Here is a 230,686-nt window from a genome sequence, read left to right on the forward strand (position 1 = left end):
ACAGCGGTGATAGCATCCTCAAGCAGTTGGCAGCCATGTTCAACGAAATGGCGACTCCGTACACCACTTTCTACAGAATCGGCGGTGAAGAATTCGGAATGATCGCCGATTACTTCAGTCCAAGTGAAGCTGAGGCGTTCCTGCACACTCTGAAAAGTACGGTCGCCCGCAGAAAATTCGCTGTACAAGACGGCGAAATGATCAACCTCACTATTTCGGTGGGCGTTGCCCATAGCGAGAAGGGTGAAGCTTTGAAAAAAACACTCAAGCGGGCCGACATGGCGCTGTATCAAGCAAAAGAATCCGGCAGAAACAAAGTGATGGTATCCGCCCACGCGTACAAATGAGCATCTGTGAACCCTTTAGTATAGCTGTTCTTTAGAATAAAAAGCCGATCCCTGATGAGACGATACTCATCAGGGATCGGCTTTTTATTCGTGGAAGTAGTGATTCATCCGGGCGCCAGCTCCGATGAGCGGGGGGCTCATCGGAGGAGAGTCCCGCGACGGTGAGCCCAACTCCGGGGAGCGAATGCTCGCCGGAGCTGGGCTGATTTTCGGTAACTGTCCTCCGGCGAAGCCGCAGTGGTCGGAGGTGATCCTCATTTTGGATGTTCTCCTCCGGCAGAGGACCCCTTAACAGGAGGAAACTGCCAGCTCCGATAAGCCCCCGCCTAATCGGAGGGCAGATAGCGCCAAAAAGCCCAACTCCGGGGAGCGAATGCTCGCCGGAGTTGGCCTGACTTTCGGTAACTGTCCTCCGGCGAAGCCGCGGTGGTCGGAGGTGATCCTCATTTTGGATGTTCTCCTCCGGCAGAGGACCCCTTAACAGGAGGAAACTGCCAGCTCCGATAAGCCCCCGCCTAATCGGAGGACAGATAGCGCCAAAAAGCCCAACTCCGGGGAGCGAATGCTGGCCGGAGTTGGCCTGACTTTCGGGAACTGTCCTCCGGCGAAGCCGCGGTGGTCGGAGGTGATCATCCTTTTTGGATATTTATCTCCGGCAAGACACCTCTAACCGGAGGAAGCGTTCAAAAAAAGGTCAGCACAATACTTGGCCTTTTCCATGGTAATAGCCTTGTTGATAAATCATGCCTAGGTTTTTGAGCTTGTTGCTGATGCTTTCTGATTCCACACCTTCAACAATCAATTTAAGATTGTAGTGGTTTGACAACGTAAGCCAGCTATTCAAGAAATGGAACATAACCTCTTCATTGAGATTTCTGAAATTCAACAATGAGACTTTAATCGTATGGATATTTTGGACATTTTTTGCAACCAATTCAAAGTTGTTTTGGCCACTGCCTATATCATCAATCGCCAGCGAAAAATCCTTTGTCTTCAGTTTGGAGATATAGGTTTGGAGCATATCCGCTCCTTCAGCTGGATCGAATGCGCAGTAATGTTCAGTCAGTTCGATGGAGACATTTTTTCTCATCAAGGAAATGCTGTCCAAAAACCCCCACGTGGAAGGATGCTGCAACTGTTTCGGATGAAGGTTAAGCGATAGCTTGGTGTTGCGGTGGCTCGCAATCAATTTTTTCAGTTCCCTAAAATAATAAGCCATCAATTTGGAATTGCGTTCTTCCTTCTCAATGAACCACAAGAACATTTTTTCGGGGAAAGCACACAGCTTTCGTGATCTCAATAAAATTTCGTACCCATCGATACTGTTGTTTGTATGCGAACACAACATAATTGGCTGGCATACCAAATATAAATCGTCCAGCAACGCTTGCATCTCATCCATTACATTTCCTCCTTTACACTCACTGCAAATGAACCAGCGAAATTATATGGAACTTAGTCCGATGATTAAATAATTAAATGAATCTATTTGTGCAATAAAAAACAATTTGACATGACCACACATTTGGCTTCTATCTAATTTTATCGCTATAATCCGCTTGGTGAGCAAAAAAGTCTTATAAGAATAACCAAATCCATGTGCATCCCATAGCCACCGAAAAAATGAAAGGCAAGAAATCCGACGAAGACCCTGTTTGTCGGATTTCTTGCCTTTTTGTGATGTTAACTTTGGTCAGCTGGATGTATGCTAGGCCGGCTGATCCGGCTTACGAGGGGAGCAACGTACCTCCGGCGAAGCCGTCCTTTACCGGAGCTGCCGGCCAAACCAATCAACCCAATCAACCCAATCAACCCAATCAACCCAATCAATCCAATCAACCCAATCAAACCAAAAGCTTAATGCAACTCCTGGGCTTTTCCGTGGTAGTAGCCTTGCTGGTAGACCATCCCCAAGTTTTTGAGCTCGTTGCTGATCCGTGCATTTTCAACGCCTTCCACAATCATTGTAAGATGATAATGCTCAGAGAGAAAAACCCAGCTGCTCAGGTAATTCAACAGAACCTGCTCATCCAAACCTTGAAAAGCTGTCAGTGACAGCTTGATCGCGTTTATATTAGCGATGTTGTTCACTACCAATTGGAGGTTGTTTTGGCCAGTTCCCACATCATCGATCGCTATGCTGAAGCCTGCTCCTTTAAGCTTTTCAATATATTCTTGAAGGAGCTTTTCTTGATCTGCCGCGCCAAATTCGCACTGGTGCTCAGTCAGTTCGATGGAGATATTCTCTTTCAGGGCTGAAATGGTATCCAAAAAGAGCCAAGTGGAGGGGTGCTGCAACTGTTTGGGATGCAGATTCAGCGCAAGCTTGGTGTTGCTGTGGGCATCGCATAATTTTTTCAGTTCCTTCGAGTAATAAGCCATCAACTCGGAATTGCGTTGCTCATCATCGATAAGCCACAGAAATGTTTTTTCAGGAAACCCATCCTGTTTTTTTGATCTCAGTAAGATTTCATAGCCATCGATAACATTTTTATCCGAACACAGCATGATTGGCTGGCACACGATGTATAGATCAGCCAATAATTCTTGCGTATCATCCATTAACTTTCCTCCTTTGCTATCAATTCAAATTCACTGTTGAGAATCGGTCAAGCAGAATTTTACCGTTTAAATAATTGAAGTTACCATATAAATTATACCAGATGATTTTTCGAATGCGCTTATTCTTATATAAAACGAAAATGTTGATTCCAAAAGACCTGATTAAAGTTCGTGCATCGGTCTTAATTCAACAAAATAAAGCCCTCTGGAAATACAATATTGTATTTTTCGGCTGAGGTATTTTTCAACTATTGCTAATATTATACAGAATGAAATAAGTAAGTTATAATTGACAAGATATTACTGTTTTATGGAAACTGTTAGCGGGACCGAATTTTTGTTCCGATATGAAAATACTTATTTCAAGATAAGTGATGTAGGTGAGAGGGTGCAAAATGGTTAGTCTACTGGCGAATATTGGGATCATGTTTTTTGCTGTTTACTTCTACTTGAGAAGCAATTTTGGTTCGCCGAATCAAGAGAATGAGACAATGGCTTATTTCATAAAAAGTATTCTTTTGGAGGTGCTGGTAGGCATCGTTTTGTTGAGCTTTTCGACGGTCATTCTGGGGATAAGATACGATTTCAGATTTCTGATGTTCTGTTTTTCGGCTAAATATCTGGATTGGAAAATAACCAGTCCGACTATTCTGTTGCTAGGGATCCTCAGGTTTGTTTGGGGTAATAATGATATTGCCCAAAGTAACCTGATCATCAGTATTTTGCTGGCTGTCACATTGCCGTTGCTGGTCCGTTATATCGAGCACCGGTTGAATGAACTGCCGCAATTGCTTGTCCTCGTCACGTATGCGCTCATCCCTACAGTTATGCTGACCAATCAAATGATTGCAGATAAATCACTCGTGCTGTTGATTAGCACTATTTTGTTTACATCAGGGTATGCTGCGACTTTTGTCATGCATTTTTTTATTACGGATCTGTACAGGTTGATTTTGTCTGCCAGCACCGATCATCTGACGGCCCTCAAGAACGTGCGCACGTTCAACAACGAACTGATGGATGTGGAGCGGGAAAAGAAGCCAGTGACATTGGCAGTGATCGATATCGATTATTTTAAGGATTATAACGATAGTTTCGGACATGACAATGGGGATCTGCTTTTGAAACAAATGGCGCAGGTGTTCAATGAACTTTCGGCTTTTGACACGGATTTCTACAGAATCGGTGGTGAGGAATTCGCCGTGATCATCGACACTCCAAATCAAAGGGATGCAGAGGCGTTCATTCATGACTTGCAGGAAATAGTCGCTCATAGGCGCTTCAGCACAACTTCAGGTGATCCGGTCAGCGTCACAATATCTGTGGGGGTGGCGCACAGTCGCACAGGAGAAACCTTGAAAAGAACGCTCAAACGGGCCGATGTGGCGCTTTATCAGGCCAAAAAAGACGGCAGAAACCAAGTTATTGTTTCCCTCCCAACGCAATAGTAGCCGCAATTGTTGATTTGACAACTTTTGTGGCTGTTTTTTTGGAAATGTACAGGATGGGCTCAGGCTCATCCTTCAGGAGGATACAGCGATAGGCAGCAAATAATGCTTGCTGGTTCATAGACATATTTTGGACGGAAGGGAGGATGTGCATTGAGAAGAAGCGACAAGCTCAAGACGGTGGAAGTGACCTATTTTTTGGTGCCTTTTTTGATTTTGCTGATCGGTTTTTCCGTCTTGACGGGCTTGACGGTCAAAAACCGTGTCGAAGAAAAGTATGCCTTGCTTGAAGAACGCACAATCGAGATAGCGAATAGTTACTCCCATAATTTGGCTCATACGGCAGAAGCCTATGATAGGATCACAGCCTTGTTGGATGACAAAATCAGAATTGTTGCTCAAGCGCTTATGCGCATCGAGGACAAGGACAACAGTGAGGTGCTGAAAGACATCGCCAAGACATTCGTAGTCGACGAAATCTATGTCTACAGCAGTGAGGGGAAGGTCGTATCGAGTACTTACGATCAGGTGTTGGGTTGGGAAGTTTATGAAGGGCATCCTGTACACGATTTTATGGTCAGTAATCAGACGGTCAGGATCGAAAAAATCAGGCAAGACACCGAAAATGGTCTGTATTATAAATTCGGTTATATGAAAGATGAAGCGGGCGGATTTGTCCAACTGGGCATTTTGGCGGAGAATATCCAAGATTTTCTTGAGGATTTTGAAATAGCGAAGCTCATCGAGGAAATATCCCAACGTGATGAGGTCAAGAACGTTTTTTTCGTCAACACTAAGTTTGAAGTTGTGGCGAGCAGCCTGGACAACTATACAGGCACCACGATCGAAGAGGAAGCCCTGCAACAAAAGCTGATGAGTGAACGGACTTACGCTGAGCGGACAGAGGTGGGTGGCAAGGAAATCTTAAGAGTTGCAGTTCCGATCTATTCCGACTTCATGCGGATAGGCACTTTAGTGATTGACTGGCCTACCGATAATCTCGACGCACAAGTGCTGGAAATCATCCGTTTCGGTGCAATCGTCCTGGCAGTGATCGTACTGACGACTGGAAGCATTCTCTATTATGCTTATCGAAAAAATCAGGCGAACATCAAAATTGCCTATTACGATCAGTTGACCGGTTTGCGGAACAATAAGTACCTTCATGATTATCTGGATCATATCGTTGCTGTGCCGAGAAGACGGAACAAAGCAGTGCTTTTGCTGCATGTCAAGAACCTTAAGACAGTGAATATGACATACGGTTTCGAATACGGTGATGCGTTACTGAAGCAGGTAGCGGATAAAATCAGACAGGAACTGAAGACGGATGACAATTTTTTCCGTTTCGACGGAAATCGATTCGTTGTAGTGAGCGACAGTGTCGGGGATCAAGAAGAATTAAGAAAGTTGGCGAAGCGGCTGATTTGTATCTTTGATGAACCGATAGCTGAGGGAACCGACCTCCAGTACGTGGATATCCAGATTGCGATCGTGGAAATACAGGCTAGGCATACTTCCACGGATAAAATACTGCAGGATGCGTTGTTGACGTTTCCCCATATCGAAGAAAATGCCGCGCATCCGATCGTCTTTTTTGATGAACGGATGGAAAAATCCCTGCAGCGTGAGGATAAGATCATGAAAGTGCTGCGCGATGTTATCGGGGGTAAGGATGAGATCTCGTTTTATCTTGAGTACCAACCTAAACTTGACTTGAATAAAAGTCGGATCATCGGCTTCGAGGCGCTGGCCAGACTGCGCATCGATCAGTTAGGCCAAATTCCACCTGATGAGTTCATCGCTTTAGCGGAGAAAAAATTGTTGATCAATGAGCTTGGGAATCATATCCTTCAATTGGCGGCGGATTTTCTCGGAAGAATGCAAGGGCAGGGAATCGAGGATATAACGGTTGCGGTGAATATATCGGGTATCCAATTGTTGCGCGAAGGTTTCGTCGAGTATCTTCAGCGGGCGCCCCATCTGAGCGAACGGATTCTGCAGGCGATGGAATTTGAAATCACGGAATCAGTGCTGCTGGAGCATTACGAGCAGATCAATGAGACTCTTGAACAGATCAAACGGATGGGCATTGCTGTTTCGTTGGATGACTTCGGAACTGGATTTTCTTCCCTGTCCACAATCGGAGAACTGCATATCGATACAGTGAAAATCGACCGGTTTTTCATCAGTCGCATTTCACGGCTGCCGGATCAGGACCTGATCACGTCGGATATCATCTCGATGGCGCATAAGATCGGCCTACTCGTAGTAGCGGAAGGTGTGGAGGATGAACGGCAAAAAGCGTACCTGAGAAAGCATGGGTGTGATATTATCCAGGGGTATCTGATCAGCAGGCCATTACCTGAGCAAGATGCGGTCGCTTTTTTGAGAGATTATAATGATTCGGAACGCGAACAGTAGAAGGAGTGGGAGAATGCAAGAAAATCTTCAGAATGATCAAGTGTGCATCGATATACTAAAAAAAGAGAACACTGAGCTGCAGCGTTTTCTTTCTGTTACGAGAGACTTGTTCTGCGTCTTCACTTATAGTGGTCAGATTGTTGCCGTCAATGCGAGCTGGAAGGAGTCCTTAGGGTACAACTATTCCCGATTGGTCGGGAGAAACATATTTGAAATCATCGCCAAAGAGGATCTTTATGCAACCAAATTTGCGATCAGCGAGTCCGTAAAGGTTGGGGAAATGGAGAAATTCATCAATCGACTCATAAGTTCGGATGGAGAAGCCCGTTATTTCGAATGGCGCGTGAAAATTTTTGGGAACAGAATCTATGCAGCCGGGCGAGATATTACCGATTTGATGAAAACCCAGGAAAAGCTGGAGTTTTACCATACGCGGGATTCGTTGACTGGGATGTATCAGCGCAGTTTTTTGGTGACGTCGCCTGAAGCGGTTCTTTTACCATACAAATTACCGCTCAGCGCTATTTTCGTGGATCTGAACGGATTGAAATTGATTAATGATTCTTATGGGCATGATCAAGGGGATGAGTTGTTGCGTGGCATTTCGGAACAGATTCTCAGTTTCAAACGGGAGGGGGATCTTTTCGTCCGTTATGGCGGCGATGAATTTGTTCTGTTGCTTCCGTACACGAACCACCACACAGCATCGCTTCTGGCCGGGGAACTCCAACGGAAGGACACATTCAAAATTTCCGGAAGATTCCCTTCCGAGTGGATTTCCATTTCTCTGGGCGTTGCCACCAAAACAAGCATGGAAGACTCGATCGAAGAGTTGATTGCAGAAGCGGACCGGTTGATGTACGAAGATAAACTCCGCAAGAGCCGAAAACACAAAAATTCTATCATTGAAGGAATCAAATCGAATCCGCGTTTGCTGAAAAAGTGGGACCTGCAGCATGCCGAAAATGTGGCAAACTATGCCGGAACAATCGCTAGAGAGATGGGGTTGGAATCCTCGATCCAAGAGATGGTCAAAAAAGCGGCGCTGGTTCATGATATCGGCAAGATTACCATACCGTCCGCAGTCCTGGGGAAACAATCGGAATTGAGCAAAAAAGAGGTCGAGTTGATCCGACGCCACCCAGAAACCGGCTATCAGATTCTTCGCTCGGTGGATGCTTACGCACCCGTTGCGATGATCGTGTTGTCCCATCATGAGTGGGTGAACGGAAACGGTTATCCGGAACAGTTGAAGAAAGAGGAGATTCCTTTGCCTTCACGTATCATAGCGGTTGCGGATGCTTACGATGTGATGATGAGAGATCGGCCGGACAATATCCGCAGAAGCAAGGAAGAGGCGATCGAAGAACTGCAAAAATATTCAGGGACACAATTCGATCCTGACGTACTTGCTGCATTCAAAAGAGTAATGGTGATGAAATCGTGCGACGATCCGACCACTGATAGCGAGCAGTCCTAAAAAAACCTATTTCTGCGCAGTCAATGGATACGCAGAAATAGGTTTTTTTCAACATGCAGGAATTAGTAAAATTTTCAAAATCTTTCATGCAACTAAAATGATGTTCAGCTTTTCTTATTGAATAATTCGATTTCGACCGGTGTTTTTTGCCTTGTACAAGCGTTGGTCCGCCAAGTCGATCAATTCGTTCAGGGTCTGTCTTTCTGTGCTTGAAGCAACGCCGGCGCTGAAGCAGACTGGTTGCGTGAACGGGAGCTCGGCTTTCAAGAGATCTTGTTGGATAATCTCGCCAATCTGTGCGGCTGTTTGACTTTCGCAACTCGGAAAAACAACCAAAAATTCTTCTCCACCATAACGTGCCGCTATATCGGATTCACGAATGTTGGACCGGATTGTTTGTCCGACTGTAGCCAATACTCGGTCTCCCACCAAGTGCCCATAGGTATCGTTGATTTTTTTGAAATGATCTAAGTCCAATAACATAATCGCGTAAGTTTGCTGCTGCGTCTGATGGCGCTGATGAAGGGAGAAAAGTTCCTCTTCCAAAGCAGCGCGCGTGTATAGGTTCGTAAGACTATCTATCCGTGCTTGGGTGCGCCAAAACGCCGTTTTTTGGATTAGTTCCTGCTTGAGGATCTCGTCTTCGGTAACATCAAAAATGTTGCCGGCAAGGAACAAGGGTTTGTTATCAGCAGAACGCTGGGTCACTTTGCCGCGATCATAAAATACTTTCCAGGAACCATCCTTTGCTTGGGTGCGGTACTTGACCTCCCAGACCGGCACGCGACCGCTCAAGTGGGCCCTCATCTCGTCCATGACCATATCATAATCTTCGGGATGCAGTTTTTCTGTAAAAAATTCGAATCCGGCTTCTTCCGGGATATCCTCTGGCGTGTAACCCAAAGCGGTCGCTTTCATCGGATTAAAAGTGACGATATTCCGTGGATAGTCCCAGAACCACTGGCCTAAATTACCTGACCAGGGTGATTTCGTGATATCGTCCTCAAAGATTTGTTCAAGCAATTCTTTGTTCAGGCGTTTTAAGTAGGCGATTTCTTCTAATAGTTGCTCTTTTGTCATATCCAGATACTGCATGGACCATCCTCCGTATCATTTTATTGAGATTTTTTTCAATAGAAATGTTTCTCTTACGATAGCCAGCGTCAGAGTGGAAGAGTGAGTGGACAGGAACGTGCTTCAGCATCCTCACATTTGGAGCCAGGCTATACCATAGTAATCTCAGTGTATCATCATTTCAAAAATATTGACAGTAAATCGTTAAGATACTATACTAATCATTAATATATTACGGTACAAGCTACGTGAGAAATATTGGAAAATAATATAAAATTTCATAAATATATTGAACAGGAGAAGCGCTCCATGAACAGTCGGCATAATCAAACAAATAAAGGTATGCTGAAGTCAGAAGAGGGAATGACTTTGGTCGAGGTGTTGGCATCGATTTTGCTACTGTCACTGATCATTACGACGTTCTTATCCTTTTTCATTCAGGCTGCTAAAGTCAATAACCAGACCGATGCAGTGAACGAGGCGACTTTTATCGCCCAAGAGCAAATTGAATTACTAACTTATTATGCAGCCACAAAGACTGTGGAGGACACATTGGTCCTGATTAAGGCCGAAAGCCCCAAGATGGTTTCTGGGTTTGAAGTCAAATCTACAGTCAAAAATGTAGGTGGTACACTCTATTCGGGAACTGTTGAAGTTTTCAAGGAAGGAGAAGTTAAAGCTGATGCAAAAATGGAAACGCGGCTGTCGTTCCGTACAGCAGAAGATCTCGAAGACTAGCCTACGCAACGAATCCGGGATGACGCTCGTGGAATTGTTGGCTAGTATTGCGTTGCTTTCGGTGGTGCTATCGCTGGTCGGTGCCGTTCATCTGTTTGGGCAGAAGCAATACTTGGCGCAATCCTATTCGGCAGGTCAGTCAAATGATTTCGCTTACACGATGTCGGTCATTTCAAAAGAAGTGCGCAAAACGTCTTTTGCTGATGTGACGGTATCGGAATCAGGCGATGCCCTGTTGATTGGCGGCGCTGAGGCATTCAGCCAACAAGGGGAACAGCTTGTGAAAAATAATGATCAGGTTTTGGCGAATGGGGTTGCTGATTTTACGGTTGAATTGAATGCTACTGAAAAGAGTGTGGCCATCGTATTAGAAAGTATGGCCAAATACAACAATCAATCAAAAGAATATCAAACGAAAATCTATTTGAGGAGGTGAGTGGGAAAATGGGAATCAAGCATCTCCGAGAAGAAAACGGCAGCGGCCTCGTATTAACGTTAATGGTGCTGCTCGTACTCTCAGTACTCGGTATCTCCATCGGAACACTCACAATCGGCAGTTACCGCTTGGGGGCTGCGAACCGCGACGCTACTTCCGCTTATTATGTCGCTGAAGCCGGAGCCGTTACCGCGTATGATGAGATTCAGCGATCCGTATTGAGCGCCTATGAAACTAACGCAACGGAAGGCTCCTTTTATAATCATGTGTCGTCCATTGTGACTTCCCAAAAGGGGCAGTCCTCTGTTGATTTCGGGGAACAATTCGGCACCGAGCCGACTGCGACAATCGCAACAGCGCAAAACGATACGAATAGCTACACGATCACATCTACCGGAGAAGTGGACGGAAAAAAAAGAACCGTCACCAAACCATTCACGGTGAACTGGATTGAGAAAAATACTGGGAGTGGTGGTGGTTTGCCGACACTCCCCGGTGACGCGGCTTTGCTGACAAAAACGAGTATTGACATCAGCGCAGGTGTGACAATAGATGACGATATATATTCTGACGGAAATATTGATATACCTAACGGTAATATTAATGGTAACATCTACACTGATGGGGAATTTAGTATGTCCGGTGGCACTTTAAATGGTGATATATATACCAATCAGACAGAAAATGGTTCAATTCAGATTAATGGATGGACAAATATTAACTCTGCTAAGTTATTTTACCCAGATACGCTAACACGTGAACAAGCTGAGGCATTAGCATCTTCTTCTCTTAATGGTTCTAAATTGCCTGAATTAGTGCCCAAAAATAACGTATGGGATAGTCAGCTTTATCTTTCGAATTTTCAAGCTTATATAAATCTTTTAGACGGAATTAAAACACCCGATAAAAATCATCTTGTTACGAAATCTGACTTAAATATCACAGATAATACAGGCAAATATCAACATAAGTTAGATTCGAATGATTACATTCCAAAAATGAAAGTGACCGTATATCCGAACAAAAAGGATAAATCGGAAAAAAGTATTTTTTCAATCACTACCGATGGACAAGATCGTACAATTTTAGTGGATGAATTGGAGATTACCTCGAATAATCTAATCGTCACCGGTGGAGGAACACTTACTATAGTTGTGACAAATAAACTTAACATCACTAGTATTCCAAATTTTAATAGCATTGATCCAGAAAATCCAGTTAATCCAGTCAATCTTATTTACCTAGGAAAAGAACCGGTCGAGTTGAGTAATTGGAAAGGAGCGAATATAAATGCAAATATTATCATTAAAGAAGCAGCTGTTTCTGCTAACACAACTAAAATAAACGGTATCTTGCTAACTGGTGGCAGCAGTGTTGTATTGTCGGGTGGAAATGCTGACTCCAACATGATGCTCATAGCGCCTAAAGCAGCGGTCTCACTGATGGGTTCTTATTCAATAAACGGCACGGTCATCGCAAATAGCTTTGACATAAGTGGTGGTGCGAGCCTCAAATATGCAGACGTTGCCACAACAGGATTTCCATTCGGATCGACCGGGACAGTTGTGGATCCGAAGCCGGAAGACATCATCAGCGCGGGAGCAATCATAGAAAACTAGCAGAAAGGTGGGATCATGTGGCAGATTTTGAGAAGAAAAAATTAGGCGATTTATTGAAAGAAGCGGGGCTGGTAACGGAACTGCAGATTGTGGAAGCACTCAGCATGAAAAAGCAGGACGAAAAATTAGGCGATCTGTTGGTTGAGCAAGGCTATATCACCGAGAAGCAATTGCTGGATGCGCTGGAAATCCAATTGAAGCTGGAAAGTGTGTCCTTGTATCAATATCCGATCGATATGTCTGTAGTCGAGCTGATAGCAAAAGATTTTGCACGATCGAAATTATTGCTCCCGATCAAAAAAGCGGGTAGTCGTTTGATTGTGGCAATGAATGATCCATTGGACTTTTATGCCATCGAGGAGCTGGAGTTTTCCACCGGTTATGCCGTCAGACCAGTGATCGCGACACGGGATGACTTGTTGCAGACCATCAACCGTTTGTACGACTCAAAAGAAGTGAATATCGACTACGTGGAGGGGGAGGATGCGCCCGCAGTAAGAATTTTCGATCAACTGCTGGAAACGGGCGTCTCGTTGCGCGCCTCTGATATCCATCTGGATCAGACCGAACGCCAAGTATCCGTGCGTTACCGCGTGGATGGCCTGCTCCGGAATGAACGACCTCTGCCGAAAACATTGATGAACGCTTTGGTTGCCCGGATCAAAATTATGGCCGGGCTGAACGTTACGGAAACACGCCTGCCTCAAGACGGCCGGATCAGCACAACTGTTTTAGGAAAACGAGTGAATTTGCGGGTATCAACCTTGCCGACCGTTTTTGGCGAAAAAATTGTGCTGCGGATATTGGATATCTCCAATATGTTCCGGAAAGTCGAGGATATCGGCTTGGAAAGTGATATTCTGGCCGATTACCGGGAATTGATTGCCGAGCCGTCGGGACTGATTTTGTTGACAGGTCCGACCGGTTCCGGGAAAACGTCCACTTTGTACGGCTCGATCAATGAACTGAACCATCCCGAAAGCAACATCATCACGATCGAAGACCCGGTTGAATACCAACTCGAGGGCATCAACCAAGTCCAAGTCAATACCCAGATCGGACTGACTTTCGCGACCGGCTTGCGTTCAGTCCTGCGTCAAGATCCGAATATCATCATGGTAGGGGAAATCCGGGACAAGGAAACGGCAGAAAACAGCGTGCGGGCGGCTCTAACCGGCCACTTGGTGTTCAGCACGCTGCATACAAACAGCGCCATCGAGGCCATTCCCCGCTTGCTGGATATGGGCGTCGAGCCTTACTTGATCGTTTCCGCCTTGAGCGGTGTCGTCGCGCAACGGCTCGTCAAAACCATCTGCAAAGATTGTTCCCAAACCCGCGAAGCCACGCCGGTTGAACAGGAAATCTTCGAACGTCGTCATCAGACGATCGACACGATCACTTTCGGCAAGGGCTGTGACGTTTGCCACCATACCGGCTATCGTGGACGGATGGCTATCCACGAATTGATTGTGATTACTGACGAAATAAAGCAGCTGATGATGAATCAGGCAACCATTCAGGAAATCAAGCGCCATATCCACCAGCAAGGCATCCGCTTTTTGGTTGACGATGGGTTGATAAAAGTAAAAGCAGGCAAGACGACGTTGGAAGAAGTGTTGCGGGTTGCTTCGATCAATGAATAAGAGGACGGAAATAATGGCACAATTGGATATGATATTGAGCGTTGCATATGAAAAAAAAGCTTCCGATGTCCACCTTGTCGTAGGCGCTGCGCCGGTTTTTCGGGTGGACGGAAAGCTGATTCCCCAAAAGCAGGCAGTTCTTACGCCTGAAGATACAGAAGCGTTTGCCAAAACCATCCTGAGCCAGGACTTGTGGGAGACGCTGGAGAAAAAACGGGAAATTGATTTCTCCTATGCCATCAACGACATTGCCCGTTTCCGGGTGAATGCCTTCTACCAACGCAACGCGCTTTCGCTTGCTTTTCGGATCATTTCCAAAGACATTCCCAGCGTGGAAAGTTTAGGACTGCCCAGCATCGCTAAAAAATTGGTTCAACAGCCACATGGACTTTTCTTGGTTACCGGACCGACTGGTAGCGGGAAAAGCACCTCACTGGCGGCGCTGATCGATTATGTGAATGAAACGATGAACCGGCACATCATCACATTGGAAGATCCGATCGAATACTTGCATGTGCATAAGCAATCCATCATTGAACAGCGGGAAGTAGGCTTTGATACGTTGTCATTCAAAGACGGCCTGCGCGCGAGTCTGCGCCAGGATCCCGATGTCATTCTGGTAGGGGAGCTGCGCGACATGGACACCATCTCCACGGCCATCACAGCCTCGGAAACGGGCCATTTGGTCTTGGGGACGCTGCACACTTCGGATGCGGCCGGCAGCATCGAGCGGATGATCGATGTCTTCCCGGCCGGGCAAAGAGAGCAGATCCGTTTGATGCTGGCGAATGTACTATTGGGCATCTTGTCGCAGCGCTTGCTGCCGACCAAGAAGACCAATGGAAGGGTGGCCGCGACGGAAATGCTGGTCAATAATGCAGCGGTCAAAAATCTGATCCGGGCAGAAAAAATGCATCAAATCCCGAATGTACTGCAGACCTCGATGGACCAAGGCATGCACACGATGGAGATGAGCATCAAGCGGCTCGTTGAAGCAGAGACAATCAGTCGGTCGCATCTATTACTATAATAATGGAAGAAAAAATTCGTTTGATAAGGAAGGAGGGGAATGATGGCCATTTTTGCCTACAAAGCCAAAACCAAAGATGGGAAATTGATGAAGGGGAAAATCGAGAGCGTCAATAAGAAAGAAGCCTTGAATGAACTCCGACACATGGATCTGATCGTCTTTGAAGTGGCAGCGCTGAATACGGTCCTGAACAAGGAGATATCTTTGCGCAAGTCATTGAAATCAAAGGATTTCATCGTGTTCCTGAGGCAGTTTTCCTCTTTGATGAACGCAGGCATTCTGCTTGTGGATGCCTTGGACCTGCTTGCCGCCCAATCGACAAGCCTGGCGCTCAAAGAGGCGTTGGAAGAAATATCCGAAGAAGTCAGGGAAGGGGTGCCTTTGTCGGAAGCGATGGCGAAAAAGCCAAAATTGTTTCCTGATCTGCTGATCCACATGATCCATTCGGCCGAAGTGAGCGGGCGTCTGGAAGAAGTGCTCCAACAGATGGCGGACTATTATGAAAAGCAGCACCGCATCAAGCAGAAAATCTCGACTGCCATGACCTATCCGCTTGTAGTAGGGGTGTTGGCCTTCTTCATCACAGCCTTCCTGTTGGTGTTCATCGTGCCGATATTCGGGGATATGTTCGCCTCGATGGGCAGCGAACTGCCTGCGATCACGCAATTCGTCCTGACATTGAGCGGTTTGCTTCAGCGTTACTGGTGGCTGGTGCTCTTAGGTATCGGAGGCCTCGTGGCGGTTGTCATTCAGCTTGGGAAAAAAGATCAGGTCGCCTTTGTATTCGATGTGCTGCAGCTGAAGGTGCCTATTCTGGGGACTTTCATCCAAAAAACCTTGTTGGCGCGGATGACGCAAACTCTGAGTTCCTTGATCAACAGTTCTGTCCCGATCCTGCAGGCCATTGAAGTAACCAGCAAAGTGGTCGGCAATCGCGTCGTAGAACAGGTGCTGCTGCAGGCGCAAAAGGATGTGGAGCAAGGCGAGTCGCTGGCGAAGCCGATGGTCGACCACTGGTTCTTCCCGCCGCTGATCATTCAGATGATCCAGGTAGGGGAATCAAGTGGAGAGTTGGACGAGATGCTGAAAAAAGTGTCGGAAATATACGACCAGGAAGTCCAGGAGGCTTCCGACAAACTGCAGGCATTGATTGAACCGGTCATGATTATTTTCCTTTCCGGAGTCGTAGGTATGATCGTACTTTCCATCGTTGTGCCGATGTTCAGCATGTTCGAAACGTTTGGATAATTTTCAAACAAAAAGATTGCATACGCAAATTAGTTTTTATATAATAGGAAAGAAATAAACTTCTGTTGAAAAACAGGGTGAGTTTTTTTAGTAAACAAACAGTTAAAAATACAGAATAAGACGGAGGAAATAAACATGAGAAATAAAATCAAACAATTGTTGAAAAAAGAAGGCGGATTTACATTAGTTGAGTTGCTAGCGGTTATTGCAATTTTAGGATTTATTGTAGCGATTTCGATTCCATTAGTTGGGAATGTTGTTTCTAAGGCTAAAACGGATACAGCAGCACAACAGCAAGAGTTGGTTATCGATGCCGCGCAAATGTACTTTTTACAAGAAGAAAATCCGGGAGAATCTGTCGATTTAGCTACTTTGAAAAGTAAGGGATATCTAGAAAAAAAATATAAAGGTACATCACCAGCATCTATAACAAAAGCAGAAGCAGAAGCAGGGGAATTGACAACAACAAAACCGTAACACCCATTCAAATACATAGAAAGACTCCTTCGTGGGGTCTTTCTTGCTTATTAGGAGTTTTTTCATGGATACAATCGTAACTGTTGCTTTTTTTATCTATGGCTTGGTGTTCGGGTCTTTCTTTAATGTGGTGGGATTGCGGGTGCCGAACGGGTCGTTGTTGGCTCAAACGCGTTCCTATTGCGACACCTGCCAGCGGACTTTGACTTGGAAAGAACTGGTTCCGGTCTGGTCTTTTGTGCGTCAAAGCGGGAGGTGCCGTGAATGCAAGGAAAATATTTCGCTGCTGTACCCGATCATGGAGCTGACGACAGGTCTCTTGGCGGCCATGACTTTCTACTGGTACGGTTGGAGCATGCAAACGGTTCTGGGTTTGTTGCTGATTGCGCTGATCGTTCCGATCACGGTATCGGATCTAGCCTATAGGAAAATCCCCAACAAGCTGCTTTTGTTTTTCACGCCACTGTTTGTGGCGGTGCACTTGCTGTATCCGCAGCCGTCTCTGTGGATGTCATTGGCGGGAGGCGGCCTGGCTTTCGCTTTGGTGCTCGTGATCATCCTCGCATCGAACGGAGGCATGGGTGCTGGTGATTTGAAATACTTCACTTTATTGGGGTTCATTTTCGGCCCTGTTCATTTTTTGTTGCTGTTCTTTTTGGCCACGTTTTACGGAGCGATCGTTGGGATGATCTTGATGAAGCTGAAGGGTGGCGATCGGAAAATGACGATACCGTTCGGGCCGTATATTGGTCTGGCCGCAATAACTGTTTTTTATTTTGGCGAAGCGTTGATTCATTGGTACTTGGCGTTTTTCAGCTGAGTCGGACCACTGTTTATGTTTTGGATAGGGAAGGAGGTACATGATGTTATTTCAGAAAAAACCATTGCTTTACTTTGAATTTTTGGAGCGACGGATCCGCTACTTGGTCATGGATGCGCAATCCCGGACCATACTGGAGAAAAATGAGATTTTGTTTGACACCGAGATCCTCCATGAAGGGAGAATCATCAATCAATCGTTGCTGGAGAATCGCCTGAACGCGCTGGTTACCGAAAAAAAATGGAAAAATGCCCAAGCATCCATTCTCTTGCCGGACGACTTTGTCATCGTGCGGGAGGAAAAGATACCCGTACAGTTGGCACCGTCAGAGATCAGGGCGTATATTGCCTTGCATATGGGCCAGCTGATCCGCTCGCCGTTCAAGGAGACACGTTTTCATTTTGAGTTGCTTGAAGCTAGCGATATGGATCAGAATATCCTCTTGATGCTCTACCCGCAGGAAGTCATTTTTGAGTACGAATCCTTATTGGAGAAGGCAGACTTGAATCCGGTCTTGGCGGATATTTCTTCGCTGTGCCTGTACCGGAACATCCGGCAGCAGACTGATTTGGAACAGACCCCCGATAAACATGTGATGGTGCTGCAATGGAGTCCAGTGGATCATACGATCATGGTTTTCCACCGTGATTTGCCTAAATTTTCGCGCCATTCACGCATAGCCCGTTTGGTTGATTTGTGGGAAATCGGTCCGGAAGGCGAATGGGTCTGGAAGGATGATCAGGAGTCTTTTGAAGAGACGATCACGGATATGCTGGATGTTTTGGAAAGACTGTTGGAGTTTTATCGTTATTCTGTGATGAACGGTCAAGGCGGCGTGACGGACATCGTTTTGGCAGGCGATTTCCCGTATCTGGATAAGGTAAAGGAACAATTATCCCAGCGCTTTTTCCTGCCGATCCACCTGCTGCAGCCGTCTGAAGAAATCAACCTCAAATTTTTGCCTTTATACGGGCTCGCAACGAAGGAGAAGCAGGCCGGTGTTCCGAAGAAAGTTGCACAGAAAAAAATGAAGCGTACCGCAAAAAAAGTACAGGAGGAAAAGGAACATGTTTGAAGTCAATTTTTTTGAAAAAAAACAGCGAAACTTTCTTCCCTATGTGCTTAGTGGAGCCTTTCTTTTCCTGCTTGTTCTGGTGGGCGTCTATTTTTTTTCGGCGCAAACGTACTACACAAAAGCGGAAATGCGTGACCGGGAATGGCTTCAGACCGAGGAAGAGCAGTTGAGTATTTCGCGGCAAATGCAGGAATACGCACAATTGACGGATCGGACGGCAGAGAACAAAGCCACTTTTGAAGCGAAACAATATCCGATGGCCTTCGTGGCAAAGGCAATCATGGCGCAAGTTCCGAGTAGCGAACAGCATGTGGCTATTTTCAATAAAAATGAAACCAATCAGATCACCTTGGTGTTGGAGGGACTGACCGTCACGGAAATCTCCGAAACTGTCGAAAAGTTTAAAGCGTTGGCGTATGTTTCGAATGTCCAGCTCATCCGCATAGAAAATCAACTGGACGGAGCGGGTTCGACGGTCGAACTCTGGCTGGATCTGGATGAAGCGGCACTACGGGAGGAGGTTCTTTCATGAAACTGAAATGGGATCGGCTGTCTATTTTATTGGCTTTTGTGATGGGACTGATGGTTCTGGCGGCTTTCGTTTTCGGGCACGTGTATTTTCTCGCTCCGATTAAGCAAGGAGCCGATCGTGCAGCACAGCTAGTAGCGGAACAAACGAGCTTGCTGGCCGATTATCCTCCAGAAGCAACGTTACTGGATGAATACCGTCAAACTTACGAAGAGACTTGGGAGTTTTTACCTGAAGGCGAAAAGGTCCATCATGAACTGGTCATCTTGGAACAGCTTGCGGCCGAAGAGAATGTTCTGGTGCAACAAATCGTGCGTGCAGAAGAACCCGAACCGATCGAAGGAATTGATGAAAGTTACCGTAAGAGCACTTATGAAGTGGAAATGACAAGCACTGCTGCAGGTAATCTGCAGAGACTGGTCGAAAGGCTCGAGGGCTTGGAACGCATCTGGAATATCCATTCTTTTGGGTTCGAAAAGCTTGGCGAGGAGTCTTTCAGCGGTACTTTCACTTTTGAACTGTTTTATTACGTAGCTGAATCCGAAGACGCTCAAAATTGAATTTTTTCATACATCATTAAAAAACGAGCGGCACCCTCACAAGAAAATGTGAGGGTGCTGCTCGTTTGTGTTATCCCGCAGTGAGGCGAACAGAAGTCCTTGTATTCAAACGTTGGACAGCCAAGCTTAGCCTGATTAGCCATCGACTCCCAAAACTTCACCAGTCTCAGCGTGAATCTTCACTTCGGCATCGTGTCCTTGGAACTCGACTTCATAAATAGGAGCATTTCCGTGATCATCATTATTGTCCAGTTTCCAGCCTTCAAACGCTGAAGCATCGGTGTTGATGCGTTCCTGGGCGATCCGAATAGCCTCGGCAGGAGTGATCAGGTTATCGAAGGATAGATAGCCATCGTCATCATGATCGTTATTTTCCCTATCTTCCTTCAGGATTTCTTCGGTCTCGGCATCAATACGAAGCTCGTGTTCGATCTGTCCGACGACACCTTTGATTTCATAAGTATAGTCACCGAAATCTTTGTCGAAGTCTACTTCTTTGATCTGGGAATCCGGATATTTTTCCATGAAAATTGCGACGGCACGGTCCAAGGATACGCTGCTGTAGCCTGCTTCGGCCGGCAATGCATCATCGGTTGCGACCGCAGTACTACTTGTGTTCGCCGGATCCATCGTCTCGGTACTGGCTTCCTGCGCCATTGAGGAACTGGTGCTTGAGACCTCATCAGTGGTGTTCGCGTTATCCCCGCACCCAGCGAGCGTCAAAACCGCCACGCCGGATAAGGCGATATACTTCCAATTCTGCATCATTTAACATCATCCTTTCTTATACAAGGATAAGGCAAACAACATTTTGGGTCAAACAAAACGGCCTTCGTAGAAGGAGCGAAAGCAAGTATGCTAGGCCGGAGGAGCCGGCCACTAAATGGCAGCGTACCTCCGGCGAAGCCGTGCATCCCCGGAGGTAATACTGAGAAGAGATGCACCAACTTCGGTGAGGAAGTCTTCCCCGGAGGACAGCAAAAGAAGACCCCACTAACTCCTGCGACCTCGCCGCTCGCAGGAGGAGCGAAAGGAAGTATGTTGGGCCAGAGGAGCCGGCCACTAAGGGCAGGTTACCTCCGGCGAAGCCGTGCGTCCCCGGAGGTAATACTGGGAAGAGATGCACCAACTCCTGTAAGGAAGGCTTCATCGGAAGACAGCGAATGAAGACCGCGTCAACTCCTGCGACCCCGCCGCTCGCAGGAGGAGTGAAAGCACGTATGTTTGGCCGGAGGAGCCGGCCACTAAGGGCAGGTTACCTCCGGCGAAGCCGTGCATCCCCGGAGGTAATACTGAGAAGAGATGCACCAACTTCGGTGAGGAAGACGTCGCCGGAGGAAAGCCAAAGAAGCCAACGCCAACTCCGGCGACCCTACCGTTCACCGGAGCAGCAAGCAAAATCTTCAGCCTACAGACTACAACGCACCTCAACTATCTGATATACTGAAAGGAACATTCAGTCGGAAGGAAAGGAGGCGCTGCCGATGAAAAGAGAGCGACGTAATTATGATTGGCTACCGGTAATCGCATGGATGATTGTTATTTTTATGCTGTCGGCTCAACCGGCAGATCAGTCCATTATTTTGAGCGGAAGCGTGACACGCTTTTTGGCGAACGGACTCAATCAGCTTGCTGCGTTCATCGAACATTTCACGCGTGCGCAGGGAACGGTCGTGTTTTTGGTAGGCATTCTGGTGCTGATCCATCTACTCGAAACACAAAAGGACGAACCGGAACTTTTCGGCATCAAGAAACGCTGGATCATCGGTGGAACCGCCATTTTTTTGGTGCTTGCAATCAGTTTGTTCCTGTTCGTCGATTTCGTGCAGGACACCAGTTTTTCCTACGCAGGCAGATTGATCCGGAAATCCGCCCACTTCATCGCTTATCTGATCCTCGGTTTCCTGGTTTCGCATGCGATGCAGAACGAAATTTCGAATGCATCCTCCTGGAAACGATGGGGCGTCAGCCTCCTGTTCTGTGTGGTATATGCAATCAGTGACGAGTTCCATCAAATTTTCGTGCCTGGCCGTGGACCGCTGGTGAAGGACGTTTTTATCGATGGTTCAGGTGCAGCGCTCGGTATCATTCTGTATGTCGTGGCCAAGCAACTATGGCGCCGCTGGAAGAAGGCTAGCCTAAAAACACCGGATTGATCGTGTTTTTAGGCTATTTTGATAGAGTTTTTTCCCTAAAGACCGGTTCGTTAGCGGCGCTAAAGTTTGGGCTAAATCCATAAGGGCACGATTGTGTGGTTTGTAATTTTCGAAAATTATCATGCGTTCAAGTAGTTCCACGTTTCAAACCTGGCTGATTTATGATAGAATGCAAATAGATAAACCAACACGTATCCTCATATAAATTTAATGTGATAATATATTTATTATCCAAACTATCTTCTCATCCACCCGGCTCTTTGCCGGAACTTGCTGCACCAATTTTTCCCCCACCACGTAGACTTTCATTTCACACACATCATGTGAACCATCCAAAAACTATCATTTCTCGATTTTTTTATCCTTACTTATCGTTCATCTGAAAATAAAATATCCGATTCCAAACGCTTTTTTGCTGTGCTTGTATTGAAAAGCAGAGGTGTTTTTATGAAAATCCGCCACGAGTTGACGCCTTATTTTTGTGAGACTTATGGGATTGATCGGGACAAAGATTATCCTGTCGAATGGGTTGATTCGCGAACCTTGCTCGTGAGCGAACGGCTGGATTTGGTAGCGAAGCTGAAGTACATCGAAGCCCGCGAAAACGGCCGGATAACCCCGTTCATCAGGGAATGCTACGTCAAACACATCGAGGCCTTTTCCTATGGGACGTTCAAAGAGAGCGGGAGCCCTGAAAAGGACACTATCGAAAAGTATTTCGCCTCATTCGATCAGCTGATCGATGCGATCAAAATGTCCGGTTTTGAGAAAGACAAGTCTGTCGTTCCGGTCGGGAAAGACAATGTGCTGCTGGACGGGGCACATCGTGTTTCGGCTGCGATATACTTCAACAAAAGAGTGCCGATCATTCGACTAGCTGAAGCAAAAGTCACGTACGATGCTGCATATTTCAGAAAACGCTTACTAGATAGGCAGTGTCTGGATTTTCTGGTTATCGAGTATGCCAAACTGAGGGAGACTGTTCAACTGGCTTACGTGTTTCCGGCAATCGGGCCGAAATTGTCTTATGCCCAGAAACTCCGGAAAGCTATCAATCAAGAGGGTAAACTTATCTATTCCATAAAAATAAATCCCCTGAAAACTTCAACAGGAGCATTCTCCTCAATCTTCGAAAATTCCACGCTCATAAAAAATCCTCCGAACAATCACAGCCCAAAATCATGCTCACTCTATCTTTTCGAAACTGTCGACAAGGCGCGTAGTGACGCAATCCAGGCCCATGCGCAGCAACTTTTCCAAAACAGCAAATACACACGCCATTTTGAAACAGATCCAAAAAAAGTCCGGCAACAGCTGATGCTTCTGTCTTCCGCTGGACCAAATGCCCAGTTTCCGGGCAACTGGATCATAGCCAAAAACAAACAAGTCTATAAATGGATGGTTTACAAACAAAGGATCTGGTTGCTTCGGAGCTTGAAGCGACTGGGCCTGTTCACGGCATTCCGGAAAATATATCGGGGGCTGCGAAGAAATACCTTATCCAAATGAAAAGCTCTGAGCCACCCATTCAGCTGATGACCATCTCTGGGGAGGAAGCCACATGAGTAAGAAAAAGCAGACACTTTACGAAACATACGGGAAACGTAGTGTGGATATCATCGGATCGGCAGCTGCATTGATAGCATTCAGTCCGATTTTGGCCGCAACCGCGATCATGGTTCGCCGCAAGCACGGCAAACCGATCCTGTTCACGCATGAACGACCGGGAAAAGACGGAAAAATCTTCAAAGTCTACAAGTTCCGGACGATGACCAATGCCCGCGATGCAGCAGGCAAGCTGTTGCCGGACGGTGATCGGCTGACGGCATTCGGCAAACAACTGCGCCGCACAAGTCTGGATGAACTGCCGGAATTGTTTAACGTGCTGAAGGGTGACATGTCGCTTGTCGGTCCGCGGCCGCTGGAAGTTTACTTCCTTCCTTACTATACGGAGGAAGAGAACCACCGCCATGATGTCAAGCCCGGCCTCACCGGTTTGGCTCAGATCAGCGGACGCAATGCGTTGTCTTGGGAGCAGAAGTTCCAGTACGACTTGGACTATATCCGGCACATCACTTTCCTGGGCGATCTGAAAATCCTGCTCGACACGGTGAAAACGGTGGTCGGACGGAAGGATGTCGTCGAGGAAGGCGGCGCGGTGCTGGTAGATTTCAACGAAGAACGCGCACGCAAATGGCAGGAGGAAGGGAGGAGCCAATCCCATGAAGTACACTGAAATCGGAAGCAATTTTTGGCTTGACCCCGACAGCTCCTACTCGGTCAGGCCGATCCCTGTCGAAGCCTTCAACTTGCCGGATGGCGATCTGACCTACACCTCCACCGGCCGAGGCGCCATTGCTTTGTGTCTGCGTCAGCTCGACTTGGCGGAGGACAGAAAAATAGCGCTGCTCCCAGCCTACACGTGTGATTCGGTCGTTTTACCTTTCGTGGAGAACGGTTATCGCGTGGCCTATTACGATCTCGAAAAGGATTTATCGGTGAATGCGCAAGCGTTCCTCGCTAAAATCAAAACGACAGATCCGACCGTCATTCTTGTGCATAACTATTTTGGCTTTGACACGCTCAGCCCGCTGAGAGCCGCTTTTGAAACTTTGCGCAGCCAAGGCATCATCCTGATCGAAGACCTGACACAGGTCCTCTTTTCGGCGATTCCGCGCGTGGAGGCCGACTTCTATGTGGCAAGTTTCCGCAAATGGATGCCGATTCCGGAAGGCGGTCTGGCACTCAAACGCGAAGGGTCTTTCAAAAATGTGCCGATCGAAACCGACGAACTTTTGGAAAAGGCCAAGCTCGACGGCTTGCATGCAAAATTCAGATACATCGTCAGAGGCGAGGGGCCGAAACAAGTCTTCTTGGATAAATGTCGGATTGCTGAGGAAATTCTGGAAACCCAAGGTGATCTCTACGCGATGGGTGATTTTTCCAAACAATTCTTGGGTGATTTTGATATCGCGGAATTAAAGCAAAGCCGCCGTGCGAATTACCAGTATTTGCTGGAATCTTTCAAAGACAGTCATCGCCTCGTACCGGTTTTTCCGGATTTACCGAAAGACATCGTGCCACTCTATTTGCCGCTCTACGCGCAGTCCGAAGAAAGCCGAAACCTGCTCCAGCTGCTGCTTCGGGAGCAGGCCATTTATGCGCCGATCGTCTGGCCCAATTTTGATGGCTTCAAAGGTCTGTCACTGAAAGGTATTGCGGAATCGGTCGCATGGATCTACACGCATACGCTCAGCCTGCCGCTGGATCAGCGTTACGGAGCAGAAGATATGGATGCCATTGCAGCCGTACTGAAAGATTTCGAAAAAAATGAAATGCTCTTCGATAACGTTGGAAAGGAGGCTTTGCCATGACGAAAGGGTCGGTCGTAACGCTTGCGGAAAGCGAAAAGTGGGATGAAATCGTCCGTTCCTTCGCTTCTTTTGATGTCTACTATCTTAGCGGCTATGCACGGGCTTTCCAGCTGCACGGGGATGGGGAGCCGCTGCTGTACTATTATGAAAAGGACAATCTTCGGGCCATGAATGTCGTCATGAAACGGGATCTGGCCGATGACCCGCACTTCAGCGGAACCTTCCAGCCCGGCACACACTTCGATCTGGCGACACCCTACGGATTCGGGGGCTTCATTCTGGAAGGCGATGTGACTGAGGAAAAGGTCCAGGAATTGGAGCTTGCCTACAGCCGCAGTTGCCGCCGGGCAGGCATCATTTCGGAATTCGTCCGTTGCCATCCGGTCCTGAAGAACCAGGAACAGCTTGCTGGCCTTTACAATGTGACCCGTTTCAACGATACGGTCGCGATGGATCTGGCTTCCAAAGAAGTCATCTGGGCGAACCTAACCCATCCGAACCGGACCAACATCAAAAAGGCCCGGAATTCTGGAATCGAAATCTTTTGTGGACGTTCGCCGGAACTGATCGGGGCATTCATGAACCTTTACAATGCCACGATGAATAAGGACCACGCCGGCGATTACTATTATTTCAAGCAGCCGGTCTTCGAGAGCATCCTCCGGGATTTGGCGCATCATGCGTTGTTCTTCTATGCGGTGTACGAAGGCAAAATCATCGCCATGACAATCGCTTTGTTCGCGAACGGTCAGTTGCACCTGCATTTGAGTGCCTCCGATAAGGAATGTCTGCATTTCTGTCCGAGCAATTTGCTTTATTACGAGGTCGCCTGTTGGGGAGCCGACAATGGTTATAGGACGCTGCATATGGGTGGCGGGGTCGGTGGACAGGCAGACGGGTTGCTGCATTTCAAGCAGTCATTCAACCGGCATGCGGATACGTCGTTCTGGATCGGGCACAAAATTTTTGATGAGGAACGCTACGAAGCGTGCTTGGATATCCGTAAGGCGGATCCGGCTTTCGATGCCGCAACCGGTTATTTTCCGGCCTACCGTGGCTGAGCCGATAGAGCCAAAAGAGAGGGAGTTGGGAACATGGGGAATCCGGTGATCAAGCAACAACTGTTGGGGATCCTGAAGGCGATCGATGCGATCTGCCTCAAGGAAGGGCTATCCTACATGATGACCTTCGGGACGCTGTTGGGAGCGGTCCGGGAGAAGGGTTTCATCGAATGGGATGATGATGCCGACCTGATGATGCTGCGCAAAGATTACAATGCCTTCGAAGCGCGCTGTCAAGGTCATTTGGCCGAACTGGGACTGCTCCTGGACCGTTCCGAGCGGGTGCCGAATGTGGCGTTGGTGGAAGATCCGAGCATCATGGTGGACCTCTGCATTCTCGATGCGCTGCCGAAAAAACCGTTGCACCGCAAATGGCAGAATTTCGAGCTGAAGCTGCTGCAGGGGATGATGAAAAAGGATGTCGACTATGCCCAATATGATTCCGTCGGCAAATTGTTGGTCTTCGGGACGAGCACGCTCGGCAAATTCATGACGGATGAAGCTAAGTTGAAGACCTACATGCGCATCAGCCAGCGGGCGAATGTCGGCGGGGCCGATGAGCTGTTCATGTCGAATGGGCTCTACCGCTTCATGGACATCCCCTTCAAGAAGGAGTTGGTGGCGGAAACGGTGCGGCTGCCGTTCGAGGACTTGGAACTGCTGGCGCCGGCGGGATGGGATCAAGTATTGCGGTTGTTCTTCGGGAATGATTATATGACGCCGAAACGGGAAAATTATTATGCGGAAATCTGAGATACGGCTATCTGAGTTTTGAAGGGACAGATGAAGGAGGAAAAGAAGATGAGAGTATTGATGCTAGCAGCAGGGAGAGGGACGCGGATCAGCAGGTACTTGTCGGGGAGGCATAAATCCACTGTCGATATCGGCGGCGAATATTTGATCAAGTACACAGTGGAACAGTTGAAAGCGAAAGGCATCACGGATATCGCCATCACGGTCGGCTACCAGAATCAGGAAATCCGGAAAATACTGGATGGACAGGGCGTCACTTTCTACTACAATCCATTTTTCGACGTCACCAACAGCATCGCTTCGGCTTGGTTCGCCCGCGACTTCATCGTCGATGACGAGGCGATCATGATCATGAATGCCGATGTCTTTTTGGAGCCGGACCTGATCGATGACATCATCGCTGAGGAACATAGTCCCATTCTGTTCGCGGATGAATCGCGCAAAGAAGAGGGCGATTATAAATTCTATTACGAAAACAATGTTTTGATGAAATACGGGAAAGAATTGCACGGTGACGATATCACCGGTGAATACGTCGGTGTCGCCAAAATCGGTACGGATTTCATCGGTATTTTTAAAGAGCAGATGGAGCATATGATCAATACCCAACAGCATGGCGTTTGGTGGGAAAACATTCTTTACTCATTGGTCAACAGTCACGATATCCTCATCAAAGAAGTGGAAGGCAAATTCTGGGCCGAGGTCGATTTCATCGAGGACTACGAGCGCATCCTGCGTTTCCGCGATTACCGCTTGAATTACAATATCGAGGTTATCCACTTGGATTAACCAGCAACAGGCCAATCGAACGGTAAAATGATCGGAAAAGCGGATCGCCAGTATAGGGAGGGATTTTTGTGCCGTTGCAGCATATTCTGTTTCTTTTGTTCCTCGCGACAAAGCCGTTCTACTTGTTCCCTTCCGGCGGGTTGCAGTTATCGGATTTGTTTTTCGTCGCTTCTTTTGTCTATTATGTTCTGATCGTCAAGAAAGGCGACAAGATCGAGATTGATAAGACGGATAAGCCACTGTTCCTGTTTGTGGCCTTTGTGTTCATTGTGAATACTGTCTATGCGACTTACTATGGGGAATCTGCTTTTGTCGTCTCTTCGTTGTACTATCTGTACAACTTGTTGATTGTCATCTTTTTCCGGATCTATGCCGAAGATCGGCGCTTCCTTTCGGCGGTCGCATCGGTCTGCCGTTTCAATATTTTTTTACAGTTGCTTATTTATGTGGCCGGAGCGGGTCGCTATTACACCGCCAATCGCTACATGGGTACCTTCAACGACCCGAACCAGATGGCTTTCTTCATCTATATCTCCTTGATGACGGCTTACCTTATTGCAAAACTGAATCATAAAGAATTGCACGTTCTCTATCATGCGGTTGCGATCGGTCTGATTTTCTGGACTTCATCAACAGGGATGCTGCTGGCACTTACCGTATTTTACGGAGTGTGGTTGTTGACAAAAATTTTCACCTTGTTGCGGCGCGTGCACAATGTCCGCTTCATCCTTTTTTGGACGGCTGCATTGATGGCTTTGTTGTTGCTCAGTCCAAAGTGGGATAATTTTAAGGAATCCCTATCCGAATCGCCGATCATCGAACGGGTAGAACAGAAATTGGGACGGATGGAGGCTTCGGACGGTCCGACAAATGTGCAGGATAGGGGGATCGAAAAAGTCATCCTCTATCCGGAGAAGACATTGTTCGGATCCGGTGAAGGCATGCACAACCGCTTCGATCGGGCGGTATCGGACAATGAAATCCATTCTACGCTTTTCAGTATTCTCTTCTATTACGGAACCGTGCCGACACTCTTGTTTCTGTATTGGGTAGGGCTGAATGTCCGGCGTCTGACGATCGCCAATCTGGCTGTGGTACTGTCATTGGCTGTGGAAAGCATTACGTTGTTGAACCAACGCCAACCCTTGTTCTGGATGCTGTTCGTGCTGTTGCAGGTGTTGGCTTTCCAGGAAAGTATGGAACGAGAAAAGAACGGAATAACTGTCGCAACGGATAACGACCGGCTGCTGGGAATCCGGGAAGGAGGCGAACAAATTGAACATACTCTACGTATCGACGATATCAGGAACCATTAACCTTTTCCTCGTACCGCACATTACGCGCTTGATCGATCAGGGACATACGGTTTCGGTCGCCTGCCGGGTAGACGATCCAATCCATCCCGTACTTCTTGCGAGCGGCGTGAAGGTCTATCCGATTGCATTCCAGCGTTCTCCTTTCGACAAACGCAATCTGGAGGCATGCAGGGCTTTGAACCGGTTGTTGGATGAAGGCCGGTTCGATTGGGTCCACACGCATACGCCGGTAGCATCTGCATTGGTGCGGCTGGCCTGCCGGGACAGGCAGAAGATGAAAGTCCTGTATACTGCGCATGGTTTTCATTTCTTCAAAGGGGCTTCGTTGAAAAATTGGCTGACCTACTATCCGGTTGAAAAAACTTTGTCGCGTTTCACTGACGTTCTGATAACGATGAACAGTGAAGATTATGCTTGTGCAGTCGAGCGCTTTTCAGCTGGCCGGGTCGTCAATGTGCACGGGGTAGGCGTCGATCTTGGGCGGTTTACGCTCCAGACGGAAAACGAAAAGCAACGTCTGCGCAGGGAATACGGCTTTAGCCCGGATGATTTCATTCTGGTTTATGCGGCGGCGCTGAACAACCGCAAACATCAGACAGTCCTGATCGAAGCGATGGCTGAACTGGTCAAGCTGATCCCGAAAATAAAACTGCTGCTGATCGGGAAAGGTCCGAATGAAGCGGGTTATCGTGCCTTGATCACGTTGCTGAAATTGGAAAACGAGGTCCATTTGATGGGCTACCGCAAGGATGTGCCGCAGCTGATGCAGCTGGCGGATGCAGCAGTCTCTTCTTCCAATCAGGAAGGCCTGCCGGTCAATGTCATGGAAGCAATGGCAATCGGCCTGCCGCTTGTCGTCAGTACTTGCCGCGGCAACCGGGACTTGGTCGAAGATGGCCGCAATGGCTATCTGGTTACGTTCGATGATCCAGAACTGTATGCGGAAAAGATCGCCATGCTTTATTACAATCCCCAAAAAAGAGTAAGCATGAAAAAGGAAAGTGTGGAAATGATCCAGAGCTATGCGGTCGAAAATGTGTTGCAGGAAATGGATAGAATCTATGCGGACTTGCTTCGCCAGGAATGACGCGGCAGGTCCTGTCAGCATCAGGAAAGGGGGATACCCGCAATGCCAAGGGTATCGGTCATCATGGGAGTCCACAACAGCGGTGCCAAAGTGGAGCGGGCAATCGTGTCGATTCTGGATCAAAGCTTCACTGATTTTGAGTTCATCATCTGCGATGACGGTTCCACCGATGATACCGGGTTGCGTCTGGCGTCATTGGCCGAAGACGATCCGCGCATCAAATTGCTGCGCCACAAATACAACCGCGGCTTGGCGCCTACGCTGAATGCGTGTCTGCGGGAGGCGAGTGGCGCGTACATCGCCCGGATGGACGATGATGATTGGTCGCATCCCGACCGCTTCGAAAAGCAGGTCGCGTTTCTGGATGCGCATCCGGAATATGCGATCGTCGGTACGAGCCGGAATGTCTTCGATAAGAACGGGATTTGGGGCACACGCGTCAGCTCAAGCGAACCGTCGAAGCTGCAGATTTTTCGCGGACGGACATTTCTGCATCCATCCGTCATGATGCGCCGTGCGGCTTTGCAGGAGGTCGGCGGATATACAACAGGGAAGCTGACGGAACGCGTCGAGGATTTCGATTTGTGGTGCAAACTCTACAGCAAAGGCTATGTCGGCTATAATCTGCCGGATGTCCTGATCGATTACTACGAAGCACGCGATTCCTACAAGAAACGCAAATACCGCTACCGCCTGAATGAATTCCGTCTGAAACGGCAATGGGCGCAGGTGTTGGGAATCCCTTTGCAACAGCAATTTTATGCCTATCGTCCACTCATCGTCGGGCTGTTTCCGGCTGCTTGGGTCCGCCGTTATCATGAACAGAAATACCGCAAACCTTCTGAACGAAACCAATAAGCGACGATTGTCGGGGTGATGGAATGTCTCGGACGAAAAATTCATTGAAAAACATCTCGGTTGCGATCGTGGGCGAAATCGTGGCCGTGCCTGTAGGCTTCATCGCCCGCATCATCTTTATCCGGATTCTTGGTGCGGAATATCTGGGTGTGAACGGGCTCTTTACCAGCATCCTGACGATGCTTTCGCTCGTCGAATTGGGCATCGGTCCAGCGATCATCTACAGTCTTTACAAGCCATTGGCCGAAAAAGATACCCCGAAGGTGAAGGCGCTGATGCAGCTTTATAAAAAAGCTTACTTTCTCATCGGCACTCTCGTTCTTTTGCTGGGTGTGCTCCTCATTCCCTTTCTGAATCTTTTTGTGATGGATACTCCGAACGTGCAGAACCTCGATCTGATTTTCTTCCTGTTTGTCCTCAACTCCGCTGTCTCCTACTTTTTTGCCTACAAGCGCAATCTGATCGTCGCCGACCAGCAGCGTTACATCGTGACCTTCTACCGATTCGGTTTTTTTTCCTTGGTGAACGTACTGCAAATCCTCTTTTTGTACCTGACCCGGAGCTACATCGATTTCCTGTTGTTGCGCATTTTGTGCACACTAATGGAAAATCTGTTCGTCGCGCGCAGTGCCGACAAGCGCTATCCGTTTTTGAAGGAGAAGACAAGCGAGAAGCTAGACCGTACGACCATTCAGGAAATCAAGAAGAATACGGCCGCAATGGTAACGCAAAAAATCGGTGAAATCGTGATCAATGCCACCGACAATATCGTCATTTCGATAAAGGTCGGGACGGTTTGGGTAGGCCTTTACTCCAATTATCTGCTGGTCATCAGCGCGCTGAATGGGATTCTGGGACAATTCTTCACCGCCATTACGGCGAGTGTCGGTAATTTGGGCGTCACCGAATCAAAGGAGCGGTTGCTGGAGGTGTTCGGTAAAATCCAATTCGCGACTTTCTGGATTTTCGGCTACAGCAGCATTTCCCTCTACTTCCTTTTCAATCCGTTCGTCAGATTGTGGGTAGGGGAGGACTATCTGTTGGCGATCGATACGGTACTGTTGTTGGCGATCCTTTACTATATCCAGGGCATGCGCCGCGCCGTTTTGACATTCCGGGAAGCCCTGGGACTTTATTGGTACGACCGCCATAAACCGATTATACAGTCGCTTGTCAATGTTCTCTTGTCGCTGGCTTGGGCGCCTGCGTACGGTATCGCCGGTGTGATCTTCGCGACGATCGTTTCCTTGATTGCGGTCTGTTTTGTTGTTGAGCCTTATTTTCTCTACAAAATCGGTTTTGCCGCGCCGCTCTGGACCTACTATACCGGTTATGCGCGCTACACAGTGATCACACTTGCGGCCGGCTACCTCACTGGTGCGGTCATCGCACAAATCGACGGAGTTGGACTTGCGGCTTTGGCTGCCAGCTTTGCGGTCTGCTTGGTGGTGCCGAATTTGGTGTTTTGGCTCTTGTTCCATCGGACGCAAGAGTTCCGGTATTTCAAGGGGGTTTTGGTCGGACTGGTGCATCGGAAACGGAGGCAGGACTGAGAGTGGGCTCGCTTTGCTCGCTCGAGAAGGCAAATTTTGATGAATGCGGGCGAAATAACCCGCCAAAAAGTGATTGGCGGGTTATTCCCTTGACGGATCGGATCACATTCCCCGCCAAAATTATTTTGGCGGGTTATTCCAATGGTAATGCCATCAAGAAAACCCGCCAAGACAGCCTTGGCGGGGAATTCGGGTCCACCGTGCGATAAGAAAACTATCAGCAACATAAAAAATACAAATTCCAGAACAAGTTAGGTGGTGTTGAAGATGAGCAAAATTAACTCTAAGAAAAAAATGGTTATTTTGATGTTCATCGATAGTCTGTCAATCATACTGGCGGCGCTTCTGGCCTATTGGCTGTTGGAAAATTATGTGACGTTGCCGAACCGTTATTATTATGTGATGATCGGAATAACCGTGCTCATCTATGGCGCTCTTGGCGTTTTTCGCCACCTCTTCGCAAATCTGCCGTATTTCACGGGCCTCCATGATCTCATTTTCCATGTGAAGATTTTGTCGTTTGCCTTTTTGCTGTCAGCCGTGGTTTCGTCGGTCGTATTCCAACTGGTGAGCTATCGCTACATCTTTTTGACCTACATGTTTTCGCTCGTCTTCATTCCGGGTATCCGCATTGTCTGGCGGGTCTATCACGAATACACGGAGAAAGTCGATTACCGCGGCAAGGAAGATCCGTCCGGAAAAATACGCACATTGTTGGTGGGTGCGGGGGAGGGCGGACGACTCTTCATTTCGAGCCTGATCCATCGGCCGAACAACATCGAAATCATCGGTATCGTTGATCGTGATGAGAAGAAACAGCAATACCGTTTGATGGGCATTCCCGTGTTGGGGAACGAAGCGGATATCCCGGATATCGTCACCAAATACGGCATCAACCAAGTGACCATCACCATCCCATCGATGAAGCCACAGGAACTGGAACGCATTCTCGACTACTGCAATCAAGTCGGCGTCGCCGTCAACCAAATGCCGCGGATGGAGGACGTCATGACCGGCAAGCTATCGGTGAGCCGGACACGGGAAATCGATGTGGTCGACCTGCTCGGCAGAAAAGAAGTGAAGCTGGACAAACAGATGATTACGGAAGCCTTGACAGACAAAACCATCCTCATCAGCGGTGCCGGTGGTTCGATCGGATCAGAGCTATGCAGGCAGGTATCCAAATTCGGGCCGAAGCGTCTGATCTTGTTGGGGCATGGGGAAAACTCGATTTATCTGATCCATCGCGAAATGATGCTCGCTTATGGAAGAACGATCGATCTTGTGCCCGTGATCGCAGATGTGCAGGATCGCAAGTTGATTTTTGAAGTGATGGCACAGTATCGCCCGGACTTTGTTTTCCATGCGGCGGCGCATAAGCATATCCCGATGATGGAATGGAATCCGCGCGAAGCGATCAAGAACAATATTTTCGGGACCAAAAATATGGCGGAGGCCGCCAAAGCCGCAGGTGTGAAGAGTTTCGTCATGATTTCCAGCGACAAAGCGGTACGCCCCACCAATGTCATGGGCGCGACGAAACGGATGGCCGAAATGATTGTGACGGCTTTGGATGAGCCCGGCAAGACCAAATTTGCGGCAGTCCGGTTCGGGAATGTCCTGGGCAGCCGTGGCAGCGTCATTCCGGTCTTCAAAGAGCAGATCGAAAAAGGCGGACCGGTTACCGTGACTGATTTTCGCATGATCCGTTATTTCATGACGATTCCGGAAGCAAGCCGGCTGGTTATCCAAGCGGGTGTATTGGCGAATGGCGGTGAAATCTTCATCCTCGACATGGGTGAGCCAGTCAAAATCGTCGATTTGGCAAAGAAAATGATCAAACTTTCCGGTTACAATGAGGACGACATACCGATCATCGAGACCGGTATCCGGCCTGGCGAAAAGCTGTACGAGGAATTGTTGGCGGATGAGAGTAAGCTGGATAGTAAAGCCTATGAAAAAATATTCGTCGGCAAGGCTTCCAATTTCCCATTGGAAGAAACGACAGCGTTTGCGGAAGAATTGCTGCAGCAACCGGTAGAGGCATTGCGTACGAATTTGATCGGCTATGCCTGTTCGCATCAGTAAGGAAGGTTTTCTGTTTTTGAAGGAAGGAGTGCATACCGATGAATGAGAAAAATGAAAAGCGGATCCTGTTGGCTTCCCCGCACATGTCCGGTTTGGAAATGGCCTATATCAAAGAAGCCTTCGATACCAACTGGATTGCGCCGTTGGGTCCGAATGTCACCGGTTTTGAACAGGAAATTTGCGCCTATACCGGTGCGGGCTACGCGGATGCTTTGTCTTCCGGGACGGCCGCCATCCACTTGGGCTTGATGTATCTGGGTGTCGGAAAGGGCGATATCGTTTTCTGTCCATCCCTGACTTTCTCGGCTTCGGCCAACCCGATCATCTATCAGGGCGCAACGCCTGTCTTCATCGATTCGGAACGCGAATCCTGGAACATGTCGCCGCAAGCGCTGGAAAAGGCATTCGAGCAGTACCCGCATCCAAAAGCGATCGTCATCGTGAATCTCTATGGACAATCAGCTGACTACGATCGATTGAAAGCTATCGCAGATGCCCATGGTGTGCCGATATTGGAGGATGCCGCCGAGAGTCTCGGTGCGACCTATAAGGGCAAACAGACCGGTACATTTGGCGATATCGGCGTTTATTCTTTCAATGGCAACAAAATCATCACGACTTCCGGAGGTGGAATGTTGGTGGCGAGCGACAAACGTGCCGTCGATAAGGTTGAGTTCTGGGCGACCCAGGCCAAGGAGCATGCTCCCTATTATCAACACAAAGAAATCGGGTACAACTACCGGATGAGCAATGTTGTGGCCGGCATCGGCCGTGGACAACTGCAGGTGCTGGACAAGCGCATCGCCAGAAAAAAATACATTTTTGATTATTACAAGAAAGCCTTCCAGGATCTGGATGAATTGGAAATGATGCCGATCGCAGCATACGGAGAGCCGAATTACTGGCTCAGCTGCGCGACAATCAAAACGGACGTGCGTGTCCGTCCGAAAGAACTGTTGGATTATCTGGACTCGAAAAATATCGAAGGACGCGCCATCTGGAAGCCGATGCATCTGCAGCCTGTCTTCAAAGGTTCCGCATTCTTCAACCACAATCCTGATGAACCGAGCGTTGCAGAGGATATTTTTATGCGCGGCCTTTGCCTGCCGTCGGACACCAAGATGACGGATGCTGATCTGGACCGGATCGTCACACGCATCAGTTGGTTTTTCGGTGCAGCCTCAGCGCGTTATTGATCGATGAAACTTTTTTCTAAAGACGTGTTATGTGATATAATGAAAACGTATTCAAGATCTATCCACATGCAGTTCACTATGAAGGAGAAAAAGTAGCTTAAGCCAAAAAAGTGGAGGGACCATCATGAAAGAAGAAGTATCTTTGAGGGATCTGACGGCATTAATCAAGCAAAGGCTAGGGATGATAATCGGGTTCGGCTTGATCGGACTGGTGCTTGCGGCGATCTACACTTTTCTGATTGTGACCCCCCAATACGAATCCAAAACGCAACTGCTGGTGAACCGCGCGGGCGATGAGGCGAACGGCTTGGTGCTCAATGACATCAATTCCAATGTGCAGATGATCAATACTTACAAGGACATCATCGAAGGACCGGTCATACTTGGCAGCGTCATTGAATGGTTGGACCTTCCTTATTCGGTGGAAAGGTTGGCTGAACAAGTGACGATCAGTGCCAATGAGGATTCGCAAGTCTTCTCACTGACAGTGACTTCTCCGGACCCCGATGAAGCAGCCGAAATCGCCAATGAAATCGCCTTGACTTTCCAAAGCAACGTCGTCGAAATCATGAACATCGAGAACGTACAGATCATTTCGGAAGCTGTTCCGGATCCAGACCCGGTGTCACCGCATGTAGTGAACAATCTACTGATCGGTCTGGGCGTCGGATTATTGGCCGGCTTCGGTGTTGCGATGCTGCGCTATGCGATGGCGAAGACGATCGATGATTATCAGTACGTTACACAAACAATCGGGTGGCCAAATCTGGGGGCCATTTCGGAAATGAACAAGGAAGAAAAAATGGCCATCGCTGACATGAGGAAACAAAAAACGGCTGCCGCCAATACTTTCGAAGGGGTCGAATCAGGAGACCTTGCCGGGGCTACCGGAACTGCAACAACGACAAAAATGAAAAGGATCCCCGATGAAAAAACGTCCGGCAAGAGCGAAAAAATACAAGCCGATCCGCAAGTAAATCCTGTCATCGCAGCATTGCCGGGGAAAAAAGAAAGTCCCAAAACAAAAACGAAGCAACAGTCCTCGGGATACGCTGGTGCGAACCGAGAAAGACTTGTGACGGTAGCGGACATGACCAAACAAAAAATTGATGTCATCCTTCAGAGCAATGACGTCAGCGAGACCGCGGATACCGGCAACAAAAGGGGGAAACGATGATGGTGGAGGCAGTGAAGAAAAAAAAGCAAAAAACTAAACAATCGAAGCGCTTGCACGGTCTGATCACTCTGGCCATGCCAAGCTCTCCCGTTTCGGAACAGTTCCGGACATTGCGCACCAACATTCAATTTTCAATGGTCGACAAAAAATTGAAGTCGCTGGCGGTCCTTTCGGCTACATCCGGAGCCGGCAAATCTACGGTAGCCGCTAATTTGGCGGTGACCTTCACTTTGCAGGGAAACCAAGTGCTGTTGGTTGATTGCGATCTGCGCAGGCCATCCGTTCACCGTGAATTCGGCATACACAATGAGGAAGGGCTGACGAATCTGTTGGCTAATCATGTCGGCAAGGGTCTGGATGATTATCTGCATACGTGCGAAGTTCCAGGATTATCGATCCTGACTGGGGGACCGGTACCACCGAATCCAGCCGAATTGCTTTCCAGTAATCGGATGAAACAGTTGGAAAAGGATACTGCGGAACGGTTTGATTTGGTGATCTACGATACGCCGCCACTGCTGGGGTTCACCGATGCGCAAATCCTAGCCGGACGGGTGGACGGAAACATTTTTGTGGTCCACTATGAAGAAGATACGAAAGAGGATGTCCTTAAGGCTTCGGACTCATTGAAGATGGTCAATGCCAATGTGTTGGGCGTCGTCTACAACCGTGCACCTGGGGGACAAAAAGAGCACAGCTATTATTACGGCTATAAAGATGAAGAATGACTTGGATTTAGATGTGCGCATGTATGCGATAAAGACGAACTGGACGGTCTCGGATGAGGGCGTCTTTTTTGCGTTGCAAACGTCGCTGGCCGTTCGGCCGCTTCAGCTCCGGGGAGAGGGGGGCTTTCCGGAGTTCGCTTAGTCCGAAAATCCGCAACTCCGATGAAGCGGTCTTCGCCGGAGGAGAGTAGCCTGAAAGTACCGCAGTTCCGGCGAAGCCGTCGCTGGCCGGAGGAGCCGGTCCACCCCACATTCCGCAGTTCCGACGAAACTTCCGGGCTGGCAAGAATTTCATCGCTGGATGAAAATTATTTAGCCATCTCGACCATTTAATGTATAATAAGAAAGAATACTTTAAAGGAAGAGGATAGAATACATATGATAACTTTAAAATCTGATCGCGAAATTCAAGCTATGGAAGAGTCCGGGGCAATCCTGGCTGGTATCCATGAGGAATTGCGCGGTTTTATCAAGCCGGGTTTGACGACGATGGAGATCAACAACTTTGTGCAGGCGCGCATCGAAGCAGCTGGCGCCATCTGCGAACAGATCGGTTTCGAAGGATACGAGTATGCGACGTGCACGAGCGTCAACGACGAAATCTGCCATGGCTTCCCGGGCAAATATGTGCTGAAGGACGGCGATCTGATCAAGGTCGATACAGTCGTGAACTACAACGGTGCCATGTCCGATTCTTGCTGGAGCTATGTGGTCGGCGAGGCCACGCCGGAAGTGAAGCGTCTGATGGAAGTCACTGAAAAAGCCTTGTACTTGGGCATCGAGCAAGCAAAACCAGGCAACCGTGTCGGCGATATCGGCCATGCGATCCAGACTTATGTCGAAGGCGAAGGTTTCTCGGTCGTCCGTGAGTTCATCGGCCATGGTATCGGACCGACGATGCACGAAAGTCCATCCATTCCGCACTACGGTGATGCAGGTAAAGGGTTACGCCTGAAGGAAGGCATGACGATTACGATCGAGCCAATGGTCAACACAGGCGTTTGGAAGTCCAAAATGGACGACAACGGCTGGACAGCCCGCACAAAAGACGGCGGTCTGAGCTGCCAATTCGAGCATACAATCGCAATCACCAAAGATGGCGCAAAAGTTCTGACGCAACAAAAATAAGTAAAAGAGACAGCATCTTGATGGCTAGCGGACTTGCGCCGCTTTTCCCGAAAAGATGAAGCCCCGAATTCAGATTCTGGGCTCTTTTTTTCAAGAGTAAGTGTGTTATGTTATTATATTTGGTTGGTAAATGTTAATAAAGTTCTATTTAATCGGGGCGCTATTTCGTCTCTTCAAACTAACTAGAATAATGTTCATTTTTATTCGGTTGGCTTGGACATAAACTTTTACCAAAAAATTCAGTAAAATAATTATAGTTATTTCAAGAATGGTATAGTACAATATTCTACAGTGGGAAAGTTGACGATTTTGTCTTAATTCTCTGCAGGACAGGTGATACTGTCATTATCAATGTTTGTAATCAGGAGGGAAACCATGGAAGAAGAAATATCGTTAGGCGAAATTTTTGCAATCTTAAAGCAACGACTTGGTTCGATCATCATATGGAGTTTGGCCGGATTGTTGTTGGCAGCTCTTTATACATTCTTTTTTGTGACACCGTCTTATCAATCTACATCGAAAATCGTAGTGAATCAAACACAGAATGCTGAACAGTCCATCACGAACACGGACATTCAAACGAACTTGAATCTGATCAATACGTATCAGGGCATCATCAAAGAGCCAATTATATTGGAGGATGTCATCACGAACACTGGATCCAAACTTACAGTAGGGGAATTGCGCAACAAACTGACCGTTCAAACCGAAGATAGTTCTTTGGTGTTCGGAATTACGGTTGCCGATGAAAATCCATTCACTGCCGCAGAATTGGCAAATGCAACAGCATCATCGTTTGAGCAAAAAATCGGTGAAATACTGGACGTGAACAGCGTTACGATTTTGTCGCAAGCAGTTGCGAATCCGAATCCGGTATCCCCGAACACACCGATGAATCTTGTGCTTGGTTTATTGGTGGGCATGATGATCGGTGTTGGGCTGGCATTCTTGGCTGAATTTATGGACAAGACCGTCAAGGACGAAAAATTCATCGAGCAATTGGGCTGGTCGAATTTAGGGTCCGTTTTGCAGATGTCCGAAGAAGAGTTGACAGCTACCCGTTTTGTTCAAGCAACACCTGATGTAAAATCGCGTAAAGCCAAAAGACGCATATAGGAGACGATAAGATATGTTTGGATCAAGCAGAAAGAAGATCATGAAGTTGGACAGCCAACAACGTAAAGGCCTAAGTCTAATCTCAAAATTGCGGCCGAAATCCGTTATTGCTGAGCAATATCGGACCATCCGTACAAATATACAATTTTCTATGATCGACCGCGATGTGAAATCCATCGTCATGACATCATCCGGTCCATGGGAAGGGAAATCAACTACATCCGCAAACTTGGCATCGGTTTTTACCGACCAGGGCAAACGGGTTCTGTTGGTGGATGCCGACTTGCGTAAACCGACCGTGCAACGCACTTTCGGATTGAGCAATATCGTGGGCTTGACGACACTGTTGAGCGATCCGGAACAAGAACTTGCTGAAGTTATCCAACTGGTGAACGGAACAGAATTGCATGTCTTGACAAGCGGACCGATCCCGCCGAATCCATCTGAATTGTTGAACTCGAATCGGATGAACATACTGATGAAGCGGTTTGAGGATATGTTTGACATTATCATTTATGATATGCCGCCAGTGACATCCGTAACGGATGCACAGATCATGGCAGCAAAAGCGGATGGTGTTGTTTTCGTGATCCGTCACGGCGTTTCACAAAAAGATTCCGTCTTGAATGCGAAAGAACTGTTGGAAATGGTCAACGCGAATATCCTCGGTGTCGTGTTCAACGGAGTCGAAAAGAAAAACACGCAATCTTATTATGGTTATGGCTATACGAGTGAGGTGGAGGCATAGTGATCGACCTTCATTGTCATCTGTTGCCTGGCGTCGATGACGGAGCTCGAACACTGGAGGATTCCTTGGCGATGGCCCAAAAAGCCGTCGCCGAAGGCATCTCTCACGTCCTTGTGACGCCGCATCATAAAAACGGTAAATATTTGAACCCAAAAGAGGCCGTGCAGGAAGCTACGGAAGCTCTGCAAACTGAATTGGATGACCGGGGAATCGGTCTGACGCTTTATCCTGGACAAGAAATCCGTATCAACGGAGAATTACTGGAAGATATCGAGAATGGGGACATATTGTTCGTCGACGATGAAGAACATTATTTGTTGATTGAGTTCCCCACGCTGTCGATACCACATTACACAGAATCTTTATTTTTTAAACTACGACAAAAAGGCATCACGCCGGTCATCGTTCATCCGGAACGAAATCAGGCCGTTATTGATGATCCAAATATATTGCTTCCTTTCATTGAAAGAGGCGCCTTGGCACAAGTTACTGCAAGCAGCTATGCAGGGGCATTCGGTAAAGATATCGCGAAGCTCAGCAGCCAACTGATTGAAGCCAACCTCGTGCATATCCTAGCATCTGATGCGCATAATACCCGTGGAAGAGGATTTCATTTCCAGAAAGCTTTTGCAAAGCTTGAAGCCGAATTCGGTTCTGAGAAAGTTGCCTACTTCAGACAAAACGCAAAAAATATTTTTAATGGGGATGTTGTTCTTACAGAGGCACCGACTGAAGTGATTCAAAAGAAAAAAAGATGCCGACTTTTCAGCAGATGAATATGTATGAAGCCTAAGTTCGGGAACAGAGAAATTTGTTCTCCGGACTTTTTCTTTTCCCGAAGCACTGCAACAGTCAATATACATGAAATATTTCTGTTATATTACTAATTGGCCTAGCGTCTTGAATGTTCTGCAGTTTATTGATAATATTATTAAGATTCTATGACAAGTGCCCGGACAAGAGATAGATGGGCCCCTTTTTGCATGGAAATAGACAGTCTATATTGTAATGTTCAATAAAACACTTAATGAAAGATTATGGCTGCAAAGTCCAGGCGCCATCAGAGAATGTCCTGCTGGATGATTGTCGTCAGCATCAATAGTCTTTCAAGAGAAAGAGGAACTGCAAAAATGAATGAAACCAGAAAAAGCAGACAAGGGAAAAAACGAATCTTAAAAACCGTTTTATCCGTCCTGATGATCGCGATGGTCGGCGTAATCGCGTACATGTTCAAGGCCTATTCCGATATCGGCAGTACTGCGGAATCGATTTACAACGAAGTGAGTGTTGTAGAGATGCGCGAAGAGTCGATTGAAGTCGAGACGGCAACGCAACCGATATCTTTCGTGTTATTGGGGGTTGATACCGGTACCGCTGAAGAGGAACGTACAGAAACGGGACGGAGCGACACAATCATCGTCTGCACGGTGAATCCGAATACCCGCACGACTACTTTATTGAGTATTCCGCGTGACACCTATTCGGAAATTATGGGATACAGCAATCTATATGATTATTACGGCGACTATTATGACAAAATGAACCATGCCTATGCTTTCGGAGGCACCGAAATGTCCATCAATACGGTTCAGGAATTCCTGAATATACCAATCGACTATTATGTTGAAGTGAATTTTGATGGTTTAGTCGATATCGTCGATGCGGTAGGCGGAATTGAAATCACGAGTCCCTTGACTTTTGATTTCTACGGCCCGCAATTCATTGAAGGGGAAACCCGTATCCTGACTGGATTTGAGGCTCTTCAATTCGCTCGCATGCGCAAGCAAGATCCGGATGGCGATCTTGGAAGACAAGCGAGACAACAGATGGTCATCAAAGCCATACTGGACAAGGCCTTGACGATGGGGACAGTCGTGAATTACAAAAATATCCTGGCAACTTTGGAGGACAATGTCCAACTCAACATATCTTTGGATGACATCATTTCGATCGCCAGCGGTTACCGCAAGTCCATGGAGAACTTCCAGCAGTTCTATGTTGAAGGGCAAGAGGTTTATATCGATGAAATTTATTATTACTATGCAAGTCCGGAAGAACGCTTGCGCCTGTCGAATATCCTGCGGACGGAGTTGGAATTGCCGGCAGCGTCTCTGGCAGATATCTCAACTTCTATCAACGAACCTTATTTTGAAACCCAACCGTACAGTAACGACTCTTCCAGCACAGACGCGTTGTATGATTCTTCAACATATAGACAAAGTGATGTTTATACACCGAACTATTCGGATCCATATTCTGAAGAAAGCTATACCGAATATTACGATTCTGCAGAAACGGGTACTTATTACGAAGAAGATGTTTATGAATCAACTTATGATTCAAGTTATTAATCACTAAAATCAACGAACACAGTTTCATTTGAGGCTGTGTTTTCTTTTTAGGAAAGAGAAGGAGAATGGACATGTCTGAACAAAGAAAACGTAAGCGAAAAAAAAGATGGGGCTTGAGAATTTTCTTAGGTCTATTGGCTGTGCTGGTTTTGACTGTAGGGGGTTATGTTTATTCCGTCTATAGGAATCTGAGCAAAACAACCGATACGATTTATACTCCGGTCGAAACCCAAGCAGTCAGAGAGGCTGGAGTCGATTTGACGCAACAGACGCCGATTTCGATTTTGTTGATGGGAATCGATAATGGTGCCGAGGGAAGAACGGAAGCCGGAAGATCAGACTCGATGATCGTGGTGACGATCAATCCCAAAACACAAACCACAGCAATGGTAAGTATCCCAAGGGACACTTTTTCGGAAATAGTCGGCAATGATACCTATGATAAAATCAATCACGCCTACTGGTTTGGCGGGGCGGAAATGGCGATCAACACTGTCCAAAAATTATTGGGGATACCGATCGATTACTACGCTTCAATCAATATGGAAGGCTTAAAACAGATGGTTGATGCAGTAGGCGGCATCACGGTCAACAGTCCGCTGGCCTTTACTTCAAGAGGCTATACTTTCGTGGAAGGTTCGAATCAGATGAATGGCGAAGCTGCCTTGGCATTTTCCCGCATGCGCGAAGAAGACCCGACGCAAGACACTGGTAGACAAGACCGTCAGCGTCTGGTCATCGAAGCCATCATCCATAACCTCATTCAGACCGACATGCTGTTGAGCTATCAAGATATTTTGCATTCCTTATCCGCTAATGTGGAAACAAGCTTGCAGATGAGCGATTATCTGGCGTTGCAACAAAATGGATACGTTTCTGCTGTGTCGAACATTAAACAAGACCATTTAGGCGGCGTAGGCGGTTTGCGCAATGAAATCTACTACAGCTTCGTGGACGGAGCTGAACTGAATCGGGTTCAAGAGGTATTGAAGACCGAGTTGGAATTACCATAAGAGATACGAAGAAAGACGAGACAAATCCTCTCGTCTTTTTTGTTGCAACGAGATTGAATCTTTGATGCCGACTGTCTGTGACAACGGCAACTTGCTTTTACAATTTCGTTAAGATTGTTATTTTTCCTTTTTCATTCCGGTTAATTGACTTATACTAGAGGGTAATGGGCAAGATGCGCGGATGATACGTTGCATGACTGTCAATACATCCTGCACAGCAGGAGCGGGAGGAGGACCTGGGGTGAAACCAAGGGTCAGCATCATCGTGCCGGTCTACAATGCGGCACCTTACTTAAATCAATGCGTCAGCAGTCTGACAAACCAGACGCTGCAGGAAATCGAAATCATTCTGATAAACGATGGTTCTACTGATGACAGCCTGGCTGTCTGCGCAGCGCTCGCCGCCACCGACGACAGAATCCGTCTGATCGACAAGCCGAACGGCGGCGTGTCGGAAGCGCGCAATGACGGTCTGCGCGCAGCGACGGGGGCTTATGTGGGCTTCGTCGACCCGGACGATTGGGTGGATACGGACATGTACGAACGCATGCTTGCGACGCTGACGGCGGCACAGGCGGAAATCTGCCTGTGCAATTATGTCAAGGAAACGAAAGAAGGCACCGTGCCCGTGCTGGTGAAACAATCCGGGACCATCGAAAAGGAAGCGATTCTCGGGGACATTGTCGCGAACGTCATCGCCAAGCCGAGCTTCCGAAGTGGCGAGACCGACATCATGGGCAGCGTCTGCCGACTGCTGATCAGCCGTGAACTGCTTGAACGGGAAAACATCTGGTTCGATAAGGAAGTCGCGTTCATGGAGGACCTGCTTGTCTGCGTCGAAGCCTTTTTGAAGTGCGCGCGCATCGCCATCGATTCGGGTGCCTATTACCATTACCGCGTCCATGACAGCTCGACGGTTATGGCCTATAAACCCAAATTTTATCAACGGCAGAAACAAGCCTTTGCGAAGCTGCAGGAGCTGTTGGTGCGTGAGGGGAAAGCGGCCGCACTGGCACCACGCATGGCGAACCGCTGCATCATCATCGCCTTGCTGGCGCTGGCTAACGAAGCGCACAAGGACAATCCAATGCCGTTCCGCGAGAAAATCCGCAACATCGATAAGATAGTGGCGGATGAGGAATTGTCTGCTACACTCGAAAAAATCGAACTCGATACAGTGGAGTCGCGCAAAAAGCTGGAACTGAACCTGATGAAGAAAAAAGCGAGCGTGGCATTGTATCTATATTACACCGTATTCAACAAACTAAAGGCCGCATTGGGCAAAGGCTGATTAGCCACCCATGGCAACAAGAAAGGGTATTGAGATGAGTGAATTGATCAGCATTATCGTGCCGGTCTACAAAGTCGAGGCGTATTTGCCCCGCTGCGTGGACTCGATACTGGCACAAACCTACAAAAATCTGGACATTATCCTCGTGGACGACGGATCTCCGGACAACAGCGGCAAAATCTGCGATGCCTATGCGGAGAAAGATGACCGCATCACAGTCATCCATCAAGTGAACGGCGGCTTATCTGATGCCCGCAACGCTGGCATCACCATTGCGAAAGGAGCCTACCTGACTTTTTTGGACAGTGACGATTGGATTCCAGCAGAGTACATCGCCTATCTGTACGATCTGTTGAAGGAAACCGGCAGCGCCATCTCGCTCTGTAATTTCCTGAAAACGACCACGGAAGACTTGCCGCAGGTGACCGAACCGGAAATGGTGACGGTCATGAAGAATGATGCGATTCTGGCAAAATACATCGACTTGGGTGATGACTTTCATCCGCAATTGGTCATGGCCTGCGGAAAACTATTCGAAGCCAGTTTATTTGAAACAATCCGCTTTCCGGTCGGGAAACTCCACGAAGACGAGTTTACGACCTATAAACTGTTTCATTTCGCGCCGCAAACAGCGATTTCGAAGAAGCCGCTCTATTATTACTGGCAGCGTGAGGACAGCATCATGGGGGAAGCCGGATTTCGTCTGCAGAACAAACTGGATTATATGGATGCCTTGGTTGAACGGGCAGCTTTTTTCCATGAGGTGGGCAGGCCGGAACTGAGCGACCGCACTTACAAATCGCTGTTCTCCGAGGCGTTATCCGTCAATCTGCAATTGGATGCGCGCAAAGAGACCGAGTCGAAAAAAGAAGTCAGAGGCATCCTCAAGCAGGCACGTAATGCCTTGAAACGGACAGGTCGTTCGAAATTGGTCTTTTTGTACAATACCTACTTGTCGTATGAACGACCGATCGCGTGGGCTTACCGCACTTATAAAAAAATGAAATGATCAGGGCAGGTTGCGGCAGCTCTCGATTATTTCGGTGCCGCTGCAGCCTCTTTCCTGAACGAAAAGAGGGTTAATTTGGATAAAAATAAACAATTCGCCATCAATATGATTGCGCAGGTGGTCGGGTTCGTTGTGATGATGGGTATCAGCTTCCTGTTGACTCCATTCATCGTCGAGCATGTAGGCAGTGAAGCTTATGGGTTTGTTGGTTTGGCCAACAACTTCGTCAGCTACGCGCAGGTCATCACTGTCGCCTTGAACTCGATGGCCAGTCGTTTCATCACGATAAAAATCACTGAAAATGATGTCGAAGGGTCGAACCGTTATTTCACCTCGGTCGTCATCGCCAATATTGTGACGGCGGTCGTATTGAGCGTTCCATCGGCTCTCATCATCCTGAATCTGAACAAAATCGTGAATGTATCCGAGGCGATCCTGATCGATGTCCAATGGCTGTGGGCATTCATCTTCCTGAATTTCCTGGTCAGCATCATCTCGTCCACATACAGTGTAGCGACGTTCGTCCGCAATAAGCTGTACTTATCATCGTTGCAGGGGATCATCTCGAATATTCTGCGGGTGGCAGTGCTGATCGCAGCCTTCAGCTTTTTCGTGCCTTCAGTCTGGTATGTCGGTTTGGCTGCGTTCGTAGCGACGATCTATGTCTATTTCTGGAATGTCTATTACACCCGCAAACTGACTCCCGACATCAAGGTCAGGAAGCGGTATTTCGATGTCAAAGTCATCAAAGTGCTGCTGTCATCCGGTATCTGGAACAGTTTTACGCGGTTGAGTTCGATTCTGTCGACCGGACTCGATCTGCTGGTGACGAACTTGTATGTCAGTTCGGCAGCGATGGGTGTGCTCTCGGTCGCCAAGACGGTGCCGAGTGCGATCCTGACTTTGTTTGGAACCTTGGCTAGCGTCTACGCACCGCAACTGACGATCAGCTATGCGCAGAAGGATTACACGGAAATGAAGAACCAGTTGATGTCGTCGATCAAGTTTCTGGGTCTGTTCGCCTGCATCCCGGTAGCGGCACTGTTCGCTTACGGGGAGATTTTCTATAAGCTTTGGGTTCCGACCCAAAATGCGCATCTTTTGTACATGCTGACGATTTTGTCCTGTATCGAGTTCATGTTCGTCTTGCCGTTGGAAGGGCTCTGGAACCTCTTTACGGCCACGAATAAAGTGAAGCAGACTTCTATCTACATGTTCGCCAACTCAATCGTTACGATCATCATCGTTTTGGTGGCGCTACAGTTCACGAACGATGACACGTTGAAATTGTACATCATTGCCGGGACAAGCACAGCCTTCGCGGTAATCCGCTCCCTGTTCTTCCTGCCGATTTACGGGTCGCACTGCCTCAATATCAAGTGGACAGCCTTTTATCCGTCCATCCTGAAGAACACGGTGTCAGTCGTTGTGGCTTCGATTTTCTCCCTGTTGGTGCGGAATTTCTTGCCGATCGATGGATGGCTGATGCTGATTTTTGCCGGTATCCTGACGAGCATCTTCGCGATCGCTTTCAACTTCATCGTGCTGTTGAACCGCGAGGAACGTAAAGCCGTGATCAAAAAAGTGCTGCGCAAATAAAAGAGAACGAAAGGGGAAACTCATGACGAAGATACCTAAAATCATCCATTACTGTTGGTTCGGCGGCGCGCCGATTCCGGAAAAAGACAAAGCCTGCATCGAAAGCTGGAGGAAGTTCTGTCCGGATTACGAAATCATCGAATGGAACGAAAGCAACTATGACATAGCTAAAAACCGCTACATGAAGGAAGCCTATGAAGTCAAGAAATGGGGATTCGTGCCGGACTATGCCCGTTTGGATATCGTCTACACACAAGGTGGCATCTACTTGGATACGGATGTGGAAATCATCCGCAATATGGATCCGCTGTTGGAGGACGAAGCGTTCATGGGCTTCGAGGACGGCAAGTTTGTCGCGTTGGGACTGGGGTTCGGTGCCGCAAAAGGCAATCCGCATATCAAAGCCATGCGCGACGTCTATGAAGACGTCTCCTTCATCAATCCGGACGGCAGCTTCAACACGTTGCCGAGTCCGCATTACACGACGGATTACCTGCTGGAAAAAGGTCTCAAGCAGAATGATACGCATCAGCAGATCGAAGGCATCAGCATTTATCCGAAGGCTTATTTTTGCCCGCGTGACTACTACACCGGTGCCATGAGCCTGACAGAGAATTCTTACACGATCCATCACTACAATGCATCCTGGCTTTCCGATAAGGAGAAACAGAATTATGAGCGCAAGCTGCGTCTGATCGAACGTTACGGAAAAACGCTCGGTACCGGAATGCATTACGTCCTGTCGCTGCCGGATATCTTGAAAAGGAACGATTTGGGTGGGCTGATCAAGAAGGGACTCGGAAAATTCAGAAAATAAGTTTTCTTCTTTATCATGTGCTGTATTTTGGGCAGGATGAAAAATAGAAATGAAGAGAGTGCCATAGTACGCGTTTATGTACACTTATATTCGGATACAGAAAGAGGCTTGGGCTTTGTCCCAGCCTCTTTCTGTGCGTGTGTCGGGTGTTCGGTGTTGTTGGTGCCACAAACAGTCGACAGATTGGTGAACTCTCGGGTAAACGGGATACCGTCCTGGGCTAACGCCCGACAGAAGAGCAATCTGTCTGGTGTTGTGTGTTTTACGGTAACTGAACAGTCGACAGACTGGTGAACTCTCGGGTAAATGAGATACCGTCCTGGGCTGACGCCCGACAGAAAGGGCCATCCTGAAACAAGATGGCCCCTATCTTAACTATTCACTTTTGCCTTAAGCAGTTTGCGTGAAGATTCCGATTGTGTATTCTGCTTGGCCAGTACTTGCTGCGTAATAGGCAAGTCCATCGACAACATAGACGTAACCGTCTCCGTAAGGGGCATGAGCGATATGGTGCATCGCAAGATCGTTCCATTGCCCGTTATTCTGTGCGCCGACTGCTTCGCCGAGGTATTCGACGGTAACCGTTGTTGTTGATAGGTCGGAAAGCTTATACCAACTTGTGTATTCGCCGTAGACATTGGTTGCGACAGGGGTAACCTGTACCGGCATAACGACATAGTCTTCAAACACGAATGGATTTCCGGCACCGCGGTAACCTTTTTCTGTCCAGTCTTCTTCGATGATGAGACCGGCAGGATGCAGTTGCCATTGGTCATTGCGCCAATCACCTGATGTGTTGTAGTACAAGGAGATGCTGTTGTACGGTTGTTCGGATGTCGTCAAATACCATGTACCCCCGACTTCGAAGACGTTTGTGTCAACGAAGTTCCCTTCCAATAAAGTGGAGTGATAGTCCCAACCGAGTGGGAAGGAAGTAGCAAAGAAGGCTTCGACATTGCCGGCTTGATCCGGAACCATGTAGTAGTTGTCATTGTACTCGAAAACGTTTGGATAGGCAGCACGGATGCCGTCTGTTTCCGGACCTAGGACCACTTGAGTGTAAGTCCAATTGGCGAGGTCGCTACTGTAGGCGTGTGCGACACTGTCCGTGAAGCTTTGCGTTGCGATATTGTAGTCCCTCAAAACTTCGAAGAACATGTGGTATACGCCATCGACGAGGATGATGAACGGGTCTGCGGTCCCTAATGGATTGTAGACGTCGGTTACGTCGTTCCGGGTAATGACCGGGTTGGTGATGTTCCCGAATTCATCCAGCACAGGGATAACAAATTCCGGTTCAGGTTCCACGTAGCTGTAGTCGCCTTCATAGGCAAGCAACTCGCTGATGGTCCTGAATTGATAACCGAGGGCACGGGCGGCTGTGATCATTTCCAACAATGCAGTTGGGGTCGTGTTGGCTGAGCTGTTGCCGTGCAATAAGTAGATAGCACCGGCGGAAAGGTTGTTCAGGACCGCTGCACTGACTTGGCTGGCCGAAAGTGTTCCGGACCAGTCACGAGTGTCGATCGTCCAACCAATCGTGTAGCTGTAGCCTAGGCTACCGGCTGTAGCCAATACAGTTGCGTTCGTTGCCCCCATCGGAGCGCGGAAATAAGGTTTTGTGCTTTCGCCTGTCGCTGTTTTCACCAGTTGCTCCAATTGATTCAGATCGGACGTCAATTCAGCGGTCGTCATTTGAGTGGCATCGTCATGGCTGAAAGTATGGTTGCCTATTTCGTGACCTTGGGCAAGGATATCATCGATCAGAGTCGGATCGGTGAGACCGTTCAGGAAGAAGGTCGCTTTTACATCCAATAGGGCCAAGTTCGCCAATATTTGGCGGAGATTTTCAGCACTGGACACATCGCTGATGGTCAAGGAAATGACTTGTTGGTTGGTATTGACTTGATTGACCAGTTGCGAAGGTATCGTGATGATCGGTGGATCAGGATCGACAGGGTCGACGGGATCAGGGTAGATGCCTTGGAGCGCCAACAAACCTGTGATGGTCCTGAATTCATAGCCGAGTGCGCGTGCTGCTGCGACCATTTCCAGCAAAGCGGCCGGAGTAGTGGCGGCAGAACTGTTGCCGTGGAGCAGGAAGATGGATCCAGGTGTCAGGTTGTTCACGACTGCGGAGCTGACTTGAGCTGCAGTCAATGTTCCGGACCAGTCACGTGTATCGACTGTCCAACCTATTGTGTAGTCGTATCCAAGTGTGCCGGCTGTTGTGAGCACAGTAGCGTTCGTTGCCCCCATTGGAGCGCGGAAATAAGGTTTTGTGCTTGTGCCGGAGGCGTTTTGGACGAGTTGCTCAAGGTTGTTGAGATCAGTGGTCAATTGGGCTGCCGTCATTTGGGTGGCATCGTCATGACTGTAGGTATGATTGCCGATTTCGTGGCCTTGGGCGATGATGTCGTCGATTAAGGTCGGGTCGGTCAATCCGTTCAGGAAGAAGGTGGCCTTGACGTTTAATGTTGCCAGATTCGCCAGTATCTGCCTTACGTTTGCTGCATCGGAAGCATCACTGATGGTGAGCGAAACGACTTTTTCGCCGGTCGTTACTTGATCGATCACTTGAGAAATTGTGGTGTCGACCGGGTCACTTGGATCGGTTTCGTACATACCATCCAGTGCAATCAAATCGGTGATTGTAGCGAAAGAGTAGCCCAATTCGCGCGCCGTTCTGATGATTTCGTACAAGGAGCTTGGTGTGCTGCTGGATTCAGGAACGGCATGCATCAAATAGATGTATCCTGGGGCCAATTGATCCAGCACGTTGAAGGCAATGTCCTCTGGAGAGAGCGTCCCTAGATAATCCAAGCTATCTACAGACCAGCCAATTGTGTATTTGTAGCCGAGACTGCCTACCGTTTCCAAAACGGATTGGTCAAAGTCACCGAAAGGCGGACGGAAGAGAGGTTTGGTGCTCGTGCCTGTCGCATTTTGGACTTTGTTTTCCAATGCGTTCATTTCGGCGGACAATTCTTCGATTGTCAAATAAGTCGAAAACTCGTGTGAATAGGTGTGATTACCGACTTCGTGCCCTTGGGATACTACTTGGTACAGCATATCCGGATCGACTGTTCCGTCAGGGAAGAAAGTGGCCTTGACATCCATTTCATAAAGCACATCCAAAATCTCTTGGAGTACTTGACTGTCGCCAAGATCATCGAATGTCAACGAAATTACTTTTTTGTTCGTGTCGATCTGTTCGATGAATTGGGAGATGCCGTCATAAACGTCATCGTCCTCGCCATCATCGTATACGCCTTCCAACGCCATCAATTCATCAATCGTGACGAATTCAAATCCTTGTCTGCGCGCTTCCGCAACGATGTACCATAACGATTCAGGAGTGCCAAGGGAAGTAGGGTTGGCATGCAGTAAGTAGATGGAGCCGGCATCCAGATAATCGGTGACGCTGGCTGCGATTGCGATGTCCGAAAGACCTTCCCAGTCGCGGGTGTCCTGTGTCCAACCGATGGTGTAGGCATAACCAAGACTACCGACCGTTTCGAGGACCGCATCATTGTAGACGCCAGCCGGTGCCCTGAAATAAGGTTTGGAAGATACGCCCGTCGTTTCCAGGATGTATTCCTCCATAAGTGCCAAATCATAGGCTAATGCATCAGCGGATAATGAAGTGGAATCGTCATTGTGCGAGTAAGTGTGGTTCGCCAATTGGTGTCCAGAGGCCACAAGTTCGGCCATCAAACCCGGATCGGTCGTACCGTTCAAAAAGAATGTGGCTTTTGCGCCCAAAGCATTGAGGTTCCAGATGATGTCATGCAAGTTCGTGTAATCGTCCCCATCATCGAAGGTAAGTGCGATAACGTTCCTGCCGGTGTCGACATGGTTTACGAATCGCGATGGGCCGGTTCCGTAGTCGATCTCCCCGTCATCCGGATCGACCACTACAGGAGGAGTGCCGGTATAGATGCCTTGATAAGCCAACAGGCCGGTTATGGTCTCGAAGCGGTAACCAAGTGCCTGTACCGCTGCCACCATCTGCAGGATTGCGGCAGGTGTCGCAACTGCATCGGCGCTGCCATGCAAGAGCAGGATAGCACCAGGAGCTACACTGTTGACGATTGTGGAGCTGATTTGGGATGCGGTTTGTGTTCCGCTCCAGTCGCGCGTTTCGATTGTCCAACCGATGGCGTATTGATAACCGAGACTGCCGGCGGTCGCCAAAACGGCAGCATTGGTTTCACCCATTGGGGCGCGGAAGTAAGGTTTTGTACTCGTGTCAGCTGCATTTTGAACAAGTTGATCAAGGTTGTTGAGGTCAGCTGTCAATTCTGTGCCGGTCATCAGCGTGGCATCTTCGTGGCTGTAGGTATGGTTTCCGATTTCGTGGCCTTGAGCGATGATTTCGTCGATCAAGCTCGGATCAGTCATACCATTCAGGAAGAAAGTGGCTTTGATTCCCAGCAGTGCGAGGTTGTTGAGGATCTGCCGCACGTTCTGGGTTCCGGATGCGTCACTGATGGTCAAGGAAATAACCGGCACATCGGTGTTGACTTGGTTCACGATTTCGGCGGGTGAAGTGGTGCTCGGCGGATTCGGATCTGGATCAGGGGTTGTTTCACCAGGTTCGTCCCCGGGTATTGTCGGATAGGAGCCTTCCAAAGCGAGTAAGCCGCTGATGGTAGCGAAGTTGTAGCCGAGTTGACGGATGGCTGTGATCATCTGCAATAGTGCTGCAGGAGTTGTGTTGGCGGAGGCATTACCGTGCAACAGGAAGATGGCTCCTGGCGCCAAATTATTCACGACTGCGGAGCTGACTTGGGCTGAAGTCAATGTACCGCTCCAATCGCGGGTATCGACGGTCCAGCCGATTGTATATTGATAGCCCATGCTTGCAACAGTCGCAAGAACGCGGTCGTTGGTTTCACCCATTGGAGCGCGGAAGTAAGGGCGTGTGGTTGCACCACCTGTGCTGTCCTGCACCAATGTTTCCAACGTGTTGAGTTCCCAGACGATTTCGTCCACGGTCATCTCGGTTGCAGCATCGTGCGTGTAGGTGTGGTTACCGATTTCATGACCTTGTTGGATGATTTCATTGATTACAGCCGCATCGGTCAAACCGTTCAGGAAGAAAGTGGCCTTCACGTCCATTGTGGCTAGGTTAGCCAGAATCTCGCGGACATTTTCGGCATCGGATGCATCGCTGATGGTCAATGAGATGGTCTTTTCACCGGTTTGGACTTGGTTGATGACTTCCGATAGGATAGCATCCGAATAATCCTCTTCGATTGGTTCTTCTTCATCCGGGGTGAAGTAGCCTGCCAATGCCAACAGGTTGCTGACTGTGGAGAAGCTGTAACCGGATTGTTTCAATGCAGCAATGGAATACCACAAAGATTCAGGCGTATTGGCTGCGCCAACGCTTGCATGCATCAGAACGATGGAACCGGGTCTGACGTTGCTGACGACCGCATCGCTGATGGCAGTGGCTGAAATGCCGGTCCAATCGAGTGTGTCGACATCCCAACCGATCGTATATTTGTAGCCAAGGCTTCCGACTGTATCAAGAACGGAACTGTTGTACGAACCGTAAGGGAGTCGGAAAAACGGTGAGGATGAAGTACCGGTTGTCTCTTGGATGTAGTCTTCCATCAAGTTGATGTCATTTGCTAAGCCGGATGACGACAGTGTCGTGGAGTCGCCATGTGAGTAGGTGTGATTCGCCAATTGGTGTCCGTCTGCAACAATCTGCTGCAGTAAGGATGCGTCCGCATCACCATTCATGAAGAAAGTAGCTTTTACGCCCAAATATTTCAAATTATAAAGGATGTCGTAAAGGTTCCCGTATGAATGACCGTCATCGAATGTCAGCGCAATCACGTTATCCGAAATATTCACCGAATTGATGATTTGAGAAGGACCCGAGTAGTCGTCGATGGAGGCAGTGGCATTCATCCCGATGGGTTCTTCATAAGCGATTTCGGCTTCCGATTCTTCCACAACTTGCGGTTCTTCAATTGGTTCAGTTGTTGTTGGGGATTCTGGTACTTCGGACGGCACTGGCTCTGTCGGAACGGTAGGAGTAGGGTTTTCGACCGGTGTTTCCGTCACAATCGGACTTTCCGTTCCAGGTGCTGGCTGTTCTGTAGGTGATTCAGTTGGAATGGCTGTTTCGGGTGCAGGTATTCCTGTGGTAGGTGTTGTTGGGTTGGAGGCTTCCGGTGTGGTCGCGTCCTCAGAAGGCGTGGTCGCAGGTGAGGTTGTTTCTGTGGTGGTTGGTTGCGGATCGGCCGTTTCCGGCAGAGGCTGTTCTGTAGGTGGTGCAGGTGTTTCCGTCATCTGCTCATCTACCGCAGTCATTTCTGCGGGCGGAGATTCCGTGGTTGTTGTTGAGGGTGTGCTTGCGACATTGGTTTCCGTCACTGTTTCCGGCAGTTGAATACCTGGCGGCAGTTCATTGAGAATGGGTACTTGGAGTATTGTTTCAGTTGTCCCTTCCGTTGCTGCAGACATATCTGGCAGCGCGCCGTACATCATAAATATGACTAAGAAAGGAGGCAGTATCATAAATCTCTTTTTCATAATTCAGCCCTCCTTCAATCGCTAAATCTGAAAACTAGCCTATTCGGTTCAGTGCTTCTTCTGCTTTACTCTTGTGTATACTTAGGTAACCATCGGGACCATCTCCTTCTTGATATGAGTAGAGTGGAATGAGCCGGAAACAGTGTAAGAGGTTAAGTCGGCATAGGTTTATTTGTCTGATTTACTTAACCACTTTATGTTATTATAACGCAAATGAAAGCGTTTTAAAAGGATTTGAGAGTCTGTAGTAAGCCTAGAAAAGCATCTGTAAAAAGGTTTGTGGGACTATGTCAAAGTTGATGGGTATCACTTTACGATAGGTTTGCTTTTTTGTTAAGTTTTTTAATAAGCCTTTTTCATTCGCCTGAATTGTTCTATACTTGATGGAGCGATATTAAGTGGGGCGATGGGCTGTCATGCAGCTGCATTGCGCAGAAAGAGGCTCGAATCGATGAATGACACAAGAAGCAATTATTTTAGGAAGAAAAAACGAAACCGAATCATTATTCTCTCATTGTTGGGCTTTGCCCTCGTTGCTTTTGCGCTTTTCTGGACGGTCTACGATGATGTGGAGAGCACACTGAAAACTGTATTTGAAGATGTTGAAACGGAAAATAAGCGGGAAGAGGAGGTTTCGGTAGATGCGACTCATCCGATTTCGTTCGCTCTGTTGGGGATCGATATGTATGGAGACGGCATCGCGGAAGGGAGCGGTCGTTCGGATACAATCATCGTCGCAACGGTAAATCCGAAGACTAAAAAGACTACAATCGTCAGCGTGCCGCGCGACAGTTATGCCGAAATGGTGGGCTATGAAACGAATCTTTATCCGGAATACAACGACAAAATCACGCATGCCTACGCTTTCGGCAGCACCCAGATGGCTATCAATTCCATCCAGGAATTCCTGAATGTTCCGATCGATTATTATGTCGAAATCAATATGCAGGGACTGCATGACATTGTTGAAGCTATCGGCGGCATCGAATTGACAAGTCCATTGTCGTTCGAGTTTGAAGGGTCTTCCTTCATCGAGGGCGAAACGAAATTGGCTGACGGTTGGGATGCTTTGGCATTCGCTAGGATGCGCAAAGAGGATCCGGAAGGTGATTTGGGCCGCCAAAATCGGCAACGGATGGTCATCAAAGCGATTTTGGATAAATTGATCAGTATCGACAGCGTCACGAATTACAAGAAAATACTCAGTGCAGTAGAAGTGAATATCCAAACCAATCTTTCGTTTGAAGATCTGCTGGACATCAAGTCAGGTTATGTAGATGCATTGGATAACTTCACGCAGCTTTCGATTGCCGGGGAAGAGTTATACTATGATGAAATCTACTATTATTATGTGGATCCTGAAGAACGCTTGCGCATGGCCAACACGCTGCGTAATGAGTTGGAGATTGAAGAAGTACAGTTCAGCGACATGAATCTGTCTGACGCGGACGCATCCTTCGGCTATGGCCAGATGACCAGCGCGTTATCGGCTACAAGGGTGTCCGATTCAGACAATTTCGGCGAAACGGATGACATCACAGAAAATTAATCACGGCATCAATGAAAAAGAAAATAAATGAATACTAGTCAATCGGAAAGAGGGATATTATGTCAGCAGTATTAGTAACAGGCGGCGCCGGCTACATCGGCAGCCATACCGTAGTGGAATTATTGAATGCAGGACAAGAAGTGGTCATCGTCGATAATTACTCCAACAGCAAGCCGGAAGTATTGAACCGAATTGAAACGATTACCGGTAAAGCACCGACGTTCTATGAAGTGGATGTGCTGGACCGCGAAGCCTTGGACGCCGTATTCGCAAAAGAGGACATCGACTCGGTCATACATTTTGCGGGCTACAAAGCAGTCGGTGAATCCGTGGCGAAACCGATCGAATATTACCACAACAACATCACGAGCTCCTTGGTGCTGTGCGATGTTATGCGCAGCCACGGCGTGAAGAAAATCGTCTTCAGCTCTTCGGCGACGGTTTACGGCATGAACAACGTGTCACCGCTGACGGAAGACCTGCCGACAAGCGCAACGAACCCTTACGGCTACACGAAAGTGATGATTGAACAAATCCTTCAGGATATTGCAGTTTCCGATTCCGAATGGAGCATCGCTTTGTTGCGCTACTTCAACCCGATCGGCGCACATGAGTCCGGCTTGATCGGCGAAGACCCGACCGGCATCCCAAATAACCTGATGCCGTACATCACGCAAGTGGCTGTCGGAAAATTGCCGCGCCTGAGCGTGTTCGGTGATGATTACGATACACATGACGGCACAGGCGTGCGCGACTATATCCACGTCGTCGACTTGGCGTTGGGTCACATCAAGGCTTTGGACAAAATCAAAGAAACGGAAGGCGTCGGCATCTACAATCTCGGTACTGGTATCGGCTATAGCGTGCTGGACTTGACGTATAACTTTCAGAAAGCAACCGGTGTAGAGATTCCTTACACCATCATCGATAGACGTCCTGGCGATGTTGCGACCTGTTACGCGGACGCGACGAAAGCCAAAGAAGAACTGGGCTGGACAGCTCAGAAGACATTGGCGGATATGTGCCGCGACTCCTGGAATTGGCAAAAGAACAATCCGAATGGATACGAAGCTTAATTTTACGCTGAACGAGCTTGGGCCGCGGCATCGCTCATCCGATTGGATGTGTGCCGTGGCCTTTTTTCTGTCCTATGTTGATTCTTTTTTATCGGCATCTTTGTTATAATGAAACGGACTATTCATGAAAGAGGGAGACACATGACGAAAGTACGGAAAGCTGTAATACCTGCAGCAGGTTTGGGAACACGTTTTTTACCAGCAACAAAAGCGATGGCTAAAGAGATGATGCCGATCGTGGATACACCGAGTATCCAATATGTGGTGGAAGAAGCTATGGCTGCCGGCATCGAAGAGATCATCATCATCTCCGGGAAAGGCAAGAGTCCGATCGAAGACCATTTTGACGTAAATATTGCGTTGGAAGAAAACTTGAAAGAAAAAGGCAAGACGGCGATGCTGGAATTGGTTCAGAAGACGAACATTCCGCACATCCATTATGTGCGTCAAGCCTACCCGCATGGACTCGGTGACGCTATTCTGCAGGCCGAGGCTTTCATCGGAAACGAACCGTTTGTCGTGCTGTTGGGCGATGATATCATGCCGAGCGAAGTCCCGTTGGCTAAAGCGTTGATGGATACCTACGACGAAACGAAGGGCGGTGTTGTGGCGACGATGCGCATCCCCGAAGATATGACCAACCGGTACGGCATCATTGACATCAAGGAGCAGGTCGGCGAACACATCTACAGCGTCAACCATTTCATCGAAAAACCGGCTCCGGAAGAAGCGCCGAGTAACCTTGCCATCATCGGCAGGTATCTTTTGACACCGGAAATATTCGACATTTTGCGCAACCAAGCGCCGGATGCCGGGAATGAAATCCAGTTGACGGATGCGATTGAATCATTGAACGCGATCCATCCGCTGGTGGCGTACGAATATACCGGCAAGCGCTACGACGTGGGAGACAAATACGGTCTGTTGATCGCCAACATCGAATTCGGTCTGGAGAACAAAGATACAGCCGACAAAATGCGCACTTATCTGAAAGAATTGGCGAAGGAATTAAAGAACAAAGCGTAACGCGTTGCACTGACAGGAGCAAATTTCTGCATAGCCCCGGCCTTTTTTGGCCTGGGTGCTCTGTCATGCCCTACGTTAGGAAGGAAAACTAATGGAAAACAAATCTTTTTTCAGCATCGTGATCCCAGCCTACAACTGCGCCAGGACTATCCTTGCTACATTGGAGAGTATCGCCGCCCAGACGGTCAGCGATTTTGAAGTCATCATCGTGAATGACGGTTCGAAGGATGCGACAGCGGATGTTCTGCAAGAATTCGCAAACATGGACAGCCGCTTTTCTTTCATCACCATTCCGAACAACGGACCGGGAAATGCCCGCAACCAGGGCATCGCCCGCGCACAAGGGCGGTATCTGTTTTTGATGGATGCGGACGATGAAATTGAGCAACATACTTTGGAACGCTACCAAACGATCCTAACCGGCGAAGCCCCGGATCTGATTGTGGCTTCCTATAATCTGCGGGTGCTTGACAACCAGGAGATCGTTTCGGAAAAACAAGTCATCGCCGAAGATCGAACCTACGCTTCGAACACGGCGTTCCTGGAGAATCTGTATCCTTTGATGAACAAGCAACTGATGTATGTCATCTGGAACAAGATTTACCGTCTGGACATCATCCGCGAGCATCAGATCGCCTTTCCGAGCTACAGCAGCTGTGAGGACCGCTTGTTCAACATCGCCTACTACCGTCATGCTCAAAAAGTCGTGACGACAAGTGAGGTGCTGTACCAATACGCCTTCGAAGGCAAGAGCAGCTTGACGAACAAGTATTTCGACAATAAATTCGAAACGTTCCTGGAATTCTACAATGAATTGCTGGACCTGACCGACAAGGACCTGGGCGGCTTCAGCGCGCTTTTCCTGAAAGGCACGATGTCCTGCATCATCCCGCTGCACGGAGCAAGCTGCCCGTTGGATTGGACCGGCAAAACGGCCTATATCCAAAAAATACTGCAGCACCCGCGTGTGCAGTACGCAACGGCCCACAGCCTGACTGATACGCCGATCCGGAAAATCATGAAACTATTATTCCGATCGAAATCGGTCTACCTGAACTACATCGCTTCCGGCATGATGCACCTCTTAAGCAATGCGTCGCCGAAATTGATCGAAAAACTCAAAGGAAATTTCTAGAAAGATGGGAGAACTATACCAATGACTCAGCCTAAACGTGTCCTGCATTTCCAGGGCAGAATGGGAAAGGGCGGGGCGGAGACGTTCATGATGAATGCCTACCGCAACATAGACCGTTCCAAGTACCAATTCGATTTCGTCATCTATGAAGAATTTGCCGACGTGCGTTCCTACCATGATGAAATCGCAGCATTGGGGGGCAAGATTTTTGTCGTGCCGAACCCGAACAAGCACCCGCTGCGCTACATCAACACCGTCAGCAAGCTTCTGCAGGAGAACCAAGTCGATGTCGTCCACAACGAAATCTTCTTCGGCGGCGGCCTGAACCTGTGGCTGGCTGCAAGAGCCGGCGTCAAAAAACGCATCGCCCATAGCCATGCGACTTCCGACGGCAAAGGCAATCGCTTCCCATACAGCGTCGTGCGTCCGATTTTCAACAATCTGATGATGAAATATGCGACTGATTTCATTGGCTGCTCGGATGAAGCCGGCATCGGCCTATTCGGCAAGGAACAACCTTTCGTCATGCTTCCGAACGGCATCGATCTCGACCGTTACCGCAACGTATCGGTGACGAAAGCAGAAATGCATGCGCAGTTGGGCATTCCGGCAAATGCCTTTGTGATTGGTCACATCGGCCGTTTCGAAGAACAAAAAAATCACCGGCTGTTGTTGAAGATTGTCCAACACATCCTAAAGAAACATCCGAATACGTACCTCTTGTCGGTCGGAGCCGGCAGTCTTGAAGCAGAGATCCATGGCTTAGCCAAGGAACTGAAAATCGAAGACCATGTGCTCTTTTTGGGCGAACGCGAAGATATCGCCGAACTGCTGAAAGCGATGGACGTCTTCCTGTTGCCTTCGTTGTATGAGGGCTTGCCGATCGTGGCGGTGGAGGCTCAGGCTGCCAACGTCAAATTGGTACTGTCAACGGAAGTGTCAAAAGATACTGTGTTGTCCGAAAATGTCCGTTTTGTGCCGTTGGATGCGGAGCTGGACCGTTGGGAAGCCGAAATCATGGGCAATCCGCAAGGCAACCGTCCGAAACCGGAAATGGAAGCATTTGATATGCTGAAGACCGCAAAAGCGCTGGAAAAAATCTACGATGCAACGGAGGGTACGGCATGAAAAACTTACCGACCATGAAGGAAACGAAGGCATTTATGCAGGACAACAAAAAGACGATCGTCGGGACAGCTTTAGCCATTGTCATCCTGTATGCACTGGCGATCGCTTATACGCTGTTCAGCGATGATAAAGTCGAAGAAATCAAGGAAATCAATCCAGCTACCGGCTTGGAGCTGCAGTTGATCACGGATGCTGAATACAAGGCTTTACTGGAAGATGCCGTACGGTTTGATTTCTATGTAGAGAATACGGAAGGCTATGCCTTTACGAACTTCAACCTTTTGGAAGCTGTACTGTTGTCTCCGGAAGTCTACGAGCTGATCCATTCCGCGGAACCGATCGTCGCGACTGAAGAAATCGAAGCGATGGAGGAGGGCGATATCCCGGCAAATTACATGATCGATGTGGATACGGATTATGATACTAGCGAATTGCATATTACGGTAGGGACCGGTGATGAAGCGAAAAACACAGCTATCGCTACGTTGCTCTATCAAGCCATCCAGGATGAGACACTACCGTTCTTTGCAAACAAGAGCGTCTACTTGCTGTCTGAACCGCACGTGGTCCAACTTGAGAAAGGGCCTGAGCCAACGGATGAAACCGGAAGTGCCAGCTTGCCACTGTATCTCATCATGGGAGCTGGCTTGTTCATCGGCGGCTTGCTTTTCGGTATGTTGTTAGCCTTCTTCCGTCTCTTCTTCAAAAAGGAAATCACAGACGTGTTCAACTATCGCATGAGCGATGACGATACTGTATTGGACTTGTCGCATACGAATGCCGCTGAGCAGGAAACGGCTTTGGCGCACGGCATCCAGCATCCGGCTGCGGCACGTAAACTGATCCTGTCCGAGGAACCTTTGGCGCCAGCTGTGCAAAAACGCTTGGAGCAGATGACAGGCGCGCCGTACGTGTTCGCAAAATCCGTACTCGCGGCAGATCCTTTATTGCATTTCGAGGAAATCATCCTGGTCTCCCGCAAGAACGGCACAACAAAGGACTGGTACAAGAACCAACGCACGCTATTGGAAAATTACGCGACTCCAATCAAAATCATCTTAATCTAGCATTGGAGGAGGAATAATGGATGGCTCTCTATGTCTTTACATTCATCACCCTGTTGCTGCTCAGCATTGCTGAAGTGTTCTATGACAACAAAAAAATCGTTCTGATCGGCGGTGGCCTCCTGGCTATTTTGGCCGGGTTGCGCTATTATTCGGGATACGATTTCGTTTCTTATTATTACTTTTTCTACGACTTGACCGGGTTGTCCGATGTCTTCAACGGCAGCATCGATGCCGAGCCCGGCTACCTGTTCTTGAATTATTTGTTCCTTAAGCTAGGTTTGAATTACTATGCGTTCATTCTCTTTTTCGCATTCCTGAGCATGGGGTTGTTGGTCAATTATCTTTACAAAAATAATCCGTACCCATCCTTGGTCCTGTTCTACTATTTTTCGCGTTTCTTTTTGGCGAGGGATATGGGACAGATCCGTGGTTCGATTGCGAGCATCATCCTGCTCTATTCGGTGAAATACATGCAACAGAAACAGCTGTTCCGCTTTCTGTTGGTGGTCGGGATTGCCTCGCTATTCCACATCACAGCGCTCATTTTCATCGTCGGCTACGTCTATGAGAATTATCTCCATAACGGCAGCTGGCTGCAGGTGATGGTGCTGTTCGGACTGGCGGTCGCTGCAGGAATTGTCGTGCAGATGCCTCAGTTGTATCTGTGGGCGGTGCCGGATCGCTACGCTCCGTACTTCACGAATCCGGCCTACACCGGTGGGCAATGGCTGCTGAATCCGGTCTTGCTGATGCAATTGTTGATTTTCTTCGGCACCTTGCTGTTCACGAATATCCGCAAAGATGAAAAATACCGCACGTACCACAACCTCTACTTCCTGGCTTCGTTGATCCTGATCGCTTTCGGAAATCTGGCGACGGTAGGGGGACGTTTGAGTTCACCGTTCGCGACCTATGAGATGTTTGTGGCGCCGTATTTCATCCTGAATTTTACGAAGAACAAAATGGTCAATCTGATTTTCTGCCTGGGATTCACGGTCGTCATCTTCCTGCTGATCTTTATCTTGTCAGGGGATTACGCCTACTTTATCCCTTACGACACGCTTTTGAAATAGAATATGTAGCAACCTCTGGCTGATCTGTAGATTTTACGGATAGGCCAGAGGTTTTTTTGCAGGCTGATATTTTGACAGTCCCAAAAATGCGGATGCGATTCGGGTTGAAAAGTGGTAAGATGAAAATGCATTCACAAATTTTATGTTTTTTGATGCAAGGATTGTTTGAAGGAGGAATTTAAAAGGATGTTTCATGGAAATAGAGGGCATGGGCGCAGAGCCGCGTTGGCAAGTGCAGTCCTGCTGACTTTAGGGCTGGCAAGTGCACCTGCGACTTTTGCCGAAGAGCTGAACGAAATAACCACCATTGTGACGCAAGCCAGTGTGCAGATCCTGTCGACTACGGTTGTTGATTATGAGGCGCGCGTGCTGTCGGCAACGGATGCGATCAATACGCAGCCTTGGGGAACGCCGGGATTCGAAACGATTGGCTGGAGTGCTGACTACACAGGCAAGACGGTCGCGGTGACGCAAGAAAAACTGGCCGATAATGGCGTAACGTGGGCATATATCTCAGTGGACGGAACGGCTATTGGCTGGATTGCGAAAACCGCCTTATCCGCGCCGGTCGAGCCGGATTACCTTGAGGTCGTGTCGACGACCGCAGTCGAGTACACGGCAACGATTACCCGTGGCACGGATGCCATCAACGCAGCGCCATGGGGGACGCGGGGGTTCAAGATACTAGCCTACAGTGCCGACCATCTTGGTGAAACAGTCACAATCAGCGAAGAAAAAGTAGTTGAAAATGGTGTTACCTGGGCTTTTATTTCAGTGGACGGCACCCAACTCGGCTGGATCGCCAAGGACGCTTTGACCGAACCGGATTATTTGGAAGTGTTGGAGACGACCGATATCGATTACACCGCCACCATCACGCGCGGCACAGATGCGATCAACACTGTCCCATGGGGCATGCGCGGCTTCAAGACCGTGGCTCTCAGCTCTGCTTACCTAGGCAAGACCGCCACGGTGACGCAAGAGAAGTTGCTTGAAAACGGCGTAACCTGGGCGTTGATCACAGTGGATGGCAAACAATTGGGCTGGATCGCCACAGGAGCTTTGACTGAACCGACTTATGTGCAGATTGTGTCGACGACAACCGTTGATTACGATGCCACAATTGTCCGCGCAGGCGATGCCATCAACACGCAACCTTGGGGGACCAGAGGCTACAAAACAATTGCGGACAGTACGTCCTATATGAATCAGCAAGTACTTGTCACGCAAGAAAAAGTGGCTGATAATGGCGTTACTTGGGCCTTGATCACCCAAAACGGCAGACAATTGGGTTGGATCGCCAAGGATGCATTGAGAAAGGTTATCTATGTTGAAATTTTGTCGACGATCGACGTGGATTATCCGGCTACAGTCACGCGCAGTGGGGATGGCATCAATACGCAGCCTTGGGGAACGAGAGGGTATCAAACCATCGGCACCAGCTCCGACTATCTCGGTAAGCAAGTGACCGTCGTTCAAGAAAAAGTGGCGGACAATGGCGTGACCTGGGCCTTGATCTCGATAGATGGGAAACAGCTTGGCTGGATCGCAAAAGCCGCTTTGACGGAACCAACGTATGTTCAAGTTGTCTCTTCGAAGTCTGTTTTCTACCAAGCGACTGTTTTGCGGGCAACGGATGGCATCAACACCTCTCCATGGGGTACAAAAGGGTACAAAACAATCGGCTACAGTTATACGTATCTGGGGCAAAAAGTGACTGTCACGAAAGAGCAAGTAACGGATAATGGCGTGACGTGGGCTCTGATTTCCATCAATGGAAAGGAAATCGGTTGGATCGCCAAGGACGCACTTTTCAATAAGGTCATCTCAACGACCGACACATTCTATAAGGCGACAATCATACGCGGTACGGACGGCATCAACACCTTACCGTGGGGGACGGAAGGCTACCAAACAATCGGTTACACAGCGAGTTACCTCGGCAGCAGCGTAACGGTCAGCCAAGAAAAGTTGACTGCGGATGGAGTCCTCTGGGCATTGGCTTCCCTGAACGGAAAAGTATTGGGTTGGATCGCCAAGGATGCCTTGACGGTTGCGGATCTGAATCATACTGTGTTCCTTGATCCTGGACATGGCGGCTGGGAAGCGGGCGCGACCTACAGCAATGTGATGGAAAAAACGATCAATCTAGCCGTTTCGAACAAGGTGAAAGCGAATCTGGAAGCTTTGGGATTCACGGTCATCATGTCGCGCACAACCGATACATATGTTGGTTTGTTGGAGCGTTCGAAAGAAGCAAATGCTTCGGGAGCGGATATTTTCGTCAGCATCCACCACAATGCGATGCCTGCGAATGCAACCGTCACGGGAATTGAGACATATTACTATGAATACGACTCCGACTATCCACCGATCATCAATGAGGACATGCATAATGACCCGACACGTATTCTGGAAAGTGCAGATTTAGCATCGGCAATCCAGGGTTCCTTGGTTGAAAATACCGGTGCGATCGATCGTGGTGTGCGTCGGAATACTTTTGCTGTTCTACGCGAAACGGCAATTCCGGCTGTATTGCTGGAATTGGGATACATGAGCTCGCCAACCGAATTAGCGAAACTGACTACGGCCAGCTATCAGGCGACTTTGGCGAAAGCCATCACGGCAGGGATTGTGGCCTATTTCGAATAACTGAAAAAACGGGAGAAACTTTACTTAGAAGGTTCTCCCGTTTTTTATATAATTAAAAAACAAAAAAAAACATTTAATGAACAAAAACAAAAAAATAAAACAAAAAAACGAACAAAAAGGTTGATTTTGTGTTTGGTTCTGTTTATAATGAGGGCATAAGGAAATAAAAACGCTTCCGGAAAAATTAGTTAAGGGGAAATTAATAGGGTTCTTGTACCGGGGACGGATTTAGCTGGTAAGGAATTGAAATCAATCATTACAAATCAAAGAAGGTGAGCAAGCTGCACGTAAATGGTGGCGTAAGACTGGCTTTAATACTAGCGATACACTAAGCAAAGTTCTTGGAACGACAGCAACATCTTGGAAAGAAAAAATCTGAACAAATTGGAGGAAATAAAATGAACAGGGAAGAAGCTACTTTATTAGGGTTTGAAATTGTTGCCTATGCAGGTGAAGCACGATCGTACCTTTTGGATGCTTTAAAAGCAGCGGAAAAAGGTGATTATGATAAAGCCGAAGCATTATGTGAAGAAGCAAATACCAGCATCATAGAAGCTCATAAAGCTCAGACAAGTTTGCTTACTATGGAAGCTTCAGGTGATGATATTGCGTACAGCGTTACGATGATGCATGGACAGGATCACTTGATGACAACATTGCTGCTTAGGGATTTGATGAAACATATGATTGAATTGTATAAAAGAGGGAGCAACTAATTATGATGAATGCATTGATTGCACAAATTGAAAAAGCTAAACCTTTCTTTGAGAAAGTATCCCGTAATATCTATCTACGCGCAATACGTGATGGCTTTATCTCAGCGATGCCTGTTGTTCTGTTTTCAAGTATTTTCCTATTGATTGCCTATGTTCCTAATATCTTCGGTTTCTCATGGAGTGCATCGACTGAAGCTTTGATTATGAAACCATACGGATATACAATGGGGATTTTAGGAGTTTTGGTTGCCGGCACAACAGCAAAATCTTTAACGGATTCCTTTAACAGAAAGCTGGAAAACACCAATCAAATTAACTTCCTTTCCACTATGCTGGCTTCCATATCCGGTTTCTTACTCCTTGCTGCGGATGCAGTTGAGGGCGGTGGATTTGCAAACGGATTCTTAGGGACAAAAGGACTATTGACAGCGTTTCTTGCAGCATTCATTACTGTGAATATCTATAATATCACTGTGAAAAATAATGTGACAATCCGGATGCCGGAAGAAGTACCACCAAACATTTCACAAGTATTTAAAGATATCATTCCTTTTACCTTAGTGATAGTCGTTCTTTATGGTTTGGATATAGTGACCAGGAACATTATGGGCACGAATGTGGCGGAGTCTGTTATTAAGTTATTTGAGCCACTGTTCACAGCGGCTGATGGTTACTTGGGTATTACAATCATATTTGGTGCATATGCACTATTCTGGTTTGTCGGTATACATGGGCCATCTATCGTTGAACCTGCTATTGCAGCGATTACTTATGCGAATATTGAAACAAATTTCCAACTTTTACAGGCTGGACAGCATGCAGATAAGATTCTGACATCCGGAACACAGATGTTTATCGTTACAATGGGTGGTACGGGTGCAACGTTAGTTGTTCCATTCATGTTCATGTGGTTATCAAAATCAAAACGGAATAAGGCGATCGGCAGAGCGTCAGTTGTGCCAACTTTCTTTGGGGTTAATGAGCCAATTTTATTTGGAGCACCTATCGTATTAAATCCAGTATTCTTTGTTCCATTTATTTTTGCACCAATTGCTAACGTATGGATTTTCAAATTCTTCGTTGATGTTATTGGAATGAACAGCTTTAGTGTGAATTTGCCTTGGACAACACCAGGTCCTTTAGGGATCGTTATCGGAACAGGATTCGGGCTGATGTCACTTGTTCTTGCTCTTACATTGATTGTAGTGGACGTAGTGATTTACTACCCATTCTTTAAAGTCTACGATGCACAAATTCTTGAAGAAGAAAAAGCTGGAGTATCATCTACGGATAGTTTGAAAGAAAAAATTGAAGGCAGCTTTGATACTAAAAAAGCCAAAGCGGTCCTTGCAAGTGCTGATACGAACGAGAATGATCCGAAAGTTTTTGAAAATAAAATAATAGAAGCTAAAAATGTTCTTGTCCTTTGTGCCGGCGGTGGAACAAGTGGCCTTCTTGCTAATGCTTTAAATAAAGCTGCGGCTGAATATGGGGCTCCTGTAAAAGCAGCAGCAGGTAGCTATGGGGCGCACATGGATATCATGAAAGACTATGATTTAGTCATCCTGGCACCTCAAGTAGCTTCGAATTACGAAGATATCAAACAGGATACTGATAGATTGGGCGTTAAACTTGCTAAAACGCAAGGAGGTCAATACATTAAATTGACCCGTGATGGCCAAGGGGCTCTTGCATTTGTTCAGGAACAATTTGAAGACTAGACAGGAGATTATAATATGAAAAAGTTACCAAAAGATTTTATTTTCGGGGGCGCAACAGCAGCCTATCAAGCTGAAGGGGCGACACAAACAGATGGAAAAGGCCGTGTAGCATGGGATACTTATCTTGAAGAAAACTATTGGTATACAGCAGAGCCAGCCAGTGATTTTTATCATCGTTATCCTGTGGACCTGGAACTTAGTGAAAAATTCGGTGTAAACGGCATTCGCATTTCCATTGCATGGTCACGTATTTTTCCGACTGGTTTTGGTGAAGTAAATCCTAAAGGTGTTGAATACTATCATAATCTCTTTTCAGAATGCCATAAACGTCATGTAGAACCTTTTGTCACGCTGCATCATTTTGATACTCCGGAAGTGTTGCATTCAGATGGAGATTTCTTAAATCGTAAAAACATTGACTATTTTGTTGATTACGCTGAATTCTGTTTTAAAGAATTTTCAGAAGTGAACTATTGGACTACATTCAATGAAATAGGCCCGATAGGTGATGGTCAATACTTAGTGGGTAAATTCCCACCAGGGATCAAGTATGATTTTGAAAAATTATTCCAATCCCATCACAACATGATGCTTGCACATGCAAGAGCGGTCAAGCTTTATAAGGATAACAGCTATTCAGGAGAAATAGGTGTCGTTCATGCGCTCCCAACAAAGTACCCTTATGATCCATCCAATCCGGGTGACGTGCGGGCAGCAGAATTGGAAGACATTATCCATAACAAATTCATTCTGGATGCCACTTACTTGGGTAGGTACTCTCAAAAAACGATGGAGGGTGTCAATCATATTCTCTCCGTAAATGGCGGCACTTTGGATCTTCGTGAAGAGGATTTTGAAATGCTTGAGGCAGCTAAGGATTTAAATGATTTTCTGGGCATCAATTATTACATGAGCGATTGGATGCGTGCCTTTGATGGTGAATCAGAAATTACGCATAATGCAACGGGGGCTAAAGGCGGATCTAAATATCAGCTGAAAGGTGTCGGAAGAAGAGAGTTTGACGTAGATGTTCCACGAACGGATTGGGATTGGATGATCTACCCACAAGGCTTATATGATCAAATGATGCGGGTCAAAAATGATTATCCTAATTACAAAAAAATCTACATTACTGAAAATGGCCTAGGCTATAAAGATGAATTTGTAGATGGTACAGTCAAGGATGATGCACGTATCGATTATGTTAAAAAACATTTAGAGATCATTTCAGATGCAATAACAGCAGGTGTGAACGTGAAAGGTTATTTCATATGGTCATTGATGGATGTTTTCTCGTGGTCAAATGGCTATGAGAAACGCTACGGATTATTCTACGTGGATTTTGAAACACAGGAACGTTATCCGAAGAAAAGTGCTTACTGGTACAAGAAGTTAGCAGAAACTCAGATAATCGAATAGCACGGTTTATTCTTATAGAGTAGGAAAGTAAAAAATAATACAACTACACAAAAAAGCATCGGGAAATTTTTTCCCGATGCTTTTTTTTTCGGGGAATTGAGAGCCAGCTCCGGTGAAGGGACTGCTCATCGGTGGAACCGATCCACAAATAGGGGCCAACGCCGGCGAAGCACCCTTCGCCGGAGCAGGACAGCGAAACCCAGCAGTCAACTACGGCGAAGCCGTCGTTCACCGGAGCACAGCTCCCGTTGATACGGTAACCTTGGCAACAACGTACTTTACCAAAAAGAGAACGCACCATCGGCCCGGCCGATGGTGCGTTCTCTTTAACTTTTATGCTTGCTCTGCGAAAAGGCGCTGGGTGAAGCCGTGGAAGTCCGTGATGACACCGTCCTTGCAGAGGTTTTCCTTTTGGAAGGTTTCCCGGTTCTTGAAGAACGGGTCGATTGCGATGATCATACCGATGTTCGCGCTGTTGGCCGCGCGGAGCCCGGAATAGGCGTCCTCAATGACCAGACATTCTTCGGGGGGGACCCCGAGTTTTCTGGCGGCATGCAGGAAGATGTCCGGCTCCGGTTTGCCGGGGAAGGAACCATCATCGAAGACGACTTTGTCCGGATCGAACCAACGATCAAGCGCAAAGGTGTCGAAATAGAAGTCGACATTTTCTTTGATGGTCGCGGTGGCGATCGTCAGCGGCAACTTGCGCTCCTTCAGATCGTCCAACACTTCGGTCAAGCCGTCCGTCAATACGAGTTGCTCCGGTTTGCTCAGGCAGAGTCTGCGGTAATGCTCTTCCTTCTCCAATGAAAGTTTCTGCACTTCTTCGTCCGTCAAGTCAGGGGATACAAAATGACGCAGGATTTTGTCGTTCGTGCGGCCGTGTACGTTTGTCAGAATCTCTGTTTCTGTGAGCCCGTTGCCTGGACTGTACTTTTGGATCATGTCGATCCAGGCCTGTTCGTGCAGATGCGAATCCTGGAACATTGTGCCGTTGAAATCAAAAATGATGCCGTTCAGTTTCATAAGTTAGCTCCTTCTTCTGTTTGGGCTTGGGTCAAGGTGACGTATTGCGAGTAATGCGTGACCAGATCTGCGCTGATATGGTCATCGGTGACCAGATAATCGATGTCGTGCAGGTTGTAGAAATTGTAGAAGTCGTCCCGGTTGAATTTCTTGTTGTCCGCCAGCAAGTATTTTGTGCGGGAGTTGTTCAGGGCGATGTTCTGGGTTTCACCTTCCGCCATGCTATAGGTGGAGATCGCTTCATTGTGGATGCCGTTGGCGCTGATGAAGCATTTGGAGAACTTCAACTTTTTCAGGTTGTCGTTCGCGATTGGGCCGAAGAAAGCACCCGTGTTTTTCCGGTAATCGCCACCGATCATAATGATATCCGCGGTGTCGTATTGGCGCAGATTTTCAAAAACCGGATAGCTGTTTGTGATGATGCGGATTTTTTTGCCGCCGAGATAGCTCGCCAGTATTTCGATCGTCGTGCCCGGCCCGAGGAAAATGGTGTCGCCATCCTCAACGTAGCTTGCCGCCAATTTGGCAATCGCTTGCTTTTCTTCTTTTTGGACTTCTTGTTTTTCCGTATGCGAGAGTTCCTGGTCCAATGAGTAGCTGATGCTTTGTGCTCCGCCGTGGATGCGCAGGATTTTTCCGGCCTTATCGAGTTCGTCCAGATCCCTGCGCACGGTCATGTCGGAAACGTTCAGTTGCTTGACGATATCGGCTACGGTGATGATGCCTTCCTGGTTGACGATTTCAGTGAGTATCAGCAGGCGTTCTTTTTTTAACATTTTCATTCACCTCTTTATGTTAACCATAATTTAGCACAATTTCACGATCTGGTCAACAGAGAACGAACAAAAATAAACAAAAACGCGACAATTTGATGGGTTTTCGAACAAAAATGTGTTTTTTAATGTCGTGGCGGTGAAATCAATTGCTTATTAATCGTTTGGATACGTTTTCCATAGAGGATGAAAGAAACACAAACAATCATTAATGAACATGGGTGGGGGATTTGGTGAAGATGGTCCAGTTCCGGCGAAGCCGCGACTCGCCGGAGGAAAGCCTCGAAATTCGATCCCTCCTCCGGCGAGCGGAAGCCCACCGGAGGAGACAACTAAAAACAGCGTTTACCTCCGGCCGAGGATTGCTCGCCGGAGGTAAACGTTCGTATAATCAGTCAGCTCAGGCGAAACCACGGATCAGTGAGGCGGCAGCGCTTTAATTGTGAAAACGTTTGTAACGGAAAAGTAATGATGCGTTAATGACGCAGAGTGATATAATGAAACTATCTAATTTAAATACATTTTAAGAAATCCGTCGACAGATAGGTAGTGCCAAAAATTCTATGGAAACTGCCCCAAATAACGAGGTGATGTGAAAAACCAAGCCCTGCTATTCAAAGTTAGGTGAAACAAACGCTCTTGACAACCGAGCCAATGGTTTCTTCCTTTGCCGTCAAGGGCGACGGTATACAAAAGGAGCAGCACAAAGTAGCCCTTGGCTTAGCTAATTTTAAACCATTGGCTTTTCGGATTGTAAAGAGTACGCTCCGCCGTGTGTTTAGTTTATTGGTTCTCTCTTTTTTTAGAGGGCTCCGGTGCCAAAAGTTAAGGGGTTTGGTCCATCAGCCAATCTTGGGATAAAGAGATTAATTTTGTCCATTTAGCCGGCATGTTGGGAAGTTTGTCCAGCTCAGGAATCAACACGGGTACCTTCTTTTCTAAGGCAGCGTGCGGTCTCAAAAAGTTGAAGTACACACAGAATAAGGTCACGAAAGAGACTGATCCCTGTTGGGATCCGAATCCGGTGGTCGCTCTGTAATTGCCTTTGAATGTTCGGTTCAACCGTTCGATGATTTGTTTTAACGGTCGGTATTCCTTTGACACCGGATCATTATTTGTAAGTCCGATTACTTGCTTCACGTCAAAGGGGATGCCGTGTTGGGCATAGTAGTGTTGAGCCAGAAGGTAGATGGGGTTGCCGTCGACGATGAAAGTTAGGTCCTCCGGTATCTGGGGCATCTTTTTGAAGACTTCGCGCAAGGCATAAATAGCGGATTCCGTATCTCGGTTTGGCGAAACATAGTTCGACAAAATTATTTTTTTGACGGCATCAAAGAAGAAAAACAAATAGTTCCAGCGACCGCCAACGCGGATGTAAGTCTCATCTCCGCAGAATTGATCGGATAATTCGTAAGGATAGTTCTCCAGGAACGGCTTCAGAACCACGGATGTACTGGAAGCGTAGTTGAGTATGGTTTGACCTGAGATTCTGACATTATGTACATCGTACATAAGTGCCGCTGTTTTTCTGGCCGAAAGACCGTAGTTTACGTGGTAGGTCAGTATCAATCCCAGAGTATGGGGCGAACAATGGATATTGGCCAGATTCACCTTCGGTTGAATGACTGAATCCTTTGAGATCGGATGAAAAGGAATATTGAATTGGCGGAAGAGATAGTGCATCTTGAATTGTTGGGAATCCTTCTCAAACAATTCTTTTTCTTCCGGAGTCAATTCTTTCAGCCTACGCAAGTAATAAGGACAGTCCGCTCTTTTACACTTGTAGACATCGAATCCATTGCGGTCTTTGATTTTCTCCAACGGATGTGAGCAATGCGGACACTTTAAAATGGCTTCTTTTGAATAACGGTTTTTAGGGTTGAATAAGGCGTCACAGACTTTACAGTTGCATTGGCCTTTGGAGCCATTATTGGCGTAGAGGTAGTCCGAGGGAGCGTTGCAGCGTGGGCAGGTTGTATTGAGGTCTAGGTTGATTTTAACGCCATTGCGGCGTTGAATAGGCTGGAGAACTTTCCCAGTTTTTTCGAAATGAGTTTGGAGAAGCAGCTGATAGTCCAACTTTTCAACTTTTTCAATCAAAGGCAGTTCATCGACTTTGAGCTTCTGGTAATTTAAATTATCCGGAGCAGTTAACTGAGGCATACGGGAATTTTTCGTCAACAGGATTACTAGGTTAATTAACGCAAGAATAATCATTCGTTGACGCTTGATAATATCAACTAAATAGGTTAATAATAGAGGTAGCAACTTGTCATCTTCCTTTCTTTTGGGGAAATAGTGCGGTGTCGTTACCATTACTATTAACCAAAAATTGGGGGGTGGCAAGTTGTTTTTGTCGTTAACCCCGTTAAATCAACGAAAAAATACAAAATTGAACGTCTGGCAGAGCTAAACTTTGACAGTACGGACAGATATGGAGGAGGGATACTATGAAGATTGGTCACAAAAAATACCTACGAACTTATATCGCTTTATCAAGCATTGCCGCAAGCTTGCTTGTCGGCAACAAGGTTGCTTTTGCCGAAGAAGGGGATGGCACCGTTGGGGAATCGGCGCCGATCGAATCAACAGATCCGATGCAAGCAACAGAATCATCAACGGAAGAAGAAACAGAAGCTGCAATGCCGATGCCTGTCGAAACCATTCTGGATGCTGGCGGTTACGGTGCGGATCAACTGACCGGCATGACGCAACCGAACGCGTACGTAGTTGTTTGTGCAGAAGAGAGCAAAGTCGGCGAGCAGACCGCCGATGAAGTCGGACGTTTTGCTGTTCCTTTGGGGGCGCTTCCGGATGGCACCGCTACTTTGCAGGTGAAAGTCTATAAGGATGCTACCCAAACTTTTTTGTTGGCGCAAACAGAGTGGTTGGTGCCTGTGGCTGAAGTTACAGAAGTGGTGCCTGGTGAAGAGGCAGAAGACCAGCAAACAATCCCAACCGAACCGTCTTCATCGGCTGGGCAGGAGACGCAGCCGGAAGTGACAAATGATGATAGCAATACCGAACAGACTGAAGAGAGCAATCCGGAATACACGGATACCGAACAAAACGAGGAAACGGTTCAGGCGCCTCTGCTGATTGAAACAACTGTCGCTTCAACCGCTCCGGTCGTGGAGGAAGCGAAAGGGACTTGGTATTATTATGTCCAGTCCGGTGACACGCTGCAAAAAATAGCCACGCACTACAACACAGACGTAACCAGTCTGATGCGGTGGAACCGTTTGACGAGTACACTCATCAACATCGGCCAGCTGCTGAGCGTCAACGGTACGAATGCCTATGCCGAGATCGACAAGGAAACGCGGACATTCGCCACAACAGCGGAATTCGTGAACTATCTCGGGCAGTACGCCACCGAAATCGTCAACGACTACAATCTCTACGCTTCGGTCATGGTCGCCCAAGCTTCGCTGGAGACCGCTTATGGTACCAGCAAGCTCAGCACCGTCGGCAACAATCTCTTCGGAATCAAAGGTTCATACGCCGGCAATTCGATTGTGATGCGCACATGGGAGGAAGAAAGCGACGGGTCGATCATCTGGATCGATGCCTTTTTCAGATTGTACCCTTCCTATTACGAATCAATGATCGACTATGCGGAAAAACTGCGCAACGGCGTCAGTTGGGATCCGAGCTACTACAAAGGCACCTGGAAGGAAAATACTACTAGTTATCAAGATGCTACGTTTTATTTGACGGGCCGTTATGCGACGGATTCTTCCTATTACATCAAGCTGAATGCCATCATCAGCGCTTATGATCTGACCAAATTCGACGGACCGAAGACGGTGGCGGTGAATTACAACGTAGTCGTAGCGAGCACGAATTATTCGATCGACAGCCTGCCTTGGGGTACGATCGGATATAAATATTTGGAGCCAAGTTCCAACTATTACGGCAAGGAAGTCACGGTCACGAAGCAGACGGTTGACGGACAGTACGCGCTTATTTCCTACGGCGGGAAGGAAGTCGGCTGGATCGATAGGGATGCGCTGAAGACCTTATCCACCGTCCCGGCCAGTTATACGTTACCGATCATGAACAGCGGGTACTCGATCGATTCGTTGCCGTGGGGCGAGCCGGGCTTTGTTCATGTCGGCGATACGGCGGCGTACTATGGGAAAATGGCGACGGTCATCCGGGAAACGGCGAACGGAATCTATGCCGAAATTTCGGTAGACGGAATCAAATTGGGCTGGGTCGATAAGCGGACCTTTAACGCGGCATTTCCGAGCTACAACGCGGTCATCCGAAAGGGTAGCTACTCGATCGACAGTCTGCCGTGGGGGAGTGCCGGCTACCGGACGCTTGACTGGAGCAGCTCTTATGTCGGCAAAATCGTCACTGTGATCGGCAAATCTGCGGACGGCGCCTATCTTTGTTTGGCTTACAATGGTTTGCCGCTGGGGTGGGTCGACTACCGCGCCTTCGAGAGCTTCGATGCGACCGTTGTTCATTATACAGCTGTCGTTTCCGGCACGAATTATTCGATCGACAGCCAACCTTGGGGCGAAGCGGGATACGTGTATCTGGATTCATCCGCGAATTATTACGGGAAAGAAGTCGTGGTGACGCGCAAAACGTCGAATGGGGCTTACGCGTACATTTCGCTTGACGGAAAGCCATTGGGATGGATCGACAGCAGGGGCCTGCAGAACTTTTCGACTGTTGCCATCAATTATAATCTCCCGATCATGAACGGGATTTATTCAATCGATAGCTTGCCGTGGGGTGAGCCGGGCTATACCAAGATTGCCGATGCAGCGGCTTATTTCGGGAAATTAGCCACTGTGCTACGGGAAAGCACGAACGGTGCCTACGCGGAAATCGCCATCGACGGCCAACGGATCGGCTGGATCGACAAACGGGCTTTCAGCAATGCGCGCCAGGTTTCCTATTATGCCGGCGTTTCCGGCCAGAACTATTCCATCGACAGTTTGCCTTGGGGTACTGCCGGATACCAGTATCTAAATAGCACGAACAATTATTTGGGCAGCCTCGTGAAGGTTGTTGCGGAATCCATTGATGGGAATTACAAGTTGATCCAGCTGAATGGCCAGAACTTAGGCTGGGTCGATTACCGCGCGTTGGCGACTTTGAATACGAAAGCGGTGAATTATGCCGCCACAATCCGTTCGGTCGGCTATTCGATCGATAGTCTGCCATGGGGTACACCGGGCTTCACGATGCTCGGCCTGACCAGTTCCTACTTGAATATCACTGTTCAGGTCATCCAGGAATCGGCGGACGGCCATTACGCGCTAGTGATGCTGAACGGGAAAACTTTAGGCTGGGTCGACAAGCGGTGTTTCTGATTCTGTAATGCAAAAAAACTCCGGTAGGCGGGTGCTTGCCGGAGTTTTTTTGCATATTTTTGTGACAGAGCGCCAGCTCCGGTAAGGGGCCGCTAACCGGAGGAAACACTACAAAATAGTCGCCAACTCCGGCGAAGAACCCCTCGCCGGAGGAGCGGAACGTATCAGCAATCAACTCCGGCGAAGCCGTTGCTCACCGGAGCACAGCTCCCGCTGAACGACTATCCGTTCAGTGGTGCAACATCTCCTCGACGATTTCGTCCCCATCCATCCCGGCCGGGTAGAAAGTCGGCCAGTTGTCCATCTCCTCCAAAAGCGCTGCGTGGCTATCGTCTCCCAGATAAATGTGGAAGTGCGCGGATGCGGTCGGTTCGATGATGTGATCGCTGAACTGGACGTACTTCGGTGCAGCTTCGGCATCATCCGTCCGTTCAAACAGGTAGCGGACGCCTTTTTTTCCGGATTCGTAGGTCAAAATCTGGTAACCGCTGTACGCGTAAGTTCCGGTGCGTGCGGTATCACCTTCGTAGAACGTGATCGAATCGGCGGTGATCGTCAGGCCGGTAAAGGCCGATTCGTAGCCGATGGTGTAGTATTCTTTGTATTCTTCGGCGGTCTTTTCGCCGGTGTCTTCCGCTTTATCCGTGAAGACGCTATCGAGTGTGCCATCAAGCAGGTAAGGGTAGACGGATTGCCATTCGCCTTCCCAATCGCTCAATGGGCGGTCGGCAACTTGGCTGTCCTCAAAGATACCGTTGGCGGCATCGATGGTCGCTTGGTCCTGCAGGTTGACGGGCTCGATCGTGATCTCTGCGGCAGTGGTACTGGATTCTGTGGTCTCCTCGGTTTCCGGATCGGGCTGGCAAGCCGCCAAACTCAGCACGAGCAGACTGCCGATCATCCAGCGGGTTGTTCTATGTTTTTTATTCATGTGGTCCTCCTGAAAAATAAATGATTTATAAATCGAAATGATTACGTTTTGTATTATTGCATAGTTGTGCGAAGGCTGTCAACAATAAATAAAATGATTTTGTCTGCCAAAAGTCAGGATTATGATTGAAAAAGCACAAAAAAAGACGCGCACCAGCTGGTTGCTGATGCACGTCCGAAAGATTAGATTAAAGTGATTTTGCCAGTTCTGTAACTTTAGCAAGGCCTTCTTCGATGATTGCTGCTGCTTGATCAGGAACAGCTGCATGTCCTTCGATGACAACTTCACCGATGATTTCCATTCCGAATACGCCGCCGAATACGTTGCGCATGTAGTTGACGCCCATATCCATTGGAGCCATTTCAGGAGCGGAGTAGTAGCCGCCACGAGCGTTCAATAGGATAACTTTCTTTTCAGGCATCAAAGCAACCATTGTGCCTGTTTCATCATATTTGAAAGCAAAGCCAGCTGCAAAGATGTAGTCGATGAATGTTTGCAATTTAGCCGGGATCGTCAAGTTCCACAATGGGAAGGCGAATACGATTACGTCAGCAGCAGTCACTGCATCCATTGCTTTTTGTTTTGCTGCCAAAAGGCGTGTTTCGATATCAGTCAATTCTTCGCCGACTGCCATTTTGCCGTAAGCGCCGAAAAGATCTTGGCCTAAGTATGGCATGTCTTCTGAAAAGACGTTATAAGTTGTGATGTTCAATTTTTCATTTTCTTTGGCTGCAGCCAAAAAAGTTTCATACATTTTTGAAGAAATGGCTTCCTCTGCTGGTCTGTTGTTTCCTTTTACTACTAAAACGTTCATGTGTGTTCCTCCACTTATGGTATATTTGATGCGAGTTTCATTTCACTTACCGCATGTAAGTATAGTATAACATCTCGACTTCGAAATAAATAGTGGATATGCTCAAAAAAATAAACAATTTGAATTTTCGTAACATTTGCACTAACATAGGAAGGAATATTTCGATAGTTTTGTTGATAATGGGAGTGAATGATATGCAAAAATCCGGCCAAAGCCAACGGATTGAAATCTTTGACGGTATGCGGGGATTAGCCTCGGTCATTGTCATGATTTTCCACATGGCGGTCTGGACAGTTTATGGTTACAGTGCCAATGAATACAAAATTTTTGCCAACTCATTTTGGTGGGTCGCGACACAGACACCCTTGAAACTGATCTGGGGCGGCAATGAGGCGGTGCTGGTCTTCTACATCATCGGTGGTTTCGTGCTGGCGCGGCCTTACCTGAGTGGGCGCAAGCTGGATTTCAAGCCTTTCATCATCAAACGCTGGATCCGCTTGATGCTCCCTTATGTGCTGATCATCACGGTAACGGTCATGCTGATTGCCCTATTCGGAGCTTGGAAACATGACACGATCGACTTGAGTGGTTCGTTCAATGTGAAATGGAAAAGAGTGCCTAACGCGCTGGAAATGCTGCTGTACTTTGTCGGTTATGACTACAATCTGAATATTTTGAGTGGGGCTTTCTGGAGCATGGTCCAGGAATGGCGCTTGTCTTTCATCCTGCCTTTTGTGGCAGTGGCGTTGCACCGGCATTCGACGTGGAAGGTGCTCGGCTGCTATGCCGTCCTGCAGCAGGGGATCGAGGCGTTGACGAATTGGGGCATGCGCAGCGACACAGCTTGGTTGGCGCAGCTGTCTGAATCGCTCAACCGGACGAATTATTATGCAATCTTTTTTATTATGGGAGCTGTTTTGGCGAAGCATCTGCCGGCCATCCGGACATTTGTGCAGCAGCACCGTCTTTTCCGGATCCTGTCGGCCTGTGCGATTCCGTTCTTGATTCCTAGCCAGTGGATCTTGGCGGCGCTCGGTTTATCGTTCCGGGTGCGGCATGCGCTGTTGCTGACTGGTTTGGGCATCATTTTGTTCCTGTTGTTGTGCCTGGAATCGCCGCGTTTGACGGCCTTCTTCAAATCGAAACCGCTGCTGCTCTTGGGAAAGCTGTCCTTCAGCCTGTACCTGACGCACACGACGTCGATCGTCCTCTTTGTGACGTTACTCGGCCAGATCATCCCGCCGGAAATCGCGCTGTTGCTGTCGCCGCTGTTCGCTTTGCCTGTGGCCTACTTATGGCAGAAGCATGTCGAAACATGGTGCCTCGATTTGCTGAATCATTTCAAGAAATAGACGGTCAACCTGCGCTAAGTATGATACGATAAAGGAAAGCTCAGAATTCTGAAAGAACATGCAGGGGTGGACACATGTCAAAAGATATCATTTCCATCGTCGTTCCTTGCCACAACGAGGAAGAGATGGTACCGATTTTTCATAAAGAAATAACAGCGGTCAGCGACCAGTTGCCGGATGCCGTATTTGAACTGATTTTCGTGAACGACGGCTCGAAGGATGCCACTCTGGCTGAATTGAAGCGATTGGCTTCTTTGGATGAACGCGTGCACTACCTTTCCTTTTCGCGCAATTTCGGCAAAGAAGCGGCGATGGTGGCGGGGCTGCGCCACGCGACCGGGAATTACGTCGCCGTGATGGATGCCGATCTCCAGGACCCACCGGCTCTGCTGGTGGAGATGGTTACCCTGATCCGCACAGGCGAATACGACTGCATCGGCACGAAACGAGTCGACCGCAAAGGCGAACCGCCGATCCGATCCTTTTTCGCGCGGCAGTTCTACCACCTGATCAACCGCATCTCCGATACCGAGATCGTCGACGGGGCCCGGGATTTCCGGCTGATGACGCGCCAGATGGTTGATGCGGTCCTTGAGATGACCGAATACAACCGTTTTTCGAAGGGAATCTTCAGTTGGGTCGGCTTCGAGACGAAGTACCTGTCCTACGAAAATCAAGAACGCGTCGCCGGCAAGACGACTTGGTCGTTCTGGAGCCTGTTCAAATATTCGCTGGACGGAATTGTGGCCTTTTCCGAGGCACCGTTGGCGATCGCGGCTTTTACCGGTTTCCTGTCGTTCGCCGTTGCGATTTTGGCAGCTTTGATCCTGACAGTGCGGACACTGGTTTTCGGCAACGCAACTTCCGGCTGGACTTCGCTTATCGTTATCATCTTAGGGATGGGCGGCTTGCAATTGCTCTGTCTGGGGATCCTTGGTAAATATCTGGGGAAAACCTTCATGGAGACGAAGCGGCGTCCGCTCTATATATTGAAGGAGACGGACGATGCCTTGCCGACTGGTCGCAAGGAGGAGCAGAACGATGACTAAAGTGTTGGCTCAAGTGGCAAAATTCGGACTCGTCGGTGTCGTGGCGACGGTACTGGATTTTGTGGTTTTGTTTGTTCTGGCCGACTTCATCGGCCTGCATTACTTGACGGCCGCTGCGTTGGCGTTTGTTGCGGCGACGTTGTTCAATTACGCGGCGAGCATGCGCTACGTGTTCACGAGCCGCTTTGGCGAAGCTGAGAAGCGCCAGGAATTGTTGCTCTTCTTCACTCTAAGTGTCATCGGCCTGGGCTTGAACCAAGTGCTGATGTGGGTGTTCGTTGATCAAGTGGCGTTGCATTACCTGGTGGCCAAGATTGCCGCGACTGTGTTCGTGATGGCCTGGAATTTCATTTCGCGGAAGATTTGGCTGGAGGATAAGAATGCAGGATGAAGAAAAGCGTGGTTTGGGACCGGAACTCCGGCGACAGCATGGTTGGCCGGAGCTGGAGGTACCCTGCGAGCACCAGCTCCGGTAGGCCGGTTTTCGTCGTAGTTGGAGTCGGAAACGCGTCGCCAGCTCCGGCGAAGACCTCTTTCGCCGGAGCTGTGGTTCCAATTATCAAGCGGGCAACACAGACATAAGAAAAAACGAATGCGGCTGTTCCTCACAAAGGAGGCAGTCGCATTCGTTTTTTTTGTGAGAGTAACCAAAAATCAGTAGCTGGTCCAGCCGCCGTCAACGGTCACGACAGATCCATTGACGAAACTGGCATCGTCAGAAGCCAGAAAGAGCGCAACGGAAGCGATCTGCTCGGGCATTCCGAAGGCTGGATTAATGGCCATGCCGACGCCGGTTGTTTCCTGGCCAAATGTGCTGATGTTGCCCATTGACTGGGCGATATTGGTGACGACAGCTCCTGGGGCGATTGCGTTGCAGCGGATACCTTTTTTTGCGTACATGAAGGCCGTGTTTTTGGTCAGTCCTATGACAGCATGTTTGGAAGCGACATAAGCCGCACCGGCACGACCTCCCTGAAGACCTCCGATTGAGGCGATATTGATGATATTACCATGGCCTTGTTCCAGGAAATATTGGATGGCTTTACGGCTTGCATTCATCGGGCCGTTGACATTGACGGCGAAGACACGGTCCCACCGCGCATTTGTGACTTCTCCGACCGGTTCGAAGCCGTCCATGATGCCGGCATTATTGATGAGGTTATCCACTTTACCGAAGAAAGTGATTGCAGTGTCAATCATGGCATTTATGTCGGTTTCGATGGAGACATCGGTTTTGATGGCAGTTGCAGCGTCAGGGGTTTGCGTGTTGATTTCACTTGCGACTTTTTCGGCACCTTCGAAGTTATAATCGGCAACGACCACTTTTGCGCCTTCTTTAGCAAACAGGCGACAGATGGCTTCGCCCATACCCGAAGCGCCTCCAGTCACAACAGCGACTTTGTTCATCAGTTTCATGTCGTTCTCCTCCTTATGCCTTGCTGGTCTAATTATATCACGACAACGCTTACAAGTTTGAGGTGACGATCCACTCAAAATAAAAAATATAAAAAGCGATGGCATATTTCCACATTTCAGATAAAATAGAGTGATAATAAGGTGAGGAAAGGGTGTGGAGAGCAGAAGATGGCAAATTATCCATTCGACAAGGAGCGCAGCCTCCTGAAGACGGACGAATCGACCAGAATAACGATGTTGCTGCTGAATGTATTTCTGATCGTGACTGCCGTATCTTTGACAATCAGCTTCTACATCCTCGCCAATCTGGAAATCAATGAGGAACCGGTCGTTTCCGACATCATCATCGTACCTGAAGGCGCGCCGGAACGAGGAGTCAAGGCCTCAGAACTGTTGGAAGCAGGTTATTCCGAATCCGGCAAGATCATCGTTTCTCCGCTGCTTGTGGATGCTGAACTATTGCATCTGCAGCCCTACGGCGAACTTGGGATGATGGATGATGATATACTGGCGGATTACCAAGCGACCAGTACGTGGACCAATGCCATATACAGTATCGCGTTGATGGAAGAAAATGGTTTAGACACAGCGATTGTTGTGTCGAGCGATTATCACATGAACCGGGTCAAGTACAGCTTCGAGAAAGCTGCAAAAGGAAAGGATATGACATTCATCTATGTGTCAGCTGGCGGTCCGTACGGCTTGCCATGGATCGAAACCCAGCTCGGGAGACGCCTAGCGCAGCATGAAATCTTTAAAACAATCGGTTATTGGCTAGGTTTGTATCATTTCATCGATATCGGCGAAGGCGGCTCTTAATGGGGAGTGCGTCTTTTTTTATGGTTCGGGGTACCTGATTTCCGGTAAGATGGTGGCTCGCCGGAGATTGGGTGTGGATTCACCAGCTCAACTCCGGCGAGGAAGCCTTGAGCGGAGAACGACGCCTAATTCCTTGCCGCTCCTCCGGCGAGGCAAACGTTCCCCGGAGCTGGAGAGCCCCTCCCCCCGGATTTGTTCGCCGCAGTGTGATATTCGCTGATGATGCAAACATCCACAAATTCCCTACAAATCCGCGCCTTTGTATCCGTTTGCAAAAATGTTATCCGCTTTTGCATTCTTGACGGTTATTCTTAGAAGAAAAGCCGCCAGGGTGCTATACTTTTTGGTATAGGAGGTGTCGAGATGCTTGTAGAAATAGTGATGGAGAATTTTTTTTCCTTTAAAGATGAGGCTACCTTTTCGATGGTCGCCAGCCCGATCGGCGAACACCCGGAGTCCGTCTATGGCAAAAACAATATCGCTGTGACAAAATTGGCGACGATCTATGGGGCGAATGCCAGCGGGAAAAGCAATCTGCTGAAGGCCATGAAGATGATCCAGGAAGGCCTACTGTTGCAGAAGTGCTCATCCAGGGAATGGCTCGACCATATCGAACCGTTCCATCTGGATGCGCGCACCGAGAAAAAGGATACGATGTTGGAAGTAAGTTTTCTTTTGGACGGGAAGCTTTATCGCTATGGTTTTTTCGTCAACCGCAAACGGGTTACCGAAGAATTCCTTTACCTGGAAGGCGACGAGCAGAAGGATCTGTTTTTCCGGAATGCGACCGGCCAGATCGCCGGTGGGGAATGGGCTGAAATGTTCCGCGACATCATTTTGGACGATACGCGTTTGGCCTTGTCTTCGTTGCTTTCCGCTCCTGAATCAGCTGAACATCCGGAACTGAAACTGTTCATAGAATGGTTCACGGAGATGCGCATCATCCTCGACACTTCGAAAATCGGATTGTCGATTTCGATGGCGAAGATGCACCTGTCAAAATACAAGCATAATCTCTTGGCCTTGATTCAGGTGGCCGATCCGTCTATTCAGGATATTGTTGTTCACGAATTGGAAAATTCGCGCAATGGGAGGCCGGAACTTGCCTTTTTTGTCGTCAAGACACGGCGCAATGAAGCCGGGGAATCGGAGCTCCATTGCGAAAATTTCCGTTTCCAGGATACCGAATCGGCAGGTACGGTCAAGCTTTTGGCTTTGGCCGGTCCGATCATCGAGGCGCTCGAAAAAGGTGGACTGTTGATGGTCGATGAAATGGACACGCAATTCCACACTTTGATGACGCGCTACGTGCTGGAACTTTTTTCCGGCGACGTCAACGATAAGGGAGCGCAGATGATATACTCGACGCACGATATCACGAACCTTTCCAGCAACCTTTTCCGCAGGGATCAAGTCTGGTTCGTGGAAAAGGATACGTACAGCGCCAGCCACCTGACTTCCTTGGTTGAATATCGTTTTGATGACGAGGAAAGGAAGAATAGTTTTGAATTTTACCGCAACTACCTGAACGGCAAATATGGGGCAATCCCATTTCCTCGGCCGTTGGATTGGTGGGTCGACAATGGAAAATAGAAGAAGAGAACACAAGAAAAAATTTGAACGGCCGGTCGGAACGAAAAGGCCGGAAAAAACTTTCCTGATTCTTTGCGAAGGCACTAAAACCGAACCGAACTACTTCCGCAGTTTTCACGTCATCTCGGCGCAGGTCGAAATCGTTGGTACAGCGATGAATACGATGTCTTTAGTCAACCATGCGCGAGAGGTCGTCAAGGATCGACCGGACGAATATGATGAAATTTGGCTGGTATTCGATAAGGATTCATTTGACCGGGATATCTTCAATGAAGCCGTCTTTTTCTGTGAAACGCATTACCGGCAAGGCTTCCGTGCCGCCTACAGCAACGAAGCTTTCGAAATCTGGTATCTGCTGCATTTTGAGCTGATCAAAAAATCGATTTCACGTTTCCATTATCCTGATATGCTGTCGAAACGACTGGGATTTTTCTACAAAAAAAATCATCCGCATATGTATAACGTACTATTATCAAGGCAGCCGGCAGCCATCCAGAACGCCAAGAAACTCTACAGTCAGCGCTCGCCGTCGCCTGCCCGCGACAATCCATCCACGACCGTTTTCATGCTGGTCGAGGAGCTGAACAAGCATCTGAGGAAATAATTTAAAAAAGTTCAAAAATAAAAAAGCTGGAACGATTTTTTGCGAATAATACCAGTGTAGGTCTTATCAAGCAGGTAAGGCCACTTAAAAAGACAAAAGGGGATTGATTGCATATGTTCATGACACCGGTATTGGGAATGGATTTCTTGGAGGATAAGAAAGGGGTCGTCATTCATTTTGTCGAAGACGACACATTAGCGGAGGAGTATCTGTTCGAAACAACCGATGAGGCAGCCGCGTTTTTCAGAAGCTGCCAAAACTTGTGCGAGGAGGTCAAAGAGGAACCGCTAGAGGTCCAATATGCCCTCATCAGAGAGTTTTTGGATCTGGACATCGGAAAATTCAACTACGAACGCGCTTATTATTGATAAACATAAGAAAAAGAAGGCCAGCCCCGGAATGATTCGGGGCTGGCCTTCTTTTTGGCGCCGGAATTGGCGCCCTCAGCTCCGGCGAGGGGTCGGATCGCCGGAGGACACCGGTAATGATGGGCTTCATCTTCGACGAAGCCTGCCTCATCGGAGCAGGAATCAAAAATGTGGACTGAACTGCGGCGAAGCCTACGTTCTCCGGAGCAGACCATTTCCGGCGGTAGGCAGGCTCAGTACTGGCGCACCTTCAATTGCTGTCCAATCAAGATCAGATTGCCCGACAGCTGGTTCAGCTGCTTTAGCGTAGCTGGGGTCGTTCCATATTTGCGCGACAAGCCCCAGAGCGTGTCGCCTTTCACGACACGGTGCAGCAGGAACGTGCCGGGTGCGCTGGCAAGGGGAGGCAGCGCGGAGAGGCCGGCCTCGATATCCTGACGAAAGCGGGCCTGCGATATACCCCAACTCGCGAGGTAGCCGTCCGGATCGGTATGATCGGTCCCACCGACATTTTTGGAAACCCAGGAATGGGTTTTGATGCCTTTGTCATGTACGCTCGCTCCGCTGTTCAGCGTGCAGGGAATGCTTGCTTCCAGCGCTAATTTCTGCAGCAGCCATACGTAGGCTTTGTAGTCCTGTTCAAAGATGGAGCGATTGTTCGTCCGCGCCAGCTCGACTTGGGCATAGGCATAACCGTTCGCTTTCGGGCCGACACCCCATTGGACTTTGCCGGCGTTGGCGATCTGGATTATTTTCCCGCCTCCGCCGACCCAATGGGAAACGAAGGCGTTTTGCCAGTTGCGCAGCATGTAACTGACTTCGTTCTCGAGGCTATTTTTGCCGACGTTGTTCGGATTGCCGGACTCGTGGGCGATGATCAGGTTGCTTGCGGTGAGTGGATTCTGGTAGATGGAAAAGATGCGTTTTTCGATCGTGTAGTTCATACTATTCCTCCTCTAATTTGTAAAACAGCCGCCCGGAATCGCATCCGGGCGGCTGTCTGTTGTTGATGAAAACTTAAGTTGTCCAGCAGTCCAAGCGGCTTGTACTGCTTTTCTTATTTTTATTCGGCTTCGGCGATCAGGTCGGTGATGGTGCGTTCCACGTAGCGGGCGCTGTTGACTGCGGTGAAGGGGTTGATGCCTTTCACTTCGAACGCGTTCAGGCCGATGATTGCGTCCATTGCTGGTTGCAGTTCAGCCGCTGTCAACCCACTTTTCGGGTTCTTGACACTCAAGTTGCGGGTTTTCCCGTCGGCCGTCAAAAATTTCAATTCCAAGGTTACTGTTGTCGTCATGTTCATTTCCTCCTAGATGTCTGATGAGTGCTTATCGTTCTGTTTCGGTTGGCTTAAGCGATGGAGTAGCGGTTCTTTTCGACGACGACTGCGTAAGCAGCGGGCAGGTCGACAAGACCGGATACGGCTGATTGGAAGGATTGTACTTGTTCAGCTGTGACACCTGGTTTCAGGTTCGCGAATGACTGTTTGACTTCCTTCTCGTTTGCAAAATCATTGAAATAAAGCTCGATGTTTCCTTCTTCGTATTGTTTCACCATTTGGCATTCCTCCATTTTCTTTTCTGGTAAGTGTCATGACTGCTTACACCTATAACGACGAAAGGGGATAGGCAATGTGTAACCCCGTCTTTCAGGCCTTCAAAAAAGGGGTGGCTTTGGTTTGGATCTGGCGTCTTCTTTTGTAGAGCGTTTTGCGCGAAATGCGTTGTTTTTTTGCGATTTCGGTGATGTTCAGCCCCTCGAGCGCGTCCCGCAGATAGGCATTCTCCTCGGCTGTCAGACAGGCGCAAAGGCGTTGCAGCAAATCCGCTTGCTCGAATTGGTCTTCAAACGAAGTTGTGCTGGAGACTTCCTCCAGCTCTTCTTCGCAAAGGTAGGCTTCACGGCTTACTTTTTTCTGTTCCTTGCGGATTTGGTCCAGGAAAGTCCAATGGATTTTTTGTTTGGCATAGCTGACGAACAAAAAGCTGTTCTCGGTCACGAGCGCATCCTTCAGGCACGTTTCGTACGTGTCAAAAAGGGTGATCAACCCTAATTGATAGAAGTCGTCGTAGTCGTTGTGGTCCGGATACCGGTTGATTTTTTTCAGACAATGATGGATGACACCCGCGTACAGGTCGCACAATTGGGTGGCGGCTTCATCGGTGCAGATTCTTTTTTTCATATTCATGGCGTTGCCTCCGTATGTAGTGGATGGCGTGATGCAGGGGAGAGCCCTGTGCATGCTCATCACGGCCTCGGCAAGCTTGCTGATGCCTATATTATCGATCCGGAGGCGGCAAGGTCAAAACTGCAAATGCGGCAAAAAAGAAGAAAAATGCGGTACTGGTCATCTATTTGCAGACGAATTTAACGGATATGCGATAAAATGTAAGCGCTTCTATATCATTCGAGTTGAAAGTAGTATATATTTTTATTAAACATTTAATTTGGGGGATTTTATGGAAAAGAAGACGGGAAAAAACTATTCGAATAATCAGAAACGGCAAGCGGATGAGCAACCGATGATGGAGCAACGCGGTAAAAATAGTGTCGGAAAATCAACAGCAGAATTATTGGCGCAAGCATTCACGAATGGAGCAATAGAGGAAAAAAATGCAGGCCCCTCTTTTGATATCGAACTGTGGGAAACGATCCTTTCGGGTCTGCGGACGTCTTTGCAGGAATCCACATCGGCCCAGAGTCAGAAAGAAACGGAGGAGCCTTTCTTCGTTTTGCTCGATCCAGTAAGTACCCAGCCTTATTTGGATCGCGCTTGGGCTTTGGATCGGTTTGTGCTGGATGACTCATTTCTGTACATTATGAGCTTGGACCCGCAACTGCACCAGACCGACTTCCGCACGCTCATTTTTTTCAAAGACGGTCGCCTCATCAAAACGCGCGAAAACAGCAACAATGTGATGTTCTCTTTGTTTGAACTGATTGGTTTCGATTATGATTTCATTCGCGGGATCTCCACACGGGTCAGCGGCAAGGATACCCATTGTGTTCCCTATATTTTTGGGAGGTACCGATTTTTGCCGTTGAGCGGTCCGACCCGCAAAAACAGTTCCTGGATCAATCTTTCAAAGGTGCTGCATTCCCGGACTTTAAAAGGGGAAAAGGGAGTGGAAGTCCACTTCGTGAATCAGCATGTTTTCCACTTACCGGTGCGTCCGCAATTTTTCACCGAAAAAGTCAAACAAGCCAGCCAAACCGTTCATCGCCAAAATCACCTTTTGCACAGCGTCCTGACAAATTTCGATTACGCTGATGGAATAAAAGAAGAGCGCAAGCACAATTTGCTTGGGAATGCGTTACACGCCAATGCGGCTCGGCTTTCGACGATTCCGATGGATGAATATATCCAAATTGTTCAGTTTTCTTTGGCTGAAACGGCTTTGCGCCATCCTTCGTTGCGTGACAACCCGGTTGCGGACGAGGCGCTGCATCTGCTGCGGGAGAATCTGTATGGGGGACTTCCCCATTTAAGGAATGCACCCATCTGATCAGCGGTGCCGGGTAAAGTTTAGTATGATGGGAAAATAGGCTATCATTTGTGATTCAGGTTGAAGTATTTTACAATGAGTTCAAAGAATAAATCTTCAGTCATGGGAGGAATCGTTATGGACAAGAGAATCGAAGGTACCTTTGCTAATCAGGAAATGTTGCTTGATGAAATTACGCATCTGATTAAGCATGAGGGCTATGCGCCTGAGCAACTGCTGGTCATCACCCGCAACGGAAAAAGCAATTTCATCACGGAAGAGACGGCTGTACAAGTTATCGTAACCGGCGAAGACCGTGAGGAGGACTCCTTATGGGACAAAATCGTTAAGTTCTTTACGGTGGATTTGGAAGAGGAAGAGGAGGAAGCCATTTTCGAGCGCTACGGCATTGACGAGGATACGTACGAACGGTTTGAGGATGCTTTGGATGATGGGGAATTGTTGCTGCTGATCGATGATGCCGCTCCGATCAATGATGAACATGCCGAATTTCTCGTGCGCGATGGCATTTTGCCTGACGAAAAAGCCGTCCCTGTTGCAGCCGTCACTGCCACGAAACCGGATTGGGCATCCGCCGATAGCGAAGAAGCCGGCGATGTTCCGGCTCATTCAATCGAAGCCGAGAAACAGCTCGAAGTCACCGAAGTTGCAGCTGCGTCGCCGACACAACCAGCCGATGTGACCGACGACATCACCGGACAACGCATCGAAGCTGAAACGGTGGCGGATCCTGCAATGGCGGAAGACAGTCACCGTCTACCGGAAATGCAGTTTGACAAAGATGACTCCTTGCCGGAACTGGAAGAAGAGAAGGAACAGTTTTCCAAAGACCCATTTGGAGGAGACACGGTTGCTGCAGAAACCGGTGAAGATGCGGAAGATATCGAGCCTGATTATGAAGAGACGGATAAACCGAAACCGGCTCTGTGATTGACAGAAACACCCAGGGCTGCCTCGAAAGAATGAGGCAGTCCTGGGTGTTTTTAGCACGCGGCGGGGATTTCGAACATACGTTTTGTTCCTTTCGGATTTTGTGTGTATAATAGCAAGTGAGATTCGCCGAAAGGATGTAGAGAATGGACCATACCGAAGAAGAGGCTGAGAAATTGCCTGTTGTCACAAAAATAACTATCCAGAAAAAACGCAAGGACCGCTTCAATGTCTTCATCGACGGAGAGTACGCCTTTCCGATATCGGAAGCTGTATTGATCAAGGTTGGTTTGCATAAAGGCATGACGCTCACAAAAGAGCGCAGCGCTGAAATCGAGAAGGAAAATTACGATTACATGGCTTACACGACAGCCGTCAATTACCTGTCCTACAGCCTGCGCAGCGAGAAAGAAGTCCGCAAGAAACTGCTCGACGAAGAAATCAGTCCGGACGCAATCGAACGTGCGCTGACGCGGCTGGTGGATCAGAATTACGTCAATGACCGAATCTATGGCGAAAGCTACACGCGCACGGCGGCTAACCTGAACCTGAAGGGACCGCAGCTCATCGCCAACGAACTGAAAGGAAAGGGCTTATCTGAAGAAGACATCGCCTTTTCCCTGAAACAATATCCGCATGAACTGCAGCTGGAAAATGCTCAAACGATTGCCGAGAAGCAACTGCGCAAACAAAGCCGGGTTTCTTCGCATGAAGCGGCATCAAAGATCCGTCTCCATCTGCATCAAAAAGGCTATCCTTCCGATATCGTCCTGGAAGTGATGGGCGAGATCGAAACGGAGAAAGAGGAAGAGGATGAAATGGCCGCATTGCGCCTGCAAGGGGACAAGCTTTGGCGCCGTTATGAACGCAAAGCGAAAGGCCGTGAGCTGCACCAAAAAGTCAGGTCTGGCCTTTACCAAAAAGGTTACCCGGGAGAATTGATCTCCGCCTATATCGAAGAAAAGGAACAGGAAGCTGAATAATGACAAATTTGGAACACGAAAAAATATTCAAAGCAGCCGGCATCGAAATGTGGCCGGCGGAGAAAATACAGGCTTTCCGCAAAGCGCTGTTGGACTGGTACGACAAAGAGAAACGCGATCTGCCTTGGCGCCGGACGAGCGATCCCTACAGCATCTGGGTTTCGGAAATCATGCTGCAGCAGACACGGGTGGATACGGTCATCCCGTATTATCATAATTTCCTGGATAAATTCCCGGACATCGCAGCGCTGGCGTCAGCGCCGGAAGACGCGATCCTGAAGGCGTGGGAAGGGCTGGGTTATTATTCTCGTGTCAAGAACATGCAGAAAGCGGCGCAACAGATCGTCGCCGATTACAATGGTGTTTTCCCTAAGAATCCGCAGGAAATCGCTAAGCTGAAGGGCATCGGACCGTATACAGCAGGCGCCGTCTCCAGCATCGCTTTCCAGATACCGGAGCCGGCAGTCGACGGAAACGTCATGCGCGTCATGAGCCGGTTGTTCGAAATCGATGCCGACATCGCCAAACCAGCCAGCCGGAAAATTTTTGAAGCGGTCGTGCGGGAACTGATCGACCCGGAGCGACCAGGCGACTTCAATCAAGCGTTGATGGATCTGGGCTCGAGCATCTGTTCGCCGCTGAATCCGCAGCCTGAAATCAGCCCGATCAAGGCCTTCAATGCCGCCTACAAAAACGGGACGATGCATCTTTATCCGGTCAAAAGCAAAGCGAAAAGACCGGTACCGATGAATCTGCAGGGTATCATCCTGCAAAACAAGGAAAAGCAGTTCCTTTTGGAGAAGCGTCCGAGCAGCGGGCTACTGGCGGATTTTTGGACGTTTCCGTTGATCCAACTGGATCTCGATGCGATACCCGGAACAGTGGCTGCGGAACCAGAATCGGCGGCCAGCATCCAGACGGAACTGCTGGTTGCGGAGGAATTCCAGAAGTTGACAGAAACTGCAAACAAATCCGACAAAAAGCTGCCCTCCTTTAACCAGATCGAAGCGAAGCTTTCCGAAGTTGTGGCTGAGAAATACGGCTTGAAGCCGGTCTGGTTGAAGGCGGAGACGGGATCTGTCAATCATGTTTTCAGTCATATAAAATGGCACATCACCGGCTATTACGGACGCGTATTAACGAAAGAGGATAGCCGTTTACCCGAACAATGCCGTTGGGTCAGCGAAAATGATTTTGCCGATTATGCATTCCCGGTGCCGCAGCAAAAAATGTGGCAACAATTCAAGCAACAGACCCGAAAAGAATTTGGCTTATAATGGCTAAAATTTCGCAATCCATTTCCATTCTATGATATACTGTTCAATGAACTGAAAGTTGAGAGTTCCGCCGAAATAATTTCCGGCGAGGGCTCAAATAGTTGAAGAAAGTTGGGCACCGTGATGCATAATCCTCGGGAGGGAGAATTCATCACCATAAAGAGTTATAAGCATGACGGCAGCCTGCATCGAACGTGGCGTGACACCATGGTATTAAAAACTAGTGACCAATCCATAATCGGCTGTAATGATCACACCTTAGTAACGGAAGCAGATGGGCGTCGCTGGGTCACCAGAGAGCCTGCATTGTTGTATTACCATAAGCATTATTGGTTCAACATCGTCACCATGATCCGCCAAAAGGGTGTCTCCTACTATTGCAATCTGGCATCGCCTTATGTGATCGACCAGGAAGCATTGAAGTACATCGATTATGATTTGGACATTAAAGTTTTTCCTGATGGTGAAAAACGTTTGCTTGATGTAGATGAGTATGAATTGCATCGAAATCGCATGAATTACCCAAAAGAGATCGACCATATCCTGAAGGAGAACGTCAAGATTTTGGTGAGCTGGATCAACGAAGAAAAAGGTCCATTCTCCAAGGAATACGTCGACTTATGGTATGAGCGGTACTGTCAGCTGTCGCATAATCAGCAAAACTCGTGATGAATCCAAAATAATAAAAAACCAGTCGAGCGTAATGATCGGCTGGTTTTTTATCGGAAATGTGCGCTAACTCAAAAAAATACCGTGCATTAACACAACCGTTATATTATTATAAATATATCTGTAATAAAGAGTCAATATTTGAAATACGATTAAAATATTGGAGGAATCAGAATGAAAAAAAAGGAAATAGTGCTTGTTTCCATCATGGGTATCCTTACGATTGCCATTGTTCTTTTTGGATATAAATACGCGGCCGGTAAAAAAGAGGCTTTATTGAACGAAGGTGAAAAACAGACGGAAACAGTTTCTGAAGTGGTTTCCTCGCAAGAGTCAATTGTCGCAGAGAGCGACACATCCGAAGCGTATGCGCAGTTCTTGGCCGCTTTTGCTGAGAACCGAAGCAATGCATCGGTTGTTGATTATCTGCAGTATGTCCATCATCATACGAAGGAAGTCAATGTCGTCTTTTTCGGTGCCGTGGCAGCAGATGCAGCTTGGGCCAAGTCCGCCATTGCCGGTATTCAGACAGATTTTCCGCTAGAAAACCTGTCGACTTCTTTCTTCAGCTACCCTTCTGATAGCAGCTCGGTTTATCTGAGTAGCCAGTATGTTCAGGAAATGGTCGCCAGCAATCCGGATGTCATTTTTTACACGATCCCGACGAAAACCGATCAAGTGGTTGATATCAGTTTGGTGGATTCGACGCAAAACATCTACAAGATTTATGATGAAATCAGGGCTGCTTTGCCTGATACGCTGATCGTCTTGGTGACGCCACCTCCGGCAGAGTCCAAAATGGCTGATTGGAATTCACGTTCCTTGGATTATCGGAACTATACCAATAATCTGGTGGAAGAAAATGCAGCTTTCACTGTTCCGTTGTATGACCTGCATGCAGATTTCTTAGCTGAGTTGACGAACCGCAGCGAAACGTTGGCCAACTATATGGATGCAGCTGGTTTGGAATTGAACGAAACCGGACAGCAACTTTATGGAGAACTCTTTGCCAACAGCCTACGAACAAAAATGGTCGATACTACGGCCGGTCTGTATGTTGAAGGTGAAAAGCCTGCCTACACACCTATTGCTCCATCATTGGTCGTTCCGGTGGCGCCAGTCACTGTAACCGAGGAGCCAGTTATCGAAGAGGAAGTGTACGAAGCACCGGTTTATCAAGTGCCGACCTACGTTGCGCCAACTTATGATTATGTAGAGCCAGTCGTTGAACCAACAGTTCCTCCGGAAGAGCCGAGTGATCCTTCATTTGATCAGGTAATAGATGGAGCAGAAGCTGTAGCTGAGTAACGTTAAGATGGCATCAACAGTGTAGGTTCGAACACAAGCCTTACCAATAAATCACAGAATATAAAGCTCGCATGTATCGGATTGTCCAGTATAAGCGAGCTTTTTAGTGGTTTTTTCGTGTTTCCGCTCACAATAAAGTGGATAAGTCAACCTGCCAGCATCTGTACTTCACAAATCATCTCAGTTAGGATAACACAAAAACATTATTGTTTTTACTTCCTGAGATGCTCTTCGGAATATTGATATTATCATGTTTCTGATGTATAATTATGGCGTAAACAAAAGATGTAAGCGTTTTATCCGAAGGTGTTCTGTGTAGGTCGAAGATTATGTATTTCACAAACATGCAGGCAAATTTGGAGGCCGTTGCACAATAGACAGCTGCTTAAACGCAATTTCACCAGAAAAGAGATTTTTCGGAGGTAATGTCATGTACATACAAGTTGATGAACGGAAACGGACTGACGTTCTATCGACTACTTATTATCAATATAACTTGGATAATTTAGATGATCGACTAGAGCAACTTGTACAGTCGCCTGTTTTTGATAAAAAGTATTCATTTGATGGAGAATTAGGAGCGCTCTATACACCGCAAAGAACTATCCTGCGGCTGTGGGCTCCGACTGCGCTCAGCGTAGAAGTGATTGTTTATGAAAGCCTGTATCGCAAAGAGAAGAAAAGACACATGATGGGGAAAGGTGGAAGAGGGACTCACGAACTCATTATGATTGGAGACTATGCGGGAACTGCCTACAAATACGCCATTACTTTTCCGGATGGCAAAGTTGTGGAAACAGTCGATCCCTATAGCTATGCGACAACCGCAAACGGAGAACGCTCCGTCATCCTGGATGCAGTAAACACGAATCCTGAAAGATGGGGAGCCCGATTGGAGCCGATCGCTTCACCAGTCGACGCCATTATTTATGAATTACATATTCGTGACTTCACGATTTCCCCGACAAGCGGAGTTATAAACAAAGGCAAATTCTTGGGCGTGGTCGAGCAAGGGACCTTATCGGCTGATGGCGATAAAACAGGGCTGGATTACCTTAAAGAAATGGGTGTGACCCATGTCCAGTTTTTACCGATGGCCGATTTTTCCACAGTCAATGAACTGAAACCATTGGAACAGTACAATTGGGGCTATGACCCGCAGAACTTCAATGTTCCGGAAGGCTCCTACGCAACCAATCCCTATCAACCGGAAGTGCGGATCCTGGAAATGAAGGAAATGATCCAAGGGCTGCATGATGCGGGAATCCGTGTCATCATGGACGTCGTTTACAATCATGTTTATCTACCGAAACTGCACGCGTTGGAAAAAACGGTACCTGGTTATTATTTCCGCAAAAATCCTGATGGAACGCTCTCCAACGGGACCGGTGTCGGCAACGATACTGCTTCTGAGCGTTACATGATGCGCAAATACATCATCGACAGCATCACGTATTGGGCAAAGAATTTCCACATGGACGGATTCCGCTTCGACTTGATGGGGATCCACGATATCGAAACGATGAACGAAATCCGTATCGCTTTGGATGAAATCGATCCCTCCATCATCATGCTTGGCGAAGGATGGAACCTGAACACCAACTTGCCGCCTTCCGAAAAGGCTGTCCAACAGAATGCGGACCGCATGCCGGGTGTGGCTCATTTTAATGATGCGTTGCGCGAAGCGATCAAGGGTTCCGACTTCAACAGCGGGAATGACACCGGTTTTGTCACCGGAAAACCGTTCATGGAAGGTTGGATCGCCACCAATTTGCAGGGAGGAGCGTATTATCCCGCCAGCCGAGGCACCTACAGAACTCCGGCTCAGATGGTGCAATATGTTGAGGCGCACGACAACTTGACGCTTTATGACAAACTGAAGATTTCGATGCCGTGGGATGAGGAAGATTCCCGGATGCGGCGCCACCTTTTGGCAAGCAGCTTCGTTTTGCTGAGCCAAGGCATTCCGTTCATTCATGCTGGGCAAGAATTTATGCGGACAAAGAATGGGCTCGAGAACAGTTACAATGCACCCGATTCGGTCAACCGTATGGATTGGCATCTCCGTTCCGAAATGAAGCAGGCGGTGGATTACATGAAAGGTTTGATTGCCTTGCGCAAACTGGAGCCTTTATTCAGGTTGCGGACCATCGATGAAGTCAAGGGACACATGAATATCCTGAAAGCCGATTATCAGATTGTCGTCTATCAGTTGGAGGACACGAAAAAGTTATACTACGTCATCTTCAATGGCCAGACGAATGCCATCGATTTTGATGTCGAAACCGGGGATTATCGGGTGTTGATCGAGGATGGAAAAGTAAACTTGGGTGAACCGAGAACAGTTGAAGGACTATCCCGCATCCGGGTTGAAAACTTGTCCGTAACAGTGCTCATGAAGAATAAATAACGGTAGTCCGGGCGGTCGCTTCATTTGAGGCGACCGTTTTTTAGCGTGTTGGAACAGACTGGAGCTGTCCTCCGGTTACGGGTTGTTTGCCGGAGGAGAGCGGCTGGATTTGCGCTTTCCTCCGGTTGCTGGGTGTTTGCCGGAGGAGAGCGGCCAAATCAGCTCCCACCTCCGGCGGCCGGTTGTTCGCAGTAGAAGAGCAGCCGGATCAGCCCGTAGCTCCGGCAAAGCCTCGGCACGCCGGAGTTGGTGACCCCAGGCGGAAGCCTGGCTGCTGTTCTTTGTAACATTTTTCACCCGCTCTGATGCAAGATTATCACACCGTAAAGCATTTTTTGGTACAATGAAAAGGTAAATACATCGAATGAGAATGATGGGGTGGGTTCACAGATGATAAAAATGATCGCAATCGATATCGATGGCACGTTGGTCAATGAGCAGAAAGTAATGACGCAAAGGGTAAAAGAGACGATCCAGGAGGCGATGCGCCGGGGCATCAAAATCGTGCTCTGCACAGGCCGGCCGCCTGCAGGCATCAAGCCTTATGCGGATGAACTGGGATTCGGGGAACACGAGGACTACATCATCGCTCAGAATGGCGCCTACATCCTGAGGGCGGACACGGATGAAACGGTCTACAAAAAAACGTTGAGGCTTGCCGAAGTGCAGGAAATTTACGAGTTCGGCAAAGGTTTTTCGGCCGGGACGCTGTTGGTCGGCGAACACCATTACTACAGCTTGGAAGACGAAGTGACGGAATCGATGCAGAAGGATGCCACCATCGTCAACATGAACATCAGCGTTTTGGATCCCAAAGCGATTACAGAAGAGATTGGCTTGATGAAGATCCTTTACATCGGCGATCCGAATGAGGTGGATGTCATTGAATCAGCCATTCCCGATCAGATGCGGAATGACTTCTATATCGTGCGCAGCCAAGATTTCCTTGTAGAAGTGATGGAGAAGAGTTCAAACAAGGGCACGGCTTTGACGAAGTTGGCGGATCATCTGGGAATCGCGATGGACGAAGTGATGGCACTGGGAGACGGCGAGAACGATTATGAAATGATCCAAGTTGCTGGTCTGGGAGTCGTGATGTCCAATGGAACGGACAATCTGAAGAGCATTGCGAACGAAATCACCTTATCCAACGAAGAAGATGGTGTTGCCCACGCCATCGAGAGATGGGCTTTCCAAAACTAGACGAATAAAAAAAGGTTTCCGGAACGATTTCCGGAGACCTTTTTTAATGGATGATATCTTCGATATTATTGATGTTTTTTGATTTATTGCCCGGAGTCGCTTTGTAGCTGCGAACCAGTTTGTTGAAGTGAACCAGATCGTCTTCGTAGGCCAGGATGGCACTCATCAGATGGATGATACCGTAGCTTTCGGAACTGCTGTATTTGCCGAAATCACTTTCTTCTTGAGCGCGCTGGAAAAAGACATCCATCAGTTCGTGGCGCTGGTCTTTGTTGGCTTCAAAGAAATTGACTTGATTGGCCGGAACGCGTCCGCTGAATTTCAGCATAATCTGCTCATGTCCGCTCATCAAGGTTTCCAGGCGTTCTCGGATCATGATGCGCATTTCGACAGGAAATTGATAGAAAACATTCTCGTAATCGTGCAGCACTTCCAGAACGTGGAAAGCTGATCGGGTCGTTTGGATCATTTTTCGGTAGACTACCAGCATCTTTTTGTTCTGGTATTTATTTTTTTTGTTGAACAAGCCGCTTTCAGTCAAATACTGGTAGAGATTGTCCATTTTTTTGAGTTGCGTACGTGCCCATTTCAGGTCATTGTTCATGATCGAGTATTCGGTATTCTTGCGCAAACCGGCACGGATCCAGATCAGAAACTCGGTAGTTGCATAATCCACTGTGTGGTACAGGCGTTCGTCGTAACGCGGCGGAGCCACGAATGTATTGACCAAAAAGGCAATGATGACACCGATGAATGTCTCCAGCACACGATAAGCGGCGCTTAACATCAGGTTGTCATCCGTACCGACCATGATGACAATCAGTGTCACGATCGACAGTCCGATCACATCTTCGAGCTTGAGGGCGTTCAGGATGGCAATCAACAACATCACTGAAATACCGACCAGATAGATGTTGTATCCCAAAGTCATGACGACGAAAACGGCTACCAAGCCACCGATTGTATTGGCCATGATCCGGCTCTTCAGGTTGGTGTAAGAACGGCCAAGCGAAGGTTGGGTGGAATAAATGGCGGCGATGCCTGCGATGACGCCTCCGCCTTCGAATCCGAAGTATTGAGCGACGATCATTGCTAATGCGACGGCGAGACCCGTTTTAAAGGTGCGGGCGCCAAGTTTCATATAGTTTCAGCTCCAAGTCGATAAATGATGTAAAAAAAAATAATCCAAATTAAGAATATACTAATCCCGTGGCCATGTAAAGGGCGACAAGATTGTTGTTTGAAAACTGTTATTCTGGATTCGTTTCCATCTGCGGCATGATAATAAAAAGTAAGTATTTATTTTGAATGTTAAGAGCTTATGTATTGCTATTTTCGGCAAATCGATATATGATGAATTCAGCTAAATGTAAATTATAATGACTATCATATACAAGCCATTCCAGAAGAGGGGGGATAGACAATGCATCATACAATCGTAAATGATTCAATTGAAAAAATGAAGAACGCGAATATCCGGATCACACCACAACGTTACGCGATTTTGGAATATTTGGTCGAGTCAAGGATGCACCCGACAGCGGATGATATCTACAAAGCATTGGCCGATCGTTTTCCTAACATGAGTGCAGCCACTGTCTACAATAACTTGAGACTTTTCGTAAAAATCGGTTTCGTGAAGGAATTGGCCTACGGGGATGCTTCGAGCCGTTTTGACTTCAGCAACACGCAACATTATCACGCGATCTGTGAAAGTTGCGGGAAAATCGTCGATCTCTATTATCCGGTATTGGATGATGTGGAGATGGTTGCCGAAAATTTGACCGGTTTCCAAGTCGGCCATCACCGCATGGAAGTCTATGGCATTTGTCCTGAATGTCAGGAAAAAGGCATCCAAAAAGAAGATATTGATGACGGAGCGGAAGCTGCAGGACATCATCACCACCATTAATCAGTAAATGAACATGAGCTCTCCTTTCGATTTTTCGAGGGAGAGTTTTTTTTGTTCCTGATAGAAGGTGGAATGTATGGAAATTAAATTTCTGCTCAGAGATTCCCTGTCAAAACCATTCTGGCGGAGAAGTCCACCACGAATCCGAACCACAGAAGAGACGATTCTGTAACCAAACCAAAACGAAGAGGAATATCCCATTTCAGGACATTCCTCTTCGTTTTGGTTAGATTCAGTTTTCTTTCGGGTTGCTCATGGCGATGGATTTGTCGATGGTTGTCTGAACTGCCGAAATGACTGCGGATCGGAATCCGTTTTTTTCCAATTCCGCAACTGCTTCGATCGTTGTTCCGCCCGGAGAGCAGACCATATCCTTCAGTTCGCCTGGGTGTTTGCCGGTTTCCAGAACCATTTTCGCAGATCCGAGGACAGCCTGTGCCGCAAATTTGTAGGCCTGTTGGCGGGGCATTCCGCCACGGACGGCGCCATCGGCCAAAGATTCGATGAACATGAAGACCAAGGCCGGAGATGAACCGCTGACGCCTGTCACCGCATCCATCATGTATTCCGCAACCATTTCGCTGCGACCGAAGCTGTCAAAGATGTTTTTGACGTCCGTCAGCTCCGCTACGTTCACCACTTCGTTTGCGCAGATTCCGGTCATGCCTTCGCCGACCAAAGCAGGTGTGTTCGGCATAGCGCGGACTACTTTCACCTTGCGGCCGAAGCGCTCTTCGATGTCGCTTAAGCTTTTCCCGGCTGCAATCGTAACGACTACGACATTTTCTTTGATGGCTGTTTTGATTTCGTCGATGACGATGTTGTAGATATTCGGTTTGACAGCCAAAAAGAGGATATCCGCTTCGGTTGCCACCTGGCTGTTATCGCCCGCGATGCGGATGCCGTATTGGTCCTTCAAGGATTGCAGGCTTTCGTTGTCTTGGCTGGATACGATGACTTGGTTTGGTGAAACAAGCGTAGAACCGACAAGCCCGCCGATGATGGCTCCGCCCATATTCCCGCTGCCTATGAATCCAATTGTTTTTTTCATGGATGAGGACTCCTTTTGGTTGATGAGTAAGTTAGTTTAATTGCTTTAACTTCATCATTATACCAAGGAAATGGGGAAATCGTACAGAAAATGATGGATTGCTGCAAAGTATGGGCAACATCATATCCTGTCATTTGTTTTTATGAGGCCTTTTGGGTAAGCTTAAGGTAAGAATTGTTCCTGCTATTTTTTAACTTAAGAAGTGAGGTTTTGGGTATGGGAAATGTGCGTGAATGGTGGCATGGATTGATTGTATATCAAGTGTATCCGATGAGTTTTCAAGATTCCGACGGGGATGGTGTCGGGGACATTCGCGGCATCATCAACCGCTTGGAGTATATCCAAAATTTAGGCGTCAACATGATTTGGCTGAACCCGATCTTCAAATCACCGAAAGTCGATAATGGCTATGACATTTCCGACTTTCTCGAGATCGATCCGATTTTCGGGACGATGGCAGAAATTGAAGAGCTGATTTTTGAAGCGCATAAACGCGGCATCAAAGTCATTTTCGATTTCGTAATGAACCATACTTCGGACCAGCATCCGTGGTTCCAGGAAGCCTTAAAGGGGAAAGACAATCCGTACCGCGATTATTATATCTGGGCGGACGGCAAAAACGGTGGGCAGGATCTGCCTAATAATTGGGAATCTTTTTTCACCGGAACTGTCTGGGAAAAGGAACCATCCGGTGACCAATATTATTTCCATCTGTTTGCGAAAGAAATGCCTGATCTGAATTGGGCCAATCCGGAAGTGCGGCGCGCAATGGTCGATATCGCGTTTTTCTGGCTCGATAAGGGAGTCGACGGTTTCCGTTTGGATGCTTTTATCCATCTGCAAAAGGAAGAAGGTTTTCCGGATGTGGAAGGGCTGGATGAAGGGGAAATCGGCTTGGCTGAGAATTATTACGCCAATCTTCCAAAAATCAACGAGTACATGAAATTCTTCACCTCGACTTTGCGGGAACGCTATCCGGACACCTTCATCGTCGGGGAGGCAGCTTCGGCAACCGTCGAGCTGGCGCGTTCCTATACCGATCCCGTTCTCGGCGGCTGCGACACGGTCATCACTTTCCGTTATTTCACGATGGATGAAAAATCGAAAGATCCGCGCCTCTCCTCGAATATGCAAAAGACGAAGCTGCTTTACGGCGCCTTCAAGAAAAATCTTCAGGAGTGGCAGAAAGTCATGGCGGATGTCGGCGGTCCGACGCTCTATTGGAACAACCACGATATGGCTCGGGTCGTTTCCCGGATTGGGGACGACAGTAAGCACCGCGATAACAGCGCGAAAATGCTGGCGGCTCTGATGTATCTTCAGAAAGGCATTCCCTTCATCCTGAATGGGGAGGAGCTTGGGATGAAAAATCTATTTTTGAATGACATCAAAGATTTTAAATCTCCGGAAGCCAAGACGTTCTATAAGGACGCACTCGCGTTGGGGTACAGCGAAGAGGCGGTTCTGTACAATCTGCGGGAAAGTTCCAAGGATGCCAGTCGTGGTGCGATGCAATGGGATCAGTCGGCTTTTGCCGGTTTTTCGACGGTAGCCCCGTGGAGTGGCGTCAACGTCGAAGCGGATTATAACGTAGCCGCGGAAGAAGCCGATCCCGATAGCATTCTGCATTTTTATCGGAAAGTATTGGATCTGAAAAAGACGGATCTGTTCGTCGAAGGCGACAATCATCTCTGGAATACGCACGATGACTTCTATGTCTATGAGCGGGTGATGGACAAACAAGTCGGCCTTGTCATCTGCAACGTGACGGACCAACCGAAGGAGTTTGTGCTTCATCAGTTGGAGCCCGATGGCTACCGCCAGATTCTGTTGCAGAATGGAGGGAACAGGCTGGAAGGGGAAACCTTGCACCTTGGGCCTTATGGGGTGGCTGTTTTTCAGACGGTTTACAATAGTTAGTTTGTTAAAGGGGGATCCTTATGGCGAAAGACACATTCTTGAATTTGCGGAATCAAATCATTTATTGCATCTATGTGCGTAACCACACACCGGAAGGGACTTTTAACGCCATCATCCCGGATCTGCAACGCATCAAGGGGCTGGGGGCCGACATCATCTGGTTTATGCCGATCCATCCCATCGGTGAAACGAAGCGTAAAGGTGTGGAAGGCAGTCCCTACGCTATCAAAGATTACCGGGCTGTCAATCCTGCCTACGGGACGATGGATGACTTTAAAGTGTTGGCCGCCGCGATCCGTGATTTGGGCATGAAGGTGATGATCGATGTCGTCTATAATCACACTTCGCCGGATTCATGGCTTGTCGAACAGCATCCGGAGTGGTTTTACCGCAGACCGAACGGCGAAATGGGCAATAAAATCGGCGAGTGGTACGATATCGTCGACTTGGATTACAGTCATTCGGATTTGTGGGATTACCAAATCGAGACATTGAAGCAATGGGCTTCCGTTGTTGATGGCTTCCGCTGCGATGTGGCGAGTCTCGTGCCGCTGGAATTTTGGGTCCGCGCCAGAAAAGAAGTCTCAGAAGTCAAAGAAGGCGTCGTCTGGTTGGCCGAATCAGTGCACCCGAGTTTTCTGAGGATGAACCGGGATCGCGGCAATATCGGCCATTCCGACAGTGAATTGTATGAAGCCTTCGATATCACCTACGACTATGATGTGCACGATTTCCAGCAGGCTTACTTCTGGGGGGAAATCAGCCTCAAAAATTATCTCGATGTGCTTCTATTCCAGGACGGCATCTACCCCGTGAATTACGTCAAACTGCGTTTCCTAGAAAACCATGATCATCTGCGCATCCGTTCGAAAATCGAGGATATCGGCAGGTTGCGGAATTGGACTGCTTTTGCCTATTTCCAGAAAGGGACGCTGCTGCTCTTCGGCGGACAGGAAATCGCGACGGCGCACTTGCCGGGTCTGTTCGAAAAGGACCCGATTGTGTGGAACTATGAGGAGGATTTGACACCATTGCTGCAGCGGCTGCAACGTTTCAAAGGGGAAGCAGCCGTGCGGGACGGGAGTTATGACCTTAAAGCTGCTTCAGGATCGGAAACGGTGATCGGCCAATACCGATTCGGGAATGAAAGGCTGACGGGCATATTCTGCCTTGATGGGAAAGCTGCCAAAGTTGCCGTCAATTTGCCGGATGGTGTTTACCGTAATCAGTTGGATGACCAGGACTATCAAATCAATGAATGTTTGCTGGAAACCCGCGGCGTGCCGATTTTGTTCAAGAGTTACGGGGAAGCGCTGCTGATCGAGGTCTGAAAGTACATGAGAAATATTATAGAGTAATGCATGGTTGCGCTTGCGTGGATGCGGCCAAAATTGGGATAATGGAGTCATCAGAACAATCATTTTTATGCGGGCTCCGAAAAGGACCGGCATCTGATTCCGGAAAGAAGGACTGTTATATGAAAAGACTCTTTGATATCGATCCTTGGAAAATAAAGACGGCTGTATTGGACAAAGAAGAGAAGCGGCTGCAGGAAAGCTTGACTTCAATCGGCAATGGCTATATGGGGATGCGCGGCAATTTTGAGGAGGGTTACTCAGGGGATACCCATGAAGGGACCTACTTGGCGGGAGTCTGGTATCCCGACAAAATGCGTGTGGGCTGGTGGAAGAACGGATACCCCGAATATTTCGGGAAAGTCATCAATGCCATGAACTTCATTGCCGTCGGTATCTTCATCGATGGCGAACCGCTTGAGGCGAAACAGCCTGTCGCGGATTTCCATATGGAATTGGACATGCAGCGCGGCGTGTTAAACCGTAGCTTCCTTTGGAAAAGCGAGGACGATGCTGCGGAAATCAAGTTCACTTTTGAACGCTTCGTCAGCATCTCGCAGAAGGAGCTTTGCCTCGTGCGGGTAACGGCAGAAGTGCTGAAAGGCTCGGCCGACCTGGAATTCCATCCGCGTCTGGATGGCAACGTGACGAATGAGGATGCGAATTACGAGGAAATGTTCTGGGAGGAAGCTGGTCGCACGCTGGATGCGCCTGTCAGTCTGAGCACCAAAACGATTCCGAATCCGTTCGGGATCGATCAGTTCACGGTCACTGCAGCAATGAGCAACCGCATTTCCGGACTGGGGCAAACCGGCAGCAACGAAAGCGGCCTATTAGTAGAAGAAACTTTTTCAGGGAGTATTTCAGCTGGCGAAAAGGCCGTTTTGGACAAGTATGTCGCCGTCATCACCAGCCGGGACATTCCGGATGCTGAGCAGGCGTTCATCGCCAAAAAGATGGCCGGTGAAGCGGCAGTGGAAGGCTACGATGCGCTTTTTTCCGCGCATGAACGCGCTTGGGAAGCACGATGGGCGAAAGCGGATGTGAAGATAATGGGAAATGATGAAGCGCAGCAAGGGATCCGCTTCAATCTTTTTCAACTGTTTTCTACCTGTTACGGTGAAGACGAGCGGTTGAACATCGGTCCGAAAGGCTTCACCGGCGAAAAATACGGCGGCGCCACCTATTGGGATACGGAGGCATACATGGTGCCGATGTACCTGTCCGTGGCCGATCCGAAAGTGACCCGCCAGTTATTGCGCTATCGTCATCAGCAGTTGCCCGGTGCTTATCACAACGCACGCCAGCAGGGGCTGAAAGGCGCTTTGTATCCGATGGTGACTTTTACCGGGGTCGAATGCCACAATGAGTGGGAGATCACCTTCGAAGAAATCCACCGCAACGGGGCAATCGCGCATGCCATCTACAACTATACGAACTACACAGGGGATGAAAGCTATCTCCTCGAAACAGGGATCGATGTCCTTGTCGGCATTTCCCGGTTCTGGGCGGATCGTGTCCATTTTTCAAAACGCAATCAAAAATACATGATCCATGGCGTGACTGGCCCAAACGAGTACGAAAACAACGTAAACAACAATTATCACACCAACAACATGGCAACCTGGACACTGCAGTACACGCTGGACGCGCTCAAAAAAGTGTCCACTGAGAAATGGGCAGAGCACGGCCTGACGGAAAGGGAAACGGATCACTGGAAAGATATCATTGCCCGGATGTATTATCCGTATGATGAAGAGCTGGGCGTTTTCGTACAGCATGACACGTTCCTTGATAAAGACCTTCGTCCTGCCGATACGTTGGATCCGAGCGAAAGGCCTTTGAATCAGCATTGGTCATGGGATAAAATCCTGCGATCCCCGTTCATCAAACAGTCCGATGTGCTGCAGAGCATCTATTTCCTGAATGATCAGTACAGTATGGAAGAAAAGAGACGCAGCTTTGATTTCTATGAAGCGATGACTGTGCACGAATCTTCCTTGTCCCCATCTGTGCACGCTGTCCTGGCTGCGGAACTTGGGGAGGAAGAAAAAGCTGTTGAATTATATGCGCGCACCGCTAGGCTCGATCTGGACAACTACAACAATGATACGGATGACGGGCTCCACGTCACTTCGATGAGCGGTGCCTGGTTGGCTATCGTTCAAGGCTTTACCGGAATGCGCGTGAAAGAGGGCGCCCTGCATTTCAAACCATTCGTTCCTAAAAATTGGCAAGGCTATGATTTCAAAATCAATTTCCGCGGCAGCCTGCTTGATGTGCAAGTGATCGGTGGAGAAGTGACCCTCACTATAGAAGAAGGACCAGAGTTAGTTGTGTATTTAAATGATGAATTGGTGCAAGTGAATGAAGCTGTCGTCGTCAAGACGAAGCACTGATCGAATTGGGGGCTGCTGGAAGGCGGCCCTTAATTGCGTTCTATCATTGCTGAAGAGCCGTACTGTCATGGAAAGTGTATAGGCAGTTGAATAGAAGCTGAAGACACTAAAATTGTAGCCATAAAGTCAGCCGGAAACTTGGGGGAATAAATAAAAAAATTCAAATAATTAAAAAAAATAGTCAACATTTACTTGCAAAGCAAGCGTTTTCATGTTATTATTACAGTGTAAAGAAGGAAGGGTATATAACTCGAAAGGGTTGTATAAAATGAATTCTTTACATAGAACCAATTGAAGTTCTTGCATCTTATGGTTTTAATTTCATTCATGATCGAGTAGAGACTTTAAGTATAGACCCGAAAAATCTAGAAAAGATTCAACATGACAGATTGAATGAAAAAAGTAACGTAGCAGCAGAAAAGATTTAGATTAGATTGAAAAACTATGAAAAATTGATTTAACCTGTGAAGTTAAAACCGTAATAGAATGGATAAAGGTTCAGAAGTGAGAGGCATTTTAGGCGAGTAAACCTAGAATGTGATCTCGAAGAAGATTCGTGTTTAAATGTGAGTGGCGAGATGCCCCGTTTAAATGTTTGATGAATCTTCAGTTGTACAACTTCATATTGTGGCCATGTTCCTCATTCAGTGGAAAAGAAGTCCGGAAGTTTGTAAGACTCACATGAACGAAGATCATGTCAACGAAGATTACCTTTAAATACCAACGGTTTCAGTGTTGGTAGATAAATTACAGGAACTAGTGCTACAACCATGAAGTGAGGCAGCCTCGCAATTTGAGGTTGCCTCTTTAATTTGCTCTTGCTGGTTCAGCAGTATTATCGGGAAATACAGTATATGCATTGCTCGATTTGAAAAATTTAGCGAGTTGCCCGGAAAATGACTGATCCGTAACAATGCTGATGTAATGCCATTGACAAGGCTTACATTTTTGTGGTAAAGTTTAGTTCCTCGGTAATCCGATGCGTTTTATTCTGAAATCTGTTTGACACAGATTTGAAATGATGATAGTATTATGAAGTTGTCTTTTGTAAGGCAACGGCAAGATAAGAATCATTGTTGACAGCAAGATAAAACGATGTTATCATATGAAAGTTGCTGATTCATCTAACCGACAGTCAGAAAATTAATTTTTCAAAACTGTTGACAAGATGTGGTGACCATGATAATATTAATAAGCTATCACGTAACGAGTGATGCGCGATTGACCTTTGAAAACTGAACAAAGAATGAACGAACCAAATGTGCAGGGAGCTTAGACTTCGGTCGAAGCAAACGAAGGCGATACATCGTATCGCAAACATAAAGTCAGCAAGAAATTAAGAGCTATTCAGCTTTTCATGAGGGTTTCTGTACAAGAGCCCACATTACATGAGAGTTTGATCCTGGCTCAGGACGAACGCTGGCGGCGTGCCTAATACATGCAAGTCGAACGGTCTTTTCTATGGAAGCTTGCTTCCACTGAGAAGATAGTGGCGAACGGGTGAGTAACACGTGGGTAACCTGCCCATAAGAGGGGGATAACATCCGGAAACGGGTGCTAATACCGCATAGTTTTCTTGATCGCATGATCGGGAAAGGAAAGACGGCCTTTGTGCTGTCGCTTATGGATGGACCCGCGGCGTATTAGTTAGTTGGTGAGGTAACGGCTCACCAAGACGATGATACGTAGCCGACCTGAGAGGGTGATCGGCCACATTGGGACTGAGACACGGCCCAAACTCCTACGGGAGGCAGCAGTAGGGAATCTTCCGCAATGGACGAAAGTCTGACGGAGCAACGCCGCGTGAGTGAAGAAGGTTTTCGGATCGTAAAACTCTGTTGTCAGAGAAGAACAAGTTGGAGAGTAACTGCTCCAGCCTTGACGGTATCTGACCAGAAAGCCACGGCTAACTACGTGCCAGCAGCCGCGGTAATACGTAGGTGGCAAGCGTTGTCCGGATTTATTGGGCGTAAAGCGAGCGCAGGCGGTTCCTTAAGTCTGATGTGAAAGCCCACGGCTCAACCGTGGAAGGTCATTGGAAACTGGGGAACTTGAGTGCAGAAGAGGAGAGTGGAATTCCATGTGTAGCGGTGAAATGCGTAGATATATGGAGGAACACCAGTGGCGAAGGCGACTCTCTGGTCTGTAACTGACGCTGAGGCTCGAAAGCGTGGGGAGCAAACAGGATTAGATACCCTGGTAGTCCACGCCGTAAACGATGAGTGCTAAGTGTTGGAGGGTTTCCACCCTTCAGTGCTGCAGCTAACGCATTAAGCACTCCGCCTGGGGAGTACGGCCGCAAGGCTGAAACTCAAAGGAATTGACGGGGACCCGCACAAGCGGTGGAGCATGTGGTTTAATTCGAAGCAACGCGAAGAACCTTACCAGGTCTTGACATCCTTTGACAATCCTAGAGATAGGACTTTCCCTTCGGGGACAAAGTGACAGGTGGTGCATGGTTGTCGTCAGCTCGTGTCGTGAGATGTTGGGTTAAGTCCCGCAACGAGCGCAACCCCTATTGTTAGTTGCCAGCATTCAGTTGGGCACTCTAATGAGACTGCCGGTGACAAACCGGAGGAAGGTGGGGATGACGTCAAATCATCATGCCCCTTATGACCTGGGCTACACACGTGCTACAATGGATGGTACAACGAGCAGCAAGACCGCGAGGTCAAGCGAATCTCTTAAAGCCATTCTCAGTTCGGATTGCAGGCTGCAACTCGCCTGCATGAAGCCGGAATCGCTAGTAATCGCGGATCAGCACGCCGCGGTGAATACGTTCCCGGGTCTTGTACACACCGCCCGTCACACCACGAGAGTTTGTAACACCCGAAGTCGGTGAGGTAACCTTTATGGAGCCAGCCGCCTAAGGTGGGACAGATGATTGGGGTGAAGTCGTAACAAGGTAGCCGTATCGGAAGGTGCGGCTGGATCACCTCCTTTCTAAGGAATATAATGGAATCCTTGCTTGGTTCAATCATTCTTTGTTCAGTTTTGAGAGATCAATCTCTCAAGCAAGAAAAAGTTGTTCTTTGAAAACTGAATACTACAAAAATAAAGTAAGAAACCTAAACATTTTACCGCGTTTTAAGTTGACTTAAATGAGTTTTTAACGAAATAAGTTAGCAAGCCAGCAATGGCGAGCTTAACCATAGGTTAAGTGAATAAGGGCGCACGGTGGATGCCTAGGCACTAGGAGCCGATGAAGGACGGGACTAACACCGATATGCTCCGGGGAGCTGTAAGTAAGCTTTGATCCGGAGATTTCCGAATGGGGCAACCCAATATCTTTGATAGGATATTACGTTACACTGAATACATAGGTGTATCGAGGAACACGCAGGGAACTGAAACATCTCATTACCTGCAGGAAGAGAAAGAAAATTCGATTCCCTTAGTAGCGGCGAGCGAAACGGGAAAAGCCCAAACCAAAGAGCTTGCTCTTTGGGGTTGTAGGACTGGGACATGAGACTGCAATGGATAGCAGAAGCCAACTGGAAAGTTGCGCAAGATAGGGTAATAGCCCCGTATGCGAAATCCAAATCAGCTCTACCAGTATCCTGAGTACGGCGGAACACGAGAAATTCCGTCGGAATCCGGGAGGACCATCTCCCAAGGCTAAATACTCCCTAGTGACCGATAGTGAACCAGTACCGTGAGGGAAAGGTGAAAAGCACCCCGGAAGGGGAGTGAAACAGTACCTGAAACCGTGTGCCTACAAGTAGTCAAAGCCCGTTAATGGGTGATGGCGTACCTTTTGTAGAATGGACCGGCGAGTTACGATTTCATGCGAGGTTAAGTTGAAAAGACGGAGCCGCAGCGAAAGCGAGTCTGAATAGGGCGAATAAGTATGAGGTCGTAGACCCGAAACCAAGTGACCTACCCATGTCCAGGTTGAAGGTGCGGTAATACGCACTGGAGGACCGAACCCACGCACGTTGAAAAGTGCGGGGATGAGGTGTGGGTAGCGGAGAAATTCCAATCGAACTTGGAGATAGCTGGTTCTCTCCGAAATAGCTTTAGGGCTAGCCTCGGATATGCGAATCATGGAGGTAGAGCACTGTTTGGACTAGGGGCCCTTCTCGGGTTACCGAATTCAGATAAACTCCGAATGCCATTGATTTAGATCCGGGAGTCAGACTGCGAGTGATAAGATCCGTAGTCAAAAGGGAAACAGCCCAGACCACCAGCTAAGGTCCCAAAGTATCTGTTAAGTGGAAAAGGATGTGGGGTTGCACAGACAACTAGGATGTTGGCTCAGAAGCAGCCATCATTTAAAGAGTGCGTAATAGCTCACTAGTCGAGTGACCCTGCGCCGAAAATTTACCGGGGCTAAACAGATCACCGAAGCTGTGGATGGAACCCATTGGGTTCCGTGGTAGGAGAGCGTTCTAAGGGCATCGAAGCCAGATCGTGAGGACTGGTGGAGCGCTTAGAAGTGAGAATGCCGGTATGAGTAGCGCAAGACGGGTGAGAATCCCGTCCACCGAATAACTAAGGTTTCCTGGGGAAGGCTCGTCCTCCCAGGGTTAGTCGGGACCTAAGCTGAGGCCGATAGGCGTAGGCGATGGACAACAGGTTGATATTCCTGTACCAGTTGCTTTTGTTTGAGCGATGGAGGGACGCAGGAGGCTAAGGAATGCACACGATCGGAAATGTGTGTCCAAGCAGCAAGTCTGAGAACGAGTGAAATGCTTTTTCTCTCAAGGACAAGCTGTGATGGGGAGCGAAATTTAGTAGCGAAGTTCCTGATGTCACACTGCCAAGAAAAGCTTCTAGTGAGAAAGTAACTGCCCGTACCGCAAACCGACACAGGTAGTTGAGGAGAGAATCCTAAGGTGTGCGAGAGAACTCTCGTTAAGGAACTCGGCAAAATGACCCCGTAACTTCGGGAGAAGGGGTGCTGACCGCAAGGTCAGCCGCAGTGAATAGGCCCAAGCGACTGTTTATCAAAAACACAGGTCTCTGCAAAATCGAAAGATGACGTATAGGGGCTGACGCCTGCCCGGTGCTGGAAGGTTAAGAGGAGAGGTTAGCGCAAGCGAAGCTTTGAATTGAAGCCCCAGTAAACGGCGGCCGTAACTATAACGGTCCTAAGGTAGCGAAATTCCTTGTCGGGTAAGTTCCGACCCGCACGAAAGGCGTAACGATTTGGGCACTGTCTCAACGAGAGACTCGGTGAAATTATAGTACCAGTGAAGATGCTGGTTACCCGCGACAGGACGGAAAGACCCCATGGAGCTTTACTGCAGTTTGATATTGCGTGTTTGTATCACATGTACAGGATAGGTAGGAGCCGAAGATACCGGGACGCCAGTCTCGGAGGAGGCAACGGTGGGATACTACCCTTGTGATATGACCACTCTAACCCGCTGCTCTTAGCGAGCAGGGAGACAGTGTCAGACGGGCAGTTTGACTGGGGCGGTCGCCTCCAAAAATGTAACGGAGGCGCCCAAAGGTTCCCTCAGAATGGTTGGAAATCATTCGTAGAGTGTAAAGGCAGAAGGGAGCTTGACTGCGAGACCTACAAGTCGAGCAGGGACGAAAGTCGGGCTTAGTGATCCGGTGGTTCCGCATGGAAGGGCCATCGCTCAACGGATAAAAGCTACCCTGGGGATAACAGGCTTATCTCCCCCAAGAGTTCACATCGACGGGGAGGTTTGGCACCTCGATGTCGGCTCATCGCATCCTGGGGCTGTAGTCGGTCCCAAGGGTTGGGCTGTTCGCCCATTAAAGCGGTACGCGAGCTGGGTTCAGAACGTCGTGAGACAGTTCGGTCCCTATCCGTCGCGGGCGTTGGAAATTTGAGAGGAGCTGTCCTTAGTACGAGAGGACCGGGATGGACACACCGCTGGTGTACCAGTTGTTCTGCCAAGAGCATCGCTGGGTAGCTATGTGTGGACGGGATAAACGCTGAAAGCATCTAAGCGTGAAGCCCCCCTCAAGATGAGATTTCCCATCACTTTAAGTGAGTAAGACCCCTGAGAGATGATCAGGTAGATAGGTTGGGAGTGGAAGTACAGCGATGTATGGAGCGGACCAATACTAATCGGTCGAGGACTTAACCAATTTTTAAAAGAAGAAAACTCAAGCGGTGTTTTCGGGTTCCCTTTACTTTTGTAGATTCAGTTTTGAGAGAACAACGTTCTCTTGAAAAATGTGCGGTGACGATGGCAAGAAGGTCACACCTGTTCCCATCTCGAACACAGAAGTTAAGCTTCTTAGCGCCGATTGTAGTGAAGGGTTTCCCTTTGTGAGACTAGGACGTTGCCGCGCATTTCGTTTTTCCGCAATAGCTCAGTTGGTAGTAGCGCATGACTGTTAATCATGATGTCGTAGGTTCGAGTCCTACTTGCGGAGTTTTTCGGTTAAGTCTCATGCATTTAATATGAATAAGATTTTATCGGAACCTTGGAGAGTTGTCCGAGAGGCCGAAGGAGCACGATTGGAAATCGTGTAGGCGGGTTAAACTGTCTCAAGGGTTCGAATCCCTTACTCTCCGTATTCCCAGTATAATAAATATCTTGGTCCGTTGGTCAAGCGGTTAAGACACCGCCCTTTCACGGCGGTAACACGGGTTCGATTCCCGTACGGATCATTGTTTCAAGCCCTGGAGGTTTAGCTCAGCTGGGAGAGCGTCTGCCTTACAAGCAGGATGTCGGCGGTTCGATCCCGTCAACCTCCATTGGTTCCGTGGTGTAGGGGTCAACATGCCTGCCTGTCACGCAGGAGATCGCGGGTTCAAATCCCGTCGGAGCCGTTTTTACAATTTTATTTTGGTCTGATAGCTCAGTTGGTAGAGCACTTGATTGAAGCTCAAGGTGTCGGCGGTTCGAATCCGTCTCGGACCATTTTTTATATGATGGAGGGATAGCGAAGTGGCTAAACGCGGCGGACTGTAAATCCGCTCTTTCGGGTTCGGCAGTTCGAATCTGCCTCCCTCCATTTTTTTTGGATTAAAATCCAAGGTTGTTCCATAGGGGTATAGTTTAAAGGTAGAACTACGGTCTCCAAAACCGTCAGTGTGGGTTCAATTCCTACTACCCCTGTTGTTTAACTTAATATTATGGCGATCGTGGCGAAGTGGTTAACGCACCGGTTTGTGGATCCGGCATTCGTGGGTTCAATTCCCATCGGTCGCCCTCTTTATTGGGCTATCGCCAAGCGGTAAGGCAACAGACTTTGACTCTGTCATTCGTTGGTTCGAATCCAGCTAGCCCAGTTTTTTTCAAATAGCAATATCTCGGCGGTATAGCCAAGTGGTAAGGCACAGGTCTGCAAAACCTCTATCACCGGTTCAAATCCGGTTACCGCCTTTCCATAAGTACAAGTAAGATGGAAAATTGCATTCTTCATATCATGCCGGCGTGGCGGAATTGGCAGACGCGCTGGACTCAAAATCCAGTGCCCGCGAGGGCGTGCCGGTTCGACCCCGGCCGCCGGTATCACACAGATAAGCTTATGACGATGATCTCATCGTTGTGGGCTTATTTTTTTATGCAGCGAATCTGTTATGGGGTATAATAGAAACAGTGATTTTTATGAGATAAGAAAGCGGGGATGGGTTGATGGGTATCGTTATCAGGAAATATAGCGAGAATGATTTGGGAACAATGGCGAATATTTGGAATCATGTCGTTAAGGAAGGTAAGTATTTCCCCCAAATAGACGGCTTATCACTAAAGGAAGCGACAGCCTTTTTCGCTGAACAAACGTTTACCGGCGTTGCGGAAGAAGATGGGGTAATAGTTGGTTTGTATATTCTTCATCCCAACAACATCGGCCGTTGCGGCCACATCGCGAATGCCTCTTACGCTGTTGCTGCTGATCAGAGAGGAAAGCGCATTGGCGAAAAACTGGTGGTGCATTCGCTGCAGATGGCTAAGGAGTCAGGCTTCCGCATCATGCAGTTCAATGCTGTAGTCGCCAACAATAAAGGAGCGATCAGCCTTTATAAAAAGCTGGGTTTCAAGGAGCTGGGGACCATTCCGGGAGGCTTCAAAATGGACAATGGTACCTTTGTGGATATCATTCCGTTTTATTTTGAATTGTCCTCAATCTAGATCGAACAAAGGTTAGGATAGGGATAACCAAAGCAGCATCTATTGCTCTGTAAGTGACACCGGAACATATATTTAAATTTTCTATTCATCATCGAAAAAGAAGTCTGAAAGAATCCACAGTTGGTGGGAGATCTTTCAGACTTCTTTTGGCGCCACCCTTGTACATTTGTTGTATACTGTATGCGAGAGAAAGGGTGATTGTGTTATGAATATATCTGAAGCCGCAAAAATAACCGGGCTCACAGCCGCAACGCTGCGCTACTATGAAAGCGAAGGTCTGATCCCGCCGGTGACCCGCAAGAACGGCGGTGTCCGGGATTATCAACAGGACGATCTTGGTTGGATCGATTTCATCAAATGCATGCGCAGCGCCGGGATGTCGGTCGATTCGCTGATCGAGTATACGACATTGTTCAGAAACGGGACGCAGTCGGATGAAGCGCGCAAAAATATTCTGATCAGGGAAAGAGATCAACTGCTTGCCAAACAGAAGGAAATCAGTGAAACGATCGAGAGGCTGAACGGAAAAATCAAAAGCTTCGAAGGCAAAATGAGGGAATCGGAAGATAGCCTGATGCATTGAAATCGCGGTTGGTCCAAATGCAGTCCGGCAAGTAAAAAACCATCGAGGCAGGCGTTGTATTTGAACGTCTGCTTCGATGGTTTTATTGTTTTTCAGAGAGAAATCAGCCTACGCCAATGTATCCAAGATGTCCTTGACGATCAATTCAGGCGTCAGATGGAACTGCTCGTAAAGCGTTTCAAGCGGAACATTGTCCGTAAATTCTTTTTTCGCGCCGAAGTTCAAAACTTTGACAACTGAGGCCCCATAGAAGGAAGCAATCTGCTCGCCGAAGCCACCGGCCAAGGAACCGTCCTCAAGTGTTACGATCAGGTCATGGCTTGCTTCCAGTTCCTTCAGCGTATCTGCATCGACCTCGGTGATGGAACGCGGATTGATCACGGTGATGTCCTCACCGGTTTCAGCCTTCATTTGCTCAGCGACTCGTTCGCCGAGGGAAAGGAAGGAACCGAGCGCCAGGATCGCCACTTTTTTGCCTTTGCGGAGTGTTTCGTAGGTTGGCGATTTGAAGTCGACCAGTGCATTTTCTCTGGAGACAACCGGTCCGTTCGGCAAGCGGATGGCGATCGGTCCTTTTTCCTGTTGCAGAGCCCATTCCAGCATCGCAACCAATTCCTCCTTGCTGGTCGGCGCAAGATAGTTGAAATTAGGGATGCTCTTGATCAACGGAATGTCGAACAGGCCGTTATGCGTCACTGCACCGCCAGAGATGTTCCCGCCGATGATGATGAGTACGGCCGGCAATTCGTTGATGGCCAGATCATGCGATAATTGGTCATAGGCTCGCTGCAGGAAGGTGCTCGAGTGGAAAACGACCGGTTTGACGCCTTGCGAAGCCAATCCCGCCGCAAACGTGATCGAGTGGCCTTCAGCGATGCCCACATCGAAATAATGTTCCGGATGCGCGGCTTGGAAGTCTTTCAGCCCGAACATTCCCGGGATGGCCGCATTGATGGCAGCCAGTTTCATTTCGTCCTCATCAACCTTTTTGATCAGATGATCCATGATGATTGAATTGTAGGATTCACCGCTAGCCGTTCGTAAGCTTTCACCTGTTTCCAGGTTGAACGGGGAGCGCCAATGGTAATTCGTTTTTTCCTGAGTGGCTTTTTCGTAGCCATGGCCTTTTTCGGTATGTACATGCAGCACGATCGGATGACCAATGTCTTTGACATCGCGGAATGTTTCGATCAATTTTTCCAAATCGTTGCCTTCCTCGAGGTAACGGTAATCGAAGCCCAAAGCTTTGAACGGATTGTTTGAGGCTTCCCCATTTGTCGCACGCAGCTCGGCCAACGAACGGTACAGGCCGCCGAAATTTTCATCGATCGACATTTCATTGTCGTTGAGGATAATGATCAGGTTGGAATTCAGTTCAGCAGCGTTATTGAGACCTTCGAAGGCCAGTCCGCCGCTCAGGGAACCGTCCCCGATCAGGGCAACGACATTCCCGGTTTCCTTCTTCAAATCGCGCGCTTTTGCCATCCCTACAGCCAGACTGATGGAAGTGGAAGTATGCCCAACCGTGAAGAAGTCATGTTCGCTTTCGTGCTGGGAAGTGTAACCTGTGACGGAATGGAAGTTTTCTTTGTCGACGAAGCCGTATTTGCGGCCTGTCAGAATTTTGTGAGGGTAGGACTGGTGGGAAACATCCCAGACGATCTTATCCGTTGGCGAATCAAAAACATGGTGGAAGGCAATCGTCAGTTCGGCGACACCCAGGTTCGGTCCGACGTGGCCGCTGACTTGGCTGACCTTGTTCAAAACAAGCGAGCGGATCTCTCCAGCCAATTGGCCCATTTCAACCAGGTTCAGTTTCTTCACGTCTGCGGGGCTGTTCACTTTGTCTATGATTGTTGTTTGTAGTGTATGCAAATTGTTAGCACTCCTTTTTTTGTACGGGCAGTTCTCAAAAATGGTCCTGCTCGTAATGTTCTATTTTTTTGTTCAGTTTTTCCAGTGTTATTCCTAGTTCGTCGTAACGTTCCTGCAGTTTTTTCTGTTCTTCGATCAGGATATCTTTCCTTGCAATGACGGTTTCTTTTCCTTGATCGAACAAAGCTGTGTATTCTATCAAAGATTCGATCGATAAACCGGCATTGCGCATGCATTTGATGAATTCAATCCACCCAAGATCGGATTCGTTAAACAAGCGGACGCCGCCGTTGCCCCTTGTTACCGGAGGGATCAAGCCGATCCGCTCGTAATAGCGCAGGGTTACCGCTGTCAGCCCTGATTTTTCTGCTGCTTCTGAAATATTCATGATTTTTCGCCTCCTGACTGGCTAAACTTGTTTGATGGAATCAGCTTACACCTTAAAGTGAAGGTTAAGTCAAGCGAAAATTTCGATTGGATATAAATTTCTGTGGGTAGTTTAAGTTTAGGATGAGAATGAGATGGTGAAGTGATCCTTAGCTCCGGTGAGGGGGCGTTTACCGGAGCTGGGTGGTAATAGTCAGCTTCTCCTCCGATGAGGCTTATCCCCTCGGAGGACGCAATCAGATTACCATACAAAATTCGGCGAAGCCGCCGTTCACCGGAGCTGAGGCAACGGTAGCGTCAGCGGTGCTGTACGCATCCAGAAAAAGACAAAGAAAACACGCACAACTGTTGAGGGTGTGCGTGTTTTGACATTGATAGATTCTTATTTAGGCAGTTTGGGTCTCCAGATCGACCGATTTTTCCTCGTACTCGAAGTCTTCCTGCCGCAACTTTTTCCGTTTGACCGAATAAAAGAGGACGATCAGCAGGTTGAATACGAGCAGGATCGCCAGCAGGATGAACAGATCCGTGGAGATGCTGCCACCGATGCCGAACAGCTGGCGGTAGGCATCAATCGAGTACGTCATCGGCAGATACGGATGGATCGCCTCGAAGAAGCTGTTGGACAACTGGATCGGATAAGTGCCGCCGGATCCCGATAACTGCAGGATGAGGAAAATCAGCATCAGGAAGGAGCCGACTTTGTCAAACAGCAGGTTGAAGAGCATAACGATCGACACCGAAACGAGCGCCGTCATGATGGTGACCAGCAGCGTTTTTCCGATCGAGGACGGCGCCAATCCGTTCACGTTCACGAGCAGTGCGACCATGATGAGTGCTTGGCAGACACCGACCGATGCAAGGACAGATATTTTGCTGGCCCACCAGCTGAAGCCGTTCTTCGGGTATTTCCGCGGGGTAAAGCTGTCGTACATCAGGTTCAGGCTGATGGCACCGACGAAGAGGGCGACGGACATCATGTAGGGAGCCATGCCGGAGCCGTTGTTGGCGACCGGAGCCGTTTCGATCTGGTTCGCAATGACCGGTTCGGCCATCATTGCGTAGGTGTTTTCGTTTGCATCGACTTCATTCAGCGCGGCGCTGCCGTCCAGCAGTTTGGCACCGAGTTCGTCTGTGCCGCTGAGCAAAGATACCAGGCCGGCATTGAGTTGCTCCGACCCAACCGCTAATCTGGCGGAGCCGTCACTGATTTTTACAGCACCGTCAGCAAGTTGGTTGGTCCCATCGGTCAGCAGGCTGCCGTTTTCGACCAACTGCATGGTTCCGTCGGCCAGTGCCTGTGTGCCATTCTGGAGTTCCGTTGCGCCTGCTGCGAGGGTTCCGGTCTGTTCATTCAGGGTCTGCAGACCGGCGCTTACTTGTGCATTGCCTTCTGTCAGGCTCTGTCCCCCTGCAGCCAATTGTTCGGAACCGGTTGTAAGCTGGTTCAGGCCGGCTGAGAGTTTCTGGGAGCCGCTTTGTGCGCTTCCGATGGCCGTCTGCAATGCTTGGGCCCCGCTCAGAAGCGCTTGGCTTGTCGTTCCGATTTGGTCAAATCCCGATACGAGTGTTGTGGCTCCGCCGTAGACAGCGGCATAGCCGGTCGACAGGTTGCTGACGCTGCTTTGAAGAGCGGCAACCTGCTGCGCGATGGCAGAAGCATCGATAACGCTCAGCCCAGAAAGACCGTTGAGGCTGGTAGTGATCGATTGGACAGAGTACGCTTGTTCATTTGCGACGGTCGCCAGCTGTGCAGAGACAGCTTGGCTGACTGCAGCTTCCTGCTCAGCGGTCAATTCGGTTCCACTTTGGGAGATCGCAGTCATGATGGCTGCGGTATTGTTGACGGGGTCCACCGAGGCCGTGATAGTGTTGAGCTCGGTTTGGACTGCCGCAATTGTGCCTGAGAGGCCGTCCAGTTGGGACAGGACAGTCCCCAAGTCCGATGAAAGATTGGAGTGTTTGAGTTGGCTGTCGAGCGTTTCGATACCGTTTTTCATTTGGTCGAGTCCACTCTGCAATGCAACCAGTTTTGCCTGTTGTTCAGCACTCGTGAGACTCGTGTTCAGTGCAGCCAAGCCTGCTGTCAAAGCTTTGCTGCCATCCGCCAGTTGGCCCATGCCGCTGTTCAAACTATCCATGCCTGCCGAAAGCGTAAGGCTGTTCGTGGCCAAGCTGGAAAGCCCGGTACTCAACGATGCACTGCCGGCAGCCGTTGCAGAAGCGCCAGCGTTCAGTTTGCCAACGCCTGTTTCCAACGCCGGCATGGCGGCTGTCAGCTTGGCGGTGCCATCGTTCAGTGCTTTGGCGCCGGCATCCAACTGGCCGACTCCATTCAGATACGTCTGCAGGCCGACTGCCAGCGTCTCTGCTCCGTCACGGAAGGTGAGGGTGCTGCCCGCCAGCGTTTCGAGGTTTGCTGTAATGGTCTCGTTGCCTTCCTTGATCTGGGCTGTACCGTCGCTGAGCTGCGCGCTGCCGTCAGCAGCAGCAGTCATCCCATCTGCGACGGTCTGCAGCTGGTCAAAGACGGTTTCGGCGTAGATGGCCGTCACTTCATCGGAGATGGTGTCCTTGATTTCGTTTGCCGCAGAAGCGGTCAGTTTGGAGGCAATGTAGCTTCTGCCAGCGCTGGTGCTGTAAGTCAATTCCATCCGCTTGGGTGTTTCATCCAACAAGGTGGTTGCATTTTCCGAGAAGTCCTCCGGGATGGTGAGCGCCATATAGTAGCTGCCATCCGCCAGTCCGGCTTCCGCTTCTTCCTGAGAAACGAAATCGAAGTCCAAGGCATCGGATTCCTCCAAACCGGCGACAAGCGAGTCGCCTACCGCCAAAGTTTCCTCATTATAGTTGACGGCCTTATCCTGGTTCACGACGGCGACCGGAAGTTCGGCCAGTTTACCGTAGGGATCCCACATGGAACTGAGAAAGAGGACGGTGTAAAGGGAAGGGATCAGGCTGATCCCGAACAGAATGATTAACATTTTTTTCGTTTTGAAAATTGACTGCCATTCTTGCTTCAACAAGGTAGTGCACTTCCTTCAATGTAGAGTATAAAATGATTTTTCGATCTAAAAGGTGCATCACCACAGGTGCTTCACAATTTTGTAAGGTGTTCTGCATCAGCATAGGTGTTTCACAAGTTTGTAAAATGTTTCATGCACCTAAAATGATTTCCAGCTTCACGGGTAAGCCCTTCGGAAATTAGATAAATCTGTCCTATTGCGCTCTTCGCTGCTCAGGCGGACAGATTTCCTAAATTTCTTTCAGGGCTGATCGAACCCTTTCAGCTTTTCTTATTTTCTGAGGTCAGGACGATGGACTCCCAATCAGCGGCGCCGATTCTTTCCGAGCCTTCAACCAACAGGGAGCCGAGCGTATATTGTTGCAAACGACCTTTGAATTGCTGCTCCGCATCGAAGAATACTTCGAGTACCTCCTGCTTTTTGTCCCTGATTTTATCCGCGCGCAGGAATACCTTTTCGGCCAGACTGGTCGGCCGGACAAAGCTGTGCGTTCCTTCGATCGCTTCATAGATGTGCAGCATCGTGATTTCTTCCGGAGTCCTATTCAGTCTAAAACCGCCGTCCTTTCCGGCCTCCGAGTTGACCAGTCCTGAAACGACAAGGGAGCGCATCACTTTTTTCAAGTAGGAATCAGAAACGGCCAGACGCTTACTTAGGATGGCGCTTTTGATTGGACGTCGCTCGATTTGGGTAGCCAGCATAATCAGGATGCAGATGGCTTGTTCCACGCCGCTTTTCATTTTCATGTTTTCGCCTTCTTTCGTAGATATATTTTATCCATGGATGTATTTTATCGCTTAATGAAAATCAACGCAACTATTTTATTTTTCAGTAATCCAAAAAACCGGGCAGACCAACAAGTGGTTTGCCCGGCTATTACGGAAGGATTCCTTATCAGAATATTTCAATTTTGCGTTTGGAAGGTATAGTAGGTTCTTTCTTCGGAAGCACCAAGTTCAAAACGCCTTCTGTCAGAGTGGCGGTTATGTCCTCTTCGTTGATACCTTTCAGATAAATTTCCCTGTGGACGGAACCCGAAGAACGTTCTTGGCGGATGATTTGGCCTTTTTCATCTTTGTCGACTTTTTCCGATTTGCGTGTCGCTGAAATGGAGAGAATGTCGTTTTCATAATCCACAGTGATATCCTCTTTGGCATAGCCTGGCAGATCGGCGGTCACTTGGTAGTTATCCTCGGTTTCGTGGACATCCATTTTTATTTCCTGGAAGAAACGATTTTGGAACAGCGATCCGGTGTCCGACAGCAAGTCGAAGAAACTGTTGCTTCTGCGTAACTCATTTGACATTTAAAAAATCCCCTTTCGTTTTTTTTAACATTTCTTTCATCATCAGTATAAACCTTCAGACATCAGAACTCCACTAATATGAATGCGGTTCCATTTTATGAACCTGAAGCAAAAGCTGATTCCAAAAGGTTTCTATGGTAAACTGTTAGAGGAGTTTTGAGACAGTAAGCGCCTGACGCCGTATGAACGCGCGGGCCGAGAAAGGGTAGTATATCATGAAAAAAATTGAAGCGGGCAGTCTTTATCTGGAAAAACATCGGAATCTTTTCCAGTGCCCAATCTGCAAAGGGGACTTTGAAACGGTGGGTGGACACAGCGTCGTCTGTGCGAATGGGCATCACTTTGATGTTTCCAAAAAGGGGACCCTGCATCTTTTGATGAAGGGCGGCCAGAACGAATACGGCAAGGAAATGCTGTCGAGCCGGAAAAATTTGGCGGACACCGGTTTCTTTTTCCCATTTTTGGATGCCGTATATGCCCATATCGACAAGCCGGAGTCGGCGACGGTTCTGGATGTCGGTTGCGGGGAAGGGTCGCATCTGCATTATTTGACCGAAAAAGGCTTGAAGGGGACAAAAATAGGCTTTGATATTTCGAAGGATGCGATCCAGTTGGCGGCCAGCAACTTTTTCCCGGATGCTTTCTGGTGTGTGGCCGATCTGGCGCATTCGCCTTTTGCAGAGAGTGCTTTTGATGTCATCTTGAACATCTTCTCACCATCGCAGTACCAGGAATTCGACCGTGTTTTGAAACCAGGCGGCAAGGTCATCAAAGTTGTGCCGAATGCACAGTATCTGATCGAATTGCGGGAGCAGTTGTATGCCCTGGATACGACAAAAAGAGAGTACGACAATCAACAAGTGGTGGATCGATTCTACGAAATCTATCCGGATGCAATCAGCGAAGAAGTAGCTTATAGTGTGGCTCTTGATGCGCAAAGCTATGGCTGGCTGATGGAGATGACGCCTTTGTCATGGGGTGCTTCTGAAACGGCGTTGGCAAATGCGGCGGCAAATCCTTTGAAGTCCGTCACAGTGGCAGTCACACTTTTGGTCGCCAGCAAGTCAATCTGATTTATGTACAACCGGACTATGACCTCAATTTTCAGAAAAATGTTGACACAGCGGTGTGATATGCTATAATCCCGACTTTGACAGTTAAAATAGTAAAATTTGAATGAAAAGCTTGCGGCTGTAGGAAAAAACGCAAGTTTTTTAAATTTTATGTTGTTGTGAACGGTTATGTATAGTATAATGAGGTATGTTTGTAAAAGTGACCAAAAACCGCGAAGGCACACAATATGTTTCGATTGTGGAAGGCTATCGCGAAAAAGACAAAGTAAAGCAACGTACCATCAAATCTTTGGGAAAGCTGAAAGATCTGGAAGCCGGGAATCCTAATTATTTAGCGGAATTAAAGGAGGACGTAAAGGCAGGTAAGTTTCAACCGGAACCGGAAACCCTTTCTCTCACCCTTGATTTGAATAAAAAAATATCAAATCCACTCCAGAACTATGGGTGGCTCCTTTTGGATGAAATTTATCGCAGCCTAGGAATCTCAAAAGTTTTCCGAGCACACGAAAAAGAAACAAGCTCCCAAATAGACCTCGATAAATCGATGCGCCTCTTGATGGCAAAGAGGGTCTTGGATCCCCAAAGTAAGTGGAAGAGCGTTCAGTCCCAAGGGGACCTATTCGGTGACTTCGATTTGGCCGCACATTCGGTCTATCGAGCGTTGGATACTTTCAGCCTGCTGAGCGAAGAGATCCAACTACAGATGCACCAAGCCATCACCAAGGATGTCGGACGTACGGGGGCATTAGTTTTTTATGATGTCACGAACTACTATTTTGAAACCGATTTGGACGATGAGCCTGTCGAGGTTGAAGGTGAGATTCTGCCTGCTTTTCGGAAACGGGGTCCCAGTAAGGAGAAGCGGCCAAACCCGATTGTCCAGATGGGATTGTTTATGGACACCAACGGTATTCCCATCGCTTATCGTTTATTTCCTGGCAACTGTGTGGATGTTAAGACCTACCTACCGGCAGTCGAACAAATCAAGAAACAGTTTGGCATCCAGCGAATTGTTGTTGTAGCTGATAAAGGCATGAACAGCAAGAACAACATAACCGAAACACTCCAGAACAAGGACGGATACCTTTTCAGTCAAAAGGTCCGCGGCACCCGAGGTGCACCAAAGGATATCCAAGCGTTCGTTCTGGATTCAGAAGATTGGATCACCAATGAGCAGGAAACCTTCGCAAAGAAATCGATGATCCGCAAAAGAACAGTGAATAAAAAGGAAATAACCGAGAAAATCCTCGTAACCTGGAATCAGAAATATGACTTCCGTGAAAAAATCCGGCGTAAGAAATCGGTGGAATATGCGGAGAAATTGACTGCAGGAGAGAGATTCCGATTGACCATGAAAAAAGGTGGAAAGCGATACTTGGATGTGGAGAGCGTCGATGAAGAGACTGGTGAAATCAAAAAACTCACACCCCATATTTCCATCGATGAGGAACAGATTGCTTTTGATGAACAGTTTGACGGAATCAATGTCTTGATCACCAGCGAGACGGAAATGAGCGATGAAGAGATGTTGGCTAGCTACCGCTCGTTGAGCCGCATTGAGGATTGTTTCAAAACTTTGAAAACAAACTTTGACGCGCGTCCAATCTATGTCTGGACTCAACCCCACATTGAGGCACACTTTCTGATCTGTTTCATCTCCTTAACCATCATGCGGTTATTAGAATACAAACTGGATGGACAGCTTAGCCCTGAAAGAATACAGAGTGCTCTTATCAGCGCGCAATGCCGTCCGTTGGACAAAGGCTACTGGGAAGTCTTCGGTAGCGATGACTTCTTGAAAATCAATGAACTTCTCGGGAAAAAATGGGATTTTCAATTTGTACCGCTAGAGGTCCTACGGAAGTACGGTAAGTAGCGTGTGTGCACAACAAATTCAAAACGAGAAAAAGCAGCTAAAAACCTTGATATAACGGGTTTTATCGCTGCTTTTTCTTCTATAAACTGTCAAAGTCGGGAGTCACACTTTTGGTCGCCAGCAAGTCAATCTGATTTATGTACAACCGGACTATGACCTCAATTTTCAGAAAAATGTTGACACAGCGGTGTGATATGCTATAATACGTATATCATTTTGTAGCCATTATTATCGTTTTGTTCCACAAAATGACCTTGCCCAACGTATCGCATTCGCCGTGCCTGACACCGAAACGATACGTTTTTTTTGTGCGTATTTTCGCAATCTTTTTCGGAGGTCGACAAGGACACCGAACGGTACATAAAATACTGATTGTCAGGAGTATAGGAAATGGATTTTGCAGCATTAAAGGCTGAAATAATAGAAGAAAGCAAAAAACTCGGAATCGATAAAGTTGGTTTCACGACTGCCGAACCTTTTGAATATATGTTGGAAAGTCTGAAGGAGCAGCATGCGAAGGGCCACACTGTCGGTTTTGAGCACCCGGTTCTGGAGGAACGGATCTATCCGGACCGGATATTCGATAACCCGCAAGCAATCCTTTCGATTGCGCTGGCTTATCCGAGCAAAATGACCGAAAAGGCTGAGCGGGTGCGCGGAGAACGCCGCGGCAATTTCTCGCGCGCTTCCTGGGGGACTGACTACCATGTCATCCTCCGCGAAAGGATGGACCGATTGATTGCTTTTATCCAGGAAAAGATGCCGGATGCCCGCTTCAAGCCGATGGTGGACACGGGCGAGCTGATCGATACAGTGGTGGCGCAACGGGCTGGATTGGGCTTCATCGGCCGTAACGGGCTGTTGATCACGCGCGAATTCGGGTCCTATGTCTACTTGGGGGAAATCATCACCGACATTCCTTTCCCAGCGGATGAGCCGGGTGTCTTCGGTTGCGGGGAATGCACGCGCTGTGTGGACTTCTGTCCGACCGGAGCGATCCTCGGTAATGGCCAACTGAACCCGAACATTTGCCTTTCCTACCAGACGCAGACAAAAGGGTACATGCCGGAAGAATACCGCCAAAAAATTGGCCATGTCATTTACGGATGTGATATCTGCCAGCAAGTCTGCCCGTATAACCGCGGCATGGATCATCATTTACATCCCGAAATGGAGCCTGAACCAGCAAGCGTCACGCCCGTGTTGCAACCGATGTTGACGATTTCGAATCGGGAATTCAAGGAGCAGTTCGGTCATCTGGCAGGCTCATGGCGCGGCAAAAAACCGCTGCAGCGCAACGCTGTCATCGCCTTGGCGAATTACCGCGACCGGACGGCGATTCCGGAACTGCTGCGGATGATCGAGCAAGATCCCCGTCCAGTGCTGCGTGGAACGGCTGCTTGGGCTATCGCGGAGATTGTACGCGAGCCTAATCCGGAAATGTTGGCTTTTTTCTCCGAACGGCTTATAATCGAAACGGATGAAGAAACCAAAGCTGAAATGGAGAAAGCGTATCTGAAAATGCTTGAAATCCAGAAAACAGATTAATCTAACAGAATAAAGGAGTCTCATTTATGACCAACCATATCGTACTATTTGAACCGCAGATCCCTGCGAATACAGGCAATATCGCGCGCACTTGCGCTGCAACCAACACTACTTTGCATCTGATCGAACCGTTGGGCTTTTCGACCGATGATAAGCAGCTGAAACGTGCCGGGCTTGATTATTGGCATGACGTGAACATCATCCATCATGCGGATCTGGCGGCTTTCCTCGACTATTTGGGCGATCGCCAGCTCTATCTGATCACCAAGTTCGCCGACCGCATCTACAGCGAGGCCGACTTCACGAAGGACGAGGACATCTTCTTCATCTTCGGCAAAGAGACGACGGGCCTACCTGAATCTTTCATGCAGGAAAACGCTGAAAAATGCCTGCGCATTCCGATGAACGATGAGCATGTGCGCTCCCTGAACCTGTCGAACACAGCCTGCATGGTGGTCTACGAGGCGTTGCGTCAGCAAGGATTCCCGAATCTGGAATTGACTCACACGTATGAGAACGATAAATTGAAGGGCTAAAGCCTCACCCAGTTGATAATTTCACAAGTAGAATGGCCAAAAGCGAAAAAGCTTCGGCCGTTCTTTTTTTATTTCCAGTGAATAGGTATAATGGATGTAACGTAAAATTGAAAAGGGGATGGAATAATGGATAAAGCTGCATTATTGGCCTTACAGAATGGGTCGGATGTCCGCGGGATTGCGATTTCGACGGATAAACATGAAGCGACGCTTACGGCGGACAAAGTGACGCGTATCGGATACGGTTTCGTGGAGTGGTTGCAAAAAGATAAAAATATCAATCTGAACAGCGAAAAGAAAGTCAAAATTGCGATCGGACAGGATAGCCGCTTATCCGGAGGGGATATAAAAGCTGCACTGATGGCAGGCATGGCGACTTATGCCATCGAAATCATCGATGTCGGCCTCTGCACTACGCCGGCGATGTTCATGTCGACGCAGTACAAAGATTACGCGACGGATGCAGCAATCATGATTACGGCCAGCCATCTTCCCTATGAATACAACGGGCTGAAATTCTTCACCAAAACGGGTGGAGCGGAGCACGAGGACATCGAGGCAATTTTGGAATACGCCTACGAAATACCGGAAGCATTCGCTGAAGAAGAACAAACCGCAGTTGTGACCGAGATGGATCTGCTTTCGACTTATGCAGCCGATCTCCAGGAAAAAATCCGCAAAGGCATCGCTTCAGCGGAAAATCCTGAGAAACCATTGACTGGACGCCACATCATCGTGGACGCCGGCAACGGAGCGGGCGGATTCTTTGTGGAACGGGTGCTGCAGCCTTTGGGGGCCAACACTTCCGGTAGCCAATTCCTGGATCCGGACGGCACTTTCCCGAACCACGTCCCGAATCCGGACAACAAAGCGGCAATGAAGAGCATCCAGGATGCGGTGATCGCAAACAAGGCTGATCTTGGGATCATCTTCGACACGGATGTGGACCGTTCCGCGATCGTCGACAGCGACGGAAAAGCGTTCAACCGCAACAATCTGATTGCCTTAATTTCAGCGGTGCTGTTGAATGAAGATCCAGGCGCGACAATCGTAACAAATTCCGCGACTTCCGCTCATCTGGAGACGTTCATCACGGGCCTTGGCGGGGTCCAGGACCGTTATCTGACCGGCTACCGGAATGTCATCAATCGCGGCATCGAATTGAATGAAGCGGGCACCAATGCAGTGTTGGCGATTGAAACGAGCGGACATGCGGCGCTGAAAGAAAATTATTTCCTGGATGACGGTGCCTACCTGATCGCAAAGCTGCTGATCGCAGATGCGCAGTTGTCAACGGAAGGAAAACGCTTGGGCGATTTGATCGCGACACTGGGTCAACCGGCGGAAACGATAGAGTATCGCTTTACGATTATCGAAGAACCGATTTTTGAAGTGGGTAATGCCATCATCAAGGATTTTGCAGCTTTCATTGCTGCGACCGAGGACATGGCATTGATTGCGAATCATCTTGAGGGCGTGCGCGTGAATCTGAGCGGCCAGTACGGAGAAGGCTGGTTCATCCTGCGGTTGAGCCTTCATGAACCGTTGTTGGTATGGACAATCGAAAGCGATGCAGTCGGCAAACTGCCGTTGATCGCACAGACCGTGCTGCCTTTCTTCAAAGGGCGTCCGGAGTTGGATACAGGGCATCTTCATTAAGAAATCACATCAAAAAAAGCTTTGCGACAGGCGTTCAAAAGCCTGGTCACAAAGTTTTTTTTTACTTATTCGGTTACTTCGGTTTCTTCTGAATCTGCAGATTCGACTTGGTTCTTCATTTTCTTTGTCGTGAAAATATCGATGACGATGATTGAATTTTTTTCTTTTTGGATCGCCTTGAAGCGGTAGCCGTGGTATTCGACTTCTTCGCCTTCCTTGACGTCATACTTTTGGTCCAGCAACCAGCCACCCATCGTATCCACGTTTTCGTTGTCGATGTCCAAGCCGAACAGATCATTGACATCGTCGATCAACATGCGGGCACTGATGCGGTAATGGTTTTCGCCAAGCATGATGAATTCAGGTTGATCTTTCGTCTCGAAATCATCGCTGATGTCACCGACGATTTCCTCCACGATGTCCTCCATCGAAACAAGGCCGCTTGTGCCGCCGTACTCGTCGATCAGAATGGCGACTTGGTTGTGTTCCTTTTGCATCTTGACCAGAAGTTCCTTGATCGGAATCGTCTCGATTACCGTGATGACCGGACGAACGAAGTCGGTGACGGTGAATTTGCTTTCGTCTTTATTCTGGACGGCTTCGACAAAGGCGGCAAAGACTTCTTTCGTGTTGATGACGCCTACGATCGAATCCTTGTCATCGCGCATGACCGGATAGCGGGTATATTTTTCCTGTTGGACCACATTTGCGATATCGCTAAGTGACATATCGAAGTCCACCGCTACGATTTCCGTCCGGGGAACCATGATTTCACGTGCCATCCGCTCATCGAAGTTGAAAACATTTTCCACGAATTGATACTCTTCACGATTGATTTCACCGCTCTTCAAGCTTTGACTCATGATCAAGCGCAGTTCTTCTTCGGACACATTGTCGTCCGATTCGCCGATCGTTTTCATCCCGATCGCTTTGGAAATGCCGTTAGCCGTTTTATTCAGCACAAAAATCAAGGGAAACATCACGCGGTACCAAATATTCAACGGTCTTGCGATACGAAGGCCCATTTTCTCCGTGCGGCTCAAGGCTACGTTTTTGGGAACGAGTTCACCGATGATGACTTGGATGGAAGTCAAGACAGAGAATGAAACAACAAAGGACAGGATGGTTGCGGCCGCATCGGGGATCGGCAAGTTACCGAAAAGCGTATCGAACAGGCGCTTAAAGGTAGGATCCCCTAACCAACCAAGGGCAAGAGATGTGATCGTAACCCCCAGTTGCGTCGCTGAAAGATAGCTGTCGAGTTTAACGGTCATATTTTTTAATAATTTTGCTTGCGGATTTCCTTCTTCAACCAGGAAATCCAGCCGGGAAGGGCGGATCCTCACGAGCACATATTCGGACATAACGAAAAAAGAAGCAATGAAAAGAATGAGGAAAAATAATAGTAAACCGGTTGTAATTGACATAATTGATTGCCTGCTTCCTTTATAGAGAGCAGACTTCACCTCCTGTGAAATAATGATCCTGAATAGGAAATTTCTTCACGAGATCTCTGGTTTCACGCTGAAACAAATGAAAGCGACCAAAAGAATCCCTGAAAATACGCGTTTTCGAAAATTCTTTTGGTCTACAGATGGTTGTCATCTGATGCGTTCTGTCCCACTGGTGCCACCTACCTTAATAATTATTTAAGCAAAATTCGGTTAATTCAAAACGATACTTATGCTAAAATTATAAATCAAAATAGAGAAATTGCAATACGAGAGCATTTCTGCGACTTAAGTCGGTTTCTTATTTGAGCGATTCCTGTTACTATGATACGGAATCTGTTGTTGCAATGTGCTTTCATGTGAAAAGCTTAGGTTGTGTCTCCACTGCCACGCGCACCGCAAAGGCATTCAGCAAGTTGGGGGGATGTATTAAATGAAGAAGGATGAAAAAATGCAAAATAAACCATTTAAAGAAATGTTGAAAGCCGGATGGGCCCGTTTCAATGAGAAACGCAAGAACCTCTGGCGGAAATACCGGATCAACAAGTTTATCATCTTGTTCTTGTTGATCGGGACATTAATCAGCAGCACCTATCTAGTATTTTTGGCTAAGACCGCCAATGTCGAAAATCTCAAGGCAGGTCTGGAACAGACAACTGTCATCTACGATCGCTACGGCAATGAAGCCGGGGAACTCTATTCGCAGAAAGGGACGTTCGTGACGATCGACCAGATTTCTCCAAATATCCAGACTGCCGTCGTTTCAACGGAGGACAAACGGTTCTATAAGCACACCGGTGTTGACCCGATCGGAATCGGCCGTGCCGCTGTCGGTTTCGTTCTGAACGGCGGTAATATTGTCGGTGGGGGTTCGACGCTTACCCAACAGTTGGCCAAAAATGCCTACCTGACATTGGATCAGACATTGATCCGCAAAGCAAAAGAGCTGTTTTTGGCATTCGAAATCGAAAGTAAATACACGAAGGACGAGATCCTGGAGATGTACCTGAACAACGCTTACTTCGGTTCCGGGGTGTGGGGTGTCGAGGATGCCTCGCAGAAATACTTCGGAAAACCGGCGAGTGAAGTCAGCTTGTCGGAAGCAGCGATTCTGGCGGGAATCCTGAAGTCGCCGAGTTACTACAATCCAATTGACAATAAAGAAGCGAGCATTGCTAGAAGGAACACGGTTCTGCAACTGTTGGCGGACAACGCGTTCATCGATCAAGCCACCGCTGATGCGGCAATGGCTGAAGACATCAATGTGGTGGGTACCTATTATGCAAACAGCAGTTACAACTATCCCTACTATTTCGATGCAGTCATCGATGAGGCCGTCAATACCTACGGCTTGGATGAAGAGGATCTGCTGAACCGGGGCTACAAAATCTACACCGGTCTGGATCAGGATTATCAGTTTCAGATGGATAATGCCTATGCGAATGCTAATCTGGCGACTGCGGAAGAAGAAATGCCTTTACAGAGTGCCTCTGTTGCTTTAGAGCCGGCAACCGGGGATGTGCTCGCTGTCGTGGGCGCAACTTATTACGAAGGCTTCCGGACTTTTAATCGGGCGACCCAGATGGCCATGGCGCCTGGTTCGACCATCAAACCATTGTCCGTCTATACACCGGCTCTTGAGGCCGGATACGAAGTCGATGCGGAAGTGATGGACGATGATTCCTTGACTTACGGTGATGATGCTTATTCTGTTTCGAACTATGACCGCAACAGCTTGTATGACACTTTACCGATGTACCAGGCGATTGCCGAGAGCAAGAACACATCTGCAGTATGGCTGTTGGATAAACTGGGTATCCAAAGAGGAATCTCCAAACTGGAGGATTTCGGAATCTCGATCGGCGAAGTGGATGAGAATTTGGGCGCTATTGCGCTCGGTGGGATGAGCAAGGGCGTGACACCGTTGCAACTAGCCAGTGCCTATACGACTTTCGTGAATGAAGGGGTGCGTACGCAAGCACGCTTCATCACGAAGATTGTCGATGCGACCGGAGCGGTGATCGTGGACAATACGAAGCCGGAAACAAACCGCGTCACAACAGCCGCAGTCGCGGAGGAAATGACGAGCATGCTGATGGGGGTGTATGCAGATGGCGGTACCGGGGCATCTGCGCAACCATCGAATGGTATGGTGATTGCCGGGAAGACCGGAACGACGGAACTTGACCGGGAAACAGGCTATATCAAGTCGCAATGGATGGTAGGGTACACACCGGATTTAGTCGTCGCAACCTGGTTGGGGTATGACGAAACCAATGAAATCCACAACCTGAACAATGCCGGTAAGACGATGGCGAATCTGTACAGTGCCGAGATGGGGGCTTTGCTGTCGATCAGCCCACAGACCGAATTTGCTGTCGCTGCTGCCGAAGAAACCTATGACAGTGGCATCATAAATGGGCTGAAGAATGGATTGGATGAGTTCATGAATGGTATGGGTTCGTTCGGTCAAAGCCTTGGTGAGGGTACGCAAAAATTGTTTGATTGGGCCAATGAGGCTTTCGGGCAGTAAGAATTGATTTAAGGGGAAGACAAGCTGTGACGGCTTGTCTTTTTTTAAATGCTTGTTGAAGGAATGTCCGATAATTGTAGGGAATCGGACAAGCGGAGAGCGAATGTCCTACTGTTTGTCCGATAAGGCGGAAGAATTGGACAAGCGGAGAGCGAATGTCTTGCTGTTTGTCCGATAAGGCGGAAGAATCGGACAAGCGGAGAGTGAATGCCCAGCTGTTTGTCCGATAAGCCGGAAGAATCGGACAAACAGAGTATATTGTGGTAGTCCTCTTAGTGCTCGATTTCTACCCGGGATTCATCACGCTCTGCGGAAACGCGTTCTGATTCGCAGGGGATTCCGCCTAAGCTGCTATTACGTCACGGCCAAAAAGCGGCCGTTCTCGTAATAGCCTCTTAGTGCTCATCCCCTAAACGCGAATCATCACGCTCTATCAAACGCGTTCTGATTCGCAGATACCTCTAACGTTTCACATCCAGCTGTCGTCCACAAAAGAGGTGAACGGCAGCTGGATGCTCCAACGTACGGGGAGCTAAACGACTTTTCTCACGCTCTGATAAGAACATATTTTCGTGTTTTTTGATGGCTTTATTGTTCGGATAATGTTATAGTTTATGTAATATGCGAATGGAAGGAATGAGATAATGAGTAATATTTATGATACAGCTTATGAGTTGGAAAAAAATCTGCGTGAGGCTTCTGTTTTTACCGAGTTGTCTGCAGCTTATACTGCAATGAGAGAAGATCAAGTTGCGTTTGAATTGTTTGATGAGTTCCGTAATGTGCAAATAGGACTGCAACAAAAACAAATGACTGGCGAAGCGATCACTGATGACGATGTGGCTTCTGCTCAGGCCATCGCTGAAAGAGCATCCGGCAACGAAGTTATCCAATCTTTGATGGCTAAAGAGCAACAGTTGAGCCAATTGATGGAAGAAATCAATGCCATCATCACAAAACCGTTGCAAGAACTATACGCGCCTGCACAAGATTAAAACTTAATTTTTGACGACAAGCTGTGACCATTTCCGAAAGAATGGCCGGATGATAGACAAGGACAGGATCTAACGCATTGCCGATCAATGCCATCCAACGTTCTTCATCCGCTATTTGGAAGAAATGGTGCAGCTTTTTTGATGCTTCTAGGATCATATAAAAATTTTTAGAATCAAAAGTGCGTCACCGTAGGTTTTTCACAGGATTGCAAAATATTTCATGCATCCAATATAGATGGCTAGCTTCACGGGTAAGCCCTTCGGAAAAAAGAATAAGGAACCTCTTGTCTCTGCGAGCCAAGACATACTGTTCGACTAATCTGCTGACGCAGAAAGTCTCTCAGCAATTGCGCTCTACGATGCTCAGTTGCATGGGAGTCTTTGGGATTCATCCCTTAGACTCCCAGTACAAGGTGACCGTAGGGAACGTTGCGTGGACAGATTTCCTAAATTGTCATGACTCTTGCGATTTCAATCGCTTAGAGGCATGATACACTTGACCGATTAGGTCACAGTGTTTCCTTAATCAGGGCTGAACGAACCCGTTCAGCTTTTCTTATTTAACAGATTTAGCATAGAATGCAGAGAGAAGGACAGCTTGTGATTACATTTATCCATACAGCGGATCTCCATCTGGATAGCCCTTTTAAAGGAATCAAACAGCTGGAACCGCAACTTTTTGATGCGATTTACCAGTCCACTTTTGCTTCTTTTCGGGAATTGGTGACGCAAGCCATCTCGGCAGAAGTCGATTTTTTCCTGATCAGCGGGGATATCTACGATGAGGAGAATCAGAGTGTGAAGGCGCAGGCTTTTCTGAGGGATGAATTGGGACGTCTGGATCGGGCGGGTATCCCGGTTTATTTGTCGCATGGGAACCACGATTTCCTCGGAAGGGAGTCGCTTAAACTGCAGCTTCCCGGAAACGTAACTGTCTTCGAAAAAGAGGTCACCACCGAAATTTTGACTACGAAAGCAGGTGAGCGGGTGGCTATCACCGGCTTCAGTTACCCGTCCAGATGGGTTGAAGAGCGGATGATTGTCGATTATCCGAACCGGAATCATACAGTGGATTACCACATCGGGATGCTGCACGGCTACCTTGAAGGACTGAACTCTTCCGAAGGTGTCTATGCGCCGTTTTCTTTAGGCGAATTGAACGCGAAAAACTATGATTATTGGGCTTTGGGACATATCCACAAAAGACAGCAGCTTCAGGAGGCTCCTCCTGTCGTCTATTGCGGAAATACGCAAGGGCGTAATCCGAACGAGACAGAAGCAAAAGGTGCGTATTTGGTGACACTCCGGAAAGGAATGATACCGACATTGACTTTTCTCCCAACGGCGCCGATTGTTTGGGAAAAAGAAATGATGTCGTTGCGTGGCTGTAAAACTTTGAATGATGTGCTTGCGCGCATCGAGGAACGTATGGAGCAGCATCGTGCTATGAGTGAATCGAGCGTACTGTTTTCGTTACAGTTTACAGACATCCAAGGGCTACATCCCGATGTCGTCAAAAAAATCGAGGACGAAGAAATACTGGACGGTGTCCGGCAAAGGTTGGAACAGCCTTTCATTTACCTGTACCAGTTGAAAATAGCAGTCGATACGGAACAAGAACTGTTTTCGTTCGATCAGGTCATGAAGGAAAGTTTTTCGAAAAGTTGGACGGAAATCAGCGGAGATGACGTATTCTATCAACAGCTGGACAACTTTTTCCAGCATCCGCTCATCAGGACAACTTTCCCTGATTTAAAAAAAGACCGAAGCTTCAAAGAGGAAGCGTTGGCGGCTGCCAAAAAGAGGATCGTGCAGGCCGTCGCGTTTGAGGAGGAAGACAGTGAAGATACGGAAGATTGAAATATACGGCTACGGAAAATGGGTAAACCAAACCTTTGATGATGTGCAGGATCTGCAGGTCTTCCACGGCAAAAATGAAGCCGGCAAAAGTACCTTGTCATCCTTCATCAACAGTATCCTCTTCGGGTTCCCCAATGCCCGCAAGAAAGATCAGAATCTGTACGTTCCGAAGCAAGCGCAAGCATACGGTGGTCGCTTGTTTTTGGCGGACACGCGGTTCGGTGATGTCATCGTGGAGCGGGTGAAAGACCGCAATAAGGGGCAAGCAGTCGTTACGCTGGCGGATGGCGTGCAGCAGACGACAAAAAATCTCGGGCGGTTTTTATTGGGGATGGACAGGGAGACTTTCGAGTCCCTTTATACATTCAAAATAGACAGCTTGCTTTCCTTGAAAAAAACTCAAAAAGAAGATCTCAATCATTATCTGCTGAGCATCGGCACCAGCGGGAGTGAACGCTTGCTGCAATTAGCGAAAGAATACCGGGACGAAGCGGCGAAACGCTTCAAACCGACAGGCAGCGTGCCACCGTTGAACAAGAAGATACAGGCTGCCGAAAAATTGCAAAGGAAGCTTCAGCAATCAAAAGCGAAAAATGCGACGTATGAAACGTCGCTGCTGCATTTGTCGGATAGTCAGAAACAGCAGGCCGAACTATTAGCCCGTCAACAGGAACTGGAGCAGGAACAAACTGCAATCGCAGAGAGCTTACGGTTGGCGGACAGTTATCAGGAGTGGAAACGGCTGAACAAGGAAATCACGGCAGTCGATTACAGCGAAGTGCCGGAAGATGCCCGTTACCAATGGCAGAGCCAGCAGGAAAGAATGGCCGCTTCGATCCAAGCGCAGACGCAACTTCAGGAAAAATTAGCGCAACTGCAGAAACAATTGGGCGAATTTGTCCACGTGGAATGGTACAAAGAGCACCAATCCGATTTTGCTGCTTTGCAGCACAGTGTCGCCAAAACGCAAGCGGATCTGAATAAGATCACGTATCTGGAAAATGAAGTCAGCAACAACAAGGCCGATTTGGCCAAACAAAAAATGGCCTTTGGGTTGAATCTGGCCCTTCCCACACCGGAGCCGCTTAAGGAAGAAGAACGCGTCCGACTGCAGCGGCTTGCCCAGGACTTCAAACAGATCGAGGAACAACTGCTGCGTTTGGACCACAACATCGGCTTTCATGAGGAGCAGCTGGAAACGCTCCAGAAAGAAGAGACGCGTCTCCAACACGAGAAGTTGGCTGATGATGCTTATGCGGCGCTGCAAAGCGATGTGCAACAGCCGAGCCAAAGGAGGTCTACGCCTGCAGTTACGAAAAAAAGTCCGCTCGGCCTGTTGTTTGTGGCTGCAGCTGTATTTCTGGTCCTGTCCTTTGTGCTGGCGGATTTCAGGGCAATTGCTTGGGCGTTGTCTGCTGTGCTTGCTGTCGGTGGTGCTATCCTGACCAGAAGAAAACAACAGACACGAACGAAGGACGTTGCCTCCCCAGAAGGCTCCCCCGAAAATACGATGGAGCAATTTCTGAAGCAGGCTGCCGTCCGCGAAAGGATCTCGGCAATAACAAGGGAGCTCGAAGAGTTGCAGGATAAATTCCTGGAGATTTTGAACGATCGTGAGGAGCTGGAGGAACGCGGAAAGATACTCAAAACCGAATGGGAGATCTTCCTGCAGCAGAAAGGCTATCCGGCCCGCATGACGGCACCGGAACTCCTGCAATTGGATCCCGGTGCCGTGTTGGCGGAGAAGTCCGCCCTGATCATCAAACAGGAAGCCGAAATGGACGATCTGAGTCTCGCCGTGGACAAATGGAATGAGCAGACTGCGTTCATCCGCAGCCGTTTCCATTTTGAACATCTGACGGTCACTGAAATGGCCGCACGCTTCCCCGAGATACTGAATGCCGTCGTTTTGGAAGAAAGCATGGCTGCAAATGTTCAGGATAAAATCAACGAACTGCAGCAAGAGTTGGAACTGATCCAACGCGACCTTGCTGAGTCCCATCGACAGCGGCAGCAGCTCTTGGATCAGGCCAACGCAAAGACCGAAGCCGAGTTCTACCAGTTGCTGGCGTTGAAGGAGAAGCAAGAACAAAACCTCAAGCGCAAGGAATTTCTGGATGAACAGGTCAATGGCCGCGAGCAACTCCTGGATCGATACGGCGATGCGAAGAAAAGCATGTCCCTTTACGAAAAGAATGATTTGGAAATGCAGCAGCTGAAGGCCGAATTGTCGAGACTGCAAAGAACGGAAGTTGAACTGAAGCACCAGCTGGAACAATTGGAAGAAGGCGGAATCTACAGTGCCTTGCTGCAGGAGTTTGCTTTGGCTGAAACCGAACTGAGGGATCTTGCCGTCGAGTGGGCTGGCTTGGTCACCGCCGGAGAATGGATAGAACGGGCACTGCGGTACGGGAAAGAGGATCGCCTGCCGCTGATGCTCGACGATACGATAACCTTCTTCAGTCGCTTGACGGAAGGTGCATACACCGGCATCGCGTTCCAAAAGAACGGCATGAAGGTGCAGCGTCAGGACGGAACGACCTTTTTCCCGAATGAATTGTCGCAGGGGACGGTAGAACAGTTGTACATTGCGCTGCGGCTGGCGTTTGTCAAGAACACTGCTGATATCGTCAGTATGCCGATCTTGATTGATGATGGTTTTGTGAACTTCGACGAGGACAGGAAGAATATCATGTTTACTTTGCTGGAGGAGCTTAGTGAAAATGTTCAGGTACTTTTTTTCACGTTTGACGATGCCTGTGTTCAACGATTTTCACAGAAACAAGTATACATGTTAAAATAGGAGTGAAAGGGGCTGGTAGGGGTGGCCAAAAAAATATACGAACATGAAATCGATGATAATTTTGAAATTTATGTACTGATCAAAAGTGCGGATATCCGTCTGGCGAAAAACGGCAAGAAATTCATTGCCTTTACTTTCCAGGACCGCAGCGGTCAGATCGATGGGAAATACTGGGACGCAAAAGAGGAGGACATCCAGCAATTCCAAGCTGGTCAAGTCGTTGCCGTAACCGGCAAACGGGAACTGTATCAGAACAATCCCCAACTGCGCATCACAAAGCTAAGGCTCGCTAGGGAAGGGGAACCAAGCCGACCTGAACTTTATATGGAACGTGCTCCGTTGAAATCGGAAGAAATGGTGGAGGAAGTCAGCCAAATTTTGTTTGAGATCACGAGCGCGCCGATCAACCGGATTGTCCGGCATATACTCAAAAAATATCAACGGGAATTTTTCGAGTATCCCGCTGCGAAGCGTCATCATCATGCCATCGTGGGCGGACTGGGTTTCCATACGGTTTCGATTTTGCGGATGGCGAAAACGGTCATTCAACACTATCCATCAGTCAATAAGTCTTTGTTGTACGGTGGCGTTATTCTCCATGACATCGGAAAAACGATTGAGTTGAGTGGTAGTATGTCGACAGAGTATACCCTGAAAGGGAACCTGATCGGACACATCGTCCTTATCGATGAAGAAATCACCAAAGCCTGTCTCTCTTTGAACATCGATGAGGATAGTGAAGAAGTCATTCTGTTGAAACACATTGTTCTGGCGCATCACGGCAAACAGGAATTCGGCTCGCCGGTAACACCGCATCTCCTGGAAGCCGAAATCATCCATCATCTGGACAATTTGGATGCTTCCATCAATATGATCGATACGGCTTTGTTGCGCACGACGCCAGGAACGTTCAGCGAGCGCATTTTCGGGTTGGAGAACCGCAGCTTCTATAAGCCGCTCTTTGTCCAACCTTCTGAAGAAGGGCAATAATAAAAACACGCAAGTTACCGGAATCAAGAGCCGGTAGCTTGCGTGTTTTACGTTATTGGTATTAGTTTGAAGATTCGGATGTAGCTGATTCCGCTTCTTCAGTTGCAGAAGTTGCTTCTGAACTAGTCTCTTCTGAAGTTGTTGCTTCGGATGTTGCATCTGATGAACTAGTTTCTTCAACAGGTAAGAATTGATCGATCGCTGTTGCCAGGTCTTCGTCTTTGATTTCAACGTTCGCGGCTTGGACGATTGTGGACATGACGGATGTCAGATAATCATTGTCGGCAAGTTTTTCGTCCATCATCACTTTCTCGATGTTTTCGCGTTCTTCTTCCAATGTTCCTTTTTCTGTCTTCTCGATCATTTTGATGATGTGGTAGCCGTATTCGGTAGCGACTGGTGTTTGTGTCACTTCACCGACTTCAAGCGCATAAGCAGCTTCTTCGAATGCTGCGACCATTTCGCCTTTTCCGAACAATCCTGTTTCTCCGCCATTTGAAGCTGTTCCGGTATCAGTCGAGTTGGCTTTTGCCAATTCAGCGAAATCCGCGCCTTCATTGATCTGGTTGATCAAGTCTAAAGCAGTCGCTTCATCCGCAACCAAGATATGCTGTACGTTGATTTGTGGTTGGTAAGCTTCATAATAAGCCTCCACTTCTTCATCCGTGAAAGTTGTTTCAGCTCTTACTGCTGCTTCGATCAGTTTGTTCAAATATAGAACATCTTGGTATTCTTCCTTATTTGCGAAGCCTGATTGTGACAAGATATAGTTGAATGTTTCTTCACCGCCGTATTGTTGGATGGTCGTCAACAGTTCAGCTTCCGTCTCTGCTTCCAACTCATTCTTGCCGATCGCATCGTTCAATACGTCGATCAAGATCAGACGTTGCAAGACGGTTTCACCGATTGAGGCTTTCATTGCTTCATATAATTCATCTTTCGTGACATCGCCTGCTGGAGTCGTTGCGACAGTTTCGCCAGTCGCACAGCCTGCTAATGTGATGGCCGTCAAGAAAGCAACGGACGTCAATGCTAATTTCTTCTTCATGAATGTGGCACTTCCAATCTATTTCTATTTATCTATCCCATGAATAACCATCTATAAATATATCATAAACGCCGTGATTATGGAAAATATTCCTTAAAAACGCTAGCAAACTTCTCAGAAAATTCATATCTGCAGATAAAACCGAAAGTATACAAAGTATCCGCGTCGAGTCGCGGCAGATTGCTCAAAATGCCAATATTTGGTATCATAAGTTGATAATTCGAAAGAGATGGAGGGGACTTTGTGAAATGTGAAATGAGTTCTGCGTTTTGCCAATGGCTGGAAATCAATAATTTTCATTTGAGAGTCGAGGGTGCGTTGGAAAAAAGTTTGCAGATAAACCATAATCTTTCTCTGAAAGAGTTCTATGTCCTTTATTTCTTATCACAGGAACCGGAGCAAAAACTGAAGCTCCAGGATTTGGAGGGAAAGGTTGGCTTAAGCCAAAGTGCGGTATCGAGACTGGTCAGCAAGTTTGAGGCTAAGGGCTGTGGTGCGTTGGAGCGAAATGTCTGCGAGCATGATCGGCGGAGCATCTATACGTCCTTAACCGAAACGGGTGCGGCAAAACTGAAGGCAGCGGCTGCGACGGTGGAACAGGTACTCACGGAGTCTTTTTCGGAAATGCCAATCCAAATACTGTTTAAACAAGATGATATTCAAAATAAGTAGAGCTTCTTGATTGGAGTCTTTTTGATAGGAAGTAAAAAAAATACGACTTGCCAAATGACCGATGATCCGGTGTGCATTTGGCAAGTCGTATTTTTAATGTACATTATTGTGATGGGGCATCTGTCGTTGCAGGCATTTGCGATTCCATGCTTGCAGCGACTTTTTCCATATCATCAGTCAAAATGGCAAGTTTATCGTTGATGCGGTTGATTCTTGGTTGGGCCTGTTGCGTAAAGCTCTCAATCGATTTGGTGACTTCCTCTGAAACGGCATTGACGGAAGCCAATCCTTCGTTGGTCAAGGATTGGATCGCTTTGCGCAAACCTTGAACGCTCTCATTGAGATCCTCTACCGCAAGTGTGTTGTCCTCAAGGTAAGCTTTCGCTTTCGCGCGGTTTTCTTTTCCGCTGCGCGGGGTGTTCAGCAACCCCAGCAGACCGCCGACTACCGTACCGAATACTATTCCTTCCATAAATGAGCGCATATCTATTCCTCCAGACTCTCTTTGATGGATGCTACTACTTTTGCCAATTCTTCCTGTGAGTATTTTCCTTCATGCGTTTTCCATTTCAAACCGAAACCATCCGAGTCCGAATCTTCATAACGCGGTAAGAAATGGATATGCGAATGAAAAACGGATTGATAAGCTATAGAACGGTTATTGTTCAGAATATTCAGCCCTAAAATGTCATCGCTGGAACGTTCGATTGCGCGTGCGATTTTAGGGACGCGCGAAAAGACTTCCTTCGCCAATTCTTCATCATATTCAAAAATATCAGCGACATGCTTCTTGGGTACCAGCAATGTATGACCTTTCGTCACTTGGGATAAATCCAGAAACGCAATGACGACATCATCTTCATAGACAATGCTGCTCGGGATTTCGTGGTTCGCGATTTTGCAAAAAATACAATCTGTCATAGGCTCAACCTCTTTCTGTCCATTATCTACTTTATTCTATAGCATAACTTTATCATATTTGCGTTTTTTTTGATATCCTGAGGGCAAAATGGCGCTTCGCTCAGCAAGATATTTGGGTTGGGGCGAGGCTGTGTTATAATATAAGGCACAAACGCATGTGAAAGGGACGGTTAAATGTCACTATTATTGGAGAATGTCACGGGCGGCTATACACAATTGCCCGTCATAAAAAATATAAATTTTGAGGTCAAAGCTGGTGAACTGACTGGATTGATCGGATTGAACGGAGCAGGCAAGAGTACGACCATCAAACACATCATCGGTCTGATGATGCCTTTCAGCGGAAAGATTGCGATCGATGGCCGGACATTGCGCGAGGATACAGAACGATATCGTCAGTCCTTCGCTTTTATTCCGGAGACGCCGGTGCTCTATGAAGAGCTCACCTTAAGGGAACATCTGGAAATAACGGCGATGGCCTACGGAATCACGGAAGCAGTCGCCATGGAAAAGGCGATGCGCTATATCCGGGATTTTCGTCTGGAGGACAAGCTGGACTGGTTTCCGGCTTATTTTTCAAAAGGCATGAAGCAAAAAGTGATGATCGTTTGCGCGTTCATGTTGGATGTGCCGGTATACGTCATCGATGAACCATTCCTGGGTCTGGATCCGCTTGGCATCCACTCGTTCCTGGAGATGGTCAGGGAGAAAAAAGCGCAAGGTGCAGCTATTCTGATGTCCACGCATGTATTGGCGTCTGCCGAGAAAGAATGTGATAATTTCGTCCTGCTGCACCATGGTGAGGTCAAAGTGACAGGCACGATGGTAGACCTGCAGCATGAAATGGGTATGCCGGGAGCAAGTCTCGATGAGCTTTACATCAGCTTGACGAAAGAAGTGGCGCAACCATGAACTTGGACAGTATCTGGAAAAGAAGGCAGCAACTGCACCTGAAAAAATTTAGCCGCTACAGCAAATATATCTTCAATGATCATTTCGTCCTCGTGCTCCTCTTTCTGTTGGGCGCTTTGGCTTATCAATATTCCGAATTCGTGAAAACCGTGACACCGGATTTCCTTTGGGGAAAGCTTCTGATAGTAGCTATTTTTTCCGGCAGCATTTTTATCGGTAAGCTGGCGACCTTTTTGGAGCCGGCCGACCAAGTATTCCTTTTGGCTAAGGAAAAGGAATGGGGGAGCTATTTCAGCAAAACGAAAAAATACAGCTTGATCCTTCCGGCGATTCTCTTATTCTTTCTGGCAGCCGCGGCTATGCCGATGCTTTTTGCGGGAAGAACAATCGGAGCAAATGATTTCCTGCCGATTTATGCAATTTTGTTCCTCTTAAAAATCGTCGATTTGGACCTCCAGGAGTTGAGTCTGAAGATAGGCGATAAGAAGATCCGGCGAAAAAACAAACTGTATCTGGCATGCGCGGCGATATTATCGGTCACTATCGCGATATTTTTCAATCCATGGGTTGCGTCGGTACTTGTAACGCTGTATACTATGTTTCTGCGTAAAAAAGTACAAGTGGCGTATGAGGCGCGCTATCCGCTCTATCAATGGGAGCAGATGATCGCCTCGGAAGAACAACGAAAAGCACGCGTAAACCGAATCATCAATCTTTTCACAGATGTTCCTCAAGTGAAGAGCAAAGCAAAAAGAAGAAAATATTTCGACGGCTTGTTGCGTCAGATTGAAGGCAACAGTAATTCCTATCAGTATTTATATGCGCGGGCATTTTTGCGTGGGACAGATTACAGCGGCTTGTTTTTCCGCTTATTGGTAATCGGAGCGCTGCTGCTTCTGTTTACGCCATCAGCCGGATTTTCTCTAGGCCTCAGTCTGTTGTTCCTTTACTTGACAGGCTTTCAGCTGTTGCCGCTGTATTTCCATTTCAATGATAATATGCTGTATCGGCTATATCCGACGCAGCACGAAGATAAATTCGCCGGATTCAAGCATTTTCTGGCTTACCTATTGGGAGTGGAAGGCTTTCTCTTTGCGGGAATCATCTTCATCAACAACAGTTGGCAGATGGGCTTGGCTGCAGTCGGCTTGAACGCCGGTTTCGTGTGGCTATTCATTCAGTTTTATACAGGCGGACGTACTCGAAAAAGAGAAACGACAAATTACTGATCTGCAGATTATAATAGATTCAGTTGCGAAACCCTATGGAATATTCTTGACTGAATATGTAAAGAAATCTAAAATAAGAATTGTATGCGAGCGAGGACCGTTGCGCTTTCAGAGCTAAACGAGCTACGTCGCCAAATGAACAAGTAGCGTATGAACAGAAGAGCAGACCGAGATAGCTGGGGCTTTCGTCCCGGCTCCTTCTTTTCAATGATATAAATTTATCAAATTAAAAGTGCATCACCTTTGGTGCATCACAAGTTTGCAAAATATTTCATGCACCTAAAAAGATGTCTAGCGGTCCAAGCCTGCCTCTCGGAAATTAGATAAATCTGACCCATTGCGCTCTGCGATGCTCATTTGCATGGGAGTCTTAGGGATTCATCCCTTAGATTCCCAGTACAAGGTGACCGCAGGGAACGTTGCGAGGCCAGATTTCCTAAATTTCTTTCGAGGCAGAGCGGGCTTGTACCGCTTTTCAAAACTAAAGACAGAGTAAGGAATGAGCTCGATGGATTATAAAATGGACTCAGGGTGGCGGCTACATCCCATCGGAGGAGACACAGGACAAGCTTATATGGGCACCAGAGCCGAGGAAAGAGTCTTTTTGAAAAGAAACTCTTCACCTTTCTTAGCCGCGCTTTCTGTTGAGGGGATCACGCCGCGGTTGATCTGGACCAAAAGGGTCGGCAATGGGGACGTCCTGACAGCTCAAGAATGGCTCAACGGCAGGGAGTTGAATCCGGATGAAATGAGAGGGCAGAGCGTTCGGGATATCCTGCATCGCATCCATCATTCCGAAAACCTCCTGAAGATGCTTCAGAAGGTAAAAGGCGAAATTTTCAACCCGATCAATTTCTACAACCTGTATGTGGCGGATCTGCCGGATGACCTTAAATCCAATTCAGTACTGCAACAAGCTGCTGAATATGTGAAGAACAGCATCGCCAGCATCGACGACTCGCAAAAAACGGTCTGCCACGGAGACGTGAATCGGAAAAATTTCCTGCTGGATGAGGAAGACCGGTTGTATCTGGTGGATTGGGAAATGGTCAAAATTGCCGATCCGTTCTCTGACATCAGTACCTTGCTGGTACAATACGTTCCCCATGAAGAATGGAGAGTATGGTTGGAGCAGTATGGCTTGCAGATGAATGACAATATGGAACGCCGTTTGGAGTGGTACAGCATGATGGTGTGCCTCTGCTTGATCAAAAAGAGCCATTCCCAGGAACGCAATGTGGAAATGAATCAACTGATTCTGTTGCTGAAACAGCTCTATCAGAATCGCTTGAATAGTTACTTATGAAATCCTCTTCGTCATCATACGAACGGAAAGGATTTCTTTTTTTGAAAAAAACAGATAAGAAAGAGGAGAATTATGCGCGTAAGAAATAAACCATGGGCTGCCGAAAAATTGGCTGAAAGTACCCAATATGTTGTGATGGAACCAGCGGATTGGAAAGGGAAATGGCAGGAACGTTTCGGCAATAGCCAACCAATCCATGTGGAAATCGGCTCAGGCAAGGGACAGTTCATTGTCGAGATGGCCCGCATGCACCCGGAAGTGAATTATATCGGAATCGAACGCCAGACTAGCGTGGCGGTCATGACACTCGATAAAATGATTGAATCAGGTCTGAAAAATGTCCAATTGCTGAATACGGATGGAGAGAATGTAGCAGATTTCTTTGAGGCGGGCGAAGTGGATCGCGTTTACCTGAACTTTTCCGATCCGTGGCCAAAGTCCAAACATGACAAACGCCGCTTGACCTACAAAAAATTCCTGCAGAACTATGAACAGATCCTGGTTTCCGGTGGTGAGATCCATTTCAAGACGGATAACCAAGGCTTATTCGAATATTCGTTGGCGAGCTTCTCGCAATACGGAATGACTTTGAAGCAAGTGTGGTTGGATCTGCACAAGAGCGACTTTGAGGGAAACATCATGACGGAGTACGAAGCGAAGTTCTCTTCCCGAGGAGACCGCATTTACCGCGTCGAAGCAGCGTTCCCGAAAAAAGCAACGGCTGATTCTGAAAATTAGAACCCAGACAAAAAGGAAGGAACGAAGCACTCGCAGCTTTGTTCCTTCCTTTTTCTGTTTTTTTACAATTTATAAAGATCCAAGATAGTTCCCGTGTAGGCGTCAGCAATGAATTCGTATTGGACCAACACGCCGTCCTCTTTGCGGGATATGCCACCGTAATACACATCCGTCTTTGAAGAATAACGACTGAGCGGGACGGGGTGCAGTTCGATCCAAGATCCTTCGATCGGAGCTTCAGCCAAGAACATCTTTTTGACGTTTTCCAGGATTTTATCGCCGTTGACGGTCCGTTTCTGCTCATAGCAAAGGGCTGTCACGACTGAACCGAGTACGAGTCCGGCACCGAACAGAATACCGCCCAAGATTTCTTCTTTGTGTTTTTTACACATGCATTTTTCCAAAAAGTTCATCTTATGTTCCTCCTCAAAGTAATGCGCTTACTCATTTTCTCCTTCAGTATAGCAATAATACGAAAAAAATAATAGGGAAATGTCAGAAGCGCCAGGATGCGCAAAGGAAACGTTTCCTGTACTAGGCAAGCTTTCTTAACAAATGGAATCGTTGCTATGACAAGGATGCTGCGCTATAATGGATAGGATAATCAGACACTTAAGGGGGATCGGGAGCGGCATAAGGCTAAATTTATGCCCTGCTCCATTCAAATATGGATAAGAAAACATTTGCTATGATCAAAGAATTGACGGAATTGCAGGGAACAAGTGGAAACGAACGCAACATCCGTAACTATATGCGCGAGAGAATGGCGCCTTTGGTGGATCGCATCGAAACGGATGGCTTGGGCGGAATTTTCGGAATCAGAGAGCATGAAGATGAAACGGCACCGCGCATCATGGTCGCGGCACACATGGATGAAGTGGGTTTCATGGTGTCCGGCATCACGGAGCGCGGATTGTTCCGGGTCGTGCCGCTCGGCGGTTGGAATGCTTATGTCGTTTCGGCACAGCGCTATACCCTGCAGACGTCCAAAGGCGATATTCCTGTGATTTCCTCTTCGGTTCCGCCGCACTTATTGCGCGGGGAGGGTGAAGGCAAAAAAGTCAAAGTGACGGACATCCTGTTCGATGCGGGGTTCGATACAAAAGAAGAGGCGATGGCATTCGGAGTCCGTCCCGGAGATACGATTGTTCCCCAGGTGGAAACGATTTGGACCGCCAACAAGAAGAAAATCATTTCAAAAGCGTGGGACAACCGCTACGGGAATACGGTCGTTTTGGAGACGCTGGAAGCATTGAAAAATGAAAAGTTGCCGAACACTTTGATAGCCGGCTCCAACGTGCAAGAAGAGGTCGGACTGCGTGGAACAAAAGGGGCCGTGCACAAGTTCAAGCCGGATCTGTTCTTCGCGGTGGATTGCTCGGCTGCGGATGATTTGACGACGACCAAGGATACGTTCGGCCATCTGGGGGAAGGTTTCCTTTTGCGGATCCAGGATCCAGGCATGATCACCTTGAAAGGGATGCGCGAATTTCTGTTGGATACAGCGGAAACGCATGATATCCCTTATCAGTATTTTGTTTCCAAAGGCGGAACGGATGCGGGTGCCGCCCATGTCATGAATGACGGGGTGCCTAGCGCGGTCATCGGCGTCTGCGCCCGCTATATTCACACACATCAGACAATGTTCCACATCGACGATTACGCGGCAGCCAAGGAAATGGTTGCGCAAGTCATCAAAGCATTGGACAAGAGCACTTATGAAACGATCATGGCCATGAACTAAGGAGGAACTTGATTATGGACAAACTGAAAGATCTGGATCAATTCAAAGAACTGCGTGATTCGGGAAAAACGGTCTTCGTCTTCATGACCGGTTGGTGCCCGGATTGCCATTACATCCGCCCATTCATGCCTGAGGTGGAAAATAAATTTACGGATTTTCGTTTCGTCGAGATAGACCGCGATGATTTCGGCACGCTGGGTGAAGCGTTACAGATCTCCGGAATCCCGAGCTTCGTCGTCTATGCTGAGGGAGAACTATTGGGTCGTTTCGTCTCACGCAACCGGAAGACGCAAAAAGAGATTGAAGCCTTTTTGGAACAATTGTGATACTATTTCGGTTGGGAAAAATAAATGAAGAAGCATAAAGGAGCAAACATAACATGTGGTTAAGTTTTTATAATCGTGAAGCAGTCGGGGATACATTAATGTTGACGAAAGGGGATATCGCTGTCCGCCAAGAACAAGCATGCGAATCAAAAGGCAATGTGACGCGCATTTTCAACAACCGTACAAATGAAACGATGGGCTACAATCTATTTTCGATTTCAGACACGCTGGCGTTGGATGCAAACGGACAAGTGCTGTTATCCGATGAAGAAGCGGAAAAAGTGAATGCTTTGATCCAAGCAGCAGGTTTCAGTGACGCCATCGTCGTCGATCGTTCGCCTAAATTTGTTGTGGGTTACGTCAAGGAATGCGTGCCGCATGAAGACTCCGACCACCTGTCCGTTACGCAAACGGAAGTGGACAACGGTGAAGTGCTGCAGATCGTCTGCGGTGCAGCCAACATCAAAAAAGGCCAACGCGTCGTCGTGGCAAAACCAGGCGCTGTCATGCCTAGTGGTTTGATCATCTGGCCAGGTGAATTGCGCGGCGTAGCCAGCCAGGGCATGATCTGTTCCGCCAAAGAATTGCAATTGGAGAACGCAAGCCCTAAAAAAGGCATCCTTGTGTTGGATGACAGCTATGCAATAGGCGCAGCGTTTTTCAAATAACCCTATGGAATTTTGTCGGAAAAAGAAGTACTATAATAAAGGAATTCCATTGAAACCAGGCAGCGCATTGCCTGAAGCAAAACAAGAGAGGAGTTGACTGGATGAGTCGCTATGATGGACCCAGTTTTTTTCGGCATGACCATCGTTCAGGGATGGATGGAAGTCATCCTGCAACAAATAAGTTTGATTTTCCGAATTACCTGAAAAAAGAGGATGAAGAGCATGGCATGCTGGAAGAAAAAGGCGATTCTGCACAACCGTCCTCCTATATCTCACAAGATTTGCTGCATCCGATGGATACTGTCCCTTACATCCGCCACAACAAAGAGGCATTCGTTTCCTTCAGGGACAAAGTTGTGAAGCCTGCCGAAGATGTTTTTGCAGTCGAGAAAAAAAGACTAAAGGAAGAAAAGCAGAAGGAGCGCCGCACGGAATTGGGCATGCATCCTTTCGCATCCTATAAAAGCAGAAGACCTTTCCAACTGACCGAAGTACCGGAACCGTTGAAAGGTTGGGGAAACCTGCATGAAAAGAGAATCGACTATCGCGCGATCGCAGCCTTATTGAGAAAAAATAGCTCAGATTTGCTTCTTTTCGAATTGGGTGCACCTGTTGAAGACGATGCGGTTTTGAAAGAGGACAACGTGGGAGAAAGTGAGTTGCAGCCGTTGGAAGGCAAATCCAAACGGGCGATGAACCGATCGTTGTTGGGTATCATGGAGCAGGAACGCTCTTACGATGCAACCGGGAAATTTGTCCATGAGGCAGCTGATTCGGCAAGTCACTCTTATTTTTAGTCATGGCATTGTAACATTAACTTGATTTGTATGCTGCGGTTGGTGGCATAATGAAATTATTGACATGTTTGACATCAAATTTTAAATAATTTCATGCATTTTCTTAATTCGTGCGTGCTATACTGGTTCCGGTTCAATAAATGGACAGCAAGTCATCATGTCCTAAGAGAGTGTTTTGAGGCACAAACATCAGAAGGTAGCCGAAAGACTAACCTTCCTTATTCATTTGGAGGTAATTATGGAAACGGAAACGATTTATCATTTTGTCGGCATCAAAGGTTCCGGGATGAGTGCGTTGGCATTGATCCTGCATGGAAAAGGCTATAGAGTCCAAGGTTCCGATGTCGAAACTTATTTCTTTACGCAAAAAGGTTTGGATGATGCAAGCATCACAATCATGCCATTCAACGAAGCGAATATCACACCGGGTCTGACGGTCATCGCAGGGAATGCTTTCCCTGATTCCCATGAGGAAATCGCTAAAGCGAAAGAACTTGGTTTGACGGTTATCCGCTACCATGATTTCATAGGCGAATTGATCAAAAACTATACGAGCGTCGCCATAACCGGTTCTCACGGAAAAACAAGCACAACCGGTTTGTTGTCCCATGTGTTGGACGGGATTGCTCCGACTAGCTATTTGATCGGCGACGGCACTGGCTTCGGCCGGGAAGATGCGGAGTACTTTGTGTTGGAAGCTTGCGAGTACAGACGTCATTTCTTGGCCTATTCACCGGACTACGCCATCATCACGAACATCGATTTCGATCACCCGGATTACTACCAGGATATCAATGATGTTTACAGCGCGTTTGCTGCGTTTGCATCCCAAGTGAAAAAAGGCATCATCGCTTGTGGGGAGGATGCCTATGTCCGTGAACTGAAAGGTAAATATCCGGTAACGTTTTACGGGTTCGCTGAAGACAATGATGTTGTCGCCAAAAATGTCACGAAAAACACAAACGGCAGTCAGTTCGATGTGGAAATAAATGGCGAGTTGTTCGGTCATTTTGAAATCCCGTCATTCGGCACGCACAACATCCTCAACTCATTGGCCATCCTCACATTCTGCTGGTTGGAAGGATTGGACAAAGACAAGGTTGCTGCTCAGTTGAAGACCTTCTCAGGCGTAAAACGTCGCTTCAGCGAAAAATATATTTCGGATATGGTCGTCATCGATGATTATGCCCATCATCCATCCGAAATCCGCGCTACACTCGATGCAGCTAGACAAAAATACCCTGAAAAGGAAATCATTGCGATTTTCCAACCGCATACCTTCACGCGCACGGTTGCTCTGCTTAGTGAGTTCGCCGAGGCGCTGGAATTGGCCGACAAGGTCTTCCTTTGCGATATCTTCGGCTCCGCTCGTGAAAAGGACGGACAGGTTTCGATCGGCGATTTGGCCGAAAAAATCGAAAAAGGCGCAACGGTGTTGAACGTCAACAACATGTCTCCGCTTTTGCAGTTTCATGATGCTGTCGCCATTTTCATGGGTGCAGGGGATGTTCAGAAGTTTGAATTGGCTTACGAAGAACTGTTGAGCCACAGTGTGCCGACAAAAAATTAATTCAATGCATCAAAAAAGTCCAGGAAGCAATTCTTGGGCTTTTTTTGATGCAAGACAGAGCGGGCTTGGTCCGGTTATCTGAATAAATAGGCCCAAACGGTTAAACGGCTTTTATCGGAACGGGGTTTTTGATATGATAGACATATATGTGTTCAAAGAAAGGAAAAGTGAAAATGGGTCTGAAAGATATAAAGCTTGGGAAATCGATTGATGAAATTCAAGAGGGGGATTCGTTGACTGTCACCGAAATCATCGAAGACAAAGATATTTTGCTGTATCTTGGGTTGACGAATGACGGGAACCCGCTCTATATTCAACATGATTATTCGCAGACGACTCGGTTTCATAAACCGATCGTGCCAACCGTATTGTTGGTGGGGATTTTGACGAGCAACGTTTCCAAACATTTACCGGGTCCGGGTTCACATATTGTGGACGTTTCTTTGAATGTGATCGAACCGATCTACCATAACAACATGATAACCTTCAACTTTGAAGTGGAGCGCGTGGACGAACGCCGTGAACAAGTCACAATCAGCGTTGTCGGAACGAATATGGAAAATGAACGAGTATTGGATGCTGAATTGATCGTAGAGACACCCCGCAAATTGATTTTTGATGAGGCAGAGAACGTGATCATGAACGAGCGAACTGAAGTCGAGGAGAATGCCGATAAGGTAGTTTATCCTACAATGATGGCAGATGACGATTCAGAATAAGCAGAGTTAGGATGTTAACAGATGACTGATAAAAAGAAAAAATTACTATTGGTGGATGGCAGCAGTGTGGCTTTCAGATCCTTTTTTGGATTGCCGAATCTGGATGGGTTCCGCAACAAAAACGGCTTGCATACGAACGCGCTCTACGCCTTCAATAATATATTGGAACGCATCTTCCAGACAGAAGAGCCGACGCATCTGTTGGTAGCATTCGATTCAGGAAAAACGACTTTCCGCAATGCCCTTTATGGCGACTACAAAGGCGGGCGTGCAAGCATGCCGTCGGAGTTATCCGAACAGTGGCCCTATTTTGGCGTCCTTGTCCATGCCTTTGGTGGCAAGACGTATGAATTGGTCAATTATGAAGCTGACGATATCATTGGGACTTACTCGCGGATGGCCGATCAAGCCGGCTATGATGTCGTCATCATTTCAGGCGATAAGGATATGATCCAATTGACGACGGATAATATCCGGGTCGATATCACCGTCAAAGGCGTGTCGGAATTGAAATCCTACACCCCGGACGTCATCCGTGAAGAATACGGCATCGAACCGAGACAGATCATCGACATGAAAGGTCTGATGGGCGACTCGTCGGATAATTATCCGGGCGTCACTAAAGTAGGCGAGAAGACTGCTTTGAAACTCTTGACCGAATATGGTTCCATCGAAAATCTATACGAGCATATCGATGAACTGAAGAAAAGCAAGATGAAAGAGAACCTTATCAATGATAAAGAGAATGCGTTCATGAGCAAAACTTTGGCTACAATCGATCTGGACTCGCCGGTGACATTGAAGCTTGATGAACTGGCGGTTGAAGGCAAACAGATCGACAAACTGACCGACTTTTACCGCGAAATGGATTTCAATGGCTTCCTGGACAAACTGGGCGTGGCCTCGGAAGACCGCTCGGAATCCTTCGAGGACATCCATTTCGAAGTCCTGACCGAGATCCGTCCCGAGCATTTTAAGGACCGGATGGCACTGTATGTAGAGATGCTTGAAGACAACTACCATGACGGGAAAATCCTCGCAGTCAGCTGGGGAACGGATGAAAAGATTTACACAGCTTCATTGGAAACAGTGCTGGCAAGTGTTGTTTTCAAGGAATGGGCTGAAAATGCCGGAGCCCATAAAATTGTGTACGACGGCAAACGGACGATGGTCATGCTGCATTACGCCGGTATCGCGCTGGCAGGCATCGACTTTGATATCCTGCTGGCTTCCTACATCCTGAATGCGAAGGACAACAGCAAAGACCTTGCGCAAGTCGCCCAGGAATACGGCTACAACGATGTCTCCTTTGATGAGGCCATCTACGGAAAAGGCGCTAAAACGGCGGTTCCCGAGGATGCAATACTGCATGACCATTTAGCGCGCAAAGTGAAAGCGATCCAGGCGCTGTTTGCCCAATTGAACGCTGAACTGGAAAGCAACGTGCAAAAAGATTTGTATTACGAAATGGAGCTGCCGTTGTCATTTGTCTTGGCGCACATGGAAATCCAAGGGATCAAAGTGGAACCGCAACGCCTGTTGACAATGAAAGAGGAATTTGCCGGCCGCTTGCTTGAAATCGAAAAAACCATCTATGCCGAGGCGGGTGAGGAGTTCAACATCAACTCACCGAAGCAGCTGGGTGTCATCCTGTTCGAGAAGATGGGCTTGCCCGCCATCAAAAAGACGAAAACGGGCTATTCGACAGCGGTGGATGTATTGGAGAAGCTGCAGGCGCAAGCGCCGATCGTGGAGCACATCTTGAACTACCGACAGTTGGCCAAGCTGCAATCCACCTACGTGGAGGGACTCCTGAAATTCATCAAACCGGAAACCGGCAAGATCCATACCCGTTATCAACAGACGTTGACGCAGACCGGTCGTTTGAGTTCCGTCGATCCGAACCTGCAGAACATCCCGATCCGGATGGAGGAAGGCCGGAAAATCAGACAAGCTTTCGTTCCGCAACAAGCAGGTTGGAAGCTGTTCGCCTCCGACTATTCACAAATCGAATTGCGTGTGCTGGCGCATATTTCCGGGGATGAGCATCTGCGCGAAGCCTTCCTGGAAGGCCAGGATATCCATACTTCGACAGCGATGCGTGTATTCGGCATCGAGAAACCGGAAGACGTCACTGCCAATCTGCGCCGACAAGCGAAAGCCGTCAATTTTGGTGTTGTTTATGGCATCAGTGACTACGGTTTGTCCCAAAACCTGAACATCACCCGAAAAGCTGCTCAAGAATTCATTGACCGTTATTTCGACAAATATCCGGGTGTGAAGCAATTCATGGAGGATATCGTCAAGGAAGCGAAAGAGACCGGTTATGTCGAAACGCTGTTCCACAGACGCCGTTACCTACCTGATATCCATAACCGCAATTTCAATCTGCGCTCCTTTGCCGAACGCACGGCCATCAATTCGCCGATCCAAGGCACTGCCGCCGACATCATCAAAGTGGCGATGGTCCGGATGGATAAAGTCCTTAAGGAAAAAGGGCTTCAAGCGAATATGTTGTTGCAGGTGCATGATGAATTGATCTTCGAATGCCCGGAAGAAGAGATTTCGGTCTTGGAAAAATTGGTGCCGGAAATCATGGAGCATGCAGTCGACTTGGCTGTGCCGCTCAAAGTGGACAGCAACTCCGGAGATAGCTGGTATGATGCAAAATAAACAAGGAACAAACCGATAAATGAAAGGGGCCTGCTTATGCCGGAATTGCCAGAAGTAGAAACCATCCGCAAAGGACTCATCAACCTTGTCGGAGGAGCCGTCATCATAGATGTAGCCGTCTTTTGGGATCGTATGATCACGCCGCCTTTCTCCACGGAACGTTTCAAGACGGTTCTGCGGGGGGAGCAGATCCACACCATCGAACGCCGCGGCAAGTATCTGATCTTTTTGTTGGACCACTGGGCGATGATTTCCCATCTGCGGATGGAAGGCAAATATGAGGTCAGCGAAGCCGGTGAACCGATCAAGAAGCATACGCATGTCATTTTTTATCTCGCCGATGGCCGCCAATTGCGTTACCTTGATGTGCGCAAGTTCGGTAAATTTACGTTGTTGCCGATCGAAAAGCGGGATGAGTATGAACCTTTCAAAAAAATGGGGCCGGAACCGACCGCGGATTTCTTCAAATTGAGCAAATTCAAAAAGGATCTTTCCAAGTCGCATCGCGCAATCAAAGCGGTCATCCTGGACCAGAACATTGTGGCCGGCGTCGGGAACATTTATGCGGATGAATCACTTTTCCAAGCTAAAATCCATCCCCTGCAAGCCGCCGATACAATCGGCCCGGCTGCAGCCAAAAGGCTGCATGAAGCCATCATGGATGTGATCAGTAGATCAGTGGAGGCCGGAGGGTCGACGATCCGGACCTACAAAAATACGTTAGGAGAGGCCGGTAAATTCCAAGTCTCGCTTGCCGTTTACGGTCAAACCGGGCAACCTTGTCCGAACTGTGGTCATCCGATCGAAAAGATAAGGGTTGCACAGCGAGGAACGCATTATTGTCCGCATTGTCAACAACTGCCGAAGACGCGTTCAAAGGCACCAGACATCACTGATATTGCCTACAAAGGGGCGAAATAAACGAACATGAGCTATATATTAGGACTTACAGGAAGCATCGCTACAGGGAAATCGACTGTAGCGAAGCTGTTTTTGTCTGCGGGCATTCCGGTTGTCGATGCAGACTTAGGAGCAAGGGCTGTCGTTCTTCCGGGTGCACCAGGGTTAGCGGACATCATCGAACATTTTGGGGAAGCCTATCTGCTGTCTGATGGTACGTTGGATCGCAAACGTTTGGGAGCGCTGATCTTTTCGGATAGGGAGAAGCGTAAAGAACTGGATGTGTTGCTGAAGGAGCGCATCAATGATTGGATACAGGCAGAAAAAGAGCGTTATATTTCGGAAGGGCACAAACTGATTGTGCTGGATATCCCATTGCTGTACGAAGGCGGGTATGAGGACAGTTGCGATGCTGTGATGGTCGTCTATGTTCCAGAAGAACTGCAAGTGCAAAGGCTGATGAGCCGCAACCATTTGGATGCGGATGAAGCTACCCGGAGGATGCAAAGTCAGCTGTCGATCGAGAAGAAAAAAGAACTGGCTGACTTTGTCATCGACAATTCCGGAACAATTGAAGAAACAAAAAAACAAGTCAACGATTGGCTGCTCAAACATAGAACTGTGTAGCCTGAAAGTGCCATAAAGACCATCTTTTCAAGGTTTTTGAGCCACAAGTATGTTATAATGAAGCGATAATAAACGAAAGAAAAGGGGGAAAGCCGATGCAATGCCCAAAATGTCACTATCACGGATCGCGTGTTGTCGATAGTCGTCCGGCTGATGACGGGAAAGCCATCCGCCGCCGTCGCGAATGCGAACAATGCCATTTCCGTTTCACTACATTCGAAAGGATCGAGCAAACGCCGTTGCTTGTCATCAAAAAAAATGGCGCGCGCGAAGAATTCAGCCGTGAAAAGTTGTTGCGGGGATTGATCCGCTCCTGCGAAAAACGGCCGATCGCCCTTGAACAGCTGGAGACTGTCGTCAATGAGGTGGAAGCCGAAATCCGAGCGCTCGGAGAAAACGAAGTATCCAGCATCGTCATCGGGGAATACGTCATGGACAAGTTGGCCAAAATTGATGATGTCGCCTACATCCGTTTCGCAAGTGTTTACCGCCAATTTTCGGACCGGAAAACCTTCCTTGATGAATTGAAGAATATGGAGAAGAAAAAAGCCGAACAAGCGGCTGCTGAAGCTTCAGACATCCAACCATCCGATGCTCCTCCCCACGAGGCAGCCCCCGGAAAGGAAGACAATGAACAATGAGTTATCCATGGCAAAATATAAGTCCTAAGGATGCTTTCAGAGCAAGCCAGACGAACTTAATTTCCGATGTGGACCGCAAAATCCTGACGCAATTGTATCAGCCCATCATCGGGCCGCAAGCGTTCAGCCTTTATTTGACGCTGCTTGCGGAGATTCCGCAGGAGAGCTATTGGAGTAAGGATTTGCTTCACACCGAATTATTGGCTCTATCAAACAGCGGAATCCAAGAGTTCTATCAAGCGCGCGTGAAATTGGAAGGAATCGGTTTGCTGAAGACATTTCTGGTAAACGAGCCTGAGAAGCAATACCTTTACGAATTGCAGCAGCCGCTGTCCAGTCATGCTTTTTTCAGTGATGACCTGATGGGGTTGCTGTTGTACGAAAAAGTCGGCGAACGGAAATACCGTGAGTTGCAGCAACGGTTCAGTCGGCAAGTCCGCGACCTAAAAAATGCGGAAAATATTACCAAGTCCTTTTTGGATGTTTTTTCTTTCTCGGAAAGCGCCTTTACGGAGCAAGCGCGGATGAGGCAGAACGATAATACGTTGTTGGGTGATAATGCGGCAAGTCTGCCCGTTATCGAGAATGATGGTTTTGACTTCTCGTTTTTCCGGCAGTTGTTGAACAAACAATTTGTTAAACGCGAATCCATCACAAAGGAATTGGAGCACACAATCACTATCCTCTACACCCTGTATGGTTGCGACGAACTTCAGATGGCCCAGTTTATTCTGGAGGCCGCCGATATCGAATCCGGCAAAGTAGACGGAGAAACGCTCAAAAAAATTGTATCCGATGCCTATGAACAGAGACACAGCACCCGTTTGGAAGTAAAGGACAAAGTCACCCAGAGCATCCAACTGGCTAAAGATACTGAAAAAGGCCGGGAACAAAAATTGATTCAGGCGCGTTTTTCCAGTGAAGAGATTTCGTTCATCAAGGCGTGCGAACAATTGACGCCGCATCAATTTTTGACCAGCATCAAAAAGCAGAAAGGCGGCATCGTGACCGCCTCGGAGACGCAATTGTTGCGTACGCTGATGGAAAAGGCTGATTTCAAACCGAGTGTGCTCAACGTATTGACGCACTATGTGTTGGTCATCCTCAATAATCCGCATCTTTCCAAGGCCTATGTGGAAGCCATCGCAAACGATTGGCTGCAGGACGGTGTCGATTCGCCCGAAAAAGCGTTGGCGAAAGCAAAACAATTCGCCGGCGAGATGAAAGCGAAAGCGGAGAAGCGGGCAGCCAGCCGAACGACCGCAAAGAATTACGGGAAAACGGTGGCGCGCAAGAAAGAAAACTTGCCGGATTGGGCTAAAGAGGAGCACAAAGCGGTTGTGGAAACACCGCTGACGCCGGAAGCCCAACAAAAATTGAATGAACGCATCAAAAAATTAAAAAGTAGCGGAAAGGCAGGGGATGAGTGATGGATCATATCGGAAGAGCATTCTACAAATATATGAATAATCCCGAAATCAGCCAGCGCTACAAAGGCATGATCGACACAATCATGAAGGATGCCGATGTCCAAGCGTTCTTCCAGAAACACGAAGAGCGCCTGTCGCGGGAAATCGTCGAGAGAAGTTATTCGAAATTGCACGAATATGTGCAGGAAAAAGAGAAGATCCGGTTGGGGAAAGAATCGCAGAATCCCGGCTATGAGCCGAACCTCGTATTGAATGCCGGTTACATAGATGTCGTCTATACGCCGACGGACGAGACGATGGCGAGGGAAAAAGAAAAGGAATTGCGGAGCCGCGTCCATTCCATGTCGATGCCGAAGGATGTCCGTACGGCGACGTTGGAGCGGTTTGTCCAATCAAACGAGCGGATGCCCGCCATTCTGGAGTCGTTGAATTTTATTGATTCATTCAATGGGAATCCGAAAGAGCATCACCAAGCGTTGTATTTCTACGGGCCTTTCGGAGTAGGGAAATCTTATCTGTTGGGTGCGATTGCGCATGAATTGGCAATGGGCGGCCATCTGACGACACTGATGCATTATCCGACCTTCACGATGGAGATGAAGCAGGCGATCCAGAGCAACACGGTCAACGAAAAGATCGATGCCGTGAAGAAGGCGGAGATTCTGATGTTGGACGATATCGGAGCTGAGGCCAATTCCACCTGGATCCGTGATGAAGTGCTCGGTGTCATCCTTCAGTACCGGATGCAGGAAGACTTGCCGACCTTCTTCAGTTCCAACTTTACGATGCAGCAGTTGGAGGAACATTTGCGCATGGGCAACCGAGGCGACGATGAACCGATGAAGGCGAAACGTCTGATGGAGCGGATCCGCTTCCTGTCGCGCGAGGTTCCTATGACCGGGAAGAACCGTCGCTTCGAGCAATAGGCTGACGGAGCGCTGTGCTGCAATCAAAAAAGTTGGCTAGCTTCACGGGTAAGCCCTTCGGAAAGGAAAAAGGAACCCCTTGTCTCTATGAGCCAAGGATACTGTTCGACTAACCTGCTGACGCAGGAAGTCTCTCAGCATATTGCGCTCTACGATGCTCAGTTGCATGGGACTTTTAGGGATTCATCCCTTAGAGTCCCAGTACAAGGTGACCGTAGGGAACGTTGCGGCTCGATTTCCTAAATTGTCATGACTCTTGCGATTTCAATCGCTTAGTCCTGTCATCAGGCCATCCAACTGGTCTCGTAGTGAGGCCCTCTGATGTCGCACTGTGACATCAGAGTACTTGACCGTTTAGGTCACAGTGTTTCCTTAATCAGGGCTGACCGAACCCGTTCAGCTTTTCTTATTTTAAGCTTGAAAACAATTATTTTTTGTGTTTAAATGGACTACAGATGAAACGAAAGACAAATCGATGAGAAAGACACCGATGGATGAACTGATTTTTAGCGAGGGATGGCTTGGTGAAACATCCTAATCAATCATGTATCGACCCCTTTCGAGAGATTCCCTGAAACTTCAGTAGGGGGAAACGGTACGCTCGTTATCGCGTTCAAGTAAGGATGAGGCAGAATCTTAAGCGGATGGCTGTCGCACTCTTTGAATTTGGGTGGAACCACGTAGACACGTCCCATTTCCGGCACAAGCTGGGGATGGGCTTTTTTTATTGCCTTTTTTAACATTTAGGCACGTACAGAATTTAATTAACTGGAGGAATCAGCATGTCAGAAATCAAAATCACTTTTCCAGACGGCGCCGTAAAAGTATTCGAATCCGGCGTAACAGTGGAAGAAGTAGCAAAAAGCATCAGCAACAGCCTGGCCAAAAAAGCTTTGGCCGGAAAATTCAATGGGGAATTGGTCGACTTCACACGTCAGTTGGAGACGGATGGTTCGCTTGAAATCGTGACTCCGGATCACGCAGACGGATTGGGTATCCTGCGCCACTCGACTGCCCATTTGATGGCGCATGCCCTGACGCGCCTGTTCCCGGAAATCCATTTCGGCGTCGGTCCAGCGATCGAAGCAGGTTTCTACTACGATACCGATATGGAAGTGCAGCTTGCCGAAGAGGACTTGCCGAAAGTCGAAGCGGAAATGATGAACATCGTGAAGGCGAACTATCCGATCGTCAGACGTGAAGTGAGCCGTGCGGAAGCATTGGAAATCTTCGCAAATGACCCTTACAAAGTCGAATTGATCACTGCGTTGCCTGAGGGTGACGTCATCACCGTCTATACGCAAGAGGACTTCACGGACCTTTGCCGCGGTGTCCATGTGCCGGCAACAGGCAAAATCCAAGTCTTCAAGTTGTTGTCATTGGCGGGTGCCTACTGGAGAGGGAACTCGAACAACAAAATGATGCAACGTGTCTATGGAACAGCCTTCTTCGACAAGAAAGCCCTAGCTGAATTCATCAAAATGCGCGAAGAAGCAAAAGAACGCGATCACCGTAAATTAGGCAAAGAGCTGGATCTGTTCATGATCGCTCCTGAAGTCGGTTCCGGTTTGCCTTTCTGGTTGCCGAAAGGCGCGACGATCCGTCGTACGCTTGAGCGTTACATCGTCGACAAAGAAGTGAGCCTGGGTTACCAGCACGTCTACACGCCGATCATGGCGAATGTGGAATTGTACAAAACTTCCGGCCACTGGGACCACTACCATGAAGATATGTTCCCGCCGATGGATATGGGCGATGGCGAAATGTTGGTGTTGCGTCCGATGAACTGTCCGCATCATATGATGGTCTATAAAAACGATATCCACAGCTACCGTGAATTGCCGATCCGCATCGCTGAGTTGGGTATGATGCACCGTTACGAAAAGAGTGGCGCTTTGTCCGGATTGCAGCGCGTGCGTGAAATGACTCTGAATGATGCCCATGCATTTGTCCGTCCGGATCAGATCAAGGACGAGTTCAAACGCGTACTGCAGTTGGTCATGGATGTTTATGCAGATTTCCAGATCACTGATTACCGTTTCCGTTTGAGCTACCGCGATCCTGAAGACAAAGTGAAATACTTTGATGATGATGATATGTGGAATAAAGCGGAAGCGATGCTGAAGGAAGCGATGGATGAATTCGGTCTTGAATACTTCGAAGCTATCGGAGAAGCTGCGTTTTACGGCCCTAAATTGGACGTGCAGTTCAAAACAGCGATGGGATTGGAAGAAACGATGTCCACGATTCAATTGGACTTCCTGTTGCCTGAGCGCTTCGACCTGACTTATGTCGGCGAAGACGGCGAAAATAACCATCGTCCAGTCGTTATTCACCGAGGTGTCATTTCCACAATGGAGCGTTTTGTGGCGTATTTGATTGAAGAGTACAAAGGTGCGTTCCCGGTATGGTTGGCTCCTGTCCAAGCGACGATCATCCCTGTAAACTTGGACCTGCATGCTGATCAAGCTTTTGAACTGAAAACCGTAATGGAACAGTTGGGTATGCGCGTTGAAGTCGACGACCGCAACGAGAAGATGGGCTACAAGATCCGTGCTTCCCAGACTCAAAAAATCCCTTACCAATTGGTCATCGGTGACCAGGAATTGGTGAACGGAACCGTCACTGTCCGCCGCTACGGCTCGAAAGAAATGGTTACTTTCAGCATGGATGATTTCTTGGCTGAAATTCAATCTGAAATCAAAAACTTCAAATAATCTTATCAAATCCACATTTTTCTGAGCAAATCATGATACAATAAGTTTCAGTGATGTAGCTTTGATTCTGTTAGCTTGACGAAGGCCCGGAACATGGCAGTTTGTGTTCCGGGCCTTTATTTTCTTATATAACTAGGCAAGTATAAAATTTTTTTAGTATATTTTGCTGGATAGGGGATGAAGGGTTTATGTTAAGAGAAGAATTGATGAAAATGCTGGATGGCCGTGAAGATGACATGATCGCTTTGCGCCGTCATTTCCACGAGCATCCTGAATTGTCATTCGACGAGAAAGAAACGGCTGCGTTCATCGCCCGTTTCTATGAAAATAAATCGGTTGATGTACAAACGAACGTCGGGAACGGCTATGGCATCATCGTCACGATCAAAGGAAATAAACCCGGCCGGACCATCGCGCTTCGGGCAGATTTCGATGCGCTCCAGATCGAGGAGCAGACCGGTCTGCCGTTCGCATCGAAAAATCACGGTGTCATGCATGCTTGTGGCCATGACGGGCATACCGCTTACCTGATGATCTTGGCGGATTGTCTTATCCGCTTGCGGGACCAATGGGAAGGAACCGTTAAAATTGTGCACCAACATGCCGAAGAGATGGCTCCGGCCGGTGCCAAGAGCATCATGGACTCCGGCTTATTAGATGATGTCGATGAAATCTATGGCATCCATTTCTATCCGGACTATGAAGTGGGTACCGTCTTTTATACGAGCGGATTCGCCTACGCTGGCTGCAGTGACATCAAAGTCACGATCCAGGGGACAGGCGGGCATGGTTCGCAACCGCATCGCTCCAATGATACGATTGTGGCGGCCTCCAGTTTCGTGATGAACCTGCAGACCATCGTTTCCCGGCGCATCAACCCTTATGACATGGCTGTCGTGACGATCGGCTCTTTCGAGGCGGTCGGCAGCAGTAATGTCATCAAGGATAGTCTGATTCTGCGCGGGGATGCCCGCTATATGGATCTTGAGGTGGGAAAAGTCATCGAGGAACACTTCCACCGGATCGGTCGCGGTCTTGAGGAGATGTATGACGTGAAGGTAGAAATCGACTACAACTCCGATTACCCGCCTTTATACAACCATCCAAAAGAGACTGCCAAAGCAGTAGCTGTTCTGGAACAAAACGGTGTCGGTTCTTATTTGAACCAAGTCATCGCAACTTCTGCCAACACTGGAGCGGAGGATTTCGGACAGTATCTGTTGAAAATCCCCGGCGCTTTCCTGAATGTCGGTGCCCGTCCGAACCAGGCAGAAGTGTTCAATAATCATCACCCAAAATTCGACATCAATGAAAAAGCTCTATTGGTCGCAGCTAAAGCAGTCGCTGACATCACCCTTGCGGCGTTATCCGCAAAATGAGCGTTTAGGAGGATAAATATGGATTTAGAGAAGATAGAAGTCGCTGTCCAAATGATTTTGGAGGCGATCGGGGAAGACCCGAAGCGCTCAGGGTTGCAGGATACACCAAAGCGCGTGGCGCGCATGTATGCAGAAATTTTTTCCGGTCTCGAAAAAGATCCAGCCGATCACGCCAAAGTGATCTTTCATGAAGATACAGACGAAATCGTGTTAGTGAAGGATATTCCTTTCTATTCAACTTGCGAACATCATCTGGTTCCGTTTTTTGGTGTGGGGCATATCGCTTATATGCCGAAAGATGGACAGGTGATCGGTTTGAGCAAACTTGCCCGCATCCTGGATGAAGTCAGCAAAAAACCGCAGATACAGGAGCGCATCACGACGACGGTTGCGGATATTCTGATGGAGCATCTGGAACCGCAGGGAGTCATGGTCGTTTTGGAAGCCGAGCATATGTGCATGACCATGCGCGGCGTGAAAAAACCGGGCAGCAAGACTGTGACATCCGCAGTCCGTGGTGGATTCAAGCAATCCTTCAAATCCAGAAGTGAAGTACTGGAATTGATCAAACTTTAAACGAAGTACACGCTGATGAGGAGAATGGACCTTGAAATTAACGACAAAGACGAAAGTATATGAACTGTCACAGCGCAGTTACATTATGGGAATCCTAAACGTGACGCCGGATTCATTTTCCGATGGCGGAGAGTGGAACACGGTCGAAAAAGCTGTCGCCCACGCGCTGGAGATGGTTGCTGATGGCGCCGATATCATCGACATCGGCGGGGAATCCACCCGTCCTGGTCACACGCAGATATCTGATGAAGAGGAGATTGCGCGGATTGTGCCCGTCATTGAAGCGCTAAAGAAAGCGGTCGATGTGCCGCTTTCAATCGACACTTACAAGTCGGCGGTCGCTCGAGCGGCTTGCGAAGCCGGCATTGATATCATCAATGACATTTGGGGCTGCAGATACGATCCTCAGATTGCAGCTGTGGCGGCGTCATTTGATGTGCCGATCATTTTGATGCACAATCGGGAAAAGCCGGATTATGCCTTTTTGATCGAAGATATGTTGACTGATTTGGCGGAGAGTGTGCGGATCGCAGTGTCCGCAGGCGTCAAAAGGGAAAACATCATTCTCGATCCCGGCTGCGGATTCGGAAAAACCTATGAAGACAATCTGAATGTGGTCCATCATCTGAAGCGGTTTGCGGATCTCGGCTACCCGTTGCTGCTGGGAACGTCCCGCAAACGGTTCATCGGAACGGCATTGGGGGATATCCCCTTCAAGGAGCGCGATCTGGGGACAGCCGCCACGACTGCATTAGGCATCGTAAACGGTGCGCAAATATTCCGCGTGCATAATGTAAAGGCCAATGCGGAAATGGCAAGGATGATGGATATCATGTTAAAAAAAGGAGAGAGCCCGATTGGATAAAATCTATTTGAATAATCTACAGTTCTATGCTTTCCATGGATTGAATGCGGAAGAAAAAGTGTTGGGACAACGTTTTAACGTAGATGTTGTGCTGCATACTGATACAAAAAAAGCCGGTTACAGCGACAAGATGGAGGATTCCATCCATTACGGACATGCCTACAAGGCGGTCAAAGCAGTAGTGGAGGGCGAAAACTTCAACCTGATCGAAGCTTTGGCCGAGCATATTGCCATCGCTTTGTTTGCGCGTTTTGATGGGTTGCAAGCCTGCCAAGTGAAAGTGATCAAGCCGGATCCACCGATCGTCGGCCATTACGATTCCGTTGCGGTGGAGATCTACCGCGAAAGGGAAGGGAGCTAAGCGCATGCCTATCGTGTACATTGCATTAGGCACGAATCTGGAGCCGCGTGCAGCCCATCTTGATAAAGCCTTGGAGCTTTTCCGCTCCTTGTCGGGTGTCGAAGTGAAGCGCGTATCTTCCATTTATGAATCGAAACCGGTAGGCTATCTCGATCAGCCTGATTTTCTGAACCTAGTGTTTGAAGCAGAAACGGAATTGTTACCTTTGGATTTGCTGGACAGCTGCCAAACTATCGAACAGGAGCTCGGTAGAGTACGGACGATTCGATTCGGACCGCGTACCCTGGATGTCGACATTGTTTTGTACGGAGTGGAGAGTATCGATGAAGAACGGCTTACTGTGCCGCATCCGAGAATGCAGGAGCGCTCCTTCGTACTGTTGCCGCTGCAGGAACTGAATCCGGAGTATGTCGTTCCGGAATGGAATAAGACAGTCAATGAATTAGTGGCGGAATTGCCAGCGAAGGATCTCGAAGAAATCTGGAAATACGCACCGGAATCCTGAATGTCTGAACGTATATTGAAAATGAAGATTTTTGTTGAAATGTTCTTGACGTTTTCATTTTAACAAGGTATACTGTAAAAGTTGAGAAATTAAGCAGAGGCACCCGCTTCTCGCCTAAGTGGACAATTGCGTCCCTGGGCCAGATATGTACAAGTAACTTGCAGCAATGCGAGTATTGTCGGCGGGGTTAGTATGACCCGCCGACTTTTTTCTGCGTTCTTTCTCTCAAATATCATGGAGGTGAACGACCATAGCAAAAGATATGATGGTTAACGACGGCATCCGTGCCCGCGAACTACGCATCATCGGTAGTGACGGCGAGCAACTAGGAGTCAAATCGAAAAGTGATGCATTGCAGATTGCAGAAGCAGCTAATTTAGATTTAGTTTTGGTATCGCCAAATGCAAACCCGCCCGTTGCCCGTATTATGGATTACGGCAAGTTCCGTTTCGATCAACAAAAACGTGAACGTGAAGCCCGTAAAAACCAAAAAGTGGTAAGCCTTAAAGAAGTACGCTTGAGTCCTTCCATCGACGAAAATGATTTTCAAACGAAATTGCGGAATGCACGCAAATTCTTGGAAAAAGGTGACAAAGTGAAAGCATCGATTAGATTCAAAGGACGTGCGATCACCCACAAAGAAATCGGACAAAGGGTCCTTGATCGCCTTGCTTCTGAGCTTACTGACGTTGCGACGATTGAATCTCATCCTAAAATGGACGGAAGAAGCATGTTCTTGATGTTGGCACCCAAAGCCGATAAATAAATTTGTAACTTAATTTAGGAGGAAAGACAAATGCCAAAACAAAAAACTCACCGTGGTTCAGCTAAACGTTTCAAAAGAACTGGTAACGGCGGACTAAAACGTTGGAGCGCTTTTACAAGCCATAGATTCCACGGAAAAACGAAGAAACAAAGACGTCAATTGCGTCAAGCTTCAATGGTTAGCGCATCTGATATCAAACGTATCAGCCAACAATTATCACAAATGAAATAATTCTAAATAACAACAATAAGAGATAGAACCATGGTTCTAATAAGGAGGAAATCACTATGCCACGTGTTAAAGGTGGGACAGTAACCCGTAAACGCCGCAAAAAGATTATTAAATTATCTAAAGGTTATTACGGTTCAAAACATACATTATTCAAAACAGCTAAAGAACAAGTAATGAAATCTTATACTTATGCTTACAGAGACCGTCGTCAAAAGAAACGCGACTTCCGTAGATTATGGATTGCCCGTATCAACGCGGCTGCTCGTATCAACGGCATGAGCTACAGCACTTTGATCCACGGATTGAAACTTGCTGGTATCGAAATGAACCGTAAAATGTTGGCTGATTTGGCTGTTACAGACGCTGCGGCATTCGCTGCAGTAGCTGAGCAAGCTAAAGCTGCTTTGGCTAAATAATTTTTGAATCGCTGCCTCCCCGGTCATTGACTGGGAGTGCGGCGATTTTTTGTTTTTCTTGCAGTAAATGCTATACTTATTTTATGTCACTAAATCAATGGGGGTATCATTTTGGAAGAGAAAGAATTACAAATGCTGATCGATTTGACGGATGCGAGAGGCGTTCCAGGCAATGAAGGGGAGGTCCGAGAAGTTTTTAGACGCTACGCGGAACCTTTCGCCGAAAGTTTTTCGCAGGACGGATTGGGCGGGCTCTTTGCCAAACATACAGGGGCGGAAGAAGGGCCAACCATTTTATTGGCGGGGCACTTGGATGAAGTCGGGTTCATGGTCACAAGTATCACCGAGAAGGGATTCGTCAAATTCCAAACATTAGGTGGATGGTGGAATCAGGTCATGCTGGCCCAACAAGTGGAAATCACCAACTCTAAAGGCGAACGTTGCCACGGAGTCATCGGTTGTAAACCGCCACATGTACTGACGCCGGAAGCGCGCAAAAAACCTTATGAAATTAAAGATATGTTCATCGATATCGGTGCTTCTTCGAAGGAGCAAGTAGCGGAATGGGGCATCAAACCTGGCGATATGATCACGCCATACATTTCTTTCAAACGCATGAACAATTCCAAATTTCTTTTAGCGAAAGCTTGGGATAACCGCATCGGACTTGCCGTTGCACTGAAAGTATTGGAAAATCTTGCAAATACTGCGCATCCGAATATAATTTTCAGTGGCGGCAATGCTCAGGAGGAAGTGGGGCTGCGTGGTGCAAAGACAGCCACACATATGATCCGTCCGGACATCGCCTTTGCTTTGGATACAGGAACTGCTGGAGATACGCCGGGAATGACGCCTCAAGAAGCGGATTCCGAATTAGGCAAAGGGCCGCAATTATTGATTTATGATGCATCGATGATCCCGCATCGTGGTTTACGCGATTTTATTGTTGGTGTTGCCGAAGAATGTGAAATTCCGTTCCAGTACACGGTCATCACAGGTGGCGGAACAGATGCTGGTGCTCAGCATCAGAGCCTGGATGGTATTCCATCTTTTGCTATTACTGTTCCGGTACGATACCTGCATTCACACACTTCCATGATCCATGAGGATGACTATTTGAACGCAGTCAAATTAGTCACTGAAATAGTCAAACGTTTGGATGCGGAAACAGTCAGACAGATCCGCGAAAACGTCTGACAATATGCAAAACATGGACATCTGTCAAAAAATATCCACATATTTTTGCGGAGTGATAGAGTAAGATATAGATAGTGATAAAGTAGGTGTCAAGAAAGCAAGAGGAGGGGATGGAAGGATGGAGAAGTTGAAGCGACGTATCGTAATCATCGGCGGTGGACTTAGAGGATTGACAGCTGCTTATGAAATCGATAAAGCCATCCGGAAACAAAACCTTCCGTTTGAGTATGTCGTTCTGGAGGATCGATCCGCAGTGGGCGGTATGATCCATACGATTGAGATGGACGGGTATGCGTTTGATGTAGGCGCATCAGCTTTCGATTCAAGGCGAGCGGATATTTCCGGGTTTTTTCGGGAATTAGGCTTGGAAAGCGAAATTCAATTCAGCAAAGGTGGGAAACTGGTGTTGTTCGATGGGAATGCAGTCATCGATGACGTTATGTCTACCTACCACGGCATACCACTTTTTCCGAATGGTATTTGGCAAGCCAATGGATTGACCTTTGATGCAAAGCTCCGAGCGTTCATGAATAGTCTGTTTTTGTCCAAAAACTTGCATGAGAACCCTGAGTATTCAACCGACAACTTTTTGGAATTTCGTTTGGGACGGGAAGTGGTCGACTATATGGCTGAGCCCTATTATCCTGATAGCGTCTACGGCTCTATGGAATTAATGCCGGTAAAATTGTTCGATGACAATTTGGTGACCATTTTCGGAAGGGCACATATCGGAAAAAATAAAAAAGAACAGTTGTTGCGTTTTGCGGATGGATCCGGTCAGGAGTATACCTTCAAAGGCGGACTGACAACCTTAATCAAATCTTTGGCCCAGCACTCGGAAGGCCATCTGTATGTGAATCAGAAAGTGAAATCATTGAGCAGTGTTGCGGAAGACTTGCTGCTGATTGAATTGAATGGACGTGAATCCATGCGTGCCGGAAGTGTTCTCGTCACAACAAACCCTCAGGAATCCTTAAGTTTTTTGGAAGGTCTTACCAGTGAGGTTGCTATCCCGAAAGCCGAAAGTACCAGTGTCGGAACCGTTTTTTTCAAAATAAACAAAACAGCAGTCAAAAATCCGCCTGAGGGACAAGGATTTGTGATTCCGCGAAAAAGTTCCTATCATACTACCAAGGTTGTTGTCCTGAACAACAAATGGCCGTTGCTTGAGCAGGCTGAACACTATTATATACTTGTGGAATTCGGCAGACGTTTGGAAGAAACCTTGATAGAATTAGCTGATGCTCTCGTGATGGAGATCATCAAGAATGAAGTGAAGGAAATTTTGACTTTGGCTGAAGAACCTCTACAGGTCATTTTTTATCGCTGGGAAAAAGCCGTACCGCATTTCAGTCTGCAGCAAAGACAAGAGATGCTGGATGATGATTATCCAGTCGATAGAGAGTATGCAAAAAGAGGCGTTTTTGTCGGAGGGAACGGAATGATGGGTTATGGAATGGAAAATGCCATCATAGAGGGAAAACGTTTGGCTTATGAGGCGATCCGCTACATGAAAGAAATGGAAAAGAACAACAGTCCGAATTAAAAATGAAACAGTTCGCCTATCTGTATGATTACAAAGGAGGGTGGACTGTTTTTTAAATTCATATAGTGTTTATTTTTGTTTGGTGCTATAATAAATCCAATGATGTTTAACTGTTACCTATTTACCGGAAAACTGTTTCTTTCTACAGGGGTGAAATGATTTTCGATTGTCGAAAGCTGAAGGCATGTTATAATCTGAATAAGATTCTTTGCTTATCAGATATTGGATTGGAGGATGTTTAATGGAATTGACTATTTTGGGCTGCATGGGTGGCTATCCTACAAAAGATGTCGGTACGACAGCTTATCTGCTGACATCCGATAACTTTAAACTATTGATTGATGTCGGCAGCAATGCTTTATTGTCTCTGGAACATCATCTGGATCCGTTGGATTTGGATGCGGTCATTTTGACCCATTATCACGCGGATCACATTGCGGATTTGGGTGTTCTGCAGTACACTTTCCAGCTGAAAGAGCCTGCAGTCGGTAAATCTAAAAAAATATTGCCGATATACGGTCATGTCGAATCGGAATTTTTCCGCTTGTTGGAGATGCCGGGGGTGAGCGAAGGGATTGCCTATGCTCCGGAAGAAACGTTGGAGTTGGGACCTTTCCGGATCCGTTTTTTGAAAACCGTCCATCCGGTTCCGTGCTATGCGTTGCGGATCGAGGAAATCGCAACCGGAAAAGTCTTCGTTTTCGGGGCGGATTCAGCCTATTTACCGGCATTTGTGCCTTTCGTGAAGGATGCTGACCTGTTCTTGGCTGATGCCAATCTGTTCAACGGAAACGAGCGTCACCATGCACATATGACTGCAGGCGAAGTCGGGACGTTAGCTGAAGAAGCCGCGGTCAAACAATTGATCCTGACTCATTTGCCGCAAAAAGGTACGCTGTCTGTGCTCCTGGACCAAGCGAAAGAGGCTGCTCCATCCGTGTCCGTGACGTTGGCTGAAAAAGATCGGATCATCACCATCTGACCGGATTCAGAATCCGGAATGAAACAACAAATCATAATGAAGAATGGGAGAGGAACAGGCATATGTATTTTGTAGATAATCAAGGACAGTTGGATCCAAGCGTTAATATTGCGTTGGAGACATTTTTATTGAAGGAAAAGATCTTGGACGAGCCGATTCTGTTGTTCTATATAAATGAACCGTCGATCATCATCGGACGCAATCAGAATACGATCGAAGAAATCAATGCTGACTATGTCGAAGCAAATAAAATCCATATCGTCCGCCGCATGTCCGGAGGGGGCGCAGTATACCACGACCTAGGTAACTTTTCATTCTGCTTCATCACGAAAGATGATGGCGATTCTTTCCGCGATTTCGGAAAATTCACTAAGCCGGTCATTTCCTTTTTGCACAGCGTAGGCGTCAAGGAAGCTGAATTAAAAGGAAGAAACGACTTGGTTATCGGAGAAAAAAAATTCTCAGGGAATGCCATGTACGCGACAAACGGAAGAATGACGGCCCATGGGACGATCCTATTCGACTCTGATTTGGATGCCGTAACGAGTGCGTTGAAACCGCGCAAAGAGAAAATCGAATCGAAAGGGATCAAGTCGATCCGCAGCCGCGTGACCAACATCAAACCATTTGTTGATGAGGCTTATCAAAATCTGACTACGGAACAATTCCGTGACTTGATGCTGCTGTCTATTTTTGATGTCGAAACGCGTGAAGAAGTAAAAGAGTACCACTTGACCGATGAAGATTGGAAACGCGTATATGAAATCCGGGAAGAGTACTTTGGCAACTGGGATTGGAATTACGGTAAATCGCCTAAATTCGAAATCCAAAAACATCATCGCTTCCCCATCGGCTCCATTGAAGTCCGCTTGAATGTTGAAGAGGGGCATATCCAACAGTTGAAGATTTTTGGTGATTTCTTCGGATTGGGTGAAATCAAAGATGTTGAAGAAGCGTTTATTGGCGTCAAATATGCCAAACAGGACATCCTGGACAAACTGAATGAACTTGACATCAAGAAATACTTCGGCAATGTGACAGCCGAAGAGTTGTTAGAAGAGTTGTACTGATAAAGAAAGAGAGGCCCCGCAATGTTTGCGGAGCTTCTCTTTTAGATCTTTATGGCTAAACGAACCAGTTCAGCTTTACCTTCATCAAAAATAATGGCTAGCAGTCCAAGCCTGCCTCTCGGAAATTAGATAAATCTGACCCATTGCGCTCTGCGATGCTCATTTGCATGGGAGTCTTAGGGATTCATCCCTTAGATTCCCAGTACAAGGTGACCGCAGGGAACGTTGCGAGGCCAGATTTCCTAAATTTCTTTCGAGTCAGAACGGGCTTGTACCGCTTTTCTAATTATCTGTGGAGGCCGATTGCTGTTTCCATGCGTCTCAGTGTTTCCGAAGCAACTGCATTCGCTTGTTTAGCTCCTGCATCCAAAATGTCATCCAGTTCTTTGGAACTCAATAGCTCATAATAACGAATCTGCATTGGTTCCAATTCAGCGATGATGGCATCCGCCAATTTTTCTTTGAAATTACCGTAACCTGAACCGGCAAATTCTTTGACCAATTCATCAATCGATTTATCGGTGAAGGCCGAGAAAATCGTCAACAAATTCGAGATGCCAGGCTTGTTTTCTTTATCGTATTCGATGATGCCGCTTGAGTCGGTGACGGCACTCTTGATTTTTTTGCGGATGACTTTTGGCTCATCCAGTAAGGAAATGTATCCTTTGGTATTCTTGTCGGATTTGCTCATTTTGCTGGTAGGGTCTTGGATGCTCATGATCCGTCCGCCGTCTTCTGGAATCATCGGTTCCGGCATCGACAGGATTTTGTTGCCTTTTCCATACTTGTTGTTGAAACGTTGCACAAAGTCCCTTGTCAATTCCATGTGCTGCTTCTGGTCTTCGCCAACAGGGACGAAATCCGTATTGTAAAGGATGATATCAGCTACCATCAATGGAGGGTAAGTCAGTAATCCGGCCGAAACGGTCTCTTGTTTGGAAGATTTATCTTTGAATTGGGTCATTCTCTCCAATTCGCCCAAGTAAGTGTTGCATTGGACGATCCAAGCTGCTTGAGCATGCGCAGGGACTTCCGATTGGATGAAAATAGTCGATTTGTTCGGATCGATTCCAAGCGCCAGATAAAGAGCTGCCAACCCACGTGTCCTTTCTGTAAGGGTGGCTGGATCTTGTGGAACGGTAATCGCATGCTGGTTTACGATGCAGTAGGTGCAGTCATAATCTTCTTGACGCTGCACAAATTGCTTCATCGCTCCGATATAGTTCCCGATTGTCGGGATGCCGCTGGGCTGAACGCCGGAAAATATTTTCTTTTTCATAAATGCCTCCTAGGTTAAGTACGTCACTTTTTATTATAACGCAAATCCGGCTTGTATTCACGATTTTATTCGAATGCACAAAGTTGAACGATTGCGGAACGAGTGGAAGCGTTTTTATTAATTAGGCTGAATTCGGAAAAAAATAATTATCAAACGATATTTATTATAAATTATAAAGTTTCATAAGAAAGGTACCCGATGTAAAAAAGCCTTTAAATAAAGGTTTCACAATGTTTTTGCTGACTTTAAAAAAGTGTAAATGTGTCTGAAATGTGTCTGAAATTTGTAGAGTCCTTAAAAAAAGGATAGCTATTGTGCTTAGATTGGTTTATAATAAGTCTTGTAAGTGATTCACAAACAAAACTTACGAATAAAGGAGAGATCAGAGATGGTAACATTATATACTTCCCCAAGTTGTACCTCATGTCGCAAGGCACGTGCATGGCTAGAAGAAAATAACATCCCTTATACTGAAAGGAATATATTCTCCGAACCTTTGACAGAAATTGAAATCAAGAGCATCCTAAAAATGACTGAAGAAGGCACTGAGGAGATTATTTCCACTCGATCCAAAGCATTCCAAGAACTTAACATCGACTTAGACGAATTACCTTTAAATACATTATTCACTTTGATCGAGGATAATCCCGGTCTGTTGCGTCGTCCGATCATTTTGGACGAAAAACGTTTGCAAGTGGGATACAACGAAGATGAAATCCGTCGTTTCTTGCCAAGGGAAGTCCGCGCGCTGGAATTACAAAAAGCGCAAAGATTGGCAAACTTCTAGTCAAAAGCAATCAAAAAAGAATCAACAGACAAGTGCACCGGAAAAACGGTTGTACTTGTCTTTTTTACGGAAAGAAACGAATAGATGAGAAAGTAAATGAGAAGTTGAAAGATTTTGTGCTTTTGTCTTTACATTTTTGCGATTTGATTTACAATGGGTATAAGAAAAATAGGGAAAGAAAAGTGGGGTGAAGCATGATGGAAATGGAAAACATCAACGAAAACACAATTCGCGTTTTGATTGAGAATTCTGATTTGGAGGAAAGAGGTATCACCTTTCTGGATTTATTAGGAAATCAAAAGCAAATCGAGAGCTTTTTTTACAGCATCCTCGAGGAAGTAGATGTCGATAATCAATTTCATGAATCAGATGCAATTACTTTCCAAGTGCTGCCTAATGGAAATGGGTTAGAGTTATTCATCAGTAAAGGGATGAATAACGAAGACGACTTCGATATGGCGAATGGCTCCAATCAATTGGAGCATGTAGTGGATTACATCAAAAAACAGACGAAGAGTTTCAATGAACGTGACAAAACGGCTGCTGCTACTGAAGAAGAGGATATGGCACCTTTGGAAGTCGTATTCAAATTCCAGAGTTTTGACGACTTTTTGGAGCTGGCGAAACGGATGTTTTTGGAGAGCGGCGTCTCTTCGCTTTACTACTATGATAATCAGTATTATTTGGCGGTTGTCTATTTCATAGATGAGATGACGGAAACGAATATCGACAACGAAATCTTGAAGGCGCTGGAATTTTCTGAGAAATCTGATATCGCTGTTGAGATACTTGGCGAATACGGCAAGCTGGTTATCCAAGACAACGCATTGGAATCAGCCAGACATTACTTCAAATAAATAAAAAAATCTGATCCGACCCTCGACTGGGTCGGATTTTTTCTTGTCCATTCGCGGATATTATGGGAAACAGAAAGAAAGGGCGGTTGTTTATGTTGATCGCTAGAAATGCAAGTGGGGAATTGATTCCAGCTTATCAAGCCTCAAAACAAAAAGGCAAAACTATCGGGGAGTATTATTGCCCGGCCTGTAAGGGGAGGTTGGTGCTGAAAAAAGGGGATGTCATGATCGCTCATTTTGCCCATCACCAACAATCGGATTGCGCCGTTTTTTCGGAAGGTGAAACACTTCCTCACCTGATGGGAAAACAAATGCTTCTGGAGAAATTTCGGCGTGAAGGGGTTGCTGTCACTTTGGAGTGTTGGCTTCCGGAATTGCAGCAGCGTCCGGATCTCCTGCTGGTTCTGGAAAATGGAAAGAAAATTGCTGTGGAGTACCAATGCAGTCCGATTTCGCCTGCCGATCTTAGGGCACGTACACAGGGGTACCAAAGATTCGGCTACGAAGTGTGGTGGATTTGTGGAACGCATTATCGACCGGGGGGCATCAAAATAACGCAGTCGATCTGCCAATTCTTGAATCATTCCGATGCACTCGGGAATTGGATTTGTATTCTGGATACAGCAGCGAATGAAATAGCCATCCATCACCATCTAAAGTTGAGAAGCGATGATCGCTTTCATTTTATGAAGATTGCGATTCCGGTGGATGATCTTAAAGTTGTTGCTTTAGAAAGTCTTTACGCAAAAGGTTGCTTGCCAGGGTACAAAGATTTGCTGCTGCCGTCTGCCGGCAAAATCGTTGACCGCAAACATATGCAGGCGAAGGATATCAATCTGTTGCGGTATCGAACCGATCCGGAGCATCGGAAATTTCTTTTGGCGGTCTATCTCGATCGGAAGGATTTGTATCATTTGCCGGCATTCCTGTTTGAGTTACCTTGTCGAACGTTAGGCATCCGAACGCCGGCCTACATCTGGCGTTACTATCTTCTTAAAGACTTCAGTAATCCGGAAACGGCAAAGCTTCTCACAAAAAAACACCTTCTCGAGTGGCTGTCAACTTGTATACGCACGAACAGAATCCGGACACGTGTTGTGATGGAGGCCAACATGGAACTTCTATGGGAACCCTTGCTCCAATTCATGATGCGGTTGGTCGAGGATGGCCACGCCGCAGCCATTGGCAGGGAAGCATGGGTCCTGCTATCCGAGCCGTTGAACAGAAATGAAACGGATCATCATTCGTGTTTGAGTTAGAATCTGTATATTCTTGCCAGTACCCTTTCGGCCCTAAGGTATGCTAAAATTATACTATTGAAATAATTTTAGGGGGAAAGTGGATGACAAACACAGAGAAACATTTAAAGAGAGCGGAAGTCCCTGAGGCTTCCACGTGGGATTTGACAGCGATCTTTCCGACGGATGCAGCTTTCGAGAAAGAGTTGGATGAATTAGCGGGAGCGGTTCCTTTCATACGGGCTTTGCAGGGAACCATCGGCTCGAGCAGTCAAGCTCTATTGAAAGGGATTGAAGAAGTCCTCGAAATCAATCAAAAGTTGGAACGGGTCTATGTCTATTCCCATCTGAAGAATGATCAGGATACGGCGGACAGTCTGTATCAGAATTTGCACGATAAAGCCTTGTCGATTTTGACGAGCGTCAGTGAAGCTACCTCTTGGTTCGAGCCAGAAATCATGGAGATTCCGGAGGATGAACTGGAGAAGTACTTAGCAGAAAACGATAAGCTGAAACCTTACGCGCATTTATTGGATAGCCTTACCTCTGCTCGTGAGCACGTCCTTACCGCCAGAGAAGAAGAGTTATTGGCGGGTGCGGGAGAAATTTTTGCTGCGCCAAGCAAGACTTTTTCCGTTCTCAATAATGCTGACATGACATTCCCGAAAGTGAAAAATGAAGAGGGCCAGGAGGTCCAATTGACTCATGGTTTGTATGGAAAGTTGATGGAAAGCCCGGATCGGGAAGTCCGTGAAGGAGCCTTCAAAGCACTATACAAGACATATGATGGTCTGAAAAATACGTTTGCGACTACCTTATCGACTAACGTGAAGGCGCACAATTACAAAGCCAAAGTACATAAATATGAATCCGCCCGTGCAGCCGCTCTGGCGAATAATCACATTCCGGAATCGGTTTATGACACGTTGTTGGATGTGGTGAATGAACATCTACCTTTGTTGCATCGCTATGTGGACTTGCGTAAAGACTTGTTGGGGGTCGAGGAGTTGCATATGTACGATATGTATACGCCATTGACAGGGGAAGCCCCAATCAAATACAGCATCGAGGCGGCGATGGAAGAAACCTTGAAAGGTCTTCAGCCGCTTGGAGAGGACTATTTGGCTATCCTCCAAGAAGCATTTGACAACCGTTGGATCGACTGGCTTGAGAATGAGGGGAAACGCAGCGGAGCTTATTCTTCCGGTGCCTACGACACGAATCCGTATATCCTGATGAATTGGCAAGATTCGTTGAATCAATTGTATACATTGGTCCATGAATTGGGACACAGCGTGCACAGCTATCTGACAAGAAAGAACCAGCCTTATGTGTACGGAGATTATTCGATTTTCCTGGCCGAAATCGCTTCGACAACGAATGAAAATATTTTGACCGATTATTTGTTGAAGACGCAAACCGATCCTAAAGTCCGCATCTATATTTTGAATCATTACCTGGATGGTTTCAAAGGAACGATATTCCGCCAAACCCAATTTGCCGAATTTGAGCACTATATCCATCAGAAAGCCTTGGAAGGTGTTCCGTTGACGCAAGATTTCATGACTTCTTATTATGCGGAATTGAATGCCAAGTATTATGGTCCGAGCGTCGAAAAGGATCCTGAAATCGGCATCGAATGGACCCGTATTCCGCATTTCTACTATAATTATTACGTCTACCAATACGCTACCGGCTTTTCGGCTGCGACGGCATTGGCTAAACGCATCGTGGAGGGTGAAGAGGGCGCGTTAGAGAAGTACCTTTCCTATCTGAAAGCAGGAAACAGCGACTATCCGATTGAAGTTATGAAAAAAGCAGGCGTGGACATGACTCAGTCAGCTTACATCGAGGATGCTATGAAAGTGTTCGAGGAACGTCTGAATGAACTCGAACAATTGATTGCAGCGCAACAGGCTTAATCAAATGAGTCCTTCTAATAATAGTCTTCATTAGAAAAAGCTTCGCGGCCCTCCGAGGGTCGCGAAGCTTTTCTTAATCAGTGGGTGATGCGTTGGTAGTTTTTTCCGATTGTCGTGATGTTTGTTTTCTTCAGGTTGGCATTCTTCTGGTCGCACGCTACCGAGCAATCCTTGATTACTTCATGCAATACTTCGGCAGTGATGTTGTCTTCCAACAAGAGGCCGTATTGATAATTCAGATTATCAAAGATGACAAGCGAAGGATTCGTTTTGATGTTCATCTCTTGGGCGATATGCTGATCTGCTTCATAGCTGCTTTTTACGAAAGGCGATTCTTTGTCCTCAAAAAACATGTCGACATCCAGGTTAGCTTTGATAGCCACTACCGTTAATAGTTCTTTAGAGTAGGCGGTCTTACCGTCCGCAAGTGATTTCTGCAGGTGAAGCAAAAAGTTGCGGCCGCGTTTTTTGCCTTGCATCAAGGCAGCTTTATATGCCAAAGAGGCATCATAGATGGAACTGTATATTTGATTGCGTAAGGTTAAATCTTTTTCCGGCAAATTTAATCTCTTCATGTACTGCGTCACGGTATTGAAATTATGGAAAGTGATGAAGCGGAAGTGAACTTTCGGGCCTTCCAATGAACTCATGAATTTCAGAACTTCTTGTTCGGTAAGGTAGCACTTGTGGCCTATCGGGTTCACGAATAGATAAAGCTCAAAAATCTGTTGAGGAGAAGAGATAGAATCAGCTGTATTCTGTTTTGACCTATACATTTTAATCCTCCCTCTTTCCTGTTTTGCTTACTTTTAGTTTACCAAAAAAAATCCCAAACAAGTAGCAATAAGGCTTCCCGAAGAGTTGCCTGTTGAAGACCGGCAATAGTTCTTCCTTATGACCTTCTTTTTTCTTGTTCAGTATCGGCTGTTTCATTGTCAAGGTGTATTTTACGAGACAATGAACTAATTTGCAACTAAATCGATTGATTTTTTTATCTTGTATAGCTTGAAATTCGATTCAGACAGAAGAATTTTGCGCTTTTGTCTGTTTTACGCGATGAAATAAGCAAAAAGATCCATTCTTCGTTCGATTCTGCGGAGAATGGATCTTTTTATATAGAATGGATCGGCGGAAATTAACTACTAATGATGTGTCGTCGAATTTGGATAGGCCAGCATACGTTCGATTTTTTGTTTCGCTTTTCGGACTTTGATGTCATGGAGCTTCAGAAAATTCTGGAATATGAGGGCTCCTTCTTCCAAAGACTCGGACTCGAATTCTAATTCGTAATCCATCTGATCCTGGTAGAAACTTTTATCCAAGAAGAAGGTACCTTTGTCACCCGGGAAATCATAGCGGATGGTCGAGAGTTGTCCGATTATGACAAGGTCCCCTGGCGCGATACCTAATCCCTTCAATTTGTCGGCTACACTCCCTGTTGCTTTCATCAGATGAGCTTCGACCAATGTTTTTGCTTCATCGAGAGTCAAATCATCATTCGTTTCCAATTTTTCATTTTCTTGGATAGGCGTCTTCAGTGTAATTTCACCTTTATCTTCATACATCCGGATGCGCAGTCCACTGTTCAGACCCTTCAGTTTAAAGTCAGGTGTATCGAAATAGATATTGGTTTGTTTGGTCGGTTCAGTTTCATCAAGGTCGAAGGCAACGATCAACGCTTCGTATTCTTCTTTATTTAATAGGTTTTTGAATTCTTTTTCAATATTTTGGCTCATTGTCGGTACTTCCTTTCTGTTAAGAGGGTCGTTTTGATCGCGGTAGCTGATCAAAATTCGAATGTGCGTTAAATCCATTCATCAGCACATAATCGAGTAGATGATGCAAAATCTTAATCATATTGTATCATAAGTTTTGCATTGGTTATCATTTAGCGATACTGATGTAAAGTGCGTATTGTTTATATTTGAATAAAAAATGAATTCGTCCCTTTTCGACAAGAATTGTATAGAATCATAAATAATTGTGATAAAATAAAGTAGCATATACTATATGATAGGGTGTCGTTCTATGGAAAATAAGGAAGTTGAAAACTGGGATTCATTTTTAGCGCCGTACGAACAAGCGGTAGAGGAACTAAAAGTTAAGCTGAAGGGAATCCGCAAGCAATATCGCGATGAGAATACGCACGCCCCCATCGAATTCATTACGGGACGTGTCAAAACAAAGGAAAGCATATTGGAAAAGGCGGAAGTCCGGGATATCGACTTGACCAGACTGGAACAAGACGTACAGGATATTGCCGGATTGCGGATCATGTGCCAATTTGTAGAGGATATACACGAAGTTGTGCGCCTTTTGCGCGCAAGAAAAGACTTTAAGATCATCATAGAACGGGATTACATTACGCATAAAAAAGAGAGCGGCTATCGCTCGTACCATATGGTGATCGAATATCCGGTCCAACGCATTTATGAAGAGAAAAAAATACTCGTCGAAATTCAGATCAGGACATTAGCCATGAATTTTTGGGCAACGATCGAACATTCGTTGAACTACAAATATCGGGGCGAATATCCGGAAGAATTGCATGACCGTCTGATACGCGCGGCAGAAGCTGCCTTTCGTCTTGACGAAGAAATGTCGGAAATACGCGAAGAAATCAAGGATGCTCAACGTTATTTTTCCGATAAGAAAGAAGATGGACGATAAAATTATTCGAGAGGAGATCGGATATGAAAATTGCACTGGTCCATAACCAGACGCCAGAGACGTTATCCGTTGCGGCCAAGTTCAAAGAGATGTGCCTCTCTGAAAAAATTGAAATTATCACGGACCATCCGGATCTTGTAGTATCGATCGGGGGCGATGGCACATTGCTTTCGGCTTTCCATAAATACGAAGAACAATTGAACCATGTGCGATTTGTGGGAATCCATACTGGACATCTGGGCTTCTATACGGATTGGCGTACTTATGAACTGCCGGAACTTGTGGAAAGCCTGAAGCATGACAAAGGAGAAAGCGTCAGCTATCCACTGCTCGATGTGCGCGTCAAGTATGCTGATGAGGAGGAAGAAACCCGCTACATCGCTCTGAACGAAGCAAGTTTGAAGAAGATGGACGGAACGATGGTTTGCGATATCTACGTGAAGGATGAGCTGTTCGAGACATTCCGGGGCGATGGTCTTTGTGTTTCCACTCCTACAGGTTCGACCGGGTTCAGCAAATCGCTTGGTGGAGCCGTTATCCATCCTCGCACGGAAGCTATCCAGCTGACCGAGATGGCCTCGGTGAATAACCGCATCTATCGGACGCTGAGTTCACCCATGATCATAGCGAAAGACGAATGGATTGTTATTTATCCCCACAAGGAAGATCGCTTGATTTTGTCTGTGGATCATTTGACATTCAAGAAACGAAGCATCGAACGACTGGTTTACCGGATTGCTCAGGAGCGCGTGCATTTTGCGCGTTACCGTCATACGCATTTCTGGGATCGGGTGGAGGATGCGTTCATCGGCGTGAAGAAAAACGATAGGAACGAACGGACAAAGGAGCGGTGAATATGTCAACCAAAAAGTGGCTGCTGAAGGCGCGTTTGAAGGAACAGCACATCGAAGCGCTGAAGGGGCTCTACCCGGAATACGAGATGATTACCGATGATGCGGAAACAGAAGGGTTCAGTGCAGTCGAGTGGACTGTCGGATGGAACGACAAATTGACCAACCTGTTGGATGGAGGGCAATTGCCTTCATTAAGATGGGTCCAAGCGATTTCGGCAGGCGTGAACAGTCTTCCCTTAGAAACCTTTGAAAGAAAGGGAATCTACTTGACGAACGCGAGCGGCATCCATGCTGAACCGATTGCTGAATACGTCATCGGCGTATTGCTTTCGCATATGCGCGGATTGAAGGCTGCGATCCTGAATCAGCCGCAACGCAAATGGGAACAGACCATGGAACTCCAGGAACTGAAAGGCAAGACGATGATGATCGTAGGTGCGGGTCACATCGGGAATCGGCTGGGAGAACTGGCCAAAGCATTCGGTATGAAAGTCATCGCTGTCAATCGCAGCGGTAAGGATTTACCTGGCATGGATGTGACGGTCAAAATGGATGATATCGTTACAGTCATCGATTTTGCGGATGTTGTCGTGGATATTCTTCCCCAAACGGATGAAACCTATCGCGTGTTCAATGATGCTCTATTCTCGCGCATGAAAAAGGGTGTTCTATTCGTGAATGTAGGACGTGGCGCCACGGTGGACAGCGATAGTCTCATCAAAGCGTTGGACAATGGGACGGTGGCCTACGCGGCTTTGGATGTGTTCGACGAGGAACCGTTGCCGGCAGAAAGTCCATTATGGAGGCATGAAAAGGTACTGATTACGCCGCACTTTTCGGGTGTGGTTGAACATTTCCGGGACAGTCTGTTTGAAGTTGTCTTGGAGAACGCAAAGAGTTACAAAGAAGACGGCAAACCAAGCCGCAACTTGATTGATTTTGGGAAAAAATATTAACAGATAAAGAAGGGCTGCACCGGCGATTTGGCAGGTGCGGCCTTTTTTGCCGATTTTTTTCACATGATGGCGGGGCATGAGTTGTGGAATGTGCTCATTTTGGTTAGAATAGGAATGTATGTTACCGGGCTGAATCCTGAAGATTTCAGGATCCTTGTAATGCTTGGTGATCTGTTCAATATCCGGATCAGCAAAGAAACAATCAAGGCGGCTGTTCCGCATGTAGAGATTTGGTATAGAGTAGGGGTAGTGTGGAGTGATTTTTAGCTGGATATATGAAAAAGAAGAGACGATACAAATGAAGGCCTTTTTACGTTCCAAGGGTATATCAAAAAGTCTGCTGGCTACCATCAAATTTGATGGCGGCAGTATCTGGCTGAACGGTAAAGAAAGAACGGTGCTGGCGACCTTGAAAAAGGGCGACAAAGTGATGATCCGGATTCCGGATGAAGGGGAGCATGAAACGACTGTCGGAGTGGATATGCCTTTGGACATTTTATTTGAGGACGACCACTTTTTGGTTGTGAACAAACCATTTGGTGCTGCCTCCATCCCATCAAAGGTGCACCCGCGTCTTTCAATGGCGAACCGCGTCAAAGGCTACTATCAACGCCAAGGCTACGTGGACCAAGTCATCCATATTGTCACGCGTTTGGATCGGGATACGACCGGTGTGATGCTTTTTGCAAGGCATGGGTATGCGCATGCTCTGATGGATACGCTATTGCGCAATAAGGAAGTCGACAAAACGTATCGTGCGATCTTATCCGAACCGGTGCTGACGCAACCCCACGGATTCATCGATGCTCCCATCGGAAGGACAGAGGATTCGATCATGACGCGAATGATCAGGGAAGACGGCAAACAAGCGCTGACGGAATATTGGCTGGATAAGTCCTATCCGGATGGTCAGACTGTGAAAATCAAGTTGCATACGGGAAGGACCCATCAGATTCGGGTGCATTTCACCTCGATTGGAGCCCCTCTGCTTGGAGATGACCTTTATGGAGGGAAAGCTGATCCAGAAATGTTGCGGCAAGCTCTGCATTGTGAGTCATTGGCATTTGTGCATCCGATCAGTGGGGAGCCGTTAAAGATAGAAGCGCCGTTGCCGGATGATTTTATCAAATGGGAAAGCAGACAGAGAGACAAGGAGGGTGATGTCCGTGTTGGAACCGCAATATGAATTTGAACTGGATGAAGCGTTGGCGAAAATCCGCGAATCACTCCAGGGCGAGGATATGGAAAAATTCCGTTCTGATTTTTTGGACTATCACCTCTACGATCAGGCTCAGATCTATCTGGCCTTGGCGCCTGAGGAACGCATTACGATGTACAATTATCTTTCCGCAAATGAAATGGCTGACATGTTCGAAATTATCGAAGAAGATGTCGAGTCGATCGAAGCGTATCTTTTGGAAATGAATAATCAATACGCGGCTGATATGTTGGCCAACATGTATGCCGATAATGCCGTTGATATGCTGAAGCAACTGAAGGATGAGCGGATTTGGTTGTATCTGCGCCTTATGCCTATGGAAGCGGCAAAAGAAATCCGGGCCCTGTTGAATTATGAAGATGAGACTGCCGGTGCCATCATGACGCCGGAATTCGTCTCGATCGTCGCCAACCAAACGGTTCGATCAGCGATGGCCATCCTTAAAAGCAAAGCACCTGATGCGGAAACGATCTACTATATTTACGTCGTCAATGTGGATAATGTACTGGTCGGGGTCATTTCCTTGAGGGATCTGATCGTGAATGATGAAGATATGATGATTGGCGATATCATGAGTGAGCGGATTGTTTCCGTGAACGTAAACGAAGGTCAAGAAGATGTTGCTCATAAAATCAGGGACTATGACTTTCTGGCTGTACCGGTAGTCGACGAAAACAATGTATTGCTGGGGATCATCACTGTTGATGATATCATCGATGTCATCGATGAAGAAGCCGTCAGCGACTTCTCCGGTTTGGCCGGGGTCGACGTTGAGGAGCAATCGGAAAATCCTTTTGTGGCGGCATCCAAACGGCTACCTTGGTTGATTACGCTATTATTCTTGGGTATGGGAACATCCACTTTAATCAGTCAATATGAAGGGTTGATTGCAGATGCGTCGATTCTTTCCGTATTTGTCACCTTGATTACCGGTACATCCGGTAACGCGGGAACGCAATCTCTTGCCGTCGCAGTCCGGAAGATCGGCATGCAGGATGATGAAGAGAAGAACTTATTCCGTACTATTTTGTCTGAATTGGCGACTGGGGTGATCTCCGGATTGGTTACAGGTGTCACGATTGCACTTGTCATCGGTGTTTGGAAGCAAAACTTCATCCTGGGTGGGATCATCGGCATTTCCATGTTGGTTGCCATCACGGTTGCGAATCTGGCCGGTAGTTTGATTCCCGTACTGATGGATCGAATTGGCTTTGATCCTGCCGTCGCAAGTGGGCCGTTCATCTCTACATTCAGCGATTTGACCTCCGTTTTGATCTATTTTAATATCGCAAAACATTTTATCAGCACTCTTATGTAGGTGCAAAAAATAGGCAATGGACAAGCAGCCGCTCTGTCCATTGCCTATTTTTGACGGGTTTAGTGCTCATCCCCTAAACGCGAATTGTCACGCTCTACGCAAACGCGTTCTGATTCGCAGACACCACTACCGTTTCGCAACCGGCTGTCGTCCACAAAAGAGGTGAACGGTAGCCGGTCACTCCAACGTATGGGTGTCTAAACGCGAATCATCACGCTCTACGCAAACGCGTTCTGATTCGCAGGGGATTCCGCCTAAGCTGCTATTACGTCACGGCCAAAAAGCGGCCGTTCTCGTAATAGCCTCTTAGTGCTCATCCCCTAAACGCGAATCATCACGCTCTATCAAACGCGTTCTGAATCCCAGAAATCTGTGCCTAAGCTGACTACCACACACGGACAAAAAAACGTCCGCTTAGTGTTAGTCCTCTTAGTGCTCGATTTCTACCCGGGATTCATCACGCTCTATCATTTTATCCATATCATGATGCAGGATTCCGGCTTCTTCGTATTCTTCGCCGCAGATGGTGTAGCCGACTTTTTCGTAAAAGCCGATGGCATGGTTCTGAGCGCCGAGGAACAGGCGCTTGCCACCGAGTTCGCGGACGTGCCTTTCGATTTCCTGCATCAGGGTGCTGCCGTATTTCTTTTCTCTTACGACTTTGCGGATGGCAACGCGCTGCACCTTGTATTTACCGTTTTCCATCGGATAAATGCGGGCAGTAGCAACCGGAATGGATTTTTCATAGCCAACGAGGTGTAGGGTTTTATCTTCCAAATCGTCAATTTCTATCGAGACCGGTACCTGCTGCTCCTCCACGAATACTTCTTTGCGGATGTCCAAGGCATCCTTGTAGGTTTTGGATTTTAGATTTTGTGTCCATTCAAAATGCAACAACGCGTATTCCTCGCTTTCAAAATTTACTAGGTTCGTTGGAACCTCTGTTCTTATTTTACCTGAATCAGCATTTTTTGTCTGAAATAATTGCTTTTGTCTTTTTTAAAGCCTTTCTTTTGCTATACTTATATAATCAGCTAGAGGAGGAATAGTATGCTTGACATAATTGAAACAATCCAACAATTGACAAACATTCCATCGCCAACAGGATATACGGCGGAAATCATCGGATTCTTGGATGAAAATCTGAAAAAAAAGGGATATCAGCCTGAACGGAATCATAAAGGAAGCTTGATGGTGACGGTTAAAGGGAACGAAGACCACAAAAGGCGTTTTGTGACTGCACATATCGATACGCTGGGGGCGATGGTGCGCGCAATCAAACCGGATGGTCGCTTAAAAATAGAGCTGATCGGCGGGTTCACTTACCATTCAATTGATGGTGAATACTGCACGATCCATAGTGCTGCTACCGGAAAAGAGTGGACGGGTACGATATTGTTGCACCAAACCAGTGTCCATGTATACAAAGATGCGCGAACGGCTGAACGCAGTCAAGACAATATGGAGATTCGTCTGGACGCGGAAGTGCACTCTGCAAAGGATGTCGCTTCGCTTGGCATAGGGGTAGGGGATTTCATCAGCTTTGCTCCCCGGACAGAGATTACGCCATCCGGTTACATCAAGTCAAGACATCTGGACGATAAAGCGAGTGCGGCTATCTTGCTGCAGTTCCTGCACCGTATCGCGGACGAAAACCTGATGTTACCGTATACGACTTGTTTCTTCTTTTCGAACAACGAGGAAATCGGCTACGGCGGCAACTCGAATATGCCACCGCACACGATGGAATATTTGGCTGTCGATATGGGTGCGATGGGCGATGATCAGCAGACTGACGAGTATACCGTGTCCATCTGCGTGAAGGACGGATCGGGCCCTTATCACTTCGGACTTCGTCAACAATTGGTCGGATTGTGCGAATCAAAGGCCATTCCTTACAAGTTGGATATCTATCCTTTTTACGGTAGTGATGCCTCTGCAGCCATGAAAGCGGGTTGGGATGTTCGCCATGCTTTGATCGGACCGGGAATCGATGCAAGCCATGCCTACGAGCGGACCCATCGGAAGTCTCTCGATGCGTGCGCGAGCTTGTTGGAAGCGTATCTGTCCGCTCCGATGATCGAAAACTAGATTCGCAAAAAGGGGATATTCAATGGAAAAGTTAAAGAAAACAAATCTGCTTTACTGGAGTATTTGGCTCTTAGTGATGGCGTGCTTAGTCTGGGTTTCCACCAAAATCGATTTTATTTTTTATCCGATCGGGGCCTTCATCTCTACGATCTTTACACCAGTTCTTGTGGCAGGATTTCTGTATTATATCTTCACGCCGTTCATCGAACTGCTTGAGCACAGGCTGAACATCAAACGTCCGATAGGCATCCTGATAGTCATGTTGCTTCTGATCGGCATCGTCATCTTCTCGTTTTTGGCGCTCATTCCGAATCTTGTAAACCAGATCGGAGAGTTGCTGACAAATTTGCCTGGTGTTATCCGTTCCCTGAATAATATCTATAAGCAAGTGATTGAACAGGAATGGGTTGCGCGGCTGGACATTCCGACCCAATTGTCCCAGTTGAGCGGAAATATTCAAAGCAGTATCACCGCCTTTCTCAATGGCCTGACTGGCAGCATCGGTTCTGTTCTGTCGGCCGTAGCCAATATTGCCTTGCTTGTCGTCATCATTCCGTTGATTTTTTTCTATATGCTGAAAGATGGACATAAGTTTCCGGAAGCGGTCGCTCAGTTATTGCCTCAGGAGTATTCAGCAGATGTTTTGGCGCTCCTGAAGGAAATCAACAAAACAATCGCCAAATATATCAGCGGACAGGCACTCGTTTGTTTGTTCGTAGGGACATTCACCTTTATCGGATATCTACTGATCGGATTGCCTTACGCCTTCCTGCTTGGAGTCACTGCAGCCGTCACAAACATTATTCCTTATCTTGGACCCTACATCGGCTTAATTCCGGCCGCAATAATTGGATTGACAGTCTCGCCGGCGAAAGCGCTCTTGGTCTGTGCGGTTGTCTTAGTAGTACAGCAAGTGGAATCGAACATCATTTCACCAAACGTCTTGGGCAAAACATTGGATATGCATCCGCTGACGATTCTCTTTTTGTTGTTGGCTGTCGGCAAGATTTCCGGTGTTCTGGGAATGATATTGGCGATTCCTACGTATGCAGTCTTAAAAACCATCGTTCAATATGTCCACAGATACGTTAAAAACAGGAAGAAAAAAGTGTTATATAAAGAATAATGAAAATTAATATGGATTCCAAGGGTTATTGATTGCTTTTTACCTTTGGAATCCTTTATTATATAAAAAGTATTAAGAGCATAACGAATCAATTTGTGCAGTTTTTATTATGAATTATGAGAATCGTTGCGGTTGATTTGTGCAAAATATATTAATGCGGAAAATTTAGGAGGAAGTACAATGAAAGTAATCGTAGTGGGATGTACACATGCCGGAACATCAGCAGTGAAGACAATTTTGAAGGAGAATCCAGGGACTGAAGTAACGGTATACGAAAGAAACGATAACGTTTCGTTCTTGTCATGCGGGATTGCGCTTTACGTCGGCGGTGTCGTGAAAGATCCACAAGGATTATTCTATTCTAACCCTGAGGAACTTGCTTCGTTGGGCGCAAACGTAAACATGCAACATGATGTAACAAACATTGATACAGCGGCAAAAACTGTTTCTGTGAAAAATTTAGTTACTGGGGAAGAAATCCAAGACACTTATGATAAATTGGTTCTGACTACTGGTTCATGGCCAATCATCCCGCCAATCGAAGGCATCCAGAGCAAAAATGTTTTGCTTTGCAAAAACTACAACCAAGCAAAAGAAATTATCGCACGTAAAGACGATAAAAAGAAAATCGTTGTTGTCGGCGGCGGTTACATCGGTATCGAATTGGTTGAAGCATTTGCCAACGATGGAAAAGAAGTAACATTAGTTGATGGTTTAGATCGCATTCTGAATAAATATTTGGATACTGAATTCACGGATATCCTTGAAGATGACTTGCGCGCACATGGCGTAAAAGTTCAATTGAACGAAATGGTTAAAGGTTTCAAAGACAACGAAGCGGGTGACATCACTACCGTAGTTACTACTGGCGGAGAATATGACGCTGAGTTGGTCATTCTTTGTGTCGGATTCAGACCGAGCACTGAGCTTGTCAAAGGCCAAGTGGAAATGATGGGAAATGGCGCAATCATCGTGAATGATTACATGCAAACAAGCGTGCCTGATGTTTATGCAGCAGGAGACAGCTGTGCGGTAAACTATAATCCGAATGGTGGGCACGCTTATATTCCGTTAGCAACAAATGCAGTACGTATGGGAATGTTGGTAGGGAAAAACATCAACGGACCTAAAATGAAATACCGTGGAACCCAGTCCACTTCAGGCTTATACCTAAACGGATTCAACATTGGCTCAACAGGTGTGAATTCCGCAAGTGCCGAAGCATTCGGTCTTGAAACACGTTCCGTAATTCTGGAGGATTTCTACCGTCCTGAATTCATGCCATCAAACGAAAAAATATTGATGAAACTTGTCTATGAAGTAGGCACAACCCGCATCGTTGGCGCACAACTGATGTCCAAATATGACATTACACAATCAGCCAACACATTATCATTGGCTATCCAAAACAAAATGACGATTGAAGATTTGGCACTTGTTGACTTCTTCTTCCAACCTCATTTTGACCGTCCTTGGAACTACTTGAACTTGTTGGCTCAAAAGGCTTTGGAACAAGAAGCTGAATTAGCTGCTAAATAATTCGATTCCATAATTTGGAACCCCTCCGTGATCGTTTGTTGATTATCGGAGGGGTTCTTTTGTTGGAGAAAGGGTATATCCGGATAAAATACTTGTTTTTTTTGCCGGGTCATTAGATAATGAAAGATAACAATCAACTTTCAAAGAGATCTAAAAAACGAAGGAGAAACATTCTATGACCACAGACCCCAGTAATCAGACATTGCTTTGGCAATTGTTGTTGATTGCGGTATTGACATTGGTGAACGCATTTTTTGCGGCATCTGAAATCGCATTTGTTTCATTGAATAAAAACAGGGTGGCAAATCAAGCCATCAAAGGGGATGAAAAAGCACGCAAAATTTTGGCGCTTTTGGATCATTCCGATGACTTTTTGGCGACCATCCAAGTTGCCATCACTTTTGCGGGCTTCCTTTCCAGTGCTTCGGCTGCCAATACATTCGCGGCCAGACTCGATCCCTACCTGAGTAATATACCAGGAGCAGAACAGGCAGCCATCCTGATCGTGACGTTAGCGCTCTCCTACATTTCCTTGGTATTCGGTGAGTTGTATCCGAAACAACTGGGACTGCAACGGCCGGAAGAGGTGGCGCGGGCCGGTGCGGGTTTCATCACTGTCGTACAAAAACTGATGAGACCTTTCGTTTGGTTCTTGTCTTTTTCAACGAGTGTTCTTGAGAAAATGACACCGATCACTTTCACAAGCGGAAACGACATGTTTTCGCGTGAAGAAGTGCGTGAATTGTTGGAGAAGAGCAGTGATGAAGGGACCATCGAACGGATGGAATTCAATATGCTTAAAGGTGTGCTTTCCATGGACAATAAGATGGCTAGGGAAGTAATGGTACCCCGGACGGATACCTTCATGCTGGATGTGAACGATGATGTCGAAGAAAACATAGAATCCGCGCTGGATTCTCCTTATACACGCATACCGATTTACGAGGACGACAAGGATAATATCATTGGTGTGTTGCATTTGAAAAATTTATTGAAGGAATCCAAAAATACGCCCATCGAACAGATTGATTTGCGGAAAATCATGAATGAGCCACTATTTGTTCCAGAAACCATACTCACGGATGAGTTGATGTCCTACCTGAAGAAAAGCCATAACCAGTTGGCGTTGCTTCATGACGAGTATGGCGGTATGGTCGGGATTGTGACCTTGGAGGACATTCTTGAGGAAATTGTTGGCGATATCGAGGATGAGTATGATGAAAGTTATGTTCTGATCGAACGGATTGGAGATAATGTATACGAAGCCGATGGGGCTACGCCTTTGCATCGTTTCAATGATTATTTTGGTACGCAACTTGAGTCAGCGGATGTCGATACAATCGCCGGTTATCTGTTGACGGAGTTGGGTGAGTTTCCGGAAGAAAATGAGCAAGCATCCATCGAGGAGAACGGATTGATCATCAAAACATTGGCGTTCGATAACCGCCGGCTTTTAAAAGTTGGCGTGTCTTATATCAATGAGAATGATCGGCCTGCAAAAGAACGTTTCAAAGAGGACGAGGCAGCTGAAACTGCCGATGGAGCGGAAGAAACAGAAGAAAGAGACTGAATGGTGAGCAGCTTAGCCCGGATCGATGAACATCGATCCGGGAGGGGCTGTTTTTTTGGTTCCATATGCTCTCGCAAGGGAATTCTTGTGGAATGCTCGGATTTCTTGTATAATAACAAAGGTATTGTCGTGGATTAGCGTGTGCATATTGCTCATGCTATCTTTTTGTGTAAAGGAAAGCAGATGATATTTTGAAACTAAGCGTTCGCCGCTGCAGACGTGTGATGGTTTTTCAAAATGTTTCCTGCTTCCAATATAAATGGCTAGCTCCACGGGTTTGCCCTGCGGAAATGAAAACGATCAGATTGCAGTGTTTCCATGCTCAGGGCTAAGCGAACCCGCTCAGCTTTTCTTACATTCACGATAGAGATATTTGGAAAAAAGGGGAAAAATATGACTCATACATTAGCAGATAAAGTTAAAGCAAGAAGAACATTTGCCATCATTTCCCATCCGGATGCCGGTAAAACGACCATCACGGAGCAGTTGCTGTTGTTTGGGGGCGCAATCCGTCAAGCCGGGACGGTAAAGGGAAAAAAATCAGGAAAATTCGCCAAATCAGATTGGATGGATATTGAAAAACAAAGGGGTATTTCTGTAACCAGTTCGGTCATGCAAGTTGATTACGACGGAAAGCAGATCAATATTTTGGATACGCCCGGACATGAAGATTTCTCGGAAGATACATACCGTACTCTGATGGCTGTGGATAGTGCAGTGATGGTCATCGATAGCGGGAAAGGGATTGAGCCGCAGACAAAGAAATTATTTAAAGTCTGCAGCATGCGAGGGATTCCGATCTTCACTTTCATCAATAAATTGGACCGTGATGGCCGCGAGCCGATGGATCTGATTGCGGAATTGGAAGAAGTGTTGGAGATCGATGCGTATCCGATGAACTGGCCGATGGGCATGGGTAAAAATTTATTAGGTCTGTATGATATTTACAATAACCGCGTAGAATTGACTCATCCTGAAGAGAATGAAGACAATGATTTTCTTCCGCTGAATGAAGACGGCGAAATCGAAGGCGATTATCAAGTGACGCAATCAACCATCTATACCCAAGCGGTTGAAGATGTCCAATTATTGAAAGAGGCTGGTAACGATTTTTCTGAAGAAGCGATTGCAGCCGGTAAACTGACGCCGGTCTTCTTTGGTTCCGCTTTAACGGGCTTTGGCGTTCAGACGTTCTTAGATGCCTTTGTGGATTTTGCTCCGAGTCCAAGTGAGCATCTGACGGTGGCGGATGAAATCGTTGAACCTACTGACGAAAACTTCACCGGCTTCATCTTCAAAATCCAAGCAAATATGAATCCCGCTCACCGAGATAGGATTGCTTTCGTGCGTGTCTGCTCCGGTGAATTCAAACCCGGGATGGATGTTTTTGTGACCCGTACCGGCAAAAAAATCAAATTGGCGCATACAACGCAGTTCATGGCCGATTCCCGTGAGCAAGTCCAGACCGCTGTAGCAGGTGATATCATCGGACTTTACGATACTGGGAACTTCCAGATCGGCGATACGATCCATGAAGGCAAAAAAGCACTTGAGTTTGAAGCGTTGCCGCAATTTACACCTGAACTGTTCATGAAAGTCACTCCGAAAAACGTCATGAAACAGAAATCCTTCCATAAAGGTGTGCAACAGTTGGTTCAAGAAGGAGCTATCCAGTTGTATAAAACTTACCACACAGAAGATTATATTTTGGGTGCGGTCGGTCAATTGCAGTTTGAAGTGTTCCAGTACCGTTTGTTGCACGAATACAATGCAGAAGTAGAAATGACACCGATGGGCTCAAAAATTGCGCGATGGATCGATCCGGAAGATTTGGATCCGAATATGTCATCCAGCCGTAACTTATTATGCCGCGACCGTTTTGGGGATCCTGTGTTCCTTTTCGAAAATCAATTTGCTATGCGTTGGTTCGAGGATAAATATCCAGAAGTCAAATTGACATCTTTACTTTAATTTGATCAAAGAAACAAAAAACGCACATAGCTGAAAAGCAGTGTGCGTTTTTATGTTAAGAAGAGTTTTTTTCGAGTGCCAAAAATGTCAATCATTTGAGATGAGATAGCTCCACGAAGTTATGACCAGGCATAACTTCCACGTCATCAACGGTAAGATGCAGCAATTTCGTCAGCACAAAGTCGATTTCACTTTGCTTCACACGACGGTTTTTGTTGAGGATAATGACATCCTCATGCGTTGCGGCACCGGTAAAGATGACTGTAGTTTGTCCCAAAGAATAAACTTTGACAAATTGAGCATCGGTGTTGGCCAATTGCTCACGTACAAGATCAGCGTGGCTATTTGTAACATCGATCAATTTCATGGACGAACACCCCTAACTTAGGTTGGCTGTTTATAGAATAATTATATAACAACTGTTAATTTATTTAAAGAGTAAACAAACAAATGAATAATTTTCTTGGATTTTTAAAATGAGAAAGGCAAGAGCTGACTTTTGGGCTCTTGCCTTTCGGAACCGAATATTATTCAGAAGTCGTTGTTTCTGCTTGGTCGACTTTGCTGACGACCATCAGATTACCTTCTTCGTCTGCATCGACAAATAAATCTTTGATTTTCGGATTATCCAAGTAGAATTCAGCTACTTGATCCTCAATCTGATCTTGAATAACGCGGCGCAGCGGGCGAGCGCCCATACTTGGGTCATATCCCAGATCGATTAGGCGATCTTTTGCTTTCTGAGAGACGGTGACGCTGATTTCCTTGTCCTTCAGCAATTCGTTGACGTCATCCAACATAAGGGTGACGATTCTGCTCAAATTTTCTTTGGAAAGCTGGTTGAACTCGACAATCGCATCGAAGCGGTTGATGAATTCAGGCTTGAAGTAATCACTCAAGCGATTCAGAATGGAATGCGTCTTGCCTTTCATGGCTGCGCCAAAACCTACACTGGCTTCCTGGACGCCCGTACCGGCATTGCTTGTCATGATGATGATGGTGTCTTTGAAGCTCACAGTCCTGCCTTGGGAGTCCGTCAGGCGACCGTCGTCAAGAATCTGCAGGAAGAGATGCATGACATCCGGATGGGCTTTTTCGACTTCATCCAACAGTAAAATGCTGTACGGGCTGCGGCGGATGCGCTCGGTCAATTGACCGGCTTCGTCATAGCCGATGTAACCCGGAGGCGATCCGATTAATTTGGAGACGGCATGCTTTTCCATGTATTCGCTCATGTCGAAGCGGATGATCGCGTCTTCGGTTCCGAACATTTCGATTGCCAACTGTTTGGCCAATTCGGTCTTACCGACACCGGTAGGCCCTACGAACAGGAAGGAACCGATAGGTCGGTTTTTACGGCTCAATCCGATTCGGTTTCTGCGGATGGCTTTCGATACTTTGTCGATGGCTTCATCTTGACCGATGACGTTTTTCTTCAGATCGGCATCAAGATTTTTCAATTGCGTCTGTTCTTTTTCAAGTAGCTCACCGACCGGGATATTTGTCTTGATCTCAATGATCTTTTGGATATCCTGCTCTGTTATGACAGGATCGCCATCGGCTGGGGCCGGATTCTGTTTCATTTTATTAAGATTCGTGATCTGATCGCGATAATAGGCAGCTTTTTCGTAATCTTCCGCATGCAGGGCGGCTTGTTTTTCCCTTTCGGCCGTTTCGATGCGTTCCTCTATCTGTTTCGGATCGATGGGCTTGATCGTCAAGTTCTTTTTGGATCCGGACTCATCAAGCAGGTCGATAGCTTTGTCGGGAAGGAAACGATCCTGGATGTAGCGATGCGACAATTTGACTGCCGCTTCCAGCGCCTTATCCGAATATTTGACATGGTGATAATCTTCATATTTCGGACGGATTCCTTGGAGGATAATCAACGTCTGTTCGGGTGTTGGTTCATTCACGCGGACGGGCTGGAATCGGCGTTCCAGTGCAGCGTCCTTCTCGATTCTGCGGTACTCGTTCAGTGTTGTTGCGCCGACCAATTGCAGTTCGCCTCTTGCTAAAGCTGGCTTCAGGATATTGCCTGCATCCATGCTTCCTTCAGCGCTTCCTGCTCCGACGATTTCATGGATTTCATCGATGAAGAGGATGATCTGTTTGTTCGCGCGGATTTCATCCATCAGTTTCTGCATCCGTTCTTCGAATTGACCGCGGATGCCGGTTCCTTGGACGAGTGAGACAACATCCAAGCGGATCACTTCTTTGTCCAACAATTTCTGAGGGACATCACCGTCCACGATTTTCTGGGCAAGACCTTCCACTACCGCAGTTTTGCCGACACCGGCTTCCCCTGTGAGCACCGGATTATTTTTTGTTCGGCGATTCAGAATCTCAATGACGCGTGCGATTTCGCTGTCTCTTCCGATGACGGGATCGATACCGCCATCTCGGGCCAGTTGGGTCAAGTTGATGCCGTATTCGTCCAGTAAGCCGCCTTTGCCACCTTTACCGCCGCGGGCAACTTCCGAGGCAGGGGGCTGTTGATAATTCTGTTCTTGGTTCTGTTGTATTTGTTTGAAGAACGAATCCAGATTACCGAAAGAAAAGGGGTCTACAGGTCCTTGAGATCTTGGGTTCGGATTGTTTTGTTGCGATTGAGCATTTTTGAACTCTTGGTAGCAGTTCTGGCATAAGTCGATTTGGCGTCTTTGTCCATTCACGCTGGCATACAGATGAATGGAGGCTTGTTTTTTTCCGCAATGTTGACAAAGCATGGCAATCTTCCTTTCTATATGGATCATAGGTACATGTATATTATAGTAGCAACGGCTAAGGGACACTCACAAGAAGGTTCACTGACCAACTCTGACCTTATGGATCCATTATACATTGACCTATTTTGACTTTCAAGAGGTTTGACTTGGAATGAAGCAAAATATTCATTCCGGGACGGTTTTCGGCCAAACGGGGGTTGTATTAAATAAGTGTTATTTCAGCAATTATGACAAAAATTTGAACGATTCTATTTAAAACAGTTGTAGTATAAAGCGAAAGATGTTAATCTTATTTAATGAAAGGGTTATTTTTCATACGTTTTTCCATTTTTCTGTTATAATAGGAACGTATCAAAAGTACCTTAAATAAATACATCTCAAAGGGGTTTATGACTATGGAAAGAAAAGAATATCACGTAATCGCAGAAACAGGGATTCATGCACGTCCAGCAACTTTATTGGTACAAACTGCAAGCAAATTCAATTCTGATATTAATTTAGAATACAAAGGTAAATCTGTTAACTTAAAATCCATCATGGGTGTAATGTCATTAGGCGTAGGCCAAGGCGCTGATGTTGTCATCACTGCAGAAGGTCCGGACGAAGCAGACGCTATGGCTGGAATCACTGAAACAATGGTAAAAGAAGGGCTAGCAGAGTAATATGAAAAACCACTTACAAGGAATAGCAGCTAGTGATGGTATTGCAATTGCGAAAGCATATTTGCTTACTGAACCGGATCTGTCCTTTGAAAAGCGTAAAGTGGAAGATTCAGAAGGCGAAGTTGCTCGTCTTTTGGAAAGCTTTGAAACCGCTAAATCAGAGGTAAGTGCAATCCGAGAAAAAGCGGCAGTATCACTTGGCGAAGAAGAAGCCCAAGTTTTTGATGCACATTTGATGGTATTGTCCGATCCGGAAATGATCGGATCGATGAACGCCAACATCCGAGACAACGGTGTCAATGCTGAATCGGCACTTTCTGATGTTGCCGGCATGTTCATCGGTATGTTCGAAGCGATGGAAGACAACCCATACATGCAAGAACGTGCTGCGGATATCCGCGACGTTACGGAACGTGTGTTGAGCCACTTGTTGGGTGTCAAAATCCCTAACCCATCGACAATCACTGAAGAAGTGATCGTCGTTGCCAAAGATTTGACTCCTAGTGACACAGCTCAATTGAACCGTGATTATGTTAAAGGATTCGTTACTGATATCGGTGGACGCACATCCCATAGCGCAATCATGGCCCGTTCTCTGGAAATTCCTGCAATCGTAGGGTCAAAAGAAATCACACAAATCGTCAAAGATGGCGATATCATCATTTTGGATGGTTTGGACGGCGACGTCTTCATCAATCCTGATGAAGAAACATTAGCTGCATACAAGAAGAAAGCTGAAGAGTTTTCTGCAATGCAAGCAGAATGGCACAAACTGAAAAATGCAAATACAGTTACTGCAGACGGTAAACATATCGAATTGGCAGCTAACATCGGAACGCCTAAAGATTTAGAAGGCGTTGTCGCTAATGGCGCTGAAGCGGTAGGATTGTACCGTACTGAATTCCTGTACATGGACTCTTCAGACTTCCCGACAGAAGATGAGCAATTTGATGCTTATAAAGCTGTTTTGGAAGGCATGGAAGGCAAACCTGTCGTTGTTCGTACAATGGACATTGGTGGGGATAAAGAATTGCCTTATTTGGAATTGCCGAAAGAAATGAATCCATTCTTGGGTTACCGTGCAATCCGGATTTGCTTGGCTGAACCGGAAATGTTCCGTACACAATTGCGTGCCTTGTTGCGTGCTTCCGTTTACGGTAAATTGCGCATCATGTTCCCGATGATTGCTACTCTGAACGAATTTAGAGCAGCTAAAGCGATGTTGGAGGAAGAAAAAGCGAATCTATTAGCCGATGGCGTAGAAGTCGCTGATGATATCCAAGTAGGTATCATGATCGAAATCCCAGCAGCTGCTGTATTAGCTCATCAATTCGCTAAAGAAGTAGATTTCTTCAGTATCGGAACAAATGACTTGATCCAATACACAATGGCGGCAGACCGCATGAACCAACAGGTTTCTTACTTGTATCAACCTTACAACCCAGCTATCCTTACGCTGATCAAGCATGTTATCGATGCTTCTCATGCTGAAGGCAAATGGACTGGTATGTGTGGCGAGATGGCGGGTGACCAAACAGCGGTTCCGTTGTTGGTGGGTCTTGGTTTGGATGAGTTCTCCATGAGCGCATCCAGCGTCCTGAAAACACGCAGCTTGATGAAACGTTTGGATTCAAAAGAAATGGAAAAATTAGCGGACAAAGCAATCAACGAATGTACGACTGTCGAAGAAGTCATCGCATTAGTTGAAGAAATGAAAGCTAAATTAGTTTAAGCCGATTCAGGCGCAAAAAGACCGGGCATGCAAGCATGCCCGGTCTTTTTGCGTGCCAGTGAATTCAAAGCGATTTCGGAAGCTGAATCCATCATTTCCGCAGGCTTGTTCGTGTGGATATATTTTGCAAGTAGGGCGTAGGGAGGAGTGACAAATATCAGAATGTTCTATATACTGAACATATTGAGTCATTATAAATTTGATGGGATTTTTTCGAGGTGAAGTCATGAGAATAGGCATGTTTACAGATTCGTATTTTCCTCAAGTGAGCGGCGTGTCAACATCAATCCGCACCTTGAAAGAGGAATTGGAGGCAGAGGGGCATGAGGTCATCATTTTTACCACCACAGATCCAAAAGCCGATGAAGATGAAAAAAATATAATCCGTTTGACCAGTATCCCGTTCTTGTCTTTCAAAGATCGCAGGATTGCTGTCAAAGGTATGAACAAAGCGCTTAGGGAAGCGAAGAAACAGAAGATAGATATTGTGCATACGCATACGGAGTTCAGTTTGGGTTTGACGGGCAAATTTGTCGGCTACATGCTGCAGATTCCTACCGTGCATACCTACCACACTATGTACGAAAAATATCTGCATTACATCGCTAATGGAAGAGTGGTGAAACCTAAGGCAGTTAAAATTGCTTCCCGCTACTTTTGCAATCGAACGATGGGCATTATTGCTCCAAGTCAGCAAATGAAAGAGAAATTAGCTTCCTACAACATCTATAAGGAAATTCGCGTCATCCCAACGGGCGTCCGGATACCGGATCGGATTGACGGCATCAAAGCCAAAAAGCGCGAAGAACTGGGGATTTCGGATTCCGAATTGGTGTTGCTCTCTTTGAGTAGGCTGTCCTCGGAAAAAAAACTGGATAAACTTGTTCACGCCTTTCCTGAGGTCGTAGCAGCCTATCCTTCCGCGAAGCTTATTTTTGTTGGTGACGGACCGGTGCGTCACGAGTTGGAGACACAGGTGTCGGAAATGGGTTTGACCAGAAATGTCATTTTTGTCGGAGAAGTCAAAAATGAAGATGTGAGCGAGTATTATCAAATGGCAGATATTTATATAAATGCTTCGGATTCGGAAACCCAAGGCTTGACCTATCTGGAATCGATCGTAAACGGTTGTCCGGTCATCGCTAAGCGGAATGACTATTTATCAGGGTTGATTAAAGAAGACAGTCTGGGGATGTTGTTCGACGAGGATGACCAAATCGGCAAGACTATCAACGCCTATGCGGATTTTTATCACAACTCAGATGTTGCGACAAAGCAAGAAGTATGGGATGGACTGATGAAGGAGATTTCTTCAAAGGCATTTGCGGATGCCGTATTGAGCTATTATCAGGCGAGTATTGACATTTATGAGTCACAGCCGCGTGAAGAATTGAAATTAAAAGTGAATCTTTTGGAAAAAATCAAACGTTGAGTCGGAACACCGGGAAACAGATTGCTTGGATAATCTGCTTCCCTGTGTTTTTTTGTTTTTATCTGAGCTAAGCGTAAGGTATACTGTTGACATAGTGTTTAGAAGGGGCGGTTTTATAAATGGAAAAAATTGGTTTTATCGGAACAGGTGTCATGGGCTCATCCATGATCAAACATCTTTTGAATGCGGGTTATCCAGTCCAAGTCTATAATCGGACGAAAAGCAGGGCAGATGCTGTTGTCTCTGAAGGAGCAGTGTGGTGTGACACCCCTGCTGCTGTTACGGCGCAATCGGATATTGTCATCACGATGGTGGGTTATCCGAAAGATGTTGAAGAGACTTATTTTGGGGAGAGCGGTATCTTTTCGAAAGCGGACGACCACCATATTCTCATTGATATGACGACCAGTACGCCGACTTTGGCCAGGAAAATAGCTGCTTTCGGCAAAGAAAGAGGGGTCCGCACGTTGGATGCTCCAGTTTCTGGAGGAGATAAGGGTGCTCAAAATGGAACGCTCACAACGATGGTCGGTGGTGAGGAAGGAACGTTTGATGCCGTTAAAGGAGTTTTGTCTGTTTTTTCGAGCAAAGTGATGCTGCAAGGGCCGGCCGGCAGTGGTCAGCACACAAAAATGGCCAACCAGATAATGGTGGCGGGCACGATGACCGGCATGACCGAATTGCTTGTTTATTCGAAAGCGGCAGGATTGGATTTGGAACGCGTGATCGAACAAGTCGGTTCCGGAAGCGCTGCTAACTGGTCTTTGACGAACTATGCCCCTAGGATCCTGAAAGAAGATTACAGTGCAGGTTTCTTCGTCAAACATTTTGTCAAAGATCTGAAGATTGCACTGGATGAAGCAGATAAGCTGGGTATCGATTTACCTGCTACGAGACAGGCTGCACAATTGTATGAACAATTGGCGAGCAAAGGTTTCGCCGACGATGGGACGCAAGCGTTGGTGAAGCTTTGGTGGGGAGAGTACGCTGAAATCTAGACTTAGAGGTCGACGAATTTCTCAAACCCCTTATTAGGATATATCGTTGCGGCGGGTTTTGCACAAACCTAGTGGTGCATTACTCAAATATTGTTTTTCTTGCATAAATTACAGTAAATTGATGCGAAGTCAGAAAAAAAGTGCTAGAATAAATAAGAAGTTAGTCTTGAAAGGGGAAATATCATGAAACCTTCACAGCTCTCAGCGATCCTTCGTCGCCTAGAAGTAATGATGGAAGACAATGGTGATGTCGAGATCCGTCGTTTTGAAAAAGAAGGCGTGGAACGTTGCGTCGTAAAATACAACCGCGATACGGAAAGTTTTGAATTGGAAGAACACGATTCAAACCAAACTTATCAATTTGATGATCTTGATTTAGTTGCCATTGAAATTTACGAATTATTACAAGATTAATTCATCCATCCTTGCATGAACTAAGGCAGCGGAAAAATGAGCCGGCTCATTTTTCCGCTGCCTTTTTGTTTTTTTATTTTCATTGGAATAAAGTGGCAAACATTAAAAGTTTTTAATTTTTATGTAGAGTAATTCTGTAACTTTCAGTATACTGTGTAATAAGGAAATAATTGAAGAGGTGGAATAATGGCAAAGAAGATTTATATAGGTTTATTAGGACTAGGAACAATAGGGACTGGCGTTGCCCGCATCATAGATGGCCACCAGCATAAAATCAAGCAAGTCGTCGGACAGGAAGTAGTCATCAAAACGGTTTTGGATCGCGATATTGATAAATGCAAAACTTTCTTTGGCGAGGCTGTCCATTGCACTGATAATTTTGATGATATTTTGAATGACGAAGAAATTTCAATCATCGTAGAATTGATCGGATATGTTCCGGCAGCAAAAGATTATATTTCCAAAGCATTATCGGCCGGGAAGCATGTCGTTTCAGCAAACAAAGATCTTGTGGCTTTACATGGCAAAGAATTGGTCAACCTGGCTAAAGCGAACAAATGCGATTTCTTGTATGAAGCAGCTGTTGCGGGCGGGGTTCCGATTTTGCGTGCGATCACGGAAAGTTTCGCTTCCGACAACATCCAAAAAGTCATGGGAATCGTGAACGGCACAACCAACTTCATGATGACGAAAATGGACAAAGAAGGCTACTCTTACGATGAAGCTCTGGCATTGGCTCAGGAATTGGGTTTTGCCGAGAAGAACCCGACAAGCGATGTCGATGGATTGGATGCAGCGCGCAAAATGGTCATTTTGGCTCGCCTTGCTTTCGGGACGAATGATGTGACGTTGGATGATGTAGCAGTGACGGGTATCCGCAATGTTTCCATCAATGACATCAAGTTGGCGAACCGTTTAGGATACAAAATCAAACTGATCGGTACTGCCGAAAAAATCGACGACAGCGTCAATGTGGAAGTCGGACCCGTGTTTGTTCCGGAGTCACATCCTTTGGCCAGCGTCAATAATGAAATGAACGCTGTCTTTGTCGCCGGAGAAGCTCTTGGGGAAACGATGTTCTATGGTGCAGGAGCTGGCGAGTTGCCTACCGCAACAGCCGTAGTCAGCGATGTAATGAATATCGCTAAGAACATCCTTTTGGAGACAACCGGAAATATCTTCAACGAGTATGAGGTAGAGACTTTGATCGCGAAACCTGAGCAGGTAATCAATCCGGTATTCATGCGCTTGGAAGTTACCGATCGTGCCGGCCAGTTTTTGGAATTGGCGAAAATTTTTGCCACTGCACAAGTCAGCTTTGACAAGATCATTCAAGAACCCTTGGCGAACGGTAAAGCCATCATTGTCATTGTTACGCATCCGATGTCGAAAGCGCAAGAAAACGAAATCATCCAGGCCATGGAAGATAACGATGACATGAAATTGAAGGTCCATTTCAAAGTACTGGAACATTGATTGGATTTCGATCCTAATTTGAATACATTAAAAATCAAGAAATGATGGACCATCGTTCTTTTGGAAAGGATTGATTAGTAGGATGTTCGATATTCGTGTACCGGCAACTTCCGCCAATTTAGGGCCAGGTTTTGATTCCCTTGGATTGGCCGTATCATTATATTTGACGTTGGCTGTAAAAGAAGAGGCCGACGAGTGGGAAATTCTCCATGATTTGGGAGCGGGGATCCCGACTGACAAAACGAATCTGATTATTGAAACCGCGTTGTCTTTGGCGCCGAACATGACACCAAGAAAAATCACGATGACGAGTGAAGTGCCTGCTGCCAGAGGATTGGGCAGCAGTTCAGCTGCCATCGTTGCCGGGATCGAGTTGGCCAATCAATGCGCAGATCTGCAATTGAGCATTGATGATAAAATTCAGATCGCAACACGCATCGAAGGTCATCCCGATAATGTGACGCCAGCCATCACCGGTGATTTCACGGTCGGGACCGTTCTGGATTCCAAAGTATATTGGACGAAGGCGAGTTTCCCAGAGGTTGCCTTGGTAGTGACGATTCCGGAAAAGGAATTGTTGACGAAGGAGAGCCGGGCTGTTTTGCCGGATTCGCTTTCGTTCAAGGAAGCAGTCAAAGGCAGCAGCATCTCCAATATGTTAGTAGCAGCTGTTTTTTCGGGTGATATCGAAAAAGCGGGAGCACTTATGGAACAGGATGTTTTCCATGAGCCTTATCGCGGCAAATTGGTTCCAGAGTTGAGTCAAGTCCGGGAATTGGGGCATGAGATGGGCGCGTACGGTACTTACCTGAGTGGGGCCGGTACGACGATCCTCACGATGATCCATCCTGAAAAGGCAGCAGCGTTCGTTGCTTCGGCAAAAGCCGCTGTAAAAAATAGTGAAGTCAAGTTGCTGCATGTTGAAAAAAATGGCGTGCAAGTAATCAAATAATTGTGGGCCCGAGGAGAAATCCTTGGGTTTTTTGTATTTTTTTTGGGGGCGCCCGCAAGATTAGGGGCGAAAGCGAGCAGAAAAGATGAATAACGGAAAGTTATCCATCTTTCCAGGCCCGAGCGCAAGCTGACAAGTGCAAATGGGCATAGCGCCATATCAAACGTGTTCTGAATCCCAGAAATTTGTGCCTAAGCTGACTATTACACTCGGACAAAAAGCGTCCGTTTAGTGTTAGTCCTCTTAGTGCTCGATTTCTACCCGGGATTTGTCATGGCTCTTGCGATTTCAATCGCATAGAGACATGATACACTTGGGCGCTTGCGACCATAGTGCTACCCGACACTCTCCCGCATAGCATCGCGCCTTCTTAAACGCGCTCTGATTCGCAGACACCACTCCCGTTTCGCAAGTGGCTGTCGTCCACAAAAGAGGTGAACGTCAGCCGCTTGCTCCAACGTCCGGATGTCTAGGCGCGAATCATCGCGCTCTTGTATTTTTTGGTTTATGCTTTATAATGTTATTGGAATGGGGTTATAATATACAATTGGATAGTAGTGAGGCTGGGTCAAAACTTTTTTGCGGGGTACAGGGTGCTTGTTTCGGATTGTGTGCCGTGCAGTTATTCGGTTTTGGGGCGCGACTTGGGGGAGTTCTCTCAGGTTCTGCTTGAAAAGTGACGTTGTTGCTTTTTCCCATCCTCTTATTTTTTTAATGAGGAGACATTATGCTAAATAAATTCAAACCGACATGGATGGTTGAGTCCATCTATCACATTACTCCGGAACAAATTGAAAAGAATGGCATCAAAGGCGTTCTGACCGATTTGGACAATACCTTGATTGCCTGGAACAATCCGGAGGGGACGCAGGAATTGAAAGATTGGATCGCCTTGATGAAAAAAAATGCGATACCTGTCGTCATCATTTCCAACAACAGCGATAAGCGTATCAAGATAATCGCGGATAAGCTGCAATTGGCTTATGTGCCAAGGTCGATGAAGCCTTCCCGCCGTGGGTACATCAAGGCGGCTGAGCAGCTTCAGCTTCCGTTGGATCAATGCCTGATGGTTGGGGATCAATTGCTTACGGATGTTTTTGGCGCAAATCGAGCGGGAGTCAAGAGTGTGTGGGTAATGCCGATCATCAATTCGGACGGGTGGAATACGCGCATAAATCGATTCTTTGAAAGAAAATTGCTGAAACGTTTGTTGAAAAATGATCCAGGAATGATATGGAGGAAATCACTTGACTAAAGAAGAATTAACAGAAGATCTCTATTGCATCGGCTGCGGGGCTAAAATCCAGACTGATGATCCGACCGAACGAGGGTATACCCCGGCGGCCGCTCTGCAAAAGGGATTGGATTCCGGGCAAGTATACTGCCAACGCTGTTTCAGATTGCGCCATTACAATCAGATGGAAAAAGTTTCCGTCACGGATGATGAATTTTTGGCGATGCTGAACACCATCTCGATGGAAGATGCTTTGATCGTCAACGTTATCGATCTGTTCGATGTATACGGCAGCATGATCCCTGGCTTGCATCGCTTTGCGGGCAATAATAAAGTGTTGGTTGTCGGAAATAAAGTGGATGTTTTACCGAAGTCGGTCAAACTATCCCGAGTGAAGCAATGGCTGACGGAGCAGGTGCAGTCAGTAGGCTTGCGCCCGGTTGATGTCATGCTTGTGAGCGGCAAGAAAGCAACTTCCATCGATGATCTGTTGGAAACCATCGAAGAACACCGGGACGGCAAAGATGTTTATGTCGTGGGTGTTACGAACGTGGGTAAATCCACTGTCATGAACCAAATCATCCGTGCGGCTACAGGCAACAAGGAAGACGTCATCACGACTTCCCAGTTCCCGGGTACAACGTTGGATCAGATCCGTATTCCTTTGGATGATGGGCATTTCCTCATCGATACACCGGGGATTATCCATCACCATCAAATGGCGCATGTTCTGAGCTCGAAAGAATTGAAACTTGTAGCTCCGCAACACGAAATCAAACCGATCACTTATCAATTGAATCCGGAGCAGACGCTTTTCTTGGGTGGCGCATCGCGTTTTGATTTCATCAGTGGGGAAAAATCATCCTTCACTTGCTATTTCGCAAATGACTTGAAAATTCACCGCACCAAATTGGAAAAAGCGGATGAATTCTATGCAAAACATCTGGGGACCCTTCTTCAGCCGCCGTCTGCGGAAGACGCGGAAAATTTCCCGCCGTTGGTCAGACGTGAATTCAATGTCAAAGTACCGTCCGATATCGTATTTTCCGGATTGGGATGGATCACTGTCCGCAAACCGGGTAAAGTCGCAGCATGGGTCCCGCAAGGCGTGGACACAGTAATGCGCAAACCGATCATTTAATAAAAAAGACTGAGGTGTCGAATGGAATTAAGAGGCAAACAAAAACAATATTTGAAAAAAGAAGCACACCATATGAATCCGCTCTTCCAAGTGGGTAAGGGTGGGTTGAACGAAGAGATGCTTTACCAAATCGGGGAAGCGTTGGAGAAAAGGGAATTGTTGAAAATCGCTCTTCTGCAGAATACGGATGAGGAAACGGATGCTGTTGCTGCAGTCATCGAAGAAAAACTGCGAGCGACCGTCGTCCAACAGATCGGACGCACACTTGTATTGTTCAAACCATCATCTAAAGAAAAAAATCGTCGTTATTCGACTGTCGTTGAAAAAATCTAAAGGCAGGCCAATTCCTATTTTATTGAGGTGAGAAAAAATTGATCACAACTTTAAATTTGATCGGACAAACGGATTACATGATCATCGAAGAAACCGAGGTTGAGACACAGATTGCTTTCCAGGACCGGAAACGCATCGGCATCATGGGTGGAACCTTCAGTCCACCCCATTTGGGCCATCTGATCGTTGCGCAGCAGGTTGGGGAACAGCTCGGTTTGGATAAAATCTATTTCATGCCCGATGCTGAACCGCCTCATATCGATGAAAAAGAATCGATTTCGGCGAAGCATCGTGAGCGGATGGTGCGATTGTCCATTGCGGGCAATCCTTTGTTCGATATCGAAACGATCGAGTTGGAGCGAGGCGGCAAAAGCTATACGATCGATACGATGAAATTATTGACGGCCATGCATCCGGACACCGATTATTATTTCATCATCGGCGGGGATATGGTGGAATACTTGCCGAAGTGGAAAGACATCGATGCATTGGTGCAACTTGTGCAGTTCGTTGGCGTTGCTCGGCCAGGATATGGAAGGGAAAGCGTTTATCCGATCATCTGGGTCGACGCACCGTTGATCGACATCAGTTCGACGGAAATCCGTAAGATGGTCAAAACGGGCCGTTCGATCCGGTATTTGGTTAAAGAGGATGTCAAAGATTACATTTTGGAAGAAGGACTCTATCTTGAGGATGAAGACTGAGCTTGTATACACAGGACGCTATACGGATTGGACACGGGAAGCCATTTTGGCGGAAGTGGAAAAACAGATGAAGCCATCGCGCTTCCAGCATGTACTGCGGGTTGAAACCTGTTCCATCGCGTTGGCAAAAAAATATGGTGCATCTTTGGAAGCGTGCTCGTTGGCCGCTCTCCTGCACGACTTTGCAAAAGAGCATGACGCAAAAAGTATGAAGAAAATCGTCCTGTCCCAAGCGTTGGACAGCGAGATGACCGGTTACGGCAGCGAAATCATGCATGGGCCTGTCGGTGCTTATTATGCTGAAAAGGTATTCGGAATCATGGATAGGCCTATCCTTGACGCGATTCGTCAGCATACAATCGGCGGTGAGGTGATGACCCTGATCGGAAAAGTCCTATTCATTGCCGATTACATCGAACCGGGCCGTACGTTCACGGGCGTGGATGAAGCCAGAAGACTGGCGGAAATCAGCCTGGACGAGGCAGCTTATTTTAAAATAGAAAAAACAATCATTCATCTGGTGAAGAAGGAACTGCCGATTTATCCCGGCACGATCCATGTCTACAACAGTTGGATCCAAAGAAAAGTGGGGAATTCAGAATGAAAATGACAAGTGAAGAATTATTGGAAGTAGTGGTTAAAGCTGCAGATGACAAATTGGCTCAGGATATCATGGCATTGGATGTACGCGGTTTGACATCAATCGGTGATTATTTTATCGTCATGAACGGCCGTAATGAGAAGCAAGTGGCTGCAATCGTTGAATCTATTGTGGAGAACGTGCACAAAAACAAAGGCGAAATCAAAAACGTCGAAGGCAAAGATTCTGGCAAGTGGACATTGATCGACCTGAATGACGTTATCGTCCATGTATTCAACCATGAGGAACGCGGTTATTACAACATCGAAAAATTATGGAGTGATGCGCCAATGGTCGACATCTCGGGGATGGTCTCTGAGCAATGAGCTATGACATCTTTGCCCATTACTATGATGAAATAATGGACCAGTCTGTCTACGACAGCTGGCTTCTTTATGTTGAAAAATACACAGCCGGGAAATCTGGCCTGGACATCATGGAACTGGCTTGCGGAACTGGTAAAATTGCAGTGGATTTGGCGAAAAAAGGGCATCAGGTAACCGGGGTCGATCTATCCGATGAAATGCTCTCGCTTGCCTACAATCGCATGCAAGAAGAAGGCGTAACGCTTTCCTTGGCGGTAGGGGATATGCGTTCCCTGGAGCCGATGGGGGATTTTGACGTCGTGACGTGCTTCTCCGATTCGCTTTGCTACATGTCTGATGAAGCTGAAGTGGCGGAAGTCTTTCATAGCGTGAGCCGGAATCTCGGACCTGGCGGTGTTTTTTTGTTCGACGTCCACTCGATGCATCAAGTGAATGACGTTTTTCCGGGATATCAATACATCTATCAGGATGAAGCGGGAGCCTTCCTCTGGGAAAGTTTTGCCGGCGATGCTGCGAACAGTGTCGAGCATGATTTGACTTTCTTCGTGGGATCCCAGAGTAATCCGGAATTGTTTGAACGTCATTCGGAATACCATCGCGAACGCACGTATCCGCTGGAAGTCTACAAGCGGCTCCTTGAAGAAGCCGGCTTCACCGATGTGACGGCCACAGCCGAATTTGGTGAAGCTGATGTGCGCGATGACAGTCCGCGCTGGTTTTTTGCCTGCAAAAAAGCTTAAGCAAGCCAAGGCAAAAAAACCGCGCGACCATACAATGAAACCAAAAGGGGCGCTTCGATGAAAGCTTGTGGTGTAATTGCAGAATACAATCCTTTCCATAACGGTCACCGCTACCAACTGTCGGAAGCCAGGCGGATGACGAAGAGCGATGTCATGGTTGTCGCAATGAGCGGCAATTTTGTCCAAAGGGGCGCGCCGGCTTTGTTGGATAAATGGACGCGTGCGGAAATCGCTTTGCGGAACGGTGCCGACATCGTCGTGGAAATGCCGATTTTGGGGAGTGTGCAGTCCGCGGATCTGTTCGCAAGAGCAGGCATCCGTTTATTGCAGGCGATGCAGTGCGATGCCTTTGCGTTCGGTGCTGAAGAAGGGACGGCGAAAGATTTCATTTCGCACAGCCGTTTCTTGCGCGAACACGAAGCGGAAATCAATCGGATTTTTCAGACGTACCGAAATGATGGCAGAACCTATGCTGCGCAACTGGAGACGGCCATTGCCGAGATCCTGAGCCCACAAGGTTCTGCTATTTCCTTTTCAACGCCCAATAATCAGCTCGGATTGGCGTATGTCAAAGAAAATGAACAATTCCCCGAACCGATGGAAACGGCCATCGTGCTTAGGCGCGGTGCCGGACATAACGACAGTGAAGCTTTCGGCGAAGAATTTGCAAGTGGGACCGCCATTCGCGAATGGGCGCTCCACCACGGAAAGCAAAGCGAAGGGAATGACATGGGCAGGTTTGTGCCGGAAGAGACGTTAGAGGCGCTGGAGAGGCTTCCTCTGCTTGATTGGGCTCCATACTGGGGGATGCTGCAATATCAGCTCATGCTGCTTTCGCATGCGGAACTCCGGAACATCTATCAAGTTGAAGAAGGTATCGAATACAGGTTGAAAAAAGAGGCCGAGGATGCAGCTGATTTTATGTCTTTCATTCGGCGCACGAAGAACAAGCGCTGGACGTGGGCCCGGTTGCAGCGGGTCTGTACCTATATTTTGTTGGGGATAACCAAGGCAGAAGCGCATGCCTTCCAGGAAAAAGCGCACACCATCCGGTTGCTCGGATTTACGGAAGCCGGAAGACGCTATCTGAACAGCTTGAAAAAAAACACGGAGACCCCGATCGTAACGAAATTGTGTGAGCCACATACAGCGGGCTTGCAACTGGAAATCAGGAGTGACCGCATCTACCGTTTGGGAGGCCTTCCGGTTTTGGATGAGCAGAATTTCACCCGGTCACCGATTTACATCCGAAATGAATTGCATAATCTGAAATAAAATTTTTCCGAAATTTATTGAAAACTTTAATGAAAAAACGCAAGAAGCGTTTGACGGGCTACAACCAAAGAAATATAATAGATAGGTTAATAGATGCTAGAGCCTTTAACATTCGGCTTTAGGCACTAAGGAGGACAATCAAATGAGCGAAGAAGCCAACTCCGTCAGTTTCGTTCCCGTAATCGTAGGGGGGAACCGAGGAGCCTATAGTTTGGCGAGAGCTTTCTATGAAGCGTACCAAGTTAAAACGAATCTCATCAGCCCGATGATTATAGGGCCTATCGGCAATTCCCGCATCATCAAGCATTACATTCAACCGGGAATCGATGACCTGGATCTTTTTTTTGAAACCATCCATCAGATCGGTCGGGACTATCCGAATATGAAAAAAATCATCTTCGGGGCAGACGATCGCTATGCGGAACTGCTGATCCGGACGAAAGACCGATTCGGTGATGATTGGATCATTCCGTATGTGGATGAACCAGTTTTCCTACGGGCGACCAATAAGGAAAGTTTTTACGCCATTTGTGAAAAAGCAGGCGTTCCCTATCCGAAGACTGTAGTCATGGATGAATTTTCCCTTGATTTGCCGTTTGAATTTCCGATCATCATCAAGCCTTCGAATGCCATCATGTACCAGGGGTTGCATTTTGAGGGTAAAGAAAAAGTCTTCATCGGACGCGACGAGAAGGATCTTGAACGCATCTACCATTTAGTGCGTGACAATGGCTATACGGACAACCTGATCCTGCAGGAGTACGTTCCTGGCGATGACACCTATCTTGGCGTCGTGACGGTGTACACATCGCCACGTGACAAGGAAATTAAGCTGATTGCATTCGGCCATATCCTCTTGGAAGACCATACGCCATCCGCCATCGGAAACCATCTGACGATTTGGGCCAGGGAAGAGCAGAAGATTGTTGCTTCTGTCCAAAAGTTGATTGCTGAAACCGAGTTTTATGGTTTTTCCAATTTTGATGTGAAGTACGATAAGCGCAAAGATGACTATGTTTTCTTTGAACTGAACGGTCGGCTTGGCGTAAGCAACTACTACGTTACTGCCAGCGGAAACAATGTCGCGAAATACTATGTTGAAGACTTCATCGCCAAGAAAAAACTTGGGTTGACCATCAACACGAATGAAGCTTTGTTCACGATGACACCAAAAAAACTATTGCTGAAATACATCGAGTCTGATGTTTTAAGAAAAAAAGTAAAAGAGTTATACAAGGACGGGAAAGTCGTGCACCCATTGGATGCGCCTTTTGAAGTCAGCCCAAAAAGAAAATTTTATGTGTTGGCTTCCAAATTTAATTATTACAAAAAATTCAAAGAGTATCCGCCAGAGGAATGAACTGAAACAAACGGGAAACGAGGGATGAGAAAGTATGAAAAAATTTTTTGGTATTCTTGGAGGAATGGGAACGCTGGCGACGACCAATTTTCTTGTTGAAATGAATAAGCGTCATTTCCCCGAAAACGACCAGGATTATTTCAATTACATTCTGATGAATCACGCTGATATTCCCGATCGTACGGAATTCATTTTGGATCCGACCAAACCGAATCCGGTGGAAGCAGTGATAGAAGATGTTCATATGTTGAATCTTCTCCAGCCAGAATTCATCATCATGCCCTGCAATACTATCCATTATTTCTTCGATGATATTCAAAAGGAAACGGATATTCCGATTTTGAATATGGTTGATCTTACAGTCGGCTATATTGCGGAACATTATGAGGGCGCAAAAAAAGTCGGATTATTTGCCACTGAAGGAACGCATCAGAGCCGCATCTACGAAAATCGGCTTATTGAAAAAGGCTATCAAGTAGTATTGCCGGACAGAGCTTTACAAGACAAAATCAATAAAATGATTTATTATTACATCAAAGAGAGATCGCATTTATTTTTCCCTTTGTACTACGAAATTTTGGAAGACTTCAAAAATTGCGGTGCGGACATTGTGTTATTGGGATGCACGGAAGTTTCTTTGATGAACAGCGAAGATAAAGAACGACGTTATCCGGTTGTCGATGCGGAAAAGGTACTTTTGGACAAAACGATTTCGTTGGCCAAAGAGTTAAAAGCGTAAAAAAACGTTTTCCTTTTTTGGATGTAAAGGAAAATACATTGACAAAGTTTTTTTTCACTAGTATAATTCAATTTGTTATTTTAGGGGTGATGGAAATGAAGTGGCCATTAAAAGAATTACAAGAACATCGTGGTGAACCGTACTATTTCTCTCGGATGATAGACCGGGAAAGTTCATTGATGCAAAGAAATAATGAAATCAAAGCAGTGTCGCCGATTAAGGCGGAAGGTTTCTTATTATACGAAAATCATTCTGTGCTTGCCAATTTCCGAATCGATTTAACGATTACCCTGCCTTCGTCAAGGTCGTTGGAATTAGTTGAGGTACCCTTGCAATTAGCAATCGAAGAAGTGTACACTGAAAGTGAATCACTCTATCTCGAGCAGGATAAACCTGCGGAAGTCGTGTTGCCGCTTGAAGGTGATGAAGTGAATCTGGTCCCCGCTATCGAGGACAACATTCTGCTGAATCTGCCTCTACAAGTCTTCACGCCGGAAGAGATGGTGTCCGATGAAATGCCTAGTGGCGCTGAATGGGAAGTTGTTTCCGAAGAATCTTTCGCAAGAAAGAAACAAGAGGAAAAAACCGATCAGATCGATCCGCGATTAGCTGGTCTGAAGGCCCTGTTAGAAGACGAAGAAAAAACAGAGTGAAATTTTTGACGCTGATTTTTTAAACAAATACAGCGATTAATACAGGGAGGTGTAAGGAAATGGCAGTACCTAAAAGAAGAACATCTAAAGCAAGAAAAGCAAAAAGACGTACGCACTTCAAGTTATCGATTCCAGGCTTGAACGCATGCCCTAACTGTGGCGAATTGAAAAAGAGCCACCACGTTTGCGCATCATGCGGACAATATGATGGAGAAGTAGTTATCGAAAAACAAAGCTAATCATGAAATACCATCCGCATTTCCAGTCAGCAGAATGAATTTTCTGTTGGCTTTTTTTGTTCCCATTTTTCAAGGAGGCATAATTTGCTTGGATGAGGTAAAATATAAGCATGCGGTAAGAATTCCATATTTTAGCAAAGGAGCGTCGGGATGCAAAACTTCCACTATTTTGAAATCCTTTTGTATGTTTTTCCAGTTTTAGAAATCATTCTGATAAATCAATTTTTTCGACCGTATCTCAGGTACAAACAAATTATCCGATTGTCGATTGCGGACGTCGTGTTGCCGTTTTTGCTGGTGGGCATCCACCTGTTGAGTGTCTACAGCCTGACTTATTCGCTGCTGCCTCATTTTTTACTGGCTGCCTGCATCGTCGGTCTGGTGCAGACGCTGTATTTCGACAAACGTAAAAAAAACCATGAGCCGAAGCGGTTTTATCGTTATTTCATTAAAATACTATTTTTGATGGCACTGCTTTTTTATTACTCTTTAGTGCTGTTGCGCGTTTATTTCCTTATAAGAGGATAGTCAGAAAATTGAAGAACGAGGTGATACGAAAGCATGAAAGTATTATTGTACTCTGAAGGCATGAAATACATCGGGAAATCCGGTTTAGGCAGAGCGATCGAGCATCAGAAAAAGGCTCTCACACTGGAAGGGATCTCTTTTACGACAGATTACAGAGATGATTTTGATCTGATGCACATCAATACCTACTTCGGGCAATCTTATCGTCTGCTGCATAAAGTCAAAAAGCAGGGGAAACCGATCGTTTATCATGCCCACTCCACAAAGGAGGATTTCCAGAATTCCTTTATTTTCTCCAATGCTGCTGCACCGTTGTTCAGCAAGTGGATTCTGCACTGCTACAGTCATGGCGACGTGGTCTTGACGCCTACTCCATATTCCAAGCAATTGCTGCAGCAAGCAGGTTTAGAACAACCGATCATACCGATTTCGAACGGAATTGATTTGTCGTTTTACAAAGCGACTGCGGAGATGGGGGCGTCTTTTCGGCAGAAGTACGGGTACAAGGAAACGGACAAAGTCATCATGTCTGTCGGCCTTTACATCAAACGCAAAGGGATTCTTGATTTTGTCGCCTTGGCCAAAGCGATGCCTGCTTATCAGTTTATCTGGTTCGGATACTTAAACCTTCACCAAGTTCCGCATGAAATTCGGGAAGCTGTGGAAACAAAATTACCCAATCTGCAATTTGCCGGTTATGTGGCCCCTGATGAACTCAGAAATGCATACTGTGGTGCGGACTTGTTTTTCTTCCCAACTTACGAAGAAACGGAAGGAATCGTTCTTCTGGAGGCGCTCGCTATGGGACAGGAGATCCTGATCCGGGATATACCGATCTATGAGGGTGATTTGGTCGATGGCAAACATGTCTACAAAGGTAAGACGAATGACGATTTCCAAAGGCTGATCAACGGCATCTTGGAAGGGGATTTGCCTTCTCTGAAAGCCGCAGGACAGGAGCGTATCCGTCAGAAGGATCTCCGTTGCATTGGTTCTGAATTGAGGAGTGCCTACGAAACAGCCATCCAGCTGCATAAGTCGGATGGTGGGGGAATGTCGGTTCCAGGGACAAAATGATAGATGACAACTAAAAACAAATTGATTTCGAAAAATAATCGAAATCAATTTGTTTTTTTTATGAATTGTTCGGGAAAATGTGGTAGAAAGTGGGGCGATGTGGTAGACTGAAAACATATTTGAAGGTGGGGGCGAGTGTCTTTATGTTGATGGGCGAATTCAAACACAATATAGACGCCAAAGGCAGATTGATCATGCCCGCAAAATTTCGTGAGGCATTAGGCGATACATTCATCGTCACCCGTGGATTGGACGGCTGTTTGTTCGGCTATCCGTTAAGCCAATGGGAGCTGCTCCAAGAGAAATTGAAACAACTGCCCCTTGCCAAAAAAGATGCGCGTGCTTTTACCCGTTTCTTCTATTCAGCCGCTATGGAAGCTGAATTGGATAAACAAGGGCGCATCAATATCCCTCAAACATTATTGGATTATGCGAAAATTGAAAAAGAATGTCGTATTGTCGGAGTAGCCGACCGTATTGAAATATGGAGCAACGAGAAGTGGGAAGCATTTGCTGATGAAGCTGCCGAAAACTTCGAGGATATTGCTGAAACGATGATCGACTTTGGATTGTAGGTGCAAAAATGGAAAAATTTGAACATTATAGCGTGTTGTTAAACGAGTCCATCGATGGTTTGAACATCAAACCAGATGGCGTCTATGTCGATTGCACTTTAGGTGGTGCCGGACACAGCAGTGTGATTTTATCAAAACTAAACGAAAATGGGCATCTGTATGCCTTTGACCAAGACCGGATCGCTATCGAAAATGCTGAAGCGATGTTGGCGACTTATATCGAAAAAGGCATGGTGACACTCATCAAGGCTAATTTTCGGAATATCAAAGAAGAACTGGAAACTCTTGGTGTTTATGGCGTAGACGGCATCCTGTACGATTTGGGAGTGTCTTCCCCGCAATTGGACCAAGCTGAAAGAGGGTTCAGTTACCGCTATGATGCCCCACTCGATATGCGTATGGACCAAGAACAGGAATTGACGGCCCGCGTCATTGTGAATGAGTGGCCTTTTGGTGAATTAGTGAAGATTTTTTATCGTTATGGCGAAGAAAAATTCTCAAAACAGATTGCCCGCAAAATAGAAAAAATCAGAGAAACCCAACCGATCGAGACGACCGGCGAATTGGTCGAAATCATCAAAGACTGCATCCCTGCGCCTGCCAGAAGAAAGGGTGGGCACCCGGCCAAACGCATTTTTCAAGCTTTGCGAATCGCCGTCAATGATGAATTGTCCGCTATTGAAGATTCGATAGAAGATGGCTTGAAAATGTTGAACGTCGGAGGACGCATGAGCGTCATTTCCTTCCAATCCTTGGAGGACCGGATCGTTAAAGTCCTTTTCAAAGAAGCCAGCTCGAAAGAGGATACATTACCTTTGCTGCCTATTCTTCCCGAGGAATATGAAGCGGACTACAAGCTGATCATTCGAAAACCAATCCTGCCCAATGAAGCGGAATTGAGTGAAAATTCACGCTCCCAAAGTGCAAAATTGCGTATCATCGAAAGAATCAAGAAGTAACAGGAGCGCATCAGCTCTGTAACGAAAGATCATCAGTCGGAACCAGTCAATTGTGCAGTAGCTGTATAATTGACTGCGGGGGAGGAGAGGATTAAGTGGCATTACCTGAATATAGGGCGGCGATTGCAGAACCGAAGCTGCCAAAAGAATTGACAGAACCTAGAAAAGGCCAGCCTGATCCGAAAGGCTATAGAGCCGTTAGAGTTAAATATATAAAAATTGAAAAATTTGCCATCACCATCACTTTGTTAAGTGCTTTGATCGTATTATTGTTGTCTCTGGCTACACAAGTGACCCTCTCCAATCAGAATAGAGCGTTGCAGGACTTACAAAATGATAGCGTTGCGATCAGTCTGGAAAATCAAAATTTGGAGCAGGAAGTCCAAGAACTTTCAAGATATGACCGCATCATTGAGATAGCGAAAGAACTTGGTCTGGAAATGAATGAAGCAAACGTTAGGAATGTTACGCGATGAAAAAAACAGCTAATCCTCAAAAAAACCGAAAAAAAATGACTCGTATCATGGTTGGGTTGACAGGTTTACTATTTCTTGTATTTATTTTTCGTTTTTCTATGATCATGATCACCAAGAAGGTAAATGGCGAGAATCTAAGCGAGCATGTTAATAACTTATATACCAGAAGTAGTATCCTTGCCGCAAAAAGAGGTACCATCTATGACATAGGTGGTAATCCTATTGCCTTGGATGCTACTTCTTATTCGTTGGTGGCGGTTTTGACCGATGAATGGAGTGAGGATACGGAAAATCCGAACCATATCGTCGACAAGGAAAAAACAGCTGAAGTTCTGGCACAATACATCAGCATGAGCGAAGGCGAGATTCTGACTATCCTGAACCAAGCCGATCTGAAGCAGGTCGAATTCGGAAGCGCTGGGACTAACCTGAACTATGCTACAAAATCCAGCATTGAAGCGGAAAACCTTCCGGGGATCACGTTCGAGGAAACACCTTCCAGGCTTTATCCGAATGGGATTTTTGCTTCCCATCTTGTCGGCTTTGCGCAAAGTTCAGCCAGCGAGGAAGAAGCAGATACAAACGAAGAAAAGAAACTGGTCGGGATGATGGGGATCGAATCCCTGTACGATGATGATTTGGACGGCAGTGATGGTGAAGTCACCTATCAAGAAGACTCCAATGGCTACCTGATTCCAGGCACTCAGATTCAGGAAAAGGAACCTGTTGAAGGCGATAATCTTTATCTGACGCTGGACAGTCGCTTGCAGATCTATCTGGAAAGCCTGATGTCGCAAGTGTATGCAGAAGCCAATCCGGAGTCGATGACAGCTATGTTGGTCGATCCGGAAACCGGCGCCATCCTTGCGGCTTCTCAACGACCCACCTTCAACGCTACCACCAAAGAAGGCATAGATGCGCAGTGGCAGAATCTGTTGGTCGAGGATACCTATGAACCGGGTTCCACTTTCAAAATTTTGACTTTGGCGGCAGCTGTGAACGAGGGCGTATTCAGTCCTTTTGCGACCTATACTTCCGGAAGCGTGGAAGTGGAAGGCGGCACCATCCGTGATTACAATAAGGACGGTTGGGGCAATATCACCTATCTTGAAGGATTAGCCCGCTCGAGTAACGTGGCTTTCGTAAAGCTGGTGCAAGCGATGGGTTACGACGTTTGGGAATCCTATATCAAAGCTTTCGGCATCGGCCAATCAACCGATTCGGGACTTGAAAATGAAGCAACGGGGAATTATAGCTATACGTATCCTTTGGAAAAGGCGAATACGGCATTCGGACAAGGGGTAACCGTTACGCCTTTCCAATTGATGCAGGCTTTTACGTCAATCGCAAATGAAGGCACCATGATGAAACTGAACTACCTGGATCGCACAGAAGATCCGAATACGGGTGAGGTTACCGCTATCGAACCTGAAGAAGTGGGATCTCCGATCACAGCGGAAACCGCCCAGACGGTGCTGACCTATCTGAAAGAAGTCGTCTACAACGAGAATGGATCCGGTCAAGCGTACCAGATCGAGGGTACCGAGATCGCTGCCAAAACCGGTACGGCGGAAGTGGTGAATTCCACAACAGGCGGATATTACACTGGCTATTCCAATTATCTTTACTCGGTAGTCGGATTCGCGCCGGCGGATGATCCCAGCTACATCCTGTATTTGACAATGAAACGGCCTGCAAACTTGGACAGTCTGAATGGCTCAAAGTATCTGTCGGAAATATTCAACCCATTCATGACAAGGGCAATCGAATATGACAACCTGAATACAGAAATCACCGGGGACGTCAATCAAGCCTCGATGCCGGAAGTGACAAATTTGTCCAAAGATGAGGCTTTGGCGGCCCTGACTGCTGTCGGCTACAATGATACAGCAATCATCGGCAGCGGTAGCCGGATCGTCCAACAATACCCATACGCCGGGACACAAACAATCACGAACCAGAAGACGATCCTCATGACGGAAGGTGCGATGACGATGCCTGACGTCTACGGGTGGTCAAAAGATGATGTCCTGAAAGTAGCAGAAATCGCAGGCATCAACTTCACTTTTGAAGGCGAAGGCTATGTCGTATTCCAGAGTCTGGAGACGGGTTCCATCCTGAACGCTGCTACTGAAGTCCAGATCATTCTGGAGTAAGCGTTCAGAAGCAACACTCACAAAATCAATCAAAAAAAGTTAAGCACCTATTAGGAGGAAATCATATGCATTGGACAGAAATGCTGTTGCCTTTATCGATCAGCTTTGCCATTACAATCAGCATGATGCCAATTTTCATCGGCTATTTTAAAGTGAAACAATTCGGACAGATCACAAGGGAAGAAGGCCCGAAATGGCATCAAGTCAAAAGCGGCACACCGACGATGGGAGGGGTCGTCTTCATCATCGCTGCGACCCTTACCGTTATCGGGACAGCAATCTGGAAGGATGTCCTCACCGTAAAACTGGCTATGTTGCTTTTTGTGCTGTTATTTTTTGCAGCTATTGGTTTTTTGGATGATTTCCTGAAAATATTCAAAAAACAAAACGAAGGACTGACCTCCAAGCAGAAGTTCCTTTCGCAATTGGTGGGATCCTTCGTCTTTGTTGCGCTGTTCTTCCTGTCGGGTTCGGATCCTTTGATCACAATCCCATTCTTTGGACAGATCCACAACTGGTTGGTGTTCGCTGTATTTACGATCATCTGGATCACCGGTTTTTCGAACGCTGTGAATCTGACCGATGGATTGGACGGCCTGGTTGCCGGTACAGCAGGCATCGCCTATACCGCGTATGGCATATTGGCATACCGCCAAGGACAATTGGAAGTATTGCTGTTTTGCATTGCAATCGTGGGTGGCCTGATCGGTTTCTTCTTTTTCAATAAAAAACCAGCTAAGATCTTTATGGGCGACGTCGGCTCGTTGGCATTGGGTGCAGGACTTGCCGTCGTTTCGCTGGCGTTGCATCTGGAATGGTCTTTGTTGCTGATCGGCCTTGTTTTCGTGATCGAAACGGCCAGCGTCATGCTACAGGTAGGATCCTTCAAATTGCGCGGCAAACGCATCTTCAAGATGTCTCCGATCCATCATCATTTCGAAATGAGCGGATGGAGCGAATGGCGCGTCGTTCTGACTTTCTGGGCTGTTGGTCTGGTTTCGGCAATTTTAGCCTTGTGGCTGCTCGTCTAAGTGAAGGGAGATAAATACATGAGAACAAATAATCGATTCGAAAATAAAAAAGTGTTGGTGCTGGGCTTGGCGCTCAGCGGTATGAATGCTGCCAAGCTGCTCCTGGAACTTGGCGCAATGGTCACAGTCAATGACGCAAAGGAATTGAACGACAATCCGGATGCAAAGGAGTTGATTTCATCCGGCATCAAAGTGATTGCTGGATCACATCCGATCGAGTTGTTGGATGAATCTTTCTCGTTCATGGTCAAGAATCCGGGCATCCCTTACAACAATCCGATGGTTAAACGTGCTCTTGAATTGGGAATTCCTGTGCTGACGGAGGTCGAACTGGCAGCAGAAATTCTCGAAGGCCGACTGATCGGTGTGACCGGAACGAACGGAAAAACCACTACCACGACAATGATCACGGATCTTTTGAATGCAGGCAGAAAAATAGGGAAAGCCTACAAAGCCGGCAATATCGGCGTGCCTGCATCGGCAGTGGCGCGTGTGGCGACTGCAGACGATGATGTCGTGATGGAGCTGTCGAGCTTCCAATTGATGGGTATCGAAGCGATGCGGCCTGCCATCGCAGTCATCACGAATATCACGGAAGCCCATCTGGATTATCATGGGGACCGCAAGGAATACGTCAAAGCGAAGTGGCGCATAACCGAGAATCAAACCGCGGATGATTATCTTGTTTTGAATTGGGATCAAGAAGAACTGCGTGAGATGTCCCAACTCTCAAAAGCGCAAATCGTTCCTTTTTCCCGCACACAGGTTCTCGAAGATGGCGCCTATGCATCAGAAGGTTCTCTGTATTTCAAGGGCGAAAAAGTGATGGCTATTTCTGATTTGAGGGTTCCAGGTGAGCACAACATCGAAAACGCTTTGGCCGCAATCGCTGTAGCGAAACTATCAGGTGTAGCCAATGAGGCCATCATTTCAGCTTTCCATCTCTTTTACGGCGTCGAGCACCGGATCCAATTCGTAGCCGAACTGAACGGAAGAAAGTTCTACAATGATTCGAAAGCAACGAATATCCTTGCAACCAAAACAGCCCTAAGCAGCTTCCGGACTCCGGTTGTCCTGCTGGCAGGCGGATTGGACCGGGGGAATACCTTCGATGAACTCATTCCCTTTCTTGAAAACGTGAAGACTTTGATTGTCTTCGGGGAGACTGCCGAGAAATTGAAGGACGCAGGCGAAAAAGCCGGCATCGAAGAAATCGTGGTGACTGATAATGTTGCCACTGCCGTTCCGATCAGCTATCAGTACAGCGAAGAAGGGGACACGGTCCTGTTGTCTCCGGCCTGTGCGAGCTGGGATCAGTACAAAAATTTTGAAGTGCGCGGTAAAACATTCACGGATGCTGTCCATTCCTTGGCCAAAGCCACGAGTGAGGAGGAAGGTTCTTTCTAGAGAACCTATACGCTTATGAAAATAGTATTATCCGGTGGGGGAACGGGCGGGCACATCTACCCGGCGTTAGCCCTGATGAACCGAATCAAAGAAAAATATCCGGACAGTGAATTCCTTTACGTAGGGACGGACCGCGGTTTGGAAAGCACAATCGTACCGAAAGCCGGTGTGGCCTTTAAATCCGTCAAGATCCAAGGGCTGCGCCGGAGTTTATCGCTTCAGAACCTGAAGACGGTCTACCTGATGATCAAGAGCATTTCGGACTCGAAGAAAATCATCAAGGCCTTCCAACCGGATGTCGTCATCGGGACGGGTGGTTATGTTTGCGCGCCTGTCCTCTATGCGGCCTCCAAACTGGGCATACCGACCATCATACATGAGCAAAATTCAGTCGCAGGAGTCACAAATAAATTTTTGAGCCGGGTTGTGGACCGCATCTGCATTTGTTTTGAGGATGCCCGTAGTGACTTCTCCGCCTATCCGGATAAAATTGTGTTCACGGGGAATCCCCGAGCGCAGGAAGTAGCCTCCTTGAAGGAGAGTGCCGACCTGAAGGAATACGGATTGAAGGAAGGCGTTCCGACCGTTTTGATTTTTGGAGGTAGCCGGGGAGCCAAGAAACTGAATGAATCTTTCGTAGCGGCCTATCCGCTCTTCAAAGACAAACCATATCAAGTGCTGCTGGCTACCGGAGACGTCCACTTCAATGCAGTGGAGCAAGAAATCAGCGCACTGACGGATCGTTTGGACAATATCCGGATTGTGCCGTACATCCATGATATGCCGAAATTATTCAAGCGTACCGACTTGATTGTATCGCGCAGCGGCGCAACCACGTTGACGGAAGTGATGGCTTTGGGTTTGCCGAGCATTCTGATTCCGAGCCCTTATGTCACAAACAACCATCAGCAAAAAAATGCCGAAAGCCTAGTGAAAAACGGGGCTGCAGAAATGATCCTCGAGAAAGACCTTTTGGCACAATCATTGTTTGAAGCTATCGATAAGCTGATGATCGATGAAACGGTACGCAAAGAAATGGCTCTTCAAGCCAAACAGATGGGTATAACAGATGCATCAGACCGCATCATCGATGTCATCCTGGCTTTGAAGAATTGAGAAAGGGAGGGAGGCCAGATGGCTTTCAAAAAAATCCGGCAGAAGCTGAAGAGTAAGGGTTCGTCGGAAGGGACTCCCTGGCAGCGCGCAACTGCTGAGTTGGAAAAGCAAAACAAAGCTGAGAAAAAGCAAAAGACTTCAAAAAAATCCGGCATCAAGCATTTGTCGGGAGAAAAAAAAGCGAAATTAAAAAAAAGTAAACACCTTCCTGAAGCCACTGGAACAGACAAACGTCAAAGGTACTTTGGATGGTACGGCATTTTCTCGGTTGGTTTGGTCCTCAGCGGTTTTCTGATCTCCCCCTACGGGAAAGTCAAGGACATCTATGTGGAAGGCGCCCAAGCTGTTCCGGAACAAAGCATCATCGATGCCAGTCACATCAATGGGAATCTGACCGCCTTGGGAGTCGTCTGGAATGATGATAAGGTCGATACCTTTATCACTGCTGTTTTGCCCCAAGTCAAAACAGCTGAGGTGACGCTGCGGGGCCTGAATGACATCACAATTCATGTAACGGAACACGAAACCATTGCTTATGTTTCATCGGACGGCTATTACTACAATGTGTTGGATAACGGGACCGTAGCCAATACGGAACTGAAGGTTCCGATCGGCAACAACCCAATCATAACGAGCTTTGAAATGAACCAGAATCTGGATGACCTGCTCGAACAATATATGCAGTTGACGGACAGTGTCCAGAACAGCATCTCGGAAATCAAATATACCGGAACGGAAGAAAATCCATACACAATCACGGTATATATGAACGATGGGAATGAGGTGAAGGCGAGCTTGCCATCCTTCGCTGAGAAAATCTTGTACTATCCTGACATCGTAAGCCAATTGGGAGAGACGAAAGGGACCATCGATCTAGAAGTGGGCGTCTACTTTACACCCTTCACGCAAACAACAGAAGAGGATGCATCTGCTTCGGCAGATTCCGCCATTCCATCCGAATGAGTGGAAAAGAGATCAGGATTGACTTGCAGTCAATCCTTGAACAATGATTGCGATCATTGTTGAGGGATTGAATAACTTTTGCCAAACTTCTATCGGATAGAATTATTTGTAAAAATCTTCGTAAATGAAGAGTTATTATGATAAAATGAAAAGGTATAGCTTTCTATCATCGCGTATAAGTAACCGATAGTTTTTTTCGGAACAATGCGGATGTTTACACTAGCCATTATGTCAAACGGAGGTTTCAATAAAACCATGAAGAATTCAGGAATATATGTCAGTCTAGATATTGGAACCACTTCAATAAAAGTTGTAGTCGCAGAATATGTGAAAGATCAAATGAACATTATTGGAGTCGGGAATGAAATTTCCAAAGGTCTTAGCCGTGGCGTCATCGTTGATATCGATGAAACGGTCGAATCGATCCGCAGTGCAGTCAGTCAAGCTGAAAGAAAAGCGAACATTCAGATATCAAACGTCATCGTAGGCATACCAAGCAACCAAATCAGTATCGAACCTTGCCACGGAATGTATGCAGTCGCAAGCGAAAACAAGGAAATCACAGATAAGGATGTCCAGAACGTCTTCGCTGCTGCAAAAGTCCGTTCTGTTCCGCCCGAGAGAGAAATCATTTCCGTCATCCCTGAAGAGTTCATCGTAGATGGATTCGATGGTATCAGAGATCCGAGAGGCATGATTGGCGTACGTCTTGAATTGTACGCAAGCATGATCACAGGTCCAAAAACAATCATCCATAACATCAAACGTTGTGTAGAGAAAGCTGGTCTTCAAATCGAAGATATGGTCGTACAGCCATTGGCCATTTCAAGCGTAGCCATGAACAAAGGCGAGCGGGATTTCGGGACCATTCTTATCGATATGGGTGGCGGCCAAACAAGTGCCTCTGTCATGCACGACGATCAATTGAAATTTGCATTTGTTGATCCCGAGGGTGGCGACCTTGTGACCAAGGACATTTCCATCATTTTGAACACGACACTGGAAAATGCGGAGCGCGTAAAACGCGAATATGGGTATGCCATTTCCGAAGACACGTCCGATGAGGAATTTTTCCCTGTCGAAACAATCGGCAAAGAAGAACCAGTAAAAGTCGATGAAAGATATCTGTCCGAAATCATCGAAGCGCGTTTTGTGCAGATTTTTGAAAACATCAAACGTGCCTTGGATAAAGTGGAAGCACGCGATCTTCCAGGTGGTATCATTCTGACCGGGGGCGCAGCGGCATTACCGGGCGTCGTCGATCTGGCGAAAGAAATCTTCGAAATCAACGTCAAGCTGTATATCCCAGAACAGATGGGGATGCGCAATCCGATCTATGCAACGAGCATCGGCCTGATCAAGTATGTAGCTGGGTTGGATGATATTTACCGTGTCGCCAAAGGAAAAGTACAGGCGACAGGCAAAGTGATCCCTTTGCAGTCCAAAACTGTGAAACAACCGGCAGTCATAGAAGAACCTGTCTATGAAACGGAGACTTATGCCGATGAGGAAAATTACGAAGAAAGTTTAGTCGGAAAATTAAAACGTTGGTTCAACAATTTATTTGAATAATCACGCTGTATATAAAATGAATGGTATGAAATAGGAGGAAATGAAATGGAATTGGAATTCGATTCAAGCATGAATGATGGAGCAAAAATTAAAGTTATCGGTGTCGGTGGGGCGGGTAGCAATGCCGTAAACCGTATGATCGAAGAAGGCGTACAAGGTGTGGAATTCATCGTCGCCAACACAGATACGCAAGCCTTAAATGCATCAAGAGCGGAAACAAGAATCCAACTCGGACCTAAATTGACGAAAGGGTTGGGTGCAGGCTCGATTCCTGAAGTAGGCCGCAAAGCTGCTGAAGAGAGCGAACAACAAATTTCTGAAGCCTTGGCTGGAGCAGATATGATCTTTGTCACATGCGGAATGGGTGGCGGTACCGGTACGGGTGCAGCTCCTATCGTAGCCAGAATCGCGAAGGACCTGGGCGCACTGACTGTCGGTGTTGTAACGCGTCCATTCACTTTTGAAGGTCCGAAAAGAGGCCGTTATGCAGCCGAAGGAATCGCTGAATTAAAAGCGAACGTTGATACATTGGTCATCATCTCCAACAATCGCCTATTGGAAATCGTGGACAAAAAGACTCCTATGCTGGAAGCCTTCCGTGAAGCAGATAATGTCTTGCGCCAAGGGGTTCAAGGGATCTCTGACCTGATCACAGCTCCAGGATACGTCAACTTGGACTTCGCTGATGTGAAAACAGTCATGAAAGATCAAGGTTCTGCCTTGATGGGTATCGGTATCGCCTCCGGCGAAAACCGTACGGCTGAAGCAACCAAAAAAGCCATTTCTTCACCATTGTTGGAAGTTTCCATCGATGGCGCTGAACAGATCCTGTTGAACATCACGGGTGGTTCGGACTTGACGTTGTTCGAAGCGCAAGACGCGAGTGATATCGTAGCACAAGCTTCAACATCTGAAGTCAATATCATCTTCGGTACATCCATCAACGAAAACTTAGGCGATGAAGTTATTGTTACCGTAATCGCTACAGGAATCGACGACAAAAAAAAAGATGAAAAAAAAACCGCTAATCGCGGAGGAAGTGCTTTTAAGGGACGTAAAGAAGTAGGGAACACACCTGTTTCATACCCAGAAAAACAACTCCCGACTGAAAGAGCAGAAGAAAAACCAGCCAAAGATCTATTCGGCGATTGGGATATCCGTAGAGACACAAGCGTGAGGGAACAGGCGCCAAAATCGGCCCAACCTGAGCCAGAAGAATACTCTGTGAAACAAACAGAAGATAATTATCCACGTTATCACGAAAATAAAGAAGACAGAAATGGTGGAGAGGATTCATTGGACACACCACCTTTCTTCCGCAAGAGACGCAGATAAGTATGACTATTGAACAAAATTGCCGGAAAATTGAGTCAACTGTGGAAGCAGCCTGCCTTACAGCCGGACGCAAACGCGAGGAAGTGACGGTTGTCGCCGTCACGAAGACAAAACCTGTAGAGCAAGTGGAAGAACTATATCGTTTGGGCTACCGTCATTTTGCAGAAAATCGTCCTGAAGGTCTGATCGAAAAGCAGACAACTCTTCCACAAGAAGACATCTACTGGCATTATATCGGTACTTTACAGACAAGGAAAGTGAAGCAGGTGATCAATCGTATCGCCTACTTCCACGCATTGGATCGCATGTCATTGGCAAAGGAAATCAATGAGCGGGCGGAAAAGCCTGTTTCTTGCTTCGTGCAGGTCAATGTTACAGGGGAAAGCTCGAAACATGGGCTTTCCCCATCCGAGGCAATACCTTTCATCAAGAGTCTGGAGGGCTTCCCAAACATCACTGTTGTCGGCTTGATGACGATGGCACCCATTGATGCAACAGACGTGGAGTTGCGCCGATGTTTCAAGGATCTAAAAATAATACAAGAGCAAGTAGCGGCGTTGAACTTGGCTCACGCCCCCTGTACGGAAACGAGCATGGGCATGAGCCAGGATTATCCGATAGCGATTGCCGAAGGTGCGACCTTCGTACGTGTCGGATCGGCATTCTTTGCTGAAACAGAAGCATAGACGAAGAAGAAGTGAGGGGTCTTATGGGTCTGAAAGATTTATTCCGAAAGTACTTTGTAATTGAAGACGAGGATGACGGATACGAGGAAGTAGATGAACCATCGACTGTCGTTCCAGTCCGTAGGTCCGAGCGCAATGAAGAAGGGGCCCCATCTCAAAGGAGCACCCAAAAGAGATCGACGAAAGCAAAGGTAATTCCTATGAATCAACAAACAATGACCGAAAAGGCAAGTATCCATGTTGTGGAGCCGAGAGTCTATTCCGAAGTGGAAAAGATTGCCGATAATCTGTTGAAGAATCAAGCAGTACTGCTTAATTTCAAAAGGATAGATGCGGAACAAGCAAAGCGGATCGTGGACTTTCTCACCGGAACGGTATATGCGATCGGGGGAGAAATCCAACGCGTTGGTGATGAAATCTTTTTATGCACCCCTGCTTCAGTCGGAGTCGAAGGCGCACTGGCCGAAACACTTGAAGAAGAGCGTTCGTTTTACTAGAAAGGAAGCAAAATGACACAAATATTGATTTGGCTTTTACAGATTATTCGTTGGGGCATATCCGCGTATTCAACGGTATTGCTGGTATATGCATTGATGAGTTGGTTACCGGGAGCCAGAAGTTCCAAATTTGGGTACTTTATCTCCAGTATTGTGGAGCCTTACCTGGATATATTCAGAAGATTGATCCCATCTGTGGGTATGGTGAGCTTCAGTGTAGTGGCGGGGATCTTATTCCTGAATTTGGTGGAGTATGGAGCACAAGTCGTGATTCTGTTCCTGATCAGATTGCTGAATTGACGGACATTTTTTCATCAAACGAAAAAGTGAGGGATTCGTATGCAAGAAGTTTATCAACATTTCCGCAAGGAAGAGCAGCCATTTATAGACAGTGCCCAATCTTGGATTACGCAAGCAGAGGAAACCTATACACCGTATTTGACGGATTTCTTGGATCCAAGACAGCAGTATATTCTTGAAATGCTGGTTGGAAAAAAAGGTGAAGTCCATCTCCAATTTTATGGAGGCTATGAAGCAGCCGAACGTAAACGGGCAATCATTTGCCCCGAGTATTTCAGTCCGAATCAAAGCGACTTTGAAATCGAACTTACTGAGGTTGTGTATCCTTCAAAATTTGCCAGTCTTACCCATGGGAAAATACTGGGGACGCTGATCGGGACTGGCATGAAAAGGGAACTTTTCGGGGATATCCTGTCTGACGGGACGCGCTGGCAGTTTTTATTGGCGTCGAATATAGCAAGCTACGTGCATTCGCAAATCACCAAGATAGGCAAGGTCAGTGTCCGCCTAGAGAGTCGGACGTATACTGATCTGATCATGCCTATCGATGATTGGACGATTGTGCATGATACTGTCAGTTCTCTGCGCTTGGATACTGTGATTGCTGCCATCTACAACATATCCAGGCAACGCGCAAAAGAACTGGTGAGCAGTGGGAAAGTAAAGTTGAACTGGTCGGTATTTGAACGTCCCGATTTTGAATTGGGACTGTTGGATATCGTGTCCATCCGCGGTTATGGCCGGATCCAGATTAAGGCCATAGAAGGGAAATCCAAGAAAGACAAATGGCGCGTCGAATTTGGCGTATTGTACAAATAAGAATGACAAGAACGAAAGGTGTGTATAAGATGAGTTTGACTCCATTAGATATCCAACACAAGGAATTCCCTGTCAAAATAAAAGGGTACGATAAAGAACAAGTCAATGACTTTTTGGATAATGTCACAAAAGAATTTGAAGAAATCATCAGACAAAATAAAGATCTGCAAAAGCAACTGAAATTTGCCGAAGAAAAGCTTCAGTATTTCAGCAACCTGCAGGATGCTTTGAACAAGTCGATCGTTGTGGCGCAGGATGCTGCCGACAGACTGAAAGAAAATGCACGCAAAGAAGCTGAAATCATTCTGTTTGAAGCCGAAAAAAGTGCGGATCGTTTATTGCATGAAGCAGCAGGAAAAGCGACAAAAATCAATGAAGAAACCGACGGCGTCCGCAAGGAAAGCCGCAACTTCAAACAGAAACTGCAACTTTTGGTTGAGTCGCAATTGAACCTCATCATGAATGATGAATGGAATAATCTGTTGAATGCTTCACCGGAAGGGCAAGTTTCAACACCTACTTTGAATGAAGTGTTGTCCAACCGCACACGCATCATCGATGAATTGGTCGCCAATTCCGATGACGCAGCCGAGTTCGAAGTCGGCGGAAGATTGGCCGAAGAAGCCAGAGCCGAAGAGAAACTTGCTGAAGTTGCTGTGGAAGCTATTGAAATTCCGCAAGAAAACAAGTAAAATCGATGTATTGAAGAATGGAACACCCGAAGAAAAGACACTTCCAGCGAATTGGTAAACGGTGAAAGGCCAATAAGTCCCTCTTTTTTTAGGATCCTCCATGAGAATCTTTTTGAACAAACATAAGTAGAAAAGGTCGCCTGAACAGCGTTAACGGTTTGAATGAGGAAGCACGGCAGCCTGTATCGGCCGTTGTCGCTTTAAATTTGGGTGGTACCACGAAGACTTCGTCCCTTTTGGAGACGAAGTCTTTTTTTGTAGAAAAAAATAATCAAAAGGGAGCTTCCGACAATGAAAATGAAAGATACGCTACACCTTGGAAAAACGGCTTTTCCTATGAAAGCCAATTTGCCTGTCCGTGAATTGGAATGGCAAAAGGATTGGGAAGAAAAAGATATTTACGTAAAACGACAAGAAAAAAACGCGGATAAACCGACTTTTGTGCTTCACGATGGCCCTCCGTACGCCAACGGTGCTGTCCATATGGGACATGCCTTGAACAAAATCAGCAAGGACATCATCGTCCGCTCGAAATCCATGTCTGGCTTCCGCGCGCCTTTTGTCCCTGGTTGGGATACGCATGGTTTACCGATCGAACAAGCCTTAACGAATACAGGTGTGAACCGCAAAGCGATGAGCTTGGCTGATTTCCGTAAATTGTGTGAAGATTATGCTTGGAAACAGATCGACGGACAAAGAACCGTCTTCAAACGCTTGGGCATCGCTGGTGACTGGGAAAACCCATATGTGACGCTGTTGCCGAAATATGAAGAAGCTGAAATCCGTGTATTCGGAAAAATGGCGGAAAAAGGCTACATCTACAAAGGCTTGAAGCCAATCTATTGGTCGCCATCGAGTGAATCCTCGCTTGCGGAAGCCGAAATCGAATATAAAGATGTAAAATCTCCTTCAATCTACGTGGCTTTCCAAGTCAAAGACGGCAAAGGCCTTCTTGCTAACGATACTGCCTTCATCATCTGGACGACAACACCGTGGACTTTGCCGGCAAACTTAGGCATTTCCGCAAATGCTGCCTTCGATTATGTGGTTGTTTCCGCTGACGGAAGAAAATTTGTTGTCGCAAAAGAATTGTTGGGCACAGTCAAGGAAGCCATCGGATGGGAATCTGTGGAAGTCCTGCAAGAACTGAAGGGATCAGATTTGGAGTACATGACCGTTCAGCATCCGTTTTATGATCGTGAGTCCTTGGTCATGGTGGGCGACCATGTCACACTTGAAGCGGGTACCGGGTTAGTCCATACCGCTCCAGGACATGGTGAAGATGACTACCTTGTCAGCAAAAAATATGGTCTCGACGTATTATCTCCGGTCGACAACAAAGGTTGCTATACGGCTGAAGCGCCTGGTTTCGAGGGCATGTTCTACGACAAAGCCAATAAACCGATCACCGACCTGTTGGCGGAAAAAGGCGCTTTGCTGAAACTGGATTTCTTCGTCCAC

Annotated in this window: 196 protein-coding genes, 12 tRNA genes, 3 rRNA genes and 1 pseudogene (2 of these 212 only partly in view); 179 read left to right on the top strand and 33 right to left on the bottom strand. The window is 47.3% G+C overall.

Going from position 1 to position 230,686, the window contains the following annotated elements:
- On the top strand, positions 1 to 347 hold the final stretch of the coding sequence (locus ACKPCD_RS06040; RefSeq protein WP_321434350.1) for a GGDEF domain-containing protein. Its footprint begins 709 nt before the window's first position; the window shows 347 of its 1,056 coding nt (coding positions 710-1,056); the start codon falls outside the window, past its left edge; its stop codon occupies positions 345 to 347.
- A 694-nt stretch (positions 348 to 1,041) separates the two neighbouring features.
- On the opposite strand, the gene ACKPCD_RS06045 is transcribed toward ACKPCD_RS06040, so the two are convergent.
- Together ACKPCD_RS06045 and ACKPCD_RS06050 are read right to left on the bottom strand one after the other, a co-directional pair.
- Positions 1,042 to 1,749 (bottom strand): EAL domain-containing protein, encoded by a 708-nt coding sequence (locus ACKPCD_RS06045; protein ID WP_321434351.1) that lies wholly within the window; start codon positions 1,747 to 1,749, stop codon positions 1,042 to 1,044.
- A gap of 455 nt (positions 1,750 to 2,204) precedes the next feature.
- On the bottom strand, positions 2,205 to 2,909 hold the full coding sequence (locus tag ACKPCD_RS06050; RefSeq protein WP_321434352.1) for an EAL domain-containing protein: 705 nt from the start codon (positions 2,907 to 2,909) through the stop codon (positions 2,205 to 2,207).
- Positions 2,910 to 3,304: 395 nt separating this feature from the next.
- Here ACKPCD_RS06050 and ACKPCD_RS06055 point away from each other — a divergent pair, with 395 nt between their 5' ends.
- The 3 genes from ACKPCD_RS06055 (at position 3,305) to ACKPCD_RS06065 (ending at position 8,261) form a co-directional block, all read left to right on the top strand.
- Entirely contained in the window at positions 3,305 to 4,357 is a 1,053-nt protein-coding gene (locus ACKPCD_RS06055; protein ID WP_321434353.1) for a GGDEF domain-containing protein, read from the top strand.
- A 153-nt stretch (positions 4,358 to 4,510) separates the two neighbouring features.
- Positions 4,511 to 6,781, top strand: coding sequence for a putative bifunctional diguanylate cyclase/phosphodiesterase (locus ACKPCD_RS06060; RefSeq protein ID WP_321434354.1), 2,271 nt, complete (start codon positions 4,511 to 4,513; stop codon positions 6,779 to 6,781).
- Between the two features lie 13 nt (positions 6,782 to 6,794).
- Positions 6,795 to 8,261, top strand: a complete 1,467-nt coding sequence (locus ACKPCD_RS06065; RefSeq protein ID WP_321434355.1) for an HD domain-containing phosphohydrolase — start codon at positions 6,795 to 6,797, stop codon at positions 8,259 to 8,261.
- 114 nt (positions 8,262 to 8,375) lie between these two features.
- On the opposite strand, the gene ACKPCD_RS06070 is transcribed toward ACKPCD_RS06065, so the two are convergent.
- Positions 8,376 to 9,356 (bottom strand): sensor domain-containing diguanylate cyclase, encoded by a 981-nt coding sequence (locus tag ACKPCD_RS06070; RefSeq protein WP_321434356.1) that lies wholly within the window; start codon positions 9,354 to 9,356, stop codon positions 8,376 to 8,378.
- Between the two features lie 288 nt (positions 9,357 to 9,644).
- On the opposite strand from ACKPCD_RS06070, the gene ACKPCD_RS06075 reads away from it, so the two are divergent.
- The 11 genes from ACKPCD_RS06075 to ACKPCD_RS06125 all read left to right on the top strand — a co-directional run bounded on the left by ACKPCD_RS06075 (position 9,645) and on the right by ACKPCD_RS06125 (position 19,510).
- Positions 9,645 to 10,073, top strand: coding sequence for a hypothetical protein (locus ACKPCD_RS06075; protein ID WP_321434357.1), 429 nt, complete (start codon positions 9,645 to 9,647; stop codon positions 10,071 to 10,073).
- Positions 10,018 to 10,509 (top strand): PilW family protein, encoded by a 492-nt coding sequence (locus ACKPCD_RS06080; protein WP_321434358.1) that lies wholly within the window; start codon positions 10,018 to 10,020, stop codon positions 10,507 to 10,509. Before ACKPCD_RS06075 ends, ACKPCD_RS06080 begins: the two co-directional genes overlap by 56 nt.
- 8 nt (positions 10,510 to 10,517) lie before the next feature.
- Positions 10,518 to 12,128, top strand: a complete 1,611-nt coding sequence (locus ACKPCD_RS06085; protein ID WP_321434359.1) for a PilX N-terminal domain-containing pilus assembly protein — start codon at positions 10,518 to 10,520, stop codon at positions 12,126 to 12,128.
- Positions 12,129 to 12,145: 17 nt separating this feature from the next.
- Complete coding sequence (locus ACKPCD_RS06090; RefSeq protein WP_321434360.1) at positions 12,146 to 13,771, top strand: GspE/PulE family protein; 1,626 nt, start codon at positions 12,146 to 12,148, stop codon at positions 13,769 to 13,771.
- Between the two features lie 13 nt (positions 13,772 to 13,784).
- Positions 13,785 to 14,801, top strand: coding sequence for a type IV pilus twitching motility protein PilT (locus ACKPCD_RS06095; RefSeq protein WP_321434361.1), 1,017 nt, complete (start codon positions 13,785 to 13,787; stop codon positions 14,799 to 14,801).
- A 39-nt stretch (positions 14,802 to 14,840) separates the two neighbouring features.
- Positions 14,841 to 16,049 carry a type II secretion system F family protein gene (locus ACKPCD_RS06100; RefSeq protein ID WP_321434362.1) on the top strand — a complete coding sequence of 403 codons (1,209 nt, stop codon included), beginning with the start codon at positions 14,841 to 14,843 and terminating at the stop codon, positions 16,047 to 16,049.
- A 135-nt stretch (positions 16,050 to 16,184) separates the two neighbouring features.
- Positions 16,185 to 16,526 carry a competence type IV pilus major pilin ComGC gene (locus ACKPCD_RS06105; RefSeq protein ID WP_321434363.1) on the top strand — a complete coding sequence of 114 codons (342 nt, stop codon included), beginning with the start codon at positions 16,185 to 16,187 and terminating at the stop codon, positions 16,524 to 16,526.
- 64 nt (positions 16,527 to 16,590) lie between these two features.
- Complete coding sequence (locus ACKPCD_RS06110; protein WP_321434364.1) at positions 16,591 to 17,346, top strand: prepilin peptidase; 756 nt, start codon at positions 16,591 to 16,593, stop codon at positions 17,344 to 17,346.
- A gap of 43 nt (positions 17,347 to 17,389) precedes the next feature.
- Positions 17,390 to 18,421, top strand: a complete 1,032-nt coding sequence (pilM, locus tag ACKPCD_RS06115) for a type IV pilus biogenesis protein PilM (protein WP_321434365.1) — start codon at positions 17,390 to 17,392, stop codon at positions 18,419 to 18,421.
- Positions 18,414 to 18,953: a PilN family protein gene (locus ACKPCD_RS06120; RefSeq protein ID WP_321434366.1), complete on the top strand. Its 540-nt coding sequence runs from the start codon at positions 18,414 to 18,416 to the stop codon at positions 18,951 to 18,953. The genes pilM and ACKPCD_RS06120 overlap by 8 nt, the downstream gene beginning before the upstream one ends.
- Entirely contained in the window at positions 18,950 to 19,510 is a 561-nt protein-coding gene (locus tag ACKPCD_RS06125) for a hypothetical protein (RefSeq protein WP_321434367.1), read from the top strand. Before ACKPCD_RS06120 ends, ACKPCD_RS06125 begins: the two co-directional genes overlap by 4 nt.
- Before the next feature lie 135 nt (positions 19,511 to 19,645).
- Here the strand turns inward: ACKPCD_RS06125 and ACKPCD_RS06130 are convergent, their stop codons facing one another.
- Positions 19,646 to 20,278, bottom strand: coding sequence for a PepSY domain-containing protein (locus tag ACKPCD_RS06130; protein ID WP_321434368.1), 633 nt, complete (start codon positions 20,276 to 20,278; stop codon positions 19,646 to 19,648).
- A 716-nt stretch (positions 20,279 to 20,994) separates the two neighbouring features.
- On the opposite strand from ACKPCD_RS06130, the gene ACKPCD_RS06135 reads away from it, so the two are divergent.
- The 25 genes and pseudogenes from ACKPCD_RS06135 to ACKPCD_RS06255 all read left to right on the top strand — a co-directional run.
- Positions 20,995 to 21,666 (top strand): VanZ family protein, encoded by a 672-nt coding sequence (locus ACKPCD_RS06135; protein WP_321434369.1) that lies wholly within the window; start codon positions 20,995 to 20,997, stop codon positions 21,664 to 21,666.
- A 447-nt stretch (positions 21,667 to 22,113) separates the two neighbouring features.
- Entirely contained in the window at positions 22,114 to 23,175 is a 1,062-nt protein-coding gene (locus ACKPCD_RS06140) for a ParB N-terminal domain-containing protein (RefSeq protein WP_321434370.1), read from the top strand.
- A gap of 52 nt (positions 23,176 to 23,227) precedes the next feature.
- Positions 23,228 to 23,902, top strand: coding sequence for a sugar transferase (locus ACKPCD_RS06145; RefSeq protein ID WP_321434371.1), 675 nt, complete (start codon positions 23,228 to 23,230; stop codon positions 23,900 to 23,902).
- The gene (locus tag ACKPCD_RS06150) at positions 23,889 to 25,040 is read left to right on the top strand and encodes a hypothetical protein (RefSeq protein WP_321434372.1); all 1,152 of its coding nucleotides are present in this window, start codon (positions 23,889 to 23,891) and stop codon (positions 25,038 to 25,040) included. Before ACKPCD_RS06145 ends, ACKPCD_RS06150 begins: the two co-directional genes overlap by 14 nt.
- Positions 25,037 to 26,101: a GNAT family N-acetyltransferase gene (locus ACKPCD_RS06155; RefSeq protein WP_321434373.1), complete on the top strand. Its 1,065-nt coding sequence runs from the start codon at positions 25,037 to 25,039 to the stop codon at positions 26,099 to 26,101. Before ACKPCD_RS06150 ends, ACKPCD_RS06155 begins: the two co-directional genes overlap by 4 nt.
- A gap of 33 nt (positions 26,102 to 26,134) precedes the next feature.
- On the top strand, positions 26,135 to 26,854 hold the full coding sequence (locus ACKPCD_RS06160) for a LicD family protein (RefSeq protein WP_321434374.1): 720 nt from the start codon (positions 26,135 to 26,137) through the stop codon (positions 26,852 to 26,854).
- A 48-nt stretch (positions 26,855 to 26,902) separates the two neighbouring features.
- Complete coding sequence (locus tag ACKPCD_RS06165; RefSeq protein ID WP_321434375.1) at positions 26,903 to 27,643, top strand: phosphocholine cytidylyltransferase family protein; 741 nt, start codon at positions 26,903 to 26,905, stop codon at positions 27,641 to 27,643.
- Between the two features lie 68 nt (positions 27,644 to 27,711).
- On the top strand, positions 27,712 to 28,959 hold the full coding sequence (locus ACKPCD_RS06170) for an O-antigen ligase family protein (RefSeq protein WP_321434376.1): 1,248 nt from the start codon (positions 27,712 to 27,714) through the stop codon (positions 28,957 to 28,959).
- The gene (locus ACKPCD_RS06175) at positions 28,919 to 30,046 is read left to right on the top strand and encodes a glycosyltransferase family 4 protein (RefSeq protein WP_321434377.1); all 1,128 of its coding nucleotides are present in this window, start codon (positions 28,919 to 28,921) and stop codon (positions 30,044 to 30,046) included. Before ACKPCD_RS06170 ends, ACKPCD_RS06175 begins: the two co-directional genes overlap by 41 nt.
- Positions 30,047 to 30,088: 42 nt before the next feature.
- Positions 30,089 to 30,904, top strand: a complete 816-nt coding sequence (locus ACKPCD_RS06180) for a glycosyltransferase family 2 protein (protein ID WP_321434378.1) — start codon at positions 30,089 to 30,091, stop codon at positions 30,902 to 30,904.
- 23 nt (positions 30,905 to 30,927) lie between these two features.
- Positions 30,928 to 32,457 carry a lipopolysaccharide biosynthesis protein gene (locus ACKPCD_RS06185; protein WP_321434379.1) on the top strand — a complete coding sequence of 510 codons (1,530 nt, stop codon included), beginning with the start codon at positions 30,928 to 30,930 and terminating at the stop codon, positions 32,455 to 32,457.
- A 267-nt stretch (positions 32,458 to 32,724) separates the two neighbouring features.
- Entirely contained in the window at positions 32,725 to 34,545 is a 1,821-nt protein-coding gene (locus ACKPCD_RS06190) for a polysaccharide biosynthesis protein (protein WP_321434380.1), read from the top strand.
- A gap of 38 nt (positions 34,546 to 34,583) precedes the next feature.
- Positions 34,584 to 35,741, top strand: a complete 1,158-nt coding sequence (locus ACKPCD_RS06195; protein WP_321434381.1) for a DegT/DnrJ/EryC1/StrS family aminotransferase — start codon at positions 34,584 to 34,586, stop codon at positions 35,739 to 35,741.
- Positions 35,742 to 35,865: 124 nt separating this feature from the next.
- Complete coding sequence (locus tag ACKPCD_RS06200) at positions 35,866 to 36,918, top strand: YveK family protein (RefSeq protein ID WP_321434382.1); 1,053 nt, start codon at positions 35,866 to 35,868, stop codon at positions 36,916 to 36,918.
- Positions 36,915 to 37,646, top strand: coding sequence for a CpsD/CapB family tyrosine-protein kinase (locus ACKPCD_RS06205; RefSeq protein ID WP_321434383.1), 732 nt, complete (start codon positions 36,915 to 36,917; stop codon positions 37,644 to 37,646). Before ACKPCD_RS06200 ends, ACKPCD_RS06205 begins: the two co-directional genes overlap by 4 nt.
- A gap of 378 nt (positions 37,647 to 38,024) precedes the next feature.
- The gene (gene map, locus ACKPCD_RS06210; protein WP_321434384.1) at positions 38,025 to 38,774 is read left to right on the top strand and encodes a type I methionyl aminopeptidase; all 750 of its coding nucleotides are present in this window, start codon (positions 38,025 to 38,027) and stop codon (positions 38,772 to 38,774) included.
- Positions 38,775 to 39,149: 375 nt separating this feature from the next.
- Positions 39,150 to 39,890: a YveK family protein gene (locus ACKPCD_RS06215; protein WP_321434385.1), complete on the top strand. Its 741-nt coding sequence runs from the start codon at positions 39,150 to 39,152 to the stop codon at positions 39,888 to 39,890.
- 13 nt (positions 39,891 to 39,903) lie between these two features.
- Positions 39,904 to 40,638 carry a CpsD/CapB family tyrosine-protein kinase gene (locus ACKPCD_RS06220; protein ID WP_321434386.1) on the top strand — a complete coding sequence of 245 codons (735 nt, stop codon included), beginning with the start codon at positions 39,904 to 39,906 and terminating at the stop codon, positions 40,636 to 40,638.
- Positions 40,638 to 41,414 (top strand): tyrosine-protein phosphatase, encoded by a 777-nt coding sequence (locus ACKPCD_RS06225; protein WP_321434387.1) that lies wholly within the window; start codon positions 40,638 to 40,640, stop codon positions 41,412 to 41,414. Before ACKPCD_RS06220 ends, ACKPCD_RS06225 begins: the two co-directional genes overlap by 1 nt.
- 354 nt (positions 41,415 to 41,768) lie before the next feature.
- Positions 41,769 to 42,989, top strand: a complete 1,221-nt coding sequence (locus tag ACKPCD_RS06230) for an LCP family glycopolymer transferase (protein WP_321434388.1) — start codon at positions 41,769 to 41,771, stop codon at positions 42,987 to 42,989.
- A gap of 71 nt (positions 42,990 to 43,060) precedes the next feature.
- Positions 43,061 to 44,002, top strand: a complete 942-nt coding sequence (locus ACKPCD_RS06235; RefSeq protein WP_321434389.1) for an LCP family glycopolymer transferase — start codon at positions 43,061 to 43,063, stop codon at positions 44,000 to 44,002.
- Positions 44,003 to 44,243: 241 nt separating this feature from the next.
- Positions 44,244 to 45,293, top strand: a complete 1,050-nt coding sequence (locus ACKPCD_RS06240; RefSeq protein WP_321434390.1) for a glycosyltransferase family 2 protein — start codon at positions 44,244 to 44,246, stop codon at positions 45,291 to 45,293.
- A 10-nt stretch (positions 45,294 to 45,303) separates the two neighbouring features.
- Positions 45,304 to 46,302 (top strand): glycosyltransferase family 2 protein, encoded by a 999-nt coding sequence (locus ACKPCD_RS06245; RefSeq protein WP_321434391.1) that lies wholly within the window; start codon positions 45,304 to 45,306, stop codon positions 46,300 to 46,302.
- 75 nt (positions 46,303 to 46,377) lie between these two features.
- Entirely contained in the window at positions 46,378 to 47,901 is a 1,524-nt protein-coding gene (locus ACKPCD_RS06250) for a lipopolysaccharide biosynthesis protein (protein ID WP_321434392.1), read from the top strand.
- Positions 47,902 to 47,917: 16 nt separating this feature from the next.
- Positions 47,918 to 48,718: pseudogene (locus ACKPCD_RS06255) on the top strand (glycosyltransferase family 32 protein); the annotation flags it as partial.
- A 390-nt stretch (positions 48,719 to 49,108) separates the two neighbouring features.
- Here ACKPCD_RS06255 and ACKPCD_RS06260 read toward each other — a convergent pair.
- A complete protein-coding gene (locus ACKPCD_RS06260; RefSeq protein ID WP_321434393.1) occupies positions 49,109 to 55,273 on the bottom strand; it encodes a polysaccharide deacetylase family protein in 6,165 nt (2,054 codons plus the stop codon).
- A gap of 451 nt (positions 55,274 to 55,724) precedes the next feature.
- Here ACKPCD_RS06260 and ACKPCD_RS06265 point away from each other — a divergent pair, with 451 nt between their 5' ends.
- The 11 genes from ACKPCD_RS06265 to lacG all read left to right on the top strand — a co-directional run bounded on the left by ACKPCD_RS06265 (position 55,725) and on the right by lacG (position 69,835).
- Complete coding sequence (locus ACKPCD_RS06265) at positions 55,725 to 56,822, top strand: LCP family glycopolymer transferase (RefSeq protein WP_321434394.1); 1,098 nt, start codon at positions 55,725 to 55,727, stop codon at positions 56,820 to 56,822.
- Between the two features lie 59 nt (positions 56,823 to 56,881).
- Positions 56,882 to 57,898 (top strand): UDP-glucose 4-epimerase GalE, encoded by a 1,017-nt coding sequence (gene galE / locus ACKPCD_RS06270; protein WP_321434395.1) that lies wholly within the window; start codon positions 56,882 to 56,884, stop codon positions 57,896 to 57,898.
- A gap of 141 nt (positions 57,899 to 58,039) precedes the next feature.
- On the top strand, positions 58,040 to 58,924 hold the full coding sequence (galU, locus tag ACKPCD_RS06275; protein WP_321434396.1) for a UTP--glucose-1-phosphate uridylyltransferase GalU: 885 nt from the start codon (positions 58,040 to 58,042) through the stop codon (positions 58,922 to 58,924).
- Positions 58,925 to 59,015: 91 nt separating this feature from the next.
- A complete protein-coding gene (locus ACKPCD_RS06280) occupies positions 59,016 to 60,059 on the top strand; it encodes a glycosyltransferase family 2 protein (RefSeq protein WP_321434397.1) in 1,044 nt (347 codons plus the stop codon).
- 21 nt (positions 60,060 to 60,080) lie between these two features.
- A complete protein-coding gene (locus ACKPCD_RS06285) occupies positions 60,081 to 61,187 on the top strand; it encodes a glycosyltransferase family 1 protein (protein ID WP_321434398.1) in 1,107 nt (368 codons plus the stop codon).
- Positions 61,184 to 62,254 (top strand): hypothetical protein, encoded by a 1,071-nt coding sequence (locus ACKPCD_RS06290; protein WP_321434399.1) that lies wholly within the window; start codon positions 61,184 to 61,186, stop codon positions 62,252 to 62,254. Before ACKPCD_RS06285 ends, ACKPCD_RS06290 begins: the two co-directional genes overlap by 4 nt.
- Before the next feature lie 20 nt (positions 62,255 to 62,274).
- A complete protein-coding gene (locus ACKPCD_RS06295) occupies positions 62,275 to 63,327 on the top strand; it encodes an EpsG family protein (protein ID WP_319219345.1) in 1,053 nt (350 codons plus the stop codon).
- 186 nt (positions 63,328 to 63,513) lie between these two features.
- A complete protein-coding gene (locus ACKPCD_RS06300; protein WP_321434400.1) occupies positions 63,514 to 65,979 on the top strand; it encodes a GW dipeptide domain-containing protein in 2,466 nt (821 codons plus the stop codon).
- 398 nt (positions 65,980 to 66,377) lie between these two features.
- On the top strand, positions 66,378 to 66,695 hold the full coding sequence (locus ACKPCD_RS06305; protein ID WP_068561019.1) for a PTS lactose/cellobiose transporter subunit IIA: 318 nt from the start codon (positions 66,378 to 66,380) through the stop codon (positions 66,693 to 66,695).
- 5 nt (positions 66,696 to 66,700) lie between these two features.
- A complete protein-coding gene (locus tag ACKPCD_RS06310; RefSeq protein WP_321434544.1) occupies positions 66,701 to 68,416 on the top strand; it encodes a lactose-specific PTS transporter subunit EIIC in 1,716 nt (571 codons plus the stop codon).
- 15 nt (positions 68,417 to 68,431) lie between these two features.
- Positions 68,432 to 69,835 carry a 6-phospho-beta-galactosidase gene (gene lacG / locus ACKPCD_RS06315; RefSeq protein ID WP_321434401.1) on the top strand — a complete coding sequence of 468 codons (1,404 nt, stop codon included), beginning with the start codon at positions 68,432 to 68,434 and terminating at the stop codon, positions 69,833 to 69,835.
- A 333-nt stretch (positions 69,836 to 70,168) separates the two neighbouring features.
- Here lacG and ACKPCD_RS06320 read toward each other — a convergent pair whose 3' ends face one another.
- The 3 genes from ACKPCD_RS06320 to ACKPCD_RS06330 form a co-directional block, all read right to left on the bottom strand.
- Positions 70,169 to 70,855 carry an HAD family hydrolase gene (locus ACKPCD_RS06320; protein ID WP_321434545.1) on the bottom strand — a complete coding sequence of 229 codons (687 nt, stop codon included), beginning with the start codon at positions 70,853 to 70,855 and terminating at the stop codon, positions 70,169 to 70,171.
- A 2-nt stretch (positions 70,856 to 70,857) separates the two neighbouring features.
- Positions 70,858 to 71,637, bottom strand: a complete 780-nt coding sequence (locus tag ACKPCD_RS06325; RefSeq protein WP_321434402.1) for a DeoR/GlpR family DNA-binding transcription regulator — start codon at positions 71,635 to 71,637, stop codon at positions 70,858 to 70,860.
- An 822-nt stretch (positions 71,638 to 72,459) separates the two neighbouring features.
- Positions 72,460 to 73,797: a DDE-type integrase/transposase/recombinase gene (locus ACKPCD_RS06330; protein ID WP_321433154.1), complete on the bottom strand. Its 1,338-nt coding sequence runs from the start codon at positions 73,795 to 73,797 to the stop codon at positions 72,460 to 72,462.
- A gap of 287 nt (positions 73,798 to 74,084) precedes the next feature.
- On the opposite strand from ACKPCD_RS06330, the gene ACKPCD_RS06335 reads away from it, so the two are divergent.
- Positions 74,085 to 76,970 carry a GW dipeptide domain-containing protein gene (locus tag ACKPCD_RS06335; protein WP_321434403.1) on the top strand — a complete coding sequence of 962 codons (2,886 nt, stop codon included), beginning with the start codon at positions 74,085 to 74,087 and terminating at the stop codon, positions 76,968 to 76,970.
- Between the two features lie 229 nt (positions 76,971 to 77,199).
- On the opposite strand, the gene ACKPCD_RS06340 is transcribed toward ACKPCD_RS06335, so the two are convergent.
- Together ACKPCD_RS06340 and ACKPCD_RS06345 are read right to left on the bottom strand one after the other, a co-directional pair.
- Positions 77,200 to 77,901 carry a metal-binding protein ZinT gene (locus tag ACKPCD_RS06340; protein ID WP_321434404.1) on the bottom strand — a complete coding sequence of 234 codons (702 nt, stop codon included), beginning with the start codon at positions 77,899 to 77,901 and terminating at the stop codon, positions 77,200 to 77,202.
- A 187-nt stretch (positions 77,902 to 78,088) separates the two neighbouring features.
- Complete coding sequence (locus ACKPCD_RS06345) at positions 78,089 to 78,715, bottom strand: FMN-dependent NADH-azoreductase (RefSeq protein ID WP_321434405.1); 627 nt, start codon at positions 78,713 to 78,715, stop codon at positions 78,089 to 78,091.
- A 194-nt stretch (positions 78,716 to 78,909) separates the two neighbouring features.
- On the opposite strand from ACKPCD_RS06345, the gene ACKPCD_RS06350 reads away from it, so the two are divergent.
- From ACKPCD_RS06350 to ACKPCD_RS06360, 3 genes are all read left to right on the top strand, one after another.
- Complete coding sequence (locus ACKPCD_RS06350; RefSeq protein WP_321434406.1) at positions 78,910 to 80,067, top strand: acyltransferase family protein; 1,158 nt, start codon at positions 78,910 to 78,912, stop codon at positions 80,065 to 80,067.
- A 74-nt stretch (positions 80,068 to 80,141) separates the two neighbouring features.
- Entirely contained in the window at positions 80,142 to 81,116 is a 975-nt protein-coding gene (locus ACKPCD_RS06355) for a glycosyltransferase family 2 protein (RefSeq protein WP_321434407.1), read from the top strand.
- The gene (locus ACKPCD_RS06360; protein ID WP_321434408.1) at positions 81,109 to 81,507 is read left to right on the top strand and encodes a GtrA family protein; all 399 of its coding nucleotides are present in this window, start codon (positions 81,109 to 81,111) and stop codon (positions 81,505 to 81,507) included. The genes ACKPCD_RS06355 and ACKPCD_RS06360 overlap by 8 nt, the downstream gene beginning before the upstream one ends.
- A gap of 263 nt (positions 81,508 to 81,770) precedes the next feature.
- Here the strand turns inward: ACKPCD_RS06360 and ACKPCD_RS06365 are convergent, their stop codons facing one another.
- Complete coding sequence (locus ACKPCD_RS06365) at positions 81,771 to 82,532, bottom strand: SDR family oxidoreductase (RefSeq protein ID WP_321434409.1); 762 nt, start codon at positions 82,530 to 82,532, stop codon at positions 81,771 to 81,773.
- 168 nt (positions 82,533 to 82,700) lie between these two features.
- Between ACKPCD_RS06365 and ACKPCD_RS06370 the strand changes: the two genes are divergently transcribed.
- From ACKPCD_RS06370 to ACKPCD_RS06385, 4 genes are all read left to right on the top strand, one after another.
- Positions 82,701 to 83,351 carry a YdcF family protein gene (locus tag ACKPCD_RS06370; protein ID WP_321434410.1) on the top strand — a complete coding sequence of 217 codons (651 nt, stop codon included), beginning with the start codon at positions 82,701 to 82,703 and terminating at the stop codon, positions 83,349 to 83,351.
- A gap of 363 nt (positions 83,352 to 83,714) precedes the next feature.
- Positions 83,715 to 84,944 carry an AAA family ATPase gene (locus tag ACKPCD_RS06375; protein WP_321434411.1) on the top strand — a complete coding sequence of 410 codons (1,230 nt, stop codon included), beginning with the start codon at positions 83,715 to 83,717 and terminating at the stop codon, positions 84,942 to 84,944.
- The gene (locus ACKPCD_RS06380) at positions 84,934 to 85,548 is read left to right on the top strand and encodes an RloB family protein (protein WP_068561032.1); all 615 of its coding nucleotides are present in this window, start codon (positions 84,934 to 84,936) and stop codon (positions 85,546 to 85,548) included. The genes ACKPCD_RS06375 and ACKPCD_RS06380 overlap by 11 nt, the downstream gene beginning before the upstream one ends.
- Before the next feature lie 113 nt (positions 85,549 to 85,661).
- Positions 85,662 to 85,916 carry a hypothetical protein gene (locus tag ACKPCD_RS06385; RefSeq protein ID WP_086989442.1) on the top strand — a complete coding sequence of 85 codons (255 nt, stop codon included), beginning with the start codon at positions 85,662 to 85,664 and terminating at the stop codon, positions 85,914 to 85,916.
- Between the two features lie 233 nt (positions 85,917 to 86,149).
- On the opposite strand, the gene ACKPCD_RS06390 is transcribed toward ACKPCD_RS06385, so the two are convergent.
- From ACKPCD_RS06390 to ACKPCD_RS06405, 4 genes are all read right to left on the bottom strand, one after another.
- Entirely contained in the window at positions 86,150 to 86,860 is a 711-nt protein-coding gene (locus tag ACKPCD_RS06390) for a LysM peptidoglycan-binding domain-containing protein (protein ID WP_321434412.1), read from the bottom strand.
- A gap of 119 nt (positions 86,861 to 86,979) precedes the next feature.
- The gene (locus ACKPCD_RS06395) at positions 86,980 to 87,213 is read right to left on the bottom strand and encodes a DUF2922 domain-containing protein (RefSeq protein WP_319219315.1); all 234 of its coding nucleotides are present in this window, start codon (positions 87,211 to 87,213) and stop codon (positions 86,980 to 86,982) included.
- Between the two features lie 53 nt (positions 87,214 to 87,266).
- Positions 87,267 to 87,473 carry a DUF1659 domain-containing protein gene (locus ACKPCD_RS06400; protein WP_068561036.1) on the bottom strand — a complete coding sequence of 69 codons (207 nt, stop codon included), beginning with the start codon at positions 87,471 to 87,473 and terminating at the stop codon, positions 87,267 to 87,269.
- 91 nt (positions 87,474 to 87,564) lie between these two features.
- Entirely contained in the window at positions 87,565 to 88,104 is a 540-nt protein-coding gene (locus tag ACKPCD_RS06405) for a sigma-70 family RNA polymerase sigma factor (protein WP_321434413.1), read from the bottom strand.
- Between the two features lie 271 nt (positions 88,105 to 88,375).
- Here ACKPCD_RS06405 and ACKPCD_RS06410 point away from each other — a divergent pair, with 271 nt between their 5' ends.
- The 8 genes from ACKPCD_RS06410 (at position 88,376) to ACKPCD_RS06445 (ending at position 98,202) form a co-directional block, all read left to right on the top strand.
- Complete coding sequence (locus ACKPCD_RS06410; protein WP_321434414.1) at positions 88,376 to 89,422, top strand: competence protein ComK; 1,047 nt, start codon at positions 88,376 to 88,378, stop codon at positions 89,420 to 89,422.
- A 117-nt stretch (positions 89,423 to 89,539) separates the two neighbouring features.
- On the top strand, positions 89,540 to 90,352 hold the full coding sequence (locus ACKPCD_RS06415) for a general stress protein (RefSeq protein WP_321434415.1): 813 nt from the start codon (positions 89,540 to 89,542) through the stop codon (positions 90,350 to 90,352).
- A 146-nt stretch (positions 90,353 to 90,498) separates the two neighbouring features.
- Positions 90,499 to 91,335 (top strand): recombination regulator RecX, encoded by an 837-nt coding sequence (gene recX, locus ACKPCD_RS06420; protein ID WP_321434416.1) that lies wholly within the window; start codon positions 90,499 to 90,501, stop codon positions 91,333 to 91,335.
- Complete coding sequence (gene mutY / locus ACKPCD_RS06425) at positions 91,335 to 92,612, top strand: A/G-specific adenine glycosylase (RefSeq protein ID WP_321434417.1); 1,278 nt, start codon at positions 91,335 to 91,337, stop codon at positions 92,610 to 92,612. Before recX ends, mutY begins: the two co-directional genes overlap by 1 nt.
- Before the next feature lie 123 nt (positions 92,613 to 92,735).
- Positions 92,736 to 93,281 (top strand): nucleoside tri-diphosphate phosphatase, encoded by a 546-nt coding sequence (gene ntdP, locus ACKPCD_RS06430; protein WP_068561041.1) that lies wholly within the window; start codon positions 92,736 to 92,738, stop codon positions 93,279 to 93,281.
- Between the two features lie 174 nt (positions 93,282 to 93,455).
- Complete coding sequence (locus ACKPCD_RS06435; RefSeq protein WP_321434418.1) at positions 93,456 to 94,589, top strand: SGNH/GDSL hydrolase family protein; 1,134 nt, start codon at positions 93,456 to 93,458, stop codon at positions 94,587 to 94,589.
- A 430-nt stretch (positions 94,590 to 95,019) separates the two neighbouring features.
- Complete coding sequence (gene pulA, locus ACKPCD_RS06440) at positions 95,020 to 96,999, top strand: type I pullulanase (RefSeq protein ID WP_321434419.1); 1,980 nt, start codon at positions 95,020 to 95,022, stop codon at positions 96,997 to 96,999.
- A 390-nt stretch (positions 97,000 to 97,389) separates the two neighbouring features.
- Positions 97,390 to 98,202, top strand: coding sequence for a Cof-type HAD-IIB family hydrolase (locus ACKPCD_RS06445; protein ID WP_321434420.1), 813 nt, complete (start codon positions 97,390 to 97,392; stop codon positions 98,200 to 98,202).
- 43 nt (positions 98,203 to 98,245) lie between these two features.
- Here ACKPCD_RS06445 and ACKPCD_RS06450 read toward each other — a convergent pair whose 3' ends face one another.
- The gene (locus ACKPCD_RS06450; RefSeq protein ID WP_321434421.1) at positions 98,246 to 99,343 is read right to left on the bottom strand and encodes an FUSC family protein; all 1,098 of its coding nucleotides are present in this window, start codon (positions 99,341 to 99,343) and stop codon (positions 98,246 to 98,248) included.
- A 282-nt stretch (positions 99,344 to 99,625) separates the two neighbouring features.
- Between ACKPCD_RS06450 and perR the strand changes: the two genes are divergently transcribed.
- Positions 99,626 to 100,114: a peroxide-responsive transcriptional repressor PerR gene (perR, locus tag ACKPCD_RS06455; RefSeq protein WP_321434422.1), complete on the top strand. Its 489-nt coding sequence runs from the start codon at positions 99,626 to 99,628 to the stop codon at positions 100,112 to 100,114.
- A 232-nt stretch (positions 100,115 to 100,346) separates the two neighbouring features.
- Here the strand turns inward: perR and proC are convergent, their stop codons facing one another.
- On the bottom strand, positions 100,347 to 101,165 hold the full coding sequence (gene proC / locus ACKPCD_RS06460; RefSeq protein WP_321434423.1) for a pyrroline-5-carboxylate reductase: 819 nt from the start codon (positions 101,163 to 101,165) through the stop codon (positions 100,347 to 100,349).
- Between the two features lie 216 nt (positions 101,166 to 101,381).
- On the opposite strand from proC, the gene ACKPCD_RS06465 reads away from it, so the two are divergent.
- The 20 genes from ACKPCD_RS06465 (at position 101,382) to ACKPCD_RS06560 (ending at position 115,485) form a co-directional block, all read left to right on the top strand.
- Positions 101,382 to 103,085, top strand: coding sequence for an alpha-glucosidase (locus ACKPCD_RS06465; RefSeq protein ID WP_321434424.1), 1,704 nt, complete (start codon positions 101,382 to 101,384; stop codon positions 103,083 to 103,085).
- 20 nt (positions 103,086 to 103,105) lie between these two features.
- Entirely contained in the window at positions 103,106 to 104,416 is a 1,311-nt protein-coding gene (locus ACKPCD_RS06470; RefSeq protein WP_321434425.1) for an alpha-amylase family glycosyl hydrolase, read from the top strand.
- Between the two features lie 146 nt (positions 104,417 to 104,562).
- A complete protein-coding gene (locus ACKPCD_RS06475; protein ID WP_321434426.1) occupies positions 104,563 to 106,839 on the top strand; it encodes a maltose phosphorylase MdxK in 2,277 nt (758 codons plus the stop codon).
- A 1,384-nt stretch (positions 106,840 to 108,223) separates the two neighbouring features.
- Positions 108,224 to 109,782: ribosomal RNA gene (locus tag ACKPCD_RS06480) — 16S ribosomal RNA — on the top strand.
- 211 nt (positions 109,783 to 109,993) lie between these two features.
- Positions 109,994 to 112,908 (top strand): 23S ribosomal RNA (locus tag ACKPCD_RS06485).
- A gap of 91 nt (positions 112,909 to 112,999) precedes the next feature.
- Positions 113,000 to 113,115: ribosomal RNA gene (gene rrf, locus ACKPCD_RS06490) — 5S ribosomal RNA — on the top strand.
- Together the 16S, 23S and 5S rRNA genes with 12 tRNA genes alongside form the textbook arrangement of a ribosomal RNA operon.
- 10 nt (positions 113,116 to 113,125) lie before the next feature.
- A tRNA-Asn gene (locus tag ACKPCD_RS06495) sits at positions 113,126 to 113,199 on the top strand.
- 53 nt (positions 113,200 to 113,252) lie between these two features.
- Positions 113,253 to 113,341 (top strand) — tRNA-Ser (locus ACKPCD_RS06500).
- A gap of 24 nt (positions 113,342 to 113,365) precedes the next feature.
- A tRNA-Glu gene (locus ACKPCD_RS06505) sits at positions 113,366 to 113,437 on the top strand.
- Between the two features lie 14 nt (positions 113,438 to 113,451).
- Positions 113,452 to 113,524, top strand: a tRNA-Val gene (locus ACKPCD_RS06510).
- Between the two features lie 2 nt (positions 113,525 to 113,526).
- A tRNA-Asp gene (locus ACKPCD_RS06515) sits at positions 113,527 to 113,599 on the top strand.
- Positions 113,600 to 113,617: 18 nt separating this feature from the next.
- Positions 113,618 to 113,690 (top strand) — tRNA-Phe (locus ACKPCD_RS06520).
- A 13-nt stretch (positions 113,691 to 113,703) separates the two neighbouring features.
- A tRNA-Tyr gene (locus ACKPCD_RS06525) sits at positions 113,704 to 113,784 on the top strand.
- A 33-nt stretch (positions 113,785 to 113,817) separates the two neighbouring features.
- A tRNA-Trp gene (locus ACKPCD_RS06530) sits at positions 113,818 to 113,888 on the top strand.
- A gap of 20 nt (positions 113,889 to 113,908) precedes the next feature.
- Positions 113,909 to 113,981: transfer RNA gene (locus tag ACKPCD_RS06535), tRNA-His, on the top strand.
- An 8-nt stretch (positions 113,982 to 113,989) separates the two neighbouring features.
- Positions 113,990 to 114,061, top strand: a tRNA-Gln gene (locus tag ACKPCD_RS06540).
- A 23-nt stretch (positions 114,062 to 114,084) separates the two neighbouring features.
- Positions 114,085 to 114,155 (top strand) — tRNA-Cys (locus tag ACKPCD_RS06545).
- A 45-nt stretch (positions 114,156 to 114,200) separates the two neighbouring features.
- Positions 114,201 to 114,284: transfer RNA gene (locus ACKPCD_RS06550), tRNA-Leu, on the top strand.
- 123 nt (positions 114,285 to 114,407) lie between these two features.
- Positions 114,408 to 114,902, top strand: a complete 495-nt coding sequence (locus ACKPCD_RS06555; RefSeq protein WP_321434427.1) for a GNAT family N-acetyltransferase — start codon at positions 114,408 to 114,410, stop codon at positions 114,900 to 114,902.
- Positions 114,903 to 115,107: 205 nt separating this feature from the next.
- A complete protein-coding gene (locus tag ACKPCD_RS06560; RefSeq protein WP_321434428.1) occupies positions 115,108 to 115,485 on the top strand; it encodes a MerR family transcriptional regulator in 378 nt (125 codons plus the stop codon).
- A 108-nt stretch (positions 115,486 to 115,593) separates the two neighbouring features.
- Here the strand turns inward: ACKPCD_RS06560 and ACKPCD_RS06565 are convergent, their stop codons facing one another.
- The 5 genes from ACKPCD_RS06565 to ACKPCD_RS06585 form a co-directional block, all read right to left on the bottom strand.
- Positions 115,594 to 117,360: a 1-deoxy-D-xylulose-5-phosphate synthase gene (locus ACKPCD_RS06565; RefSeq protein WP_321434429.1), complete on the bottom strand. Its 1,767-nt coding sequence runs from the start codon at positions 117,358 to 117,360 to the stop codon at positions 115,594 to 115,596.
- A gap of 34 nt (positions 117,361 to 117,394) precedes the next feature.
- Positions 117,395 to 117,748, bottom strand: coding sequence for a MerR family transcriptional regulator (locus ACKPCD_RS06570; RefSeq protein ID WP_321434430.1), 354 nt, complete (start codon positions 117,746 to 117,748; stop codon positions 117,395 to 117,397).
- Between the two features lie 385 nt (positions 117,749 to 118,133).
- Complete coding sequence (locus tag ACKPCD_RS06575) at positions 118,134 to 120,773, bottom strand: YhgE/Pip family protein (protein WP_321434431.1); 2,640 nt, start codon at positions 120,771 to 120,773, stop codon at positions 118,134 to 118,136.
- Between the two features lie 260 nt (positions 120,774 to 121,033).
- The gene (locus ACKPCD_RS06580) at positions 121,034 to 121,519 is read right to left on the bottom strand and encodes an RrF2 family transcriptional regulator (RefSeq protein ID WP_321434432.1); all 486 of its coding nucleotides are present in this window, start codon (positions 121,517 to 121,519) and stop codon (positions 121,034 to 121,036) included.
- Between the two features lie 148 nt (positions 121,520 to 121,667).
- On the bottom strand, positions 121,668 to 122,078 hold the full coding sequence (locus tag ACKPCD_RS06585; RefSeq protein ID WP_276645581.1) for an Hsp20/alpha crystallin family protein: 411 nt from the start codon (positions 122,076 to 122,078) through the stop codon (positions 121,668 to 121,670).
- A 215-nt stretch (positions 122,079 to 122,293) separates the two neighbouring features.
- On the opposite strand from ACKPCD_RS06585, the gene ACKPCD_RS06590 reads away from it, so the two are divergent.
- From ACKPCD_RS06590 to ACKPCD_RS06610, 5 genes are all read left to right on the top strand, one after another.
- Entirely contained in the window at positions 122,294 to 123,151 is an 858-nt protein-coding gene (locus ACKPCD_RS06590) for a methyltransferase domain-containing protein (protein ID WP_321434433.1), read from the top strand.
- Positions 123,152 to 123,338: 187 nt separating this feature from the next.
- On the top strand, positions 123,339 to 125,027 hold the full coding sequence (locus ACKPCD_RS06595; protein ID WP_321433553.1) for an IS1634 family transposase: 1,689 nt from the start codon (positions 123,339 to 123,341) through the stop codon (positions 125,025 to 125,027).
- A gap of 390 nt (positions 125,028 to 125,417) precedes the next feature.
- Positions 125,418 to 126,575: a tRNA epoxyqueuosine(34) reductase QueG gene (queG, locus tag ACKPCD_RS06600; RefSeq protein ID WP_321434434.1), complete on the top strand. Its 1,158-nt coding sequence runs from the start codon at positions 125,418 to 125,420 to the stop codon at positions 126,573 to 126,575.
- 26 nt (positions 126,576 to 126,601) lie between these two features.
- Positions 126,602 to 127,111: a tRNA (uridine(34)/cytosine(34)/5-carboxymethylaminomethyluridine(34)-2'-O)-methyltransferase TrmL gene (gene trmL, locus ACKPCD_RS06605; protein ID WP_068559865.1), complete on the top strand. Its 510-nt coding sequence runs from the start codon at positions 126,602 to 126,604 to the stop codon at positions 127,109 to 127,111.
- A gap of 126 nt (positions 127,112 to 127,237) precedes the next feature.
- On the top strand, positions 127,238 to 128,770 hold the full coding sequence (locus ACKPCD_RS06610) for a phosphohexomutase domain-containing protein (RefSeq protein ID WP_321434435.1): 1,533 nt from the start codon (positions 127,238 to 127,240) through the stop codon (positions 128,768 to 128,770).
- A 65-nt stretch (positions 128,771 to 128,835) separates the two neighbouring features.
- Here the strand turns inward: ACKPCD_RS06610 and ACKPCD_RS06615 are convergent, their stop codons facing one another.
- On the bottom strand, positions 128,836 to 130,197 hold the full coding sequence (locus ACKPCD_RS06615) for a hemolysin family protein (protein ID WP_321434436.1): 1,362 nt from the start codon (positions 130,195 to 130,197) through the stop codon (positions 128,836 to 128,838).
- Between the two features lie 475 nt (positions 130,198 to 130,672).
- Between ACKPCD_RS06615 and ACKPCD_RS06620 the strand changes: the two genes are divergently transcribed.
- The 5 genes from ACKPCD_RS06620 to ACKPCD_RS06640 all read left to right on the top strand — a co-directional run bounded on the left by ACKPCD_RS06620 (position 130,673) and on the right by ACKPCD_RS06640 (position 139,402).
- Positions 130,673 to 132,754 (top strand): PBP1A family penicillin-binding protein, encoded by a 2,082-nt coding sequence (locus ACKPCD_RS06620; protein WP_321434437.1) that lies wholly within the window; start codon positions 130,673 to 130,675, stop codon positions 132,752 to 132,754.
- Positions 132,755 to 133,398: 644 nt separating this feature from the next.
- Positions 133,399 to 133,749: a YlbF/YmcA family competence regulator gene (locus ACKPCD_RS06625; RefSeq protein WP_321434438.1), complete on the top strand. Its 351-nt coding sequence runs from the start codon at positions 133,399 to 133,401 to the stop codon at positions 133,747 to 133,749.
- A 600-nt stretch (positions 133,750 to 134,349) separates the two neighbouring features.
- Positions 134,350 to 135,609 carry an exonuclease SbcD family protein gene (locus ACKPCD_RS06630; protein ID WP_321434439.1) on the top strand — a complete coding sequence of 420 codons (1,260 nt, stop codon included), beginning with the start codon at positions 134,350 to 134,352 and terminating at the stop codon, positions 135,607 to 135,609.
- On the top strand, positions 135,590 to 138,412 hold the full coding sequence (locus ACKPCD_RS06635) for an ATP-binding protein (protein ID WP_321434440.1): 2,823 nt from the start codon (positions 135,590 to 135,592) through the stop codon (positions 138,410 to 138,412). Before ACKPCD_RS06630 ends, ACKPCD_RS06635 begins: the two co-directional genes overlap by 20 nt.
- A 21-nt stretch (positions 138,413 to 138,433) precedes the next feature.
- A complete protein-coding gene (locus ACKPCD_RS06640) occupies positions 138,434 to 139,402 on the top strand; it encodes a 3'-5' exoribonuclease YhaM family protein (protein WP_068559883.1) in 969 nt (322 codons plus the stop codon).
- Between the two features lie 61 nt (positions 139,403 to 139,463).
- On the opposite strand, the gene ACKPCD_RS06645 is transcribed toward ACKPCD_RS06640, so the two are convergent.
- Entirely contained in the window at positions 139,464 to 140,450 is a 987-nt protein-coding gene (locus ACKPCD_RS06645) for a peptidylprolyl isomerase (protein ID WP_321434441.1), read from the bottom strand.
- A 243-nt stretch (positions 140,451 to 140,693) separates the two neighbouring features.
- On the opposite strand from ACKPCD_RS06645, the gene ACKPCD_RS06650 reads away from it, so the two are divergent.
- Positions 140,694 to 141,122, top strand: coding sequence for a MarR family winged helix-turn-helix transcriptional regulator (locus ACKPCD_RS06650; RefSeq protein ID WP_321434442.1), 429 nt, complete (start codon positions 140,694 to 140,696; stop codon positions 141,120 to 141,122).
- A gap of 103 nt (positions 141,123 to 141,225) precedes the next feature.
- Here ACKPCD_RS06650 and ACKPCD_RS06655 read toward each other — a convergent pair whose 3' ends face one another.
- Entirely contained in the window at positions 141,226 to 141,606 is a 381-nt protein-coding gene (locus ACKPCD_RS06655; RefSeq protein ID WP_276645605.1) for a YtxH domain-containing protein, read from the bottom strand.
- 2 nt (positions 141,607 to 141,608) lie between these two features.
- Complete coding sequence (locus tag ACKPCD_RS06660) at positions 141,609 to 142,043, bottom strand: HIT family protein (RefSeq protein WP_321434443.1); 435 nt, start codon at positions 142,041 to 142,043, stop codon at positions 141,609 to 141,611.
- A 174-nt stretch (positions 142,044 to 142,217) separates the two neighbouring features.
- On the opposite strand from ACKPCD_RS06660, the gene ACKPCD_RS06665 reads away from it, so the two are divergent.
- From ACKPCD_RS06665 to trmB, 4 genes are all read left to right on the top strand, one after another.
- Entirely contained in the window at positions 142,218 to 142,955 is a 738-nt protein-coding gene (locus ACKPCD_RS06665) for an ABC transporter ATP-binding protein (protein ID WP_276645608.1), read from the top strand.
- On the top strand, positions 142,952 to 144,184 hold the full coding sequence (locus ACKPCD_RS06670; protein ID WP_321434444.1) for an ABC transporter permease: 1,233 nt from the start codon (positions 142,952 to 142,954) through the stop codon (positions 144,182 to 144,184). Before ACKPCD_RS06665 ends, ACKPCD_RS06670 begins: the two co-directional genes overlap by 4 nt.
- 508 nt (positions 144,185 to 144,692) lie before the next feature.
- Positions 144,693 to 145,490 (top strand): phosphotransferase, encoded by a 798-nt coding sequence (locus ACKPCD_RS06675; RefSeq protein ID WP_321434445.1) that lies wholly within the window; start codon positions 144,693 to 144,695, stop codon positions 145,488 to 145,490.
- Positions 145,491 to 145,562: 72 nt separating this feature from the next.
- Positions 145,563 to 146,228: a tRNA (guanosine(46)-N7)-methyltransferase TrmB gene (gene trmB, locus ACKPCD_RS06680; RefSeq protein ID WP_068559896.1), complete on the top strand. Its 666-nt coding sequence runs from the start codon at positions 145,563 to 145,565 to the stop codon at positions 146,226 to 146,228.
- 62 nt (positions 146,229 to 146,290) lie between these two features.
- On the opposite strand, the gene ACKPCD_RS06685 is transcribed toward trmB, so the two are convergent.
- Entirely contained in the window at positions 146,291 to 146,641 is a 351-nt protein-coding gene (locus ACKPCD_RS06685) for a PepSY domain-containing protein (protein WP_232309280.1), read from the bottom strand.
- A gap of 254 nt (positions 146,642 to 146,895) precedes the next feature.
- Here ACKPCD_RS06685 and pepA point away from each other — a divergent pair, with 254 nt between their 5' ends.
- The 25 genes from pepA (at position 146,896) to ACKPCD_RS06810 (ending at position 171,860) form a co-directional block, all read left to right on the top strand.
- Positions 146,896 to 147,972 carry a glutamyl aminopeptidase gene (pepA, locus tag ACKPCD_RS06690; protein WP_321434446.1) on the top strand — a complete coding sequence of 359 codons (1,077 nt, stop codon included), beginning with the start codon at positions 146,896 to 146,898 and terminating at the stop codon, positions 147,970 to 147,972.
- A gap of 14 nt (positions 147,973 to 147,986) precedes the next feature.
- Positions 147,987 to 148,298: a thioredoxin family protein gene (locus tag ACKPCD_RS06695; RefSeq protein ID WP_086988291.1), complete on the top strand. Its 312-nt coding sequence runs from the start codon at positions 147,987 to 147,989 to the stop codon at positions 148,296 to 148,298.
- Between the two features lie 53 nt (positions 148,299 to 148,351).
- The gene (gene ytpR / locus ACKPCD_RS06700; RefSeq protein ID WP_321434447.1) at positions 148,352 to 148,966 is read left to right on the top strand and encodes a YtpR family tRNA-binding protein; all 615 of its coding nucleotides are present in this window, start codon (positions 148,352 to 148,354) and stop codon (positions 148,964 to 148,966) included.
- A 101-nt stretch (positions 148,967 to 149,067) separates the two neighbouring features.
- Positions 149,068 to 149,763 carry a hypothetical protein gene (locus tag ACKPCD_RS06705; RefSeq protein WP_321434448.1) on the top strand — a complete coding sequence of 232 codons (696 nt, stop codon included), beginning with the start codon at positions 149,068 to 149,070 and terminating at the stop codon, positions 149,761 to 149,763.
- A 238-nt stretch (positions 149,764 to 150,001) separates the two neighbouring features.
- Entirely contained in the window at positions 150,002 to 151,333 is a 1,332-nt protein-coding gene (murC, locus tag ACKPCD_RS06710) for a UDP-N-acetylmuramate--L-alanine ligase (RefSeq protein ID WP_086988294.1), read from the top strand.
- Positions 151,334 to 151,506: 173 nt separating this feature from the next.
- Positions 151,507 to 152,052, top strand: a complete 546-nt coding sequence (locus tag ACKPCD_RS06715; RefSeq protein ID WP_407702685.1) for a MaoC/PaaZ C-terminal domain-containing protein — start codon at positions 151,507 to 151,509, stop codon at positions 152,050 to 152,052.
- 21 nt (positions 152,053 to 152,073) lie between these two features.
- Complete coding sequence (gene polA, locus ACKPCD_RS06720) at positions 152,074 to 154,725, top strand: DNA polymerase I (protein WP_321434449.1); 2,652 nt, start codon at positions 152,074 to 152,076, stop codon at positions 154,723 to 154,725.
- A gap of 36 nt (positions 154,726 to 154,761) precedes the next feature.
- On the top strand, positions 154,762 to 155,646 hold the full coding sequence (mutM, locus tag ACKPCD_RS06725) for a DNA-formamidopyrimidine glycosylase (protein WP_321434450.1): 885 nt from the start codon (positions 154,762 to 154,764) through the stop codon (positions 155,644 to 155,646).
- A gap of 6 nt (positions 155,647 to 155,652) precedes the next feature.
- The gene (coaE, locus tag ACKPCD_RS06730; protein WP_068559915.1) at positions 155,653 to 156,252 is read left to right on the top strand and encodes a dephospho-CoA kinase; all 600 of its coding nucleotides are present in this window, start codon (positions 155,653 to 155,655) and stop codon (positions 156,250 to 156,252) included.
- 95 nt (positions 156,253 to 156,347) lie between these two features.
- Complete coding sequence (nrdR, locus tag ACKPCD_RS06735) at positions 156,348 to 156,893, top strand: transcriptional regulator NrdR (protein ID WP_321434451.1); 546 nt, start codon at positions 156,348 to 156,350, stop codon at positions 156,891 to 156,893.
- Positions 156,890 to 158,323 (top strand): replication initiation and membrane attachment family protein, encoded by a 1,434-nt coding sequence (locus tag ACKPCD_RS06740; protein ID WP_321434452.1) that lies wholly within the window; start codon positions 156,890 to 156,892, stop codon positions 158,321 to 158,323. Before nrdR ends, ACKPCD_RS06740 begins: the two co-directional genes overlap by 4 nt.
- Positions 158,323 to 159,249 carry a primosomal protein DnaI gene (gene dnaI, locus ACKPCD_RS06745; RefSeq protein ID WP_321434453.1) on the top strand — a complete coding sequence of 309 codons (927 nt, stop codon included), beginning with the start codon at positions 158,323 to 158,325 and terminating at the stop codon, positions 159,247 to 159,249. The genes ACKPCD_RS06740 and dnaI overlap by 1 nt, the downstream gene beginning before the upstream one ends.
- A 782-nt stretch (positions 159,250 to 160,031) precedes the next feature.
- Positions 160,032 to 161,966, top strand: coding sequence for a threonine--tRNA ligase (gene thrS / locus ACKPCD_RS06750; RefSeq protein WP_321434454.1), 1,935 nt, complete (start codon positions 160,032 to 160,034; stop codon positions 161,964 to 161,966).
- Between the two features lie 188 nt (positions 161,967 to 162,154).
- Positions 162,155 to 163,345: an amidohydrolase gene (locus ACKPCD_RS06755; protein ID WP_288924931.1), complete on the top strand. Its 1,191-nt coding sequence runs from the start codon at positions 162,155 to 162,157 to the stop codon at positions 163,343 to 163,345.
- Positions 163,346 to 163,363: 18 nt separating this feature from the next.
- Positions 163,364 to 163,921, top strand: coding sequence for a GTP cyclohydrolase I FolE (folE, locus tag ACKPCD_RS06760; RefSeq protein WP_288924932.1), 558 nt, complete (start codon positions 163,364 to 163,366; stop codon positions 163,919 to 163,921).
- Between the two features lie 85 nt (positions 163,922 to 164,006).
- Complete coding sequence (gene folP, locus ACKPCD_RS06765) at positions 164,007 to 164,786, top strand: dihydropteroate synthase (protein WP_083546429.1); 780 nt, start codon at positions 164,007 to 164,009, stop codon at positions 164,784 to 164,786.
- Positions 164,779 to 165,147: a dihydroneopterin aldolase gene (gene folB / locus ACKPCD_RS06770; protein WP_068559928.1), complete on the top strand. Its 369-nt coding sequence runs from the start codon at positions 164,779 to 164,781 to the stop codon at positions 165,145 to 165,147. Before folP ends, folB begins: the two co-directional genes overlap by 8 nt.
- A 4-nt stretch (positions 165,148 to 165,151) precedes the next feature.
- Complete coding sequence (gene folK / locus ACKPCD_RS06775) at positions 165,152 to 165,652, top strand: 2-amino-4-hydroxy-6-hydroxymethyldihydropteridine diphosphokinase (RefSeq protein WP_321434455.1); 501 nt, start codon at positions 165,152 to 165,154, stop codon at positions 165,650 to 165,652.
- Positions 165,653 to 165,914: 262 nt separating this feature from the next.
- Positions 165,915 to 166,418 carry a translation initiation factor IF-3 gene (infC, locus tag ACKPCD_RS06780; protein WP_068559932.1) on the top strand — a complete coding sequence of 168 codons (504 nt, stop codon included), beginning with the start codon at positions 165,915 to 165,917 and terminating at the stop codon, positions 166,416 to 166,418.
- A 30-nt stretch (positions 166,419 to 166,448) separates the two neighbouring features.
- Entirely contained in the window at positions 166,449 to 166,649 is a 201-nt protein-coding gene (gene rpmI / locus ACKPCD_RS06785) for a 50S ribosomal protein L35 (protein ID WP_068559934.1), read from the top strand.
- Between the two features lie 56 nt (positions 166,650 to 166,705).
- Positions 166,706 to 167,065 (top strand): 50S ribosomal protein L20, encoded by a 360-nt coding sequence (gene rplT, locus ACKPCD_RS06790; protein ID WP_068559936.1) that lies wholly within the window; start codon positions 166,706 to 166,708, stop codon positions 167,063 to 167,065.
- 111 nt (positions 167,066 to 167,176) lie between these two features.
- Positions 167,177 to 168,262 carry a M42 family metallopeptidase gene (locus ACKPCD_RS06795; protein ID WP_288925911.1) on the top strand — a complete coding sequence of 362 codons (1,086 nt, stop codon included), beginning with the start codon at positions 167,177 to 167,179 and terminating at the stop codon, positions 168,260 to 168,262.
- Between the two features lie 118 nt (positions 168,263 to 168,380).
- Positions 168,381 to 169,808 (top strand): protoporphyrinogen oxidase, encoded by a 1,428-nt coding sequence (gene hemG, locus ACKPCD_RS06800; RefSeq protein ID WP_321434456.1) that lies wholly within the window; start codon positions 168,381 to 168,383, stop codon positions 169,806 to 169,808.
- A 241-nt stretch (positions 169,809 to 170,049) separates the two neighbouring features.
- Entirely contained in the window at positions 170,050 to 170,790 is a 741-nt protein-coding gene (locus tag ACKPCD_RS06805; protein ID WP_321434457.1) for an MBL fold metallo-hydrolase, read from the top strand.
- Positions 170,791 to 170,852: 62 nt separating this feature from the next.
- Positions 170,853 to 171,860, top strand: coding sequence for a lipoate--protein ligase (locus tag ACKPCD_RS06810; RefSeq protein WP_321434458.1), 1,008 nt, complete (start codon positions 170,853 to 170,855; stop codon positions 171,858 to 171,860).
- 286 nt (positions 171,861 to 172,146) lie between these two features.
- Here ACKPCD_RS06810 and trpS read toward each other — a convergent pair whose 3' ends face one another.
- On the bottom strand, positions 172,147 to 173,139 hold the full coding sequence (gene trpS, locus ACKPCD_RS06815; protein WP_086988312.1) for a tryptophan--tRNA ligase: 993 nt from the start codon (positions 173,137 to 173,139) through the stop codon (positions 172,147 to 172,149).
- A gap of 388 nt (positions 173,140 to 173,527) precedes the next feature.
- Between trpS and spxA the strand changes: the two genes are divergently transcribed.
- The 4 genes from spxA (at position 173,528) to pepF (ending at position 177,943) form a co-directional block, all read left to right on the top strand.
- Positions 173,528 to 173,926: a transcriptional regulator SpxA gene (gene spxA / locus ACKPCD_RS06820; RefSeq protein ID WP_068559948.1), complete on the top strand. Its 399-nt coding sequence runs from the start codon at positions 173,528 to 173,530 to the stop codon at positions 173,924 to 173,926.
- Between the two features lie 194 nt (positions 173,927 to 174,120).
- Positions 174,121 to 174,783, top strand: a complete 663-nt coding sequence (locus tag ACKPCD_RS06825) for an adaptor protein MecA (protein ID WP_321434459.1) — start codon at positions 174,121 to 174,123, stop codon at positions 174,781 to 174,783.
- A 92-nt stretch (positions 174,784 to 174,875) separates the two neighbouring features.
- Positions 174,876 to 176,042: a competence protein CoiA gene (locus ACKPCD_RS06830; RefSeq protein ID WP_321434460.1), complete on the top strand. Its 1,167-nt coding sequence runs from the start codon at positions 174,876 to 174,878 to the stop codon at positions 176,040 to 176,042.
- An 83-nt stretch (positions 176,043 to 176,125) separates the two neighbouring features.
- Positions 176,126 to 177,943, top strand: a complete 1,818-nt coding sequence (gene pepF / locus ACKPCD_RS06835; RefSeq protein WP_288925891.1) for an oligoendopeptidase F — start codon at positions 176,126 to 176,128, stop codon at positions 177,941 to 177,943.
- A 77-nt stretch (positions 177,944 to 178,020) separates the two neighbouring features.
- On the opposite strand, the gene ACKPCD_RS06840 is transcribed toward pepF, so the two are convergent.
- Together ACKPCD_RS06840 and ACKPCD_RS06845 are read right to left on the bottom strand one after the other, a co-directional pair.
- On the bottom strand, positions 178,021 to 178,719 hold the full coding sequence (locus ACKPCD_RS06840; protein WP_321434461.1) for a DsbA family protein: 699 nt from the start codon (positions 178,717 to 178,719) through the stop codon (positions 178,021 to 178,023).
- A 366-nt stretch (positions 178,720 to 179,085) separates the two neighbouring features.
- The gene (locus ACKPCD_RS06845; protein WP_321434462.1) at positions 179,086 to 179,679 is read right to left on the bottom strand and encodes a CYTH domain-containing protein; all 594 of its coding nucleotides are present in this window, start codon (positions 179,677 to 179,679) and stop codon (positions 179,086 to 179,088) included.
- A 292-nt stretch (positions 179,680 to 179,971) separates the two neighbouring features.
- On the opposite strand from ACKPCD_RS06845, the gene ACKPCD_RS06850 reads away from it, so the two are divergent.
- The 5 genes from ACKPCD_RS06850 to mgtE all read left to right on the top strand — a co-directional run bounded on the left by ACKPCD_RS06850 (position 179,972) and on the right by mgtE (position 184,960).
- Positions 179,972 to 180,613: a GTP diphosphokinase gene (locus ACKPCD_RS06850; RefSeq protein ID WP_276646060.1), complete on the top strand. Its 642-nt coding sequence runs from the start codon at positions 179,972 to 179,974 to the stop codon at positions 180,611 to 180,613.
- Between the two features lie 23 nt (positions 180,614 to 180,636).
- Positions 180,637 to 181,467: an NAD kinase gene (locus ACKPCD_RS06855; RefSeq protein WP_086988318.1), complete on the top strand. Its 831-nt coding sequence runs from the start codon at positions 180,637 to 180,639 to the stop codon at positions 181,465 to 181,467.
- Positions 181,468 to 181,469: 2 nt separating this feature from the next.
- Positions 181,470 to 182,423, top strand: a complete 954-nt coding sequence (locus tag ACKPCD_RS06860; RefSeq protein WP_321434463.1) for an NAD(P)-dependent oxidoreductase — start codon at positions 181,470 to 181,472, stop codon at positions 182,421 to 182,423.
- A gap of 256 nt (positions 182,424 to 182,679) precedes the next feature.
- Positions 182,680 to 183,609, top strand: coding sequence for an RluA family pseudouridine synthase (locus tag ACKPCD_RS06865; protein ID WP_321434464.1), 930 nt, complete (start codon positions 182,680 to 182,682; stop codon positions 183,607 to 183,609).
- On the top strand, positions 183,584 to 184,960 hold the full coding sequence (mgtE, locus tag ACKPCD_RS06870; protein WP_321434465.1) for a magnesium transporter: 1,377 nt from the start codon (positions 183,584 to 183,586) through the stop codon (positions 184,958 to 184,960). The genes ACKPCD_RS06865 and mgtE overlap by 26 nt, the downstream gene beginning before the upstream one ends.
- Before the next feature lie 429 nt (positions 184,961 to 185,389).
- Here mgtE and ACKPCD_RS06875 read toward each other — a convergent pair whose 3' ends face one another.
- The gene (locus tag ACKPCD_RS06875; protein WP_321434466.1) at positions 185,390 to 185,857 is read right to left on the bottom strand and encodes a GNAT family N-acetyltransferase; all 468 of its coding nucleotides are present in this window, start codon (positions 185,855 to 185,857) and stop codon (positions 185,390 to 185,392) included.
- Between the two features lie 153 nt (positions 185,858 to 186,010).
- Between ACKPCD_RS06875 and ACKPCD_RS06880 the strand changes: the two genes are divergently transcribed.
- From ACKPCD_RS06880 to ACKPCD_RS06900, 5 genes are all read left to right on the top strand, one after another.
- Positions 186,011 to 187,051, top strand: coding sequence for a M42 family metallopeptidase (locus ACKPCD_RS06880; RefSeq protein ID WP_086988323.1), 1,041 nt, complete (start codon positions 186,011 to 186,013; stop codon positions 187,049 to 187,051).
- A gap of 22 nt (positions 187,052 to 187,073) precedes the next feature.
- Positions 187,074 to 188,177 carry an AI-2E family transporter gene (locus tag ACKPCD_RS06885; RefSeq protein ID WP_321434467.1) on the top strand — a complete coding sequence of 368 codons (1,104 nt, stop codon included), beginning with the start codon at positions 187,074 to 187,076 and terminating at the stop codon, positions 188,175 to 188,177.
- A gap of 180 nt (positions 188,178 to 188,357) precedes the next feature.
- Positions 188,358 to 189,716 (top strand): FAD-dependent oxidoreductase, encoded by a 1,359-nt coding sequence (locus tag ACKPCD_RS06890; RefSeq protein ID WP_288926791.1) that lies wholly within the window; start codon positions 188,358 to 188,360, stop codon positions 189,714 to 189,716.
- Positions 189,717 to 189,891: 175 nt separating this feature from the next.
- Positions 189,892 to 191,286 carry a hemolysin family protein gene (locus ACKPCD_RS06895; RefSeq protein ID WP_321434468.1) on the top strand — a complete coding sequence of 465 codons (1,395 nt, stop codon included), beginning with the start codon at positions 189,892 to 189,894 and terminating at the stop codon, positions 191,284 to 191,286.
- A gap of 393 nt (positions 191,287 to 191,679) precedes the next feature.
- Positions 191,680 to 193,257: a peptide chain release factor 3 gene (locus ACKPCD_RS06900; RefSeq protein WP_086988327.1), complete on the top strand. Its 1,578-nt coding sequence runs from the start codon at positions 191,680 to 191,682 to the stop codon at positions 193,255 to 193,257.
- A gap of 91 nt (positions 193,258 to 193,348) precedes the next feature.
- Here the strand turns inward: ACKPCD_RS06900 and ACKPCD_RS06905 are convergent, their stop codons facing one another.
- Both ACKPCD_RS06905 and ACKPCD_RS06910 read right to left on the bottom strand, forming a co-directional pair.
- Positions 193,349 to 193,624 carry a DUF1827 family protein gene (locus tag ACKPCD_RS06905; protein ID WP_068623254.1) on the bottom strand — a complete coding sequence of 92 codons (276 nt, stop codon included), beginning with the start codon at positions 193,622 to 193,624 and terminating at the stop codon, positions 193,349 to 193,351.
- 160 nt (positions 193,625 to 193,784) lie between these two features.
- The gene (locus ACKPCD_RS06910) at positions 193,785 to 195,986 is read right to left on the bottom strand and encodes an ATP-dependent Clp protease ATP-binding subunit (protein WP_321434469.1); all 2,202 of its coding nucleotides are present in this window, start codon (positions 195,984 to 195,986) and stop codon (positions 193,785 to 193,787) included.
- Positions 195,987 to 196,381: 395 nt separating this feature from the next.
- Between ACKPCD_RS06910 and ACKPCD_RS06915 the strand changes: the two genes are divergently transcribed.
- The 37 genes from ACKPCD_RS06915 to ileS all read left to right on the top strand — a co-directional run.
- A complete protein-coding gene (locus ACKPCD_RS06915; protein ID WP_068559983.1) occupies positions 196,382 to 196,648 on the top strand; it encodes a phosphocarrier protein HPr in 267 nt (88 codons plus the stop codon).
- 1 nt (position 196,649) lies between these two features.
- Positions 196,650 to 198,380, top strand: coding sequence for a phosphoenolpyruvate--protein phosphotransferase (ptsP, locus tag ACKPCD_RS06920; protein ID WP_068559985.1), 1,731 nt, complete (start codon positions 196,650 to 196,652; stop codon positions 198,378 to 198,380).
- A 238-nt stretch (positions 198,381 to 198,618) separates the two neighbouring features.
- Complete coding sequence (locus ACKPCD_RS06925) at positions 198,619 to 199,812, top strand: glycosyltransferase (protein ID WP_321434470.1); 1,194 nt, start codon at positions 198,619 to 198,621, stop codon at positions 199,810 to 199,812.
- A 119-nt stretch (positions 199,813 to 199,931) separates the two neighbouring features.
- Positions 199,932 to 200,810 carry an NAD(P)-dependent oxidoreductase gene (locus ACKPCD_RS06930; RefSeq protein ID WP_321434471.1) on the top strand — a complete coding sequence of 293 codons (879 nt, stop codon included), beginning with the start codon at positions 199,932 to 199,934 and terminating at the stop codon, positions 200,808 to 200,810.
- 183 nt (positions 200,811 to 200,993) lie between these two features.
- Positions 200,994 to 201,224: a YkuJ family protein gene (locus ACKPCD_RS06935; protein ID WP_068559993.1), complete on the top strand. Its 231-nt coding sequence runs from the start codon at positions 200,994 to 200,996 to the stop codon at positions 201,222 to 201,224.
- 186 nt (positions 201,225 to 201,410) lie between these two features.
- Complete coding sequence (locus ACKPCD_RS06940) at positions 201,411 to 202,700, top strand: homoserine dehydrogenase (RefSeq protein ID WP_321434472.1); 1,290 nt, start codon at positions 201,411 to 201,413, stop codon at positions 202,698 to 202,700.
- A gap of 82 nt (positions 202,701 to 202,782) precedes the next feature.
- Positions 202,783 to 203,652 (top strand): homoserine kinase, encoded by an 870-nt coding sequence (gene thrB / locus ACKPCD_RS06945; protein ID WP_321434473.1) that lies wholly within the window; start codon positions 202,783 to 202,785, stop codon positions 203,650 to 203,652.
- Between the two features lie 727 nt (positions 203,653 to 204,379).
- Positions 204,380 to 204,907 carry a YqeG family HAD IIIA-type phosphatase gene (locus ACKPCD_RS06950; protein ID WP_068559999.1) on the top strand — a complete coding sequence of 176 codons (528 nt, stop codon included), beginning with the start codon at positions 204,380 to 204,382 and terminating at the stop codon, positions 204,905 to 204,907.
- Entirely contained in the window at positions 204,900 to 206,027 is a 1,128-nt protein-coding gene (gene yqeH, locus ACKPCD_RS06955) for a ribosome biogenesis GTPase YqeH (protein WP_321434474.1), read from the top strand. The genes ACKPCD_RS06950 and yqeH overlap by 8 nt, the downstream gene beginning before the upstream one ends.
- Positions 206,028 to 206,048: 21 nt before the next feature.
- Complete coding sequence (gene yhbY / locus ACKPCD_RS06960; protein WP_068560003.1) at positions 206,049 to 206,360, top strand: ribosome assembly RNA-binding protein YhbY; 312 nt, start codon at positions 206,049 to 206,051, stop codon at positions 206,358 to 206,360.
- 77 nt (positions 206,361 to 206,437) lie between these two features.
- Entirely contained in the window at positions 206,438 to 207,064 is a 627-nt protein-coding gene (locus ACKPCD_RS06965; RefSeq protein ID WP_068560395.1) for a nicotinate-nucleotide adenylyltransferase, read from the top strand.
- Positions 207,054 to 207,668 (top strand): bis(5'-nucleosyl)-tetraphosphatase (symmetrical) YqeK, encoded by a 615-nt coding sequence (gene yqeK, locus ACKPCD_RS06970; RefSeq protein WP_321434547.1) that lies wholly within the window; start codon positions 207,054 to 207,056, stop codon positions 207,666 to 207,668. The genes ACKPCD_RS06965 and yqeK overlap by 11 nt, the downstream gene beginning before the upstream one ends.
- The gene (gene rsfS, locus ACKPCD_RS06975; protein WP_321434475.1) at positions 207,665 to 208,030 is read left to right on the top strand and encodes a ribosome silencing factor; all 366 of its coding nucleotides are present in this window, start codon (positions 207,665 to 207,667) and stop codon (positions 208,028 to 208,030) included. Before yqeK ends, rsfS begins: the two co-directional genes overlap by 4 nt.
- Positions 208,027 to 208,770 (top strand): class I SAM-dependent DNA methyltransferase, encoded by a 744-nt coding sequence (locus ACKPCD_RS06980; RefSeq protein WP_321434476.1) that lies wholly within the window; start codon positions 208,027 to 208,029, stop codon positions 208,768 to 208,770. The genes rsfS and ACKPCD_RS06980 overlap by 4 nt, the downstream gene beginning before the upstream one ends.
- Positions 208,771 to 208,827: 57 nt before the next feature.
- Complete coding sequence (locus tag ACKPCD_RS06985; RefSeq protein ID WP_321434477.1) at positions 208,828 to 210,045, top strand: nucleotidyltransferase; 1,218 nt, start codon at positions 208,828 to 208,830, stop codon at positions 210,043 to 210,045.
- Positions 210,046 to 210,187: 142 nt separating this feature from the next.
- Positions 210,188 to 211,405 (top strand): carboxylate--amine ligase, encoded by a 1,218-nt coding sequence (locus tag ACKPCD_RS06990; protein ID WP_086988337.1) that lies wholly within the window; start codon positions 210,188 to 210,190, stop codon positions 211,403 to 211,405.
- Between the two features lie 34 nt (positions 211,406 to 211,439).
- Entirely contained in the window at positions 211,440 to 212,144 is a 705-nt protein-coding gene (locus ACKPCD_RS06995) for an aspartate/glutamate racemase family protein (RefSeq protein ID WP_321434478.1), read from the top strand.
- A gap of 95 nt (positions 212,145 to 212,239) precedes the next feature.
- Positions 212,240 to 212,797 (top strand): YceD family protein, encoded by a 558-nt coding sequence (locus ACKPCD_RS07000; protein ID WP_276641533.1) that lies wholly within the window; start codon positions 212,240 to 212,242, stop codon positions 212,795 to 212,797.
- Between the two features lie 59 nt (positions 212,798 to 212,856).
- A complete protein-coding gene (rpmF, locus tag ACKPCD_RS07005; RefSeq protein ID WP_072763715.1) occupies positions 212,857 to 213,036 on the top strand; it encodes a 50S ribosomal protein L32 in 180 nt (59 codons plus the stop codon).
- A 150-nt stretch (positions 213,037 to 213,186) separates the two neighbouring features.
- The gene (locus tag ACKPCD_RS07010) at positions 213,187 to 213,564 is read left to right on the top strand and encodes a DUF3397 family protein (protein ID WP_086988340.1); all 378 of its coding nucleotides are present in this window, start codon (positions 213,187 to 213,189) and stop codon (positions 213,562 to 213,564) included.
- A 33-nt stretch (positions 213,565 to 213,597) separates the two neighbouring features.
- Entirely contained in the window at positions 213,598 to 214,641 is a 1,044-nt protein-coding gene (locus tag ACKPCD_RS07015) for an LTA glycolipid anchor biosynthesis glycosyltransferase, IagA/BgsA family (RefSeq protein WP_086988341.1), read from the top strand.
- A 143-nt stretch (positions 214,642 to 214,784) separates the two neighbouring features.
- Entirely contained in the window at positions 214,785 to 215,216 is a 432-nt protein-coding gene (gene mraZ, locus ACKPCD_RS07020) for a division/cell wall cluster transcriptional repressor MraZ (protein WP_068560018.1), read from the top strand.
- Positions 215,217 to 215,224: 8 nt separating this feature from the next.
- A complete protein-coding gene (gene rsmH, locus ACKPCD_RS07025) occupies positions 215,225 to 216,175 on the top strand; it encodes a 16S rRNA (cytosine(1402)-N(4))-methyltransferase RsmH (RefSeq protein ID WP_321434479.1) in 951 nt (316 codons plus the stop codon).
- A gap of 95 nt (positions 216,176 to 216,270) precedes the next feature.
- Positions 216,271 to 216,651 (top strand): cell division protein FtsL, encoded by a 381-nt coding sequence (gene ftsL2 / locus ACKPCD_RS07030; RefSeq protein ID WP_276641526.1) that lies wholly within the window; start codon positions 216,271 to 216,273, stop codon positions 216,649 to 216,651.
- Positions 216,648 to 218,807 (top strand): penicillin-binding protein, encoded by a 2,160-nt coding sequence (locus ACKPCD_RS07035; RefSeq protein WP_321434480.1) that lies wholly within the window; start codon positions 216,648 to 216,650, stop codon positions 218,805 to 218,807. Before ftsL2 ends, ACKPCD_RS07035 begins: the two co-directional genes overlap by 4 nt.
- A gap of 65 nt (positions 218,808 to 218,872) precedes the next feature.
- Complete coding sequence (mraY, locus tag ACKPCD_RS07040; protein ID WP_321434481.1) at positions 218,873 to 219,838, top strand: phospho-N-acetylmuramoyl-pentapeptide-transferase; 966 nt, start codon at positions 218,873 to 218,875, stop codon at positions 219,836 to 219,838.
- An 18-nt stretch (positions 219,839 to 219,856) separates the two neighbouring features.
- Positions 219,857 to 221,245, top strand: coding sequence for a UDP-N-acetylmuramoyl-L-alanine--D-glutamate ligase (gene murD / locus ACKPCD_RS07045; protein ID WP_321434482.1), 1,389 nt, complete (start codon positions 219,857 to 219,859; stop codon positions 221,243 to 221,245).
- Positions 221,246 to 221,260: 15 nt separating this feature from the next.
- Positions 221,261 to 222,361: an undecaprenyldiphospho-muramoylpentapeptide beta-N-acetylglucosaminyltransferase gene (murG, locus tag ACKPCD_RS07050; protein ID WP_321434483.1), complete on the top strand. Its 1,101-nt coding sequence runs from the start codon at positions 221,261 to 221,263 to the stop codon at positions 222,359 to 222,361.
- Between the two features lie 18 nt (positions 222,362 to 222,379).
- On the top strand, positions 222,380 to 223,324 hold the full coding sequence (locus ACKPCD_RS07055) for a cell division protein FtsQ/DivIB (RefSeq protein WP_321434484.1): 945 nt from the start codon (positions 222,380 to 222,382) through the stop codon (positions 223,322 to 223,324).
- 255 nt (positions 223,325 to 223,579) lie between these two features.
- Positions 223,580 to 224,896, top strand: coding sequence for a cell division protein FtsA (gene ftsA / locus ACKPCD_RS07060; RefSeq protein ID WP_068560031.1), 1,317 nt, complete (start codon positions 223,580 to 223,582; stop codon positions 224,894 to 224,896).
- Between the two features lie 45 nt (positions 224,897 to 224,941).
- Entirely contained in the window at positions 224,942 to 226,231 is a 1,290-nt protein-coding gene (ftsZ, locus tag ACKPCD_RS07065; protein ID WP_068560038.1) for a cell division protein FtsZ, read from the top strand.
- A gap of 2 nt (positions 226,232 to 226,233) precedes the next feature.
- Positions 226,234 to 226,917 carry a YggS family pyridoxal phosphate-dependent enzyme gene (locus tag ACKPCD_RS07070; RefSeq protein ID WP_321434485.1) on the top strand — a complete coding sequence of 228 codons (684 nt, stop codon included), beginning with the start codon at positions 226,234 to 226,236 and terminating at the stop codon, positions 226,915 to 226,917.
- 23 nt (positions 226,918 to 226,940) lie between these two features.
- Positions 226,941 to 227,414, top strand: a complete 474-nt coding sequence (locus ACKPCD_RS07075) for a cell division protein SepF (protein ID WP_068560042.1) — start codon at positions 226,941 to 226,943, stop codon at positions 227,412 to 227,414.
- 12 nt (positions 227,415 to 227,426) lie between these two features.
- Positions 227,427 to 227,714, top strand: a complete 288-nt coding sequence (locus ACKPCD_RS07080; RefSeq protein ID WP_068560049.1) for a YggT family protein — start codon at positions 227,427 to 227,429, stop codon at positions 227,712 to 227,714.
- A gap of 39 nt (positions 227,715 to 227,753) precedes the next feature.
- The gene (locus ACKPCD_RS07085; protein WP_068560052.1) at positions 227,754 to 228,533 is read left to right on the top strand and encodes a YlmH family RNA-binding protein; all 780 of its coding nucleotides are present in this window, start codon (positions 227,754 to 227,756) and stop codon (positions 228,531 to 228,533) included.
- A gap of 29 nt (positions 228,534 to 228,562) precedes the next feature.
- The gene (locus ACKPCD_RS07090) at positions 228,563 to 229,225 is read left to right on the top strand and encodes a DivIVA domain-containing protein (protein ID WP_068560054.1); all 663 of its coding nucleotides are present in this window, start codon (positions 228,563 to 228,565) and stop codon (positions 229,223 to 229,225) included.
- Between the two features lie 291 nt (positions 229,226 to 229,516).
- Positions 229,517 to 230,686, top strand: partial view of an isoleucine--tRNA ligase gene (gene ileS, locus ACKPCD_RS07095; RefSeq protein ID WP_321434486.1) — the 5' end (the start) only. Its footprint extends 1,611 nt past the window's final position; 1,170 of the gene's 2,781 nt are visible here — the first part of the coding sequence; its start codon is at positions 229,517 to 229,519; its stop codon lies off the right edge, out of view.

It is taken from the genome of Trichococcus flocculiformis, assembly GCF_963662535.1.
GTDB lineage: Bacteria > Bacillota > Bacilli > Lactobacillales > Aerococcaceae > Trichococcus > Trichococcus flocculiformis.

What these genes read in the sequence shown, in the direction of transcription:
- ACKPCD_RS06810 (WP_321434458.1), top strand. Translation starts at nt 170,853, where the DNA reads ATGTATTTTGTAGATAATCAAGGACAGTTGGATCCAAGCGTTAATATT.
- ACKPCD_RS06065 (WP_321434355.1), top strand. Translation starts at nt 6,795, where the DNA reads ATGCAAGAAAATCTTCAGAATGATCAAGTGTGCATCGATATACTAAAA.
- ACKPCD_RS06120 (WP_321434366.1), top strand. Translation starts at nt 18,414, where the DNA reads ATGTTTGAAGTCAATTTTTTTGAAAAAAAACAGCGAAACTTTCTTCCC.
- ACKPCD_RS06235 (WP_321434389.1), top strand. Translation starts at nt 43,061, where the DNA reads ATGTCTGAACAAAGAAAACGTAAGCGAAAAAAAAGATGGGGCTTGAGA.
- hemG (WP_321434456.1), top strand. Translation starts at nt 168,381, where the DNA reads ATGGAGAAGTTGAAGCGACGTATCGTAATCATCGGCGGTGGACTTAGA.
- ACKPCD_RS06050 (WP_321434352.1), bottom strand. Translation starts at nt 2,909, where the DNA reads ATGGATGATACGCAAGAATTATTGGCTGATCTATACATCGTGTGCCAG.
- ACKPCD_RS06405 (WP_321434413.1), bottom strand. Translation starts at nt 88,104, where the DNA reads ATGAATATGAAAAAAAGAATCTGCACCGATGAAGCCGCCACCCAATTG.
- ACKPCD_RS06915 (WP_068559983.1), top strand. Translation starts at nt 196,382, where the DNA reads ATGGAAAGAAAAGAATATCACGTAATCGCAGAAACAGGGATTCATGCA.
- ACKPCD_RS06585 (WP_276645581.1), bottom strand. Translation starts at nt 122,078, where the DNA reads ATGTCAAATGAGTTACGCAGAAGCAACAGTTTCTTCGACTTGCTGTCG.
- ACKPCD_RS06695 (WP_086988291.1), top strand. Translation starts at nt 147,987, where the DNA reads ATGGACAAACTGAAAGATCTGGATCAATTCAAAGAACTGCGTGATTCG.
- ytpR (WP_321434447.1), top strand. Translation starts at nt 148,352, where the DNA reads ATGTGGTTAAGTTTTTATAATCGTGAAGCAGTCGGGGATACATTAATG.
- ACKPCD_RS06395 (WP_319219315.1), bottom strand. Translation starts at nt 87,213, where the DNA reads ATGACGACAACAGTAACCTTGGAATTGAAATTTTTGACGGCCGACGGG.
- ACKPCD_RS06385 (WP_086989442.1), top strand. Translation starts at nt 85,662, where the DNA reads ATGTTCATGACACCGGTATTGGGAATGGATTTCTTGGAGGATAAGAAA.
- ACKPCD_RS06305 (WP_068561019.1), top strand. Translation starts at nt 66,378, where the DNA reads ATGAACAGGGAAGAAGCTACTTTATTAGGGTTTGAAATTGTTGCCTAT.
- ACKPCD_RS06840 (WP_321434461.1), bottom strand. Translation starts at nt 178,719, where the DNA reads ATGTATAGGTCAAAACAGAATACAGCTGATTCTATCTCTTCTCCTCAA.
- yqeK (WP_321434547.1), top strand. Translation starts at nt 207,054, where the DNA reads ATGAAGACTGAGCTTGTATACACAGGACGCTATACGGATTGGACACGG.
- ACKPCD_RS06325 (WP_321434402.1), bottom strand. Translation starts at nt 71,637, where the DNA reads ATGTTAAAAAAAGAACGCCTGCTGATACTCACTGAAATCGTCAACCAG.
- ACKPCD_RS06645 (WP_321434441.1), bottom strand. Translation starts at nt 140,450, where the DNA reads ATGAAGAAGAAATTAGCATTGACGTCCGTTGCTTTCTTGACGGCCATC.
- ACKPCD_RS06150 (WP_321434372.1), top strand. Translation starts at nt 23,889, where the DNA reads ATGAAGTACACTGAAATCGGAAGCAATTTTTGGCTTGACCCCGACAGC.
- mutY (WP_321434417.1), top strand. Translation starts at nt 91,335, where the DNA reads ATGACAAATTTGGAACACGAAAAAATATTCAAAGCAGCCGGCATCGAA.
- rpmF (WP_072763715.1), top strand. Translation starts at nt 212,857, where the DNA reads ATGGCAGTACCTAAAAGAAGAACATCTAAAGCAAGAAAAGCAAAAAGA.
- ACKPCD_RS06085 (WP_321434359.1), top strand. Translation starts at nt 10,518, where the DNA reads ATGGGAATCAAGCATCTCCGAGAAGAAAACGGCAGCGGCCTCGTATTA.
- ACKPCD_RS07000 (WP_276641533.1), top strand. Translation starts at nt 212,240, where the DNA reads ATGAAGTGGCCATTAAAAGAATTACAAGAACATCGTGGTGAACCGTAC.
- folE (WP_288924932.1), top strand. Translation starts at nt 163,364, where the DNA reads ATGGATTTAGAGAAGATAGAAGTCGCTGTCCAAATGATTTTGGAGGCG.
- galU (WP_321434396.1), top strand. Translation starts at nt 58,040, where the DNA reads ATGACGAAAGTACGGAAAGCTGTAATACCTGCAGCAGGTTTGGGAACA.
- ACKPCD_RS07015 (WP_086988341.1), top strand. Translation starts at nt 213,598, where the DNA reads ATGAAAGTATTATTGTACTCTGAAGGCATGAAATACATCGGGAAATCC.
- ACKPCD_RS06950 (WP_068559999.1), top strand. Translation starts at nt 204,380, where the DNA reads ATGCTAAATAAATTCAAACCGACATGGATGGTTGAGTCCATCTATCAC.
- rpmI (WP_068559934.1), top strand. Translation starts at nt 166,449, where the DNA reads ATGCCAAAACAAAAAACTCACCGTGGTTCAGCTAAACGTTTCAAAAGA.
- ACKPCD_RS06670 (WP_321434444.1), top strand. Translation starts at nt 142,952, where the DNA reads ATGAACTTGGACAGTATCTGGAAAAGAAGGCAGCAACTGCACCTGAAA.
- queG (WP_321434434.1), top strand. Translation starts at nt 125,418, where the DNA reads ATGGATTTTGCAGCATTAAAGGCTGAAATAATAGAAGAAAGCAAAAAA.
- ACKPCD_RS06570 (WP_321434430.1), bottom strand. Translation starts at nt 117,748, where the DNA reads ATGAATATTTCAGAAGCAGCAGAAAAATCAGGGCTGACAGCGGTAACC.
- ACKPCD_RS06080 (WP_321434358.1), top strand. Translation starts at nt 10,018, where the DNA reads ATGCAAAAATGGAAACGCGGCTGTCGTTCCGTACAGCAGAAGATCTCG.
- ACKPCD_RS06360 (WP_321434408.1), top strand. Translation starts at nt 81,109, where the DNA reads ATGACTAAAGTGTTGGCTCAAGTGGCAAAATTCGGACTCGTCGGTGTC.
- recX (WP_321434416.1), top strand. Translation starts at nt 90,499, where the DNA reads ATGGACCATACCGAAGAAGAGGCTGAGAAATTGCCTGTTGTCACAAAA.
- ACKPCD_RS06755 (WP_288924931.1), top strand. Translation starts at nt 162,155, where the DNA reads ATGTTAAGAGAAGAATTGATGAAAATGCTGGATGGCCGTGAAGATGAC.
- ACKPCD_RS06445 (WP_321434420.1), top strand. Translation starts at nt 97,390, where the DNA reads ATGATAAAAATGATCGCAATCGATATCGATGGCACGTTGGTCAATGAG.
- map (WP_321434384.1), top strand. Translation starts at nt 38,025, where the DNA reads ATGATAACTTTAAAATCTGATCGCGAAATTCAAGCTATGGAAGAGTCC.
- yhbY (WP_068560003.1), top strand. Translation starts at nt 206,049, where the DNA reads ATGGAATTAAGAGGCAAACAAAAACAATATTTGAAAAAAGAAGCACAC.
- trmB (WP_068559896.1), top strand. Translation starts at nt 145,563, where the DNA reads ATGCGCGTAAGAAATAAACCATGGGCTGCCGAAAAATTGGCTGAAAGT.
- ACKPCD_RS06155 (WP_321434373.1), top strand. Translation starts at nt 25,037, where the DNA reads ATGACGAAAGGGTCGGTCGTAACGCTTGCGGAAAGCGAAAAGTGGGAT.
- ACKPCD_RS06245 (WP_321434391.1), top strand. Translation starts at nt 45,304, where the DNA reads ATGGCAACAAGAAAGGGTATTGAGATGAGTGAATTGATCAGCATTATC.
- trmL (WP_068559865.1), top strand. Translation starts at nt 126,602, where the DNA reads ATGACCAACCATATCGTACTATTTGAACCGCAGATCCCTGCGAATACA.
- ACKPCD_RS06555 (WP_321434427.1), top strand. Translation starts at nt 114,408, where the DNA reads ATGGGTATCGTTATCAGGAAATATAGCGAGAATGATTTGGGAACAATG.
- ACKPCD_RS06135 (WP_321434369.1), top strand. Translation starts at nt 20,995, where the DNA reads ATGAAAAGAGAGCGACGTAATTATGATTGGCTACCGGTAATCGCATGG.
- ACKPCD_RS06930 (WP_321434471.1), top strand. Translation starts at nt 199,932, where the DNA reads ATGGAAAAAATTGGTTTTATCGGAACAGGTGTCATGGGCTCATCCATG.
- ACKPCD_RS07035 (WP_321434480.1), top strand. Translation starts at nt 216,648, where the DNA reads ATGAAAAAAACAGCTAATCCTCAAAAAAACCGAAAAAAAATGACTCGT.
- ACKPCD_RS06345 (WP_321434405.1), bottom strand. Translation starts at nt 78,715, where the DNA reads ATGAACGTTTTAGTAGTAAAAGGAAACAACAGACCAGCAGAGGAAGCC.
- ACKPCD_RS06655 (WP_276645605.1), bottom strand. Translation starts at nt 141,606, where the DNA reads ATGCGCTCATTTATGGAAGGAATAGTATTCGGTACGGTAGTCGGCGGT.
- ACKPCD_RS06860 (WP_321434463.1), top strand. Translation starts at nt 181,470, where the DNA reads ATGTCAACCAAAAAGTGGCTGCTGAAGGCGCGTTTGAAGGAACAGCAC.
- ACKPCD_RS06260 (WP_321434393.1), bottom strand. Translation starts at nt 55,273, where the DNA reads ATGAAAAAGAGATTTATGATACTGCCTCCTTTCTTAGTCATATTTATG.
- ACKPCD_RS06105 (WP_321434363.1), top strand. Translation starts at nt 16,185, where the DNA reads ATGAGAAATAAAATCAAACAATTGTTGAAAAAAGAAGGCGGATTTACA.
- ACKPCD_RS06675 (WP_321434445.1), top strand. Translation starts at nt 144,693, where the DNA reads ATGGATTATAAAATGGACTCAGGGTGGCGGCTACATCCCATCGGAGGA.
- pepF (WP_288925891.1), top strand. Translation starts at nt 176,126, where the DNA reads ATGACAAACACAGAGAAACATTTAAAGAGAGCGGAAGTCCCTGAGGCT.
- ACKPCD_RS06145 (WP_321434371.1), top strand. Translation starts at nt 23,228, where the DNA reads ATGAGTAAGAAAAAGCAGACACTTTACGAAACATACGGGAAACGTAGT.
- ACKPCD_RS06400 (WP_068561036.1), bottom strand. Translation starts at nt 87,473, where the DNA reads ATGGTGAAACAATACGAAGAAGGAAACATCGAGCTTTATTTCAATGAT.
- ACKPCD_RS06940 (WP_321434472.1), top strand. Translation starts at nt 201,411, where the DNA reads ATGGCAAAGAAGATTTATATAGGTTTATTAGGACTAGGAACAATAGGG.
- ACKPCD_RS06935 (WP_068559993.1), top strand. Translation starts at nt 200,994, where the DNA reads ATGAAACCTTCACAGCTCTCAGCGATCCTTCGTCGCCTAGAAGTAATG.
- ACKPCD_RS06310 (WP_321434544.1), top strand. Translation starts at nt 66,701, where the DNA reads ATGAATGCATTGATTGCACAAATTGAAAAAGCTAAACCTTTCTTTGAG.
- ACKPCD_RS06855 (WP_086988318.1), top strand. Translation starts at nt 180,637, where the DNA reads ATGAAAATTGCACTGGTCCATAACCAGACGCCAGAGACGTTATCCGTT.
- ACKPCD_RS06805 (WP_321434457.1), top strand. Translation starts at nt 170,050, where the DNA reads ATGGAATTGACTATTTTGGGCTGCATGGGTGGCTATCCTACAAAAGAT.
- trpS (WP_086988312.1), bottom strand. Translation starts at nt 173,139, where the DNA reads ATGAAAAAGAAAATATTTTCCGGCGTTCAGCCCAGCGGCATCCCGACA.
- mraZ (WP_068560018.1), top strand. Translation starts at nt 214,785, where the DNA reads ATGTTGATGGGCGAATTCAAACACAATATAGACGCCAAAGGCAGATTG.
- ACKPCD_RS06365 (WP_321434409.1), bottom strand. Translation starts at nt 82,532, where the DNA reads ATGAAACTGATGAACAAAGTCGCTGTTGTGACTGGAGGCGCTTCGGGT.
- ACKPCD_RS06895 (WP_321434468.1), top strand. Translation starts at nt 189,892, where the DNA reads ATGACCACAGACCCCAGTAATCAGACATTGCTTTGGCAATTGTTGTTG.
- ACKPCD_RS06625 (WP_321434438.1), top strand. Translation starts at nt 133,399, where the DNA reads ATGAGTAATATTTATGATACAGCTTATGAGTTGGAAAAAAATCTGCGT.
- ACKPCD_RS06285 (WP_321434398.1), top strand. Translation starts at nt 60,081, where the DNA reads ATGACTCAGCCTAAACGTGTCCTGCATTTCCAGGGCAGAATGGGAAAG.
- ACKPCD_RS06160 (WP_321434374.1), top strand. Translation starts at nt 26,135, where the DNA reads ATGGGGAATCCGGTGATCAAGCAACAACTGTTGGGGATCCTGAAGGCG.
- ACKPCD_RS06705 (WP_321434448.1), top strand. Translation starts at nt 149,068, where the DNA reads ATGAGTCGCTATGATGGACCCAGTTTTTTTCGGCATGACCATCGTTCA.
- ACKPCD_RS06370 (WP_321434410.1), top strand. Translation starts at nt 82,701, where the DNA reads ATGGCAAATTATCCATTCGACAAGGAGCGCAGCCTCCTGAAGACGGAC.
- ACKPCD_RS06265 (WP_321434394.1), top strand. Translation starts at nt 55,725, where the DNA reads ATGAATGACACAAGAAGCAATTATTTTAGGAAGAAAAAACGAAACCGA.
- proC (WP_321434423.1), bottom strand. Translation starts at nt 101,165, where the DNA reads ATGAAAAAAACAATTGGATTCATAGGCAGCGGGAATATGGGCGGAGCC.
- ACKPCD_RS06230 (WP_321434388.1), top strand. Translation starts at nt 41,769, where the DNA reads ATGAATGAAACCAGAAAAAGCAGACAAGGGAAAAAACGAATCTTAAAA.
- rsmH (WP_321434479.1), top strand. Translation starts at nt 215,225, where the DNA reads ATGGAAAAATTTGAACATTATAGCGTGTTGTTAAACGAGTCCATCGAT.
- ftsA (WP_068560031.1), top strand. Translation starts at nt 223,580, where the DNA reads ATGAAGAATTCAGGAATATATGTCAGTCTAGATATTGGAACCACTTCA.
- perR (WP_321434422.1), top strand. Translation starts at nt 99,626, where the DNA reads ATGCATCATACAATCGTAAATGATTCAATTGAAAAAATGAAGAACGCG.
- mutM (WP_321434450.1), top strand. Translation starts at nt 154,762, where the DNA reads ATGCCGGAATTGCCAGAAGTAGAAACCATCCGCAAAGGACTCATCAAC.
- ntdP (WP_068561041.1), top strand. Translation starts at nt 92,736, where the DNA reads ATGCATAATCCTCGGGAGGGAGAATTCATCACCATAAAGAGTTATAAG.
- rplT (WP_068559936.1), top strand. Translation starts at nt 166,706, where the DNA reads ATGCCACGTGTTAAAGGTGGGACAGTAACCCGTAAACGCCGCAAAAAG.
- ACKPCD_RS06045 (WP_321434351.1), bottom strand. Translation starts at nt 1,749, where the DNA reads ATGGATGAGATGCAAGCGTTGCTGGACGATTTATATTTGGTATGCCAG.
- ACKPCD_RS07085 (WP_068560052.1), top strand. Translation starts at nt 227,754, where the DNA reads ATGCAAGAAGTTTATCAACATTTCCGCAAGGAAGAGCAGCCATTTATA.
- ACKPCD_RS06300 (WP_321434400.1), top strand. Translation starts at nt 63,514, where the DNA reads ATGTTTCATGGAAATAGAGGGCATGGGCGCAGAGCCGCGTTGGCAAGT.
- ACKPCD_RS06130 (WP_321434368.1), bottom strand. Translation starts at nt 20,278, where the DNA reads ATGATGCAGAATTGGAAGTATATCGCCTTATCCGGCGTGGCGGTTTTG.
- ACKPCD_RS06075 (WP_321434357.1), top strand. Translation starts at nt 9,645, where the DNA reads ATGAACAGTCGGCATAATCAAACAAATAAAGGTATGCTGAAGTCAGAA.
- mraY (WP_321434481.1), top strand. Translation starts at nt 218,873, where the DNA reads ATGCATTGGACAGAAATGCTGTTGCCTTTATCGATCAGCTTTGCCATT.
- ACKPCD_RS06215 (WP_321434385.1), top strand. Translation starts at nt 39,150, where the DNA reads ATGGAAGAAGAAATATCGTTAGGCGAAATTTTTGCAATCTTAAAGCAA.
- ACKPCD_RS06070 (WP_321434356.1), bottom strand. Translation starts at nt 9,356, where the DNA reads ATGCAGTATCTGGATATGACAAAAGAGCAACTATTAGAAGAAATCGCC.
- ACKPCD_RS06925 (WP_321434470.1), top strand. Translation starts at nt 198,619, where the DNA reads ATGTTTACAGATTCGTATTTTCCTCAAGTGAGCGGCGTGTCAACATCA.
- ACKPCD_RS06465 (WP_321434424.1), top strand. Translation starts at nt 101,382, where the DNA reads ATGGGAAATGTGCGTGAATGGTGGCATGGATTGATTGTATATCAAGTG.
- folK (WP_321434455.1), top strand. Translation starts at nt 165,152, where the DNA reads ATGCCTATCGTGTACATTGCATTAGGCACGAATCTGGAGCCGCGTGCA.
- ACKPCD_RS06435 (WP_321434418.1), top strand. Translation starts at nt 93,456, where the DNA reads ATGAAAAAAAAGGAAATAGTGCTTGTTTCCATCATGGGTATCCTTACG.
- murD (WP_321434482.1), top strand. Translation starts at nt 219,857, where the DNA reads ATGAGAACAAATAATCGATTCGAAAATAAAAAAGTGTTGGTGCTGGGC.
- ACKPCD_RS06620 (WP_321434437.1), top strand. Translation starts at nt 130,673, where the DNA reads ATGCAAAATAAACCATTTAAAGAAATGTTGAAAGCCGGATGGGCCCGT.
- ACKPCD_RS06190 (WP_321434380.1), top strand. Translation starts at nt 32,725, where the DNA reads ATGAGCAAAATTAACTCTAAGAAAAAAATGGTTATTTTGATGTTCATC.
- murC (WP_086988294.1), top strand. Translation starts at nt 150,002, where the DNA reads ATGGAAACGGAAACGATTTATCATTTTGTCGGCATCAAAGGTTCCGGG.
- spxA (WP_068559948.1), top strand. Translation starts at nt 173,528, where the DNA reads ATGGTAACATTATATACTTCCCCAAGTTGTACCTCATGTCGCAAGGCA.
- ACKPCD_RS06830 (WP_321434460.1), top strand. Translation starts at nt 174,876, where the DNA reads ATGTTGATCGCTAGAAATGCAAGTGGGGAATTGATTCCAGCTTATCAA.
- polA (WP_321434449.1), top strand. Translation starts at nt 152,074, where the DNA reads ATGACTGATAAAAAGAAAAAATTACTATTGGTGGATGGCAGCAGTGTG.
- ACKPCD_RS06195 (WP_321434381.1), top strand. Translation starts at nt 34,584, where the DNA reads ATGAATGAGAAAAATGAAAAGCGGATCCTGTTGGCTTCCCCGCACATG.
- ACKPCD_RS07090 (WP_068560054.1), top strand. Translation starts at nt 228,563, where the DNA reads ATGAGTTTGACTCCATTAGATATCCAACACAAGGAATTCCCTGTCAAA.
- ACKPCD_RS07055 (WP_321434484.1), top strand. Translation starts at nt 222,380, where the DNA reads ATGGCTTTCAAAAAAATCCGGCAGAAGCTGAAGAGTAAGGGTTCGTCG.
- ACKPCD_RS06055 (WP_321434353.1), top strand. Translation starts at nt 3,305, where the DNA reads ATGGTTAGTCTACTGGCGAATATTGGGATCATGTTTTTTGCTGTTTAC.
- ACKPCD_RS06110 (WP_321434364.1), top strand. Translation starts at nt 16,591, where the DNA reads ATGGATACAATCGTAACTGTTGCTTTTTTTATCTATGGCTTGGTGTTC.
- ACKPCD_RS06595 (WP_321433553.1), top strand. Translation starts at nt 123,339, where the DNA reads ATGTTTGTAAAAGTGACCAAAAACCGCGAAGGCACACAATATGTTTCG.
- ACKPCD_RS06905 (WP_068623254.1), bottom strand. Translation starts at nt 193,624, where the DNA reads ATGAAATTGATCGATGTTACAAATAGCCACGCTGATCTTGTACGTGAG.
- ACKPCD_RS06165 (WP_321434375.1), top strand. Translation starts at nt 26,903, where the DNA reads ATGAGAGTATTGATGCTAGCAGCAGGGAGAGGGACGCGGATCAGCAGG.
- ACKPCD_RS06610 (WP_321434435.1), top strand. Translation starts at nt 127,238, where the DNA reads ATGGATAAAGCTGCATTATTGGCCTTACAGAATGGGTCGGATGTCCGC.
- ACKPCD_RS06890 (WP_288926791.1), top strand. Translation starts at nt 188,358, where the DNA reads ATGAAAGTAATCGTAGTGGGATGTACACATGCCGGAACATCAGCAGTG.
- folP (WP_083546429.1), top strand. Translation starts at nt 164,007, where the DNA reads ATGGGAATCCTAAACGTGACGCCGGATTCATTTTCCGATGGCGGAGAG.
- ACKPCD_RS06290 (WP_321434399.1), top strand. Translation starts at nt 61,184, where the DNA reads ATGAAAAACTTACCGACCATGAAGGAAACGAAGGCATTTATGCAGGAC.
- ACKPCD_RS06665 (WP_276645608.1), top strand. Translation starts at nt 142,218, where the DNA reads ATGTCACTATTATTGGAGAATGTCACGGGCGGCTATACACAATTGCCC.
- ACKPCD_RS06980 (WP_321434476.1), top strand. Translation starts at nt 208,027, where the DNA reads ATGAGCTATGACATCTTTGCCCATTACTATGATGAAATAATGGACCAG.
- ACKPCD_RS06295 (WP_319219345.1), top strand. Translation starts at nt 62,275, where the DNA reads ATGGCTCTCTATGTCTTTACATTCATCACCCTGTTGCTGCTCAGCATT.
- ACKPCD_RS07075 (WP_068560042.1), top strand. Translation starts at nt 226,941, where the DNA reads ATGGGTCTGAAAGATTTATTCCGAAAGTACTTTGTAATTGAAGACGAG.
- ACKPCD_RS06995 (WP_321434478.1), top strand. Translation starts at nt 211,440, where the DNA reads ATGAAAAAATTTTTTGGTATTCTTGGAGGAATGGGAACGCTGGCGACG.
- ACKPCD_RS06475 (WP_321434426.1), top strand. Translation starts at nt 104,563, where the DNA reads ATGAAAAGACTCTTTGATATCGATCCTTGGAAAATAAAGACGGCTGTA.
- pulA (WP_321434419.1), top strand. Translation starts at nt 95,020, where the DNA reads ATGTACATACAAGTTGATGAACGGAAACGGACTGACGTTCTATCGACT.
- ACKPCD_RS06985 (WP_321434477.1), top strand. Translation starts at nt 208,828, where the DNA reads ATGAAAGCTTGTGGTGTAATTGCAGAATACAATCCTTTCCATAACGGT.
- ACKPCD_RS06450 (WP_321434421.1), bottom strand. Translation starts at nt 99,343, where the DNA reads ATGAAACTTGGCGCCCGCACCTTTAAAACGGGTCTCGCCGTCGCATTA.
- ACKPCD_RS06140 (WP_321434370.1), top strand. Translation starts at nt 22,114, where the DNA reads ATGAAAATCCGCCACGAGTTGACGCCTTATTTTTGTGAGACTTATGGG.
- ACKPCD_RS06180 (WP_321434378.1), top strand. Translation starts at nt 30,089, where the DNA reads ATGCCAAGGGTATCGGTCATCATGGGAGTCCACAACAGCGGTGCCAAA.
- ACKPCD_RS06965 (WP_068560395.1), top strand. Translation starts at nt 206,438, where the DNA reads ATGATCATCGAAGAAACCGAGGTTGAGACACAGATTGCTTTCCAGGAC.
- ACKPCD_RS06990 (WP_086988337.1), top strand. Translation starts at nt 210,188, where the DNA reads ATGAGCGAAGAAGCCAACTCCGTCAGTTTCGTTCCCGTAATCGTAGGG.
- ACKPCD_RS06580 (WP_321434432.1), bottom strand. Translation starts at nt 121,519, where the DNA reads ATGAAAATGAAAAGCGGCGTGGAACAAGCCATCTGCATCCTGATTATG.
- galE (WP_321434395.1), top strand. Translation starts at nt 56,882, where the DNA reads ATGTCAGCAGTATTAGTAACAGGCGGCGCCGGCTACATCGGCAGCCAT.
- ACKPCD_RS06825 (WP_321434459.1), top strand. Translation starts at nt 174,121, where the DNA reads ATGATGGAAATGGAAAACATCAACGAAAACACAATTCGCGTTTTGATT.
- ACKPCD_RS06900 (WP_086988327.1), top strand. Translation starts at nt 191,680, where the DNA reads ATGACTCATACATTAGCAGATAAAGTTAAAGCAAGAAGAACATTTGCC.
- coaE (WP_068559915.1), top strand. Translation starts at nt 155,653, where the DNA reads ATGAGCTATATATTAGGACTTACAGGAAGCATCGCTACAGGGAAATCG.
- ACKPCD_RS06415 (WP_321434415.1), top strand. Translation starts at nt 89,540, where the DNA reads ATGGACAAGAGAATCGAAGGTACCTTTGCTAATCAGGAAATGTTGCTT.
- thrS (WP_321434454.1), top strand. Translation starts at nt 160,032, where the DNA reads ATGTCAGAAATCAAAATCACTTTTCCAGACGGCGCCGTAAAAGTATTC.
- ACKPCD_RS06220 (WP_321434386.1), top strand. Translation starts at nt 39,904, where the DNA reads ATGTTTGGATCAAGCAGAAAGAAGATCATGAAGTTGGACAGCCAACAA.
- ACKPCD_RS06350 (WP_321434406.1), top strand. Translation starts at nt 78,910, where the DNA reads ATGCAAAAATCCGGCCAAAGCCAACGGATTGAAATCTTTGACGGTATG.
- ACKPCD_RS06715 (WP_407702685.1), top strand. Translation starts at nt 151,507, where the DNA reads ATGGGTCTGAAAGATATAAAGCTTGGGAAATCGATTGATGAAATTCAA.
- ACKPCD_RS06355 (WP_321434407.1), top strand. Translation starts at nt 80,142, where the DNA reads ATGTCAAAAGATATCATTTCCATCGTCGTTCCTTGCCACAACGAGGAA.
- ACKPCD_RS06685 (WP_232309280.1), bottom strand. Translation starts at nt 146,641, where the DNA reads ATGAACTTTTTGGAAAAATGCATGTGTAAAAAACACAAAGAAGAAATC.
- ACKPCD_RS06590 (WP_321434433.1), top strand. Translation starts at nt 122,294, where the DNA reads ATGAAAAAAATTGAAGCGGGCAGTCTTTATCTGGAAAAACATCGGAAT.
- ACKPCD_RS07080 (WP_068560049.1), top strand. Translation starts at nt 227,427, where the DNA reads ATGACACAAATATTGATTTGGCTTTTACAGATTATTCGTTGGGGCATA.
- ACKPCD_RS06615 (WP_321434436.1), bottom strand. Translation starts at nt 130,197, where the DNA reads ATGTCAATTACAACCGGTTTACTATTATTTTTCCTCATTCTTTTCATT.
- ACKPCD_RS06335 (WP_321434403.1), top strand. Translation starts at nt 74,085, where the DNA reads ATGAAGATTGGTCACAAAAAATACCTACGAACTTATATCGCTTTATCA.
- ftsZ (WP_068560038.1), top strand. Translation starts at nt 224,942, where the DNA reads ATGGAATTGGAATTCGATTCAAGCATGAATGATGGAGCAAAAATTAAA.
- ACKPCD_RS06205 (WP_321434383.1), top strand. Translation starts at nt 36,915, where the DNA reads ATGATGGTGGAGGCAGTGAAGAAAAAAAAGCAAAAAACTAAACAATCG.
- ACKPCD_RS06330 (WP_321433154.1), bottom strand. Translation starts at nt 73,797, where the DNA reads ATGCCTCAGTTAACTGCTCCGGATAATTTAAATTACCAGAAGCTCAAA.
- pepA (WP_321434446.1), top strand. Translation starts at nt 146,896, where the DNA reads ATGGATAAGAAAACATTTGCTATGATCAAAGAATTGACGGAATTGCAG.
- nrdR (WP_321434451.1), top strand. Translation starts at nt 156,348, where the DNA reads ATGCAATGCCCAAAATGTCACTATCACGGATCGCGTGTTGTCGATAGT.
- ptsP (WP_068559985.1), top strand. Translation starts at nt 196,650, where the DNA reads ATGAAAAACCACTTACAAGGAATAGCAGCTAGTGATGGTATTGCAATT.
- ACKPCD_RS06375 (WP_321434411.1), top strand. Translation starts at nt 83,715, where the DNA reads ATGCTTGTAGAAATAGTGATGGAGAATTTTTTTTCCTTTAAAGATGAG.
- lacG (WP_321434401.1), top strand. Translation starts at nt 68,432, where the DNA reads ATGAAAAAGTTACCAAAAGATTTTATTTTCGGGGGCGCAACAGCAGCC.
- ACKPCD_RS07070 (WP_321434485.1), top strand. Translation starts at nt 226,234, where the DNA reads ATGACTATTGAACAAAATTGCCGGAAAATTGAGTCAACTGTGGAAGCA.
- ACKPCD_RS06470 (WP_321434425.1), top strand. Translation starts at nt 103,106, where the DNA reads ATGGCGAAAGACACATTCTTGAATTTGCGGAATCAAATCATTTATTGC.
- ACKPCD_RS06910 (WP_321434469.1), bottom strand. Translation starts at nt 195,986, where the DNA reads ATGCTTTGTCAACATTGCGGAAAAAAACAAGCCTCCATTCATCTGTAT.
- ACKPCD_RS06200 (WP_321434382.1), top strand. Translation starts at nt 35,866, where the DNA reads ATGAAAGAAGAAGTATCTTTGAGGGATCTGACGGCATTAATCAAGCAA.
- ACKPCD_RS06850 (WP_276646060.1), top strand. Translation starts at nt 179,972, where the DNA reads ATGGAAAATAAGGAAGTTGAAAACTGGGATTCATTTTTAGCGCCGTAC.
- ACKPCD_RS06380 (WP_068561032.1), top strand. Translation starts at nt 84,934, where the DNA reads ATGGAAAATAGAAGAAGAGAACACAAGAAAAAATTTGAACGGCCGGTC.
- ACKPCD_RS07010 (WP_086988340.1), top strand. Translation starts at nt 213,187, where the DNA reads ATGCAAAACTTCCACTATTTTGAAATCCTTTTGTATGTTTTTCCAGTT.
- ACKPCD_RS06660 (WP_321434443.1), bottom strand. Translation starts at nt 142,043, where the DNA reads ATGACAGATTGTATTTTTTGCAAAATCGCGAACCACGAAATCCCGAGC.
- ACKPCD_RS06740 (WP_321434452.1), top strand. Translation starts at nt 156,890, where the DNA reads ATGAGTTATCCATGGCAAAATATAAGTCCTAAGGATGCTTTCAGAGCA.
- ACKPCD_RS06340 (WP_321434404.1), bottom strand. Translation starts at nt 77,901, where the DNA reads ATGAATAAAAAACATAGAACAACCCGCTGGATGATCGGCAGTCTGCTC.
- ACKPCD_RS06280 (WP_321434397.1), top strand. Translation starts at nt 59,016, where the DNA reads ATGGAAAACAAATCTTTTTTCAGCATCGTGATCCCAGCCTACAACTGC.
- mgtE (WP_321434465.1), top strand. Translation starts at nt 183,584, where the DNA reads ATGTCCGTGTTGGAACCGCAATATGAATTTGAACTGGATGAAGCGTTG.
- ACKPCD_RS06880 (WP_086988323.1), top strand. Translation starts at nt 186,011, where the DNA reads ATGCTTGACATAATTGAAACAATCCAACAATTGACAAACATTCCATCG.
- dnaI (WP_321434453.1), top strand. Translation starts at nt 158,323, where the DNA reads ATGGATCATATCGGAAGAGCATTCTACAAATATATGAATAATCCCGAA.
- ACKPCD_RS06185 (WP_321434379.1), top strand. Translation starts at nt 30,928, where the DNA reads ATGTCTCGGACGAAAAATTCATTGAAAAACATCTCGGTTGCGATCGTG.
- rsfS (WP_321434475.1), top strand. Translation starts at nt 207,665, where the DNA reads ATGAAAATGACAAGTGAAGAATTATTGGAAGTAGTGGTTAAAGCTGCA.
- ACKPCD_RS06885 (WP_321434467.1), top strand. Translation starts at nt 187,074, where the DNA reads ATGGAAAAGTTAAAGAAAACAAATCTGCTTTACTGGAGTATTTGGCTC.
- ACKPCD_RS06125 (WP_321434367.1), top strand. Translation starts at nt 18,950, where the DNA reads ATGAAACTGAAATGGGATCGGCTGTCTATTTTATTGGCTTTTGTGATG.
- ACKPCD_RS06390 (WP_321434412.1), bottom strand. Translation starts at nt 86,860, where the DNA reads ATGAACTACACGATCGAAAAACGCATCTTTTCCATCTACCAGAATCCA.
- thrB (WP_321434473.1), top strand. Translation starts at nt 202,783, where the DNA reads ATGTTCGATATTCGTGTACCGGCAACTTCCGCCAATTTAGGGCCAGGT.
- ACKPCD_RS06560 (WP_321434428.1), top strand. Translation starts at nt 115,108, where the DNA reads ATGAATATATCTGAAGCCGCAAAAATAACCGGGCTCACAGCCGCAACG.
- ACKPCD_RS06845 (WP_321434462.1), bottom strand. Translation starts at nt 179,679, where the DNA reads ATGAGCCAAAATATTGAAAAAGAATTCAAAAACCTATTAAATAAAGAA.
- murG (WP_321434483.1), top strand. Translation starts at nt 221,261, where the DNA reads ATGAAAATAGTATTATCCGGTGGGGGAACGGGCGGGCACATCTACCCG.
- infC (WP_068559932.1), top strand. Translation starts at nt 165,915, where the DNA reads ATGATGGTTAACGACGGCATCCGTGCCCGCGAACTACGCATCATCGGT.
- pilM (WP_321434365.1), top strand. Translation starts at nt 17,390, where the DNA reads ATGTTATTTCAGAAAAAACCATTGCTTTACTTTGAATTTTTGGAGCGA.
- ACKPCD_RS06100 (WP_321434362.1), top strand. Translation starts at nt 14,841, where the DNA reads ATGATGGCCATTTTTGCCTACAAAGCCAAAACCAAAGATGGGAAATTG.
- ACKPCD_RS06410 (WP_321434414.1), top strand. Translation starts at nt 88,376, where the DNA reads ATGGAAAAGAAGACGGGAAAAAACTATTCGAATAATCAGAAACGGCAA.
- ACKPCD_RS06095 (WP_321434361.1), top strand. Translation starts at nt 13,785, where the DNA reads ATGGCACAATTGGATATGATATTGAGCGTTGCATATGAAAAAAAAGCT.